Source organism: Nitrospina sp. P1_D6 (assembly GCF_052156615.1).
Classification (GTDB): Bacteria; Nitrospinota; Nitrospinia; order Nitrospinales; family Nitrospinaceae; genus Nitrospina.
On sequence record NZ_JBQKUN010000003.1, the window covers coordinates 1 to 230686 of the forward strand.

At 57.1% G+C, this 230686-nt stretch carries 215 protein-coding genes, 3 tRNA genes, 1 other RNA gene and 2 pseudogenes (1 of these 221 cut by a window edge); 101 read left to right on the plus strand and 120 right to left on the minus strand.

Going from position 1 to position 230686, the window contains the following annotated elements:
• From ACTRXA_RS06190 to ACTRXA_RS06200, 3 genes and pseudogenes are all read right to left on the minus strand, one after another.
• Positions 1–238: pseudogene (locus ACTRXA_RS06190) on the minus strand (4Fe-4S dicluster domain-containing protein); the annotation flags it as partial.
• A 112-nt stretch (positions 239–350) separates the two neighbouring features.
• Entirely contained in the window at positions 351–1571 is a 1221-nt protein-coding gene (locus tag ACTRXA_RS06195) for a hypothetical protein (protein ID WP_442426345.1), read from the minus strand.
• 399 nt (positions 1572–1970) lie between these two features.
• A complete protein-coding gene (locus ACTRXA_RS06200) occupies positions 1971–4610 on the minus strand; it encodes a tetratricopeptide repeat protein (RefSeq protein ID WP_442426346.1) in 2640 nt (879 codons plus the stop codon).
• A 245-nt stretch (positions 4611–4855) separates the two neighbouring features.
• Between ACTRXA_RS06200 and ACTRXA_RS06205 the strand changes: the two genes are divergently transcribed.
• Positions 4856–6715 carry a hypothetical protein gene (locus ACTRXA_RS06205; RefSeq protein ID WP_442426347.1) on the plus strand — a complete coding sequence of 620 codons (1860 nt, stop codon included), beginning with the start codon at positions 4856–4858 and terminating at the stop codon, positions 6713–6715.
• Positions 6716–6855: 140 nt separating this feature from the next.
• On the opposite strand, the gene ACTRXA_RS06210 is transcribed toward ACTRXA_RS06205, so the two are convergent.
• Positions 6856–8682, minus strand: a complete 1827-nt coding sequence (locus ACTRXA_RS06210; protein ID WP_442426348.1) for a radical SAM protein — start codon at positions 8680–8682, stop codon at positions 6856–6858.
• Between the two features lie 365 nt (positions 8683–9047).
• On the opposite strand from ACTRXA_RS06210, the gene ACTRXA_RS06215 reads away from it, so the two are divergent.
• The 4 genes from ACTRXA_RS06215 to ACTRXA_RS06230 all read left to right on the plus strand — a co-directional run bounded on the left by ACTRXA_RS06215 (position 9048) and on the right by ACTRXA_RS06230 (position 14542).
• Positions 9048–9551 carry a hypothetical protein gene (locus ACTRXA_RS06215; RefSeq protein WP_442426349.1) on the plus strand — a complete coding sequence of 168 codons (504 nt, stop codon included), beginning with the start codon at positions 9048–9050 and terminating at the stop codon, positions 9549–9551.
• 44 nt (positions 9552–9595) lie between these two features.
• A complete protein-coding gene (locus tag ACTRXA_RS06220; RefSeq protein ID WP_442426350.1) occupies positions 9596–11056 on the plus strand; it encodes a 4Fe-4S dicluster domain-containing protein in 1461 nt (486 codons plus the stop codon).
• A gap of 107 nt (positions 11057–11163) precedes the next feature.
• Positions 11164–12939 (plus strand): aspartate--tRNA ligase, encoded by a 1776-nt coding sequence (gene aspS / locus ACTRXA_RS06225; protein WP_442426351.1) that lies wholly within the window; start codon positions 11164–11166, stop codon positions 12937–12939.
• A 202-nt stretch (positions 12940–13141) separates the two neighbouring features.
• Positions 13142–14542: an alpha/beta hydrolase gene (locus ACTRXA_RS06230; RefSeq protein WP_442426352.1), complete on the plus strand. Its 1401-nt coding sequence runs from the start codon at positions 13142–13144 to the stop codon at positions 14540–14542.
• A gap of 60 nt (positions 14543–14602) precedes the next feature.
• Here the strand turns inward: ACTRXA_RS06230 and ACTRXA_RS06235 are convergent, their stop codons facing one another.
• The 8 genes from ACTRXA_RS06235 to ACTRXA_RS06270 all read right to left on the minus strand — a co-directional run bounded on the left by ACTRXA_RS06235 (position 14603) and on the right by ACTRXA_RS06270 (position 21980).
• A complete protein-coding gene (locus ACTRXA_RS06235; RefSeq protein WP_442426353.1) occupies positions 14603–15658 on the minus strand; it encodes an ankyrin repeat domain-containing protein in 1056 nt (351 codons plus the stop codon).
• A 130-nt stretch (positions 15659–15788) separates the two neighbouring features.
• On the minus strand, positions 15789–16889 hold the full coding sequence (locus tag ACTRXA_RS06240) for an ankyrin repeat domain-containing protein (RefSeq protein ID WP_442426354.1): 1101 nt from the start codon (positions 16887–16889) through the stop codon (positions 15789–15791).
• A gap of 147 nt (positions 16890–17036) precedes the next feature.
• An RNA gene (rnpB, locus tag ACTRXA_RS06245) (RNase P RNA component class A) lies at positions 17037–17414 on the minus strand.
• The gene (locus tag ACTRXA_RS06250) at positions 17408–18151 is read right to left on the minus strand and encodes a zinc ribbon domain-containing protein (RefSeq protein ID WP_442426355.1); all 744 of its coding nucleotides are present in this window, start codon (positions 18149–18151) and stop codon (positions 17408–17410) included. The genes rnpB and ACTRXA_RS06250 overlap by 7 nt, the downstream gene beginning before the upstream one ends.
• Before the next feature lie 142 nt (positions 18152–18293).
• Positions 18294–19202, minus strand: coding sequence for a protein translocase subunit SecF (secF, locus tag ACTRXA_RS06255; RefSeq protein ID WP_442426356.1), 909 nt, complete (start codon positions 19200–19202; stop codon positions 18294–18296).
• An 18-nt stretch (positions 19203–19220) separates the two neighbouring features.
• Positions 19221–20777, minus strand: coding sequence for a protein translocase subunit SecD (gene secD, locus ACTRXA_RS06260; protein WP_442426357.1), 1557 nt, complete (start codon positions 20775–20777; stop codon positions 19221–19223).
• 17 nt (positions 20778–20794) lie between these two features.
• A complete protein-coding gene (gene yajC / locus ACTRXA_RS06265) occupies positions 20795–21190 on the minus strand; it encodes a preprotein translocase subunit YajC (RefSeq protein WP_442426358.1) in 396 nt (131 codons plus the stop codon).
• A 259-nt stretch (positions 21191–21449) separates the two neighbouring features.
• Positions 21450–21980: a hypothetical protein gene (locus ACTRXA_RS06270; protein ID WP_442426359.1), complete on the minus strand. Its 531-nt coding sequence runs from the start codon at positions 21978–21980 to the stop codon at positions 21450–21452.
• A 250-nt stretch (positions 21981–22230) separates the two neighbouring features.
• Between ACTRXA_RS06270 and ACTRXA_RS06275 the strand changes: the two genes are divergently transcribed.
• Positions 22231–22422, plus strand: coding sequence for a hypothetical protein (locus ACTRXA_RS06275; RefSeq protein WP_442426360.1), 192 nt, complete (start codon positions 22231–22233; stop codon positions 22420–22422).
• A 15-nt stretch (positions 22423–22437) separates the two neighbouring features.
• Here the strand turns inward: ACTRXA_RS06275 and ACTRXA_RS06280 are convergent, their stop codons facing one another.
• The 4 genes from ACTRXA_RS06280 to ACTRXA_RS06295 all read right to left on the minus strand — a co-directional run bounded on the left by ACTRXA_RS06280 (position 22438) and on the right by ACTRXA_RS06295 (position 25757).
• A complete protein-coding gene (locus ACTRXA_RS06280) occupies positions 22438–22974 on the minus strand; it encodes a nuclease-related domain-containing protein (RefSeq protein WP_442426361.1) in 537 nt (178 codons plus the stop codon).
• A 12-nt stretch (positions 22975–22986) separates the two neighbouring features.
• Positions 22987–23292, minus strand: a complete 306-nt coding sequence (locus tag ACTRXA_RS06285; RefSeq protein WP_442426362.1) for a hypothetical protein — start codon at positions 23290–23292, stop codon at positions 22987–22989.
• Between the two features lie 75 nt (positions 23293–23367).
• The gene (locus ACTRXA_RS06290; protein WP_442426363.1) at positions 23368–25047 is read right to left on the minus strand and encodes an FAD-binding protein; all 1680 of its coding nucleotides are present in this window, start codon (positions 25045–25047) and stop codon (positions 23368–23370) included.
• The gene (locus ACTRXA_RS06295) at positions 25044–25757 is read right to left on the minus strand and encodes a 2Fe-2S iron-sulfur cluster-binding protein (RefSeq protein WP_442426364.1); all 714 of its coding nucleotides are present in this window, start codon (positions 25755–25757) and stop codon (positions 25044–25046) included. Before ACTRXA_RS06295 ends, ACTRXA_RS06290 begins: the two co-directional genes overlap by 4 nt.
• Positions 25758–25956: 199 nt before the next feature.
• Here ACTRXA_RS06295 and ACTRXA_RS06300 point away from each other — a divergent pair, with 199 nt between their 5' ends.
• Genes ACTRXA_RS06300 through ruvB form a run of 4 tightly spaced genes read left to right on the plus strand, consistent with a single transcriptional unit; the run spans position 25957 to position 28932 of the window.
• Positions 25957–26712 (plus strand): YebC/PmpR family DNA-binding transcriptional regulator, encoded by a 756-nt coding sequence (locus tag ACTRXA_RS06300; protein ID WP_442426365.1) that lies wholly within the window; start codon positions 25957–25959, stop codon positions 26710–26712.
• Positions 26713–26770: 58 nt separating this feature from the next.
• Complete coding sequence (ruvC, locus tag ACTRXA_RS06305; RefSeq protein ID WP_442426366.1) at positions 26771–27280, plus strand: crossover junction endodeoxyribonuclease RuvC; 510 nt, start codon at positions 26771–26773, stop codon at positions 27278–27280.
• A gap of 4 nt (positions 27281–27284) precedes the next feature.
• Entirely contained in the window at positions 27285–27881 is a 597-nt protein-coding gene (gene ruvA, locus ACTRXA_RS06310; RefSeq protein WP_442426367.1) for a Holliday junction branch migration protein RuvA, read from the plus strand.
• A 10-nt stretch (positions 27882–27891) separates the two neighbouring features.
• Entirely contained in the window at positions 27892–28932 is a 1041-nt protein-coding gene (ruvB, locus tag ACTRXA_RS06315; RefSeq protein ID WP_442426368.1) for a Holliday junction branch migration DNA helicase RuvB, read from the plus strand.
• A gap of 37 nt (positions 28933–28969) precedes the next feature.
• On the opposite strand, the gene ACTRXA_RS06320 is transcribed toward ruvB, so the two are convergent.
• Positions 28970–29848: a PHP domain-containing protein gene (locus ACTRXA_RS06320; RefSeq protein WP_442426369.1), complete on the minus strand. Its 879-nt coding sequence runs from the start codon at positions 29846–29848 to the stop codon at positions 28970–28972.
• A gap of 180 nt (positions 29849–30028) precedes the next feature.
• Between ACTRXA_RS06320 and ACTRXA_RS06325 the strand changes: the two genes are divergently transcribed.
• The 4 genes from ACTRXA_RS06325 (at position 30029) to ACTRXA_RS06340 (ending at position 33981) form a co-directional block, all read left to right on the plus strand.
• Positions 30029–31378: a multiheme c-type cytochrome gene (locus ACTRXA_RS06325; RefSeq protein WP_442426370.1), complete on the plus strand. Its 1350-nt coding sequence runs from the start codon at positions 30029–30031 to the stop codon at positions 31376–31378.
• Positions 31379–31455: 77 nt separating this feature from the next.
• A complete protein-coding gene (locus ACTRXA_RS06330) occupies positions 31456–32079 on the plus strand; it encodes a DsbA family protein (RefSeq protein WP_442426371.1) in 624 nt (207 codons plus the stop codon).
• 7 nt (positions 32080–32086) lie between these two features.
• Positions 32087–33682 carry a S41 family peptidase gene (locus tag ACTRXA_RS06335; protein ID WP_442426372.1) on the plus strand — a complete coding sequence of 532 codons (1596 nt, stop codon included), beginning with the start codon at positions 32087–32089 and terminating at the stop codon, positions 33680–33682.
• Between the two features lie 53 nt (positions 33683–33735).
• Positions 33736–33981, plus strand: a complete 246-nt coding sequence (locus ACTRXA_RS06340) for a hypothetical protein (protein ID WP_442426373.1) — start codon at positions 33736–33738, stop codon at positions 33979–33981.
• 97 nt (positions 33982–34078) lie between these two features.
• Here ACTRXA_RS06340 and ACTRXA_RS06345 read toward each other — a convergent pair whose 3' ends face one another.
• From ACTRXA_RS06345 to ACTRXA_RS06385, 9 genes and pseudogenes are all read right to left on the minus strand, one after another.
• Positions 34079–34339, minus strand: coding sequence for a MoaD/ThiS family protein (locus tag ACTRXA_RS06345; protein WP_442426374.1), 261 nt, complete (start codon positions 34337–34339; stop codon positions 34079–34081).
• A gap of 45 nt (positions 34340–34384) precedes the next feature.
• A pseudogene (locus ACTRXA_RS06350) lies at positions 34385–35586 on the minus strand (WD40/YVTN/BNR-like repeat-containing protein).
• A 29-nt stretch (positions 35587–35615) separates the two neighbouring features.
• Positions 35616–36188 (minus strand): hypothetical protein, encoded by a 573-nt coding sequence (locus ACTRXA_RS06355; RefSeq protein ID WP_442426375.1) that lies wholly within the window; start codon positions 36186–36188, stop codon positions 35616–35618.
• A 15-nt stretch (positions 36189–36203) separates the two neighbouring features.
• On the minus strand, positions 36204–36743 hold the full coding sequence (locus tag ACTRXA_RS06360) for a hypothetical protein (protein ID WP_442426376.1): 540 nt from the start codon (positions 36741–36743) through the stop codon (positions 36204–36206).
• 99 nt (positions 36744–36842) lie between these two features.
• Complete coding sequence (locus ACTRXA_RS06365) at positions 36843–38180, minus strand: NCS2 family permease (RefSeq protein WP_442426377.1); 1338 nt, start codon at positions 38178–38180, stop codon at positions 36843–36845.
• A 78-nt stretch (positions 38181–38258) separates the two neighbouring features.
• Positions 38259–40892 (minus strand): CBS domain-containing protein, encoded by a 2634-nt coding sequence (locus tag ACTRXA_RS06370; RefSeq protein WP_442426378.1) that lies wholly within the window; start codon positions 40890–40892, stop codon positions 38259–38261.
• Between the two features lie 51 nt (positions 40893–40943).
• A complete protein-coding gene (locus ACTRXA_RS06375; RefSeq protein WP_442426379.1) occupies positions 40944–41414 on the minus strand; it encodes a protein-disulfide reductase DsbD domain-containing protein in 471 nt (156 codons plus the stop codon).
• A gap of 138 nt (positions 41415–41552) precedes the next feature.
• Positions 41553–42548: a DsbA family protein gene (locus tag ACTRXA_RS06380; RefSeq protein WP_442426380.1), complete on the minus strand. Its 996-nt coding sequence runs from the start codon at positions 42546–42548 to the stop codon at positions 41553–41555.
• A gap of 293 nt (positions 42549–42841) precedes the next feature.
• The gene (locus ACTRXA_RS06385) at positions 42842–43753 is read right to left on the minus strand and encodes an Mrp/NBP35 family ATP-binding protein (protein WP_442426381.1); all 912 of its coding nucleotides are present in this window, start codon (positions 43751–43753) and stop codon (positions 42842–42844) included.
• A gap of 436 nt (positions 43754–44189) precedes the next feature.
• On the opposite strand from ACTRXA_RS06385, the gene ACTRXA_RS06390 reads away from it, so the two are divergent.
• The gene (locus ACTRXA_RS06390) at positions 44190–44606 is read left to right on the plus strand and encodes a DUF4399 domain-containing protein (protein ID WP_442426382.1); all 417 of its coding nucleotides are present in this window, start codon (positions 44190–44192) and stop codon (positions 44604–44606) included.
• 190 nt (positions 44607–44796) lie between these two features.
• Positions 44797–46161 (plus strand): tetratricopeptide repeat protein, encoded by a 1365-nt coding sequence (locus ACTRXA_RS06395; RefSeq protein ID WP_442426383.1) that lies wholly within the window; start codon positions 44797–44799, stop codon positions 46159–46161.
• 9 nt (positions 46162–46170) lie between these two features.
• On the opposite strand, the gene ACTRXA_RS06400 is transcribed toward ACTRXA_RS06395, so the two are convergent.
• Together ACTRXA_RS06400 and ACTRXA_RS06405 are read right to left on the minus strand one after the other, a co-directional pair.
• Positions 46171–47091, minus strand: coding sequence for a M28 family peptidase (locus ACTRXA_RS06400; RefSeq protein WP_442426384.1), 921 nt, complete (start codon positions 47089–47091; stop codon positions 46171–46173).
• Between the two features lie 14 nt (positions 47092–47105).
• Positions 47106–47537 carry an NUDIX domain-containing protein gene (locus ACTRXA_RS06405; protein WP_442426385.1) on the minus strand — a complete coding sequence of 144 codons (432 nt, stop codon included), beginning with the start codon at positions 47535–47537 and terminating at the stop codon, positions 47106–47108.
• A gap of 260 nt (positions 47538–47797) precedes the next feature.
• Here ACTRXA_RS06405 and flgM point away from each other — a divergent pair, with 260 nt between their 5' ends.
• Positions 47798–48127 carry a flagellar biosynthesis anti-sigma factor FlgM gene (gene flgM / locus ACTRXA_RS06410; protein ID WP_442426386.1) on the plus strand — a complete coding sequence of 110 codons (330 nt, stop codon included), beginning with the start codon at positions 47798–47800 and terminating at the stop codon, positions 48125–48127.
• 181 nt (positions 48128–48308) lie between these two features.
• Positions 48309–48536 carry a 50S ribosomal protein L28 gene (rpmB, locus tag ACTRXA_RS06415; protein WP_005009135.1) on the plus strand — a complete coding sequence of 76 codons (228 nt, stop codon included), beginning with the start codon at positions 48309–48311 and terminating at the stop codon, positions 48534–48536.
• Positions 48537–48559: 23 nt separating this feature from the next.
• Here the strand turns inward: rpmB and ACTRXA_RS06420 are convergent, their stop codons facing one another.
• Entirely contained in the window at positions 48560–50773 is a 2214-nt protein-coding gene (locus tag ACTRXA_RS06420; RefSeq protein ID WP_442426387.1) for a RelA/SpoT family protein, read from the minus strand.
• 106 nt (positions 50774–50879) lie between these two features.
• Between ACTRXA_RS06420 and recG the strand changes: the two genes are divergently transcribed.
• From recG to ACTRXA_RS06440, 4 genes are all read left to right on the plus strand, one after another.
• The gene (gene recG, locus ACTRXA_RS06425; RefSeq protein WP_442426689.1) at positions 50880–53093 is read left to right on the plus strand and encodes an ATP-dependent DNA helicase RecG; all 2214 of its coding nucleotides are present in this window, start codon (positions 50880–50882) and stop codon (positions 53091–53093) included.
• An 84-nt stretch (positions 53094–53177) separates the two neighbouring features.
• Complete coding sequence (locus tag ACTRXA_RS06430) at positions 53178–53549, plus strand: NusG domain II-containing protein (protein WP_237099058.1); 372 nt, start codon at positions 53178–53180, stop codon at positions 53547–53549.
• A 15-nt stretch (positions 53550–53564) separates the two neighbouring features.
• Complete coding sequence (locus ACTRXA_RS06435; RefSeq protein WP_442426388.1) at positions 53565–55757, plus strand: M1 family metallopeptidase; 2193 nt, start codon at positions 53565–53567, stop codon at positions 55755–55757.
• Positions 55758–55863: 106 nt separating this feature from the next.
• Complete coding sequence (locus tag ACTRXA_RS06440) at positions 55864–57294, plus strand: esterase/lipase family protein (RefSeq protein WP_442426389.1); 1431 nt, start codon at positions 55864–55866, stop codon at positions 57292–57294.
• Between the two features lie 21 nt (positions 57295–57315).
• Here the strand turns inward: ACTRXA_RS06440 and ACTRXA_RS06445 are convergent, their stop codons facing one another.
• The gene (locus ACTRXA_RS06445; protein ID WP_442426390.1) at positions 57316–58191 is read right to left on the minus strand and encodes a hypothetical protein; all 876 of its coding nucleotides are present in this window, start codon (positions 58189–58191) and stop codon (positions 57316–57318) included.
• A gap of 28 nt (positions 58192–58219) precedes the next feature.
• Positions 58220–58714, minus strand: a complete 495-nt coding sequence (locus ACTRXA_RS06450; RefSeq protein WP_442426391.1) for a hypothetical protein — start codon at positions 58712–58714, stop codon at positions 58220–58222.
• Between the two features lie 179 nt (positions 58715–58893).
• Here ACTRXA_RS06450 and ACTRXA_RS06455 point away from each other — a divergent pair, with 179 nt between their 5' ends.
• The 6 genes from ACTRXA_RS06455 (at position 58894) to ACTRXA_RS06480 (ending at position 64978) form a co-directional block, all read left to right on the plus strand.
• Complete coding sequence (locus ACTRXA_RS06455) at positions 58894–60813, plus strand: GAF domain-containing sensor histidine kinase (RefSeq protein ID WP_442426392.1); 1920 nt, start codon at positions 58894–58896, stop codon at positions 60811–60813.
• A 17-nt stretch (positions 60814–60830) separates the two neighbouring features.
• Positions 60831–61487 (plus strand): response regulator, encoded by a 657-nt coding sequence (locus ACTRXA_RS06460; RefSeq protein ID WP_005009109.1) that lies wholly within the window; start codon positions 60831–60833, stop codon positions 61485–61487.
• A gap of 343 nt (positions 61488–61830) precedes the next feature.
• On the plus strand, positions 61831–62232 hold the full coding sequence (locus tag ACTRXA_RS06465) for a hypothetical protein (protein ID WP_442426393.1): 402 nt from the start codon (positions 61831–61833) through the stop codon (positions 62230–62232).
• A gap of 113 nt (positions 62233–62345) precedes the next feature.
• Positions 62346–62786 carry a hypothetical protein gene (locus tag ACTRXA_RS06470; protein WP_442426394.1) on the plus strand — a complete coding sequence of 147 codons (441 nt, stop codon included), beginning with the start codon at positions 62346–62348 and terminating at the stop codon, positions 62784–62786.
• A gap of 192 nt (positions 62787–62978) precedes the next feature.
• Positions 62979–64391 (plus strand): glutamate--tRNA ligase, encoded by a 1413-nt coding sequence (gene gltX / locus ACTRXA_RS06475; protein ID WP_442426395.1) that lies wholly within the window; start codon positions 62979–62981, stop codon positions 64389–64391.
• 188 nt (positions 64392–64579) lie between these two features.
• On the plus strand, positions 64580–64978 hold the full coding sequence (locus ACTRXA_RS06480) for an endonuclease domain-containing protein (RefSeq protein WP_442426396.1): 399 nt from the start codon (positions 64580–64582) through the stop codon (positions 64976–64978).
• Between the two features lie 325 nt (positions 64979–65303).
• Here the strand turns inward: ACTRXA_RS06480 and ACTRXA_RS06485 are convergent, their stop codons facing one another.
• Positions 65304–65996 (minus strand): HNH endonuclease, encoded by a 693-nt coding sequence (locus ACTRXA_RS06485; protein WP_442426397.1) that lies wholly within the window; start codon positions 65994–65996, stop codon positions 65304–65306.
• Between ACTRXA_RS06485 and ACTRXA_RS06490 the strand changes: the two genes are divergently transcribed.
• Positions 65986–66690 (plus strand): hypothetical protein, encoded by a 705-nt coding sequence (locus tag ACTRXA_RS06490; protein WP_442426398.1) that lies wholly within the window; start codon positions 65986–65988, stop codon positions 66688–66690. The genes ACTRXA_RS06485 and ACTRXA_RS06490 overlap by 11 nt on opposite strands.
• Before the next feature lie 5 nt (positions 66691–66695).
• Here the strand turns inward: ACTRXA_RS06490 and ACTRXA_RS06495 are convergent, their stop codons facing one another.
• Positions 66696–68396, minus strand: a complete 1701-nt coding sequence (locus tag ACTRXA_RS06495) for a glutamine--tRNA ligase/YqeY domain fusion protein (RefSeq protein WP_442426399.1) — start codon at positions 68394–68396, stop codon at positions 66696–66698.
• 128 nt (positions 68397–68524) lie between these two features.
• Positions 68525–70522 (minus strand): (Fe-S)-binding protein, encoded by a 1998-nt coding sequence (locus ACTRXA_RS06500; RefSeq protein ID WP_442426400.1) that lies wholly within the window; start codon positions 70520–70522, stop codon positions 68525–68527.
• Between the two features lie 238 nt (positions 70523–70760).
• On the opposite strand from ACTRXA_RS06500, the gene ACTRXA_RS06505 reads away from it, so the two are divergent.
• From ACTRXA_RS06505 to ACTRXA_RS06540, 8 genes are all read left to right on the plus strand, one after another.
• On the plus strand, positions 70761–71696 hold the full coding sequence (locus tag ACTRXA_RS06505) for a hypothetical protein (protein WP_442426401.1): 936 nt from the start codon (positions 70761–70763) through the stop codon (positions 71694–71696).
• An 11-nt stretch (positions 71697–71707) separates the two neighbouring features.
• A complete protein-coding gene (locus ACTRXA_RS06510) occupies positions 71708–72496 on the plus strand; it encodes an HmuY family protein (protein WP_442426402.1) in 789 nt (262 codons plus the stop codon).
• A gap of 170 nt (positions 72497–72666) precedes the next feature.
• Positions 72667–73248, plus strand: a complete 582-nt coding sequence (locus ACTRXA_RS06515; RefSeq protein ID WP_442426403.1) for a hypothetical protein — start codon at positions 72667–72669, stop codon at positions 73246–73248.
• Positions 73249–73254: 6 nt separating this feature from the next.
• Positions 73255–73431 carry a hypothetical protein gene (locus tag ACTRXA_RS06520; protein WP_005009069.1) on the plus strand — a complete coding sequence of 59 codons (177 nt, stop codon included), beginning with the start codon at positions 73255–73257 and terminating at the stop codon, positions 73429–73431.
• 21 nt (positions 73432–73452) lie between these two features.
• Positions 73453–74166 (plus strand): DUF420 domain-containing protein, encoded by a 714-nt coding sequence (locus ACTRXA_RS06525; RefSeq protein WP_442426404.1) that lies wholly within the window; start codon positions 73453–73455, stop codon positions 74164–74166.
• A 516-nt stretch (positions 74167–74682) separates the two neighbouring features.
• A complete protein-coding gene (locus ACTRXA_RS06530; RefSeq protein WP_442426405.1) occupies positions 74683–74865 on the plus strand; it encodes a hypothetical protein in 183 nt (60 codons plus the stop codon).
• A gap of 96 nt (positions 74866–74961) precedes the next feature.
• Entirely contained in the window at positions 74962–75642 is a 681-nt protein-coding gene (gene cobC / locus ACTRXA_RS06535) for an alpha-ribazole phosphatase (RefSeq protein WP_442426406.1), read from the plus strand.
• The gene (locus tag ACTRXA_RS06540; protein ID WP_442426407.1) at positions 75639–76430 is read left to right on the plus strand and encodes an ABC transporter ATP-binding protein; all 792 of its coding nucleotides are present in this window, start codon (positions 75639–75641) and stop codon (positions 76428–76430) included. Before cobC ends, ACTRXA_RS06540 begins: the two co-directional genes overlap by 4 nt.
• 8 nt (positions 76431–76438) lie before the next feature.
• Here ACTRXA_RS06540 and ACTRXA_RS06545 read toward each other — a convergent pair whose 3' ends face one another.
• Positions 76439–77167, minus strand: coding sequence for a dolichyl-phosphate beta-glucosyltransferase (locus tag ACTRXA_RS06545; protein ID WP_442426408.1), 729 nt, complete (start codon positions 77165–77167; stop codon positions 76439–76441).
• A gap of 233 nt (positions 77168–77400) precedes the next feature.
• On the opposite strand from ACTRXA_RS06545, the gene ACTRXA_RS06550 reads away from it, so the two are divergent.
• Both ACTRXA_RS06550 and ACTRXA_RS06555 read left to right on the plus strand, forming a co-directional pair.
• On the plus strand, positions 77401–77967 hold the full coding sequence (locus tag ACTRXA_RS06550) for a tetratricopeptide repeat protein (RefSeq protein WP_442426409.1): 567 nt from the start codon (positions 77401–77403) through the stop codon (positions 77965–77967).
• 28 nt (positions 77968–77995) lie between these two features.
• A complete protein-coding gene (locus ACTRXA_RS06555; protein WP_442426410.1) occupies positions 77996–78304 on the plus strand; it encodes a NifU N-terminal domain-containing protein in 309 nt (102 codons plus the stop codon).
• Between the two features lie 15 nt (positions 78305–78319).
• On the opposite strand, the gene ACTRXA_RS06560 is transcribed toward ACTRXA_RS06555, so the two are convergent.
• The gene (locus ACTRXA_RS06560; protein WP_442426411.1) at positions 78320–79636 is read right to left on the minus strand and encodes a M18 family aminopeptidase; all 1317 of its coding nucleotides are present in this window, start codon (positions 79634–79636) and stop codon (positions 78320–78322) included.
• 345 nt (positions 79637–79981) lie between these two features.
• On the opposite strand from ACTRXA_RS06560, the gene ACTRXA_RS06565 reads away from it, so the two are divergent.
• Complete coding sequence (locus ACTRXA_RS06565; RefSeq protein WP_442426412.1) at positions 79982–80284, plus strand: hypothetical protein; 303 nt, start codon at positions 79982–79984, stop codon at positions 80282–80284.
• Positions 80285–80356: 72 nt separating this feature from the next.
• On the opposite strand, the gene ACTRXA_RS06570 is transcribed toward ACTRXA_RS06565, so the two are convergent.
• Together ACTRXA_RS06570 and ACTRXA_RS06575 are read right to left on the minus strand one after the other, a co-directional pair.
• A complete protein-coding gene (locus tag ACTRXA_RS06570; RefSeq protein ID WP_442426413.1) occupies positions 80357–80752 on the minus strand; it encodes an ExbD/TolR family protein in 396 nt (131 codons plus the stop codon).
• Positions 80753–80755: 3 nt separating this feature from the next.
• Positions 80756–81433: a MotA/TolQ/ExbB proton channel family protein gene (locus ACTRXA_RS06575; RefSeq protein WP_244875010.1), complete on the minus strand. Its 678-nt coding sequence runs from the start codon at positions 81431–81433 to the stop codon at positions 80756–80758.
• Between the two features lie 287 nt (positions 81434–81720).
• Here ACTRXA_RS06575 and ACTRXA_RS06580 point away from each other — a divergent pair, with 287 nt between their 5' ends.
• The 5 genes from ACTRXA_RS06580 (at position 81721) to ACTRXA_RS06600 (ending at position 84341) form a co-directional block, all read left to right on the plus strand.
• Positions 81721–82491 carry an outer membrane protein assembly factor BamD gene (locus ACTRXA_RS06580; RefSeq protein WP_442426414.1) on the plus strand — a complete coding sequence of 257 codons (771 nt, stop codon included), beginning with the start codon at positions 81721–81723 and terminating at the stop codon, positions 82489–82491.
• A 15-nt stretch (positions 82492–82506) separates the two neighbouring features.
• Positions 82507–83409, plus strand: coding sequence for a sigma-70 family RNA polymerase sigma factor (locus tag ACTRXA_RS06585; protein WP_442426415.1), 903 nt, complete (start codon positions 82507–82509; stop codon positions 83407–83409).
• 77 nt (positions 83410–83486) lie between these two features.
• Positions 83487–84089 carry a glycerol-3-phosphate 1-O-acyltransferase PlsY gene (gene plsY, locus ACTRXA_RS06590; protein WP_442426416.1) on the plus strand — a complete coding sequence of 201 codons (603 nt, stop codon included), beginning with the start codon at positions 83487–83489 and terminating at the stop codon, positions 84087–84089.
• Between the two features lie 68 nt (positions 84090–84157).
• A tRNA-Gly gene (locus ACTRXA_RS06595) sits at positions 84158–84232 on the plus strand.
• Between the two features lie 35 nt (positions 84233–84267).
• Positions 84268–84341 (plus strand) — tRNA-Cys (locus tag ACTRXA_RS06600).
• 171 nt (positions 84342–84512) lie between these two features.
• On the opposite strand, the gene ACTRXA_RS06605 is transcribed toward ACTRXA_RS06600, so the two are convergent.
• Positions 84513–84731, minus strand: coding sequence for a hypothetical protein (locus ACTRXA_RS06605; RefSeq protein ID WP_442426417.1), 219 nt, complete (start codon positions 84729–84731; stop codon positions 84513–84515).
• Here ACTRXA_RS06605 and ACTRXA_RS06610 point away from each other — a divergent pair.
• Positions 84730–85242 carry a DUF3015 family protein gene (locus ACTRXA_RS06610; RefSeq protein ID WP_442426418.1) on the plus strand — a complete coding sequence of 171 codons (513 nt, stop codon included), beginning with the start codon at positions 84730–84732 and terminating at the stop codon, positions 85240–85242. The genes ACTRXA_RS06605 and ACTRXA_RS06610 overlap by 2 nt on opposite strands.
• A 10-nt stretch (positions 85243–85252) precedes the next feature.
• Positions 85253–87247 carry an Lnb N-terminal periplasmic domain-containing protein gene (locus ACTRXA_RS06615; protein WP_442426419.1) on the plus strand — a complete coding sequence of 665 codons (1995 nt, stop codon included), beginning with the start codon at positions 85253–85255 and terminating at the stop codon, positions 87245–87247.
• Between the two features lie 24 nt (positions 87248–87271).
• Here the strand turns inward: ACTRXA_RS06615 and ftsY are convergent, their stop codons facing one another.
• From ftsY to ACTRXA_RS06640, 5 genes are all read right to left on the minus strand, one after another.
• Complete coding sequence (gene ftsY / locus ACTRXA_RS06620) at positions 87272–88228, minus strand: signal recognition particle-docking protein FtsY (RefSeq protein WP_442426420.1); 957 nt, start codon at positions 88226–88228, stop codon at positions 87272–87274.
• A gap of 128 nt (positions 88229–88356) precedes the next feature.
• Positions 88357–89538: an FG-GAP repeat domain-containing protein gene (locus ACTRXA_RS06625; RefSeq protein WP_442426421.1), complete on the minus strand. Its 1182-nt coding sequence runs from the start codon at positions 89536–89538 to the stop codon at positions 88357–88359.
• Positions 89539–89596: 58 nt separating this feature from the next.
• A complete protein-coding gene (locus tag ACTRXA_RS06630; protein ID WP_442426422.1) occupies positions 89597–91198 on the minus strand; it encodes an SDR family oxidoreductase in 1602 nt (533 codons plus the stop codon).
• 92 nt (positions 91199–91290) lie between these two features.
• On the minus strand, positions 91291–92124 hold the full coding sequence (locus tag ACTRXA_RS06635) for an MBL fold metallo-hydrolase (RefSeq protein WP_442426423.1): 834 nt from the start codon (positions 92122–92124) through the stop codon (positions 91291–91293).
• 15 nt (positions 92125–92139) lie between these two features.
• A complete protein-coding gene (locus ACTRXA_RS06640) occupies positions 92140–94218 on the minus strand; it encodes a methyltransferase domain-containing protein (protein ID WP_442426424.1) in 2079 nt (692 codons plus the stop codon).
• A gap of 390 nt (positions 94219–94608) precedes the next feature.
• On the opposite strand from ACTRXA_RS06640, the gene ACTRXA_RS06645 reads away from it, so the two are divergent.
• Together ACTRXA_RS06645 and ACTRXA_RS06650 are read left to right on the plus strand one after the other, a co-directional pair.
• A complete protein-coding gene (locus ACTRXA_RS06645; protein ID WP_442426425.1) occupies positions 94609–95382 on the plus strand; it encodes an ADP-ribosylglycohydrolase family protein in 774 nt (257 codons plus the stop codon).
• 139 nt (positions 95383–95521) lie between these two features.
• Entirely contained in the window at positions 95522–96976 is a 1455-nt protein-coding gene (locus tag ACTRXA_RS06650) for a pentapeptide repeat-containing protein (RefSeq protein ID WP_442426426.1), read from the plus strand.
• Positions 96977–97111: 135 nt separating this feature from the next.
• Here the strand turns inward: ACTRXA_RS06650 and ACTRXA_RS06655 are convergent, their stop codons facing one another.
• The 7 genes from ACTRXA_RS06655 to ACTRXA_RS06685 all read right to left on the minus strand — a co-directional run bounded on the left by ACTRXA_RS06655 (position 97112) and on the right by ACTRXA_RS06685 (position 106108).
• The gene (locus ACTRXA_RS06655; RefSeq protein WP_442426427.1) at positions 97112–98293 is read right to left on the minus strand and encodes a KamA family radical SAM protein; all 1182 of its coding nucleotides are present in this window, start codon (positions 98291–98293) and stop codon (positions 97112–97114) included.
• An 806-nt stretch (positions 98294–99099) separates the two neighbouring features.
• Positions 99100–100296, minus strand: coding sequence for a glycine C-acetyltransferase (kbl, locus tag ACTRXA_RS06660; protein WP_442426428.1), 1197 nt, complete (start codon positions 100294–100296; stop codon positions 99100–99102).
• Between the two features lie 35 nt (positions 100297–100331).
• Positions 100332–101489 (minus strand): zinc-binding dehydrogenase, encoded by a 1158-nt coding sequence (locus ACTRXA_RS06665; RefSeq protein ID WP_442426429.1) that lies wholly within the window; start codon positions 101487–101489, stop codon positions 100332–100334.
• An 89-nt stretch (positions 101490–101578) separates the two neighbouring features.
• Positions 101579–103060, minus strand: a complete 1482-nt coding sequence (locus ACTRXA_RS06670) for an AAA family ATPase (RefSeq protein WP_442426430.1) — start codon at positions 103058–103060, stop codon at positions 101579–101581.
• 17 nt (positions 103061–103077) lie between these two features.
• On the minus strand, positions 103078–105030 hold the full coding sequence (locus tag ACTRXA_RS06675) for a hypothetical protein (protein ID WP_442426431.1): 1953 nt from the start codon (positions 105028–105030) through the stop codon (positions 103078–103080).
• 130 nt (positions 105031–105160) lie between these two features.
• Positions 105161–105688: a sirohydrochlorin chelatase gene (locus ACTRXA_RS06680; protein WP_442426432.1), complete on the minus strand. Its 528-nt coding sequence runs from the start codon at positions 105686–105688 to the stop codon at positions 105161–105163.
• 9 nt (positions 105689–105697) lie between these two features.
• Positions 105698–106108 carry a pentapeptide repeat-containing protein gene (locus ACTRXA_RS06685; RefSeq protein ID WP_442426433.1) on the minus strand — a complete coding sequence of 137 codons (411 nt, stop codon included), beginning with the start codon at positions 106106–106108 and terminating at the stop codon, positions 105698–105700.
• A gap of 402 nt (positions 106109–106510) precedes the next feature.
• Here ACTRXA_RS06685 and ACTRXA_RS06690 point away from each other — a divergent pair, with 402 nt between their 5' ends.
• The 4 genes from ACTRXA_RS06690 (at position 106511) to ACTRXA_RS06705 (ending at position 112128) form a co-directional block, all read left to right on the plus strand.
• On the plus strand, positions 106511–107905 hold the full coding sequence (locus ACTRXA_RS06690; RefSeq protein ID WP_442426434.1) for an OprO/OprP family phosphate-selective porin: 1395 nt from the start codon (positions 106511–106513) through the stop codon (positions 107903–107905).
• Positions 107906–108231: 326 nt separating this feature from the next.
• Entirely contained in the window at positions 108232–110031 is a 1800-nt protein-coding gene (locus ACTRXA_RS06695) for a SulP family inorganic anion transporter (RefSeq protein WP_442426435.1), read from the plus strand.
• Positions 110032–110215: 184 nt separating this feature from the next.
• Complete coding sequence (locus tag ACTRXA_RS06700) at positions 110216–110878, plus strand: carbonic anhydrase (protein ID WP_442426436.1); 663 nt, start codon at positions 110216–110218, stop codon at positions 110876–110878.
• Between the two features lie 65 nt (positions 110879–110943).
• Entirely contained in the window at positions 110944–112128 is a 1185-nt protein-coding gene (locus ACTRXA_RS06705; RefSeq protein ID WP_442426437.1) for a HAMP domain-containing protein, read from the plus strand.
• A gap of 45 nt (positions 112129–112173) precedes the next feature.
• On the opposite strand, the gene ACTRXA_RS06710 is transcribed toward ACTRXA_RS06705, so the two are convergent.
• The 7 genes from ACTRXA_RS06710 to ACTRXA_RS06740 all read right to left on the minus strand — a co-directional run bounded on the left by ACTRXA_RS06710 (position 112174) and on the right by ACTRXA_RS06740 (position 122860).
• Positions 112174–113340, minus strand: a complete 1167-nt coding sequence (locus ACTRXA_RS06710; RefSeq protein WP_442426438.1) for a hybrid sensor histidine kinase/response regulator — start codon at positions 113338–113340, stop codon at positions 112174–112176.
• Between the two features lie 25 nt (positions 113341–113365).
• Positions 113366–116263 (minus strand): ATP-binding protein, encoded by a 2898-nt coding sequence (locus ACTRXA_RS06715; protein ID WP_442426439.1) that lies wholly within the window; start codon positions 116261–116263, stop codon positions 113366–113368.
• A gap of 81 nt (positions 116264–116344) precedes the next feature.
• Positions 116345–117292 carry a GGDEF domain-containing response regulator gene (locus tag ACTRXA_RS06720; protein ID WP_442426440.1) on the minus strand — a complete coding sequence of 316 codons (948 nt, stop codon included), beginning with the start codon at positions 117290–117292 and terminating at the stop codon, positions 116345–116347.
• Between the two features lie 175 nt (positions 117293–117467).
• A complete protein-coding gene (locus ACTRXA_RS06725) occupies positions 117468–118574 on the minus strand; it encodes an HD domain-containing phosphohydrolase (RefSeq protein ID WP_442426441.1) in 1107 nt (368 codons plus the stop codon).
• A gap of 272 nt (positions 118575–118846) precedes the next feature.
• A complete protein-coding gene (locus ACTRXA_RS06730; RefSeq protein ID WP_442426442.1) occupies positions 118847–119977 on the minus strand; it encodes an ATP-binding protein in 1131 nt (376 codons plus the stop codon).
• Between the two features lie 274 nt (positions 119978–120251).
• On the minus strand, positions 120252–121616 hold the full coding sequence (locus tag ACTRXA_RS06735) for a sigma-54-dependent transcriptional regulator (protein ID WP_442426443.1): 1365 nt from the start codon (positions 121614–121616) through the stop codon (positions 120252–120254).
• A 26-nt stretch (positions 121617–121642) separates the two neighbouring features.
• Positions 121643–122860 (minus strand): hybrid sensor histidine kinase/response regulator, encoded by a 1218-nt coding sequence (locus tag ACTRXA_RS06740; RefSeq protein ID WP_442426444.1) that lies wholly within the window; start codon positions 122858–122860, stop codon positions 121643–121645.
• Positions 122861–122995: 135 nt separating this feature from the next.
• Between ACTRXA_RS06740 and ggt the strand changes: the two genes are divergently transcribed.
• Complete coding sequence (gene ggt / locus ACTRXA_RS06745) at positions 122996–124726, plus strand: gamma-glutamyltransferase (protein ID WP_442426445.1); 1731 nt, start codon at positions 122996–122998, stop codon at positions 124724–124726.
• A gap of 37 nt (positions 124727–124763) precedes the next feature.
• Here ggt and ACTRXA_RS06750 read toward each other — a convergent pair whose 3' ends face one another.
• Entirely contained in the window at positions 124764–125027 is a 264-nt protein-coding gene (locus ACTRXA_RS06750; protein ID WP_442426446.1) for a hypothetical protein, read from the minus strand.
• Between the two features lie 211 nt (positions 125028–125238).
• On the opposite strand from ACTRXA_RS06750, the gene ACTRXA_RS06755 reads away from it, so the two are divergent.
• Positions 125239–125859, plus strand: coding sequence for an MBL fold metallo-hydrolase (locus ACTRXA_RS06755; RefSeq protein WP_442426447.1), 621 nt, complete (start codon positions 125239–125241; stop codon positions 125857–125859).
• A 9-nt stretch (positions 125860–125868) separates the two neighbouring features.
• Here the strand turns inward: ACTRXA_RS06755 and ACTRXA_RS06760 are convergent, their stop codons facing one another.
• The 8 genes from ACTRXA_RS06760 to ACTRXA_RS06795 form a co-directional block, all read right to left on the minus strand.
• The gene (locus ACTRXA_RS06760; RefSeq protein WP_442426448.1) at positions 125869–126798 is read right to left on the minus strand and encodes an NmrA family NAD(P)-binding protein; all 930 of its coding nucleotides are present in this window, start codon (positions 126796–126798) and stop codon (positions 125869–125871) included.
• A gap of 198 nt (positions 126799–126996) precedes the next feature.
• Positions 126997–127503 (minus strand): pyrimidine dimer DNA glycosylase/endonuclease V, encoded by a 507-nt coding sequence (locus tag ACTRXA_RS06765; protein WP_442426449.1) that lies wholly within the window; start codon positions 127501–127503, stop codon positions 126997–126999.
• Between the two features lie 23 nt (positions 127504–127526).
• Positions 127527–128147, minus strand: a complete 621-nt coding sequence (locus tag ACTRXA_RS06770; protein ID WP_442426450.1) for a tetratricopeptide repeat protein — start codon at positions 128145–128147, stop codon at positions 127527–127529.
• A gap of 41 nt (positions 128148–128188) precedes the next feature.
• Complete coding sequence (locus ACTRXA_RS06775; RefSeq protein ID WP_442426451.1) at positions 128189–128455, minus strand: hypothetical protein; 267 nt, start codon at positions 128453–128455, stop codon at positions 128189–128191.
• Between the two features lie 29 nt (positions 128456–128484).
• Complete coding sequence (locus ACTRXA_RS06780) at positions 128485–128898, minus strand: hypothetical protein (RefSeq protein WP_442426452.1); 414 nt, start codon at positions 128896–128898, stop codon at positions 128485–128487.
• Positions 128895–129374, minus strand: coding sequence for a c-type cytochrome (locus tag ACTRXA_RS06785; RefSeq protein WP_442426453.1), 480 nt, complete (start codon positions 129372–129374; stop codon positions 128895–128897). The genes ACTRXA_RS06780 and ACTRXA_RS06785 overlap by 4 nt, the downstream gene beginning before the upstream one ends.
• Positions 129375–129387: 13 nt before the next feature.
• Positions 129388–130461, minus strand: a complete 1074-nt coding sequence (locus tag ACTRXA_RS06790) for a formylglycine-generating enzyme family protein (protein WP_442426454.1) — start codon at positions 130459–130461, stop codon at positions 129388–129390.
• 527 nt (positions 130462–130988) lie between these two features.
• Complete coding sequence (locus tag ACTRXA_RS06795) at positions 130989–134033, minus strand: DNA polymerase III subunit alpha (RefSeq protein ID WP_442426455.1); 3045 nt, start codon at positions 134031–134033, stop codon at positions 130989–130991.
• A 281-nt stretch (positions 134034–134314) separates the two neighbouring features.
• Between ACTRXA_RS06795 and ACTRXA_RS06800 the strand changes: the two genes are divergently transcribed.
• Positions 134315–135589: a T6SS phospholipase effector Tle1-like catalytic domain-containing protein gene (locus tag ACTRXA_RS06800; protein WP_442426456.1), complete on the plus strand. Its 1275-nt coding sequence runs from the start codon at positions 134315–134317 to the stop codon at positions 135587–135589.
• 191 nt (positions 135590–135780) lie between these two features.
• Here the strand turns inward: ACTRXA_RS06800 and ACTRXA_RS06805 are convergent.
• Positions 135781–135866, minus strand: a tRNA-Leu gene (locus ACTRXA_RS06805).
• A gap of 368 nt (positions 135867–136234) precedes the next feature.
• Here ACTRXA_RS06805 and ACTRXA_RS06810 point away from each other — a divergent pair.
• Positions 136235–136843: a NifU family protein gene (locus ACTRXA_RS06810; RefSeq protein WP_442426457.1), complete on the plus strand. Its 609-nt coding sequence runs from the start codon at positions 136235–136237 to the stop codon at positions 136841–136843.
• A 160-nt stretch (positions 136844–137003) separates the two neighbouring features.
• Positions 137004–137843: a hypothetical protein gene (locus ACTRXA_RS06815; protein ID WP_442426458.1), complete on the plus strand. Its 840-nt coding sequence runs from the start codon at positions 137004–137006 to the stop codon at positions 137841–137843.
• Positions 137844–137949: 106 nt separating this feature from the next.
• Here ACTRXA_RS06815 and ACTRXA_RS06820 read toward each other — a convergent pair whose 3' ends face one another.
• Entirely contained in the window at positions 137950–138510 is a 561-nt protein-coding gene (locus ACTRXA_RS06820; RefSeq protein ID WP_442426459.1) for a hypothetical protein, read from the minus strand.
• Positions 138511–138761: 251 nt separating this feature from the next.
• Between ACTRXA_RS06820 and nuoB the strand changes: the two genes are divergently transcribed.
• Positions 138762–139295 carry an NADH-quinone oxidoreductase subunit NuoB gene (gene nuoB, locus ACTRXA_RS06825; protein WP_442426460.1) on the plus strand — a complete coding sequence of 178 codons (534 nt, stop codon included), beginning with the start codon at positions 138762–138764 and terminating at the stop codon, positions 139293–139295.
• A 57-nt stretch (positions 139296–139352) separates the two neighbouring features.
• Here nuoB and ACTRXA_RS06830 read toward each other — a convergent pair whose 3' ends face one another.
• The 3 genes from ACTRXA_RS06830 to ACTRXA_RS06840 are packed head-to-tail and all read right to left on the minus strand — an operon-like array spanning position 139353 to position 143067.
• Positions 139353–140642: a hypothetical protein gene (locus tag ACTRXA_RS06830; RefSeq protein ID WP_442426461.1), complete on the minus strand. Its 1290-nt coding sequence runs from the start codon at positions 140640–140642 to the stop codon at positions 139353–139355.
• The gene (locus ACTRXA_RS06835; protein WP_442426462.1) at positions 140643–142514 is read right to left on the minus strand and encodes an ethylbenzene dehydrogenase-related protein; all 1872 of its coding nucleotides are present in this window, start codon (positions 142512–142514) and stop codon (positions 140643–140645) included. It abuts the gene before it with no gap.
• A 52-nt stretch (positions 142515–142566) separates the two neighbouring features.
• Positions 142567–143067: a DUF1566 domain-containing protein gene (locus tag ACTRXA_RS06840; RefSeq protein ID WP_442426463.1), complete on the minus strand. Its 501-nt coding sequence runs from the start codon at positions 143065–143067 to the stop codon at positions 142567–142569.
• 112 nt (positions 143068–143179) lie between these two features.
• Here ACTRXA_RS06840 and ACTRXA_RS06845 point away from each other — a divergent pair, with 112 nt between their 5' ends.
• Positions 143180–143932: an MBL fold metallo-hydrolase gene (locus ACTRXA_RS06845; protein WP_442426464.1), complete on the plus strand. Its 753-nt coding sequence runs from the start codon at positions 143180–143182 to the stop codon at positions 143930–143932.
• Positions 143933–144230: 298 nt separating this feature from the next.
• A complete protein-coding gene (locus ACTRXA_RS06850) occupies positions 144231–144665 on the plus strand; it encodes a hypothetical protein (protein ID WP_442426465.1) in 435 nt (144 codons plus the stop codon).
• Positions 144666–145203: 538 nt separating this feature from the next.
• Here ACTRXA_RS06850 and ACTRXA_RS06855 read toward each other — a convergent pair.
• The 8 genes from ACTRXA_RS06855 to ACTRXA_RS06890 form a co-directional block, all read right to left on the minus strand.
• On the minus strand, positions 145204–145353 hold the full coding sequence (locus ACTRXA_RS06855) for a hypothetical protein (RefSeq protein WP_442426466.1): 150 nt from the start codon (positions 145351–145353) through the stop codon (positions 145204–145206).
• A gap of 80 nt (positions 145354–145433) precedes the next feature.
• Positions 145434–146900 carry a thioredoxin-like domain-containing protein gene (locus ACTRXA_RS06860; protein WP_442426467.1) on the minus strand — a complete coding sequence of 489 codons (1467 nt, stop codon included), beginning with the start codon at positions 146898–146900 and terminating at the stop codon, positions 145434–145436.
• Entirely contained in the window at positions 146893–147162 is a 270-nt protein-coding gene (locus tag ACTRXA_RS06865) for a NifU N-terminal domain-containing protein (RefSeq protein ID WP_442426468.1), read from the minus strand. The genes ACTRXA_RS06860 and ACTRXA_RS06865 overlap by 8 nt, the downstream gene beginning before the upstream one ends.
• A gap of 58 nt (positions 147163–147220) precedes the next feature.
• Complete coding sequence (locus ACTRXA_RS06870; RefSeq protein WP_442426469.1) at positions 147221–148414, minus strand: FIST signal transduction protein; 1194 nt, start codon at positions 148412–148414, stop codon at positions 147221–147223.
• A gap of 47 nt (positions 148415–148461) precedes the next feature.
• Positions 148462–149913: a protoporphyrinogen oxidase gene (gene hemG, locus ACTRXA_RS06875; protein WP_442426470.1), complete on the minus strand. Its 1452-nt coding sequence runs from the start codon at positions 149911–149913 to the stop codon at positions 148462–148464.
• A gap of 119 nt (positions 149914–150032) precedes the next feature.
• Positions 150033–151265 carry an imidazolonepropionase gene (hutI, locus tag ACTRXA_RS06880; protein ID WP_442426471.1) on the minus strand — a complete coding sequence of 411 codons (1233 nt, stop codon included), beginning with the start codon at positions 151263–151265 and terminating at the stop codon, positions 150033–150035.
• Positions 151266–151491: 226 nt separating this feature from the next.
• Positions 151492–153237, minus strand: coding sequence for a urocanate hydratase (gene hutU, locus ACTRXA_RS06885; RefSeq protein ID WP_442426472.1), 1746 nt, complete (start codon positions 153235–153237; stop codon positions 151492–151494).
• Positions 153238–154152 carry a formimidoylglutamase gene (locus ACTRXA_RS06890; RefSeq protein ID WP_442426473.1) on the minus strand — a complete coding sequence of 305 codons (915 nt, stop codon included), beginning with the start codon at positions 154150–154152 and terminating at the stop codon, positions 153238–153240.
• A gap of 148 nt (positions 154153–154300) precedes the next feature.
• On the opposite strand from ACTRXA_RS06890, the gene ACTRXA_RS06895 reads away from it, so the two are divergent.
• Complete coding sequence (locus tag ACTRXA_RS06895; protein ID WP_442426474.1) at positions 154301–154621, plus strand: hypothetical protein; 321 nt, start codon at positions 154301–154303, stop codon at positions 154619–154621.
• A 32-nt stretch (positions 154622–154653) separates the two neighbouring features.
• The gene (locus tag ACTRXA_RS06900; protein WP_442426475.1) at positions 154654–155076 is read left to right on the plus strand and encodes a C1 domain-containing protein; all 423 of its coding nucleotides are present in this window, start codon (positions 154654–154656) and stop codon (positions 155074–155076) included.
• Between the two features lie 63 nt (positions 155077–155139).
• On the opposite strand, the gene ACTRXA_RS06905 is transcribed toward ACTRXA_RS06900, so the two are convergent.
• The gene (locus ACTRXA_RS06905) at positions 155140–156750 is read right to left on the minus strand and encodes a peptide ABC transporter substrate-binding protein (protein WP_442426476.1); all 1611 of its coding nucleotides are present in this window, start codon (positions 156748–156750) and stop codon (positions 155140–155142) included.
• 126 nt (positions 156751–156876) lie between these two features.
• Here ACTRXA_RS06905 and ACTRXA_RS06910 point away from each other — a divergent pair, with 126 nt between their 5' ends.
• Both ACTRXA_RS06910 and ACTRXA_RS06915 read left to right on the plus strand, forming a co-directional pair.
• On the plus strand, positions 156877–157557 hold the full coding sequence (locus ACTRXA_RS06910) for a hypothetical protein (RefSeq protein WP_442426477.1): 681 nt from the start codon (positions 156877–156879) through the stop codon (positions 157555–157557).
• Positions 157550–159040, plus strand: coding sequence for a hypothetical protein (locus ACTRXA_RS06915; protein WP_442426478.1), 1491 nt, complete (start codon positions 157550–157552; stop codon positions 159038–159040). Before ACTRXA_RS06910 ends, ACTRXA_RS06915 begins: the two co-directional genes overlap by 8 nt.
• Positions 159041–159141: 101 nt before the next feature.
• On the opposite strand, the gene ACTRXA_RS06920 is transcribed toward ACTRXA_RS06915, so the two are convergent.
• The 3 genes from ACTRXA_RS06920 to ACTRXA_RS06930 all read right to left on the minus strand — a co-directional run bounded on the left by ACTRXA_RS06920 (position 159142) and on the right by ACTRXA_RS06930 (position 163050).
• Positions 159142–160968 carry an NADH-ubiquinone oxidoreductase-F iron-sulfur binding region domain-containing protein gene (locus ACTRXA_RS06920; protein WP_442426479.1) on the minus strand — a complete coding sequence of 609 codons (1827 nt, stop codon included), beginning with the start codon at positions 160966–160968 and terminating at the stop codon, positions 159142–159144.
• Between the two features lie 449 nt (positions 160969–161417).
• Entirely contained in the window at positions 161418–161960 is a 543-nt protein-coding gene (locus tag ACTRXA_RS06925) for a hypothetical protein (protein WP_442426480.1), read from the minus strand.
• Positions 161961–161991: 31 nt separating this feature from the next.
• Positions 161992–163050 (minus strand): Vgb family protein, encoded by a 1059-nt coding sequence (locus tag ACTRXA_RS06930; RefSeq protein WP_442426481.1) that lies wholly within the window; start codon positions 163048–163050, stop codon positions 161992–161994.
• Positions 163051–163306: 256 nt separating this feature from the next.
• Here ACTRXA_RS06930 and ACTRXA_RS06935 point away from each other — a divergent pair, with 256 nt between their 5' ends.
• From ACTRXA_RS06935 to ACTRXA_RS06950, 4 genes are read left to right on the plus strand one after another with little or no spacing between them, the layout of a single operon-like run.
• On the plus strand, positions 163307–164830 hold the full coding sequence (locus tag ACTRXA_RS06935) for a leucyl aminopeptidase (protein WP_442426482.1): 1524 nt from the start codon (positions 163307–163309) through the stop codon (positions 164828–164830).
• Between the two features lie 3 nt (positions 164831–164833).
• Positions 164834–165319: a hypothetical protein gene (locus ACTRXA_RS06940; RefSeq protein ID WP_442426483.1), complete on the plus strand. Its 486-nt coding sequence runs from the start codon at positions 164834–164836 to the stop codon at positions 165317–165319.
• Between the two features lie 4 nt (positions 165320–165323).
• On the plus strand, positions 165324–165944 hold the full coding sequence (locus tag ACTRXA_RS06945) for a hypothetical protein (RefSeq protein WP_442426484.1): 621 nt from the start codon (positions 165324–165326) through the stop codon (positions 165942–165944).
• A 59-nt stretch (positions 165945–166003) separates the two neighbouring features.
• The gene (locus ACTRXA_RS06950) at positions 166004–166330 is read left to right on the plus strand and encodes a hypothetical protein (RefSeq protein ID WP_442426485.1); all 327 of its coding nucleotides are present in this window, start codon (positions 166004–166006) and stop codon (positions 166328–166330) included.
• Between the two features lie 35 nt (positions 166331–166365).
• Here ACTRXA_RS06950 and ACTRXA_RS06955 read toward each other — a convergent pair whose 3' ends face one another.
• The 7 genes from ACTRXA_RS06955 to ACTRXA_RS06985 all read right to left on the minus strand — a co-directional run bounded on the left by ACTRXA_RS06955 (position 166366) and on the right by ACTRXA_RS06985 (position 174954).
• The gene (locus ACTRXA_RS06955) at positions 166366–167112 is read right to left on the minus strand and encodes a tetratricopeptide repeat protein (protein ID WP_442426486.1); all 747 of its coding nucleotides are present in this window, start codon (positions 167110–167112) and stop codon (positions 166366–166368) included.
• 107 nt (positions 167113–167219) lie between these two features.
• Complete coding sequence (gene ychF / locus ACTRXA_RS06960; RefSeq protein ID WP_442426487.1) at positions 167220–168320, minus strand: redox-regulated ATPase YchF; 1101 nt, start codon at positions 168318–168320, stop codon at positions 167220–167222.
• A gap of 19 nt (positions 168321–168339) precedes the next feature.
• A complete protein-coding gene (locus ACTRXA_RS06965) occupies positions 168340–169758 on the minus strand; it encodes an MFS transporter (RefSeq protein ID WP_442426488.1) in 1419 nt (472 codons plus the stop codon).
• Between the two features lie 31 nt (positions 169759–169789).
• Positions 169790–170107 carry an outer membrane protein assembly factor BamE domain-containing protein gene (gene bamE, locus ACTRXA_RS06970; protein ID WP_442426489.1) on the minus strand — a complete coding sequence of 106 codons (318 nt, stop codon included), beginning with the start codon at positions 170105–170107 and terminating at the stop codon, positions 169790–169792.
• A gap of 184 nt (positions 170108–170291) precedes the next feature.
• Complete coding sequence (locus ACTRXA_RS06975) at positions 170292–171824, minus strand: Rne/Rng family ribonuclease (protein ID WP_442426490.1); 1533 nt, start codon at positions 171822–171824, stop codon at positions 170292–170294.
• Positions 171825–171958: 134 nt separating this feature from the next.
• On the minus strand, positions 171959–173062 hold the full coding sequence (gene rodA / locus ACTRXA_RS06980; protein ID WP_442426491.1) for a rod shape-determining protein RodA: 1104 nt from the start codon (positions 173060–173062) through the stop codon (positions 171959–171961).
• Between the two features lie 986 nt (positions 173063–174048).
• On the minus strand, positions 174049–174954 hold the full coding sequence (locus ACTRXA_RS06985) for an RluA family pseudouridine synthase (RefSeq protein WP_442426492.1): 906 nt from the start codon (positions 174952–174954) through the stop codon (positions 174049–174051).
• A 102-nt stretch (positions 174955–175056) separates the two neighbouring features.
• On the opposite strand from ACTRXA_RS06985, the gene ACTRXA_RS06990 reads away from it, so the two are divergent.
• Positions 175057–175938, plus strand: coding sequence for a hypothetical protein (locus ACTRXA_RS06990; RefSeq protein ID WP_442426493.1), 882 nt, complete (start codon positions 175057–175059; stop codon positions 175936–175938).
• A gap of 18 nt (positions 175939–175956) precedes the next feature.
• Here the strand turns inward: ACTRXA_RS06990 and moaB are convergent, their stop codons facing one another.
• Complete coding sequence (gene moaB, locus ACTRXA_RS06995) at positions 175957–176475, minus strand: molybdenum cofactor biosynthesis protein B (RefSeq protein ID WP_442426494.1); 519 nt, start codon at positions 176473–176475, stop codon at positions 175957–175959.
• A 111-nt stretch (positions 176476–176586) separates the two neighbouring features.
• Here moaB and ACTRXA_RS07000 point away from each other — a divergent pair, with 111 nt between their 5' ends.
• Complete coding sequence (locus ACTRXA_RS07000) at positions 176587–177306, plus strand: SDR family oxidoreductase (protein WP_442426495.1); 720 nt, start codon at positions 176587–176589, stop codon at positions 177304–177306.
• Positions 177307–177341: 35 nt separating this feature from the next.
• Positions 177342–178133, plus strand: a complete 792-nt coding sequence (locus ACTRXA_RS07005) for a peptidoglycan recognition protein family protein (RefSeq protein WP_442426496.1) — start codon at positions 177342–177344, stop codon at positions 178131–178133.
• Positions 178134–178256: 123 nt separating this feature from the next.
• On the opposite strand, the gene ACTRXA_RS07010 is transcribed toward ACTRXA_RS07005, so the two are convergent.
• Both ACTRXA_RS07010 and queC read right to left on the minus strand, forming a co-directional pair.
• Positions 178257–180008, minus strand: coding sequence for a hypothetical protein (locus ACTRXA_RS07010; protein ID WP_442426497.1), 1752 nt, complete (start codon positions 180006–180008; stop codon positions 178257–178259).
• Positions 180009–180124: 116 nt separating this feature from the next.
• On the minus strand, positions 180125–180814 hold the full coding sequence (gene queC, locus ACTRXA_RS07015; protein ID WP_442426498.1) for a 7-cyano-7-deazaguanine synthase QueC: 690 nt from the start codon (positions 180812–180814) through the stop codon (positions 180125–180127).
• Positions 180815–180907: 93 nt separating this feature from the next.
• Between queC and ffh the strand changes: the two genes are divergently transcribed.
• The 7 genes from ffh (at position 180908) to rplS (ending at position 185254) form a co-directional block, all read left to right on the plus strand.
• Positions 180908–182257 (plus strand): signal recognition particle protein, encoded by a 1350-nt coding sequence (ffh, locus tag ACTRXA_RS07020; protein ID WP_442426499.1) that lies wholly within the window; start codon positions 180908–180910, stop codon positions 182255–182257.
• Between the two features lie 84 nt (positions 182258–182341).
• Positions 182342–182587, plus strand: coding sequence for a 30S ribosomal protein S16 (gene rpsP / locus ACTRXA_RS07025; RefSeq protein ID WP_005008731.1), 246 nt, complete (start codon positions 182342–182344; stop codon positions 182585–182587).
• Between the two features lie 130 nt (positions 182588–182717).
• The gene (locus tag ACTRXA_RS07030) at positions 182718–182948 is read left to right on the plus strand and encodes a KH domain-containing protein (RefSeq protein WP_042252102.1); all 231 of its coding nucleotides are present in this window, start codon (positions 182718–182720) and stop codon (positions 182946–182948) included.
• Positions 182949–182951: 3 nt separating this feature from the next.
• Positions 182952–183467 carry a ribosome maturation factor RimM gene (gene rimM / locus ACTRXA_RS07035; RefSeq protein ID WP_442426500.1) on the plus strand — a complete coding sequence of 172 codons (516 nt, stop codon included), beginning with the start codon at positions 182952–182954 and terminating at the stop codon, positions 183465–183467.
• A 22-nt stretch (positions 183468–183489) separates the two neighbouring features.
• On the plus strand, positions 183490–184155 hold the full coding sequence (gene trmD, locus ACTRXA_RS07040) for a tRNA (guanosine(37)-N1)-methyltransferase TrmD (RefSeq protein WP_442426690.1): 666 nt from the start codon (positions 183490–183492) through the stop codon (positions 184153–184155).
• A gap of 25 nt (positions 184156–184180) precedes the next feature.
• Entirely contained in the window at positions 184181–184759 is a 579-nt protein-coding gene (locus ACTRXA_RS07045) for an RNA methyltransferase (RefSeq protein WP_442426501.1), read from the plus strand.
• 75 nt (positions 184760–184834) lie between these two features.
• Entirely contained in the window at positions 184835–185254 is a 420-nt protein-coding gene (gene rplS, locus ACTRXA_RS07050) for a 50S ribosomal protein L19 (protein WP_442426502.1), read from the plus strand.
• A gap of 79 nt (positions 185255–185333) precedes the next feature.
• On the opposite strand, the gene ACTRXA_RS07055 is transcribed toward rplS, so the two are convergent.
• A complete protein-coding gene (locus ACTRXA_RS07055; protein WP_442426503.1) occupies positions 185334–186146 on the minus strand; it encodes a M48 family metallopeptidase in 813 nt (270 codons plus the stop codon).
• A gap of 133 nt (positions 186147–186279) precedes the next feature.
• Here ACTRXA_RS07055 and ACTRXA_RS07060 point away from each other — a divergent pair, with 133 nt between their 5' ends.
• Entirely contained in the window at positions 186280–186951 is a 672-nt protein-coding gene (locus ACTRXA_RS07060; protein ID WP_442426691.1) for a ribonuclease HII, read from the plus strand.
• Positions 186952–187012: 61 nt separating this feature from the next.
• The gene (gene recJ / locus ACTRXA_RS07065; RefSeq protein WP_442426504.1) at positions 187013–188761 is read left to right on the plus strand and encodes a single-stranded-DNA-specific exonuclease RecJ; all 1749 of its coding nucleotides are present in this window, start codon (positions 187013–187015) and stop codon (positions 188759–188761) included.
• 4 nt (positions 188762–188765) lie between these two features.
• Here recJ and ACTRXA_RS07070 read toward each other — a convergent pair whose 3' ends face one another.
• The 3 genes from ACTRXA_RS07070 to ACTRXA_RS07080 all read right to left on the minus strand — a co-directional run bounded on the left by ACTRXA_RS07070 (position 188766) and on the right by ACTRXA_RS07080 (position 192902).
• Complete coding sequence (locus tag ACTRXA_RS07070) at positions 188766–191345, minus strand: ABC transporter permease (RefSeq protein ID WP_442426505.1); 2580 nt, start codon at positions 191343–191345, stop codon at positions 188766–188768.
• 4 nt (positions 191346–191349) lie between these two features.
• Positions 191350–192051, minus strand: coding sequence for an ABC transporter ATP-binding protein (locus tag ACTRXA_RS07075; protein ID WP_442426506.1), 702 nt, complete (start codon positions 192049–192051; stop codon positions 191350–191352).
• 116 nt (positions 192052–192167) lie between these two features.
• A complete protein-coding gene (locus ACTRXA_RS07080) occupies positions 192168–192902 on the minus strand; it encodes a hypothetical protein (RefSeq protein WP_442426507.1) in 735 nt (244 codons plus the stop codon).
• 236 nt (positions 192903–193138) lie between these two features.
• On the opposite strand from ACTRXA_RS07080, the gene ACTRXA_RS07085 reads away from it, so the two are divergent.
• Positions 193139–193798: a hypothetical protein gene (locus tag ACTRXA_RS07085; protein ID WP_442426508.1), complete on the plus strand. Its 660-nt coding sequence runs from the start codon at positions 193139–193141 to the stop codon at positions 193796–193798.
• 45 nt (positions 193799–193843) lie between these two features.
• On the opposite strand, the gene rfbC is transcribed toward ACTRXA_RS07085, so the two are convergent.
• On the minus strand, positions 193844–194392 hold the full coding sequence (gene rfbC / locus ACTRXA_RS07090; RefSeq protein WP_442426509.1) for a dTDP-4-dehydrorhamnose 3,5-epimerase: 549 nt from the start codon (positions 194390–194392) through the stop codon (positions 193844–193846).
• A gap of 230 nt (positions 194393–194622) precedes the next feature.
• On the opposite strand from rfbC, the gene hisA reads away from it, so the two are divergent.
• The 3 genes from hisA to ACTRXA_RS07105 all read left to right on the plus strand — a co-directional run bounded on the left by hisA (position 194623) and on the right by ACTRXA_RS07105 (position 197370).
• On the plus strand, positions 194623–195357 hold the full coding sequence (gene hisA / locus ACTRXA_RS07095; RefSeq protein ID WP_005008705.1) for a 1-(5-phosphoribosyl)-5-[(5-phosphoribosylamino)methylideneamino]imidazole-4-carboxamide isomerase: 735 nt from the start codon (positions 194623–194625) through the stop codon (positions 195355–195357).
• Positions 195347–196183 (plus strand): imidazole glycerol phosphate synthase subunit HisF, encoded by an 837-nt coding sequence (gene hisF, locus ACTRXA_RS07100; protein ID WP_442426510.1) that lies wholly within the window; start codon positions 195347–195349, stop codon positions 196181–196183. The genes hisA and hisF overlap by 11 nt, the downstream gene beginning before the upstream one ends.
• Before the next feature lie 251 nt (positions 196184–196434).
• Complete coding sequence (locus tag ACTRXA_RS07105; RefSeq protein WP_442426511.1) at positions 196435–197370, plus strand: DUF481 domain-containing protein; 936 nt, start codon at positions 196435–196437, stop codon at positions 197368–197370.
• Here the strand turns inward: ACTRXA_RS07105 and ACTRXA_RS07110 are convergent, their stop codons facing one another.
• The 3 genes from ACTRXA_RS07110 to ACTRXA_RS07120 form a co-directional block, all read right to left on the minus strand.
• Positions 197371–197832 (minus strand): DUF3592 domain-containing protein, encoded by a 462-nt coding sequence (locus ACTRXA_RS07110; RefSeq protein ID WP_442426512.1) that lies wholly within the window; start codon positions 197830–197832, stop codon positions 197371–197373.
• Between the two features lie 37 nt (positions 197833–197869).
• Positions 197870–198013 (minus strand): hypothetical protein, encoded by a 144-nt coding sequence (locus ACTRXA_RS07115; RefSeq protein ID WP_442426513.1) that lies wholly within the window; start codon positions 198011–198013, stop codon positions 197870–197872.
• 295 nt (positions 198014–198308) lie between these two features.
• Entirely contained in the window at positions 198309–199241 is a 933-nt protein-coding gene (locus ACTRXA_RS07120; RefSeq protein ID WP_442426514.1) for a S66 peptidase family protein, read from the minus strand.
• A gap of 80 nt (positions 199242–199321) precedes the next feature.
• On the opposite strand from ACTRXA_RS07120, the gene ACTRXA_RS07125 reads away from it, so the two are divergent.
• From ACTRXA_RS07125 to ACTRXA_RS07170, 10 genes are all read left to right on the plus strand, one after another.
• Positions 199322–200029 (plus strand): cytidylyltransferase domain-containing protein, encoded by a 708-nt coding sequence (locus tag ACTRXA_RS07125; RefSeq protein WP_442426515.1) that lies wholly within the window; start codon positions 199322–199324, stop codon positions 200027–200029.
• A gap of 342 nt (positions 200030–200371) precedes the next feature.
• Positions 200372–201238: a flagellin N-terminal helical domain-containing protein gene (locus tag ACTRXA_RS07130; RefSeq protein WP_442426516.1), complete on the plus strand. Its 867-nt coding sequence runs from the start codon at positions 200372–200374 to the stop codon at positions 201236–201238.
• Between the two features lie 144 nt (positions 201239–201382).
• A complete protein-coding gene (locus tag ACTRXA_RS07135) occupies positions 201383–202234 on the plus strand; it encodes a flagellin N-terminal helical domain-containing protein (RefSeq protein ID WP_442426517.1) in 852 nt (283 codons plus the stop codon).
• Positions 202235–202509: 275 nt separating this feature from the next.
• Positions 202510–203448 (plus strand): ABC transporter ATP-binding protein, encoded by a 939-nt coding sequence (locus ACTRXA_RS07140; RefSeq protein WP_442426518.1) that lies wholly within the window; start codon positions 202510–202512, stop codon positions 203446–203448.
• Positions 203445–204212 (plus strand): ABC transporter permease, encoded by a 768-nt coding sequence (locus ACTRXA_RS07145; protein WP_442426519.1) that lies wholly within the window; start codon positions 203445–203447, stop codon positions 204210–204212. The genes ACTRXA_RS07140 and ACTRXA_RS07145 overlap by 4 nt, the downstream gene beginning before the upstream one ends.
• Positions 204213–204216: 4 nt before the next feature.
• A complete protein-coding gene (locus ACTRXA_RS07150) occupies positions 204217–205758 on the plus strand; it encodes a GldG family protein (protein ID WP_442426520.1) in 1542 nt (513 codons plus the stop codon).
• Positions 205755–207533, plus strand: coding sequence for a DUF4340 domain-containing protein (locus ACTRXA_RS07155; RefSeq protein ID WP_442426521.1), 1779 nt, complete (start codon positions 205755–205757; stop codon positions 207531–207533). Before ACTRXA_RS07150 ends, ACTRXA_RS07155 begins: the two co-directional genes overlap by 4 nt.
• A gap of 785 nt (positions 207534–208318) precedes the next feature.
• On the plus strand, positions 208319–208741 hold the full coding sequence (dut, locus tag ACTRXA_RS07160; RefSeq protein ID WP_442426522.1) for a dUTP diphosphatase: 423 nt from the start codon (positions 208319–208321) through the stop codon (positions 208739–208741).
• A 30-nt stretch (positions 208742–208771) separates the two neighbouring features.
• Positions 208772–209302: a macro domain-containing protein gene (locus ACTRXA_RS07165; RefSeq protein WP_442426523.1), complete on the plus strand. Its 531-nt coding sequence runs from the start codon at positions 208772–208774 to the stop codon at positions 209300–209302.
• A gap of 81 nt (positions 209303–209383) precedes the next feature.
• Complete coding sequence (locus tag ACTRXA_RS07170; RefSeq protein ID WP_005008655.1) at positions 209384–209998, plus strand: NifU family protein; 615 nt, start codon at positions 209384–209386, stop codon at positions 209996–209998.
• A 1-nt stretch (position 209999) separates the two neighbouring features.
• On the opposite strand, the gene ACTRXA_RS07175 is transcribed toward ACTRXA_RS07170, so the two are convergent.
• The gene (locus ACTRXA_RS07175) at positions 210000–210578 is read right to left on the minus strand and encodes a TIGR00730 family Rossman fold protein (RefSeq protein ID WP_442426524.1); all 579 of its coding nucleotides are present in this window, start codon (positions 210576–210578) and stop codon (positions 210000–210002) included.
• 427 nt (positions 210579–211005) lie between these two features.
• The gene (locus ACTRXA_RS07180; protein WP_442426525.1) at positions 211006–212166 is read right to left on the minus strand and encodes a deoxyguanosinetriphosphate triphosphohydrolase; all 1161 of its coding nucleotides are present in this window, start codon (positions 212164–212166) and stop codon (positions 211006–211008) included.
• A 442-nt stretch (positions 212167–212608) separates the two neighbouring features.
• Between ACTRXA_RS07180 and ACTRXA_RS07185 the strand changes: the two genes are divergently transcribed.
• The 4 genes from ACTRXA_RS07185 (at position 212609) to serA (ending at position 217284) form a co-directional block, all read left to right on the plus strand.
• Complete coding sequence (locus ACTRXA_RS07185; RefSeq protein ID WP_442426526.1) at positions 212609–213685, plus strand: hypothetical protein; 1077 nt, start codon at positions 212609–212611, stop codon at positions 213683–213685.
• Between the two features lie 274 nt (positions 213686–213959).
• Positions 213960–214415, plus strand: coding sequence for an RDD family protein (locus ACTRXA_RS07190; protein WP_442426527.1), 456 nt, complete (start codon positions 213960–213962; stop codon positions 214413–214415).
• A gap of 45 nt (positions 214416–214460) precedes the next feature.
• Positions 214461–215612 carry a pyridoxal-phosphate-dependent aminotransferase family protein gene (locus ACTRXA_RS07195; protein ID WP_442426528.1) on the plus strand — a complete coding sequence of 384 codons (1152 nt, stop codon included), beginning with the start codon at positions 214461–214463 and terminating at the stop codon, positions 215610–215612.
• 91 nt (positions 215613–215703) lie between these two features.
• Positions 215704–217284 (plus strand): phosphoglycerate dehydrogenase, encoded by a 1581-nt coding sequence (gene serA / locus ACTRXA_RS07200; RefSeq protein ID WP_442426529.1) that lies wholly within the window; start codon positions 215704–215706, stop codon positions 217282–217284.
• Between the two features lie 78 nt (positions 217285–217362).
• Here serA and ACTRXA_RS07205 read toward each other — a convergent pair whose 3' ends face one another.
• From ACTRXA_RS07205 to ACTRXA_RS07280, 16 genes are all read right to left on the minus strand, one after another.
• Positions 217363–217962: a peptidylprolyl isomerase gene (locus ACTRXA_RS07205; RefSeq protein ID WP_442426530.1), complete on the minus strand. Its 600-nt coding sequence runs from the start codon at positions 217960–217962 to the stop codon at positions 217363–217365.
• A gap of 108 nt (positions 217963–218070) precedes the next feature.
• The gene (locus ACTRXA_RS07210; protein ID WP_442426531.1) at positions 218071–218766 is read right to left on the minus strand and encodes a YecA family protein; all 696 of its coding nucleotides are present in this window, start codon (positions 218764–218766) and stop codon (positions 218071–218073) included.
• Between the two features lie 157 nt (positions 218767–218923).
• Positions 218924–219358: a DUF1566 domain-containing protein gene (locus tag ACTRXA_RS07215; RefSeq protein ID WP_442426532.1), complete on the minus strand. Its 435-nt coding sequence runs from the start codon at positions 219356–219358 to the stop codon at positions 218924–218926.
• A 52-nt stretch (positions 219359–219410) separates the two neighbouring features.
• Positions 219411–219878 (minus strand): DUF1566 domain-containing protein, encoded by a 468-nt coding sequence (locus ACTRXA_RS07220; RefSeq protein ID WP_442426533.1) that lies wholly within the window; start codon positions 219876–219878, stop codon positions 219411–219413.
• Positions 219879–219881: 3 nt separating this feature from the next.
• Positions 219882–220769 carry a DUF1566 domain-containing protein gene (locus ACTRXA_RS07225; protein WP_442426534.1) on the minus strand — a complete coding sequence of 296 codons (888 nt, stop codon included), beginning with the start codon at positions 220767–220769 and terminating at the stop codon, positions 219882–219884.
• 14 nt (positions 220770–220783) lie between these two features.
• Complete coding sequence (locus tag ACTRXA_RS07230; RefSeq protein ID WP_442426535.1) at positions 220784–221344, minus strand: DUF1566 domain-containing protein; 561 nt, start codon at positions 221342–221344, stop codon at positions 220784–220786.
• Positions 221345–221361: 17 nt separating this feature from the next.
• On the minus strand, positions 221362–221580 hold the full coding sequence (gene uxx1 / locus ACTRXA_RS07235) for a UXX-star selenoprotein family 1 (RefSeq protein WP_005008622.1): 219 nt from the start codon (positions 221578–221580) through the stop codon (positions 221362–221364).
• Between the two features lie 39 nt (positions 221581–221619).
• Positions 221620–222258, minus strand: a complete 639-nt coding sequence (locus tag ACTRXA_RS07240; protein ID WP_442426536.1) for a DUF1566 domain-containing protein — start codon at positions 222256–222258, stop codon at positions 221620–221622.
• Positions 222259–222312: 54 nt separating this feature from the next.
• Entirely contained in the window at positions 222313–222753 is a 441-nt protein-coding gene (locus ACTRXA_RS07245; RefSeq protein WP_442426537.1) for a DUF1566 domain-containing protein, read from the minus strand.
• A gap of 201 nt (positions 222754–222954) precedes the next feature.
• Positions 222955–223452 carry a DUF1566 domain-containing protein gene (locus ACTRXA_RS07250; RefSeq protein WP_442426538.1) on the minus strand — a complete coding sequence of 166 codons (498 nt, stop codon included), beginning with the start codon at positions 223450–223452 and terminating at the stop codon, positions 222955–222957.
• A gap of 124 nt (positions 223453–223576) precedes the next feature.
• A complete protein-coding gene (locus ACTRXA_RS07255) occupies positions 223577–224068 on the minus strand; it encodes a hypothetical protein (protein WP_442426539.1) in 492 nt (163 codons plus the stop codon).
• 287 nt (positions 224069–224355) lie between these two features.
• The gene (locus tag ACTRXA_RS07260) at positions 224356–224751 is read right to left on the minus strand and encodes a hypothetical protein (protein WP_442426540.1); all 396 of its coding nucleotides are present in this window, start codon (positions 224749–224751) and stop codon (positions 224356–224358) included.
• 60 nt (positions 224752–224811) lie between these two features.
• Positions 224812–225633 (minus strand): tetratricopeptide repeat protein, encoded by an 822-nt coding sequence (locus tag ACTRXA_RS07265; RefSeq protein WP_442426541.1) that lies wholly within the window; start codon positions 225631–225633, stop codon positions 224812–224814.
• Between the two features lie 90 nt (positions 225634–225723).
• Positions 225724–226356, minus strand: coding sequence for a DUF1566 domain-containing protein (locus ACTRXA_RS07270; protein WP_442426542.1), 633 nt, complete (start codon positions 226354–226356; stop codon positions 225724–225726).
• Positions 226349–227371 (minus strand): NHL repeat-containing protein, encoded by a 1023-nt coding sequence (locus ACTRXA_RS07275; RefSeq protein ID WP_442426543.1) that lies wholly within the window; start codon positions 227369–227371, stop codon positions 226349–226351. Before ACTRXA_RS07275 ends, ACTRXA_RS07270 begins: the two co-directional genes overlap by 8 nt.
• Before the next feature lie 234 nt (positions 227372–227605).
• On the minus strand, positions 227606–228220 hold the full coding sequence (locus ACTRXA_RS07280; RefSeq protein WP_442426544.1) for a hypothetical protein: 615 nt from the start codon (positions 228218–228220) through the stop codon (positions 227606–227608).
• 302 nt (positions 228221–228522) lie between these two features.
• On the opposite strand from ACTRXA_RS07280, the gene ACTRXA_RS07285 reads away from it, so the two are divergent.
• A complete protein-coding gene (locus ACTRXA_RS07285; protein ID WP_442426545.1) occupies positions 228523–230334 on the plus strand; it encodes a B12-binding domain-containing radical SAM protein in 1812 nt (603 codons plus the stop codon).
• A 147-nt stretch (positions 230335–230481) separates the two neighbouring features.
• Positions 230482–230686 carry the beginning of a tetratricopeptide repeat protein gene (locus ACTRXA_RS07290; protein WP_442426546.1) on the plus strand. Its footprint extends 902 nt past the window's final position, so 205 of the gene's 1107 nt are visible here — the first part of the coding sequence; its start codon is at positions 230482–230484; the stop codon falls past the right edge of the window.

The following is a 230686-nucleotide window of genomic DNA, read 5'->3' on the forward strand; positions in this document are numbered from 1 at the left end:
AGATCTTCCAATCCCAAAACTGAGGATAACCACCGTAAGGCTTCGTCTCCACGTTGTTCCACCACATGTACTCCTGACCCTTCGAAAAGGTCCAGGTCGACTTGTGGGCCATCGTGCACGTCTGACACGCAATACAGCGGTTCGTATTGAATACGAACGTGAACTGCTCCTTCGGATGCTTCTCCTCGTACACATAGGTCATCATGCGACCCAACTGCCAGTTATAGACTTCAGGCATCTTGTAACCTCCCTTGCAACCGGTCCCGATTCGACCAGTTTCCCTGGGTTGTCAATGCTCCATGCGATCCCTAGATTTTACCAGACCGCAACGGTTAAAGTGAAATCCTTTATCAGGACGTTCCCGCACGCAGTTCGTACACCTCGATACAGCGGTCGCAGGCCCCGTCCTTGCTCTCCCAATCGGGAAAATCGATCTGGATGGCTTCAATCACCATCTCGTCGCAGACACTTGCCGGGTCGTCCACCCAGTTGTAGGTCGGGAATTTGCACAACGGACAGGGGGAACCCTGCAGGTGGATGTATTCCTGATCCTCGGGGGTGAAGTCCTCGGTGTAATCAATGTATTTGCTGATCAGGGTTTCAAGGTCCGTAGCCATGGAAAGCAGTTCCTCATGGGTGACCGATTCCGTGTTCCACAGGCCTTCGAAAATACCCCGGCGTTGTTCTTCCGGTATTTTTCGGTAGTAGTTGTCGAATTCCCGGTAACGCGCTTCTTTGGGCATGACCGACTTGATTTTCTTTTTGGCCAGCCGGGCATCCACATAAACGTTCCACAGCAGGCGGAACCGGGCGGTGATGAGGTTCTTGACCGACGGGTTACCCGGAATGAATGCGTCTTCGTAGTCGAACTCCGGGTCCATCATGTCGCGGGCGTGCATGAATTCGTGGATCAGGAAGGCTTCCAGTTCTTCATGCTCCTCGGGGTTGGCAAAGCGGCTGGCCAGGACCCGCATCTCGATGACCGGCAGGCCGGAGACGCGGTTGAGCACGTTGGAGCCTTCGTCCACCTTGTTGATGGCCCGCTTGACCATGATCTCCTTGATCTTTTCCTCGAACTGGCGGCCCTCGTCCTCGTATTCGACATGGCGCTCCACCTCCTCGATATTGGAGGCCGGGGTGTCGTCTTCCAGCGAAGCTTCCTCGGCATTCATGCCCACGGCCTCAGCTTCTTCCCCTGTGGCAACGGCTTCGCCTTCTTCATTTTCGCTTTCAGAATCCTCTTCCGACTCCCCGGACGCCGATGAGGAAGCCCCACCGGGAAGCTCGGCGACGGCCGCAGGCTGGCGGCTGTCCTGGCGCTTGCGCTTGGGAATCAAACCGCACACCTCCAGAGCCTTCAAAACATGATCGCCCAGGCGCAATTTTTCCCGGAAAAACAGTTCATTGACCTTTTCAAACGCTTCTTCCCGGTCGTCTTCCGGAAGTTCGTAGATGGGGTCAGCCAAGGAATGAAATTCATCGTATTCGGCGCGAAATCCGGATCGTTCCAGGTGGTTCAAATGGCGAAAAACGGATTCCTCCATCAACTGCGGACTATAAGTAACTTTCATGGTCTTTCATTCCCGCGGAAGTGTTAAACCCTTCTATTTAAAAACCCAAGACGTGTTTAGTACCTGCGATTTTTATATATGCCGGGCCAATTGTCAAGGCATTATGGAAACGCCCCCAACCCTTGAAAAAAGCCCGCCTGCTAAAACAAACCAGACGGGGGAACACACCTTTAAATTCAGATATAAGGGCCAGGAAAAATAACCATAACCCCTTTTAAGTCAATCCCTTAAGGACCTAAAAACTCAGTATCAGAAAACCTGGATTTCAGGGTTGACAGGAAACCTCATTTCCAATCCTTCGATGGAACTCTCAAATTTTGCAGCGCCCATTCTCTTCCATGGGGCAAAGGGTCTGGCGAGGCGGTTGCCTTTCCCCGGAACCCGTTTGCACCGCTTTTTTTATTTCTTGTCGATGCGCTCGGTCATTTTCCGCAGGTGCTCGATGGACGCCATCAACTTCTCCGGATTGCCCAGTTCCTTCGCCACCTCCTCGGCGTGCTTCAGGTACTTTTCGCATTCGTCCTTGCGCGACTCCGCCAGGTTGAGCCGGGCGACGGTCATGTACAACTGCACGAGGTTGGGAATGTGCTTGGCCTGCCGGAACAAGTCGGACGCCTGCACAAAGTACGCGTCGCCTTCTTCGTAATTCTGGCTGCGGAATTTGAGGTTGCCCATAAAGGTGCAGTCTTTCGCCATCCCTACCTTGTCGTCCAGTTCCCGGGTGTATTCGAGGGCCTTCAGGTAATGCTTTTCCGCTTCGGGATGGTTGCCGCGCCGGAAGAAGTAGTTGCCGAGACTGCGGTAGTTCTCCGCCTGCTCGCTTTTCTCGAGGTATTTCTGAGACAGGTCCAGCGCTTCCATCAAACTCTGTTCCGCTTTCTCGGTGTACCCCTTTTCCATGTTGATGTTGCCCACATTTCGCAGATCGATACATATTTCTTTCGGATCGTTCATCCTGCGCGAATACTCCAGAGCGGCCTTGTAATGCGGCTCTTCCTTGGCACGCTCGTTGAGTCCGTTGTAAATGGTGGCCAGCGTGCGGTGATCGTAACAGGCGTTGCGGATGTCCTGCAGTGACTCGGCGATCTCGAGGGCGTTTTTGCAGTACTTCTCCGCCTGTTTCCAGTCTTCTTTCTGCAGGTAGAGGTTGCACTGGTTGCGGTAATCCTCCGCCATCTCGCGTTTGTTTCCGGCCTGTTTGTTGAGCTCCAACGCTGCGAGGTAATTTTTCTCGGCGGCGGCCCAGTCGGTTTTCTGCAGACTCAGGTTTCCGAGATTGCGGTAATCGCTGATGAGCCCCTTCGTGTTGTTGCGTTTGCGGTTGACCTTGAGCGACTGGTTGACCACCTTCTCCGCTTTTTCCAGCCGGTTGAGCTGAAGGAGGACATGAACACGGTTGCTGTACAGATCGGGCAGGCCGGGGTGCTCCTTCGACTGTTCTTCCCGGATGGCGATGGCCTGTTCGTAAAAGGAATCGGCTTTCTCCAACTCCTGTTTCTGCTCGCACACGCTCGCCAGGTTGGCCAGGGTGTTGCTGCGCCCGCCTTCGTCCTTGATCTTTTCCTGGATCGCCAGCGCGTCTTCCAGCGTTTTCTGCACCTTGTCAAGGTCGTTGGCCAGAAAATACACGTTGCTGAGTTCCTTGAGAGCGGCGATGCGCCGGTTGTCGTCCTGCCTGCTCTCTGCGTCTTTCAGGTCACTTGAAATTTCCGCCTCGCGCTTCTCCAGCATTTTGGGATGACTGACGATGTACACCAGCCGGTCCTGCACGATGGCCAGGCTCTGCGTGTCCTTGAGGGCTTCGTACATGGCCTGGGCGCGTTGCAGAAAATCTTCGGCTTTCTCAAGATCTTCCTTCTTGAGGTAGATTTCGCCAAGCGCCTCGTACTGCTGGGCCATGCCCGGCCGGTTTTCCAGCTTCTCCATGATCTCAAGCGACTTCTCGAACTGCCCAATCGCCCCGGCCCAGTTTTCCTTCAGGCTCTCCACACGGCCCAGGTTGGCGTAGCCGCGGGCCTCGCCCAGTTGGTCGCGCAGGTCGATCATCAGTTTGAGCGACTGTTCGTAATACTCCCCCGCCTTGTCCAGGTTCTTTTTGTGCAGTTGAATGACCCCCAGGTTGCCCAGCAGGTAGGATTTGCGTTTCTGGTCCTGGTTCTCCTCGATGTATTCGAGGGCCTTGAGGAAATTCTCTTCCGCCGGATCGAGGTATTCCGGCTTGCCGGAGACACCTTCCTGCATCAGCGTCCCGCCCAGGTTGGCGTAACTGATGGCGATGGACTGTTTGTCGTTGAGGTTTTCCAGTACCTCCACGATTTTCCGGGTGATTTCCGTTACCTTGTCGAAACGCCGGGCCTGGTAGAACATCTCTTCCAGATCCTGGTATTTCTGGATGAGTTCCTGCGTGCGGTTTTCCTTTTCCAGCCTCTCGATCTCCGGCCGGGCGGCTTCTTCTTTCGAGGCGAGGTAATCCGGGTGAGCGCGCAGGGTTTTGAGCTGTTCCTCGACGAAGCTCAGTTTGTCGGCGTCTTCTTTTTGCGACAGCAGGGCCGAGCGCGCGGTTTCAAAATATTTTTCCGCCGCGGCGAAATCCTTTTTCTGCAGGGCGATGTTGCCCAGGTTTTCGCTGTAGAGCACCTGTGCCTGCACGTTTTTGTCTTCCTCCACCAGCTTGAGCACTTTCGCGTACTGCTCCTCCGCCTTGTCGAATTCGCCTTTGTATAGATTGACGTGACCGAGGTTGCCAAGGGTGCTTTCGATGCCCATGCGGTCATTAAGCTTTTCCATGAGCGTCAGCGATTCGGAATAAAACTCCTCCGCCTTGTCAAAGCGCTTGCTTTGAAAATTCAGGTTGCCCAGGTTGCCAAGCACGTAGGCCTGCCCCAGTTCGTCGCCCGCCTTCTTCATGTGATCGAGGGCGGTCATGAAATGAGATTCGGCTTCCACGAGCTGGTTTTTCTGCAGGCAGGACAGGCCCATCTTTTCGTATTTGCGGCCTTCGCCGCGCGGGTCGTTCTTTTGGGATTCCTTGGTTTCCATGCAACCTCTCACTGATTTATAAAGAAAAAGCACCCCGCATCCGGCAAGTCTCCAGACCGGATGTAAAAATCTGAATTCATTGGAAACAAAAGGGATTATAGAGAGCCCGGCGGGGGGTGTCAATAAAAGCTCCCCCACTGTCGGAAAGCCGCGGCAGCAGACCCTCAAAAGCGGGTTGCGCGATTGACACACTCCCGGCCCCTCCCTATAATCGCCGGAAATTTAACCTGTTCAAAGGCAATCCCGTGACCGACCCCAAAACTTTCCTGGACGCACTCCAGCGGCCGGGCAACGTGGCCTTCGCCACCAGCCAGACGGAACTCGAATCGCTTCAACAATCCCTGCCCGGTCTTCGGCACACGGCGGAAGACGGGTCGGAATACTGGCATGCGGGCGAAGCCCCTTCCGCCGCCACCACACGCATCAAGCGCTACCCCACCGGGCATCGGGTCTTTTACACGCAGGAAGGCAAACGGTTCCTCATGACCGACCCGCAGGGCCACACCCTGCACGAGGTGGAATGGCAGGCGGACACCGCCTCCGGCGAGTCGCGGTTCAGGCACGTGCGCATGCAGCTGGACTGCCGTCAGTGGGTGGGCATCCGGCCGCGCGCCAAGAAATACACCAACCGCATCAACATCTCCAGCATGCCCGGATGGGAACGCATGACGCTGGACGACCTGCGGAAAGGCGCGTCGCAGGCGTGGCGGGTGCCCTACTCGGAGGTGAAGTATTTTTACCACGACGAAAACTTCGTGGAAGTCGGCAAAGGGGAGTACGACGTGCAGTTGTTCAAGGACGGGCTGTACGTCCTCATCGAGGGCGGCTGGGAAAAGACCGTGTTCATCAGCTACATGTTCACCGTCAACTGGGACCGGCTGGACCTGATCCCGGTGGTCGAGCTGTTCCAGTCCACCCTGCCCGGCACCGGCGGCGCGGCCTTCGAGTTCATCTGGGGTCTCTATGAAGACCAGTCGCGGGAGGAAGAACTGCCGCCGCTCCGTTACCGCGGCCTGCCGACCTATCCGTCGAAAGAGGCGTTCAACATCTTCAACGCATTTTTCGAGCCGAAGGGCCCGAAGAGCGAGGACATCCTGAACGTCTTTCTCAACCCCGACCGCTCGCATGAAATCGAATGGACGCCGCGCGCCAATCCGCCTTGGCGTTATTTCCACGACCAGCACAACGTCAGCGTCACGGTGCAGGACGGGGACCTGTACAAGGTGTCGGTGGTAGACGACGCAGTGTCGGTGCCATACATCAACACGGCGAAAGGGAGCGGACCCTGCCAGCGCTACCTGGAGGTGATGGGGGGCAGTGTGATCCTGCACGACGGCGCGGACACGCGCGAGATCCCGCTCGATGCCGAATGGCAGGTGACGGTGGAGGACAGCCAGCCCAAATCTCCGCCTGCGCACCCGTTCGGCTGGCGGCATTTTTTCAGCGACGGCCTGCCGACCATCGATCCGGTCAAGGTGCTGTTCACCGTGCCCGTGTACCCGGACGGCGACGAGGAAATTCACGAACCGACGCTCCAGCCGATGGCGGTGGACCAGATCCTGCACTACATGGAACAGCACGACGACATGCCCGAACGGCTCGAAAAAGTTCAGCGCGTGCTGGTGCACACGTTCGACACGGTCATCGCTGGATGCATTGACTGCACGCGCGACCGGGAATACGTGGTGCTGTTCAGCGATGCGGAGTTTGCGCAGAAAAACGCGCAGGAGTTGTGGAACTACGCGGCGTCGCGCAACCAGCTGGAGAACGTGCGGCGGGTGCGGTTCCTGAAAGAAGAAACGCACGTCGAGAAGGCGTACCAGGAACAGTACGACCTGGTCTACAAATGGGTCCCGTTTTTCTATCACACCGACCGCGACATCTGCGAGAAGATCCTGATGTCGGTGGTGCAGGTGCTGGCGCCGGGCGGGCTGGCCTTCCTCGTCGCGCCGTGGCCGCTCAAGGGGCTGCTCGATGCGTATGGGCTGAACGTGCTCAACGCCGACCGCATCGTCGAGATGCCCTTCTTCCAGCAACACCTCAAGATGTGCCCCGAAAACCAGGCCAACCCGGACGTCACCGTCTTCTTCGTGGAAAAGAAGTAAAGGGAGAATTCACTGCGGGATACCTGCTGAGGGCTTCCACCTTCTCCGAAGGAAGAACCCGCAGGATTTTGCTCAACGCCCATTTCCAAATTCATCCGCCGCCTCCGGGCTCAGCCCTAATTCCTCGTCGGCGTGGCCGGCTACAGGATGACTTCGGGGGCCATCTGGGTTTGGGATTCGGGATGGTTGCGCACGTAGAGCTGCGGCAGGTCGTTGGTGCCGTAGTGGGTGATGTACAGGTACACGTGCTCGCGGGCGTTGACGCGCAGCGCCCACGGATCGTAGTCGTCGCGGTAAAACTGCTCGTAGCGTTGCATCGCTTCCGGGATGGAGAGGCCGTTCTCCGGCGTGTAGTAGTAGTCGAGCGCCAGGTCGTGTTCCGGGTTCACCTGCACGTCGATCTTCGTCTCCTCCATCATGTCCCACACCGGCGCGTGTTTGTAGAGCACGAAGAAATACATCTCCACCGAGTGAATGATGTCCTGGTTGTCGAGCAGGAACCTCCGCGTGTCTTCGGCTTCCTCCTGCGTTTCGCTGGGAAACCCGAAAAAGCCCATGACGTGGCTCCAGATACCAACGCGCTTCGCCTCGTTGAGGTTCTTGATGGCGACGTCGATCTTGGTGTCCTTCTTGACCAGTTTGATGATGCGCTCGTTGGCCGACTCCAGCCCGAAGTAAAGACTGCGGCAGCCGGACTTCGCCGCCATCTCCCAGCATTCCGGGTCCAGCAGGGATTCCTCAAAGCGGATCAGCGTCGTCCAGAACAGGTCGAGTTTGGCATCGATCATCATCGGCGGCAGTTTGCGGAACAGTGCCGGCGGAAACGATTCGTCGGTGAACAAAATATGCTTGGCCTGGTACTTCTCCTTCATCTCCTTCAGCTCTTCGATGATGCGGTCGGCGTGCTTGGCGCGGTACTGGTCGATGTACCCCGCGCCGTGATCGCAGAAGGTGCACTTGCCCCAGTAACAGCCGCGCGTGCCGAGGTACGGCAGGATCTTGTCCGGCACGAAATACTTGTCGAACGGCATGCCGTCGAAATCCGGGATCGGCAGTTCGTTGACGCGCTCGGTGTGGAGCTTGTCGTTCACCCGCACCTGACCGGTTTCGTCCTTCCAGATCAGGTTCGGCACGTCGGAGAGCGGGCGACCGTCTTCCAGCGCGCGCACCAGTTCCACCAGCGCATGTTCGCCCTCGTAGGCGACAAGGGAATGAAACGCGCGGTCGAAAAATTTCGGCTTTTTGGCGATTTCGTCCTTCAGGCGGGTGGTGATGTTGCCGCCGACGGTGACATGAATGTTCGGATACTTTTTGCGGATGAGCTGGGCGAAGGTCATGCCCGCCATCAACTGCACCGGCGTGCCGATGGAGATGCCGACGACGTCCGGCTGTTCCTCATCGATCGCCGGGTACACCAGGCGCTCGCACAGGTCGATGTAAATGTTCACGTCGCGGTCGTGCGGGGCGCGGAACAGGTCTTCCGACACCCACGGCCGGTACACGTTCAGGTTGCTCTCGACGGGATAAAAATTGATCGAAGCCGGGTAATAGGAAATGGAGATGAATTCCATCACCTCGCGGAAGGCATTGAGCGCCCATTCCAGCTTTTCCACTTCATAGAACTCCGGTCCCCGGGTGATTTCCTTGGCGCGCTCAACCTTTTTCGCATGGTGCGGAATGTCCACGTAGGTGTATTGGATGAACCCTTCCTTGAGCTGACGTTCCTCGTCTGTCAGCCCTTCTTTCTGCTCTTTTTCCATCAAGCGCATCAGACGACCCTGTATACGCTCCCGGACAAACTCCAGATAATCCCGGGTGAAATAATGGTCGAACGCCTCGACGTTGATGTCTTTGAGCACGGTGGGGATGCCGTTCTGGCGGAGAACCGCCGCCAGGCTGGGCAAAGCCAGATAAGGGGCTGTAGGCACCCATTCCGGCGGAAAGATGAGCATCACTTTTTTATTCATGGCCTGTCGGAATGTATGAAAATCCAAACCGCCCCGCGATCGGGCGCCGACCGGAAAGGATAGGTTTATCAAGTGATTCCACTTCCTATTTTGTATCGGCCATATGCTATCATATTTGGAAGATCAATTCTGACCGGATATGGAAAATTCATGGAATTTTCCGGGCCCGTCGGGCCGTGGCCACCCCCTGTCCCCCGCACCGGGTTTTGATTCCGGCGGGCCAAGCACTTGTGCTAGGATGGGTTTTACTGAAGAATCCCAAGTTAACGGTTTGTTTTGGGTCCCGTTGACGTCCCGCAGGGCGCAGGGCCGCAGGCCGGATCCGAAACCGGCAACACCCGCGAAGAGGAGTGGAAAACAGAATCATGGCAGGAAACGATACCAACCCCGAAATCAAAGCCAAGATCATGCTCGACGAAGCAAATCTGGCATTTTGTGAAACCGCCGAACGTAAAGATGAACCGGGCAACCGCAACAAGGAAGGGTCCGCCTGGGAACAGGGCAAGATGGACGGCGAGTTCGACGAAGAGGATTACGAACGCATCCTGGAATTGCAGCTGGAAGCGGCCAACATTTGCGACACGCATCCGGATCTGGAGGACAAAACCTCGGAGTTGTTCCAGAACGTCACCGCAGACAACGCCGATGAGATCATCAAGCAGATCATGGACGAACCGGACATCCGGGACCTCGCGCGCATCGCCGTCACCATTTTCCTCCTGCGGTTCCCGACAGTGCAGTCCTTCGTGAACAAAGGACATCCGCTGGTGCTGGCCACGGACGAATACATGCTGGAAAACGCCGACGCGCAGAACTGGCACGATTACAAGAACATCGCCCGGGACATGGGCTGGGACCCCGCCGATTGAGCTCCGTTCCTTTATCGTGGTTTCCGCTTTAGGATAAAACCGTCATGTCGCTCCGCTACCGCCTCAACAAGGAAAGATTCAAGGGCAAAAAGCTGCCCCCGAAGATCCGCACCAACGAGGACCACGTCTCCGAGGACCAGCGCGGCGACTTGACTTCCAGCGATATGGAATTTGAAGCGGTCCGCCGCTTCAAGGATGCGGTGAAGAAACCCATTGAGGAATCCGAATTCTCCCGCCGCGGCCTGTTCTCCCACCTCAACCGGTTGAAGGAATACTCGGACGAGTCCGAACGCCTCGAAGCCGAAAAAAACCCGACCAAAAAGAAAAAACGCAAGAAGAAGAACAAAGCAAAAGTCGAAGAGGGCATCGAGACCGGCGTCGCCGAGGCGGCAGCCGATTCGGGTGCGGAGGAAGGCGTCGCGGACGCCATCGCAGAGCCTGCATCCGATACGGCGGTCGAGGAAGTACCGAAACCGAAAAAAGGGTTCTTCCGCCGCGTGAAGGAATACTTTTATCCTTCCCTGGAATTCGAAGAAGCCAAACCGAAGTCGAAACCCAAACCCAAAGCCGCACCGAAACCCGCCATCGCTGTTGAAGGGGAATCCGCAGACGGCGCGGCGATACCGGCAGGAGCCGAAGACACAACCGCGCGATCGGCGGAACTGGAAGCACACGACGCTTCAACGGAAGTCCAGCAGGAGGACGAGGAACGCGATCCGGATGACAAGGAGATGGACAGGCGCTACATGCTCCGGCAGAGTGTCCACTTCTTTGCCAAGCCGACGGTGGACAACATCCAGGGCAAGATCGACAAGGTCAACACCGCCTTCGACAGGATCACCAAGCGCCCTCCCCTGCTGCGCCCGCCGGGCGCCATCTCCGAGCGCGAGTTTCTGAACGCCTGCACGCGGTGCAGTGACTGCGTCAACGCCTGCCCGAAGGACGCCATCCTGAAGGTACCGAAGAAGATGGGCTTCCTCATCATGGACACGCCGTACATCGACCCGGCCAAGGTGCCGTGTGTCATGTGCGACGGCCTGCCGTGCATCGCCGCCTGCGAGGAAGGCGCGCTGTTGCCGGTGCCGGGCGGCCCGCGCGACGTCGAGATGGGGTACGCCATTCTGGATAAGAAAAAATGCCAGGCCTACGGCGACGGTTTCTGCCAGCAGTGCCTGATCGACTGCCCCATCCCGGGGGCCATCACGCAGGACCGCGAGAACCGGCCCACTATCCACAAGGACGTGTGCACCGGCTGCGGGGTGTGCGTGCGGTCCTGTGGCACGGTGAACATCCCCGTCGCCATCAAGGTGAAACCGCAGATGGTCATCGAGTACCAGCAACGCAAGAAGGAACGCGAAAAGCAGAAAGCGGAACTGGAAGCCCGCCGTCAGCAGTTGCAAGCCGAGCAGGCCCGGCAGGAGACGGCCACCGCCACCGAGGAACCTCCGGAGGAAGGCGGGGAGGATTCCACCACGCCGGACGGAACGCGTTCCGAAGAACCGTGAGCTCCCCCCCGAACTCCGGCAATTATCCCCTTGCAACCGCGCGGCAATTTGAGTAACTTGTTGGCTTCAATTTTTCAGCCATTTAAACCGATTCCACCACCGCTTCCATGACCCAGAAATTCGTAAGGACCCACCATTGCAATGAATTGCGCGAGGGCGACCTCGATAAAACCGTCACCCTGTGCGGCTGGGTGCACACCCGCCGCGACCACGGTGGGCTCATTTTCATCGACCTTTGGGACAAGCGCGGCCTCACCCAGGTGGTGCTGAATCCGCAGATCGACCAGCTCGCGCACCAGGAAGCGCAGTCCCTCCGTGGCAATTACGTCATCGCCGTCACCGGCACCGTGAGAAAACGCCCGGAAGGCATGGTGAACCCGAAGCTGGAGACCGGCGCCATTGAGGTGTATGTCGCCGACCTCGCCATTCTGAACAAGTCCGAGACGCCCCCCTTCCCCGGCTGGGAGGAAGCGGAAGTCTCCGAAGCCCTGCGTCTCAAACACCGTTACCTGGACCTGCGCTCGCCGGACCTGCAACGCAATCTGAAAACGCGCTACGACATCACCCGCGTGGTGCGGAACGTTTTGCATGAAGCGGACTTCACGGAAGTCGAGACGCCCATGCTCACCAAGAGCACGCCGGAAGGCGCGCGCGACTACCTGGTGCCGAGCCGCCTCAACCCGGAAAAGTTCTATGCCCTGCCGCAGTCGCCGCAGTTGTTCAAACAGATCCTGATGGTGTCCGGGCTCGACCGTTATTTCCAGATCACCAAATGCTTCCGCGACGAGGACCTGCGCCAGGACCGTCAGCCGGAGTTCACGCAGATCGATATGGAGATGTCGTTCATCGACGAGCCTCAGTTGTTCCAGTTGATCGAGTCGATGATGAAGACCATTTATAAAGAGGTGAAGGGCATCGACATCCCGACGCCATTTCCGATCCTGAAATACCAGGACGCGATCGACCGCTACGGCTCGGACAAGCCGGACCTGCGGTTCGATCTGGAGATCGTCGACCTCTCCAAAGAAGTCAAGGGCACCGAATTCAAGGTGTTCGCCGAAGCGCTCAAGAACGGCGGGCAGGTGCGCGCGTTGAACGCCAAGAAGAGTTCGGAAGCGCTGTCGCGCAAGGTGCTCGACGACCTGACCGAGGTCGCCAAGACTTACGGGGCCAAGGGCATGGCATGGATCAAGGTCAACACCGACGGTCTGCAGTCGCCCATCGCCAAGTTCTTCAAGAAGGAAATGCTGGACGCGATGATGGCGAAGCTGGGCGCGGAGGTGGGAGACACCATCGTGTTCGCCGCCGACACGCCGCGCATCGTCGCCGACTCGCTGGCGCACCTGCGCCTCGCCATCGGCAAGCACCTGAACCTGATCGACACCAGCCTCATCCGCTTTGCGTGGGTGACGGAATTCCCCCTGCTGGAATGGGACGAGACCGAAAAACGCTACGTCGCCATGCACCATCCGTTCACCTCACCCATGGAAGAGGATCTGGGCAAGATGGAATCGGACCCCGGCTCCATGCGGGCACGGGCGTACGACCTCGTGCTGAACGGCAGTGAGATCGGCGGGGGCAGCATCCGTATCCACAAACAGGAGGTTCAGGAAAAAATGTTCGGCCTGCTCGGCATCGGAAAGGAAGAAGCGCAGGCAAAGTTCGGTTTCCTGCTGGAGGCGTTGCAGTACGGCGCCCCGCCGCACGGCGGCATCGCCTTCGGGCTGGACCGCATCGCCACCATCCTCTGCGGTGCCGCGAGCATCCGCGACGTCATCGCCTTCCCCAAAACGCAGAAGGCGACGTGCCTGATGACGCAGGCTCCCTCCGCCATCGACCCCAAACAACTCAAGGAACTCAAACTCAAGTTCGACCTCTCCTGACCCCGGCCCCACCGGGAGGGCCCCGCCACGTGGGGAGGCCATGGGCTACTGCCCGGTAGTCACGGGGATGGTCCGTGGGCACAATCCCAGATCCATCTCAGCGGTTCTTTGCAGGAATCCTCTTACAATTCCCCGCCAATTTCTTATAATGGGGCCGCGTCCCGACCGCATCCGTCACCCCGCATGCAGAAGGAGTGTCCCGATGAAATCCAAACCTGTATTCAAAATCATCTGCCTGCTGGCAGTCGTCCCCTTCTGGCTGGCCTGCACGCAGACCGGATCGTGGCAAATCAACAAAAGCCCCGTATCTTCTTCCGCTACGGAAACTTCGCAATCGAAAACGGAAACCAGCAAACCCAAAACGAAGTCGGATTCGGTCGCCGCCCTCAAGAAAAAGTTTCCCGGCGATGAAGCGTTTGAGAAGAAATCAACGGAATCATTCTCACCATCGAAACCCCAAATGGAAGAAACCGGAAACCCCACGGTTTCAGCCGAGATCGGGTCGCTGAAAGAACCGCAGTTCGAACAGCCGGAAGTGAACGCACCGAGCGGCACCGAGGAGATCGGTTCCACCATGCCGCTGTTTGAGGACACGGCCAAGCAGCAAAAAGGATTTGTCGTAACAAACGTTTTTTACGGAACCACGCGCAAGTACACCGGCGTCAAGATCTCACCCAAGTTTTACGGCGGCGATGCGGGGGACGAACTGGAGTACGGGGTCGCCACCATCTCCGTGCCCACCGACCCGAAGATGCGCAGCAAAGGAAGCCTCACCACGCCGCTGACCATCTTCGAAGTTCAGTTGGAAAAAGAGGACCCCAAAAAACACGTGATCCTGAGAAACGCGGGAAGGTTGCCCCGGGAAGTCTTCTTGGAACGGTTGAACGGCAGTCTGGCCGAGCACCCGGCAATGCTGGTTTTCGTGCACGGCTTCAACAACACCTTCGAATACGCCGTGCAGCGGGCCGCACAACTGGCTTATGACCTGGAGTTCGACGGCACATCGGTCGTGTTCAGCTGGCCGTCAAACGGGCAGGCACAGGATTACATCAAGGACGCCAACCGCATCCGTGCCGCGGCTATTGACCTTCGCATGTTTTTAAAAACCCTGCACAAGGGAACACAAGCGAAGTCGGTATACCTGGTGGCGCACAGCATGGGGAGCGTGGCACTCACCAATGCCCTGCACGACCTCGCACTGGAGATGAAGGAACAGGAAAGCCCGATCTTCAATGAAGTCATCCTCGCTGCGCCGGACATCGACCAGATCGAGTTCGAAAAACTGTTCTCCGAGTTCAAACGCATCACGGCCCGCACCACGCTGTACGCATCGAGCCGCGACCAGGCGCTCATCATCTCCCGGGAGGTGAACGGGTACCGGCGGGCGGGCGACTCCACCGGCGGCATCCTCACCCTGCCCGGGCTGGATTCCATCGACGTCTCCCGCCTGGACACCAACCTGATCGGGCACTCCTACTTCGGCGACAACAAGTCGGTGATCTCGGACATCTACCGGCTGATCCGCGGCAGTCCCATCTACCAGCGCGGCAAACTGGTGAAACGTTCCCTCAAAGGCTTGACCTTCTGGGAATTCATCCCCTGACCTCTTAAACATAAAAAAAGCCGTCCCGACCGGGACGGCTTTTTCTTTTTTAATGCGTGATCATTGCCCAGCTTGTTTGCGCTTCACCAGTTCGGCGGTGATGAGGTCGGCGATATTCTGGTGGGCGTGCTCGATGGCGACATCCAGCGGCTCCTGGTTGTTCCCGTTTTTAGCGCGCAAGTCGATGCCTTTTTCGATCAACGTATCGGCAACGCTGTAATTTCCCTTTTCCGCCGCGACGTGCAGAAGACTGCCTTCCGGCACCTGCTGATTGGGATCCGCCCCCTTGTCGATCAGCATTTCCGCCACCGTGCTGTGGTTGGAATCGACCGCATAATACAAGGCCGTTTTGCCCGCCTTGTTCTTGCGATGCACATCCGCACCCCGGTCCAGCAGCACCCGCACCACGTGGAAATGCCCTTTCTGCGAGGCGATGTGGAGCGGGGTGTCCTCGGCCTGCGGTGGACCGTACAGCGGAGCGCGATGGGTGAGAAGGATGCCCACAATATTATCATTGCCCTGGCGGGCGGCAGCCATGATGGGCGACGGCCCCGGCGGGTTCACCGAGGCTCCCTTCTGGATCAGGAATTTCACCATCTCCGTTTCGTTTCCCAGAACGGCCAGGTACAGCGGTGTGTACCCCTTGTTGTCCGCCTGATCGACCGCCAGCTTGCGGTTGAGGAGACTGAGCCCCACACGCTGGCGTCCGTTGAGCGCGGCGTGGTGCAGGGCGTTGCGGCCGTTGTCGTCGATGGCATCCAGGTCGGCGCCGTTTTCGAGCAGGGTTCTCACCACTATTTCGTTGCCTTCAAACGCAGCCAGATGGAGAGGCGTGCGCTTGTCGTTGTCGCGTGCGTTCACGTTCGCGCCGCGGTCGAGCAGGATTCGGGTGACCTCCTCGCGGCCTTTTTCGGCAGCAAAGTGGAGGGGGGTTTTGCCTTCCGTGCCGGGCTTGTTGACCTCGACGCCTTCATTCAGGTGACGCCGCACTTCCTTCTGGTTGTTGTAGATGACCGCCTGCTCGAGGCTTTGCGTGGGCAGGATCATGCACCCAGCAGACGCCACTACAATAAAATAAAAAATAAAACTGCCAATAAAACGAAGGTGATACTTCATAAGAAACTCGACCTGATTAAGAATTGAAAAAACAAATGACAGAACACATTGAACTTTTGTGGGCTGCGATCATGACTCAAAAACGGCACAAAATTTAAACTGAATAGAAATATTTTACCTCACAAACATTTTATCCAATGGAACGAGTTCGCGGAACCAGACCGGGATTCAATTTTGTGTGGCTTCCCATTTTCAACGTGATCTCCCTGGTTATCAATTCCGCAAGTCTTTGGTAACCATGCTCCAATGCCACATCCACCGGTTCCTGGTTTTTATTGTTTTTGGCGCGCAGGTCGATTCCATTCGCTATCAAGGTCTCCGAAATTCCGTAATTCCCCATTTGAGCGGAAAGGTGTAGCAAACTACCTTCCGGAACAGGCTGGTTGGGATCGGCCCCATTTTTAAGAAGCAGAGCTACTATGGAATGGTTTTCCCCTTTTATCGCATGATACAGCGGAGTTTTGCCCTTGTGGTCGACCTGGTTTACGTCTGCTCCATATACCACCAACAGGCCAGCCAGCTGGATGAATCCCTGGTGCGCCGCAATATGTAAGGGTGTTTGTTCGGAATCAGCCGGACCATCCACCTTAGTACCGTGGTAAAGTAGAGCTTCCACTACCCAGAAATTTCCAGACCGTGTGGCGGCTACAAGAGGCGACGGCCCCGGAGGGTCGACCGATGCGCCTTTCCCAATCAATAACTCCGCCAAATCAGCTTCATTGGCCTGACAGGCCAGATACAACGCGGTGTAACCCGCATCATCGGGAAGTTCCAACGGCAATCCGCGATCGATCAAACTCCGCACGGTGTTTTGCGATCCGCCGAGCACCGCATGGTGGAGCAGGTTACGTCCTTTATCATCGGTCGCATCGAGATCGGCTCCGTTTTTGAACAGAATTTCCAGCACTCCCTGGTTCCCCCATAACGCCGCAAGGTGCAAGGGGGTGCGTTTCTGATAATCCCGCGCGTTCACATCGGCACCACGACGCAACAATATCCGTGTTATTTCCTGCCGTCCTTTTTTGGCGGCAAGATGGAGAGGCGTAAGGCCGCCGTTTTGGGGCTGATTGGGATCGAGTCCTTCATCCAGAAAACGGTGGACCGCATCCTGGTCGTTGTAGTCAATGGCCTGCCTTATAGTATGGCTGGGCAAAAACATACAGTTCCCAACCAGCAATAAAAATGCGAGGCATGCAACCAGACGGAGGAAAAGGCGGGAAGGAATCTTCATGATGGATTCTGCCCGGAAAAAGAGATTGGCCGTCCCGGGGCCGGAACAATCTGGTTTGGAGTCCCTGTGGCCGGGGCCACAGCCGGGAATGAAAATGCAATCGAAGAAGAAGTCGCCGAAACGGCGCGGCCGACCGGAAGCTGGACGGCAAGAAGTAAACCTGTAAGCCGGGTTCTGTTCTCCGTGCCGGAGCACGGAGCGATGATCATCAATCTAGGCCTGCCGTTGCCGACAGGCTCGAGCGATCAACCCGAAAGCATCGGACGGGCCGCCCTCATGCGCTTTCCTATTTGATCTTGCTCCGGATAGGGTTTGCCAGCTGCCGCCGTCACCGGCGGCACTGGTGGGCTCTTACCCCACCTTTTCACCTTTGCCGCCGCAGGCGAACCTGCGGGTGGGCCGTTTGTTTTCTGTGGCACTTTCCTTAAGGTCGCCCCCACTCCGCGTTACGGAGTATCCTGCCCTGTGGAGCCCGGACTTTCCTCCCTCCCGCTGGCGCGGGACGGCGATCATCCGGTTTACTTCGACACCGCCGTTTCGGTTTCCTCTTCTTCCGGTTTGGGAATGAAATACAGGTACCGGTCGCAGAACTGGCACTGGTGAATTATGTCGGGGGACGTCCGCACCTCCAGTGCCACCTGCGGCTGAATCTGCTGATGGCATCCCTGGCACACCTCGCCTTCGACTTTCACCACCGCCACGCCGCGGGCCTTGCGCAGTTTTTCGTAATGCGCCGCCATTCTGGCATCGACGGATTGGACCGCCTCCTGGCGTTTGTCCTGAAGCCCCTGCAATTCCGCCTGGGTGCGGCTCAGTTCTTCTTCCTTTTTCTTTTTGTATTCGTCGAACTTATGGCGCTCGCCGTTGAACTCCTTTTCGAGGTCCGGGATCTGAGCTTCCTTCTCCTCAAGCGCCTCCATGACCTCCAGCTCTTTTTCCTCGATGCCGTCGATCTTGACCTTGATGGCGTCCACTTCCGCGAGGATGGCGCTGTACTCCTTGTTGGTTTTCACCGTGGGTAGCTTGGCCCTGGTCTTGGCGATACGGTCCTGCTCCGCCTGCACATCCTGTTCGCACTGCTTTCGTTTCTTCTTGAGCTCTTCGATTTCCTGCTGAAGGGCGTTCAGCGCGCCTTTTTTGCCTTCCAGTTCCTTCTCCCCCGCCGCGACCTGTTTGGGGATGAGGTCCACCAGTTCCTGAATTTCGGCGATTTCGTTGTCCATCTGCTGGATAATGACCAGTTTTTGTAATTGAGGGTTCATGGAACGCCGTATTTATGGGTATTTAACGAGTGTCTGTCTTGGGATCAAATTTAGCACGCACCTTGCGGGCATTGCAACTTATATCCCGGAAGCGGGAACTCGGGACCGGATCGGTGGAGCCGGAGACGGGGATGGGCCGGTGTCAGGCTTTTTTCGGACGCTTGGAGCGGGCTTCCCAGAACACCAGAAACACACTGGCAATGAAGATCGAGGAATACGTGCCAATGGCGATGCCCACCAGCAGAGCGAAGGAGAAGTCGTGAATGATCTCGCCGCCCAGGAAAAACAGGGCCAGCACCACGAGCAGGGTGGTGCCGGAAGTCAAAAGCGTGCGGCTCAGGGTCTGGTTGATGCTGGTGTTGATAGACGAGGCCAGCGTTTCCTTGCCGCGCCGGCGGGTGTTCTCGCGGATGCGGTCGAACACGACAATGGTGTCGTTCAACGAATAACCTATGATGGTCAGGAAGGCGGCGACGATGACCAGCGTGAACTCCTTGTCCATCACGGAAAACGCGCCCATGGTAATGGTGACGTCGTGAATGAGCGCGATGATGGCGGCGATCGCATACTGGAACTCAAACCGCCAGGAGATGTAAATGACGATGCCGATGATGGCATAGATGATGGACAGCACCGCTTTCTGCCGCAGGTCCTGACCCACCTTGGGACCGACCATCTCCACGCGCTCCACCTCGATTCCAGTGATGCCCAGGCTTTTTTCCAGTGCACCGGTCACCTGCGAGCCGATCTCCTGCAATTGTTCTTCGGAACCTTCGAGCTGGATGAGGATATCGTTCTTCGTGCCGAATTCCTGGATGGTGCTGTCGCCCAGTCCGACATCCTTCAATCCGGCACGGATGCTGTCGATGGATGGCGGAGTGGGAAACCGCAACTGCACCAGCGTGCCGCCGGAGAAGTCGATGCCGTACTTGAGTCCCCCCTGCACGGCGATGGAGGCGAGACTGATCAGGATCAACAGGCCGGAGAACATGATGGCTCCCTTGATCTTGCCCATGAAATCGAATCGGGTTTCTTTTTTGATCAGTTCCATATGCCTGTTTGGGTCTCTCTAGCCGATGCTGAGGGTGTTGATCTTTTTCCGCGCCATGGCGGAATCGAAAATGGTGCGGCTCACGAACACCGCGGTGAACATGCTGGCCGCGATGCCGATGCAGAGCGTGATGGCGAAGCCCTTGATCGGGCCGGTTCCGAACTGGAACAGGACGATCGCCGCAATGAACGTGGTGACATTGGCGTCCACGATGGTGCTGAGTGCCTTGGCGAAGCCCGCGTCGATGGCGGCGCGGACGGGTTTGCCGATCCGGATTTCCTCGCGAATGCGTTCAAAGACCAGCACGTTGGCGTCGACCGCCATGCCGACGGTCAGTATGATGCCCGCGATGCCCGGCAATGTGAGCGAAGCGCCGAAATACGCGAGCGCCCCCAGCAACAATACGAGGTTCAGGAACAGCGCGGTCACCGCGATCACGCCCGACAGGCGGTAGTAGATCATCATGAAAATCAGCACCATCACAAAACCGGCGGCGATCGAGGTCACGCCCGCTTCCACCGAGTCGCGGCCGAGGGACGGGCCGATGGTGCGGTTTTCGAGAATGACCACCGGTGCCGGCAGCGCGCCTGCACGAAGCGCTATGGCCAGGTCGCGCGCTTCGTTGGTGGTGAAGCGTCCCGTGATCTGGGCGCGGCCGCCGGGAATCTCTTCACGGATCACCGGCGCGGAATAGACGTTATTGTCGAGAACGATGGCAACGCGCTTGCCGAGGTGATCTTTTGAAAGCTGGTAAAACTGCTGGCCACCCAGGCTGTTGAAGGTGAGCGCGACGTACGGTTCGTTGAACTGGTTGTCGAAGCGGACTTCCGCGGCGGTGAGGGTGTCACCGGTCATGATGGGGCGTTCTTTTATGAGGAAAGGCTCCTTGGTCACCTCACCGGTTTCCTCGTTTTCGATGCGCTGGTACAGCACCTCACTCCCCATGGGGGCGCCTTCATTCAGAGCCTGCTGGGGACTCATCGACTCATCCACGGCCTTGAACTCCAGCCGCGCGGTTTTGCCGATCAGGTTGATGGCCCGCTCCGGCTCCTCGATGCCCGGCAGTTGCACCAGAATGCGCCGCTCGCCCTGCACCTGGATGGCGGGTTCCGAGACGCCGAACTGGTCCACCCGGTTGCGGATGGTCTCCAGTGCCTGCTGAACCGCGTTTTCCTTGATGAATTTGATCTCTTCTTTTGTGACCTGGTAGATCAGTTCCAGCCCGTCCCGCTCCGTGCCCAGCAGTTTCATGTTGGGATAGCTCTTGACCGCTTCGGTCGTGGTGGGGGTGTCGATCGTATCGACCAGGATGATGTGGACGGTCATGTCCTCCTGCAGGGCGAACACACGTTCGAGCTCGATGTCCTCATCCTGCAGGGCGCGCTTGATGTCGTCGGCCCTTTGTTCCAGCGCGCTCTCCACCGCCTTCTCGGTCTGCACCTCCAGCACCAGGTGCATGCCTCCCTGCAGGTCGAGCCCGAGGTTGATCTTCTCATCCACCGGGTACGCCAGCCACACCGCGCCCAAAAGCACGGCAAAGATCAGCGGGATTTTCCATTTGAGATCGCGAAACATATCAGGCCGTCAGAAACTCACTCTTTGTCTTTTTCTTTTTCGTCTTTGTCTTTATCTTTGTCTTTTTTGCCTTCGGGGCGGGATTCGCCGGTGCCCTTGACGCGACCGATGGCGGAGCGCTCGATCTTGATGCGCACGTTGTCCGCGACCTGGAGTGTCACCACGTCATCCTTGATCTTCTTGATGGTGCCGTGAATGCCGCTCAGGGTGATGATGTTCTCGCCTTCCTTCAGCTCGTTGAGCATCTGGCGGGCCTTGGCCTGCTTTTTCTGTTCCGGGCGGATGAGCACGAAATAGAAAATGAGGAACATGATGATGAGCGGCGGCAGAAACGAAAGCGCGCCGCCGGGGGGCTCGGGTTGCTGCCCTTCCGCCTGAGCAACGAGAATGTGGATCCAACCTAAATCAGGCATGGTGCCGGACCTTCCTTATAAATATGAAAGTGGTGGACAGGATTCAGAGAACCTGGAAGTGGACGCCCGGGATACGTCCCTTGTTAACGTCCCTGCCTTTTATACGAAAAAACAAATATTTGAACCGGTGGGACCCAATCGGTGCCAGAAGTGTTGCTTCTATCAAATCCATAAAAATTTGTCAAACTTTTCACAGGAAAGCCAACGGACCGACCAACGCGTTAAAACGGGCCCGTCGGCTTGAAAAAGCTCCGGCAAATTAATAAAAAGGCATCCCCTTTTCTTTCTCCCCGGTCAGCTCCACGTACAGCGCGTGGAACTCCGGGGTGGTCAGCTTGGGATCGCGCAACTGCTCCAGTTGTTCGGGGGTGATCTTGGTCTCGGATTTGGCGTCCCAGGCGGAAGTGGCCACGGCCACGTAATGCGGCGGATTCAGGCGCTGGAAGATGAGGCCGTCGATGTTGTCATTGTACTTCAGGGCGAACTCGATGGCCCAGCGGGCGTCTTCCGCGCTGAGACCGCCGCCGATGGCGATGTTGGTCGGCGGATGCCCGCCGCGCGGCCGCCAGAACTGGATGGTGTGGCCCAGCACCTTGATGTGTTTGTCCTTGAGCACCTGCCACAACTGCTTTTTGTTCTTCTTGTGCTTGAACTCCAGCCAGATCTCCATGGTGCAGATGGTGGTTTTTTCGATGGGACAGTTCTTGGGCGCCCCGCCTTTATAAAACTTGCTGCCGGTTTTGAAATCGTCCCCCGCCCACGCCGGGCCAGCCAGGGCCGACAGGATCAATCCACAGGTAATCCAACACCACGTCCAACGCATCTTCATAATGCTCGTTCCTTCAAAATCCAGTCTGTAAATAATTTTATGAAAAGGAATTGTATCCCAAGGCCCGGCCCCGTCCAAGGTCCGGATGCTGCCCCCGGCCAAAAAACATGGCTTTTTTTATATTTCCGACAAAAAAACCCTCAAGTTTTCTCACAACCTGCCGTAAAGCAGAGATAAGGGAAGATTTTATCCACATCCAAGGACTCGCATTATGGTTGATTCCGTAAGCACTTCAACTGCCGCCAGTACCGCGCCGCAAGCGGTACAGACTTCCACAGAGGCATTGCAACTGGCCATCAAAGCCTCGGAAGCACAAACGCAATCCCTGCTCAACCTGCTGAACCTCACGGTCAGCGGTTCCCAGGGGTCTTCAACGGGAAGCCTGATCGACCTCATCGTCTGAATTCCGTCCCAATCTTCACCGTCCGCCGAACCACGTCAGCACCGACTCCTGCTGTTCCTCACTCAAAACCTCGTGCCGTGCCTTTCGGATGGCAGGCAGCAATTGCCGTCCGGTGACCACCTCTTCATCCGGAATCCCTTCCAGTTTCGCATTCGGGAACACCACCAGCGACGCGATGGGCAGATCGCCCAGCTTGTTTTCAATGTGGTTGATGGCCTGCCGGTTGCGCCACAGCGGGTTGTAGATGAGCCCGCCACCCATGCCGCGAACTTCCCATTCGCGCTGACCCGCCTGCACACGCACACGTCCGGAATCGTCACGCTGATTGATGACAAACAGGCCGTACGGCGATACCACCAGGTAATCGATTTGAATGATGCCGTCGGGGGTGGGCACGGTGGCATTCTCGATGATTTTATATTCGTTGCCGAGTTGCCTCAGGACCGACACCACATTGGGGCCGGGCACAAGGGTCCCCTTGCCTTTTTTAAGAAAAAACCAGATTCCGCCTCCCACCAGCAATAAAACGAGAAGCGTTGAGATGGGTTCCATGCGTTTCCGGGTTTATTGATTGATGTCGCGCATGAGGCGGGCGAGTTCGTCCAACTGCGCTTCCACTTTCGGCGGCGTGGCAGGATGAAACACGTTCGCCCCCGCCGGTTCGGGAAACAGGGCAGCCAGCTTTGGGTTCGCGTCCAGTCGGCTCCAGCGTGTGCCGTCGAGGGAAAACTCGTCGTCGCGGCGCAGTTTGCCCTGGCGGATGGCCACCGCCAGCGCCCGCGTCGGCACGTTGCGCCACTGCCTGCGACCGCGGCGTACGGTGACACGCTTTACAGGGTGATTGGATGCGGATGATTGGGTGTCGGTCATGACGGGATCCGTTTCGGCTGGGCGGCGGGTGCGCCGCGGGGTTGAGGAATGCCAGCTAACTGGGTTGTCTTTTGATCACCGGCCCGCAAACGGGTCCGGGGGTTCCGAAAGGTTGAACGCGCCGCCCTGCGCCTTCGGTTCCGCCACCGCTTCGGGTGCGGGTGGGGCTTCGAACTTCAGGTTGGAAGCCAACGGATACAATTGCGGCGCCGTTCGGCCGTTCGCCTCGGGCAGATTCTGGAGCGCCTCGCGAAACCGGTTGAGCGCGGAGAGCGTCACACTGTTCCGTTCCGGCAGGCTGCTCTGCACGGATTCGGCAGCGCGCCTTCCGAACACAATTATATCAAGAAGCGAGTTGCCCATCAACCGGTTGGTGCCGTGCAGCCCGCCGGTCACCTCCCCCGCCGCCCACAGGCCGGGACGCTCGGTCCTGCATTGAGTGTCCACCTTGACGCCTCCGTTCTGGTAGTGCAGCGTCGGGTAGATGAGCACCGGCTGGCGAACGGGGTCGATGCCGTACCGTTTGAACCGGTGAATGAGGCCGGGAAACTGCTTCGCCAGCGTGCCCTCGCCTTTCAACAGATCGATCATCGGCGTGTCCAGCCACACTCCCTGGCGCCCGTGCGGCGTGGTTACGGCCCGGCCTTCGGCCGCTTCTTTTATGATCGCCGCCGCCACCACGTCGCGGTAGGTGAGTTCGTTCACGAACCGCTCTCCGTTGGCGTTCAATATCTGCGCGCCGCTGGCGCGGATGGATTCGGTTACCAGTTGCCCCGCCAGCGCTTCCGGGTAGGCCGCACCGGACGGATGGTACTGGTAGCTTTCCAGGTGCACCAGCGAACAGCCCTGCCTGTAGGCGAGGATGATCCCGTCGCCCGTCGCGCCCATGTGGTTGCTGGTGGGAAAATTCTGGAAACGCAACTGACCACTGCCGCCGGTGGCGAGGATCACCGCCCTGGCCGACACGGTGGTGAGCTTTCCCGTCTCCGTGTTCCACAACACCGCACCGGTCACCTGGCCGTGGCCGTCGTCAACCAGTTCCACCGCCGCTTCGTTCTCGAGAAATTTCGTACTGCCGCCCATCACCGCGTCGCGCAGGACGCGCATGATCTCGAGCCCGGTGTAGTCGCGGCACGCCATCACCCTCGGCACGGAGGTGCCGCCGCCCGGCTTCAGGCGGAACAGGCCGTTGTCTCCGGGATCGAACAGCACGCCGAGCTGTACCAGCCACTGGATGCTGGGGGGACCGGATTCGCACAGAATTTTGAGAAGGTCAGGGTCGTTCTTGCCGTGACCGCCGACATACGCGTCGGCAAAATGGCGTTGGGGGGAGTCGTCGGGACCGAGCGCCGCCTGGATGCCGCCCTCGGCCATGACCGTGTTGGAATCACCCAGCCGGAGTTTCGTTGCGAGGTGCACGGTGAGCCCGGAGTTTTCAAGTCCCAGTGCCGCCGCCACACCCGCACCGCCGCCACCGATGATCAGCACATCGGTCTCGATGTCCACCTTCGGTGCAAAATCCGCGGGCAGGGGGCTGTCCGATTCCAACAATGCCGCGAGTTCCAAAGGAAACTCACCGCTGTTGGCATTGGGCCCCACCTTGACCTGACGTTCGGCGCCAACGTAATCCGGGTGGTGGGCGCGGATCAATGCATTCGCATTGTCCTCGCTCAAATCCGGAAGGTTTTCGTCCTTGCGCGCGGCGCGGGTTCGGTTGACATGTTCGATCGATTCCGCCGCCCAGTCGAAGGTCATGCCGGCCTCCCGTTCCTGCGAATCTCTTTGGCGCGTTCCAACCGTTCCCCGGGATCGGCGTTCATCAGGTAATCCCACTCCGCCTGTCCGTCGTCCTGTTGCAGTGCCGCGATTTTTTCTTCCAGCGCCGATGGGTCGCCGCTCATGCCGAGGGAGCGCCGCACCCAGATTCCCATGTTGTGTGGTTTCACCTTGTCCTCACACACCGCACGGCACAGGCCGCAGTGGATGCAGGTTGTGAAGTCTTCCGCCACCTGGTCGAACTCGCCTTTCTGCATGCGCAGGACCGATTCCATCACCGGGATCGACATCGGGCACGCCACGGTGCAACTGCCGCACTTGGTGCAGCGGTCGAGGGTTGGGTACGCGGCGCGCAGGTCGTCAGCCGTCGCGCCGGCTTTCGGTTCCACCGGCGGGATGGCGTCCACCGCGAAGGGGAACACCTGCATGCCGTCCTGAACCGGACACATGCAGGCCAGTTCCGTACGGCTGGGTTGACCGTCGGGCAGGCGCACCGTCACCGTGCAGGCGCCGCAGACGCCGCCGACACATCCCGTACGCACAAGTTTTCCCTGGCCCGCATTCCACAGGGCGTGCACGATGGTCTCCCCGGCCCGCGCCTGGATCGGATCGCGTCCGTTCCACAGGATCTCGACGGTTTTGGTTTTCGGGGCCTCGGGTCCGGCTTTATCCTGAGTGCGATCGTCCATATCAGAACTCACAAACGTTTTAGTTACACCATGTTATACCCAATCTTCCGGTGTGCGCAACCGCGCCACGGTAACGGCATTCGCGTTCCATTGCAATGCGAAACCTCCAGCCGTTTTCCGACTCGACCTTTATTTGCCGAGTTTTTGAATTTGTGCTATTTTAGCCGGGAAGAGTCAATTCATTCAGGAAGTTAAGCACATGTCCGGTCATTCCAAGTGGTCCACCATCAAGCACAAGAAGGGCGCCGCCGATGCCAAGCGCGGCAAAATCTTCACCAAACTGATTAAAGAAATCACCGTCGCCGCGCGTCTCGGCGGGGGCGATCCCAACGCCAACCCGCGCCTGCGCACCGCCATCGCCGCGGCCAAAGAGCAGAACATGCCGCAGGACAACATCAACCGCGCCATCAAGAAAGGCACGGGCGAGCTGGAAGGCACGAGTTACGAAGAAATCACTTATGAGGGATACGGTCCCGGCGGCGTCGCCATCCTCATCGAGGTCATGACCGACAACAAAAACCGCACCGTCGGGGAAATCCGCGCCATGCTTGGAAAAAACGGCGGCAACATGGGCGAGAACGGATGCGTCAACTGGATCTTCGAGAAAAAGGGATTGATCCTCGTCAAAAGCGACGCGATGGATGAAGACACGATGATGGAACTGGCGCTGGAAGCCGGGGCGGACGACATGCAGAACACCGGCGAGCAGTATGAGATCACCACCTCCATGGAAAACTTCGAGACCGTGCACCAGGCGCTGAAAGACAAAAACGTTCCGACCGAATTCGCGGAGATCACCGCCATCCCGCAGAACACCGTGCCGGTGGACGAACAGAACGGACGCGCGGTCCTGAAACTCATGGACCTGCTAGACGACCACGATGACGTGCAGAAAGCCTATTCCAATTTCGACATCCCGGAAGAGGTGATGGCCGCCATCGACGAAAGCGCTTGACCGCCCGGACCTCTCCTCCCGGCGCGGAACGGAAACTCAACCTACGGGGAAACCACTCATGCGTGTTCTCGGCATCGACCCCGGCAGCAACTGCACCGGATACGGCATCGTCGAGTCAGACCGCAGCACCCTGAAAAGCATCCACTGGGGAAGCATCAAGTCGAAAAGCCGCACCCCCTTTCCCGAACGGTTGAAAGCCATATACGACGACCTCACGCGCGTCATCGACGAGTACAAGCCGGAGGTCGTCGCCATCGAAGACCTGTTTTTTGCGGTCAACGCCCAGTCCACCATCAAACTCGGACAGACGCGCGGCGTGGCCCTGCTTGCGGCGGTCAACGCCAGCCTGACGGTCGCCGAATACACGCCGCTCGAAGTGAAGCTGTCCATCGTCGGTTACGGTCGCGCCGACAAAAACCAGGTGCGGGACATGGTCACCACCCTGCTCCGCTTGAAAAGCAAACCCGAGCCGTTGGACGCCTCGGACGCACTGGCGGTGGCCATCTGCCACCTGCACAACCACGGAACCTCCAACCGGTTGAAAGAAGCCCTGTCCTCCAGGAGATGAAACCATGATCGCGCATTTGAACGGCACCCTCGCCCGCAAGACGCCCGTTTCCGTGATCGTCGACGTGCACGGAGTCGGCTACGAAGCCTTCGTTTCGCTCAACAATTACTACGAAATGCCGGAGACGGGACAGCCCGTCACCCTGCTCATCCACAGCTACCACAAGGAAGACACGTTCAAGCTTTACGGCTTCCTTCGCGAGGAGGAGAAACAGATTTTTGAAACGCTCATCGGCATCAACAAGGTGGGACCGAAGCTGGCGCTCGCCATCCTTTCCGGCATGCCGGTGGACGAGCTGCTGGACGCCATCGCCAAAAACGACGTGGCCCGCATCAGCACCGTGCCGGGGGTGGGACGCAAAACCGCCGAGCGGTTGGTACTGGAATTGAAAGACAAGCTGGCAAAGATGGACAAGGTGTCAGGCGAATCGCCGGCCACGGGCACGACGCACCGTCTGCTGGAAGACGCGCTCTCGGCGCTCATCAACCTCGGTTACAAAAAAGGCGACGCGGAGAAAGCGTTGAAACAGGTCTGGGAGGAACAGGCGGACACCCCGGCGCTCGAAACCCTCATCAAGGAAAGCCTCAACCGCCTGTCCTGACCTCATGCCCATGGAACCCGACCGCGAAAATCCCGAAACCCGTTACACGCTGGACACGCAGGAAGCGCAGTTCGAAACCAGCCTGCGTCCGCGCACGTTCGCGGAATACATCGGGCAGGACAAGGTGAAGGAGAACCTCGCCATCTTCCTGTCAGCGGCCAAGATGCGCGGTGAGACGCTCGACCACGTTCTGTTCTACGGACCACCGGGGCTGGGCAAGACGACGCTCGCCAACATCATCGCTTCGGAGATGAGGGCCGCGCTGACCAGCACGTCGGGTCCGGTCATCGAGAAGTCCGGCGACCTGGCGGCGCTCCTCACCAACCTGCAGGAAGGCGACCTGCTGTTCATCGACGAAATCCACCGCCTGCCGCGCATCATTGAAGAGATCCTGTATCCGGCGATGGAGGACTTCAAACTCGACATCATGATCGGCCAGGGCCCGAGCGCCCGCTCAATCAAACTCGACCTGCCGCCGTTCACCCTGATCGGCGCAACGACGCGGGCGGGTCTTCTGACCTCGCCCCTGCGCGACCGCTTCGGCGTGGTGCACCGGCTCGATTACTACACACCGCAAGACCTGGAAAAAATCGTTCACCGCTCGGCGGAAATCTTGAAAGTGGACATGACGGAAGAGGGCGGGCGCGAGGTGGCGCAACGGTCGCGCGGCACGCCGCGCATCGCCAACCGTCTGCTCCGCCGCGTGCGCGATTACGCGCAGGTGAAGGGCGACGGTGTCATCACCCGCCCCATCGCCGAGCAGGCGCTGGCGATGATGGAAGTGGACCGCATCGGCCTCGACAAGATGGACCACAAGCTGTTGCTCACGATGATCGAGAAGTTCAAGGGCGGACCGGTGGGCATCGACAGCCTGGCGGCGTCGATCAACGAAGAGAGGGATACCATCGAGGATGTGTACGAACCGTTTCTCATCCAGTGCGGGCTCCTGCACCGCACGCCGCGCGGCCGCGTGGTGACCGATGCCGCGTTCCACCACTTCGGCATCACGCCCTCCACGGGCAACGACACACCGCAAAAACCGCTGTTCTGATTTACCGGAAAACTTTTATTGAGGATCGGGCGGGCAATCAACCCCAGGCCTGGCGGAACCGTTCGAGGAAGGTGGGTTCCATCTTCGTCGTGCCCAGCAGGTCCGGCGTCTGGTGCGTGTGGAAGCCGTGGAAGTCGCGGCTTCCGGTGGCGATCATGCCGTGGTCTTCCGCCAGCTTGAGAAAGTAATCCACCTTGCCGGTCTTCTCGTGGTAGGGGTAGATCGCCTCCAGCCCCATCAGTCCCATCGCTTTCAATTCTTCCAGCCGCGGCGGGATGTCGTCGAAGCCGATGCCCTTGTCCGGGCGGTGGAGCGCGTAGGTGCGCTCGCCGGGATGCGCGATGACCGGCACGCCGCCACTTTCGCGCATGAGTTTCAATGCTTCATCGACGTGGATGTTTTCGCGCTGGACGTTGTACTGCACGAGGTATTTTTCGAACGCTTCTCCGGTGTGCTTCACGATGCCGAGGCGCACCATCTCGCGGGCGAGATGCGGCCGGGCCAGCACACCCTCCGCCGCCTTCTGCACGTTCTCGAAGGTGATCTGTCCCTGAAAGCGGTCCGGCACCACGCTGTTCAGCTTGTCAATCATGGTGCGCATGCGTTCCTCGCGTTGCGCTTTCATGGTCTCAACTCGGTCCCACAACGCGCTCCGAATGCTGGCCAGGTCCTTGAAATATCCGAGTACGTGCAGCTGCAGGTCACCGTACTTGACGGTCATCTCGATCCCCGGAAACACAATCAATCCCGCCTTTTCTCCAGCGTCAATGAATTCCGGGATTCCGGAGAAAGTATCGTGGTCGGTGAGCGACAGAATGGAGACGCCGTTGTTGCGGGCGATGTCCACCAGTTTCGTGGGCGAGAATTCGCCGTCGGAGTAGTTGCTATGCATGTGAATTTCGAACTTTTCGGTCATGAAGTGCCTGTGATGAGTATGTTTTCATGGTACCGCGTTTGGAAGCGGGGTCCAAATAAACCTCGGCGGGGTAGCGATGGTCGCTTTGAATAAGATGCAGGAGTGCGCTGAGAGGTTTGCCTTGGAGCCGGAATTCCGATACATTTAACCCATTGATCCCTTTATGGAAACACCGTGCGCATGCTGATGAGAATAGCATTGTCCTTCATTTTGGCCGGGTTGGGCTGGGCGTTCGCCGCCTGTTCGCCCATGCCGGAGTCCCACGCGGCGTCCGGAAATCCGCAGATGGAAACCCCGCCACGCGAAATGCTGATCGTTTTTTCCGGCAACACGCTGGGCGAGTTGAAACCCTGCGGCTGTGCGAAGGAAGAGGACCAGGGCGGCATCGAGCGCAGGATGGGTTACTTGAAAAACGCGGTTCCGGAGGCCAGTTCCCTCCTGTTTGTCGATCTCGGCGACAACTTCAAGGAATCCACCCGGCAGGGCCGCATCAAGGCACGCTACCTGATGACCGCCATGTCCCGCATGGGTTACGACGCAGTGACTCTGGGCGACCGCGACCTGCTTTACGGCAACGAGTTCCTCAAAAAGCAGGAGGGCATTCCGTGGCTCGTCTCCAACATGCAGATCGAGGGCATGGACCCGCCGCGCTACCGCATCAAAACCTTTGATAATGGCCTCAAAGTGGCGGTGCTCGCCGTGGCCGATCCGGACCTGTTCTACGTCTCCGGCCATAGCCAGATTGCAATGCAGGACCCGACGAAAGCGGTGGACGAACTCTTGAAGGACATCGAACAGGGAGGACCACCCGACCTCGTCGTCCTCCTCACCCACATGAAGCGCAAGAAGGCGTTGGGGTTGCTCGATCTTGACGGCGTCGATGTCGTCATCAACGGCCACATCGAGGACGAGTCGGACCAGATCGACATGCAACCGGTGCGAAAGGGGCAAAAAATATTCGCGCAGGCCGCACCCTTGGGCCAGAAGATGGGGGAATTACGCGTCACGGTGGACGGCGGGAAGAAAACCTATGAGCACCACATGGTGCGGCTGGATTCTAAAATCCCGGATGACCCGGAGATGACCGCCCTGCACGACGAGTACAACAAGGAAATCGAAGCGCTTTTTTTCGAAACACTGAAAGCCAAGCGCACGAAAGACCGCACGCAGGTGTACGCCACCGAGTCCACCTGCAAAACCTGTCACACGGACGCACATGAAACGTGGTCCGGCTCGCGTCACGCTCACGCCTACGCCACGTTGAAAGAGGTCAACAAGTCGTTTGATCCCGAATGCCTGAAATGCCACACCACGGGGTTTGAAAAGCCCGGCGGGTTCATCAGCGAAATCGACACGCCGGAATTGAAAAACGTGCAGTGCGAAATGTGTCACGGTGCGCGGCTGGATCACAGCCGGGCCCCGCAGGGGGGGTTCGCCGAAGAGGCGCGCGGGGCCTGCTCGCAATGCCACGTGCCGAAGCACAGCCCCAACTTCAACTACGAAACCTACTGGCCGAAAATCCGCCATTAAGAAATTTTAACGGTCCCCGTTCGGGCCGTTTGCTACTATAATTGATAGACCGATTTCACGCGTACATGGAGTATTCAATGAAACGATTCATCCCGCTTCTCATCCTGGTTGCCAGCTTCATCGCCACACCGGCTTTGGCCGACGGACCGAACATCGCCGGACATTACAAGATCATCGGCGACCTGAAAAACCTGGAAAACATCAAGCAGATCGAAATCATGGAGTTTTTCAATTACTCCTGCGGCCACTGTTACGGATTCCTGGAAGAATCCAAACGCCTGCACAAACAGTTCAAAGGTCAGCTGCTGCACAAGAAGCAACCGATCTACTGGGGCCAGCAGACTCCCTACCCCGCAATGGCGTTCTACATCGCCGACGAGCAGGGCATGGAGGAAAAGTTCACCAAAACGATGTTTGACACCAATTTTCAGCTGGGTGTGAATGTGTTCCAGCCGCGGGTGATCAGCATGCTGTCTCAGGATTTCGGCATGCAGCAAGCCATGACCGAGGGAATGAAATCCCCGCGCATCCGCAACAAGGTGCAACAGTCCCTGCAGCGGGCACAGGAGTTCGGCGTGGATGAGACGCCGACCATCATCATCAACGAAACGTTGAAAGTGACGCCCAGCCTTTCCGGCGGTGATGTGAAAAAGATGACGGACAACCTGATCGTGATTTTCAACGACCTTCTGAAACAGTGATGGCACAATGAAAACGGGCAAACGGACAGGCATCGGCAAATGGCTGGGCGTTCTGGGCGCGCTGGCGCTGAGCCTCGCCCTGATCGCGCCGTGGAATCCCGCACCGGGTCCGTCTCCCCTGCCCACCTCCGCCCACGCGGGATTTTTCGATGACGACCTGGAAGTTTTCGAGGAGGTGCTGGACCTCGTGGCGGGCAATTACGTGTACCCGCCCGACTACAAAACCCTGTTCGAATCCAGCATCCAGGGCATGATCGCCAAAGCACCGGAGAAAACCCTGACCGTGACCGACGTGTATTCCGGGCAGGTGTTGAAGCACAACAACACCCGCCTGAGCTATCGTCTCAGCTTCAGCCGTCATGAAAATATGGGGGCGTTCCGGTCCGTTTACTACTTTCTCGCCAACGAATACCAGGGCAAGCTGAAGAAAAAGGACATCGAGCAGGCGGCCATCATCGGGCTCATGAGTTCCCTCGACCCCTACTCCCTGTACATGGACAAAAGCGATTTCGAGCGGTCGATGCGCGACACGGAGGGCCAATACGGCGGCGTGGGCATGGTGATCACCATGCAGGACCTCAAACTCACGGTCGTGCGGACGCTCAAAAATTCGCCCGCCGAGCGCGCGGGCATTCTGCCTAAGGACGTCATCAGCCAGGTGGACGGGCAGACCGTGGAAGGCATGCAGATCAACGAACTGGCCGAGCGCCTGCGCGGATACCCCAACACCAAAGTGCAGATCCAGGTTTTCCGACCGTCCACCAGTTCCACGAAGGAAATCACCCTGACGCGCGAAATCATCTCCATTGAAACGGTGGAATACAAAAATATGGGCGACGGGGTCGGCTACCTTTCGATCAACAGTTTTTCCAAGCAGACCAACGACCAGTTGCAGGTGGCGTTGAACCAGGCCCTGGAGGAAGGGGTCACCGCCTTCATCATGGACCTGCGGAACAATCCCGGCGGCCTGCTCAGCCAGTCGGTCAAGGTAGCCAGCCACTTCCTGAACAAGGGGGAATTGATCGTCTACACCCGGGGCCGCGACCGCAACGACATGCAGACCTACCAGGCCTTGTATAAAAACACGCTGACGCACCTGCCGCTCGTGGTGCTCATCAACAAGCAGAGCGCCAGCGCATCGGAGATCGTTGCGGGCTCGCTGAAGGACTCCGGCAAGGCGCTCATTCTGGGTGAAAATTCTTACGGCAAGGGATCGGTGCAGACCATTTTCCGCATGAGCGACGGTTCCGGCCTGCGCCTGACCACGTCCAAGTACTACACGCCGTCGGGCATCGACATCAACCAGCACGGGATCACGCCGGAAATCATCGTCGAAAAGGACCTTCCTGAAAGCAACCAGGCAAATGGCCAACGCGAGCCCAAAGGGCCCAGGAAGGAGCCCGGCCAGCGTGCCCGGGATCTGGCGACGCACTTCAAGGAAGCCGAATTGATTGACTATCTCAAGCAAAAAGGCTATACCATCACCGGTTCCACCGATCCCCTCGTGGAGTTTGCCAAACTGGTGGTCCGCGATATCCAGCACCCCTCGAAAAGCCACGCTCTGGCCAAGGCGAGGGAGCTGGCCAACGACATTCATTACTGACATCAAACCTGTTTCTCAATCAACGTGTTTGTTCCAGGGAGTGATCAAAGAGAATGAACATCATCAATATCGATTTTGAAAAAGGGATCGTGCAAAGCGATTTCAAAACGTGGACCATCGTGTCCAACGACAACAATCAGTACCTGCTCCTGCAACGGGAGGAGAACGGCCGTTATCACGTCGCGGAAGCCGATGTGATGAAGAAGCATCTCTGGGAAGTGAAGGAAATCAACTACCGCGACCCGGAAGGCGGCACCTTCGTCTTCGACGAAGATTCAGGCATCACCCACATTGCCTGACACACCAGCCTGTTCCGGGCCGGGTTCTCATTGAAAATATTGTAAGGAAGGGTGGTGCCAGGCTGGAGGGGCTCAGTCCCCAGCCCCACTCGGCGAATCAGCCGCCGCTGAGCGCCTGCACGATGTCGATGGCGTCGGCGGGTTGGAGCGGCCGGTTCAAGTCGAACTCCTGCTCGCCGTTGACGAAGAACCGGATGTGCGGACGCATCCGGTCCTGCTCGTCCACCACCCGAAACCGAAGTCCGGGGAACCGGCGGTCGAGATCGTTCAGAACCTCGGCCAGCGTAGCGCCCCTGGCTTCGACCACGTCCTTGTGGTTCGTGTACGAGAAAAGCGGGCTGGGAATCCGCACCCTCATGGTTTGGCCTCGTTTAAAAGTGGAGAGGAACGCCGGTTCGGCCCGTCAGCCCGCCTCCGCCACTTCCACGGAATAGATTTCCGGCAGGTGGCCGCCATGCAGGTCCATTTGTTTCCCTCGTCGCGGCTCATCCACAACTCACCACTGGTGGTTCCGACATACAAACCGACCGGATCCGCGTGGTCCCCGGTCATCGCCTGCCGCTTCACCGTCCACCACGCCTGGCTTTCCGGAAAGCCGTTATCGAGGCGTTTCCAGGTTTTGCCCCCGTTCCTGGTGACGTAAGCGCAGGGCCTGCCCTCCACCGCGGTTCGCGGCCAGACGGTGGCGCCATCCATTGGAAACACCCATGCGGTGTTGTCATCCCGCGGGTGCACCACCATGGGGAAGCCGATGTCGCCCACCTTCTTCGGCATTTTTTTACCGATGCGTTCCCAGGTTTTCGAGGGACGGTCCAGGCGGTAAATGCCGCAGTGGTTCTGCTGGTAAAGACGATCGGGATTGCTCGGGCACAGGCGCACGCAATGCGGATCGTGAAACATGGGGTCACTGCGGTCGAATCCATCGACCACATCCAGTCCGTCTATCAACACCTCCCAGGTTCTGCCACCATCCAACGATTCGTGCACACCGCCACTGGACATGGCGAAGTAGAAATGGTCCGGGTCGCGCGGGTCGATGAGGATGGAGTGCAGTTTGGGTCCGTCGGGCGTGCCGTCCTGTACGCTCCCCATCCAGCGCAGAAACTGCGGGTCGTCGTTGATACTGGAAAACGGTTCCCAGGTCTTGCCGGAATCTTCCGTGCGGAACAGGCCCTGCGGCGAGGTGCCCGCGTACCACACGCCGGGCTGGCTGGCATGCCCCGGTTGCAACCAGAAGGTGTGATCGACGGAGCGGCCGTTATCGGATTTGGCAAATGCCGGCGGCCGGGCCGCCTCTTCCCATTTGCGTCCCAGGTTGGTGGAGCGGAATACCGTCGGCCCCAGGTGACCCGTGCTCGCGGCCACAAGCAGGGTCCTGCCGTCGCGCGGGTCGAGCACCATGTGGTTAATGATCTGGCCGAGGAAGTGCGGTCCGCTCAATTTCCAGGTCCTGCGTTTGGTGTCGCCGTGATACAGCCAGGCTCCCTTGCGGGTCCCGACCAGCACAACCAGCTTGTTCGATTCGCGAGACCGGGACGCTTTCTTTTTGCTGGTTGCAGACGTGGCTTTGCGGACCGCCTTTTTTTGCGAAGTGGTGCGTGCCATTCAACAGCCTCCTCCATGAAAAGGCGGAATCAGAACAGCTTCAGCGACTTGAGGTGCCCGAGTTTTTTTTGAAGCGTGTCTTTAGTGGTGTCGGCAAGGAAGTTGCCGCGCAAATCGAGTTTTTTCAGTTTGGGAAAGCTCTGCGATTCGGCCAGCGCCAGTGCGCCCTCGTCGCGGATTTCATTGAAACTGAGACCGAGGTTTTCGAGCTTCGGCATGTTTTTGGATGAGGCGAGCGCCACCGTTCCCTTGTCCAAAAGGTAATTGTGCCGCAACTCGAGTTTCTTGATATTGGCCAGCGCCGGGGATTGGGCCAGGATAGCCGCACCGCGTTCGGAGATTTCGTTGTAGCGTAGATCCAGCTTGGTGACTTTTTTGAGAAAATCCTTTTCGAGAAGAAGGGCCAGCCCCTTGTCGCCGATCTTCTTGCCATTCAACTTCAGGGTGCGTCCTCCGCCGGACAACCCTTCCTTGAAAACCTTCTCGTAATCGATTTCCTCTTTCGAGAACACGTCCTCCCGATCGAAGAACTGTGCCTGGGAAACCGGACTGAACCCAAGAACCAGTAAAAACGCAAACAGCAGAATCGGCCAGCGCTTCATGGAGCCTCCCCCTGGTCAATCGTCGTCGTCTTCGTCTTCATCCTCATCGTCGTCGTCAAACGCAAAATCGGAAAGGTCGTCCACATGAAGGTGGCACAGGCGGGTGCGGCACCGGGCCTTCTTGAGCGCCTCGATCCCTTCCTTGCGAATTCGATTGGCCGTGATGAACAGGTGCGTGACCTTGGTCAGAGTCTCCGACTCGGCAATGGCAATGGCACCCTCGTCCTCGATCAAATTGCCGTAAAGCCCCAGCTTCTTGAGCTTGACGAAATGAGGTGAAGTGGCAATGGCTCTCACCCCGTCGTCGCTGATGACGTTGCCATACAACTCCAGCTCACGCAGGTTCTTGAAGTGCTCGCATTCCGCGAGAACCCGCGCACCTTCGTCGCTGATGTCGTTGTTCGGAAGGCGCAGGGTGCGCAGCTTGCCGCGCTTCAATTGCGATGATTCCACCAGCTGCTCAACGCCTTTGTCGCCAATGTGGTAATTGCTGAGGTCGAGAGTCCGTTTGTCCGGACTCAAAAACTGCTTGATCAGGTATTCAACGCTTGCCAAGTGGGGCCTTTCCTTTCCAGATTCGCGTTCAGCGTGGTTTGTTGCTTAAAACGGCTCCAAGTATATCACAAGTCCGGCAGCCAAAAACCGCCCTCCCCTTTATACGGTGAGGTAGCGCAGGAGGAACATGACGGCGATCACATACATGATCCAGTGCACCTGTCGGGCCTTGCCGCAGGCCACCTTGATTACGGGGTAGAGAATGAATCCCAGCGCCATGCCGTCGGCGATGCTGTAGGTCAACGGCATGCCGATCATGATGAGGAACGCAGGCAGGGCCTCGTCCCAGGATTTCCAGTCGATGCGCGTGACGTTCCCCGCCATCATGGCGCCGACAATGACGAGCACCGGCGCGGTGATGGGATAGAGAATGGTATCGTGGTCAAGATGGTAGCCTCCACCGATCATTTTCGCCAGCGGCGCGAAGAACAGGGCGAGCAGAAAGAGGAGTGCCGTCACCACGCTGGCAAGGCCAGTCCGCCCGCCCTCGGCGACGCCCGCCGCGCTTTCGATGTAGCAGGTGACGGTGGTGGTGCCCAGCACCGATCCCGCCGTGGTGGCCACCGAGTCCGGCCACAACGCGCGGTTGACGCGCGGCAGGCGCCCGTCTTTCAAAAACCCGCCCTGGTGACCCACCCCCACCAGCGTGCCCGCGGTGTCGAACAGGTCGACGAACAGGAACACCGCGGCGATGGTGAGCAGTCCCAGGTCCAGCGCACCCCGGATGTCCAACTGCAACAGCGTCGGCGCCAGATCCGGCGGCAGGGACACCACGCCGTGGAATTCCACCAGGCCAAACGGCAGGGCGGCAAGCGTCGTCACTCCCATGCCGATCAGGATGGCGCCCTTGATTTTTCTCTGGAGCAGGATTCCAATCAATCCCACCCCCGCCACGGTGAACATGGCAGGCAATGAATTCAAGGGGGCCAGTTGCACCAGGGTGCCGGGGTGCGCCATGACGATCCCGCCCTGCACGAAGCCGATGAAGGCGATGAACAGGCCGATGCCCACGGAAATGCCGACCTTGATGTCGTTGGGCAGGCTGTTGATGATGACTTCACGGAAGCGGAGTACGGTGAGCAGGATCAACCCGATACCGGACAGGAACACCGCGCCCATCGCCACCTGCCACGGGATGCCCTGCCCCATGACCACGGTGTAGGTGAAATAAAAATTGATGCCCATTCCGGGCGCGAGCGCGATGGGGTAATTGGCGCCGAGCCCCATGATGAGGCACCCCAGCGCCGCGGCAAGGCACGTCGCTGTCATCACCGCGCCGAAGTCCATGCCCGCCTGCGCCATCACCGCCGGTTGCACGAAAATGATGTACGACGCGGTGAGGAACGTCACCGTCCCGGCGCGCATTTCGGTGAGCGGCGTACTGCCCTGCTCACTGATGCGGAAACGGCGGTCGAGGAATGCAAGCCATCGGCTCATCGATGAAGTCTCAGGCTAAGGTGGGATGGGATCATGAACATCCAAATGGAAAAGGCACGGGGAGACATGGGGCGGGTCTCAATTCAAAAACTCTTTTTCAACCAGCGCCACCTCGTCGTCCCGGTTGCGCACCTGTCCGTTGATGCGTGCGTCGCGGAGCGTCTTGAACACGGTCTTGAAAACAGGACCCGGCCGGATGCCCATCTGGATCAGGTCATCGCCGGTGAGCGACAGCGTCGCCGACGGATTGTACTGCGTGAAGTACATGAGAACGTGCTTGTTGATACGATCGCTGTTGGACACCGCCATCATGAGCAGGATGGCTTCCGTGGACATCTCCGAAAGCAGGTTGTAGATCTCACTCGGATCGAACTTGCGCCGCCGTTTGAGGGTCTTGAGGACCGATTCACAGTTGGCAAGATCCCCCTTCATCCGCGCCTTGATTTTTGCCGGCAGGCTGAGCCGCGTGGCAAGCTGGTTGAGGTCGGCATTTTTCATGCCGTACAACGCACCCAGAAAATACACGAATCCAACATCCGGCCGTTCCACCAGTTTGATGACATTGGACAATGCGAATATTTCCTCGATGCGCTCCAGGATCTGAATGTTCCTGCTGTTTTTCATCATTCGGGGATGGATGACCTGCAACAGCCCCAGCTCTTTCATGCGGGCGAAACAGCGGATCGGTTTTTTCTCTTCCAGCATACGCATGAGTTCGTTGTACAAGCGCGTGCCGCTCAGTTTGTGCACGATTTTTTTCGCCACCGCGCGCTTGAGAAACGACTCGGTCTGCTTGCCGATGGTGAACCCGAGCCGCTGTTCGAACCGCACGGCGCGGAACGCACGGCAGGGGTCCTCAACGAAACTCAGGTTGTGGAGCACGCGCACCACCCCGTCCTTGAGGTCCTTCTGGCCGTTGAAGTAATCGATCAGCGTGAATGCATCCTTGCCGTTCAGCTTGATTGCCAGCGCATTGAACGTGAAATCGCGGCGAAACAGGTCGGACTTGATCGAGCTCATCTCCACCGTCGGCAAGGCGGCGGGATGCGTGTAATATTCCATACGCGCCGTGGCAACATCGATTTTGAACCCGTCGGGAAATATGACCACCGACGTGCCGAACTTTTCATGAGCCACCACGCGGGCTTCATATTCCTTCCCCAGTTTGCGGGCGAACTGCATGCCGTCCCCTTCCACCACGATATCGAGGTCGAGGTTTTCGATGCGCAGGAGCAAATCGCGAACGAAGCCACCCACGCCGTACACCGAAACGCCCATGTCGTCCGCCAGTTGCGAAACGTCATGGAGGCGCGTCATGACGGACTTTGGAAGCCGCTCCCGGAGCAGGCTTTTGACGTTTTTGACATAAAGGTCGCCTTGATCGAGCAGCGCTGCGTAGGGCTCCGGAGCGTAGCGCCCCATGTCCTGATGCAGGAGGCGCAGAAGGTCACCGCGGCTGACGATGCCCATCATGTGGCCCGTTTTGGGATGCACCACCGGCACCACCTTCTGCTTGGCCTCGATGATGCTGGGAACCACCGTCTTGAAATATGCGTCGGGAGTCGTTACCGCAAACTCGTGCGCCATGAAGTCCTCCACCCGCTCACGCCCCAGCTTGTGATGGATGGCCTTCTCCACCACCTGGCGCGTTATCAGCCCTACCGGTTTCTTGTTGGACAATACCGGAAGCGTGCTGAGGTTGAACCTCGTCATGGTACGTTCCACCTCGGTGATGCTCTGCTTCGCCTGAACGGAGACCACGGGCGAATGCATGACATGCTGGATGCGGTTGAGCGGTTCGACTTTTTCATGAAGGACGGACACAAGCTGTTCCCGGGTCTGGATGAGTGTGCGGTCCGAGGTGCTGGCCGAGGCCGCATTCGGGTGCCCCCCACCGCCCAGCTCCCTCAGGATGCGCCCCACGTTCACTTCTTCCGTACGGCTTCTCCCAATGACGTACACGCGGTTGTCCAGGCACACCAGCGCAAAGAGCACCTTGAGGTTTTCCAGTTCCAGCAGCCGCGACACGACCACAGCCAGGTCCCCGATGTAATATTCCACCGTTGCCTGCGCGAGCGCGATCTGGACCCCGTTGTAAGTGCCCACTTCCAAACTTTGACTCAGGGTCTTCATCACATCCCGTTGCTCCTGGTTCAGCCGCGCCTCAACGAACTCCGAAACGGCCTGCAGGTCTGCGCCCAGCTTCACCATCTGCCCGACCGCGTAAAAATCTTCCGGCGTGGTGGACGCGGACACCAGCGAGTGCGTGTCCTGGTAGATACCGAGGATCATGAGCGTCGCTTCAAATTCCGTCAGCTCGATGCCCCTTTCGGCCAGTTCTTCGCACAGGATGGTGGCGGACGAACCGCGTTTGCGCACCACCGCCTTGTCGGCATGCAGAGGTTTCGCCATATCGAGGTGGTGATCGTAGACGTGGACTTCGACGTCTTTTCTACCGAGGAGGGCTTTGAAGGGGCCGATGCGGTTTGCATCCTGCGTGTCGACCACGATCAGGCGCGTGACCCGGTCGAGGTCCACATCCTTCGCGCGCGTGAACTGGAAGGGATTCCCAAACGCGCGCAGATAGTCCTGCACGGGGTTCTCGACCGAAGACGAGAACACCATATGTGCGCCGGGATACAGTTTCTGGGTGGCAACCATCGCCGCCACACAGTCAAAGTCCGCGCTGATATGCGTGGTGATGATTTCCATGGGGCGGCCGTGACCGAAAACAAAAGAACCCGGGTCGGGTCCGGGGTTTCGTCATTCTTTCGCTTTCACTATAACATGAAACGTAAACGGACGGTCCTGAGGAAGGGCGCAGACCTTGTTGTCACAGATGCGGTAGGTGATGGTGCCATGCACCACATGCGTTCCGGTTGCGAGGTCTGCCGGCACCGATAGCGTGTGTGAAAACTCGGCGCGGTGGCTGTGCACCTTCACCCAGCGGCCAAGGGCCTCATCCTTGACCAGCGTGGGCGGCGTTTCCGCCCAGTCTCCCACTGCTTCAAACGAACTTTGCTTGATCTTGAGGCGTGTGGCGACCGTCGGATCTTCTCCGTTGGCCTGCATGGAATAGAAATGCCAGCCTTTCTTCGGCACAGCCACGACAAAAATTTTAAATGTTTCCCCGGGCTGCACCACGTCCTTTTCCGCCATGGCGTGGACGTCGATCTGGATCTGCTCGGCCCGGTCTTTTAAAAATTCCTGGACGGGTTTGAATCCGCAAAGCATCAGCAGGCAAACAGCGCAGAAAATCGAAACCCCGCAAGGAATTCGAATTCCAGGGAGGGGTTCATCTGAGTTTTGGAATTGAGAGCGCATCGTGAACTTTGGGGTCGCCGTGCACCCGGGAAGACGGACGAATGAGTGTTAGTTTTTAGAGAGCTGGATGTATTTTTCGATGGTGCGGACAAATTGCTCGCTGGACACGGCGCCGGAAAACATCTCGCCGTGGATGGTGGATTCGGTGAAATTGTATGTACCAATGATGAAGGTGGGCGTCCCCTGAATTCCGATTTCAATACCCTGTCGGAAATCCCGTTCCACCCGGTCCCGGAAACGGCCTTCCATCATGCAGGCCTTGAAGTCTTTCAGATTGTCCACACCCACATCCTGTGCCGTGCGGATCAAGGCGTCTTCACTCTTGAACGCCTGCGGATCCTTGTATACTGCCGACTGATATTCCCAGAAACGGCCCTGTGCCCGCGCGCATTCCACGGCTTCGGCTATGGCGAAGGCTTCCTTGTGCAGGGGAAAGTGACGGTATCCGAACTGCACGGTGTCGCCATACGTCTGGCGCAGGTGTTTCAACGTCGTCTGCACTTTTTTGCAGAACGGGCACAGAAAGTCCGAATACTCCATGAGGAACACTTTCCGCGGTTCCTTTTGATCGGGCTTGAACCACAGCATGGCCGTGCCGATGCCCGCCACCAGCTTGAAGTCGTTTGGCGCCTCGAAGTAATCCTTCACCCATCCCTTGTTCACGGCAAACTCGTAACGCTGATTCAACTCTTTCAGATACGCATCCTGACGCAGGCGTTCCACATAATTGCGGATCATGTTCTGCACCGCAGAGGAGTTCAGGCCTTCGAGATCATCCAGTCCCATTTCTTCCTGGTACATGCGGATGATGTCTTCGCGATTGATTCGTGCCGCACGGATTTCCAGAATCTCGGGATGCTCGTCCTGCAGCAGCTCGATGGTTTTCTGCTTGAGCAGTATGCTCTGCATGCTGTGCAGGCGTTGCATCATGTCCTGAATCTGCGGGTTTTTAAGATCGTCGAGGTGGATGTCGTGTTCACCCACTTCAGCCACCCGGGGGTTGTTGTGAAAGTTGGGAACGTCAGGCTGGGTTTCTTCAGCCATCGGGCTGAGAGACCAAAAAAGAACCAGGATCCAGGGAAGGGCGAGAACCAACGAAATTTTTACTGAAGGGCGCATATCATTTCTTGAATCAATTGCAGGGGAAGGAGATGAATCTGGAAGGTCCGTCCCCATAACGTGAACTTCCGTCTGTTATCCATTATCCATCAATCGCAAGAGCAATCGCAAATGGATTGTCGGCTTCCTTTTTTCGCCCGGTACCGAAAAAAAGCGGATAAAACAAAACAGGGGCCGAAGCCCCTGTTTCGAATTCACATCTTATGGTATCGCGGATTTCAACTGGCTTTCAAGGCATCTTCTGGGTTGAGGAACTTGTGCGTGTTTTCCGCCAGGTTGAGAAACGCCTTGGTGACTTTCGAGTCCGGCTTGGCGAGAACGATGGGGTCACCGGTATCGGAACGCTCCGCCACTTCGCCATCCAGTGGGATGCTTCCCAGATAGGGCAGGACGAGTTCCTCCGCCAGTTTCTGGCCGCCTCCCTTGCGGAACACATCCACCTCGCCTTCGCAGTGCGGGCAGACCAAGGTGCTCATGTTCTCGATGATGCCGACGATGGGCACGTTGCTGTCGCGGGCGAACGAAATCATCTTGCGCGCGTCGAGCAGGGCCAGGTCCTGCGGGGTGGTGACGACCACGCATCCATCCACTTCGCCGATGAAGTCGATGATGGTGATCTGTTCGTTTCCGGTACCCGGCGGCAGGTCGATCAGCAGGTAGTCCAGTTCGCCCCAGTTGATGTTGCCCAGCAGTTCAATGATGAAATCGTATTTCACCGCGTCCCGCCAGGCGATGTGCATGTTGGGGTCTTCGATCAGGAAACCGAGCGAGGCCACCTTGAGACCGTTCTTGGTTTCGTAAGGCGAAATGCCGTCGTCGTGAGCCCGCAGGCGGACGGATTCGGCATTGATCAGTTTCGGGATGTTGGGTCCGTGCAGGTCGGCATCGGCCAGGCCCACCTTGAATCCTTTTTCCGCCAGCGCGATGGCGAGGTTGGTGGTCACCGTGCTTTTGCCCACTCCCCCCTTGTTGCTGCCAACGATGATCTTGTATTTGATCGCGTTCATCCGGTCGTTGACCAGCCATCGGTTGTGCTCGTTGTGATCCGCCTTGCAGTCGTTGTCGTTGTTGTACTCACACATCTCGCAGGTGTGAAGCAGGCGGCACTCTCCGGTTACGGGTAATTCCATTAAAACCTCCCAAACGTATGGACGGGCGGGGAGCGGGGCTCCCTGCGCGGGAAAACGTCTCAAAACATTGAATTATTCTGAAAGTATATAATCTTTTTGGAAACAGGAAAAGAGATAAAACCGGGACCGTTTGGGAATTATGATAAGCCCATCCCGTTTTTTTCTGGTCAATTCCGGCAATCTTTGGAATGATTACGAAACCATTTGAGTTGATTTTGATCTAAATGCAGACATACGGGTTGAATCCCAACCCGGAAAATCCCCACTCCCGGGGGTTTTCACCATTCCACACAACTCTTTTGGTATTTCATTTGCCGAACTTTCGGCCGGATCGGCATCCGGGGGGGAAAGCCAGCCGTCACGGCGGGTTTCAGCCGGGCCGATCCTGCAATCACAATCGCCAATAGACTTGGTAGATAGAAAAGGAGAGGATTAAATGAGCAAGCTGTTTTTCAAGTTGCATGTCACGTTGCTGAGCCTTCTGGTCCTGACGGCGGGCACCGCCCTGGCGGGAACCCGCGCCATCGCCATCAGCGAGCCGTCCAACGGCGCCACGGTGCAGAACCCGGTAAAGGTGTGCCTGGTCACGCACAACGTCACCGTGGAACCCGCCAAAAAGGGGGTCAATGAAGGCAAAGGGCATCACCACATTCTGGTGGATACCGACCTTCCCAAAGACCTGAGCCAGCCCATCGGCAAGGACGCCCAGCATATCCATATGGGTGATGGTTCCACCTGCAAGGAGATCCGTCTGGAGCCGGGCATGCATGTCATCCGGGGCTTGTTCGCCCAGGGAAATCATGTCCCGTACAATCCTCCGATCACCGCGACGGTGATTGTCAACGTTCAGTAACACCTCCACCCCCATGCCCGCCACCCCACCTGGGGTTGCGGTGCCTGGGGGTGTTTTGTTTCTGCTCCCTTCCTCCTGAAATCGGTTGTAATCGCTATTCCCAGCCGATACAATTTATTCATTCAAGTTGGGTTTTCAAACCTTTAGTCAGCCATCAAACGCCGCTCACCCAGCGGCAGACCGGTCTTCTATGCGTTCTTTTTCCCGACCCGTTTCATTCCTGCTCACGGCATGTTTCGCGGTACTGCTTTGCCTGTCCTCCGTGGCGCCAACCGCTGCGTACGAGGTCAATCGCAATGCCATCGTCATGTTGATTGCCAAAAACAAACAGGGCGAAACGGTGTCCACGGGGAGCGGGTTCATTGTGCGGCCGGACGGCACCGTGCTCACCAATTACCATGTTCTCATCGATGCGGCCAGCATGAGCGCGGTGTTCCCGGATGGAACCCAGGAAACCGTGAAAGGGGTGCTGAACGTGGACCGTCTGCGCGATGTGGCGGCGCTGAAACTGGAAGGCGACCTGTATTCCACCCTGGAGATCGGCGATTCCAACAGCCTGAAAACCTTCGATTACCTGAGCGCCCTGGGATACCCTTCGCACGCGGTGGAAATGGTGGAGCAAGGACTGCACGGGGTCCTGGTGCAAACCTACGGCTTTGTACTGGGCGTGCATCCGCAGGCCCTTCCGGATCACCCCTTCATTTATGCCACCACCCCGTTTGAGCCCGGGTTCAGCGGCGGACCGGTGGTGAACAGGGACAACCAGGTGGTCGGCATCGCCACGCTGGAAGGCCGTGCGCTCAATCTCGCCGTGCCCATCGACTTCGTCAAACCCTTCCTGCAGGACAACCGGCTTCTGAGTTTCGATGAATTGCGCGAGCGCGACAAGAACACCAAGGAGGTGTTGTATTACCGGGGCAATTTCACCCTGTACGCGCTGGGCGATGCGGAAGCGGCGATCGGCCTGTTTGAAAAAACGTTGAAGATCGATCCCGGTTTCGTGCCCGCCCGTTATGATCTCGCCGTGGCGTATCGCGGGCTGGGGCAGATGGATGCCGCCATTGCCGAATATGAAAAAGCGCTCAAACTCAATCCGCGGTTTCCGGAAGCGCTGTCCAACCTGGGCGGTCAGTATTTCCGCCGGGGGGACGTGAACAAGGCCATCGAAAAATTCCGCGAGGCCATCCACATCCACCCGAACTTCATTCAGGCCCTATCCAATCTGGGGGCGGCGCTCAACAAAAAAGAGCGTTACGAGGAAGCGGTGCCGTTTCTCAGGCGCGCCTTGTCGCTGGACCCGGAATTCGGTGTCGCCCACTTCAACCTGGGTAACGCCTACTACGGCATCGGCAAATGGGACGAGGCCATCGGAGCGTATCACACCGCCGTGGGCATGGGTGTCGATTTCCTCTCTCTCCACTGGAGCCTGCACGACATCCATTCCAGACAGGGCGACAGGGAGAAAGCCAGGCGCGAATTACGCATCATCCTGCAGATCGATCCGCAGAACGAAGACGCCCGCAACAAGCTGGAAGCCCTCGACTCCCGGCCCTGAGCCCACGCTTCACACCCGCCTGACCGTTTCCAGTACCACCCGGAACACCGCCAGCATGCTGTCCGCGGAACATTTGTCCAGCGTGTCTTCCAGGGTATGCCAGTGCGGGTAATCGAAATCGATCAACAGCACGGAAGGAATTTTCATGTAGATGAAAGGCAGGTGATCGTCCCGTACGGAATAACGGAGCATGGGGACAAACTGGTCCACGCCCAGCTCCCTGGCCGTGTCGAACACGAATTCTATGAAACTCGGGGAACTGCGGAAAGAATACTGCTCTTTAAAAATCTTGAGGTTTTTCTGCGCCACCATGTCCACCACCAGCACCCGCGCAGGCCAGGTGGATTTGTCTTCCTTTTTCAACTGCTCGGCGTAGTAGGTCGATCCCAGAAAATACTCATCGGACCCCCTCCGCCCCCAATCTTCTCCGTCGAAGAACACAAGCTTGACCGTGCGCTCCGGCGGGTTTTCATGAAAGTACTGCGCCATCGCCAAAAGAACCGCGGTTCCGGACCCGCCGTCGTTGGCCCCCACAATGGGCCGGGCTTCTTTTTGGGGATCGGATTCCTCGTCGGCAAAAGGACGTGTGTCGTAATGCGCACCCAACAGGATGGGCGGCTTGTCTCCCGTGCCCTTGAAGGTGAGTTCGTAATTGTAAAGCGGCAGTTCTTCCGCGTAACCCACCCGCGCGACAAAAGCCTGCTCCTTCCATGAATCGGCATAGCTCTCCGCCACCTTCCTGATGTAGGCCCGGGTTTTGGCGTGCCCCTCGCTTCCGGGATAGCGGGGCCCGATTTCGCACAACTCCGTCAGGTGATCCCATAAAACGGGGCGGTATTTTTGAACGGGATCGGGTTCACCCGGAAGCCGGGCGGGCAGAATGGCCATTATCAGCATGAAAAATCCCCCCAACCATAGTGATCGCCGCATACCATGCCTCGGGATCAGGAAGGTTCGGGACCTGCCGGGTGGGAGGTACCCCAGCGGTTGGACAGGTAATCCCGCAGAATCTCCGCGTGGTCGAACGCCAATTCATCCGGAAGGCGGTCATGTGGAAACAAGGCGCAGTTTCGTGCGTCATCCGCGGCTTTGGGCTCCCCTGCCGCGCGGGCCAGGAATACCGTTGAAATGCAGTGCATGCGGGGATCGCGGTCTGGACGGGAATAGCTGTGGAACTGCCCCAGCAGGCGGACATCCAGCTGGATTTCCTCGCGGGCCTCACGGATGGCGGCGTTTTCCAATGACTCTCCGTAGTCGACGAATCCACCGGGCAGGGCCCACCCATGGGGCGGGTTTTTACGCTCAATCAGGACAATGCCCCGGTTTTCGACTTCGATGATCAAATCCACCGCCACAGCTGGGTTTTTATAACTCATTGAAACTCACAGCTATAAACAAACTTCCCGGCTCTCCGGAAAAGTTTCGGCATATCGTAAAGAATGTTTCCGATCCGGGTCGTGCCTTGACAACCCTTTATAATACAGATATCTTAAATGAACAAAAGGGTTTTCTCCCAGGCCCTCAAAAAAAGCCCTTAAGTTTATTCACCGGATACCGATAATAATACTGCGGGGCAAAACAACACGCAGGCAGGCCCCGGAAAACAACTCAAAAATTCTGGAAAGCGCAGATTATCATGGAAATCCAGGGCGACGATTTCAAAATCCGAAACAAGGTATCCCCGGAGAAGGTGAAGGGACCCAACGTCAAGAGCAACCCGGCGGATCCCACATCCACCGCCTCCTCCCGTGCTTCCAGCGCCGGGGGAGAGCAGATTGCCTTCTCCGCCAAAGCGCAAACCATCCAGAAAGCTCTGGATGTGGCCAAGACTTCTCCCGACGTGCGGACGGAAAAGATCAACCGCATTAAATCCGAAGTGGATAACGGCACGTTCCATGTGGACAGCGAGGTGCTGGCCGAAAGCATTTTGAAGGAAATCCTGACCGAATCAAAGTTTCTGGAATAAGCCCCAACTTGTCCTCGTTTTAAAGCCCGGCCGCCAAGCCGGGCTTTTTTTGTGTCCCGGGGGTCAGGATGAGGAAAATCCCGGTCACCTCCCTGTTTTTTGGAATCTTCCCCTTGCCGTTCTCCGGGGCCTGTGGTAACTTACGTTCTTTTATTTAACGGCTGTAAGTCAGGAGCATGGTATGTCCAAGCGATGTGAAATCTGTGACAAGGGTCCCTTGGTCGGCAACAACGTGAGCCACGCCAATAACAAGACGCGGCGCCGGTGGATTCCCAATCTCAAGAAACTGCGTGTGGTGCATAAAGGCGCGGTTAAAACGATGAAGGTGTGCACCCGTTGCCTGAAAGCGGGCAAGGTAATGAAGGTCCCGGCCAGCAAACGGCCTGCCCAGACGGCTGCCACCGGCTGAACGACGGGAAGACCCCTTCCCGTCTAGTTTTGCTTCCCGATTTCCCCCACTTTCCGTTTTTTGTCCGTACCCTTTTTCTTGAATTCCTTCACGCGCTCCGCGTGAATCACGCCCTTCGTCTTTTTCAGCGCTTCCAGTATTTTCTTGAGATGGCTGAGGTCGAAGATCTCCACATCCAGCTCGAAAAACGCACGCTTGTGCGTCGCCTGCACCACATTCGCCCGGGTGATGTTGACATCCAGTGACGCGAGCAAACTGCTGATGGTGGCAAGCAAACCGGGCTGGTCCTCCCCCACGATGGCAAGGGGCGTCTGAAACGGCGTCTTGTGCACGGTATCCCATTCCACTTCGATCATGCGCTCGGTTTCGTTGGTCAGGGCCTCGACGCTGGGACACTCCTTGTGATGCACGGAGATGCCGCGGCCGCGCGTTATGTAACCGATGATGGGGTCACCGGGAACCGGGTTGCAACATTTTCCAATACGGATCATCATCTGGTCGCCGAAGTTCTTGACCTTGATGCCGATGTCTTTATCTTTCGACGTAGGTTTGCGTGCCACCTTGACGGTGGTGGATTTTTTGCGATACTCCTCCAGCGTTTCTTTCGGCAGCAGCTTTTCCACCACCTGGTGCGCCGGCAGTTTGCCGAACCCGATGGCCGTGAACAGGCTGTCCAGCGTGTTGTAGCCGCAGGCATGCGCAGCCTCGTCCAACGCCTTGCCTTTTAACAGGTCTCCCGTCGCCGACCCGTATTTGCGCACCTCCGCCTCAAGAATCTCCCGCCCCAGTTCCAGGCTCTGCTGGCGTTCGCGGCTGTTGATGTAGTTGGAAATCTTGTTGCGGGCTTTCGAGGTTTTGACAAAACCCAGCCAGTCGCGGCTGGGGTGGCGTTGCTGGGAGGTCAGGATTTCGACGCGGTCGCCGTTTTTCAGTTTGTAGCGAAGCGGCACCATCTTGCCGTTGACCTTGGCGCCGAGGCAGTGGTTGCCGATGTCGGTATGAACCTGGTAGGCGAAGTCGACCGGTGTCGCCCCACGCGGCAGGGCGATGACGTCGCCTTCCGGTGTGAATACGTACACCTCCTGGAAAAACAGGTCGACCTTGAAGGAACTCAAAAAGTCCTTCGGGTTCTTGATTTCTTTCTGGTCTTCCAGCAGGCGCCGCACCCAGCTCAAATGGTCGTCGAGGTTTTTCGCCAGCCCTCCCCCATCCTTGTATTGCCAGTGCGCGGCGATGCCCTCTTCCGCCACCCGGTGCATTTCTTTCGTGCGAATCTGCACCTCCACCCGCTGACCGTTGGGACCGTTCACCGTGGTGTGCAGGGACTGGTACATGTTCGGCTTGGGCATGGCGATGTAATCTTTGAACTTGCCGGGGATCGGTCGCCACAATGAGTGCACCAGCCCGAGCACGGCGTAGCAGTCCTTCACGCTGTCGGTGATGACGCGCACCCCGATCAGGTCGTACACGTCTTCCAGGTCGATCTTCTGGGTCACCATCTTTTTATAGATGCTGTAGTAATGCTTGGAACGTCCGGTGACGGCGCTTTCCAGTTCGGCGGTCTTGAGTTCCTTTTCCAGCAGGGTGTACACGTTTTTCACCAGCTGGTCGCGTTCTTCCTGCCCCTTGTGCATGCGGTTGACGATGGCCTGGTACTGTTCGGGATGCAGGTATTTGAACGACCCGTCTTCGAGCTCGGCCTTGAGCCAGCCGATACCAAGGCGGTTGGCCAGCGCCGCGTAAATGTCCAGCGTCTCGCGGGCGATGCGTTTCTGACGGGAGGCGTCGAGGGAACCCAGTGTGCGCAGGTTGTGGGCGCGGTCGGCCAGCTTGATCATCACCACGCGGATATCCCGCGCCATGGCAAGGATCATTTTGCGGTAGTTCTCCGCCTGCTTTTCCTCATGGCTGGAAAACTCGATCTCGCCGATCTTCGTCACCCCGTCCACCAGTCCATAAATCTCGTCGCCGAACAGTTCGCGAATCTCATCGGAGGTGGCCAGGGTGTCTTCAATGGTGTCGTGCAGGAGCCCGGCGGCGACGGTGCGCTCGTCCATCTTCAGCCGTGTCAGGTTGTAGGCGACTTCGATCGGATGCGACAGGTACGCCTCGCCGGAACGGCGGCTCTGCCCGCGGTGGGCCTTGGCGGAATAAATGTATGCGTCGAGAATGATGTCCACGTTGGCCGTGGAATGGTAGGCCTGGACGGCTTCTGTGATTTCGCTGAGTTTACGCATACACGGTTGAGATTTCCCGGACGGGAACCCCTACAAAGAGCTTATAATCATTGCTTTTACATTTATTTAAGATACTTCCGGCGTGGGGTCCAGTCAATTAACATTTATAAGGAAGCCTTTTCATAAGGTACGATGCCGCAAACAACCGGACACGTTCCTCCAAACTCAGGACCGCACTATCACGATGGCCGAGAACAAATCCGCACCTCCAAAACCGTCGCTTTCCGACTCCATCCAGTACGTCAAGGGAGTCGGGCCCAAGCGGGCGGGATTGCTGGAAAAACTGGGGATCGCCTGCGTCGAGGACGGTCTCGCCCTCCTGCCTCACCGCTACGAGGACCGAAGCCGGGTACAGACCATCGGCGAGCTCAGGCCCGGCGAGTTCGCAACCTTTCGCGCCACCATCCTGAACGCCGGGACGATACGGCTGGGGCGGAGGCGCAAGGTGTTCGAGGTCATCTTCGAAGACGACACCGGCACCCTGCGCGGCAAGTGGTTCCAGTTCCGTGAGCCCTATATGAAGGAACGTTTCGCCATCGGCCGCACCTGCATCGTCTCCGGCAAGGCGAAAGACAACACCTACCTCGGAGCCGGGCTGGAAATCATCCACCCGGACGTCGAGATCACCGAAGACGACGCCCCGGCCACGCTCGAAATGGGACGCATCGTTCCGGTGTACCCGACCACCGAAGGCCTGCATCAGAAATCCCTGCGCACCATCATGAAAACCCTGGTCGACCTCTACGCGCCGCTGCTGGAGGAATACCTGCCCGCCGACGTGATGAAGCGCAACAAACTCACTCCGCGCGTGCAGGCCTACCAGGACACACACTTTCCGCCCCCCGGCACGCGCGCCGATCACCTGCACCTGTTCCGCACGCGGCAACAGGTCCGTCTGGTGTTCGAGGAGCTGTTTCTCCTGCAGGTCGGCCTCGCTTTCAAACGCAAACACGCCTGGCAGGAGGTGCCCGGCCGCCCCCTGGCCACCCGCGGCGACTTGATTCACCGCTTCGTCAAGCTCCTGCAATTCGAATACACCGGAGCGCAGAAACGGGCGTTGGGCGAAATCATGGACGACCTTGAAAAATCGCGCCCCATGCACCGCCTTCTGCACGGCGACGTGGGAAGCGGCAAGACCCTGGTCGCCCTGACCACACTCCTCACCGCCGTGGACAACAATTTGCAGGGAGCGATGATGGCGCCGACGGAACTGCTGGCGGAACAGCATTACCTGAACCTTTTGCCTTACTGCGAAAAACTGGGAGTGAAACTCGATCTCCTCACCAGCGCCCTGCCCGCGGGGGAGAAGCAGGCCATACAGGACCGCATCCGCACGGGTCAAACCCAGATCGCCGTCGGCACCCACGCCCTCATTCAAAAGGATGTGGATTTCCACGACCTCGGCCTGGTGGTGATCGACGAGCAGCACCGCTTCGGTGTTCTGCAACGCGAAGCCATTGGCAAGAAGGGCACCGCGCCGCACGTGCTCATCATGACCGCGACGCCCATCCCGCGCTCGCTCGCCCTCACCCTGTACGGCGACATGGACGTGTCGATCCTGGATGAAATGCCGCCCGGCCGCCAGCCCATTGTCACGCGCAGTTACGATGCAAAGCACCGGGACGAGGCGTATCAGTTTCTGCGCGGCGAAATCAAACAGGGTCGGCAGGCGTACGTGGTGTGTCCGTTGATCGAGGAGTCGGAGACGATGCCGCTCAAAACCGCGCAGGAGGTGCACACCGACCTCGAACAGCGCTTTCCTGATCTCCGGCTGGCGCTCATCCACGGCAAGCTGAAAAAAGAAGAACGGCAGGCCATCATGACCGCGTTCAACGAAGGCCGGGTGGATATTCTGGTCGCCACCACGGTGATCGAGGTCGGCATCGACGTGCCCAATGCGACGGTGATGCTGATCGAACACGCCGAACGCTTCGGCCTGGCTCAACTGCATCAGTTGCGCGGACGGGTGGGACGCGGCGGCCACGCCTCGCACTGCCTGCTGGTCACCTACCCGCCCCTGTCGGAAGACGCGGAGGCGCGCATCGACGCCATGCTGAAATCCGGCGACGGCTTCGTCATCGCCGAGCAGGACCTCAAGATCCGCGGTCCCGGTGACTTCCTGGGCACACGGCAGGCGGGGATGCCGACGCTTCGTTTCGCCGACCTGGTGCGCGATCTTCGCATGATCCAGACCACGCGCAAGGAAGCCTTCGCGCTGATCGACCGCGATCCCTGGCTGAAAGACCCCGGCCACCAGCCGCTTCGTCAAACCCTGGAGGACAAGCTGGGCGGACGGCTGGACCTGCTCAATATTCTTTAAAAATACCAGCCCCCCTTTCTCGCGGTTTTCCCCTGACCCGGCCCGTGATACACTTAAACGGACTAACCGATTGAACACCGAATCATGCTGAAACCGACCCGCGCCGACAAAATTCTCATCGCCTGCCTGTTCGCGGCCAACCTCGCCCTGTTTTCGGGGATCGACTACACCCGCACCGCCGGGGACTGGGTGGTCATCGAGGTCAGCCAGAAGGAGGTGAAGCGCCTGCCTCTCAAGAAAAACCAGCTCGTCCACGTGGAAGGTCCGCTGGGTGAGACGGAAGTGCAGATTCAGGACGGCAAGGCGCGCATCCTGAAATCGCCCTGCAGTCGCAAGCTGTGCATCAAGTCCGGGTACATTCAGTATGCCGACCGCATCGCCGCATGCCTGCCGAATCGCGTGGTGGTGCGCATTCTCGGAAGCACCTACCGGGGCATCGACGCCGTGGTGTCCTGATCCTGATTCTTATAAATGAAACGTTTTCTCACTTTCACCCTCATTCTGGTCTGCCTTTCGGCAAGCGTTTCCGCATTCGCCCAGTCGTTCCACCGGCCCATCAATCACAAGCTGTCGGTGACGCTCGACCCGGATCGGCATCACGCCCGGATCGAGGACACCCTCACCCTCTACCCCAATTCGCTGTCCGGCGAGTCGCTGACGTTCACCCTGCACGCGGCTTACAACATCATTAAAGTCGAAATCCCGCACCAGGGCGAATGGAAGACCGAGGTGACGAAAGTGGAGGACGCCGCCGGGGACCTGCCGCCGCGCCAGCACATCGTCATCCAAAAGCCGGATGGGAAGAAGTGGCCGGATTTCCTGCAGGTGCTGTTTCGTTATGAAGGACGGTATCACGACCCCCTGCGGCCGGAAAGCGATTCAGGGAGGGAAGCCGTGCCCGGCGAAGAGGGTGAAAAAGATACGGGGATTTTTCTTTCTTCCGAGAGTTATTTTTATCCGCGGCTGGAAAGCAAGTCGGGCGAGTCGCTCATGACCTTCGCACTCGGCGTGGCAACGCCCCGCGACCTGAAAGTCATCAGCCAGGGCAAACGCATCCGCGAGACCACGCACAACGGTCCGCGCCACACGCTGTGGCAGTGCGACGACCCGATGCAGGAAATCTACATCGTCGCAGACCGCTACATCGAGTACAAGGACCGCTACGAAGACGTCACCCTCTACGCCTTCCTTCGCTCTCCGGACGAAACACTGGCGCAGAAGTACCTCGATGCGGCCAAAAGTTACATCCGCTTTTACGATCGCCTGCTGGGCGAATACCCGTTCGTCAAGTTCGCGCTGGTGGAGAATTCGGTGCAGACCGGTTACGGCATGCCGTCGTTCACCCTGCTGGGCTCGCGCATCATCCGTTTCCCTTTCATCCTGCACACCTCGTTCCCGCACGAGATCCTGCACAACTGGTGGGGCAACGGCGTGTATGTGGATGCGACCGGCGGCAACTGGTCGGAGGGCCTCACCGCCTACCTCGCCGACCACCTCCTGCAACAGCTGGACGGCCATGGGCCGGATTACCGCTTTCAGCGGCTGATCAAGTACCTGAACTACGTCAACACTCAGAATGAAATCCCCATCGCGAAATTCATGTCACGGCACAGCATGGCGTCGCAGGCCATCGGCTACGGCAAACTGCTGATGGTGCTCAACATGCTGAGGCTGGAGGTGGGCGACAGGATCTTCCTGGAAGCGCTGGCGGATTTTTATTTCACACAACGATTTCACCGCGCCGGGTTCGAACACCTGCGCGCTCACTTCGAGCTGTATCACGGGAGAAACCTCGACACGTTCTTCCGTCAGTGGATTGAGGAGAAGGGCGCACCGGAACTGGAACTGGTCCACACCACGGTGGAACCGTTTCCCGACGCTTACCGCCTGACGCTGGAAATAAAACAGAAGCAGGCCCGCCCCTTGTTCGCGTTTCAACTGCCGGTGGCGGTGTGGTACGAAGGCGCAGACCAACCGAAGATCGAACTGGTGTCCATCGATCCCCAACCGGTGCAACACGTCACCGTGTTCGTGGACGGCGAACCGAAAGCCGTCATGCTCGATCCGTATTACGACGTGTTCCGCAAACTCGACCGCAGGGAAGTGCCCGCCAGCATCGGCCAGACCTACGGCGACGGCAAGGCCGTGGCGGTGATGCCCAGCGTGTCGTCGCGCGACCTCATCGAAGGCTTTCACGCGTTCGCCACCTCGGTGGACAACCTGTCCGACATGGTGCTCGACCAGGTTTACGATTTCGGCGGCGATACCGCCGCGTGGGTGTTCGGTCGCCACAACCTGAAAGCTCAGGCCCTCCTGCCGAAGCTGGCGGAGTTCGGCGTCTATCCCGGAGAACTCGGCATCACCGTGAACGGCAAACTGTATATGTATGAAGAGAACAGTTTTATTTTCACCTTGCCGAACCCGCAAAACCCCGGGCACTCCGTGACCTGGGTGATCCCGCACACCGCCGCCGCGATTCCGGGACTCATGCGCAAACTGCCTCACTACGGGAAGTACGGGTACCTCGTGTTCTCCGGTTTCGCCCCCGACAACCAGGAAAAAGGGGTCTGGCCCGGCGACCGCAGTGCCCTGATGACCACCTTCGTTACAGGCGACTACACCCTTTCGCCGCGCCCGCCACTCACCCCCACCCGGCCGGAATGACCGCACGGGCCAACTAAATTTGGCCTTCCCCGTTTCCTGAAGTATAATTTCCGCATTCCAAAGCGGCGCCCCTCACCGTTTCAACTGTTCCGGAAAGGACTCCACCATGGCCAAAGACACCACCCTGATCATCCACGGCTGGAGCGACTGCTCCAACTCGTTCAAAAAACTCAAACAGTTTTTGGTCGACAACAAGGTCGGCACGGTGCAGACCATCCTTTACGCCGATTACGAATCGCGCGAAGACAACATCACCTTCAACGACGTGGTGGACGGACTGAACGACCAGATGATCGAAAACGGCCTCATCGACGCTGACGGCAACAAGCTGAAGGACGTGAACGTGATCGTGCATTCCACCGGCGGGCTGGTGATCCGCCACTGGATCTGGCAGTACTACCACGACCGCATCGACCAGTGCCCGGTGAAGCGGCTGGTCATGCTGGCCCCGGCGAACTTCGGCTCGCCGCTGGCGCACCGCGGCAAATCGTTCATGGGGAGCCTGTTTAAAGGAAGGTGGAAGATCGGCGACATGCTGGAAGTCGGCCGCAACCTACTGAACGGCCTGGAGCTGGCCAGCCCCTACCAGTGGGACCTGGCGCACGAAGATGTGTTGCGGGAGGAACCTTATTACAACCGCAAGCAGATCCAGACGACCATCCTCGTCGGCTTGAAAGACTACGAAGGCCTGCGCGGCTGGGTGAACAAACCGGGCACCGACGGCACCGTGGTCATCGCCGGCACCTCTCTCGACACCGCCAAGCTGGTGCTCGACTTTTCCCATTCCGGCAAGGACCCGGCGAGACAGCACCACGACTGGGCGTACCAGAATCCGCCGGACGATTTCGGTTTCGGCGTGATTGCGGGCGTGGACCATGGTTCCATCGTCGAACCCACCTCCCCCAAGACCGGCGACAAGGGGATGGTCGGCGGGCTCATCCTGAGGGCGCTCACCACGAAGACGCCCAAGGATTTCGAAAAATTCATCAACGACCTCGAGCAGTACACGGAAAGCTGTTACCAGAAAACCCAGAAGCCGCGGTTCCAGCAGTTCGTTCTGCACGCGGTGGACGACCTGGGCGATTCGATCAAGGACTTCACGGTGGAGTTTTTCATTTTCCGTCCGCACCGCCTGTCGAAGAAAGGGCTCGCCGACGATTCCAAAATGGACAAACTGGAACAGGACCTGAGCCAGGAGGTGCACGAAATCCTGACAGCCAACTTCCACACCAACCAGACCGACGCCAGCTTCCGGCGGTTCCTGGTGGACCTGGAGGAAATCCGTGCATTTTTAAATAAAGCGGAGGAAGCACTGGGAGCCAAGCCCGCACTCAGCATGCGTGTGCACGTGCCGAAAGTGGACGATGGAATCCATTACGAAAACAAGGACCTCGAGAACATCGTCATCCATGACACCAGCGGCACGTTGAAACCACCGAAGAATTTCTTTTACGAAAACACAACGACGTTCATCGAACTGCGCGTCAACCGGTTCAACAACTACGTGCACATCGGCGTGAAACCGCGCAAACACTGAGAGCGGAACCCCGAGGAAGAATCAACTCCCCGGGGAAGGCAGGGTCCGGCGGTATTCTCCGGAAAATCCTTCGGACGAGATACCGACCGGCAGGTAGCGAACAGCGATGGCCGCCATGTGGTCGCGGTATTCCTTATATATGGAGTCCGGATTCACCCGTGCCATGGCGGGGGGAAGCGGGGTTTTCAAAGTCCGCGCCCCGTCCGGTGTGCCGTCACCCTCGATGAAGTGATCGATCACCACCCCCACGATTCCCGTCTTTGCCAGCTTTTTGAAAAACGCATCCGGATCGTTTACAGGGTATAGCGGCGCCATGCAGGCCACCGCAATGATGCCCGCATCCGACAACTCCCGCAACAGACGAATACGGTCTTCCAGTCTGGATGGAGGCGGCGGCATTCCGGGCAAACGCCCGGTATCGCCTTCTATGGATACATGCACGCGAAGTCGGCAAAGCTTCGACAGCGCCTGAACGCGTGCGAGGTCTTCGCGGATGCCCGTGGTGTGGGTTTGCAGGATCAATTCATCTGGCGGCGCGTCGAGGAGGGCATCCAATAGCGACCGGGTGATGCGGTAGGTTTTTTCCACAGCCTGCCAGGGTTCGGTGGAACTGGAAAGGAAGATGGAAAACGGTTGCGAACGTTTGTGCGCCCACCTGCGTTCGGCGTCGGCGGTGCGGCGGTACACCTCAGCCGCATTGGTTTTGACATCGACGAACCCGCCCCATTCGCGGCCGCGGGTCAGCCACGGGTTGAATCGCACGTAGCACGCGGCGCCGCAGGCGGACTTGCCAAGACCGCAGCCGGTGTAGGGATTCATCGAATGCGAGCACACCCTTTTCAAATATCCCGTGGAGCGGGTCAGGATGGACCGGCATTCCACTACCGAAATCTGCATGATCCCCTCCCGCGCGACAGGGGTTCCATCACTGGGGTTTGTCCCCCTCCCACCATTTGCCCCACTTGACCGATGAGATGTTCTGGCTGAACTGCGGAGCCGCGTGGAAATATATTTCCACGCCACCGGACTTATCATCGGCGGGACGCGTCACCCATTTGTTTTCAGGAAGCAGGTCCAGGTTGATCAGCCACACTTTGCGGTTGTCGGTTTTGCGGATCACAAGAAATCCACGATCCTTTCGGTACTCAAAAAGTCCAAACAGAGTCACCGTCCTTCCCGGTTGGCCCTCCAGAGTCAGCGTGTAACGGCCCTGGCACCAGTAATCCCGGAAACCTTTCATGGTGGACACATCGTTTCCCGACTCCACATCATACAATCCCTGACAATCAATCTTCCTTGCATCCTCAAATTCGAATAACGGCTCCTTGTAAAGGATAAGTTCGCCGCGTTGTTCGTGAGCGTAGGCAGAATTGGAAAATATCCAAAATACCAAAACCAGTATGAAGCATCGTGTCTTCATGGCCCCACGGTGTCCTTCCAAAGGTTGGCAATACTATTAAAAGACTACCGCAAATAAATTGCATGGACCAAGGAAAACCGGTTTTCGTGCAGATAAGTTATGCGGAGGTATGGCAAATTGATTATAATATTCGCTTTGCAATCAATCCCACAGACCCACCCCTTATTGGGTACACATAAGTGGAATCACGACCTGAATTTGTAAAGTTATTGTGGGGCATTCTTGCCGCCTTTTTGTTCGTCATCGACCTGCTTTTGCCGGAAGGGACGATCGACGGCTTCTTTTATGTGATTCTGGTTCTTGCGGCACTGCGTATCCGCCACAAAAACTTTTTGATCATGGCCACCCTTCTGGCCACGATGCTGAACATGATCGGGTTTTATCTGGCACTGGACGGCCCCAACCTTTATCAGGAACTTCTGGACAGGTTGGGCTCCACGCTGACCATCTGGGTTGCGGGCTGGCTGTGCCTGGTGCAACAGAAGTCGGAAGACCATGCCTATCAGTTGCTGCAACGGCAAGGGTCCTTTGTGCAGTTGCACAAGGACATCGCCGTCGCTTCCAACGAAACGCGGGCTGTGGAGGAAACGTTGCAGTACTGCCTGCGGCGCATCTGTCATCAGGCGGGGTGGCCTGTGGGTCACCTGTACCTGGTCAATTCCCCCGCCAATCCGAACCTGGTCTCCACCACCACCTGGCACCTGGAAAACCCGGAACAGTTTCAGACGTTTCGTTCCGTCTCCGAAGGCACCGTCTTCGATTCCGGAATCGGGCTTCCCGGTCGTGTGCTGGCCAACGGCAAACCTGCCTGGATCATTGACGTCAACAAGGACCCCAATTTCCCGCGCGCGCGGTTGTCCCCCAACATCGGCGTCAAGGCGGGGTTTGCGTTTCCCATCCTGATTGGCAACGAGGTGGCGGGCATCATGGAATTTTTCTCGCCACGTGCGGAACCTCCGAACGATGACATGCTGGAAGTCATGGGCCACATCGGCACCTTGCTGGGCCGCGTTCTGGAGCGCAAACGGGCCGAGGACGAACAGGAACAACTGCTTCACTTTTTGAAGGAACGCGTCAACGAACAGACATGCCTTTACAATGTGGCCAACCTGATCGCCAATGCGAAAACCATCCGCGAGGTGTTCAACAACCTGCAGTCCTATGTGGCCTCGGCCTGGCAATACCCGGAGATCACCCGCGTCAAGGTCGTCTTTGGTGAAGAGGCGTTCGCTCCGCCGGATTTCCGGGAAACGCCGTGGACCATGTCCGCACCGCTCACCATCCACGGCGTTCAGCAGGGATCGCTGGTGGTCTGTTACCTGGAGGAAAGACCGGATTCGGAGGAAGGCCCTTTTGTCAAGGAAGAGCGCCGGCTTCTGGACGGGCTCGCGTATCTGTTGAGCGTTGCAGCGCAACGCAAGCTTGCAGAAGAGGAAATCGAACGTTCCCGCCAGCAGTTGCGCAACCTCTACAACAAACTGGAAACGGTCCGCGAAGAAGAACGGTCGCGCATCGCCCGCGAAATCCACGACGAGATGGCGCAGGTGCTGACCACAATGAAGCTGGAGGTGGCGCGGCTGTGCAAGAAGCTGGAAGGCAGACACCCGGAGCTCAAGGAAAACGCAGAAACGGTGATCGAGCTGATCGACCAGACCATCCCGACGGTCAAGCAGTTGATCCACGACCTGCGCCCGCCGATTCTCGATCACTTTGGCCTGGAGGAAGCCATCTCCTGGCAGGGTCAGGAATTCGAACGGTTGACGGGCATTCAATTTGAATTCGATTGCGACAGCGAACCTGAAAACCTGGATAAGGAACGGTCCACCACCTTGTTTCGTATTTTCCAGGAAACGCTCACCAACGTCGCGCGGCATTCCAAGGCGGAGAATGTGAGCGTGAAACTGAGTGATGAAAATGGTATGGTATCATTGCATGTTCAGGATGATGGGGTGGGCATCACCCCGGACAGACTGAAAAACGGCCATTCCCTTGGCATTCTGGGCATGCAGGAACGGGCACGGGTCTGGGGGGGCTCCGTGAACTTTGTAAGCAAACCCAACGAGGGTACGTTGGTAACCATCAACATCAGCAGAAACTAATCTAGGAGTTATCAATAATGACAACTGAAGTTCTGACCTCGAAGAAAAAGATCAGAATTCTGATCGCAGATGACCACCCCCTGTTTCGCCGTGGACTCAAAAACGCGTTTTCGGAAACGCCCGACATCGAAATCATCGCGGAAGCAGACAATGGGAACGATGTTCTGGACAAAATCCGTGACCAGGAATTGAGCCTGGTGATCCTGGATATTTCCATGCCGGGAAAAGACGGCCTGGAGGTCGTGAAGCAAATCAAGACGGAATATCCCAAACTGCCCATCCTCATCATGAGCGTGTACCCGGAAAACCAGTACGCGGTGCGCTTCATCAAAGCCGGCGCGGCGGGATACCTCACCAAGGAAAGCGCTCTCGACACGCTGCTCCACGCAGTGCGCAAGGTGTCCCAGGGTGGAAAATTCGCCAGCCCGGAAATCACCGAACGACTTGCTTTCGATTTCCTCGAAACCAACAAACCGCTGCACGAAACGCTGTCGGATCGCGAGTACCAGGTGTTCCTCATGATCGCGCGTGGCAAATCGTTGACAGAGATCGCCAACGAATTGTCGTTGAGTGTGAAGACCATCAGCACGCATCGGTCCCGCATTCTGGAAAAAATGAAAATGAAAAAGAATGCGGAACTGATTCATTACGCAATCAATTACAGCCTCATTTAACTAAAATACGGTAGCGCAACTCCCGCCTCCGGTTTTTGTGACCGAAAAATCCCAGCCTCTCCTTTTATCTTCCTAAATCGAAAAAATACGACAACAGATAAGAATAAATCCCGGCCAGGCTTACCCTAAAAAAGCTTCACTAAATTCTATTTTGAGTAGGTTATTTTCCTACAACAGAAATAGCCATACGCTGATAGTTAACCTTCCCACCTTTTATTAAACTCCACCTTAACTTGGAATCTCAGTATTGGGCATAACAATCACTTTGCTCTTTTCGACATTGCGTTTCTCTAAATTAAGGTAATGAGATTCTGACCGACGCAATCCGAAGGAAAGGAAAATTGTGAACCCGTTTTCCCGAAAAGTCCTGCTTGCCGCCCTCGTCACTGCGGCCGCATTTTTAACCACGACCATTCCGGCTGATGCGGAAACTTACCTCCTCCGCACCATTTCCCTGACCACCGTTGAAGGGGAGGCTTCCGAGTACACCTATCATGTCCCAGCCGGTAAATCGGTGCGTGTTCAAAACGATTTGGACCGGGTGATCCACAATACATCCATTGCGCGGGTCAACCCGGATAAAAATATGGTGCGTGTTCAGGCTTTCCAGCCCGGTCAGTCCATGGACCTGGAATTCACCGCCCAGGGAACCTATCGGATTTGTTACGAATGGAAGCCCAAACACGCCACCGTTTTCCAACAGTCTTGTGTTCGTGTCAACGTGGTCAAGCTCCAGTCCACGTAAGAATTCCTGAAGCTACAGCGGGGAGCAAATTTTTGTTTTTAGGAAAGTTTCTATTTAATCATTTTAATGTTTCATTTTTATTATCCTCACATCACGATGAAAGGAGCCGAGGAATGAAAAAGATTTCTTTGCTGACTGCTCTGTGCGTTGTTGCCTTCAGCGGCACGGCGTTTGCCGGAACCATCAAACCCGGTGAATCCACGTCCTGCAACGATGCCAAACAAATCACGGTAGAAGTTGACACCATCCCGAACAAAGCTGCTGGTGAGTTCGGTCACACCGCCAACGATCGCGGTACCGCGAGCCTGGTGGTATGGAAGTCTTCCAACGCCACCACCGTGCCCCTGACCTTGGGCCCGAACGACAGCAACCAGTCCCTGACCACGACCGACCACGGTAAGGTTGGTATCAAGCCGATGGGAACCATGGGCCGCAACAAGGTTGTCCTGACCGGCCAGCCGGCTTTCAGCCGCGGTGACTCCATTGGTGACATCAGCGGTCTGGTACGGTTCACCAACACCGGCACCAACACCGTTAAGGTTACCTGTCAGTAATCAGCAAATCAGGACCCCTGTGGGAGTAACATTCGAGCTCTAACCGTTACAGCGGACACTCCCTTACCCAAGGAAACAGCCGGCACGCCCCTGCCGGCTGTTTTTTTGTGCCCTCATCTTGGCAACCCCCGCCCGTTTGGTGTAAAACTGTTCTTCACATTCCAACCGCTTTAACCGAGGAACCCGAACCCCATGACCGAAAATCAGCAAGTCCGCGTCCGTTTCGCCCCCAGCCCCACCGGCACCCTGCACATCGGCGGCGTGCGCACCGCCCTGTTCAACTGGCTCTACGCCCGCCACCACGGCGGCACCTTCATCCTGCGCATCGAAGACACCGACCTCTCCCGCTCCACCGACGAATCCATCCAGGAGATCCTCTCGGCCATGCAGTGGCTCGGCCTCGACTACGACGAAGGCCCGTTCCGCCAGATGGAACGGCAGGACCGCTACCGCGAACAGCTATCGAACCTGCTGGACGCGGGCAAGGCCTACCGCTGTTACTGCACGGCGGAAGAACTGGAAGCCAAACGCAAGGCACAGCAGGCGGCGGGCGAGAATCCGCGCTATGACGGCACCTGCCGCAACCGCACGGACCAGCCCACCGACCAGCCGCATGTGCTCCGCTTCAAGGCGCCTAAGAAGGGGACGGTCACCGTCAAGGACATCCTGCGCGGCAACGTGAATTTTGAATTGAAGGAAATGGACGACATCATCCTGCAACGCACCGACGGCACGCCGACCTACAACTTCGTCGTCGTGGTGGACGACGCCGACATGCGGATCACCCACGTCATCCGCGGCGACGACCACCTGTCCAACACACCGAAGCAGGTATTGCTGTACGACGCCCTCGGCGCGGCGCGGCCCGAGTTCGCGCACATCTCGATGATCCTCGGCCCCGACAAAACGCGGTTGAGCAAACGCCACGGCGCCACCTCGACCCTCGAATACAAAAAGCAGGGCTACCTGCCGCACGCGCTCATCAATTACCTGGCACGGCTCGGCTGGTCGCACGGCGACCAGGAACTGTTCACGCTGGAGGAAATGATCCAGCACTTCGCGCTGGAGAACGTCACCATCTCCGCCGCCGTGTTCAATCCGGAAAAACTGCTGTGGGTCAACGAGCAATGGATCCAGACCAGCCCGCCGCAGGAACTGGCGAAACACCTGGAACCGGTTCTGGTGCAGGAAGGATTGCTGGCTGAAGGGCACGGCCGTTCGCTTGACGAAATCGCGCGCATCGTCCCGCCCCTGCAGAAACGCGCCAAGACGCTGGTGGAGATGGCCCAAGGCGCCGCGTTTTACATTAAGGACGAAGTGGAGTTCGATGAGAAGGCGAAGGAGAAGTTTCTTACGCCAGAGGTGAAACCGTGGTTCGAGAAGTTGTGCGCGGGGCTGGAGAAGATGGACGAGCCTTTGGAGCACGACGCCATTGAGGCCCTGTTCAAGCAGGTGATCGAGGAAGAAGGCATCAAATTGAAGAACCTGGCCCAGCCCGTCCGCGTCGCCCTCACCGGCCAGACCGCCTCCCCCGGCATCTACGACTTGTTCTTAATGCTGGGCAAGAACCGCTCCCTCACCCGCCTGCGCAATGGGGTTGATTAGTCCCCCCTTATGAGGGGGGCTAGGGGGGTTCTACCTTTCGTTCTTTTACGAGGAGCCGCAGGCGACGAAGACAATGTAACAGTCCCCCCTTTGCGAAGGGGGTTAGGGGGATTTTTCATTAAGGTGTTTTAGTCTGAGGAGCCGCAGGCAACGAAGTCTAATTAATAATTTTTCCAGGGTGTTCTACCATGCCAGGTAAACATCGAAAACGCCTCTTGCCCTACGACGAATCCCTCACCGACAAAGCCCGCGAACTGCGCAACCAACCCACTCCTGCAGAAAAGCACTTCTGGTATCACCTGCGCCAGATGCCCTTTTATAAGGAAACCCGATTCAACCGCCAGAAACCGATCGGATCTTACATCGTCGATTTCTACTGCCATCGCCACCAGCTGGTCATCGAAATCGATGGCGACACGCATGGAACACCACAGGCCAAGAAAAAAGACCAGGCGCGGACGGAATTTCTGTCAGCGCAGGGATTGACGGTGGTGCGATTCACCAACCGGGAAGTGATGCACAACATCGAAGGCGTGCTGGGTGAGGTGGAACGAGTCATTGGGAAGAAGGAGGAAAAATCCCCCTAGCCCCCTTCACAAAGGGGGAATAACTGCGCCCCCTCTTCGAGGGGAGAGGAACGATTATAAGCAACCATACCCTTTGATCCCCTTGGAAAGGGAGGCACGCAAAGCTTATTAAACAACATGGCTTCTCGGTTCCCTCAGACGAGATGTATTGAAACTTATTTGAATGAAAAATTTGTTTTGGCGCGGGAATTATTTTGGTTTGGAGGGGGGCCGATCCCCCCTTTGTGAAGGGGGCTAGGGGGATTTTTCCTTACGTTCTCTCATGAGGAGCCGCAGGCGACGAAGGAAATTTAATGGCGCTGTTCCCGCTACCGGCCAACCCACCTCACCGCACGAAAACTTCTTTCCTGTGGAATTCGAGGAACGCGGGATCGGGTTGAAACCTCCGAGGCAGGGTCAAACGCCTGCCTTTATATTTCTGAAATAAATCGTGATTGACTTGGGAAGACACCATCACTTCGTAATCGGGGCTTACGGCGATCAGTCCCCGGTCGAAAGCCCGGTCGTGCAGGGCGTTCAGGCATAGGCCATTCATGGGATTGAGCCGGTTCCGGGTATCCCGCGACCACGGTACGATGTGGCTGGCGACTAAGAGATCGGGATTAGCAAGGCCAGTGATGCAACAGGTCTGATCGTAGTTGGAAAGCACCATCTTGCGGAAGAACCTCTGATTCACCCGTGCCTGAACGGTTTGTTCACGCGTCTCACCTTCCTTGAAACTTGGATCAAGAGTCTCTTGAAACGCTTCTTCCCTGCCAAACAGTTCAGCGGTTTTCAGTTCGCTCTCATAGACCATGCTGCCCCAGTCCTCGAAGAACTCGTTCCACACTTCGCGGTCGAGTTTGCTGACGTTGGCGGCGCCGCGTCGGTCCAGGGAAGGGTCCAGGCTGGCGAAGTTGGCGAGTTTGTAACTGATCGATCCCGGCGTGCGGCCCAGCTTTTCGGCGAGTTGGATGATCTCCGGGTTACGGACATGAATGCGCCCGAACGGGATGCGGCAATACAGATTGATCGCCACCAGCAACTCCTCCCGCGTCCATCCCCTCCGCCCTTCAGCACTCATGTATAACCGTTGTCAGGTTAAAGTAATCACAGTACAATTTATTGAGTCATTCTTGCCCGAACTTTCATTCCCTATAAGGAATATGAATCTTAGAATAGCATTAGATTCAAATATCGCTACCTATTTTGTGGAAGCAAACTTTTTAGAATACAACCCAAATAATGATAACTGGGACTCCGCAAAAGAAAGGGTTGCTACTGTAAGAATCTACTTATATTCAAATTTGACCTTTGGATTGACACCAACCGCAATCCAACAAATTGAAAAAATTAGCAACAATATGCGGCTCGAAGAACACACCGCCACTATTTCTAATATTTTTGAAGATTTCCCATTTGAGTTTGCAGAAACCATGATCGAAGAGAGAAAAAATTATTACTTTGGCTTTCACAAAGGTGGAAAAAAGCAAGAAGAAGACTGCCGAATTTTAGCAGAGGCGGAAATTGGAGATCAACGATTTGGAAATTATGACGTGCTCTTAACTTTCGATAAAAATTTTATAAAGAACCTGAAAGACAAAACAAAAACCTTAAAGCTTATGAGTCCCTCTGATTTCTGGAAGGGACTAAATATTCCAAAAGGCTCCGAGCCAATCAAATGGTTTCATACTACCAACCCCAATCGTAATAAAACTTGGTGGAAATGGTAAACATTTCACCCCTTCTTCTGGATTTTAGCCCAGGTGTCGCGGAGGGGGACGGTGCGGCTGAACACGGGCTGGCCGGGCTGGGAATACTTGCTGTCCACCACGAAGTACCCCATGCGTAAAAACTGAAAGCGGTCGCCAACCTTCGCTTCTTTCAAACTGGGCTCCAGCTTGCAGTCTTTCAGCACTTCCAGGGAATCGGGGTTGATGCTGGCGGGAATCTCGATGTCTTCGGGGTCTTCGTTCACAAACAAATGATTGTAAAGCCGCACCTCGGCCTCATACGCGTGCGGCGCGGAGACCCAGTGCAGTGTCCCCTTCACCTTGCGGCCATCGGTGGTCTGGCCGGACTTCGTCTCCGGGTCGTAAGTACAACGCAGCTCCACCACCTGCCCCTGGTCGTTCTTCACCACCTCCTCGCACTTGATGATGTAGGCGTGCTTGAGGCGCACCTCGCGGCCCGGCGCAAGACGAAAGAATTTTTTCGGCGGGTCTTCCATGAAGTCTTCCTGCTCGATGTACAACTCGCGGCTGAACGGCACCGTGCGGTGACCCGCCGCCGCGTCTTCCGGATTGTTCTCCGCCTGCAACTCCTCCACCTGCCCTTCCGGGTAATTGGTGATGACGACTTTCAACGGATGCAGGACGGCCATGACGCGCGTGGCGATCATGTTCAAATGTTCTCGGATGCAGAACTCGAGCAGGCCCAGCTCCACCGTGCTATTGGATTTGGCGACGCCGATGCGCTCGCAAAAGTCCCGTATCGAATCCGGCGTGTAGCCGCGCCGCCGGAGTCCGCTCACCGTCGGCATGCGGGGATCGTCCCACGCATCGACATACTCCTCCTTCACCAGCTGGATGAGCTTGCGTTTGGACAGCACGGTGTGCGTGAGGTGAAGCCGCGCGAACTCGATCTGCCGCGGATGAAACACGCCCAGCGCGTCGAGGCACCAGTCGTACAGCGGACGATGGTCCTCGAACTCCAGCGTACAGATGGAATGCGTGACGCCCTCGATGGAGTCCGACTGTCCGTGCGCCCAGTCGTACATGGGATAGATGCACCACGTGTCGCCCGTGCGGTGGTGCGGCGCTTTCAGAATGCGGTACAGCACCGGGTCGCGCAGGTTGAGGTTGCCCGACGCCATGTCGATCTTCGCACGCAGGACCTTCGCGCCGGTATCGAACTCGCCGTTCTTCATGCGCTCGAACAGGTCGAGGTTTTCCTCGACGGTGCGGGTGCGGTACGGACTGTCCTTCCCCGGTTCGCTGAGCGTGCCGCGGTGTTCGCGGATCTCGTCGGCGTTCAGGTCATCGACGTACGCCTTGCCCGATTTGATCAACTGCACCGCCCACTCGTACAACTGCTGGAAGTGGTCGGACGCGTAGTATTCCTTGTCGCCCCAGTCGAAACCGAGCCAGCGCACGTCTTCCTTGATCGATTCGACGTATGCGGTTTCCTCTTTAACGGGATTGGTGTCGTCGAAGCGCAGGTTGCAGCGGCCGCCGAACTCCAGCGCCATGCCGAAGTTGAGGCACACGCTTTTGGCGTGACCGATATGGAGGTAGCCGTTGGGCTCCGGCGGGAAACGGGTGACGACCTTTCCGCCGAAACGGCCGCTGGCGTTGTCTTCCTGGATGTGACGCCGCACAAAATGCGACGGCTGGGTGGATTCTTCGGACGTGTCGGATGGGTTTCGGGATTCGTTCATGGGTCTCGCGGGTTAGGGGAAGTTCGGGCTGTTCAACACGCCCACATATTAATGGAAAGCCGGGAGGCGTACAAGGCGGCAGCACACGGGCGGGACCTCCTTTTTTAAAAAGATGGAAGCGGCCCGGATCACTGCCCTCCGGTGATCATCTCCGAGATGTCGCGCACCCGCACCTTCTCGTTCAGGTTCTTCGCCTTGAGCGCGTCTTCCAGCATCAGCACGCAGAACGGGCAGGAGACGGCGATGGTTTCCGGTTCGGTCTGCATGAGCTCGTCGACGCGGTTGTGGCTGACGCGCGTTCCGGTGTTTTCCTCGAGCAGGAAGCGTCCGCCGCCGGCACCGCAACAGGTGCCGCGCTCGCGGCTGGTCTCCACCTCCATCAGCGCCCCCTCCGGGACCGCCTGTTCGATCACCTTTCTAGGCGCTTCGTATTCCTTGTTATGGCGGCCCATGTAGCACGAGTCGTGGTACACGACCTTGTCGTCCGCTTTCTCCAGTTTCAGTTTGCCGTTCTGCACCAGGTCGGCGAGCAGTTGCGAATGGTGGATGACCTCCAGGTGCACGCCGTATTCCGGGTATTCGTTCTTGAACGAGTTGAAACAGTGCGGGCAGTGCGTGATGACCTTCACCACCCCTTCCTCTTTGAACGTCTCCGCGTTCTGCGTGGCCAGCATGTCGAACAGGTACTCGTTACCCAGCCGCCGGGCCGGGTCGCCGGTGCACCCTTCGCGGTTGCCGAGGATGGAGAAATCGACGCCCGCCGCCTGCAATGTTTTCACCACCGACGCCGCCACCTTTTTGCCGCGGTTGTCGAACGCGCCGTTGCACCCGGGAAAGTACAGGTACTCGGTGGGGTTGTTCTTGTCCCATTCCTTCACGCTCAGGTCCTTCGCCCAGTCGGCGCGGCTGGTGCCGGGGAAGCCCCATGGGTTGCTGTGCGACTCCAGCGACTTGAAGGCGTCATTGAGTTCCTTCGGGAAGCGCGATTCCATCAGCACCATGCCCTGGCGGAGATCGATCATCTTGTTGACGTACTCGATCATCACCGGGCACTCCTCCTCGCACGCGCCGCAGGTGGTGCACGACCACACCGTTTCATCGAGGATCACCCCGCCCATCACCGCCGGACCTTCCGCAAGGTCCGCCTTCAACAACTCCGGCGTGCGCGCGTTCAGGTGGTCGCGCAGGTCGATGGTGAACTGTTTCGGCGACAGCGGTTTCTGGCTGTTGAGCGCCGGGCAGAACACATCGCAGCGGCCGCACTCGGTGCAGGTGTGCAGGTCCAGCAGTTTCTTCCACGAAAACTCCTCGATGACATTGACGCCGAACGACTCGCGGTCCTCATCCTCGAAATCCATGCGGTGCAAGTTGGTGCCCGCATCCAGGTTGGAGAAATACACGTTGGGGATGGAGGTGATGACGTGAAAGTGTTTCGAGCGCGGCAGGAGGTCGAGGAAGAACAGGATCGCCACGATGTGCGTCCAGAAACCCGCCGCCTGAATGGGGATCAGCGATGCGCGGTCCATGCCGCCCAGGCCCGCCTGCGCGAGGAGCCCGCCCAGCCAGGCCCACGGCGTCGCCTCCTCCGGCACGAGGACCTGCCGCGCGCCTTCATAGACCATGTCCGACAGCATGATGAGCAGGATGAGCACGAGGATGAGGATGCCTTCGCCGGACAGGTTGAGCCGTTTCGGTTTCACCACCAGCCTCCGGTAGAGAGCGTACAGGCAGGCCGCCGTCACCAGCACCACGAACCCGTCCTTCACCGCGTAGTACAACCCGCGGGGAGCATCGAGAAATGCCGGGGCTTCCATCAAGGGAAAGAACCCGATGAGAAAAAATTCGGCGGCTCGCAGGAGCAGGACGAGGAATCCCCAGAAAATGAGCGCATGCATCCAGCCCGCGCCCCGGTCCTTGAACATCTTCGACTGCGCGATGGCGATCTTCAGCGTCTGGAACAGACGGTCGAGCGGACGGTCGAAGCGGTTTTCCGGTTGCGCCCGGCGGAGCGCCTGCCATTTCGGCCAGATTGCATAAAGGAATACAGCAAGAGATACGAGCGTGAGCGAGGCCAGCACCCAGGGGTGCCAGGCGGGAGCGATGCCTCCCGGAGTGATGGGGTCCATAAGAGCGATCAGGTGTAAGGTTGAGAAAAAAGAACGCCCTGAGAGGCGTGTTTGAAGGGGCCGGAAAATTCACCAGAGTCCCTTGATGAAACAGGCCGAATTCCCATAACTTCTTGTGAAATCAGCAATTTTCCGACCCGAAACCCGTTTGCCCCGTGCCCACCGTGTGTTATATTGAAACTATATCAAACGGTGCAAGGGGAGAACGTTGGCAACCTTTAATAAGGAGCATTTTCGCATGCTCTCGAATACGGCTCCATTCAAGAATGCATTATACCTGATCGGCCTCACCGCGTGCATCGGTTGGGTCTCCCCGGCGCAGGCCTTTCCCGTTGACGACGCCTTCCCCCTGCCGCAGGAAAAACCCAGGACTTACGTTCACGAACACCCGCGAAGCCGCGTGCCCATGGGCCAGTACCCGTCCCTGAACCCGAACCTGAGCGGCGACATCAACGACCCGCACCCGTTCCCGGACTACATGAAACGGTTCATCGGGGAGCATAAAATACCGAAATACTATTATGAATTGATCCAGCTTCCGCCGCAGGACCAGGTGCAGAGCAAGGTTTTCAACCCCGTGCTGTTTTCCCGGCTCCGGCGCATCGGCGTGGTGCATTTTGAAAACAAGATCCCCGTCAACGAACGCGACCCCGATGCCGGCAAGTTTCTGGCAGGACAGGTGACCACCGAACTCGAAACCCTGTCCAAACTCAATGTCATACCTCCCCAAAAAATGGTGGATGAGTTTTACCTGCAAATCACCCATCCCGGGCGGGTTCTACCGCCTGTTTCCGGCAAGGGACCCAAAGATTCCAAAAGCGGCCCTGAAAATTCCCAACCGGGATATGATTTGCCGTATGCTGGTGATAAAATGGATGCTGTTCTAATCGGTGCGGTCACCCGTTTCAGCAACCAGTATGAAGACCGTCACGGAAAGAAAAAAGAAAGCCTCGCCGCGTCGGTCGAATTCGGCGCATTCCTGATCAGTACCGAAACGGGGGAAGTCATCTGGGCCGCCCGGTATGTCGGCACCCAGCGCCCCAAATTGGGAAACCTGTTTAAAGGCCAGATACGCTGGCTGAGCAAACAGGAGTTTTCGCAGGAAGCCATCAAGAAAACTTTCGAGGCGTTTGACGTGTTCAATACCAATAAACCCGGTAGAAACATTAAATAGATAGAAGAATCATGAGCGAACCATTCAACACCCCTGTCCAGGAAAATGAGCCGGTCAGCCCGGAGGCCCGGAAAAAACACAAATTGTGGCGCAACCTGTTCATCCTGAATCTTTGCGTCACGCTGTTACTGATCGGCATCTGGTGGCTTCCGGTCAAATTCGCCGAAATCAACAAAACCATGGACGAGCCGAGCATGGAAGCGACCAAGAAAAAAGGTCCGGCGAACGTGGGCGGCACGTTGAAAACCGAAGTGATTCCGGAAAGCCACCTGCTGAAATCCCGCGTGGTGGTGGTGGACGCTCGCGACGAACAGACCTGGCGGTATTACGATTTTTCGCGCGGGGGCCCGGTGGAAATCCATGACCGGTCCTCCCTCGAATGGGATCTCGCCTTTCGCCGCGGCAAGATCATCTCCAATAGCGGAATGACCAACAAGATCGGCAAGGCGGGCCTGATGGACATGGGTGAAGTGAGCTACGACGCCGTTGAAGAGGTGCCGTTGGACCGCGAATTCATCCAGGACAAGGCCACCCAAACCGAACCCGAAAACCCGGTGCTTGCACAATGGTACAAGTACAACTACATCACGCATAAGCTGACCGCGCGCAAGAACATTTACATCCTGCGTACTGCGGAGGGCAACTACGCCAAGATTCAGTTTCAGAACTTTTACTGTGCGGACAAACAGCCGGGGTGCATCCAGATGAAGTACGCCTACCAGCCGAACGGTTCCCCCAATTTCCTGAAGAATTCCGGATCCTTTTCCACCACTTCCGTGCTGGAAACGCCGAAAATGTAAAAACCGGTTCCGGCGGAACGGAAAATTGGCAATATCACCGGAAAATGTATTAGAATTGAAGTTTTCGCGGAAACGCCCCCGCATCCCGCGGAACCCCGGCCATGCGCCCTTCCGCCCAGTCGCGGACCGGATTGTTGAACAATTGCATCGAAACGCAGGAGACCCGCTCAATGCCAAGCTTGAAAGGAATTCTTTTCAACCAGTTCGCCAGCGAAGGCGTCAACCAGTTGATTGAAGAGTTGCAGAAAAAGTACAAACCCAAAAAGGGACGCCGCTTCAACCATGCGGACATCACTTACGAAATCAGCCGCCCCAGTTTGCAGGACAACCAGCTCGGTTTCGAAATCAGTTCCAAAATCCCGCAGGATGAAGTTAAAGACGAAAAAGCAATGGAAGTGTATTTTGACAAGATTAAAAGCATCCTGAACAACGACGAGAAAAAACCGGTTTCTGTTGAACGTGAAAATATCGTGTGGGATTCCAAAAAGGAAACCGAAAAGGAACGCGACTACGTGAAGTGCCAGTACACGTATCCATTGGAAGATTTGTACAAAAACGATGAAATCATCAAGCGGTACGAGGCGTTGCAATCCGGATCGGGAGAATCCCTGCCTGAAATTCCCGGGGTTTTTACCGTGCAGGGCAAACTGGCCCTCATCATGGTCCAGGAGACCATCCAGGATTATGTCCGCAGCAACATCCAGACCCTGATCGACGCCAACCAGAAGGTTCGGAGCGGCCTGAAAGGTTAACGCCGCATGAATCCGTTTCTGTATTATCTCGGCCGGTCCCTGCAGATTGTGGGACTGGCCATCATCACCTACGTGGTGTTCAAGTTTTTTCAACCCGTGGGCATGGAATTCCTGCTTTACTATTCAATTGCCGGAGTGGCCATGTTCTACGGAGGCACCCTGCTCCTCGAAAAAAATCAGTAACCACCCTTTTCGCAGGCCATCATGAAGGAAACTCTGGCAAAACCCGGATTCCTGATCGCTACCAGTACCCTGGGGGCCGACCTCAGTTACCTGCTCGCGGTCATCTTCACCGTCATGTTCCTTTTTGCCTGGTGGCAGGCCAAAAAAGGCGACGGCACCCGGCATCACAAGCTCATTCTCGTTTCGATGGTGTCGATGGTGGTTTACTTCATCGGCTACTACTACACCCGTTCGCTCGGCGTGTTATCGCTGGAGGGCAAGGAAGGGTTCGGCGGACCGGAGAGCATTTACAACAACGTGTTCATTCCCATTCTCACCACGCACCTGGTGCTGGTGACTCTGGGGCTGATTCTGACCCCCTACATGATCATCGAGGGCTTCCGCGCGTCGAAAAAAGTGGACGGGAAATGGACTTTGCAGACCGGGGTACTGAAGGCGAACCCGGCACGCTTCAAACGGATTTACATCTGGCTGCTGACCATCTGGGCGGGTTTGCAGGTCGTATTGATGGCGGCAGGCAAATCAATCGGCTCGATGATCGCCTACTTCCTCATCTTCCTCACCATCGCGCTGGTCATCAGCGTTGAAAAGCTGATCGAAAAACTGCTGCCGGAGGGGGACCGCCGTCACCGTATCCTGGGCCGGGGCACCATGGTGCTGTTCGCGCTGATCCTGGTGACGAGCACCGCCACCTACCTTTTGCTGTACGTGTTTTACCCCGTGCGGGCGGCCTAGGGTGGATGCTCTAACCCCTTTCGACACAAGGGCCTGAAGAGGCTTCAGGGAAGGCAAAAAAGGGCTTTTTTACCCTTGACACCCGTCTGATCCGGTGATATCTTTCGCTGGATCAAATGACTTCGAAGTACATCAGCAGCAAGTACACGGCGAATAAAACGTTAACACCCAAGCCGATAGCAACGATCGCGTTAAAGATTTTTCCGTCTTTTCCGGTAAACATAAGAAAGTCGTTTGATCAAAAAATTAGGTGAAATTAAGATTGCGTAAGGTACCATTCGCCTGTTTAAGGTGTCAAGGTTTTTAGCATACAGTTTCGGTTTTTAACTTTGTTGAAGAAGGGAAAAGGGAACCCATGGACATTCAAAAACTCAAAGAAAAAGCGGGTCCTTGGATTTACGTCGTTACCGTGATCTTCAGTTTGTGGTTTTTCTACTGGTTCGCTTCGGTTTGGCGCTAAGCCCCACACCGGCCCATGGATTAACTTTCTAACCAGTATATTTGGAGCATTGATAAATGGAAGAGACGCAAGAAGAAAAGAAACGGTGGATCACCCCCAAGTCGATCATCCACTTCCTGATTGCCTTCGTCCTCATGGCTGGCTACTACTACCTCATCAACGTAGCCCTCATGAAGGTACAGGGATTGGAATTCCACTACCTGTGGGTTTCCGGTAGCGGTGGCGGCGGCGGACATTAATCCCCGTCCCCTGTTTTACCCATTTCCCGTTCAATCATTGTTGTATAAAAAATGACAAGCCCCCGGCTTGTCATTTTTTTATTTAAGCGCATTCCCGTGTCCTCAAAAAGTTTCATACCCTCGGACCCCGGCACCCGCAAGTTCAAAGGCGAACCGGGGTGCCGCGTGTACCTCATCCGCCACGGCGAGGTGGCCAACGCCCACCTCATCTGCATGAACGGCCATTACGACGTTGAATTGTCGAACAAGGGCGAACAGCAGATGCAGGAAGTCGCAGAAGCGCTCCGTCCGCTCCCGCTCAAAGCCGTCTATTCCAGCGACCTCACACGCACCTTTACCGGCGCACGTCTCATCGCGGAAAAACACAACCTGGAGCCTGTCACCTTTCCCGACCTGCGTGAGTTGTCTTTCGGTAAATGGGAGGGCATGTCGGTCAAGGAACTCACCGAAAAGTTTCCGGGAGAGATGGAAAAACGCATCAAGAACACGGAGCTGTTCCGTGCCGACGAGGGCGAAACCTTCGATGAACTGGCCGCGCGCGTCGTGCCCCGCTACAACGCCATCGTCGAGCAACACCCGAACGACGTCATCGCCATCATGAGTCACGGCGGCGTCAACCGCACCATCCTGAGCCACCTTCTGGGCATTCCCACTGCCCACCTGTTCCGTTTCGCGCAGGAATACGCCGCCATCAACGTCATCCAGTATTACACCGACCAGGTCGTGGTCGAGTTGATGAACGGCTCCACCCGCGAAATCGCCTCCTGCCTGCCATGAAACCGTTCCTTCTCCGCGTTGAAAACGCCACGGTGTACCGTGGCGACAACGAGGTGCTGAAGGAAATCCACTGGACCCACCACGAGGGCGAAAACTGGGCCGTGGTGGGCAACAACGGGTGTGGCAAAACCACTCTCATGAAACTGCTGTTCGGCGAGATCCTGCCTCTCGACGGTGGACAGGTTTACTGGTTCAACAGCAAAACGTGGCACGGCCTGTTCGAAATCCGCGAACGCGTCGGCTTCGTCTCCGCCGAATTCCAGAGGCAGTACGACCAGAACGTGACCGCTCTGGAAGTGGTGGAGTCGGGGTTCTTTTCCAGTATCGGGTTGTGGGAGGACGTGCGCGCCGCGCAAACGCAGAAGGCCGAGGCGGAAATGGACCACCTCGGTATCCTGCATCTGGCACCCCGGCGGTTTCTGCAGTTGTCTTATGGGGAGGCCCGCCGCGTGCTCCTGGCGAGGGCGCTGGTGAACCGGCCGGACCTGTTGGTGCTGGACGAACCCTGCGCGGGGCTCGACATCCCGACACGCGAATTGTTTCTCGACACCCTCTCCCGGCGCATTCGCAACCGGAGTCTCATCTACGTGACCCACCACATCGAGGAAATTCTCCCCGCCATCACGCACGTCCTTTTGCTTAAACACGGACGCGTCTTCGCGCAGGGCAAAAAGGAGGACATCCTGACCAGTGAGGCCTTTTCGGAAGCGTTGGAATGCCGGGTGAGTGTGCAGGAAAACGGCGGGCGGTTCTGGATCACGGGATGCCAACCGACACGTAAAAAATAAAGCGCGGGTTACCGGTAACGGCCCAGCAGGTCATTGATGCGGATGCGAATGGCGTCTTTCAGCATCTTCGACGAATCCTGCAGGATGCGCACGCGGGAATCCTCAGAGTTATGCCATTCGACGGGAAGCTCCAGCACGTTCAAACCCGCCTTCTTCGCCAGAAACAGCATCTCCACATCGAAACAGAAATGATCGATCCGCATTTTCTGAAACAACTGTCCGCCCGAACTTCGGCGGAAGGCCTTGAACCCGCACTGGGTATCGACGAAATCGTCGATCACCAGAAACCGGATGATCCTGTTGAAGATGCGCCCCATGCCCTGCCGGTACCAGGCCTGTCTTTTGACCACGTTGGAATCCGGAAGCGAACGCGAACCGATCACCACATCGCACCCCGCCTCCAGGTGCGGCAGGAACCGGTCCCACTCCCGGATCGGTGTGGAGAGGTCCGCGTCGGAAATCAGCACAAACTCCCCCGCTGCCTCCAGCACGCCTCGCCGCACGGAATACCCCTTGCCGCGGTTGCCGTCGTTTTTAAGCACCACGCATTCTTCCGCCGTCATGTAGCGGGCCGGAACCTCCACCGTGCGGTCGGTGCTGCCGTCATCCACGATCAGCACCTGCCAGCGGTACTCCTTGGTTTTCAGGAACGCGGTCACTTTTTCGAGAGTGGAACCCAGGCGGTTTTCCTCGTTCAGGCACGGGATGACCACGGACAAAAACGGATCGGCAGGCATGAATGGCTCACAGGAGGGATGAATAAAACAAATTCATATTCCAGATAAAACGCCGTTCATTAAACACCAAATGCGGCGGGAAATCCATCCCCCGGCCAAAATATCCCCTTTTCCACAATCAGGTTCCATGCCACCCCCGGATCGGGATGAACGATATCCATGCAACGGCTTGTCAACATTCCCGGAATTGGTATAGAATCGTCCGGTTGACCCAATGGGACAAGGAGACCTTCGTGCGAAACGCCCTCTGGATTGTGCTGGCAGGCCTGTGGTTGTGGACGGTTCCCGTTCCCGGCCACGCGGATGACGCCCGCGACTGGTGGATGCAGGGCAACCAGCTCAGCCAGGCCGGCAAATGGGAGGAGGCCGTGGAAGCGTACCACCAGGCCATCCAGATCAACCCGGATGCCACCGGGCCGTTCTTCAACCTGGGTCTCGCCTACAAGGCCATCGGGAAATACGATCGCGCCGCCGCGGCATTTGAACGGGCGCGGCAACTGGAGCCGGGGAACATGGAAGTGCGTCTCAGGCTGGGCAACATCTACAACCTGATGGAGAAGTGGGACCAGGCGATCGAACATCTCAACCTGGTCGTCCACCGCGTTCCGGACAATGCCGAGGCGCACGGCAACCTGGGCTGGGCGCTGCTGAATTATTCAAAAGGACCGCAGTTCAAACTGCTGGTTCTGCAAAACCTGGAAAAAGCCGTGCACCTGTTCGACCAACAGGGCCTGCACCAGGCCGCCCGCGCCACACGGGAAACCCTGGACGGGGCCCGCAAACAATTCGGTTACGAATAATATTACCGTTGATTCACGAGGATCGCTCATGCTGGATACTCAAAACTCACAACTCGAGGCACCCATGACGCTGGAAGTCAAAGCCGAAGTCACCCGCAACCCGGACCTGGTGACGTTTCGTTTGAACAAGACCCTGATTCCGCCGGGAACCGGCCAGTCGTTTTCCGGCCCGGAATACGCGAAAGACCATCCCCTCGCCAACGCCCTGTTTCAGATTCGCGGCGTCAAAAGCGTCTGGATTCTGGGAAACGATGTTCAGGTGACGAAGGACGAGAAAGTGCGCTGGGGCACCATCACCTCCCGCATCATCGAAACGATCAAGCGCATCGAAGGCTGACCCCGCCGCGCTGTTTCATTCCGGACGGAAAAATTCCTTCAGGACGCGAACCATGTCCGCGTGGTCGTGCGCACCCGCCATCTCGCGCACGGAATGCATGGAGAGCATGGGGTTGCCCACGTCCACGGTTCGGATGCCCAGGTTCGCCGCGGTGATGGGGCCGATGGTGCTGCCGCAGGCGAGGTCCGACCGCATCACGAATTTCTGTACCGCCACCTTCGCTTGCCTGCAAATCCATTCGAAGCGCGCGCTCGTTTCACCGTCGGTGGCGTACCGCTGACCCGCGTTGGATTTGATCACCGGGCCGCGGTTGAGAAGAGGCATGTGACGGATGTCGTGCTGGTCGGCGTAATTGGGATGCACCGCGTGCGCCATGTCCGCGGAGATAAACAGCGACTTCGCCATCGCGCGCAGAAAGGCCTCACGCGGCTGCTTCGACTGCATGGCCAGCCTCTCCAGCGTGTCTTTCAAAAACGGCGAGCCGCCGCCCTGCGCGGTTTCGCTCCCCACTTCTTCATTGTCATAAAACACCACCAGCCGTGTGGCGGCGTCTTTTTTAGGAGCGTCCCCAAGGGCCGTCAACGCCGCATGGCAGGAAGCCAGGTTGTCCAGACGCGGCGCGAACAGGAATTCCTCCTCCGCCCCGGCGAACGAAGAGGGTTGGGTATCGAACAGCATGAGGTCCTGGCTCACGATCTCCTCCGGCTTGCACTTCACCGCCTTCGACACCAATTGCCTCAACACGTTTTCCGTGACCTGCGATTTTTCCGCCATCATGAAAACGGGCGGCAGGTGGCTCTGCTTGTTCAGCACCAGTCCCTGATCGTTGACGTTGCGGTTGAGGTGGATGGCCAATTGCGGGATGCGCAAAAGAGGCCGATCGAACCGCACCAGGCGCGCCTCCGGCAATCCCTGTTTGCGCAGCACCATCACCCGCCCGGCGAGTGACAGGTCGCGGTCGGTCCACGTGGTCAACAGCACGCCGCCGTACACCTCCACACCCAGCTGACCGTATCCGTTTTTCTCGTAGGCAGGATGGGGTTTGAGGCGCAGGTTGGGGCTGTCCGTATGCACGCCGACGATTTTGAATCCCGCCTCCTCCGGCGGCCGCGTGCCCGTCACGAAGGCCACGATGGAGGTGCCGTTCCGAACGACATAGTGACGCGCGGCCGGCTTCAGGCTCCAGGCGTCCTCCTCCTTCAATTCCGTAAAACCCCTTGCCTGCAGCCGACTCACGGTTTCGGCGACGGCATGGTAGGGCGTCGGGCTGGCATCGATGTATTCCAACAGCGCTTCAGCCAGCGGCCGGTGGGGACTTGCAGATGCTTTCATGAGTGTTTCCTGTCAATCAAAGTGCATGAAAAAACCGAACCGATATGGTACCCGCAATCGAGGACCATTCAAACCGTTTTCGAAAAGCGGCGAAATCCTCCCTCCTCCGTACCGATCCCTGCACCAAAAGGCGCAGTGAACCCGGCAAAAATTGTGATCCCCCCGGACATTTTCAACTCATTTTTTTTAAATAAGTTACACAATAGATACCGCAACCGGGGCTTGCCGGAACCCGGCGAAGCGAACCGGCTCAAAATCTTCTGTTTCCTCCCGGGCCCCTGTTCCATTATGCTATCAAAGGTTTGGGAGCCTATTACGAAGCCCGATTATGAGGAGGAGCGACTGATGGGTGATGTGGTTGACGCAAAATTTGGAACCCCGCTGACACCGAAGCTGCTTAAATTCGATCCGGCCAACCCCGATCCGGAATACCACGCGGACATTTTCAGCGAACTGTTCAAAAGTTTTCCCCAGTACAAGGCGCACGTCGCCGCCTATGTCGAAAGGAATTACTGCACAGTCATCAATGACGAAGACCACCCCACGCCGGAGCACGTGCTCAAATTCCTCAAAGAGGACGAAGTGCGCTGGCTGAACGAGTGGATCCAGACACGCGGTCCGCAGTTCGCCAAAAAACCGTCCCGGTGACGGCAACCACCCAATCCAGGCAAGACGTTTTTAAATTTAAGGGAAATCGTTCTTTGACCTGAGGCGGGACCGTCACTTGACGGCGATGCTGATATCGGCGATCTTCGCCGCCTGTAAAATGCCCATCACCTCCACCACCTTGCCGTAAGCCAGCGCCTTGTCGGCGCGGATGAGCGCCTGCTGGCCGGCCGGCGATTCGATCGCTTCCACTTTCGTTTCCAGTTCCTTGACAGTGATGGGTTTGCCGTTCAGGAACATTTCTTCCCCGCTCGTCATCTCGATTTCCAGACGCTCGCGTTCTTTCAGTTCACTGGACTTTTTAGAAGTGGGCAGGTCGATCTGCAACTGGCGGGGGAAGTCCACAAACGCGGTGGACACCATGAAAAAAATCAGAAGAAGAAACACCACGTCCACGAGAGGCGTGAGTTCCAGCGAATAGTTTTCTTCTTCCTCGCGTTTGAAATACATCGGTCAGGCCCGGAACGGCTGGGATTTGGTGGGCGGTTTGCCTTCACCTTCCTTGCGTTGTTTGTCCTGGTTCTTTTTCATTGCTTCAAAGGACAACTCTTCCACCAGTTGGAACGACACCTCTTCCATCTCGAACACGAAGCGCTCGATACGCCCGCGGAAATAATGGTACAACGCCAGCGCCGGAATGCCGACCATCATGCCTGCAGCGGTGGTGATGAGCGCTTCCGAAATGCCGCTCGCCACCAGGCCCGGATCGCCCGTGCCGCTTTGCGAGATGACGTTGAACGCTTTGATCATGCCGAATACCGTGCCCAGCAGGCCCAGCATGGGCGTGATGTTGGCCACCGCTCCCAGCACGCGCAGGTTGGAGGTGAGCAGCGCCGCTTCGTGCTGGCCCGCGCCTTCAATGGCGCGTTCGATTTCATCCACCTTGCCGCCGAAGCGCAACAGTCCCGCTTTCAAGATACGCGCGAGCGAGGTGTCGTAGCCATGGCACAACTGGAGACCCAGCTGAATGTCGCGCCAGTTCCAGTGGTCGCGTATTTTTTTGAGAAAGTCAGGGTTGATGATGTGCTTGCGCCGCAGGTTGTACATGCGCTCAATGGCAATGCCCACCATCAGGATGGAGCAGAAAATGATGGGGTACATCATGAATCCGCCCTTTTCGATGATGGACAAAAAGTCCCAGTCCGCGGTACTGGCGGGTTTCGACTGCGCCCATGAATTCGATGTGAAAAGAAAATTTATTGTGAAAGCGGCCAGAATGGCGCGGAAACCGGGCGGAAAACTTTGGGGAAAACGGGTGGCTCTGGCAGGAGGCATGGCATTAGTCTCGAATTGACAAATACTTAGCTCTTATATCATGAACGTTTGTCCCATGACAAGGCACAAACGGAAAGCTCTGTTTCTTGCAATAAAATTAAATAAAACAATGCTATTATAGAGAATGTCCTGAGGGAGATTCTGTGTATCCAATCATGCTGAACCGCTGCAAAACGTCCTGCCGCTCCCTGCTCGCCCTGCTGATCCTGGCTTTGGCCGCAACCGGGTGTGCCGCACTCACACCACCGCCGAAAACCCCTGAGGGCTTGCTGAAAGAGGCAAAGTCCATTTTCAAGGGCAACAATTATCCGGAGGTGATCCGCACCCTCAACGACCTGCTGCAGGAATTTCCGGACAGTCCGGAACGAGTGGAGGGCCTGCTCCTGCTCGCGCACAGCCATTATCTGATGGACGAATATCTTGAGGCCAAGTTTCACTACGAACGCTTTGTCGAGCTGTACCCCGCACACCCCAGAACGGCTCAGGCCATGTACTACCGTGCGCTTTGCGACTATGGCCTGATGGACACGGCCCTGCGCGACCAGACCGCCGCGGAGAATGCCATACGGAATTTTCAAAAGGTGCTCGACGAGCATCCTGAAAGTCCATTTGCCAGTAAAGCCCGTCAAAAAATCCAGGAATGCAAAAAAAGCCTGGCGGACAACCAGATGGAAATCGCGCGGTTTTATTACCGAACGAGTTCGTTTTTGTCCGCGATCAACCGGTTCCAGACAATCATCAATAAATACCCGGAATCGCCTTTCATCGACGAGGCTTACTTCCTGCTGGGGGAATCTTATTTTTTTGAGCAGAACTTTGAAAATGCACGTAAGTCCTACGCACAATTGGTGAAATCGTATCCGCGCAGTCCCTATGTGCGCGAAGCCCGGTCTCGCCTCAGGGAAATTCCCTGATATAATCGAAAAGACATGGCAAAAAAAGGATTGAATACATCGAAGTCGACCAAACGGTCCGCCCGCCCCGCCAAGAAGGACAACCGGGGCGCAGTGCCCGATGCGCTGACTCATTACATGAACGAGATCAGCAAACTCAAACCGCTGGCCCGTGAGGAAGAGGAAGAACTGTCCCGTCAGATCAAGGCGGGCGACGCTCAGGCCATGCATGAGCTGGTACGGCGCAACCTGAAGTACGTGGTCACCGTCGCCAACAAGTACCGTGGATGCGGGCTGTCCCTGCAGGACCTCATCGAGGAAGGCAACATCGGCCTGATCCAGGCGGCGAAGCGTTTCGACGGCGAACGTCACGTCAAGTTCATCACCTACGCAGTGTGGTGGATCCGCCAGGCCATCATGCACGCCCTGGCGGAACAGGCGGGCACGGTGAAACTGCCCATCAAGCAGGCGGGCAAGCTGTACAAGATCGAACGCGAATACAAGAAGCTCACCAACGACCTCGAACGCGAACCAACCACGCTGGAGGTGGCGGAAGACCTCGGATACAAGGTGGAAGACATCGAGTCGATCATGCGTGCCTACCGCACGTACCTGTCGCTCGACACCCCGCTCAAGGAAAACGAAACGACGCCGTACCTCGACCTTTTGGAAAACCCGAATTACATTCCGTACGACGACCAGATCATGCGGGACACGTTGCGGAAAAAGATCGACGACCTGCTGCACCATCTGTCGCCGCGCGAGGAGAAAATCATCCGCATGCGTTTCGGTTTCGACGGCGACCCCAAAACATTGGAGGAAATCGGGCAGGCCATGGGACTGTCGCGCGAACGCGTGCGGCAGATTGAAAAACGCGCCAAGATGCGGCTCAAGGTGCGCTCCGCCGGTGAATCCTTACAGGATCACCTGGACTCATGAGGTACCGCATGACGCGCCCTGGTTTCTCGATTCCAACAAACCCTGCACGACCTACCCCAGCCGACCTTTAACCGTCTATGAACGAAACCAACCTCGCCCTGACAGGTGTGATTTGGACCTGCGCATTTTTACTGGGATCCATTCCGTTCGGCCTGCTCATCGCCCGGCTCAAAAACATCGACATCCGCAAGGAGGGAAGCGGCAACATCGGCGCCACCAACGTGGCGCGCACGCTGGGACGCAAGGCAGGCATCCTGACCCTGGTGGGTGATTGCGGTAAAGGCTACCTGGCCTGCTGGCTCGCCGCCACCACGCTGGCAACCACCTGGCAGATCGCCGGGGCGGGCCTTCTGGCGTTTCTCGGCCATGTGTTCTCGCTGTTCCTCAAATTCAAGGGTGGCAAGGGCATCGCCACCGGGCTGGGCATCTACCTGTTCCTGATGCCCGCCGCGGCGGGAGGCGGGGTGCTGATGTTCGCCCTGTTGCTGGGGATCACCGGCTACGTGTCCGTGGGCTCCCTCGCAGCCGCGGTGACCATCCCCGTGCTGGGCTGGTTTTTTTCTGCCCCTCCGTCCTACATTGCCGTCGCCGGAGCGGCCGCGGGGCTCACCTTCTATAAGCACAAAGACAACCTGTCCCGCCTGCGCGCCGGCACCGAAAGCAAATTCCTGAAAAAATAGCGTTTGACAATCCGCCCTCAAAAAATATAATGAATTTCTCAGGGAACTTCCCCAAAAATGGAAAATGCGCGGGAGTAACTCAGTGGTAGAGTGCAACCTTGCCAAGGTTGAGGTCGAGGGTTCAAATCCCTTCTCCCGCTCCATTTTTCCCCTTCCGGTTTCTTTCTCTTTTTATTCCGGCACCGTCGCCAAGTGGTAAGGCAGGGGTCTGCAAAACCCTTATCGGCGGTTCGAATCCGCCCGGTGCCTCCATTTTCCCAACTCCCAGAACTTGGAATTCTCCCGGTCATTCAATCCCGGCTCCCTTCCCTCATTTTTCCAGGATGAGATTGAAATTATTATTTTGGCGTAACAATCGATTTTCCCTGAACAGGGTGAACCTGCATGCAAGCTTAACCAAGCCGAATTCAATCTTTTATTCCGTTAATTCCAAACACCCCCGATTGAACCAATACTTTCAATTACTTTGGCTTGCCCGGGATGGCGCAATTTGTTGTACAGGTAAGGTGAATGTGTTAGACTCCATGAATTGAAATTGTCGGCAACACGATTTGCTTCACAATTTCCGCAAGCAGCGCCCACCGGGTCGCTGACAGCGCTCTGGTGGCGTTTAATTTCCAACATCAAGAGGAGATCATCCATGAAGAAAATGCTATTGGTGGGTTCCATCCTGTTCTCGATGATGTGTTTCTCTGGCAACGCGCTGGCTGCCGGTTACGGCGAAGCGGGTTGCGGACTGGGTTCCCTGGTCTGGCAGGATGCGTCCAAGCAAAAAGATCCGGTTTTCCAGATTCTGGCTTCCACCACGAACGGCACGTTCGGTAGCCAGACGTTTGGTATCACCACCGGTACTTCCAACTGCAATGACAGCATTTTCAAGGTAGAGAAAGAGCGCGAAGTTTTCGCCGCAATCAATTTCTCGACTCTCGTTAAGGAAATGGCCATGGGCGAAGGCGACAACCTGAACACCCTGGCTTCCCTGTACGGTTGCACGGAAACGAACTTTTCCGATTTCGGCACCGTCACCCAGCAGAATTTCGGCAGCATCATCACCAGCTCCGAAACCACGCACAAAGACATGCTGATGAACCTGAACGGCGTACTGGCCCAGGACGGCAACCTGTCCAAAGCCTGCACCGGAATCATCGGCTGAATCAAACCGCTTGAACAAGGATGCCGGCTTCCGGGTGATCCGGAGCCGGCATTCTTTTATTTTTCCCGCCTTGACCCTCACTCTTTCACTCTTTATTCGATTCGCCGTTTTCCTGGCTTTTGCCGGATTCCTTTCCATTGAAACAGCGCAGGCCCAGCCTGAAGGCCCCGCATATGCGTGGGAACTCATCGACCGGGCGCGCTCCCTCAACCTTTCGGAAGAACGCCGCTGGCGTCTGCTGGGTCATTACCGCACCAACTGGTGGGGGCATCTGGAAAGCGAGGCCGACGCGCCGGAATTTTTTCTATCGCCTGAGGGCAAGACCGATCCGCAAAAAGAACTCGACGCCACGCTCATCGCGTTCTTTCAAAAACAGGCTGATGTGCCGGAAGGCGTCATGCATCCGCAGTGCCGTTTCCCGGCCCGCTACAAGTGGCTGAACGAGCGGTTGAACTTCGATCCAGCACGTCTGTCGGACCAGCCCTGCTCGCGGCTGGAGCGCTGGATCGGACGCCTCGATCCGGAAAAAATCACGCTGGTTTTCGCTTCCTACTACATGAACAATCCGTCGTCGATGTTCGGTCACACCCTGCTCCGCATCGACAGTCATTCGCGCGGCCGTTACAAGAAGCTCCTCAACTACGGCGTCAACTACGCCGCCAACCCGGACACGGACAATCCCGTTCTCTATGCCATCAAGGGGGTCGGGGGTTTTTTTTCGGGAACGTTCACGGTGTTTCCCTATTCGATCAAGGTGCAGGAGTACAACAACTGGGAAAGCCGCGACCTGTGGGAGTACGAACTGAACCTGACGGCGGAACAGATGGACTATCTCCTGCGCCACCTGTGGGAGCTGGGCAACATTGAATTCGATTACTACTATTTTCAGGAAAACTGTTCCTACCACATGCTGACCGTGCTGGAAACGGCCAACCCGGAATGGCGGCTGACCGACGGCTTCGTGTTCTCCGTCATTCCCGGTGACACTATCAAGGCACTGGTGGAACAACCGGGACTGGTGAATTCCGTGTTCTACCGTCCCGCCATCCTGAGCAAGATGAATCACAAGATCGAGCAGATGGAGTCCGGGGAACGCCGCGTCCTGTACGCCCTGGCGGACGACAAATCGGCGCTCAAGGAAAAACCGTACGGCGCGTTGACCGTCCCGCAGAAAGCGCTGGTGCTGGACGCCTACCTCGATTACCTCGAATACCTGTACGTGCAGGACCGCGCGGTGAACCCGATGGCTCCCATCCGCATCCCGCAGGAGATCCTGCTGGAACGCGCGCGCCTCAATCACCAGCGGGGAGACTCCCAGGTGACGCGGTTTTCCTCGCCGCCGGAAGAAGGCCACGGCACCGACCGTTTCCGCCTTGCCACCGGGCTCAACGACAGCGAGCTGTTTCAGGAGGTGGGATACCGTCCCGCCCTGCACGACCTGCTTGCCGACGAAACCGGTTACGACCGCCATTCACAGATCCTCATGATGGACGGCCTGTACCGCTACTATCACGAATCGCAACGCTGGCGGGTGGAACGTTTTCAACTGCTCGACATCATCACCCTCACCCCCTTCGAGCCGATCTTCAAACGTCCTTCCTGGAGAGTGAACCTGGGCTTCGAGCGGGTGCGGGATTTTGACTGCGAATACTGCCTTGCCTTCGGCGGCACCACCGGCGTGGGCCTCACCTACGAGCCGGGACACGACTCGCCGTTCCTGCTGTTCGCCATGCTCGAGGCCGATGCGGAGACCTCCGGCAGTTTCGACGACAACTTCCGGCTGGGCGGCGGCGGCACGGGCGGCGCCTTCTACACGCTGAACCGCGACTGGCGGGTTTTTGTGGGCGGCGAGTACAAACGCTTTCCAATGGGGCACGACTCGGAAGTCATCGAGTGGACGGCGCAGGGACGCTACCGCGCGTCGCAGAATGTGGATGTGCGTCTCGAATACCGGCGCACCGGCCACACCGACGAGGGTGTGCTGTCGCTCAACCTTTACTTCTGAAAATACGAAACTTCGCGCTGAGGTTCAACGCGCGAACAGGGCGTTGACGAAGGCGGTGGGATCGAATTCCTGCAGGTCGTCGGCTTTTTCGCCGACGCCGATGTAGCGCACCGGCAGTTTCATTTCCTGCACGATGTTGAACAGGATGCCGCCCTTGGCGGTACCGTCCAGCTTGGTCATGATGAGGCTGTCGATGTGCAGGGCTTCGTGGAACAGGCGGGCCTGCGAAATGCTGTTCTGGCCGATGCTGCCGTCGAGCACCAGCATGGTCTCATGCGGCGCGTCTTCCTGCACCTTGCCGATGACGCGCTTCACTTTCTTGAGTTCTTCCATCAGGTTGGTGTTGGTCTGCAATCGCCCGGCGGTATCGATGAGCACGATGTCGGACTTGCGCGCGATACCCGCCTGCACCGCATCGAACGCCACAGCGGAGGGGTCGGCTCCATGTTTCTGCGCGATGCAGGGCACCCCGGCTCGCTCCGACCACATCTGCAACTGCTCGATTGCCGCCGCGCGGAACGTGTCGCCTGCGGCAAGCAGAACCTTCTTGCCCTCCATCGACCATTTCTGCGCGAGCTTGCCGATGGTGGTGGTTTTGCCGGAGCCGTTGATGCCGATGACCAGCACCACAAACGGTTTTTTCGACGCGAGGTCCCACGGAGTCTGGTGTTCGCTCAACAACCGCACCATGATGGTTTTCAGATGCGCCTGCACTTGCTCCGGGGTGCGCAGGTGATTTTGCGCCACCTCGTGGTTCAACTCGCCAAGAATCCTGCTTGTCGAGTTCATACCGGCATCGGCGATGAGCAGGGCCTCCTCGATTTCATCCATCAACTCCGGCCCGACCTTGGCCTTGCCGAGCACGATGTTGTCGATGCCCTTGGAAAACGAGTCGCGCGTTTTGCTCAGCCCGCTTTTGAGCCGAGAAAAAAAGCCGCCCTGTTTTTCCTCTTCAATTCTGGGTTCGGTGGAATCGTTCATGTTTGGGTGATTATATCAGGCCGGAAACTCAATCGGACCGGCAACTTGGCATGGTAGTTCGGGTAATTTTTTTGAGGCGGACTCGACAGGGATGTTTTCCCCGGAAAGCCCGGAGACCCGGCCAGCCTTCAGCCGGAAGTTTTCTGCACGGTGGGCCTGGGCAAGGGGGAAGGTTGTTTCCCCTGCTTCAGCAGGATGGTGATGAGGTTTTTATCCCGACAGGATACGGCAAGATCCAGATGCCCGTCCTGGTTGAAATCACCCACCGCCATTCCCTGCGGGTACTCATCCACGTAATGGATCACGGGAGGATAGATAAAGGTCCCGTCTCCCCGACCCAGCGTGACGGAAATCGTGTCGTTGGTGGCGTTGGAGACCGCCAGATCCTCAATGCCGTCGCCGGAAAAATCCGCCGCAACAATAAACTTGGGAAACTCCCCCGCCGCGAAATCCCGGAGAGCGTGGAACTTCTTGTCGCCGTCATTCATGACCATGGTCAAGGCATGCAGGGAATTGCTGGATGTCACGAGGTCGACTTTGCCGTCGTTGTTGGCGTCGATGTTGGCGATGGTCAGCGGCTGCCCGCCACCGCGGAAATTCTTACCGGGATCGAACTTGCCGTTGCCCTCTCCCCACAGAATCTGCACGCCGGTGTTGCCGGAACCCGCCAGTGCCACCGCCAGATCCCGAAACCCGTCCTTGTTGTAATCGCCGGAAATCACACCGGTCGGCTGACCCCGCACTGCAATCTCCACCGGTTCGGCGAACACGCCGTTGCCCTTGCCCTCCAAATACACCACCTTATGGAAGCGCAGGGAAACCATGAGGTCCGGCAACCCGTCTCCGTTGAAATCGTCCGTCGTCAGGTTGATCGGGATGCGCCCCGGCTTGATGATGCTGCCCGTGTTGCGGAAACTGCCGCCGCCGGAGTTCAGCAGGATGTGCAGAGTGCCATCCTGATAATTGAGGATCGCCAGGTCCTTCAACCTGTCGTTGTTGAAATCGGCGACCGCGGTAGCGATGGGATCGGCACCGGTTTTGATGACGATGCCTTCCTGAAAGGTGCCATCTCCCTTTCCCTTCAGGTAAGACAGGTTGTGTTCCCCGCTGTTGAGCACCACGAGGTCAAGATGACCGTCCGCATCGAAATCGTCCGTCACCAGGTAGGACGGTTCTTTCCCCGTGTCATACACCGCATTGATCATGAACAGCGGGGGAATGCGTTTCTGGGGTTGGGAGTTGGATTGGGGGCACCCTGTCAGGGAAACACCCAGGACCAATATAATGGTATAAAAAACAAACCGCTTCATAATTACCTGCACACTTTTATATGGGTGAGGATAGCACAGCCACCGGGTTGCAACAACCTTAGACTGAGGTTTCTTTTTCGGGCATTTGCCCGCTGGCAGCGCCCTTCGCATCTCCGAGCGGGGTGCGGCCGAAGGAATCGGTCAACCGGGCTTCGCGTTCAAAATGATTGAGCATGCCGCGGAAAATATAAGTGTGGAAACGGGAAAGCGTGTACCAGTACAGGTGGCCCCAGAAGGGCTTTGGGATGAAATGAGCACGGAGGATGAGGCGGGTTTGGCCCGATTCCGCCGGTTCCAGCAAAAACTGCAACCAGGAGTAACCGGGTGATATCAACTCCGCCCGAAGCAGAAGTTCCCTGCAGGGCTCCAGCTTTTCCACCCGCCAGAAATCGACCGAGTCGCCGACACACAGGTCAAACGGGTCACGCCGTCCCCGCTTCAGCCCAACCCCTCCCAGCAGGCGGTCGATGAACCCCCGGATCTCCCACAACAGGTTGCCGTGCAACCAGCCGTAAGGCCCCCCGATGCGGCACACCATCTGGAAGGTTTGCTCCAAATTTGCGGGAATTTTTCGCTCGTGTTCATCGAACAGGAAGTGCGCCGATTCGTACTGGGCCAGCGGCATGAGATCGGCCATGTCTTCCGGCGGCACATCGCTCCAGTGCGAAAACACGCGCGAGCTTTGTTCCTTTTCAAACGCCCAGCGCACGGCGGTGTCGAAATCCAGCGGCTCAAACGGCACGATCCCGCGAATGGTGTCATCGGTCACGATCACATCGGTACGCAGGCTTTCCAGCAGAAGGCAGGTGATGTTGACCGGCACGGAGATGAACAGGTGCAGGTAGAAGGAAAAAATCCGGCACAGCATGTTGACCGGGACCGGCACCCAGGACACATCGAAAAACCGGACGCGGCGGTCGTACAATCCGGCGAAGCGAAGGACCATCTCCCGGTACGACATGGTGTCGCGACCCCCAATGGGGTACTGCCCGGTTTCGATTTCATGCGTTTCCAGTACCCCCACCAGGTATTTGATGACATCCCGAATGGCGATGGGCTGGCACAGAGAGTTGAATTCCGGAAGAAAGGGAATCCAGCGCATGTGCAAAATCATCGACTTCAACAGCTCGTAGGAAGCGCTTCCGGTTCCGATGATGATCGCCGCCCGCAGGTGCACCACGGTCATGCTGGCCTCGGAGAGGATTTGCCCCACTTCCATCCGGCTTTTCAGATGCCAGGAAATCTGTTTGCAGTCCTCGCCCAGCCCGCCCAGGTAGATGATCTTTTGAATGCGGTTTTCCTCAGCCGCTTCTTTGAAATTCTGCGCCGACACTTTTTCCGCCTGGGCGAATTTCCTTTTTTCCAGGCGCAGGCTGTGGATCAGGTAATACGCTGTATGCACCCCGCGCAGGGCCTCGTTCAGGCTGTCCTTATCGAGCGCATCCGCATACACGTACTCCAGGTTGGGGTGTTCCAGAAGGGGCGTCAGCACGCGGTTGCGCATCATGCACCGCACCCGGTAGCCACGGTACAGCAACTCCGGCACCAGTCTCTTGGCCACGTACCCATTGGCACCGGTAACGAGTATGAGTGTGCCCGCGGGCAGAGACCGGGTCGGGAGATCGTCGCAATAGTGGTAATTCACCTTCTCTGGATCCATGCTTCCAATATGGGGGCGGCATGGCGGATTTTCAAGAAAACTCTGGGAATCCGGAGGAACCTGCTAAAGAGGAGGGCCCCAATCAGGAAAGTTCACACCTTGCCGCAAAAGAAGGGATTGTGGCGTTTTTCCTCGCCGACGGTGGTGGCGGGACCGTGCCCGGGGTGCAGTCGGGTGGCATCCGGGTACACCAGCAGGCGTTCGGTGATAGAACGGTACAACCCCGGCCAGGAGGCGTTGGCGCGGCCCATCGACCCGGCGAAAATGCAGTCGCCGGAGAAAACGGTGTCGTGAATTTTGTAGGACACACCGCCCGCAGTATGACCGGGGGTGAACACAACCTCCACCTTCATGTTTCCCACTTCCAACACGTCGCCGTCATTAACGAATTGAAGGTTGCGACTGCCGCGCGGCCGCAGTTCCTTTTCATGGATGAAGGAAGGGCAGGAGAAAGCCCGGTCCAGCTTGTCGAGCCCCCCGGCATGGTCCGGGTGCGCGTGCGTGAGCAGAATCTTCGATGGCTTGAGCTTGAGCTCGTTTGCTTTCTGAATGAGGGCATCCGGACTGGCTCCGGTGTCCACCACCGCGGACTCACCGGTTTCGGGGCAGCGAATGAGGTAGCATTTCACCGGGTACAGCCCCATGAACACATTGAGGCAGGTGAGGTCCAGGGCGGGATCATTCTTTGGCGGTTTCGGGGACCAGGCCTCGTGCGAGATGGCGCGGAGGCAGGCGGCATCCAGGTCCAGCGCCTCCGCCAGCAAATCTATTTCCGCATCCTCCGGCACCTGCTCGTAGCGTTCCATTTTCTGGATGCGTTGCAGGTCCACACCGGTGGCGGCGGCGAGGTCCTTTTGCGACCAGTTTTTACCGTCGCGGGCTTTTTCGAGTATGTCCCCGAGTTCGTCTTCGAGGGATGTAGGCATAAAGTCCGGTATCGTTCAGGCGGGAGTGGCTTCCTTCCGCAGAAAATAAAAAGCGCCGAGATACATGACCATGGAAAGCAGGTAAAGGGGCTTGGTGCCCAGCAGCATGGCGTTGTATTCCATAAGACCTCCCAGCACGGCGCCGAGCACATTATACCCCAAAGCCAGGGCCGCCGCCTTGCGCGTCTCGAACACCATTGCAAAAAGAATACTGGAAAAAAGAATGGGCAGGGCCACCAGCAGACTCCCCACCAGCCACTGCAGGGCCAGTGGCAATGCCAGGAGATTTTCCACGGGCGCAAGGAAGCAAATCATGAGAGTGACCATCAGCAGACCGAATTGAAGATTCCGGTTCTCAATCCAGCGGCGGATCACAACCAGGTTGGCAAACAGCACCATCACCAGGATGGAGGAAAACACGAGCACGTTGACCAGCCACGTCGACCCGAACAGCAAGGACATTTCGGTGACGCTTTTGGTTTCGAGCAGGAGAAACCCCGCCCCCAGCAGGAACAGGGTCCAGTCCGGGCGATGCTTCCATTTCGTTCCCCCCGCGCTCAACCACACCAACACCAGGGAGAAAGCCAGAATGAACGCACCGACACTGAAGTAGTGGCTCGGCACCTTCGGCTCCTGCAGGTACAGGTAGGGCCAGTTATCCGTCGGAACCTCGTATTTCGGGATCAACTTCCCATCGGGACCGATGGGGACGTTGAACTTTTCCTGAAAGGCGGGAAGGGCCGGATCGTCCCAGAAGCTGTCGTCAATTTGATCCGACCATCCCGCCACAAACGTGAAATTGAACAGGTGCGCGGGTTGAATGTAACGCATGAGCGGTTGTTCGCGGAACACTTCCATTAATGTGGTATATATTTTTTCCGCGATGAAAAACTTGCCGGACAAATGGTAGAGAATCAGCACCCCGCCCGGCTTGAGATGATCGCGGATGGACTCGAATGACTCGCGCGTGTACACGTAATTGTCGAGTCGCACCGACGACATGCTGGACAGAAGCGTCTGGCTGTCCAGCGTTCCCAGCACAATGACGTCGTATTTCTCTTTACTTTTTTTCAGGAACGCCCGCGCGTCGTCGTTGTGCACCTTGACCCGGGGGTCCGCATACGGTTTCTGGAAATGATGCTGTTTGCCGAGGCGCAGGATTTCGCGGTCGATTTCCACCGCATCCACATGCTTTGCTCCCTGGCGAAGTGCGATGGTCACATCGTTTCCCGTGCCCGCTCCCAGCACGAGCACCCGGTCCACGGATCTGGCAAAGTGGTAAGGCGCAGAGAAGTCCTGCATTGCCCTTTTGTTATAGGGAGACCGGACCACAGCTTCATCCGAAAAATTCAGCGCGTGTTGATGGAATGAACCATTCACGGACAGATCAAAATGATCTTCGTGAACGGAGTAATTTATTTTGTAATAAGGAGACCACAGTTCCCCGCCGTTCTTCCCGTTGTGTCCCAAACTGTAAACCAGAAACAGCACCACCGGCAGGCATAGGGTCGAAGCCAGCACCCGGCGATTGTCCACACACAAGGCGGCAAAATACAAAGAACCAAACGCAAACCACACGATGGGCGGCATGGACAGCCAGCTGAACAGCGAAAACACCGCCAGGCCCAGCAGGCTTCCCAGAATGTTGATCGAATAAGCGACCAGCGGTCTGAACCGGTCAAACTCACGGGCGATTCCCGACCCCAGAGGAATGAATACCATTGTGGACAAAATAAAAATGATGAACACCACCGGCTCCATACCCCAGGTCTGCACGGCTTCCGAGGGCTTCACCATAGTGGTCCACAAATATTCCCCCTGCGCCTGCGGCACCTGCACCCAGACATTGGAAAAGTAATTCACTACCGCCATCAGAACCAGCAGCAACGGGGCGAACCCGATTACGGTGGTGCGGCCGCGTGCCTGAAGGATCATGCCCACGCCCATGCCCAGAAAGGCGGAGATGAGAACCAGATTAATGAAATAGGAAACCACCTGCACGTGCGCCGGAATGAAACGGATCAGCGCCACTTCGAAAAACAGAAGAAGGAAGCTGAAACCCAATAGACGGAACGCCGACCAGACAGGAAACACATCCCTTTCTGGCGCGGTTTCGGCAGGAGGCAGGGTCGAAGTTGTGGTGGATGCGTCCAAATGGGTACCGGAAAATAAGGTTAGTGGATTTGTTTCAGAATAAGGGCAAGGGATTCCGCTGGCAAATACATTCTACGCTTTTCCGCATCCTTTCATACCTTAAAAGCCTCTGACTTTCAATGGGTTACCAAGACAATCCCAAAACCGATGATAAACCGCGCCCTACCTCAGAGAGCCGCGATATTTCGGCTGTCCGGTCCTTTCCATGGACAGCCGCCTTGTCAATCACCATGGGAATGGTATAACGACAGCATCCACCCGCCTTCCGCAAGGGGACAGAGGCTTCGCCCCAGAGAAGGATTCCCGCAGCAACAATGAAAGGAGTCGTTCATGCTGGGTGCCATCGCAGGCGACATCATCGGGTCCCGCTTCGAGCACGCCCCCATCCAAACCGTCGATTTCGAACTGTTCACCGACACCTCCCGCTTCACCGATGACACGGTGTTGACCGTTGCCGTGGCCGACAGCATTTTCAATGGGACCGGCTACGGGGACACGCTGAAAAACTATTTCCGGCGGTATCCCGATGCCGGATACGGGAGTGGTTTCCTGAAATGGGGACAATCCGACGCTTCCCAGCCCTACAACAGCTGGGGCAACGGCTCGGCCATGCGGGTCAGTCCCGTTGGCTTCGCCTTCGACTCCATCGAATCCGTTCTGTTGGAGGCGGAAAAAAGCGCGTCAGTGACGCACAATCACCCGGAGGGCATCAAAGGCGCACAGGCCACCGCGCTGGCGGTTTTCCTCGCCCGCAGCGGATCGGACAAAGACGCGCTGGCCGGAGAAATCGAATCCCGTTTCGGTTACGACCTGCACACGCCGCTCGATATCCGGCGGCGCGACCATACCTTCGACGTCTCCTGCCAGGGAACGGTGCCGCCTGCCCTGCGCGCCTTTCTGGAATCGACGGATTTCGAGGATGCGGTGCGGAAGGCCGTCTCGCTGGGAGGCGACAGCGACACCCTCGCCTGCATCACCGGCGCGGTCGCCCATGCGTTTTACCGTCACATCCCCGACACCATCCTGGATATCGTGCTGGACCGTCTCGAGTCCCCCCTGCGGCGTGTCACCACCCTGTTCTGCAACCGCTACAGCTGCCTCTGAGGAATCCGGACATTTTTTCAAAACCCGCACTTGCGTTTGGTCCGGTCCTCATATATGTTTTTGACTTGTTTTTCATTCGGAACCCTGCCGGAATCCCCAAATGATCAGGGGTTCTCAAGCATTCAAACGGGAAAAGTCCATGGCCGATCTCACGCGCGAAGAAGTCGAAGACATCCTGAACCAGCTCAAAGAAATCCGCGAACGCGAAGCCGAGGAAGCGGAAAGCAACAAGGGAAAACCCCAGGAGGAAGAACCCGAGGTGGAAGACGAATTGTCCGAAAACGGGGACGATGAAACCGAAGGAGATTTGAATGGGGAAACCGCCGACGCCAAAGAATCAGAAGAAAAAGCGGGTGAAGAGGAAGAAGACGATACCCCGCACCTGCGGGACATGGATCTCTCCGGTCTGGACCTCTCCAACCTCATTTTTTACGGCGCGGACATCAGAAACTCCAAGCTGGTGGGCACCCGCCTGACGGACTCGGACCTCTCGGATTGCCTGCTCGACCACGCCGACCTGAACAAGGCCGATTTGACCGACGCCATCCTGAACGACACCAAAATGACCCTGGCCAACCTGACCGATTCAGTGATGGAACGTGCGGACCTGCGCCGCGCGGTTTTGCGTGAATCCACCCTCACCCGCGCCAACCTGGTCGACGCGAAATTGATCAAGGCCGACTGTTCCAAAACCGTGACCACTTCAGCCAACCTGACCGGAGCCGACCTCTCCCGCGCCAGCTTCAAGCAGGCGGACCTGACAGACACCGACCTCTCCGACGCAAAATTGAGCATCGGTGTGTTTTTCGAAACCAATTTCACCAACGCCCAGCTCACCCGCGCGGAAATCAAGGGCGCGAAACTCCACGGCGCACTGTTTCAGAATACAAAAATGATGCGGGTGGATTGCACCAATGCCGACATGACCGAAGTGAAAATGATCCGGGCGGAGGTGGCGCGGGCCCGTTTCAACGGCTCCATCATGCGCCGTGCCAACCTCGAAGGGTCCAATCTGAGCGAATGCGTCCTGGATATCGCTGACCTCAACAACGCCATCCTCAACGACGTGAAGCTGGATGGCGCGCACATGAACCGCACCAAGCTCAACGACGCCAAGTTACGCGGGGCGGTCCTGCGGGGTGTGCACCTGAGCCGGGCCAAGCTGGTTAAAGCGGACCTCACTGGGAGCGACCTGAGCGATGCGAATCTGGAAGGAGCGGACCTCACGGCGGCCCTTCTGGATGATTCCGACTTGAGCCGGGCGAATCTGAAAGAGGCGGTTCTGGAAAAAGCCTCACTCAAAAATGCCGCCCTTGCCGGAGCCGACCTGCGTAAGGCCAGACTGAAAGGAGCCGTGCTGGAAGGCGCGGACCTCGCCGGAGCGCGCCTGCGCCATGCTTCCCTCGTGAAGGCCAATCTTAAGGGCGCGGATCTCCACCGCACGGAACTCGATGAAGCGGATTTCTCAAACGCCGACCTGCAGGGCGCCAACCTCACCGGCGCGAAACTTTGGGAAGCCAACCTCACCCAGACCAATCTGGAGGGAGCAAAAACCGAACACGCTGATTTCACTGACGCGAAGGGATACAAATAATCCAGGCGGATTCATCGCCGCCCTGCCGGCAACCGCGCGTCATCCCGCAACCCCGGGTTTCACGTACAAAAAAAACACCCCGCACCGTTCCATCCCGGAACCGTGCGGGGTGCCTGATTGTCCAACCATGTACCGCTAGGCGTACTCGAAGTCGAAGGCGGGCTCCTGCCTCATAGCCCGCTCATCCTCCAGGATGTAATCATCCACCAGTTCCTTGTAGTCGTCGAACCAGAAGGCTTCGGGATTACGCTTGTACACCATGAAGCGCGAGCTGTTCCTGTTCTCTGCAGCACGCTGGTATTTGAAATAAATGTTCCGCGCCGACAGACCGATGATCTCGATCTTGCCCGTGCTGTGCGACATCACAAACCTCGCCCGTTTGGCAAGGCCGGAACCCCTCATACGGGCCAGTTCGAAAATTTCATATGCCTTTTCGATCGGCAGCGTATACGGACGGTTGCCCAGTGTCGGCCGGCAATGAAACACGTAATACGGCGGAACGCCAATGTAGGACAACCGGTTCATCAACTCGCTCAGGACCTGCGGGTCGTCATTGACTCCCGCGATCATCGGCGTCTGGTTGATGACAACGGCCCCGGACTTCATCAGAAAATCCAGCCCCCGCACCGCTTCCTGCGTCAATTCCCGCGGATGATTGAAATGCGCCATCACGTAAATGCGCTTCTCCGGCAGGCTGTACTTTTCAAACATGGCTCGCAGGGAATCGTCGTTGTAAATGCGCATGGGGTTGAACGCCGGAATTTTCGTGCCGATGCGGATGATCCTCACGTGATCGATCTCGCGTACCTGCTGAATGATGGGTTCCAGCTTGGACGTGGACATGATCAGCGGGTCACCGCCGGTGAGCAACACATTGTTGATCTCCGGGTGCTCGCGGATGTACGCCAGCCCCTCGGTGATGTCCTTGGTGACCTCGTCGTTGTCGTCCATGAACAGGCGCTTGCGAAAACAGAACCGGCAGTAGGCCGCACAGACTTCATTCACCAGGAGCAGGGCCGTGGAATCGTATTTGTGCTCAATGCCGTGCCCCACGGTGTACGACTCTTCGTCGGAAGCATCCAGCCGGCCCCACTCATTCAATTCACTGACGTCGGGAACCACGATTTTCCGGATGGGATCATTCGGGTCGTCCCAGTCGATCAGCGATTGGTAATACTCATTGGTGCGGAAAATAAACTGCTCGCTGACCGGCGCCAACTCCTTTATGTCTTCCTGGCTCAACTGGGGGACCTGCCCCAACTTTGTCAGGTATTTAGGCTTCATGTCGCCACCCTTGTATTGAGATTTATGAAACATGCCAACACCCCCTTTTATAGCTGCTGCGAGGCCTTCCGGCAAAATTCGTAGCAAAGGTGATTCCTTTCAAAGAGCAAAACATCCCCGGGGGTTTTACCCTTCAGCAATTCAGTTTTAAGCTAACGGATTATTCAAATGAAACCAGGGTTCGGCTTCAACGGCGAATCCAATGATTCATTGGACCGGGGATGGAATGGTTCCTTCTTCAAAAATTCAAAAGCAATTTTTGAATTTATGTAAAAAGAGAAAACATGATTATCAAATTTGTGAAGGGCGATCAACCCATAATTAATGGCGATCCCACCCAAACAATTTGAACTGTGCTTTCTTATATTTTCTCACAAATGCAAAATGTCGAATGATTTTATGGGAAATAAACTTTTGTACCAAAAAAAATTTCTTAATTATTACGATTGAAAATTTTCAACGGAGTACACAATGCCAGTAAAAATATTTTAAAAATTTTTTCGTTGGTTTTTTATTCTGGTAAAGGGATGCGCACATCTTCGCCTGATTTTTGAGCGTCCGGTTTCCCGTTTTCGGAATCGCCGTTAACCCAATCAAAAGGTAGGCTTAACCGGGTTCCGTTTTCCCCACCCCCGTCGGAAACAGGCAAACGGTTTCCCAGGTTCGGGACTCCCGGGACTTCTCAATAAAATCGGAGGTACTATTTTTTCACCAAAAAGCGAAATTCAAACGAAAATAAATGGAAGGCTCAAACCCCTCTTGTCAACCAGGAAACACAAAAACAACACCCGCAGGGACATTCAATAGTTAATCGAGAGAGGGGGTTCTCTTACAAGGCATCAGGCCGGGGATAGGACTGAGAAGGATTCGCCCACCTTCCTGAAGGCATCAACGGCTCGATCCAGGTCCGCAGTCTCGTGAGCCGCTGAAATTTGCAGGCGTATCCTCGCCTCACCCTTGGGCACGACAGGATAGCTGAAGCCAATCACGTAGATGCCTTCCTTGAGAAGAGCGTCGGCCATCTGGTGGGCCAGCCGGGCGTCGCCCAGCATGATGGGGATGATGGGATGGTCACCTGGCTTGATGGCGAACCCGATTTTTGCGATGCGCTCCCGGAAATAACGGGTGTTGTCCGCAATTTTTCTAACCAGATTTTGGTTAGCGTCGATGAAATCAATCACTTTCGAGGTCACGGCGGCAATCACCGGCGACAGGGAGTTGGAAAACAGGTAGGGGCGTGAGCGTTGCCGCAGGAGTTCCACCACGTCCTTTCGCGCGGCGGTGAATCCCCCGGACGCCCCGCCCAGCGCCTTGCCGAAGGTGGAGGTGATGATGCCCACCCTTCCCATAACCTCGCCATATTCAATGCTTCCGCGTCCCGTTGAGCCGAAGAACCCGGTCGCGTGGCTGTCATCGACCATCACGGTCGCACCGTAGCGGTCGGCCAGGTCGCACAGATCCTTCAATCGGGCCACGTCGCCGTCCATGCTGAACACGCCGTCGGTGGCGATCAGCTTGAAACGGTACTTTTCCGCCGCTTTCTTGAGGCGGGTCTCCAGATGGTTCATATCGCTGTGGTTGTAGCGAAAGCGCATGGCCTTGCACAGGCGGGTGCCGTCGATGATGCTGGCATGATTCAGCCGGTCGCTGAACAGCGCGTCCTTTTCCGTGAGCAGGGTCTCGAACAGGCCGGTGTTGGCGTCGAAGCAGGACGAATAGAGGATGGTGTCCTCCATGCCGAGGAACCGGGACACCTTGCTTTCCAGTTCCTTATGCACCTCATGCGTGCCGCAGATGAAACGCACCGAGGCCATGCCGTAACCGTACCGGTCGAGCGCCTCCTTTCCGGCAGCGATCATCTCCGGGTGGTTGGCCAGGCCAAGATAATTGTTGGCGCAGAAATTCAGCACCTCCCCTTCGCCCGTGCGGATGTGTGCATGCTGGGAAGAAAGCAGGGTTCTTTCCTCTTTATATAATCCCGCTTCGCGGATGTCCTGCAACTCCTGCCGGATGAATTCGAGATGCTTGCTGTCCATGTCGGAATTGCCTCCTCAAATGGAACGGTGTCCGGTCAGAACCGGAAAATGATCTTGGGATGTTCCTGAATGGCCTTTTCGAACAGCCCGCGGTCGAAAGAATGAAACGGGAACAGCGTCCCCTCGCCCTTGTTCAGGATCACCTCGTAAATCTTGTCCTGCAGGTCGTGGCCTTTCGACATCAACAGGTTGCTCATGGTGTACCAGGTCTGGAACACCTCCCTCCCCACAATGCCGTGCAGGGCTTTGCCGTGCATGATGATCTGCTGGTAGTCGGTCAGGGTGAAATCCCCCGCCGACAGGCCGAACAGGATGACGTCACCGCCGGCACGGGTGGCGGCGAGCGCGGTGTTGAGGGCGCGGTTGTTCCCGGACATCTCGAACGCCACGTCCACCCCGGCGCCGAAGCAGTCGTCACGAATGCGCGCGACGATGTCCTGATCCGGGCCCACCTCCCCTTCCTCGACGGTCTTGTCCACGGCAAGCGTCAGGTCCACACCCAGCCGCTCGGCCAGTTTGAGGTTCTTTTCATTGGGATCGACACCGATGATGTGGGTCGCGCCCATCGCCCGCGCCACCAGAATGGTGAACAGGCCGATGGTGCCGCACCCGAAGATGGCCACCGTACGCCCGCGCAGGTCCACACGGCTGCACGCATGCACCGCGTTGCCCAGCGGATCCTGGATCGCCGCCACCTCCGGCCGGATGCGGTCGGTATCCACCCGCCACAACTCCTTGGCCGGGAGCTTGATGTAGTCGGCGAAACAGCCGTCGGTGGAGATGCCGATGATCAAATGGTCGGCACACACGTGCTGGTCGCCGATCCGGCACTGATGGCATCGCCCGCAGAAGATGTGTGATTCGGTCGAGACCGTGTCGCCCGCCTTGTAGCCGTACTGCTTGGCGGCGTAAGAGCCCGCTTCCACCACCTCGCCCAGCAGTTCGTGCCCCATGATGCGGTAATGCCGGCCTTCCTTCCGCATGGAGTCGAAAATCATGTCGCGGAACGACTTGCGAAACCAGATGCCCTTGTCGGTGCCGCAAAACCCGGCAAACCGGGGCTTGATGATAACCTTGCCGCCGTCGTCGGGATTCTTGCGTTCGTCGAGAGAGGGTTCGCTCACGTCGGTGAACGTCATGCCACGGGTGGTTTCCCAGTCTTTTTTCTGGATGTCGAGTATGAGGGCTTTCACGGGAGCTCTTCCAAAAAGGTATATTTTTAAATATGGGAGCCCGACCCGGTGGGCGCAAGCGAATTACAGGGTTGAGAGCGCGGCCGTTTTCAGGAAGCGGGACGCGCCCGGTTTCTGGCCCAGTCGCGCAGGTACTGGATTTTTTCCTTCATGGTGACGGCAAGCGGCACGGTGCGGCCGATCTCCTGCACCACATCTTCGGTGGTGAACTCCCGGTTCTCGGCAAACGTCCGGTACATGGCGGAGAGAATCGCCTGCTCGATTTCCGCGCCGCTGAACTGGTCCGCCGCCTTCGCCAGTGCGGCCACGTCGAATTTTTTCGGATCGCGTTTTTTGAGGCGGATATGGATTTCGAAAATCCTGGCGCGCTCGGATTCTTTAGGCAGGTCTATGAAAAAGATTTCGTCGAAGCGGCCCTTGCGCAGTAATTCCGGCGGCAGGTCTTCGACGTTGTTGGCGGTGGCGATGACGAACACGGGTTTCGTTTTCTCCTGCATCCAGGTGAGGAACGTGGCGAAGATGCGCGCCGTGGTGCCGCTGTCCACCGAACCCGAACTCTGGATGCCTGAAAAGCCTTTTTCGATTTCGTCCAGCCACAGGATGGTCGGGCTCATGGCCTCGGCCTGGTGGATCGCCTTGCGCATGTTGTCCTCGGAGGAACCGACGAACGAATCGAAAATCTTGCCGACGTCCAGACGCAGGAGCGGCAGGTTCCATTCGGCGGCGATGGCCTTGGCGGCGAGGCTCTTGCCGCACCCCTGCACGCCCAGCATGAGCAAACCTTTCGGCTCCGGCAGCCCGTAGTCGCGCGCCTTCACGCTGAAAGCCCGGCCGCGCTCGGCCAGCCAGCTTTTCAGTTTGTCGAGTCCGCCCACCTGGTTGAGTTGCGTCGACAGGCCGATGAAATCGAGGATGCCGCTTTTGCGGATGAGTTGCTTCTTCTCCTCGATGATCGACGGCAGATCGTCCCAGCCGAACTGCCGCCCGGTGATGAGCGCCTTGGCGAACACGTTCTCGGCTTCGTTGCGCGTAAGACCCAACGTCGCCTGCACGACTTTCTCCAGCAGTTCCGGCGGCAGGTCGATCTTCACCTTGTCGCTGTCCCGGTAGGGCGCAAGAAGCTGGTTGAGCACGGCGGTGAGTTCCTTCGCATCGGGAAGCGGCAGGTCGAACACGGTGATGTCTTTTTCCAGCTCCGGCGGAATTTTCATGACCGGAGAGACCAGCACCACAGTCTTGTAACTTTTCTTGAGGTGGCCGATGAGGTCGCGCAGGCGGCGCAGAACGATTTCCTTTTCCAGAAACGGATGGAAATCACGGAGCACAAAGATGGCTTTTTTATCCGACGCCTCGATGTGCTTGAGCACCGCTTCGGGATCGTTGTCCTGCTCATCTCCGTAGCGGGAAGGAATGAGTCCCTTTGACAGGCTCCATATGATCAGTTCCTTTCGGCTCGACTGCGCGATCTCCTGAAGCATCTCTTCGGCGCGCGCTTCTTCCGAGGTCACCAGGTACAGCAGGGGGTACCGGGCGCGGATGGACAGGGACATGTCTTCCTTGAGTTGTTTCATGGCGTCTCCCGGGTCGATTAAAATTCAAGAAAACCGGAGCGGTCTTCGAGGTCCGCCGCGTCCGCGATCAATTGATGGTAATGACACTGCTTGGCATCCAGCACCACCAGCCGGTTGGTGCCGGGACTGGCGGCGAGGGCCTTGACGGTGGAACCGCAATGGATTTTCCATACCAGTTCCCCTGTCGGCACCTTGTAACACGAAACCGCATCACGCACGGGAGCGAGTTCAAGAATATCGTCGCCGTGCTGTGTGAGCACCGAACGCGATGAATGAAGCACGGCCCCTTCCGGCTGGTAACCAAGCTTTTCCAGTACAAACATATGCTTGCTGGTTCCCCGAAACACCGCGAAACGCGGCAGGAGATCGATGCCGCCCACCGCCTCCGGCAGGGTGAATTTCCAGTCGCGCTCGCCCTTTAGGTTGAAACGGTGGCACCCGCCGTCCCGGCACCCCAGGTACAGGCCGCTATCGTCCAGCGCCCAGGCGTCGATCGGCGCGTTGAGACGGAGGCGTTTGCCTTTCATGGTTTTCAGGTCCAGCAGAATGGCCACCGCGGGCGACGTGTGGAAGGCAGCCATGCGACCGCGCTGGTTCAACAGGATGGCGCGGATGGGCAGGTCGAAATCGTGCGAACCTTTCTTTTTGCCGCTTCCGGAATAGAACCCCACCCAGCCGCTGGCATCGTATGTCATCAAGGCCCGGCCCTCCGGGTCGATCCCCACCGCTTTGAGCGGGTAGTGATAAAATCCGATCTGCGTCTCCCTGCCGGTTTCCATATCCACCACCCACAACTCGTTGCCGCTCCAGAAAAATGCACGGTCGCCGGTGTGGGAAAGTCGTGCGTGATCCATACCCGTCATGAAGGTTTTCGATAACAATCCGCGGCCCGCGTCATCGAGCAGGCGGAAGTCCTTGCGTCCGCCCATCAGGAATCGTTTGCCGTCGGCGGACAGGGACAATACCGGATCGCCGGGGGCGAGCGAGGGTGGTACCTTCTCCTTCCAGATTTCCTTTTTGTCGGACACCTCGCTGAAGCTGGTGAGTTCCAGGTAATCGGTGCGCGCTTCCGTGTCCTTGACAAACTTGTAGCAGGAAAGCACCCCGGTTTCCTCGAACAGGAGCACCCGGTCACCCTTGCGGTCCACGAACAACCCGCCCACTCCGCTGTCGAGTTTCGTCTGCCACACCACCTGCGCTTCCCGGTCCACCATGTAAACACTGTGGAAAGGATCGGACAAAAGCAGGTAGTCGCCGGTTCCGCTGACGTCGATGTGGTTCACCATGCGGTCGAGGTCGATGTGGCGCAAGGTGCGCGCCTCGCCATCGAAGATATACACCCCCCTGTCGAAACAGCAGATGGCCAGCGCGTCGCCGGAGTCGCTGTTCACGATTTCCGAGGGACGGTCACGGCCGAGGTCAATCGCCGCCGGACAATTGACCAGCCACAGGTTGGCGCCGTGGCCGGTGTAGAGCCCGAGCGAAACCTGGTTGTGCACGATCCAGAACTGATCCTTTTTCCCGATGGCGCGGACCACCCGTCGCGGCGACGGCAGGGGCAGGCGCTGGCGCACGCGGCCGGAACCGTCGACCTTGAGCGTCTCCGCTTTCCAGCCCCACAGGTAAAAGAAACCGCCTTTCGCCTCCACCGAGGTCCACACCGCGTCGTAATCCTGGCGGAATGTCTGTTTTCCGGAAAAATCGAACCCCGTCACACGGCTGAACTCATCCAGTGCCGCCAGGCGTTTTTTGACGGGCAACAACCGCACCTGCCTGACGGGTTTGCCCACGTTCGCATCGAACAGCACATGGCCGTTGGCGTCCAGAAGTTGCACGTGTCCGTCCTCGAACCCGAGCGCAAGGAAGTGGGAGACGCCGTCGTAGTCGGCGCAGGTGACCCCGCCCTGCACTTCCAGTGCCCACAGGCGGACACCGGACTTATTGGCTTGTGGTTTGGAACGTGACGGCACGGCGCGCAGAATGAAATGAAGTTATCAACCAATATTTCAATAGAGTGTAAACCCTTTGTCCAATGTAACGGTTTTACCGGATTTTTAAAGCCGGAAATGGCAAAACAGGAAGAGAGGGATCGGGAAGCAATCAGCGGGAAGGGGGTTGCGAAGAATACCCCTCAAGGTGATCCGCCAGAAATCCGGCGAGGGTATCGAGGTCGAACGGCCAGGCGTATTGCAGGTTGAGATCAGGAAACTGGCTGCGCAGGGTGGAGAGGAGTTCAGGGATTTCCTGTTCCGAGTGGGAGCCACCCGGCGTGAACATGGTGGGAACAACGGTGACGTGGGTGAACCCCGCCTCGACCAGCTTCTCCACCGCTTCCAGCACCGTAGGCGCGCAGAACTCGTTGTAGGCCACGACCAGCCGCGAGGGAGCCACCCGCTTCTCCAGCCGCTCGGCCAGACGTTGCAGGCCGTGGTGATAGGGATCGTTCTCCGGCGTGCGCGGCCAGTTGCGGATCTGGCGGTCGAGGTCCATTTCCTCCGCCGTCGGCGGTTGCCCCGTGGCCTTTCGCTGGCCTTCCAGCTTCTTGAGTCGGGAGACCCAGTCGGACGGGCAGTCTCTGGGCAGGCCTCCATGACCCACCAGAACCACCGCGTGTTTGCCTTCAGTCATGATCCGGCCTCAATCCTTTTCACAGCATTCGAACTGGTCGTCGGAGACCCATTCAATCTGGATATTGTCGGGTAAACGCGTGTCCCTATCCAGGTAGGCGAGCTCGAGCTGGTCGCAGGTGAGATTGGTGGCGCCGCTCAGGTCCGCACCGTTCAGGTAGGAATCCTCGAATTCAACGTCCTCCAGATTGGCGTCTTTGAGGATGGCCTCGCTGAGCACCGCGCCGGTGAGATCCGCCCCGCTCAAATCCGCGCCGGTGAGATCGGCGCAGATGAGGTACGAATAGCTCAGGTCCGCGCCCTGCAACTGGGCGTGGTCCAGCTTGGCCTGCATCAGTTTGCGGTTACTCAAATCGGCCCCCGCCAGTTCATTTTTGGTTTTCTCTACTTGAATTTTGTATTCAATCCATTCAGGCAACATGATTCGAACATTTCAACGGATTAACAACGATTTCTGGGTAAGTTATAACGAAATCAATGTATTCGCTGGCATGCTGTTTTGTCAACCACGTTACGTCCCCGACCCGTCGATGTCTCGAACAATCGAACATCCGGTATTCCTGGGAGAATGCCCACTCCAAAACGGCAGGAAGCCATCCATCAAACCGTTCAACCCACGGGAGGGTTGGCCGCATTTTTCTAGTATTTCCAGATTTCGCATGATTTGGCAGAGTTTTCCCTATTTCTAGATCAATGCAAATTCATCCCTTGCGGAAATCTAACATTTCCTTTCTATTTTGAACCCGTTGAACATTGAACCTGTCATACAAAAGATCGCAGGGTTCACAAGTCACCGCAAGCCATCCCTAACGAGGAGGAAGTAATGATCAGAAAGGCAGTCCTTGTTTTACTTGTTTTGAGCGCCCTGTTACCGTCCACCGCGTTTTGTGTCCCGGGCAATGAGGAAATGGAAAGCATTCATGAAGACACCGAGAAGCGCATCGAAAACCTTGAGGAACGGTTGAAACGGGACGAGGAAAGATTGAAAGAGCTCGAAGAGCTTGAAAAAAAGTGGAAGGAGAACATTGGAAAACAGGGAGGAGGCGGAGAAGATTATATTCGGGTCAAATACAAAAATCCCGGTTTCGAGCTGGAAACCGCCGACGGCCTGTTCTCGACCCGGCTCGTGTGGCGCGCCCAGTTGCGGTACACGAGTCCCCACCGTTCCGATCCGCGCGGTGTGTCGGACTTCACCACCCGCTCCGATTCAAATAACTTTGAAGCCCGCCGGTTGCGCATGAAGATCGGCGGTCACGGATACAAGCCCTGGATCGATTACTACTTCGAAGTGGACCTGCAACCGTCGCGCGATGTCGATGACAATGCTGCGGCCTCCTCCGCGCGGGTCATCGACTGGCGCATCACCCTGCAACCGATCGATGAGTTCGGCATCCGCGTGGGCCAGTGGAAAATCGACTTCAACCGCGAGCGTGTGGATTCCTCCGGACGCCAGCAGTTCGTGGAACGGTCCATCGTGAACCGCGTATTCACCATCGACCGCCAGGTGGGCGCGCAGATTCGCGGCCGCTTTTTTAAAGAGACTTACGCCGATATGCGGTACTGGGTGGGTGTGTTCAACGGCGAAGGCCGCTCGGTAAACAACCCGGACAATGACATGATGTACATGGGCCGCCTGCAGTGGAACTTTCTCGGCCGCGACCTGAAATGGCGCCAGTCGGACGTTTCCTTCCATAAAAAGCCGACAGGCAGCCTGGCTTTCGGCGCCGCCACCAACAACGGCAAATGCTCCCGCTGGAGTTCTTCCGGCTGTGGCAACCTGAGCGGCCTGACCGGTCCCGGGGCCACTTCGCAGAATTTCAAGACCGAACAGTACGTTCAGGAATTCGCGTTCAAATACCGGGGCCTGTCGATCCAGCAGGAATACCACTGGAAGGACGTCGAGGACAAGCGCAACATGACCACCCACAAATACAAGGGGATGTATGCCCAGGCGGGTTACTTCTTTCACGGCCTGGTTCCCCAGATTCCGGAAAAACTGGAACTGGCTTTCCGGTACGCGTTTGTCGATGCACCGGTGGCCAGCAACGTGGCCCTCACCGACGAGCGTGAAGAATACACCTGGGCTTTGAACTACTTCTTCTCCGGCCACGATAACAAAGTCACCGTCGACTATTCCATTCTGGAGCTGGAAGACGCGTCCACCGGAATGTCTTACGACGACAACCGCATCCGGGTTCAGTGGGATATCTCTTTCTAGGGAGATCCCCACGCATCCCCAGGTTTGAGTTCGGGCCAGCCTCTCCTGTCCGGATTCTCCGACCAGCGATAAGGACTTTTCCTTCTCACTGGCTTGCCTCCGGCCGGCCGCCCTCCTTTGCGGGAGAGGGCGGCTGGTTTTGCCTCGTGTTATCCTATGCCAAACCGGGCAAAATTCCTACTCAATGACAGAAATAACCTTTGGATTTAATACTTTACAGGCATAGAGTTTTTTCGATTATATGTCGTTTTTTTTGTGACCAAATTGCTTATTTTCGCTAGAATAAACTCTATGCTTTTTTCCAATGTTTTACAGTTAAAATCCATATGCAGACGAAAACCTTGAATATTGCGTCCATGCCGAAGGTTGAAAAGGAAAGAGCAAGCCTCTCCCTCAAATCGTACTTTCAGTACGACCTGAATAACCTAAAGGGGGACTTTTTCGGAGGGGTCACCGCAGGCATCGTGGCGCTCCCCCTGGCCCTGGCTTTCGGGGTACAATCGGGCATGGGGGCGATCGCCGGGCTCTACGGTGCGATTGCGCTTGGTTTTTTTGCCGCCCTCTTCGGAGGAACCCGCCAGCAGATCAGCGGCCCTACCGGGCCGATGACGGTTGTGTCCACAGTGGTGGTCATGACCGCCGTCCAGAACATGGGCAGTCTGGAAGCCGCTTTCGGCACCATCATCGCCATCTTTTTCCTGTCCGGGGTGTTCCTGATCGGATACGGTGTCATGAAACTGGGCACCTACATCCGCTACATTCCCTATCCGGTGGTTTCCGGTTTCATGACGGGCATCGGGGTGATCATCATCATCCTGCAAATCTTTCCCTTTATGGGACAGAAATCGCCGAAAACCATTCCGGCGGTTTTTCATGAACTGCCCAAAGCCCTGACCACCATCAACTGGGAAGCCGTACTGGTGGCCACCGCCACCATCGCCATCATTTACATCTTCCCGCGCATCACCAAAACCATCCCCAGTACGCTGGTCGCCCTTTTCGTGGTCTCCGGCATCTCCGGCTGGGTGGGGCTGAACGTTCCCCTGATCGGCGACATTCCCGATGGGTTTCCGGAACTGCGGATCGGTGATATGTCTTTGGATGGGATGAAAATGGGCCTGATCATCAAGCTGGCACTCACCCTGTCGCTGCTGGGTGCCATCGACTCCCTTCTAACCTCGGTGGTGGCGGACAACATCACCAAAACCAAGCACAACTCCAATCAGGAGCTGGTGGGCCAGGGCATCGGCAACATGGCCGCAGCCGCGATCGGCGGTCTGCCGGGCGCAGGCGCGACGATGCGCACGCTGGTCAACATCAATTCCGGCGGCCTCACCCGCCTGTCGGGAATCATCCACTCCATCGTGCTTCTTGTCATCCTGATGGGGGCGGGCGTGTATGCTTCCCAGATTCCCCTTGCCGTACTGGCAGGCATCCTGATCACCGTCGGTATCGGCATCATCGACTACAAGGGCATACGCCACGTCAAGGAAGTGCCGCGCGCCGATGCCGTGGTCATGTTCCTGGTGCTCGGGCTGACTGTTTTTGTGGACCTCATCCAGGCCGTGGCGGCAGGCCTCATCCTGGCTTCCGTCCTGTTCATGAAGCAGATGAGCGACCAGGCGGGACAGAAAGTGAAAATCTCCCCGCTCCGATCCTATTCCAAGGAAATTCCGTGGGATGACGAACACATTCCCGCCCACATCATGGACAAAATTTACGTGAAGCATCTGGACGGCCCGTTGTTTTTCGGATTCGCTCCGTTCTTTCAGGAAATGGCAAAAACCCTGCCCGATATCCGCGTCGTGATTTTCCGCATGAAAAAGGTCCCCCACATCGACCAGACGGGTCTGTACGCACTGGAAGAGGTGATCCGCGAATTTGAAACCCGGAACATTGCGGTGGTGATGACCGGACTGCAGGACCAGCCCCTGCGCATGCTGAGGCGCATCAACATTGTTCCCGGCATGATTCCGGAGCAGTATCTCTTCCCTTCCTTTGAAGCTTGCATGAAGTGGCTGGAAGAAGAATTGTCCGATGCCTCTCATGAAGACATGCATGCATTTTTTGACGAACTGGACAATGTCCGCCGCCAGCAAAAGCTGATTCCCAAATACAGGCTGTAAGACTTCCCTCATGGGTTCGAGCGACCGGGCCCTTTCGGGTCCGGTTTTCATTTCCATAACAGGAACCTCCCGCTCCCTCCTGCAGAAGCAACCGGGGACGATCCCCGTTGTCCGCCTTTAAAAAACCAATTCCAGAAACTGCCAATCCTCCCCGTAATATTCGAAGTATCTCGACCTCACAATCATGAATTCCCAGATAAAAATTATTAAGCCCCTGTGCTACTTTAGATTACCGGGTTTTCTTCCAACCTGTTTTATTGTTGAAAGCGGACAAATGACAACTCAATTATTAAACGAACTGATGCTGGGGAATCAACGATTTGCAAGGGGAACCACGCTCCATCCCCATCAGGACCCCCTCTACCGGAAGGAATGCGCGAAGGGTCGGCCATCACCTACGGCGGTTCTGGCCTGCTCCGACTCCCGGGTTTCCCCTGAAATCATATTCGATCAGGGACTGGGGGACCTGTTTGTCCTGCGGGTCGCGGGCAATATCGCCTCCAGCATGGTCCTGGCCAGCCTGGAATATGCGGTGGAGCACTTGGGAACGCGGCTCATCATCGTTCTCGGCCACAGCAATTGCGGCGCGGTGACGGCGGCTGTTTCCGGCGATCAGGTTCCGGGGCACATTGGTAGCCTGGTGAAGTTCATTCAACCCAGCGTATCCAAGTGCACAAGTAATGGGCACCTTCCTTTAGTCAATGAGGTGGTCCGGGAGAATGTCCTACATAACGTACAAAATATCCGGAAAACCGAACCGATCCTGTCCAAATTGACCGAAGAAGCCGGATTGGTGGTCATGGGTGCGATTTATCATTTGGAATCCGGGAAAATAGAATTATTATAGGTAGGAACCTGGTTTTTTCGGGACCGGATTACCGCAGATTCTGATTTCGCCATCCTGGATTACGAATGGGAAAGTTCCGAGATTGTAAAGTAAGCACCAAAATCGGGGTAGGATTCGGGGTCATCACCCTGATTCTTATGGGAGTGGTTCTGATAACCATTCAGCAGGTCAAGAACATGGAGGCAATCACCAAACGGGTGGTGACCCTCCGGACCCCGACCGCCCACTCCAGCCTGATGATGTTGAACGGGATGAACCATTCGCTTGCCTCCCTGCGCGGATGGGTGATACTGGGCGATCCCAAGTTCAAGGAAGAGCGCGCCACTGCCTGGAACGAGCAGATTGAACCCTCCCTCCGAAAGCTGCACGAACTCTCCGGCCAATGGAACAACCAGGAGCATGTGAATCAACTCCATGCCATTGAGGAAGACCTCAAACAGTTTAAGGTGTTCCAGCAGGAAATCGAGAGCATTGCCCAAACAGACGAAAATACACCGGCCCGAAAAATCCTGTTCGAAAAAGCACAGCCATTAGAAGACCGGTTGATGACTTACGTCACCCGCATGATCAACCTGGAGATGCGCATCCCTCCGTCTTCACAGAACCGCAAAGCGCTCCTGGCCATCATGGCCGACCTGGAGGGAACGACCAGTCTGGCATTCGAAAAGGCGGAAGAGTTTCTGTTATCGGGCGACCCCGAATTCAAGGAACAGTTTCGGAAAAACTGGGAGGACAACACGAACCGCTTCAACGACCTGAAGCGAAACTTCAAATTGTTGTCTGCGGACCAGCAGAAGGTGTTCAAACGGCTGGAACGGGCGCGTGAACAGATCGCCCCTCTTTTGCAGGAGATCATCCAGATCCGTTCGGGCAAGGAGTGGAATCTGGCCAACGCCTGGCTGGCGCAAAAGGCGGTGCCCGTCGCCTTCCGTATCAAATCCTTTTTGAATGAAATGACGGATACGCAGAACAAGCTGCTTGATAAAGACATGCAGGAAATTTCCACCCGCACACACTTTCTCGTGGTGCTTCTGGTCATCCTGTTTTTCATTGCGGCATTGATGGCGGGGGTGCTGGGGTCCACCATCACACGCACTGTGAGCGAACCCATCAAACAGGTCAGCAACATGGCGAGGGAAATGGCGCAGGGAAATTTACGCCAGAAAAAGCTTCCTATTCAGGCCAAGGATGAAGTGGGCGATCTAACGGAAAGCTTCAACCAGCTGCTTGAAAAAATGAAAGGCAAGTGAGGCAATGGTTTTGCCGGCCAACCCGCTCCGGATTCCCGCCCCTCTTTAAAACCTGTAGTCCGGCATCTCCAGTTTTGGCAGAGCGACTTCAAACGTCGACCCTTTTCCCACCTCGCTGCGCACCTCGATTTTTCCCTGATGGGATTCCATGATGTTTTTGACAATAGCCAGCCCCAGACCCGTGCTTTTTTCGCCCCCGGTGGGACGGGCGCCGAGCTTCTGGAATCCCATGAATATCTGTTCCTGATCTTCCGGCCGGATCCCCTGCCCTTCATCCCGGATCCGCACGTGTGTCCAACCGTCCTCCTGCCGCAGCTCGATGAAGACATCCGACCCGAGCGGGGAATACTTGATCGCATTGCTGATCAGATTGTCCAGAACCTGAGCCATGCGGCCACGGTCGAAAACGATCGGTTCAATGTCCTGCAAATCCTCATTTATGGAAATATCCTTGCCCCGCGCATGCCCGGAATTGATCTGGATCCTTTCCTTCAACAAAGCGGTCAGATCGCCGGGCCCCAGGTCCAGCTTCAGGTTGCCGCTCTCGATAACCGAAATATCCAGCAGGTCATCCACCATGCCCAGCACATCATTGACCGATTTACTGATCAACTGAAGCATTTCGTTGTGTTCTTTGGGAGAAAACGAATCCCCGGAAAGTTCGAGTAGTTCAATGAATCCCTTGATGGAAGAAAGCGGGTTTCGAATATCGTGTGCGGCAATGCCGAGGAATTTATTTTTTATTTCGTTCAACGCAACCAGATCCACGTTCTTTTTTTCCAGCTCCTGAATCAAAATCTCCCGTTGCTTTTTGAGGGAATGGAGTTGAAGGTGTGTTTTGACCCGTGCCAGCACTTCCCCTGATTTAAAAGGCTTGATGATGTAATCCACACCACCTTGCTTGAACCCTGCGACCACATCCTCAATATCCGTACGCGCGGAAATAAATATGACAGGAGTTTCGGCGGTTTGCGGGTCGGCTTTCAGCCTTCGGCAGGTTTCATAGCCATCCATGCCCTCCATCATGATATCGAGCAGGATGAGGTCGGGCATGAAACGCGACGCGATGGTGAGGGCTTTTTCTCCGCTCAGGGCAACGGAAATATTGTAGCCCTCTACCTCCAGCGTTTTCTGCAGAACATCTACATTGGCGGGAGTGTCATCAACAATAAGAATTTTGAAATCTTCAAGGTCGGGCTGGATGGAAGACATACTGCTCACACATTACAACCGGGAACTAGGAACTCGGTCCCGATTGAATTCTGTTCAAAAACTCAATGACCTGGTTGATCAACTTCATATCGTATGAACGTATCAAATCCTTGAAATACAGGGCGAGCTTTTTCTCTTCGCCGTCACCCTGGATGGTGTTCAGGCTCTTTTCAAAACTGGTGAAATTATAGCTGGATGCCGCCGCCTTGATGTTTTCCATCACCTGATTTGAAAAGTGAACCCGGGCCAGATCGATTTCACGGTCCGAGGCAGCGGCCTGGGGTCCCGATGTTCGTTTCAGAAAATCGATGGTCAAACCGTAACCTGTCCCAATGATTTGAAGAATTTCCTGCGCCTTCACCGGCTTATCCAAAACCTGGTTCGCTCCCGCCTGCTTGAAGACATCGGCCAGTTCCCGGCCTTGGGTCCCGGCTATCCCCACAAGAAGAATTTTTTCAAAGGTCTTGTACTTGCGCAGGTTCCGGATCAGCGCCTCGCCTTTGGCCCCCAGCCCGTCCAGATTCAGGAACACCAGATCCACCCCCGGGTCTTCAAGCATTTGCGGCGACTCGATATTTTCTACATGATGCAGGGAGATACCCAGGCTTTCGAGCACTTCGCCCAGTTGGCGGGATTCCAGGAGCTGGAATCCATTCGTAAAACCTGCCCGCAAAGACATCCACGCAAGCGGCTTTTTAAAATGCCAGGAATCGTTGTCATATGACGAAAGTTCTCCAAACCGTTTGAGCGGCAACTCGATGGTGAAATGCGTGCCCTTGCCTTCCGCCGACTGAACGGTAATGGTCCCGCCCATGGCTTCGATGTGTTTCTTTGAGATAGAAAGGCCCAGTCCCATGCCTTTGCTCAATCCGATTTCTCCCAGTTTTTCAAACGGGTCAAATACTTTTGCCAGTTGGTCCTCGGCAATGCCCCTTCCGGTATCTATGATTTCAAAGCGAAACCACTCATTCGGTTTTTGCTGAACACGCAGAAGCACGGCCCCCTGGTCCGTAAATTTGATGGCATTGCTGAGGATGTTGGTGAGCGCCATATGCAATTTGGCCTCGTCACCGTACACCCATAGGGGCCGTTCCTCCAGCCCCTCTGCAAAATAATCCAGCCCCTTGAACATGCACCGGTTGCGAATGGACGAATTGATGCGGTCAACCATGCCAACCAAATCAAACGCCTGACTGTAAAGTTCCGATTCACCGCCGTCGATCTTGGACATTTCCAGAATATCGTCCATCAATCGCATGAGTTGGTTCCCACCATCCAGAATACGGGATACGTATTCCTTATGTTGCGGTGGAAGACGGGGGTCGCGCTCAATGATCTGCGCAAACCCGAGGACGGAGTTGAGTGGGGTGTGAATCTCGTGACTCATATGGGCAAGAAATTCGCTCTTGGCCCGATTGGCGGCGTTGGCCTCAATGCGGGTCCTCAATAATTCCCGTTCCCGCTGTTTCCAGCCTGTGGCGTCCCACGCAATCACTGTAGCCCCAATACAGGCTCCCCCGGAGTCCAGTACAGGCGCCAGGGTGAGGGCCAGTTCCAGGGTTTCTTCATTTTTGTCAATTCCCCGGGTCTCAAATTTGACTGTATCTCCTCCCCGAATTCCATCCAGAATCCGCCCGGCGTCCTCCTCATTTCCGGGAGCGATCAGCATGGCCAGGTTTTGGTCCATCAATTCATCCTGCTTGTAACCAAAAATCCGCTCCGCACCCGAATTCCAACCGGTGATCTTGCCGTCGAGATCCACCTCAATGATGGCATCCTGGGCATTTCGCAGAATGGTGTTCAAAACGGCCCGGCTTCGTGAAAGCTGCTTGTGTTCCAACAAGGCCTGCAATTGAGTCCCGGCCGTGGTCAGGATCTCCAGCAACTCCATGTCGGGTTCCCGGACATTGGAGGTATAAACCTGAACCACCCACAAAAAATCGTTATTCATGGGAATGGGGAAGGCAAACCCGGAATGACCGGCCCCCGATTCCTGGATATCGAGTCTTTTAAGGAAAAGCGTGTCCCGCCAAACATTCTGCTCCCAGACCGGGAGACCGGAGTCCCAAACCCTTCCGGGCAACCCTTCTCCATTTGCAAACACCGCTTCCATGACCCGGGACATGGTGGGTAGGGTGAGATCGGGAATGTTTTGGTACACAATGCCGGCCGGAACCAGGCAGGTCCCGCTGTCATCCACCCGGTGCACAACACCCAGGGCGCAATCCAGAGTCACGCAAATCTCACGCAGGTAGGCCCGCAACCCGGATTCAAATGAATCGGATTGAGCCGCAATCCGGGTGACCGATTTCAACAAATGAATATAGGAGGCCTTGCGTTCCATGCACCTCTCCACCTCCTCATCCTTCCGGGAATTGCGAAGACCCAGCAAAACCTGCCCGCAAACATTGAGCAGCGGTTGAAACCATTCAACAAGGTCTTCTTTGTAGCCGTCCTTGCAATTGGCCAGGCACAGCATCCCCAATACCTTTCCACCATGGGAGACCGGCAGGCCAACGAAAGCGTTGAGCGGCGGGTGCCCTTTCGGCAGTCCACCCCCGCGCGGATCGTTTGCCGGGTCGTTGGAAACCACCGGGTTGCCGGTGGTGAACACCTGGCCGAACAAGGTTTTGAGGTTGAAAAACTCCAGTCCGCTGCGGCCGTATTCCTGAAAAAACCGGTTTACCTCCGGGTCGGTGGAAATGCTGCAATAGGCCAGTATGGAAACGTAGGGATCCCCTGCGGGGCTTTCCCTCACGTCGGCGATGAACCCATACTCACTTTCCGTCAACCCCAGCACCCGCCGGGTCAGGTTCCGGAATACCGTGTGAAGATCGTCACCACGGCTGATCTCCAGTTGAAATTCGTCGATGATTTTTAGCAACGACAATTTCGCATGGACTATTTCTTCCGCTTTTTTCATAGCAGCAAATCAAGTTCAACCCGTCTAGAAACGGGATGGCGCTTCGCGCCCGCCGATTGCTTCCTGGACTGAAACAACCTTTTATTCGCTTTCCACAGGAGCAAAGCAAATCTGGTTCGTCCCCCCCCGTACCGCCTGGTCCAGCTGATGTTCGGTATTTTCTATAGCCTGTTTGAGACGCTCTTCCAACTCGGTGGACGTGCCAATCGGATACTGACACATCCCAAAACTCATGGAAACCGCCATATCCTGCGATCCGATACGAAACAGGGAGTTCTTCAGAATGGTCTGGAACTTGCGCGCCACCACCACCGCTCCCTCCAGCCGCGTGCCCGGAAGCAACACTAAAAACCGTTGAGGATTCCATTGCCCGATGGCATCCAAAATTCGGCTGTGGCTGTTCAGCTTTTCACCCAGGTCAGACAGCAGATAATCCAGGTCCTCTTTCTTTTCACGGGCAAATTTCTCCTGCCATTCATCAACATGTCCCATCATTAAAGTGAACGGCACCTGAATCCGCTGGTAGCGGATGCCTTCCCACCGGTACAGCTCCAACAGCAAATCCCGGTCCAGGACTCCCGGTGTTCTCTTGGCACCGAGCTTTTGAGACATTTCCTTGATCAACAGCTTTTTTTCACGCTGAAGCTGCTGGATTCGCAATTGATTCTGGGCACGGGCCAACACCTCGTCCTGCCGAAAGGGTTTGGTTATGTAATCGGCACCGCCCGACAGGTAACAATTATCAATTTCCTCAATGCTGGTCTGGCCCAGCAGAAAAATAATGGGGATGTCCGCAGTGACGGGGTTGGATTTCAGCTGCCTGCTCAGCTCGAAGCTGTCTGTCCCTTCAAGATGGGCATCCAGCAGAATGAGATCGGGTAGAGAACGGGAAAGGATTTCAGGAACGCGGTTTCCGGCGGAAGTGGCGAAAATGACGTAATCTTCCTTCTCCAACATTCCCCTCAGGATATCGATGTTGGAGGGAATGTCATCCACAATGAGAATGTTCATTCCGAAATGACTTTTCATCCCACCTTCCATCTCCACTCCTGGAAAGAACTGGATCGAACACCGTGAACCATCCACTTCCACAAGCGAATCGCACACAAAACGGGCCCCTGCTTCACCTTCAGTCCGGGAAGGAGATTTTCCGGGCCATCGCGAAAAACCCACAAACTTTCACCAACCGGCCAGCCGATTGAACTTACGAGTTGGTGAGGAACTTTTCCAGATCCGGAAACTGGTCCGGCGTGTCCACATATTGGTTTTTGATTTCTTTGACTTCCGGCAAAATGGTTTTGAATTTTTCAACCAGGTGGGGATCGAAATGCTGCCCGGCACATTTATCCAATTCCTCAACGGCCTCCTCCACCGTCCAGGCTTTTTTGTAAGGCCGGTCGGAAGTGAGGGCGTCGAACACATCGGCAATGGCGACGATCCGGCCTTCCACAGGAATTTCTTCCTCCTTCGTCCCTGATGGATAGCCTGACCCGTCCCATTTCTCGTGATGCGTGAGAGCGATGCTCTCTGCCATCTTCATCATTTCCGAACTGGACCCGGAAAGAATTTCCGCACCGATTGTGGTGTGGGTTTTCATCACTTCCCATTCTTCCGGTGTGAGCCGCCCCGGTTTCAGCAGAATGCGGTCGGGTATGCCGATTTTGCCAATGTCGTGCATGGGGCTCGCATTCAGGATCAGGTCGCATTCTTCCTCCGTCATGCCGATGGACTCCGCCAGCAGCGCAGAAAACTTGCTCATGCGAATGACGTGCATGCCGGTTTCATTGTCCCGGTACTCCGCCGCGCGGCCGAGCCGCTGGATCACCTCCAGACGGGTGTCAACCAGCTGTTGGGTCCGTTCCTGAATTTTCTGGTCGAGAACCTGGTTCTGCTGGCGAACCTGGTTATGCAACAGCCGAACGTCCAGCATGTTCTTGATCCGGGCCAGCGCCTCGATCACATTGAACGGCTTGGTGATGAAATCCATCGCCCCGGCGAGAAGCGCCCTGACCCGGATGTCGTTGCTGTTATTGGCCGTGAGGATCAATATGGGAGGGGGATTGACCTCACGCTCGTAAACCTGGATTTCCTTTAGAAACTGAAAACCATCCATCCCCGGCATGTTCAGGTCCAGCAAAACAAGGTCCGGACCCCATTCCTGGTATTTCTTCAAACCCTCGTGGGGGTCCGTGCATACGTTGATGGAACTGTATCCCCTCTGATGGAGCATTTGCTCCAACAGCTTCACGTTAGACACCTCATCGTCCACTATCAAAATCTTGCCGTCGAGAATATCGTCTTCGGTCAACATAACAGGCCACGTATCCTTGTAGTTTTACTCAGTTTAAGCGGAACCCATGAAAATCTCTACCGCAGACCCCTGATATTATTCTCGCATGAAATTCCGCTTATATTAATCCGAAACCTATCCCCTGCCCAGTTTCTTCTTTTACCAAACTCCCTTTTCACAATTAAATTCGAAAATCCGAATAATATTTTCGGATATGACAAAGCATGCAGTCAATTACAACTATCGAATCATAGCAGGTTACCTCATCTCTGATAAAGGTCCGGAGGGTGTTTTCAAAATCCGGCACCCTCGTTTGCCCCGGCCTGACCGGGAAAGGTGAGGATCACGGTCGTGCCCTCCCCCTTTTCCGCCAGCGCGGAAATCTTTCCCCCCATTTCCGTCACGATCCGCTGACATACGGTCAAACCCAGACCCGAGCCCAGGCGTTCCCCCGCCGGACCCAGTTGCACGAACGGTTCAAAGATGCGGTCCGAATCCTTGTTGTCGAATCCGATCCCGTTGTCTTTCACCAGAATGTGCCACACCCCGTTTCCTCCCTGAAAACTGTCCACAGTGATCGCCACCGGGCATTGCTTTTTGCGAAAAGCCACCGCGTTGGCAATCAAATGCCGGAACAGCAGGTAGAATTTTTCCGGGTCCCCCTCCACCACCGGCAGGTAACCCACCTCCAGCCGGTTGGGAGGAGATTGCAGTAAATCGGAAAACTCCACCGCCACCCGCGAGACCACCTGATCCAAAGCGACCCTCATCCGGAGCGGTCCGGAATTGGGTACCAATGCTTCGTTCAAGCCCATCTCGGTCAAAAGCCGCGTCAGGTCACCCGCCGTCCGCTCCAGTTCCTGCACTTTGGCCATCCCCTCCCGGTCTCTATTTTTTTCAAAATTTCTCAGTGCCTGGTAACTGAGAGCCACCATCTCCCCGACCGGTCCGGGAAGATGGCGTTGCACCTGGTCCATCAACATTTCAAACTGCTTTTCGCCGGCAATGAAATCGTTTTGCCCGGCGTGTGAACTGGATTGTTTTGTTTCCCTTTGAAAAATCGTATGCACCACCATGAGAACACCTTCATGTGTCATGGCCCGCAACCCGATTTCAGCATCAAAGACCTTCCCGCCGGGACCCACCATTTTCAGATGCAGGGTCCTCGAAGGAACCTTCGTTTTAACCTGCCGGTTCAATGCATCGTGATACGCACTCAGATGCCCGGGTTCCATGAATTCATCCATCAAAGGGTGGTCTATCGGTTCGTGATGGAACCCCAGCATTTCCCCCGCCCGGCTGTTTGCCCAAACCACCATTCCCGTGGCATTGGTGCAGACCACACCCTGATAACTGGCCTCCAACACATCTCTCAGGAATTCGCCTGTCACTTCCAAGGTGCCGTTCGCTTGCAAGGAATTCATTTTGGTTTCCTTTATATTTTTGGGAGGAGTAAGGAAAGACGGGTCCAACTCCACTTATCCTGATACAGCAAATTGCATGCCACCGGACACAAAGGAAAACAAACCCATATATTACTTATAGTTACAGGGAGGGAGGGGTCCCAAACCGGATACCGTTCAGGGGGTTCGCTTCACGAATTCCGGGTTTTTTTCTGGATTTCGGACCACGTCGGACAGGAGACGGACGTTTTTACCGGGGCGCACGAATGCGGACAGGAGAAAGTGTTCGGGGGGGTTACTGATAGTCTTTTCGGTTCAAACCGAAGGTTTTGATTTTGTCATACAGCGTTTGTTTCGGAATCTGCAGGACCTCCTGCGCTTTTTTGAGGTCTCCCTTCTGCCGGACCAGTTCCTGTTCAATCAGGTTCCGTTCAAAATTTGCAACCTGCTCCTTAAACGTCAAATTGAGCGTGTCCGGGTTGGAGTCGGGGAGATCGTCGGAAGACAACAGCGACGATTCGAGGTCGAGATTGAGGCCGAGCACGAATTTTTCCGCCTCGTTGCGCAACTCACGCACATTGCCCTCCCACTGCCGGCTCAACAGGCGCTGGATCGTTTCCTTGGACGGCGCAGGGGCCTGTATATTGTAACGGGCACAGGCTTCCAGAACAAAATGCTGGAACAGGACGGGGATGTCTTCCTTGCGGTCACGGAGAGCGGGCAGTTCGATCTGCACCACGTTCAACCGGTAATACAGATCCTTGCGGAACTTGTTTTCCGCGTACGCCTGCTTCAGGTCTTCCTTGGTGGCGGCAATCACCCGCACATCCACGTTGACCGGATCGTTGGACCCCACACGCAGGATGTAACGGTCCTGCAGGACGTGCAACAGCTTGACCTGCAGGTGCAGCGGCATGCTCTCGATTTCATCCAGAAAAACCGTGCCGCCCTGGGCGTGCTCGAATTTACCCACGCGCCGCTTGCTCGCACCGGTGAACGATCCCGCCTCGTGTCCGAACAGTTCGCTTTCTATGATGGCTTCCGGGATGGCGCCGCAGTTGATGGCGACAAAGTGATTGCCGGCGCGCTTGCTCTGATCGTGAAGACAACGGGCAACGAGGTCTTTGCCCGCTCCGGTTTCACCCAGCAGGAGCACGTCCACATCGCAGTCCGCGATGTTCTCCACGGTTTGTTTCAATTTTTCAATAGCGGGAGATTTGCCGATGATCTGAGCCTTGCCGCGACTGCCTTCGCGGGAAGCTCTCAATTCGCGGACTTCCATCACCAGCCGCCGTTTCTCCAGCGCCCGGTGAAGCACGTCCATGAAACGGTCCGTTTCGAACGGTTTTTCGAGAAAGTCGTAAGCTCCGTCCTGGATGGCCTTCACCGCCATCGGAACGTCCCCCTGGCCGGTCATCAACACCACGGGAAGATCCGCATCCATTTCACGAATCGCCGCCAGCAGGTCCAGCCCGTTCATGCCGGGCATCATCATGTCGGTGATGACGATTCCCGGCCAGGCCGGGGACAACAGGCTCAACGCCTTTTCGGCGGAATCCCGGGCTTCGACTTCAAATCCACGCTGGTTCAACTGATGTGAGTAGGCGCGACGAACGATTTCCTCATCATCCACAATCAGGATCTTGTTGACCGTTTCCATAAAGCTTCAAAAATCTCCGGAATCACTCAACCCGGTTCCTCGTTATTCTCGGCAACCGGACGGTTCTGGGATACGGGGAACTTGAGCGTGAACCGGGTCCCCTGCCCCGGCGTGCTGTCGCACTCGATGGTTCCTCCATGCTTCTGCACGATGCCGTAACTGACCGAAAGACCCAGTCCGGTCCCCTTCACCTCGGACTTGGTGGTGTAAAACGGCTCGAAAATTTTCGGGATGGCGTCTTTCTCAATGCCGCAACCCGTGTCTTCGATTTCAACCGTGACGTGTTTGCCGTCGGTTGCGGTGCTGATGTGGATGGTGCCGTTCTCCTGATGAATGGCTTCTTCGGCATTCTGCAGGAGGTTCAACGCCACCTGCTTGACCTGGTCCTCCACACCCAGCACCGGAGGCAACTCGTCAGCATACTGCTTGACGACCTTGATTTTTTTCGACTGAAATTTTTTCATGGCAAGGGCCATCATGTCATCGAAAACATGGTGCAAGTCCAGCGGTACGGACTTCCCCGTGGAAGGACGATAAAACTGCTTGAGTCGCGTAGCCAGATCCATCACCCGCGTCGTCTCCCGCACGGCCAGGTCGGCCAGGCTTTTCAAATCTTCATTGAGTTGCGTCCCGTCCTGAATCTGTTCCAGAATATTGCGCACCCCAAGCAAGGGGTTGTTGATCTCGTGGGCTATGGAAGCGGCCAGCTTGCCTACGGCGGAAAGCTTTTCCACGTGCATCAGTTGCTGGTGGTAGGCGATCATCGCTGCCGTCCGTTCCCGCACCTTTTCTTCCAGAATCTCGTTCTGTTTGCGAATCTGATTGTGGAGCCGGCGCACCTCCAGAATGTTGCGGATGCGCGAACAGATCTCGGAAATATCAAACGGCTTGTTCACATAGTCGCGAGCGCCCATGCGAAGCGCCCGGAGGCGGGTGTTGAGGTCGGCCTGTGCGGTCAGCACCAGAACCGGAAGATACGATTCCTTTTCGATTTCCTTCAACTGCTCCATGATCTCGAAGCCGTCGATATCCGGCATGTTCAGATCGAGGAGGACCAGGTCCGGCTGGAACGACTGATATTTGGGGATGGCCTTGCGGGGATCGGTGATGGATTGAAAATTGGCGTAACCTTCATGCTGGAGAACTTTTTCCAATAGCTGGACGTTCGTCAATTCGTCGTCCACAATCAAAATTTTCGACGCCATGATTTCTTCTGCTGTGACCACGCCTGCTCCCGTCTTCATTCATTGGCCAAGTTCTTTCCATTTTAATCATTTTTCCGATTATTGAAAGTGTTTCCACCGGGCCAGCCGGGTTGCGGTAAAATCATTGGCGAGGATTTCGATTCAGCGGAAACCCCAACTCGGGAGCCCAGCCTTATGCGACTTGCCAGATTCACTTGCACCCTTTTAGCAGGACTGTTGGTACTCGCGCTTCCTCTCTCCACCGAAGCGCAGTTGAAAAACATCTATTCCCAGCGCGACCGGTTTCACCCGGAAGTGGGCCACCGCGGCATGGTGGTCAGCCAGGAAAAAACCGCGAGTGCCATCGGAGTGGAAATTCTGAAGAAAGGCGGCAACGCAGTGGACGCGGCCATCGCCATTGGGTTCGCGCTCGCGGTCACCCTTCCGCGCGCCGGGAACATCGGCGGCGGCGGTTTCATGATGGTGCACCTTGCCAAAACCGGGGAGACGGTGATCATCGATTACCGGGAAAAAGCTCCGGCCCAGGCCCACTCCGACATGTACCTGAACCCGGACGGAACGGTGAACCGCCGCCTGCTGGAAGCACACCACCTTTCCGCCGGTATTCCCGGCACGGTGGCAGGCCTCTGGATGGCGCATCAAAAATACGGTTCACTTCCGTGGAAGGACCTCGTCGCACCCGCCATCAGGCTCGCCGACCGCGGCATCTTCATCAACTACGACCACGTCTTCACCATCACCAAGGGAAAGAAACGGCTGAAAGCGTTCGAGGCCACGCGCAAGATGTTTTTCAAACCCGACGGTTCGATGTACAGGCTCGGAGAGAAGATCGTGTTTGCAGACCTCGCGCATTCCCTGAAGCTCATCGCGGAGCAGGGGCCTTCCGCCTTTTATGAAGGGGAGATCGCAAAGAAAATCGTTGCGGACATGCAGGCGAACGGCGGCATCATCACCCTGGAAGATTTAAAAAATTACAGCCCCGTCATGCGTGAACCCGTTCGCGGAACCTACCGCGGGTTCGAAATCGCCAGCATGCCCCCGCCCAGTGCGGGGGGCATCCAGATCATCCAGATCCTCAATATCCTCGAACACTACCCCCTGCAGGAATACGGTTCCAACACCGCGCAGACCCTGCACCTGATCGCCGAGGCCATGCGCCGCTCGTTCGCCGACCGAAGCCAGTACATGGGTGATGCCGATTACTGGCCGGTCCCGGTGAAAACACTCATTTCCAAGGAATACGCCGCCAAACTGAGCCGGGACATCGACACCGAACACGCCACGCCGTCCGGGAAAGTGAAGCCGGGCGAATTCATGAACAAGGAAAGCGACGAGACCACGCACTTCTCCGTGATGGACGAAGCGGGCAACGTGGTGGCCAACACGTACACGCTGAACTTCAGCTTCGGCTCCGGCATCGTGGTGCCGGGCACCGGCATCCTGCTCAACAATGAAATGGACGACTTCTCCGCCAAGGTCGGGGCAAAGAACGCTTACGGCCTCCTGGGCGGGGATGCCAATTCCGTCCAGCCCGGCAAGAAACCGCTCAGTTCCATGTGTCCGACCATCGTGTTCAAAAACGGCAAACCGCTCATGGCGACAGGCAGTCCCGGCGGGCCGCGCCTGACCACGGCAACACTCCAGGTGCTGATCAACGTGATGGACTTCGGCATGAACATTGCGGCGGCCACCAACACGCCGCGCATCCATCACCAATGGGTGCCTGACAGGCTTCGCGTGGAAAAGGGAATGAGCCAGGACACCATCGACATCCTGAAAAGCATGGGCCACGACGTACGTGTGACCAACACCATCGGCTCCACACAGACGGTCATGCACAAGGGAAAATTGTTCTTTGGAGCGGCCGACCCGCGCCGGCCCGGTGCGGGGGCGGTGGGATACTGAATGTTGACCTGAAACAAAGAGGGGACCGGGGCTAATTTCAAATCCAGTCGTCGAGGTCGAACTGCACCTGGCATTCCGGACTGCGCATGTCCATGTAAAGATCGGCCTGGTCGAACTGCGTGGTGAATTGTTTCAGGTGATCGCAGGTCAACCCGGCTTCTTCTATTTTTTCCTGGTTCTTCTTCATTTCCTCCAGGCTTCCAAACTCCAGCACCACGGTGAAGCCGGTGGCGGCTTTGAAGCGCAGGATGTGCCGCTGATTGGCGGACTCCGGTGCAGGGCTTTCCTGATTTTCGCTCATAACAATCGATTCCTTATATAACGTCCCGCCTTCAGCCCTGGAATGGGTCAAAAAGTTTGCGGGTTGGGAGAAAACAACAATTCGTTCTACAATACGCCTGACAGAAACAAGTCTAGTACAGGTGCCCGAACCACCACAATGTTTATAATCCGTCGATCTAAAGAGAGATGGGAATTTTTCGGGCGAAATCGCATACCAGGAGGAGGGCAACATGTCCGCATTGCAAGAACTGGCTCCGGGCCTGTACCGCTGGTCCGAGTTTTCAGATGAAAAACAACTCAATTTCAACGGCTACTACCTGGCCTGTGGCGGCGAGGCCGTGCTGATCGATCCGCCGGAACTGGATACCGACGGCCTGCACACGCTGAAGGACACCGTCGCCCGCGCCGGAAACAATCCGTTGAAAGCCATCCTTCTCACCAATGTGCACCACGACCGTGCCAGCCAGCGGCTGAAGGGCGTCTTTCAAGTGCCCATCCACATCCATGAACAGGACAAGCCCCTGTTGGAATTTTCACCCGACGCCACCTTCAGGAATGGCGACACCCTGCCCTGCGGCCTGCAGGTGATTCACCTGCAGAACCAGAAATCCCCGGGCGAGTGCGCCCTCCTGCAAAAGGAAAAGAAATGGTTGTTTGTCGGCGACGCGCTGATCGGCAAGGTACCGGGTGAGGTCAATCAACTGCCGCCGGACAAATTCGACGACATCACGAAAGCCAAGGAAGGTTTGAAGGTGCTGTTGAATTACGATTTCGAGGATCTTCTGCTCGGTGACGGCGAACCCATCCGCGGCAACGCACGCCAGACGCTGGACGTGTTCTTCACGGATTGAGGACGTTTCTTACACCGGACCGAACAACTCGATTTCACGGAGGGCATATTCGATGGACGCGACCATGCCCATCGGCTTGATATCGGGGAATACCGTCTCTGCGCGGAGATCGGTAACCACCGTCGGGCTTTTGATGCTTTCGATCAATTTGCGCCCGACACGGGCGTACACCGGGGTCACCAGCGCCAGCCACAGGCTGGAAAGGAACGGTGTCAGCACCGGTACCGGAATCAGCATGCGCCACAGTTTCCGCTGGCGCGAATACTCGGCGATCAGCTCCTTGTAAGACACCTGATCGGCACCCCCGATCTGGAAAATCTCGTTTTCTTGTGTGGGCAGGTCCACCGCCTGCACCAGATACAGGACCAGGTCGCAGATGCATATGGGCTGGGCTTTCACCCGGACCCAGCGCGGCATGATCATGATGGGCAGACGTTCCGACAAGGCCCGGATCATTTCAAACGATAAACTGCCCCGGCCCAGCACGATGGACGCCTGAAACTCGATGACCTGAACTCCGGACGCGCGAAGCGTATCCCCTACGGCTTTGCGGGAACGCAGATGCGGGGACAGGCTGTTGCCTTCGCCGCGAGCCAGGCCGCCCAGGTAAATGATGCGCTTCACCCCTGCTTTTTTGGCAGCGGCTCCAAAGTTCTCCGCAGCACGCCGCTCCTTTTCCTCAAAGTCTGTTTTTTCGTCCAGACTGTGCGCCAGATAGAAGGCGATTTCGATACCTTCCAACGCTTTCGGCAGGGTGGCGGGTTGGAGGAGGTCGCCCCGGACCAGTTCCACGTCGTGGAAGGAGGATTTCTTTTTCTCGACCCGGGACCGGGTGAGGCAGCGAATGGAATGGTTTTTCTCGCACAGGCGCGGGACCAGTCGACTGCCTACGTAACCCGTACCCCCGACCACCAGTATGCTTTCTCGACTGCCCCCCATGTTTTCCCCCCGGACCCAATAATGTTTAAAGTTTAAACCAATTGATTGATTTTGAGGAAGGAATTAGCAATCATCACTCCACATTTTCGGGCACTCAACTCCCACCTAAATTAAGGTGAGAAGTTACCCGGATGATCCCACAAATCCATCCTCCATCAACCTTCCCTCTTTGCAAATCTGATTTTCGTACCGATGGTTTTAAAGCGTCCCTATCTTCATCGACGTGGGTTCCAATGGAAGGCTGGTTTGAATCCATTCAGGCGGAGTTCTCCGGGTCCATTTAAAAAGATTGCGTTTTTCCGCACAGTAAAAGTTTCGGTACGCCTTAACAGCATTCTTATGTTTATAACTGTCCGGCATGGCCTGGGCAAACGGGGTGAGACCGACATCGGCAATCGGGGGCAGGGGCAACGATGCAATGAGGTCCCACGAACGATGATTGGTCTTCTTGTCGAAACGGAAACGGTACTCCCGGTTCAGGGCTTCCGCCAGCTGACGCAGCCAGCGCCAGTTCGCAAGCGATGCACGGGTCCAGAGCGTGCAGGGATGGTTGAGATGGACGACCCGGTAACCGAGGAACACCCCATTCACCCGGAGAGCGGTGCTCAGCATCTGGGCGGACTCGAGGATCATCTTCCCTACGTGCCGATCGCAGTGATACCGGGCGCATCGGTCGAAATCCCGGTCCAGGATGAAAATGTTCATGATCCTCCCGCCCTTGCGCAATATTAGTAACGCGATTCGAACCGATTCACCCAGTCCTGGACGCTTTGCTTTGCAAGCAAAAGTTCATCCTCGCTCAAATTGAACAGAAGGCCCAGGACATCCACACCGACCGGCTGAATGCCGTTGCGGGCGGCGAGCGCCAGCCAGACATACGCTTGCACCGGATCGGCGGCATCGTGGGTGACGTCCGCATACCAGGTTCCCAGGCGGTACTGGGCATCGGGGTAATCCTGCTCAGCGGCTTTCCGGTACCAGGCGGCGGCGATTTCCAGGTCGCGGTCCACTCCCAGTCCCTTACGATACAGCTCTGCCAGAAAATACTGCGCACCGACGTCTCCCTGCAGAGCGCTGGCAAGAAACCACTTCGCCGCTTTCTTTGTATCAAGGGGCACGCCCTGTCCATTGAGATAAAGAATCCCAAGCTGATACTGGGCGTCGGCGTTTCCGGACCACGCCAGGGGCATCCAATGCTGAAAAGCTGAATTGAAATCGTGACGCAGGTAAGCCTTGTATCCCAAAAGATACCCGTCAACGGGTGAAAAAGCCCATGCCCCGGTGACGCTGTTTCCTCCGAGCCACAACCACATCAACATTCCAATCATTGCGTTTCTTTTCTTATCCATACCCACCTCCTGCATTTTTTTCGAGGTTGGCTTGTTCCGATTCATTTCAGAACCCAGTTGTTGTCGAGCATGCACCGATGAAACTCTTCGCCTTTCCAGATAAGCCGCTGGCCCGCACCGGAGCTACCCTCAATCGGTTTTGGTTTTTGATACGCCATCTGATAACAAAGCTCGAAATGCCGGTCAAACACCTGCTCTCCCTGCCCGGCCTGGTCCCGATAGGCCTGATAATCCTTTGCGGGACCGCAAGACGCCAGGATCAGCGCACATCCAAGTAACAAAATCATTGGCACAAGTGAATTGTTCATGACCCGCACCCTCCAGCTTGCTTTTGATTTCATTCTCCGTAGGGCACCCGGGGACTCCATCCCCGAAACCCTTCCCATGGTTCGACCTCGTCCGTATTCACGGGTTTTTCTTTTTCTTTCAAATCCGGTTCTTTTTTGGACTGGCTGGTTTCGGAATGCACTCCCTCCACCTGCGGCGTGGACAAGGTGCCCTCTTGTCTAACCTGGCCGGAATCCGGTCCCTGTCCATAAGGAACCCGCGGGCTGAATCCGCGAAACCCTTCCCACGATTCAACGTCATCTTCCACTTCCACCTCTTTAGCCTGTGCCACCTGGACGGTGTCAGCGGGAAAAGCCCTGCTTGGGCCCATAACCCATGCCATCAACCCGACCATAAAAATCACAACCCATAATATTTTTTCACTCGGTTCCATGGTGCCCCCATTCAAATAGGATGGATTCATTCCGGCACCTCATTTTTTTTCACCGAAAGTGAACGAATGTAATGGATGATTTGCCAGATTCTTTCATCCGACAGGTGCGAATAAGCAGGCATCGACGTGCCTTTCGACCCGTTCCTGATGATCCAGAACAACTGCCCGTCGGAAATGGTATCCATTGTCATTTTGCAGGTGAAGTTCCGTGGTTTCGGATCCATGTTCGGGGCCATGGCGCCCATTCCATTCCCCTTCATTCCGTGACACTGCTTGCAGGCAAGGGGTTTCGCCTTGATCAACGCCAGTACCTTGCCGCGTTTCAGGTGGCGCGGTTCTTTACGAAGGGGGTTCTTTCTTTTCAAAAACTCTCCCGGCGCAGAGAGGGTCTTTCTGACCTGCGGGCAGATTCCCGTCTCAGGTACATTCTCCGCCTGCACGTCTCCCCGACCCAGAACCAGCAGGGAACCGATGACCAGTACCGTGAGCATCCCATTTCTATTCATGGCAACGCCCCCTTCACAATCTGTTCGCAATCATTTTATGGAGACTCAGGTATTCCTGGTTATCCGGCTCCAGTTTCAAGGCTTTTTGAATCGCTTCATGCGCCCGTTGGAATTTTTCCGCTCCCAGATGGATCAGAGCATCCATGTAATGCATACGCGATTCCATTGCGGGCTCTTCCTCAAAGTCACGGGCGCAACGAAAACCCAGGCCCACGCCGTAGGAATTGTTCATCGGGTCGTTCCAGAAACGATGTGTGGTGGTGATGCTTTGCGCCGGAGCAAACCAGGAGCCGCCGCGGATGACTTTCTTTTTACCGGTGCCCCCGGCCTGACCAGGAGGCAAATTGCCTGCAGTGCCCTGGATCGGATCAAAGTCGGGACCTTTCGGGTTTCTCACTTTTTGGGAAGTCTTGTAGTAGTTGGGGTCGTACCAGTCCTGCACCCATTCGAAAACGTTTCCCGCCATGTTGTACGCGCCGTAATAACTTTTACCCTCCGGATGCGAGTCCACCGGCTGGGTGATGTACGTTTCACCCCTTTTGCCTCGGGCGAAATTGGCCTTGCTGTAATCGAGTGCGTTGCCCCAGGGATAGAGGAAACCCGCCGGACCGCGGGCGGCCTTTTCCCACTCCGCCTCGGTCGGCAAACGTTTGTTGGCCCAGTGGCAATACGCGTTGGCGTCGAACCAGTTCACGCCCGTCACCGGGTAATTCGGTTTGTTCAGTTCATGGTGATCCCAGTAAGCCGGAGCCGGGTAATCCGTGGCCATGATGAATTCGGTGTACTGTGCGTTGGACACCTCGAAGATATCGATGTAATAGGAATCGAGGTAAATCATGCGCGCCGGCCCTTCATCCCCAAACGCTTCTTTCGACATGGGTGTGGCGGCGGTCGAACCCGAACCTTCTTTCAGGAGACGGGCCTTGTCGGCATCCATGCCGCGGACAAAACCGCTTGCATTTACCAGCACCATGTTTTCGGGTGGGGAGGATTCGGCAAAAGCCGCGCCTGGCGCGTACAGCATGGAAACGACCGCGCAGAGCTTCAGAAGAAACCTGGAACCGGATTTGACGGATGATGAAACCATTCAGCGCCTTCCTTTCTCGAAACGAATTCTTAAAGGAATAACTCCCCTCGCGGATTTGCCGGGGTGGCTCGAATCTCGCGAGGTCGGAAGAGCCGAAGGATAAGGGGAGCGGCGCTAAGAAGAGGACGAGCCCGGTTAAGGGCGCCCAACAAAGGTTGGGTTATTTATTAAGGAAAGAATACGCCATATTTCTATTGTTTGTCAAATGTTTTTAAATGATTTTAAACAAAGATTAAAAACCATAATTATATCAATTAAATCAATTAGTTATATTAAGAGTAGACCCAATTTCCAGAGATGAGGGCTGGCAAAGTTTTTGCGTAGAAAATCACGGCGACCCGGTCCACTGCTGCCTGTACCGGAACCTGGCAGGGTGAATCTGGACACCGCAGGGAGGACCGGAACGAATTTTCGGAGCATGGGCTCCGGACCGCGACGCGTTCACACTCAAGCGGTTCGACATCCATCACTTTAGGATGGGACTCAAGTTTTATTTCGAGGGCCGGCTGGATTGAAACTCCCTTTGATCATTCCGCTTGCCATCCGTCGCTCACCCACAGCGCCGTCAGCGTGCGGTTTCCGCTGTCCTCTTCCACCTGCCCCTTCACGATGAACGGTCCCTTGTCGCGGAGCAGGTGACCGTACGTCCTGTAAACTTTCGGGAACAGGGTCACTTCAAAAATCCCCGTCGGGTCTTCCAGGCTGACGAACTTCATGAGTTCGCCTTTCGTCGTGCGCGTCGATTTGTACGTCACGAGCAACCCGATCATGGTCACGAATTTGCGGCGCGTGGTGGCGAGGTCTTTCGCCCGGATGAATCCTCTGGGCCAGGTCTTCTCGGTGACGCCGAACAGGGACATCGGGTGCGCCTTCACCATCAGTTCCAGCGTTTCCAGCTCCGCCAGGCCGCACGCCTGCGCGTCGTATTCCCGCAATGCCGGCACCGCCCAGCGCCTCCCGCCACGGACCAGCGGCAACGGCTTCTGTGATCCGTTTTTCTTCCTGGGCAGGTTGCGGCACCACTTCATCATCTCGCACAGCATGACCGGACGCGACGGCCCCAGTCCGTCCAGCGCGCCGCAGTAGATCAACGCGTCGAACTCCGGCTCCTCCAACGAGACCCGCTCCATGAAATCGTGCAGCGTGTCGAACCGCCGCTCCTCCCGCGCGTGCAGGATGGACTCGATGCCGTCGCGGCTCAGTCCCTTCACCTGCATCAACCCCACGCGCACCGCATCGACACGCTCGGCGGTAAAATGATACCGGCTGTGATTGACGTGCGGGGGAAGGATGTCGAGTCCCAGCCGCCGGGCTTCTTCCGTGTAGGCGCAGGCATCGTAGAAACCGCCTTCGTTCGAAAGCACCGCCGCCATGAACGCCGCCGGGTAGTGCGCCTTCAGGTACGCAGCACGGTACGACTCCAACGCGAACGACGCGCTGTGCGCCTTGCAGAACGAGTAGCCCGCGAAGCTTTCGATCTGCCGCCAGATCTCGAGTGCCGTGTCGTCCGCCACCCCGTTCCGCTTCGCGCCGGAGAGAAACCGTTCGCAATAGGTCTCCATGCGTTCCCAGTCGCGTTTCTTGCTCATGCACTTGCGCAGTCCCTCCGCCTCGCCCAGCCCCATGCCGGCGATGGCGTGCGCCACTTTGATGACATCCTCCTGGTAAATCATGATGCCGCAGGTCTCGGCGAGCACCGCCTCCAGCTTCGGGTGCAGGTACGTCACCGGCTCCCTGCCGTTGTGACGGCGGATGTACGCCTGCATCATGCCGCTGCTCGCCACGCCGGGACGGATGATGGAGCTGGCGGCGGTGAGTTCCTCGAACGAATCCACCCTGAGCTTCTGCAACAGGTTGCGCATGCTGGGCGACTCGATGTAGAAACAGCCGATGGTGTCGCCCCGCATGATGAGCCTGCGCGTTTTGTCGTCGGCCACCGGATCGACGCGGTCGAAGTCCGGCGCCGCACCATACCGCTCCCGCACCCAGCGCACGGTATCGATCTCCACCGCCAGCCCCTTCTGCGCGAGCAGGTCGATCTTGAGCAGGCCGAGGTCCTCCACCGGGTACATGTCGAGTTGCGTCACCACGAATCCCTTCGGCGTGTTCTGCAGCGGAACGAGATCGGTGATGCGTCCGGGGCTGACCACGATGCCGCCGCAGTGGATGGACAGGTGACGCGGCACGCCTTCCACCTTCGCCGCCTGCTCGATGACGCTCCTGTACGGCTCCTCATCCAGAGGCAGGTCGCGGCATTCCGGCACCGCGTCGCGCACGGCGTCGAGACGGTCCACGTGCGCCGAGTGCGGCAGGTTGCGGGTGAGTTTGTCGATGTCCACGGCGGCCAGGCCCAGCGCCTTGCCCACCTCGCGCAGCGTCGAGCGCCCGCGCATGTGGATGTGCGACGAGATGAGCGCGACGTGCTCCGATCCATAACGGTCGAACACGTACTGGATCATTTCATCGCGGCGGTTCCACGGGAAATCGATGTCGATGTCCGGGAAGTCCGAGCGCTCGAGATTGAGGAAACGTTCGAAGTACAGGTTGTGGCGGATGGGATCGACTTCCGTGATGCCCAGCACGCGGCACACCAGGCTGTTCGCCGCCGAGCCGCGCCCCACGGTGAGGATGCCCCGGCGGTGCGCCTCCTCGACGATGTCCCACACCAGCAGGAAGTACGAAGCGAAGTCCATGCGTTCGATGATGCCGAGCTCGTATTCGAGGCGGTCGCGGACGGCGCGGGTGAGAGGGCGGTACCGGCGCCGCGCCTTCTGCCACGCCAGCTCGCGCAGGCGGCGGGCGTGGGTGATGCCTTCCGGCAGGGGGAACGGTGGATGCTGAAGCTGGCCGACGGGCAGGGTCACGTCGCACTGCTCCGCCACGCGCAGTGTGTTGTCGAGCGCCTGCGGGCAGTAGCGGAACAGGCGCTTCATCGCCTGCGGACTTTTGAACCACGCTTCGGGACTGGCGGTGCTTTCCGGCGGCAGCGCATCGAGCAGGCGGTTTTCGCGGATCGCCGTCACCAGCCGGTGCGTGTGCCCGTCCTCCGGTTTTAGAAAGAAGATGCGATTGGAAGCGACCAGCGGGATGCCGTGCCGGCGCGAAAACTCCCAGACGTCGATGTCATGACGCGTGCCCGTGCGCCAGCGGATCCACTCGATACCGAGGTTGCCGCTCCCGCGCGCGCGGGCGACCGCATCGATCACGCCGAGGTCGGGACTCAGGATGACGACCGCATCGCCGCAGTGCTGCAACCGCTCCGCCAGGGAGAAGTTCTTGTCGAGCTGGCGGTCGGTGACGACGCGGCAGACCTCGCCGTAACCCGCGAGGGTTTTCGCCAGCAGGACCGCGTGGGAACCGGTTGCGGGATCGGTCACCTCCGCGCCGAAAATGGGTCGAATGCCCGCCGCCTGCGCCGCTTTCTGAAACGCGACCGCGCCGTAAGTCCCGTTGGTGTCGGTGAGCGCCAGCGCCGGACACCCCATGCGCGCGGCGGTGCGGGCGAGGTCCTCGATCCACGCCGTGCCCTGCATGAAGGAATAGACACTGTGACAATTGAGCGGCACCCACATAGGCGAAAACAAAGCGAAAGTTAACGGCAAAAAAATTTAAACGACTGATTTCGGTACCCTTACTCTACCCCCTCCTCCCACAACTTGTCAATCGGGCAGGCGCATCCTGGAATTTTTCGTATAGCAATGTAAAAGGCGGGTACGACGGGCGGAAATGGAATCTGCCCCGGAAAAGTCCCGGAGAGGTTTTTCCGTATTCAGTTCGGACATGGTATAAAGATGCCTGCCTGACCTGATTCAATTGACCCCTGATTTCCATGTCCACCGCCCGGAAAGCGCCCATGACCCGTTTGCTTCATTTCACCCTGCTCGCATTGACGCTCCCCCTGCTCGTCAGTTGTTCCCACACGCCGCCCGTCAACCACACGCCTTTCACGCCGGACATCACCGCGAAAAGAAAACTGGTGGTGTTTCTGGACGGCACCCATAACGACGAAAGCAGTCACACGAGCATCGCCAAGCTTCACAACCTCGTCACCCTGCAGAACCGGACCGACCTTCACACCACTTACATCGTCGGCGTGGGAACGGGGGCAAAAGTCATCGGTATGGGAATGGGCTGGGGAATCGGGAGGGACGTGCGGGAGGCCTACCTGTTTCTGGCCCGCAACTACCGGCCCGGGCGGGGAGACGAAGTCTATCTTTTCGGATTCAGCCGCGGCGCTTACGCGGCGCGCATTCTGGCCGGGCTCCTTTATACCGTGGGCATCCCGGATTTGAATGCGGTTCCGGAGGCGGACCAGATGGATTTCATAGAGGACATCTACTCCGCTTTCAAGGGCGACATGACCGTCACAGAACGGCGTCAGGAAGTGAAGGAAGAAACCGGTATCACCCCGCAATCGGTGAACGTCCGCTTCATGGGCCTGTGGGATACGGTGGAAGCGCTCGGACTTCCCGACTATGAAGAAGACTTCACCTTTCCCAATCCCCGTTACGTCGATCAGCTGTGCAACGTGGACAAAGCCGCGCACGCGATGTCGATCGATGACGACCGCGCCCGCATTTTCACTCCCATTCTGTTGACGCATGGCCGGCTGGTAGAAAACTGCAAAGAGAAAGACATCAATGATGTGGTCGAGGAAGTGTGGTTCGCCGGCGCGCATTCGGATATCGGCGGCGGTTACAACGACACCGACATCAACGGCGTCTCCTTCAACTGGATGCTGAACCAGATCGAACCCTACCAACTCGTTCCGGAAAACACCCGGGTGTACGCCGATCCCTACGGGCGCACGCACGATCCCGAAAGCGGCTGGTTCCGTTTCATCTACCGCAACCGCAACCGGAATTTAGAAACCTATGTCACGCCGACCTACAACAGGGGCAGGCTGAAAATACATCGATCCGTGTTCGACCGTTTGGAAAAAGCCTGCCGCCAGTCTTTCGAGTTCGACTGGCAAAAATCCGGGTTTGCGAAGTGTTTTGATTTCTCCAGTAATGACGGGGCCATCCATTACCTCGAAGAAAAACAGTGCTTTCAAGTTCTCGATTACAACCAACCGCCTACGCCCGGTACGGGTTTCTGCCCGCCTCATGACTTGGTGGAAAAATAACATTTTCCCAATCTCTGGCTTTCGCTAGACGCTTCAGGTGAGATCCGGTAAACCCGACTTTTCACCCACAACGCCTTGAAGAAGTCTGGAAAAGAAACACCAGGGCGGGTCGCCGCATGGTCCACGATCGGATTCAACCTGGGGTTGGAAAGATAACTTGCTGAAGGTTTTGCGGGGCTGAAAACTCAAATTGGTGCCGGGGGCGGGATTCGAACCCGCAACCCCTTTCAGGGCATGGATTTTAAGTCCACTGTGTAAACCGTTCCACCACCCCGGCATGTTTTGTCTTTGTGGGAGTCTCAACCGCCCATTCGAACGAACCCCCGGGGGAACACAACAGGGAAACGGCTCATGGGCGAAACTTCAATGGTGTGCCAGGCATCGGGGCCAAACCCCGGCGGCGTCCAAATGTAGCAGTTTTTGGCCAAAAATCAAACAATCGTCGGCCCCGCCGAATCGCCCGCCGCCGCCCCGCATCTAAAGAAGTACAGGACCGGTCGGCCCTGCCCTCCTTTTCACCCGGGTTCCCCCGATTTTTAAAGGGTTTCGAACTACAGGTATGATAAGGTTGACGGGTATCCGGAGCCGCCCGGTGCGTTCCTTTTAACGTAACTTCAATTCACTTTACATATAGATCGACCCGACATGGCCCACACCAAAAAATTCAACGTCATCGCCACCGAACCGACGCCGAATTCCTCGGCGTTCAAATTCGTGGTGGACAGCGTCATCATCAAGGACGGCTCCCGCGCTTACAACAACGCGGAAGAAGCGGAGTCCGACCCCTTCGCCAAGGAAATCTTCGATTTCGGCGTGGTGGATTTTCTATACATTAAAGACCGTTTCGTCTCCATCACCCTCCTCAGCCCGGACGAGTGGGAGGACATGTTCGATCCCTTCATCCAGACCATCGAAGAGCACCTGGTGCCTTACGAGGACGGGGGAACGGGCGAACCGGAGAAATCCATTCTCGACGACGTGGACCTGGAGAAGTTCATGGACTACGACGACGAAACGAAGCGCGAGATCATCGACGCGTTCATGGACGAGGGCGTGCGCCCGGCGCTGGCGCAGGACGGCGGCGGCATCCTGGTGAAAGACGTCGACGGCGACGTGGTCTTCATCCAGTACCAGGGGGCGTGCGGCAGCTGTTCCAAGTCGCAGTCGAGCACGCTGTCGGCGATGCAGAACATCCTGCAGCGGAGCGTCCATCCGGACCTGCGCGTGGTCGTCCGCGGCTTCGACGACCTCTGACCCGGCCGGGCCCGGGCAACAGCACGAAATTCCTGTGGCGAACGATGCCCCCAGCCTGTCCGGGCAAAGCCGGTCTCCACGGACGAACGGCCTTTGACCTGCGCCCACCAATCCTCATTCGCAACAAACGTATCAGCCCGTTGGCTTCACGCTTTGTGTCATGAAAGATCCCAAACGCGTACTCGGAAAAATCCTCGGCAAGGACACCGACCTCGCTCCCTTCGAGGCGTCGGGAGAACCGATTGAACTCCTCATCGAAACCCTGCGGGAGGTGCAGAAGATGCGCCGCCTGCGCGGCTGGCTGATAGACCATGCCGGGATCGATGTGGCGCTGTCTCCCGGCACGTTCGAAAAACTGCTCGACCTGCCGGAGATCAATTTCTACGAGACCACCGACCGCAACCTCGACGTCGAGCGGCATTCGTTGAAAGAAAGCCGGACGCCCGGCGACCCGGTCACCGTCGCCAACCTCAACACCTTCCTGCGCGAGTTGTTTCGCGACCTGTCCGGCATCAACCAGTTGAAAACGACCGAACACGCCACGCTGTTGCTGGGTTCCGCCATCTCCGGCGATCTCGTGGACCGCGTCAACGATTACATCCTGCGCCTGCGCCGACTGCACTGGCGGGGAGTGGGGTTCCTGTTCACCGGCTTCCCGGCGCGCGGCATCGAAAAGCAGTTCGAAGCGCTGTTCCCCGAGGCACGCAAAGCGCATCCGTTACGACGGAACTTGAAAGACGTTCAATGGGAACTGGGGTTTTACCGGCGTTGCCTGGAGGTGAACATCCGCTGGGCGGTGACGGGACTGGACCTGTTTGCGGTGATCCGCCATGACGAACTGCACCAGCTGGTGGAAAACGTGGGCGAACTGGGAAGCGGGTTGTGGAACGTGGTGTACAACGGCCTTCAGTTGAAGACGACCCTGCCGCTGGCGGGCATCCGGCTGGAAGACGGGAGGACGCTGTTCGATCCGAAAAGCGTGCCGTTGCATGCGGCGTGAAGCCCAAAGGCCGGTTACGCCAAAAGCGGGTCTTTAATATTCCCTCCCCTCACCAGGGGGCACGCACAGAGTGTCGGGCCGGGTGGGGTCGTTCGAAAATTCTATCTTAGAGATGGCCGCTGGTTTTGACCTGGAAGCCTTCCTCTTTGTCGAGGAGCAACTGCTTGATGGTGGTCTTCGGCTGAATCTCACGCAGGGCGTTCTTGCCCTCTTCCTTGATCTTGTTGAGGCGCATGTCCAGCCGCAGTAAATTGGTGAACAGCGGCAGGAACTTTGCCAGGTACTTCGCACCCTCGTCGGTGATGTCATTATCGGAAAGCGTGAGGCTTTTCAGGCTCAGCAGGTTGTCGGAGGTGGCCAGGTACTTGATTCCCTCGTTGCCGATCTTGTTGTAAAACAGGTTGAGGGACGTCAGGTTCTTCAGATATGGCGACCGCGCGATGGACTTCATGCCCTTGGGGCCGATCAGGTTCGTGCCCATCTCCAGCGTGGTCAGGTTTTCCAGGAAATCCATGTTGGCCAGGTCCTTGGCGCCGAACTCCTTCAGATAGACCGCTGTGATGTCCAGTGTCTTGCCGTCCTTGCTGAGATCCGCCTTGACGATCTCCACCGATTCCTCGAAGCCCCGGTTCTGACCCCGGGCTTCCTTGTTCAACGACATGTCCATGGGAAATTGACCTCCTAAGATTCCATCTATGATTTCGAGGCGCGGCGGCCCACGGCCGTGCACCTGTTGAGTCCACAATTTGAAGCAGATAAGGCCACAGATCGCTCAAACCGGAATGCGTCCGGGGTGGCCCCGAACGCCCTCAAAAATTCAATGAAAAGAGGCTGTTTTATTGGTGTTCCGGGCCATTCTCTGCTATATTGTGCCCAATATTCTAACCTGAATGCATCGATTTTAGGAGTCTTTTTGTAATGGCTAATTTAAGTCAGTCTGAACTTGAGTTCAGCCTCGGCAATAACGTCATCGTGACCCAGATGACCCAGGCCGTGAACTGGGCACGCAAATACTCTTTCTTCATATACCCTTTCATTACAGCGTGTTGTGGCATGGAGTTCATGTCCGTGGCCGGTCCGCGTTACGATCTGGACCGCTTCGGTGCCGCCTTCCCGCGTTTCTCGCCGCGCCAGGCAGACCTGTTGATGGTGGTCGGCACCATCAGCCACAAGCAGGCGCCGATCCTCGTTAAGGTTTACAACCAGATGGCGGAACCGAAATGGGTCGTCGCCTACGGCGTGTGCACGGTGTCCGGCGGGTTCTACGACAACTACGCCACGGTGATGGGCATCGACACCCTCATCCCGGTGGACGTGTACATCCCCGGATGTCCGCCGCGGCCGGAGATGGTGATCGACGCGCTGATCAAACTGCAGGACAAGGTTCAGCAGGAGACCCTGGCCGACCACGTGAAAGGTCCGGCTCTGGTCACGCCGAGCGAACGCATCTGATTTTCATGGTCCCGGTTCCGACCGGCGCCAGATGTATTTCAAACCTCCGGTGTTCAATCACCGGGGGTTTTTAATTTGGCGGATGCTCTTAACCCATTGGTTCCCCGCCTGCCGCTCCACCTCCGTCATCCCCGGCTGGGCAAGCAATTCCTCAATCCCTTTCAATTTCGCATTCACGAAATCTGAAAAATCCTTTTGCGCCCGTTCCGGCACGGTCAAATCGACATTGCCGTCTCCGTCCACAAACCGTTGTTTGAGGTAATGGAAATAAAGCACCGACCGGTCGCGCGCCTCCTTGACGTTCATGCCGTGTTTGAGGTGCATCTGGGATTCTTTCTTGCGGTCGATGATGTAGCCCAGGCGGGTGTTGTCGTCTTTTTCGAATTGCAGTTCGAACAGGTCCATTGCCTGCCGCAATCTCTCGCCTTCCACCGCCGCAGGCGGCAAGTCCAGTGTGCGGGCCGCGGCGATGTCGAGCATCAGGGAACGGATGCCGGTGCGCTCGCTCCAGTACGCCGCCTCCAGCGGATGGGCCCGGTAAAGACGGCTCGCTTCCTTCAACACCGGCGTCATCCCTTTCATCCCGGCGCGCAGACGGTCGAGGGCATCGTTATCGAACTCGCCAAGAAACCACTGCACCTCGCGCGGCACGCGCAGTTCGTCCTTGGTACCGCGCTGGAAATAGGCATTCAGAATGTCGTCCAGTTCCGGAACAAAGAACGCGCGCATGACTTCCTCGAAATACGGGTAGTTGAGGAGCAGGAATCGCGGATCGGTGCGTGCATTCAGTCCATACGCTTCCAGTTCATTGACATGACCGAGAAACGGTTGCGACAGGTGCAGGGCTTCGTGAACGTGTGTGGCGCGTCCGTAGGCTTTTTCATCGATCAGGATCGAAGCGGGAAAAATGCGGATGGTATCGAACGTGGCGTGGGCCAGTTGACCTTCCTTGAGGAGAGGGTCTTCGTAGGCTTGGATGATGTACTGTTTTACCGGGATCTCGCGAACTTCCGGCATCATTTCCTTCAGTCGTGCCAGCGCCCACTGCATGCGGGAGTGCGCCTTTTCCACCAGCTCGGCAGGCTGGTGGCAACGCCCGCATTCGTAATTTTCAAACCCGGGGATGAGGAAGGTGGTGGGCGCGCCGGATTCGCCCAGCGGCAGTTGCATCTGGAACGGTTTCAACTGATCGACGCGGCCAACGGGATCGGGCTTGGGCTGGTGTGAATCGATGAGAAAACTCAATTCACCCACACCGACCGGGGGTTGCGCGATGGAGAACACGGCACATCCCCAAAACAACCCGCCTGCGATCCACGCCGCCATTGTGCGCGGCACGGAGCGCAATCAACCCCCCTGCTGGGTGGCGTTTTCCTTGAGGACGTTCAACCTCTGCCACACGCTGACCACCTTGCGCCCGTTGCGGTCTTCCTTCTTGCCGTCCCACACCGCAAAGGCGACGAGGATCGGCTCTTCTTTATTGAGGTTGGCATCCCACTTACCGGCGGTGTCCATGTCGCGCAGGAACACCACGTTCCATTCGCCGTCCTCCCAGACACCGTATCCCAGGACGTTTTGCTGATCTTTGGGTTGCGGTGTGAGTGTGCCGAAGCCTTCGCCGTTCAATTCCTCCACCGTGTTCTGCTGGGTGGTTCCCAGTTTGACGACGGGGTTGGTCATGGTGCCACCGAAGATGAGCGCATCCATGTCCACGCCACCTGTGGAGTACTCGGAATCTTCCGTCGCTTCCAGCGTCTCTTCGAGCCCGGCTTTCCAGTGCCAGATGTTGACCGGCTTGCCGCGGTTGCCCATGCCAAAGAACGGTTCGTTGTGGCCGTGCGTGTGAAGGGTCACATCCCCCAGCGCCAACTGCACCGCACCGCCGTCGCGGAACACATCGCCCCGGTTCTCGACGAAGCCGTCCTTGGTGGTGTCCTTCCACCGGAGACGGATGGCCAATTGCTTGCCGTTGTTCACCGACTGGAAGCGGATCACCTCCACCGCATCACGCCGCGCCGACAGGGGCCGAAGCACGATGTTCGTGGTTTTCGCCTGCTCCCAGACCGGGCTTTCCGGATCGGTGTCCAGCTCGTAAGGCACATAGAACGAATACACATCGGTCTCGAACTCGCCCTTCTCAAACTCTTTGGTGAATTTCGAACGGATGAAATGCACCAGCGCCCAGCGGTCTTTCTCCGGCAGGTGCGCGTAGGAGTTCATCGGCGTGCCGTCCAGGCCGGTGGACAGCGTTCGGAACAGGTCCTCCGGTTGGCGGCCCGACTTCAGGTAATTGGGATTGGAAATGTCGTGCACGAACACGGCGTGCTTCCACGCGTCTTTCAGCGAACCCGCCAGTTTGCCGTCACCCTTGAGGGACATGCCGTGGCAGTCGTCGCATTTATGCTCGTCGAACAATTCCTTGCCGCGTGCAATCATCCCGGCCGTCGGTTCCGGCGGTTTGGGGATCTCGATCTGCGGTCCGGGGGGTTCCTTGCGGAAGCGGTCGGAAAAGCTCTTGATCATGTTGACCAGTGCCCAGGTGTCCTGCGGAGACAGAGCCGCTTCCCATGCGGGCATGGAGGTGTTGGGCACACCCTTGATGATGGTGCGGTACAGGTCTTCATCGCGCGGCAGGGTGCCGGTGGGCGTCGAGCGGAATTTGAAGATGCCTTTGCGGAAATCGCGCGGCCAGGGATAAAGGTAATCCACCGCCTCGCCGCCGCCGTTACCGTCCTTGCCGTGACAGAACACGCACATGTGCAGGTAGATGTTGCGACCGCGGGCCAGCAGAGCCTGACTTTTCGTCTGCGGCTGCTGGATGTTGGACAGATCGTGCTCACCACGGGTGAGGAACGGGTCCTTTTGTTCGCCACCGTGCATGTCGTGACCCATGTCATGACCGCCGTGGCCCATATCGTGTCCCATATCATGGCCGCCATGGTCCATACCCATGTCGTGGCCGCCGTGATCCATCTTCATGTCGTCCTTGGGGGCCGGTTCCATGTATTCCGATCCGGGCGTGGGGGTGTCCTTGCCTTCACCTTCAAACTGGATCATGCCCTCCGGTTTGTCCGGCAGGTTTTCCAGATCGTGTTCGTGTTTCTGTTCGCCGTGTGAGAACACGCCCGCAGGGGTGACGAATACGAGAAATGCGGCGAGGACGCCCAATGCCGCAAGCGTGTTCCACAACCCCGTTCCACCCTTGAAAAAAATTTTCATTGCCTGAGGCCCCCTAAATGATTGGGTTGGTCTCCCCCCGTTCCATTGCCGGTCATGGTTTGTGCTCGCGGACCATTCGCACCCCCTGGTCCAGGTCGCCCAGGTCCTTGAGGTTGAAATAGTCCTCGTTCTGTCCCAGTCCGAAATACCAGGCATGATCCAGATTGCGTTCGTCCCGGCTCCACAAATAATAACTGCCCCCGCCTTCAAACGCCTCCGGAAGGCCGATGGGTTCTCCGTCCTTGCTGCTCAAAGGCCGCCGTGCATCCCACAATGCGTTGAGTTCATCCATTGTGGGAAGACGCCAGTCGCTGTACCCGGCGAACTTGCCGGCGTTTTTCTTATTGACGTATTCCAGGGCATCGTACCAGTTCATGCCCTCTTGCAGTTCGTGGTAGGAATCCTTCGCCTGCCACATCAGACCCGTCTGCGTATCCAGCACCGTTCCGTTTCCGTTTTTCTGGAAGCGCGGGGCATCCGCTGCCGTAGCAACAGACCCCATCAAACCTGTCCACAGTGTCAGCAGGAGCGTGAGCAAGAAACCTGAACGCATGAAACCACCTTGAGTGAGTGTGAAATTCATTTGAACGGCAACGTTCCTTTATTATACTTACCGGGATACGGCAAACCAAACCCTTTTTATTATAATGATTTCAGGGGCTTTCATGAAGGTCACCATCCTCGGTTCCGGCACCGCGGTTCCCGATCTGAAGCGAAACTCGGCGGGTGTCCTGCTGGAAAACGACGGCAGGCGGTACCTCGTCGATTGCGGTTACGGCACGGTGCATCAGCTGCTTCGTCTCGGAATCACCTACCACGACATTGACGGCATCTTCTTCACCCACCATCACCCCGACCACATGTGCGACCTGGTCTATCTGCTGTTCGGCAGTCAGTATCCGGCCGACCCGAGGACAAAGGATCTACCGATCATCGCCGCACCGGGATTCCGTACCTACTTCGACACTCTGATGAACGCATTCAACAACTGGCTGGTGCCGAAGACCTTCCAGGTGAGCATCCTGGAACAGGATGAAGAGACCCGGGTTTACGACGGGTTGCGTGTCACCACCGCACGGGTTCAGCATATCGAGATGAGCCGGGGTTATCGTTTCGAAAACGCCGAGGGGAAAAGCGTGGCCATCTCCGGCGACACGGAATACCATCCCAACCTGGCGGTGCTGGGACAGGACGCGGACCTGATGATCATTGAGTGCTCCACGCCGGACGAAATGAAAGTGGAGAAGCACGCCACTCCCTCCATTTGCGGACGCGTGGCGCGGGAAGCAAGATGCCAAACCCTGTGCCTCACCCACTTTTACCCACCCTGCGACGACGCAACCGTCCTGGAACAATGCCGGAAAGAGTTCAACGGCAAAATCGTGCTGGCCCGGGACCTCACCCGCTTCGACCTGTGAACCCCGCCCAGTATCCTGATATCCTTTTGTGACAATTTATGTCTCCCTAGACCCAATTTCGTTCTTCGGTGACGAAGTTTGTCCTCAAAAGTTGGTTTTGGTCCGGGACCACTCCCCGCCCTCTCTTCTTCATATCCCTTTTCCGTTTTCTATTTTTGACCTAACCCCGCTTTTTTCAGCATATTCGTAAACTCCAAACAATAATTGAATAAAAATATATCGATTCTCTTAAATTTTGGAACGGGGATTGCTCTATAGCAGGCAGAACATGGATCGGTCATTCAGAAAGGATTCCAAGATGAAATTCAGCCGCCCGATTTTCAGCCTCGTACTCAGCCTGGTTTTCCTCAATTGTTCCGTGGAGCACGTACTGGCGTTTTGCGCGCACTCCAAATCTGATGGGACGAGTGGAGGTTTCGACCTGTACCCTGGAGCCGTTCTCATTCTCATGGCATTCATGGCCGGAGCGATTTTTTACAAAAGTTTCATCCATTCAAGTTCGAAGGAAAACAGGGTGCCGCCCCCCGCGGTGACGGAATGGGACGAAAAGGTTGTGAATTCGGACGAGGTATTCAACCTGGATTACTTGTATTCTGAAAGTCAGGCAAACCAGCTGTTCCCCGAGGAACACGAGTATTGTGAATGGGAACCCCAGCAGGCCCACTTGCGGCATTTGAAAATCGGGCAAAACTTTGCTTCCTGGGTGCAACTCAGTCAATTCCGCAATAACTGAATCCGCATCATCTATCTTGGCCTCAATCTCTTCAACAACCAGCCATTCGAAACCTGCGAATTCGGGCATTCGCCGGTCCACCGGATGGCTGGTTTTTTTGCAGGAAGCCACTGCCTCCATCCAACTTGTATCAGGAAACACGTGTCATTTTTTGACAAACATACTGACCATTTTTGTCATTTTTCATTTCAAATCAGGCCAGACAATCCATCGTTTTCCGGGGAATCCCGACTTCGATAAATATTCTTAAGATCGACTCAAAACCTTCTTGCCAGGCAGACCAAATGAAATCAAGCCGTTATAAAATCGCTCGAAAAGAAATGATGCAGGCGGGGAGGAAAGGCGTGATTTTGGAATGCAATTTGCTCTTTAAAGGGCTGCAAGAAGGTGGTGCCGTTCAACGGCAACCGACTTAGCACTGCCACCTGGCAGTGTATTTGGCAAGACTCCTCCAAGTAACTTGCCTCAAATGGGAAGGGCCGGCTCCATGCGGGGGCGCCGGCCCTTTTCTTTTTTCAGATTTTTATCGAACTGTTTTTTATTCTGTTTTGTTTTCGCCCCTGAGCAGGGCGAAGAACCAGCTGAGCAACTTGAACACGGCAATGCCGCCCAGAAGGCCGGCAATCAACTGCAACAACGGCGGCAGTTGTGCAAGAAAATTGTCGAACCAGGCAAAGAGATCGGACATGGAATATTAAAGCGAAGGTTATAAATTGGAGGCCATCATAACACAGTTGCCCACATTGCCGGACCGGGCCCCCGCCGGGTTCATCCGATAAATACTTCGGTTTTTTCGGTGTCGAGGTCTATTTTCAGAATGCGGTGATTGTTGGTGTCGGAGACGTACAGCACCTTGTCGAGGCAGAGCACGCCTGCCGGTTCCCACAGCCGCGTGCACCGCTTGTCGTCGCACACGATGTCCACCGACGCCTCGACGGTATGCACTTCATGGGTAGCGAGGTCCAGCACCCGAATCTTGTGATTGTACGAATCGGCGATGAACACCGCACCCTCGACGTAATGCACCCCCAGGGGATGCTGAAGCACAGCCTCCTTACCGACGCCGTCGCGGTCGCCGAAGTCGAACAACCCCGTGCCGACGTACGTTTCCACCTTGCCCTGTCCAGCCAGCTCGATGGAACGGATGGCGCTGGTTTCGCTGTCGGCGAGAAACAGCCTGCCGTCCCCCACGGTCAACCCGCTTGGCTGGGCGAACGGGGCCTGCAGACGGGGCCCGTCCTGAAGCGCTTCCGCGCCGGTGCCTGCAAACTGCTCGACGGTGTCGGCGGCGATGTGGCATCGCCCGATCTGGTGCGTGCCGGCGTTGGCGAAATACAACGCGCCGTCATGCAGGGACACATCCCACGGAGAACTGAGTGCCGTCTCCTTCGCCGGATGCGTGTCCCGCAGAAACCCGCCCTGTTCGCCCGTGCCCGCAACCGTCGTCACCTGTTTTAAATTCAAGTCGATTTTGCGGAGCAGGTGGTTCTCCGTGTCGGCCACCCACACAACCCCGTCCTGGTAACACAATCCCTGTGGCCGGAAAAACGAAGCCTCTTCAAACCCGCCGTCGGCCTTGCCCACCGCCCCGCTTCCAACGCGATGCAGGACCGTTCCTTCCCTGTCCGCCACCACCACCTGATTGTGGTTGGCGTCGGCCACGGCGAACTTCCGGTCGCTTTCGCTATAGGCGATCTTGCCGGGAAAGCTGAGTTCGCTTTTCGCCTCCGGTTTCAGTGGCTGGATCAACTCCGCCGCGTTGCCCTGCAGGAATCCCTTCTCCCTCAGTTCCTTCACCAGGCTGTTCATCGTCTCTTCCAGCAGATCCGCGTTCGGCTCCCCTGGCAGTTGGCCCAGGATGTACCCGTCCGGGCCGATGAACACGAGTGTCGGCCACGCGCGGATGGCGTAGCGGTTCCAGATTTTGAAATCGCGGTCGTGCACGATCGGGTGCACGATCTCGTACCGCCGGATGGCGCGCTCGACGTTATCGGTCACCTTCTCGCCGGGGAACTTCGGGCTGTGCACGCCGATGACCACCACGTGCTCGGGGAACTTTTCCTCGATGCGCTTGAGGGTCGGGATGACGTGGATGCAGTTGATGCAACAGAACGTCCAGAAGTCGAGGATGACAATCTTGCCCTTCAGGTCCGGCAGGTCCAGCGGTCGGGCCGCGTTGAACCACGGCAGGTCGCTCGCCTCCAGGGGCGGCGCGTGGATCAGTCGTTCATTCATAAGCTTTCTGGATGGCGGCCTCGGCGGCGGGCTGGATGACGTCCCAGCCGACATCGGGACGTTTGGTGACGGTGATGAAGTCGGCCATCAGAAACACGCTGACCACGCCTTCGATACCGAACAGCGCCGTGGCCACGGGTGACTCCGCCGCCGCCTCCTGATTGGGATAGGTCTTGTGCCCACTTTCGATGGCGGGTTTGTCGAGTGTGAATTTCAACGCGTTTTCATTCGGCGTCGACGACACCTGAATGTTGACAGGCATGGTGGTTTCTCCTCCTCAATTTTAATATCAGATGGAATACATTGTTTTGGGTTGGACATCAAACAGAACCGGGGGCCGGACGGAAGATGCCGAACGAGCTGGTGTAGCCATGAAGAAACGTGTTCTGCCCGACAGGTCCGATTTCGCCGTTGCAGAAAAACCCGCCCAGCGGAATCGCACCCAGCTTGTCCTTGAACACGTTGCAGTCGTGGTTGGCCTCGCCGTACAGATACTGCCCCCTGCCGAGACAGGAAAACAACAGTGCACCGCAGGCGTCGTCACCCCTTCCCTGCTTCGAATACTTGCTCAGCATGACGTTCAAATCTTCGGCCGACATCACCTTGTCGCGCAGATGAAACTGCACCAGCTGGCCCTCGCGCAACGGCGCGCCGATGGACAACGCACCCGTCTCGCGATCGACGCCGATCAGGTTGCGGATCAGGAAGTCCCCCTGCCCCGGATCGTCCTTCAACGGGTCCATCTCGATTCCAAGGAACAGCGACGTCTGCATCAGCTTGCGGTCGTTTTCGCTCATCGTCTCCACCATCTCCTCCAGCACCTGGATCGGCGGCTTGTTGTCCACTTCCTCCAGCAGATATTCGTTGCACTTGGTGATGCTCATGGGTGTGCCGATCGGACGGCACCCCTGCGCGACAATGGTGTCGAGCTGGATGTTGCCGCTCAACGCCAAGCCGATGAGGCCGTTGTTGTACATGCGGTCCCCGATGTACATCACGTTGCCCCCCTGGAAATGGGAGCCGCTGGCGAGTCCGCCGACCTTCGCCGAATTGGGGTAGGCGAAATCCATGCCCGCCAGAAACTCCTCGCCGCGAAACGAAAAGGGGTCGGCGAGCAGGATGAAGTGCGGGTTCGATTCCGCAGGCACGCCCAGCCATTCGCGCCACACGCTGGGGGCGGTGTCGGGATCCGGCAGGGCCATGGTGTCGGTTTGGATTTCCTGGATTTTCACGCCCGGCAGGTGCGCACAGGTCAGGCTGAACGCGTGTTGCTGCTCCACCTCCTGCCCGCCGCCAATGATGCCGCCACCGGTGCAACCCAAAAGGGTGCCGATCGACAGCTGTTCGCGCAACAGCTTTGGAATCTGCGGAAGTTTGTCTTTGAAATGCGGCGAGACGAACATCACCGTCAGATGGATTTCGTTGTCGCCCATCTGCTCACGGACCGCCTTTGCGGTCTCCTGGATGCACTGCTCGATGGTCTCGCCCGTCGATATACTAGAGGCCCATTTCATTCGGAACTCTCCTGAATTCTATTTAAGATGGTCCGCCGTCACGAACGTCATCCGGCGGAGGTTTCGGCGGGCGCCCCGCGCAGGGTGCGGAGCGCCGACTCCACCGTGCGGGTGCCGTTCAGCACGCAGTCGGGAATACCGACCCCGTGGTAGGCACTGCCCGCCACGTACAGGCCGGGGAACGGTTTCAGTTCGTTGTACACGGACTCGATCAGTTGACCGTGGCCGACATGATACTGCACGTTTCCTTTTTTGTACTGGAACACTTTGTAAAATTCGGGTTCGTTGTCAAAACCCATGATGTCCTGCAATTCGCCCAGCACGGTTTTGTAAATGTCTTCCTCCGACTGCTCGGCGTACGGTTCATTCAACGCGCCACCGACGTAGGAGCGAAGGAGGACGTAATCCTCCGGCGCGCGGCCGTAAAATTTCGATGTCACCCAGGTGCAGGCGCTGATCTTGCGTCCTTCGCTGTACGGCACCACAAAGCCGAACCCCTTGAGCGGATGCTTGAACGTGTCCTTTTTAAAGGCCAGCGTCACCGCCGCCGTCGAGACGAACGGAATGCGGTTCAGCAACTCCGCCGCGCGCGGCGCCACCGGTTCGAACAGCTTCGCCGTCACGTTCGCGGGCGTGGTCACAAGCACCGCGTCGGCCTCTATCCGCTCGCCCGTGTCCAGCTCCACCTGCCAGCCGTCGTCTTTCCGCAACAGCGCCTTGACCCGCGTCTGTTTGCGGAAGGTGATGTCAGGCGACTCCTCGATGATGCGTTCGATCATCGATCCCAGTCCGTTCTTCAGACTCACGAAAAAGGTGAACGGCGTGTAGCCTTTTTTCGGTTGCGGGGCCGGCGCGGCTTTCATGCGCTGGCGTTTTGCCGCCAGCATGCCGAGGATCAGCGAACGGTATTTTTTTTCCGTCTGCGCGAACATGGGAAACGTGCTGTGCAGGCTCATCGTCTCCGGGTCGCTGGAGTAGATGCCACACATGAGCGGTTGCGCCATCCTCTGCAACGCCTCCTCACCGAGCCTTCTGCGCACGAACGACGCCAGGCTTTCGTCGCGGTTGCTGAACTTTTTCGGCAGGACCAGGTCCATCGCCATGCGCACCTTGCCGGGGATGCTGAACAGCGGGGACAGCGCGAACGGCAGGAACTTGGTCGGCACCATGAGCGTCAGCCCGTCGGGCAGGGTGACCATCTTTTTGTTCAGATAGACGTAGGTCTTGGGGGTTTCCGGGCGGGTGCTCATCAGCTGGTTTTCGAGGCCGATCTTCTTGCACAACTCCAGCGCCCACGGTTTTTGCGTGATGAAACTGTCCGGCCCGCGTTCCAGGAGGAACCCGTTTTCGCGGATCGTGCAGATCTTGCCGCCCCAGCGGTCGGCCCCTTCCAGCACGGTGCAGTCGATGTCGCCCTGCCCGTTGTTGAACTCTTCCTGAATGCGGTACGCCGCCGCCAGCCCGGCGATGCCGCCCCCGATGATGACCAGTTTTTTCATGGCGCTAATTATGACAGGTTTCCCACGGCGAGGCAATCCGGCGAAATCCCATGATTTTTCAATCACAAAAACGAGATTCTATGGAGGGGGACGCTCAATGGATTTCCAGCCTGACCGGGCTAAAACCCCGCAGGTTCTTTGCCGCCGGTGACGCGTTTGCCGGCGAGCCAGGTCTGGTCGACGAAGTTCTCGCCGAAGTAATACACGAGGTCGCGGTAGTCGCCGGTCTTGAGGATGTTGAAGTCGGCGCGCTGGCCGGGAAGGAGTCCTCCGTACAATCGATGATGCCCCAGCGCCTTCGCCGCGCCATAGGTCGCCGCCGCCAAGGCCTGCCCGGGGGTGATGCGGTACAGGTTCGACGCCAGATAAATCACCGTCTGCATGTTGTAGGTGGGGCAACTGCCGGGGTTGCAGTCGGTGGCAAGCGCCAGCGTCACCCGTGCGTCCAGCATGCTGTGCACCAGCGGTTGCTTGGTGCCGCCCAGGAACAGCGTGACGCCGGGCATCAATACCGCCACAGTGCCCGCGGCATGCATGGCCTGGATGTCCTTCGGCGTGGCGTGCTCAAGGTGATCGCACGACAGCGCGCCCAGCCGCGCCGCCTCGTACGCTCCGCCCTGGTGCGACAACTCCTCGACGTGCGCGCGCAGGTCGAACCCCAAAAGCTTCGCCTGCAGGAAAATGAGCCGCAGGTCGGCGACGGTGAACACGTTTTTCTCGCAGAAGATGTCCACGCCGTCGGCGAGGCCACGGAACCGTGGCAGGTTCTCCAGCACGAACTCGACGTACTGTTTCCGTTTCACCTGCGGTGGAATGGCGTGCGCGCCAAGGTAGGTGAGCGTCACCGGCGCTTTCAACGTCTTCCTCAGCCGTTGCCCCACCCGCAGCATCTTCATTTCCGTATCGAGATCGAGGCCGTAGCCGGACTTGATCTCGAACGCCGTGGTGCCCAAAGCCATCATGCGCTTCATGCGCGCTTTGGCCTGATCGAACAGCGTCGCCTCCGACGCCTGCCTGGTGGCGCGCACGGTGTCGTGGATGCCGCCCCCCTTGCTCAGGATTTCAAGGTACGACACGCCGCTCATGCGGTCCACCATCTCGTCCTTGCGCTCGCCGCCGTACACCAGGTGCGTGTGGCAGTCGACGAATCCCGGCACCACCGCACGGCCGTTCACGTCGATCACCTTTTTGTACTTCGCCGACGCCTTCACTTCCGAATCCTTCAGGATTTTTTCGATGTGACCGTTCTTCACCACCAGCGCACAGTTCTTGCGCACGCGCACGCCGGGCTGGGACGTCGCGTCAGCCTGGATCAACTGCCCGATGTTTCGGAAGCACAGCGTTTCCGTCATGAAACCTCTTGCGATTGAGACCTTGGCACAAATGAATTAGGAATCACCTACAACCCATTTATGAACAAAGGAAAAGTCATGAAACCCCCTCATCCTGACCTTCTCCCGCAAGGGGAGAAGGGACCTTAAATACTCCCTCTCCCTTGATGGGAGAGGGCTGGGGTGAGGGTGGCTTCCTCTGATTTTTTATGACTTTTTCAAAGCTCTCCTTGCGATGAAGATTCCGCTACGGTTTGGGAAGATTCACTTTGCGTTTTTTGGCGATGTGTTTCGCCTCGTCGTACCCGGCGTCGACGTGCCGCGCCACGCCGAGTCCCGGATCGTGCGTGAGCACGCGGTCGAGTCGGTCCTCTTTCCGTTTCGTGCCGTCGGCGACGATCACCATGCCCGCGTGCAGACTGTTGCCCATGCCCACGCCGCCGCCGTGGTGGAAACTGACCCAGCTCGCGCCCGACACCGCGTTCACCGCAAAATTCAGGAGCGGCCAGTCGGCCACGGCGTCACTGCCATCCAGCATGCCTTCGGTCTCGCGGTTGGGCGAGGCGACACTGCCGCAGTCGAGGTGGTCGCGGCCGATGACGATCGGCGCCGCCACCTTTTTCTTTTTGACCAGATGATTCATCACCGCACCCATCTTCGCGCGCTCGCCGTAACCCAGCCAGCAGACACGCGTCGGCAGCCCCAGCACCGGCACCTGTTTCTGCGCTTTGGTGATCCAGCGCTCGAGCGCCTTCTTTTCCGGAAACGTGTCGAGCACCGCCTGATCCACCGTGTGCAGGTCCTTCTTTTTACCGGAAAGCAGGGCCCAGCGGAACGGTCCCTGCCCTTCACAGAACAGCGGCCGGATGTACGCCGGAACGAAGCCGGGATAGAGGAACGCGCCGTCGGCATCACGCACGGTGAGTCCGCCCAGCTCCGCCTGCCCGCGCAGGTTGTTGCCGTAATCGAACACAACGCATCCTTTCGATTGCAGATCGATCATCGCCTGACAATGCTTGACCGCCGTTTCCAGCGACAGCTTGCGGTAGGTATCGGGGGCGCCTTTGCGCAGCTTCATGAGCGAGGCGTAATCGCCGCCTTCGGGCACGTAGGTCATGAGGTTGTGCGCCGAGGTCTGGTCGGTGACGATGTCCGGCAGGCGTCTGCCTTCGGCCAATTGACGCGCCACCGTCGCGCCGTTGGCGACGAGCCCGACGCTGATGGGTTCGCCTTCCTTGATGGAACGTTCGATCAGGTTCAATGCCTCATTCAGGTTTTTGGCGGCGTGATCGAGATACCCCTCTTTCAACCGCCGCTCCACCTGGGCGGGATTCACTTCCGCCACCAGCACCGAGGCATCGTTCATCGTGCCCGCCAGCGGTTGCGCCGCACCCATGTTGCCGAGGCCCGCGGTGAAGATCCATTTCCCCTTGAGGCTCGGCTGGTTGAAATCGATCTGCCCGCAGGCGCCGAAGGTTTCGTAGGTGCCCTGCAGGATGCCCTGCGTGCCGATGTAGATCCAGCTTCCCGCCGTCATTTGGCCGTACATCATGAGGCCGAGGCGGTCGAGGTGATCGAAATGCTCATCCGTGGCCCAGTGCGGCACCAGGTTGGAGTTGGCAATGAGGACGCGCGGCGCGTCCGGATGCGTGCGCGCGATATAGACGGGTTTGCCCGACTGCACGCACAGCGTCTCGTCTTTCTTGAGGCGTTTGAGTTCGGCGACCAGGCGGTGGTATTCCTTCCAGTTGCGCGCGGCGCGGCCGGTGCCGCCGTAGACGATGAGTTGCTTCCAGTCGAGGGCGACGCGGTCGTCGAGGTTGTTCATCAGCATGCGGAGCGCCGCTTCGGCGTCCCAGTCACAACATCGGAGTTTGAGCGAGGTGGAGGCCCGCGGCGCTTTTTTCGGAGCCAGCTCGCTGTGGAGCGGGCGTTCAGAGGAGGGTTTGTTCGATCCTGCGGGTTTGATGGGTGAGCCGCGTTGCCGGTTCATTCATGCCTCCTTTCGGGATGCCACCCCCAGGCAGAAGTAATAGAACATCGATGCCGCCAGGCGTCCGGTGCGTTCTTCCTCGATTTCCGGGTTGTACTCCGAGAGGTCGAACAGTTGGACTTTCGAGTTCTGCCCGGCGATGCGGGCGATCTCCAGCGCCTCGCTTCCACGCAGGCCCATGACCGACGGGGCCGACACACCGGGCGCGTCCGCCATGCGGACGGAATCGAGGTCGAAACTCACGAAAACCGCGTCGCAGTCCCACGCCACGCGACCGAGGGCGGAGCTGAACCAGCCGAGCGCGTCGTCGTTCATGTAAATCTCAGACAACCAGTGGATGTGCCCGTCCCTGTGGCGGACATACTCCACGTGCTCCTTCGCGGCCTGGCTTCCCTGCGTGGCGAATTCGATGAAATGCTCGCCGGAGAAGCGGGCGTCTTCAAGTAGAAGGCGGAACGGCGAGCCGCTATGCGCCTTGCCGTCGATGAGTGGGCGGACGTCCAGGTGCGCGTCCACGTTGATGGCCCCCACCTGGCGGCTTTCGTGGGTGTCAAGCAGGGCCTGCGCGTTCGGCCACGACTGGTCGTTGCCGCCGCCCACCACGAAGGGGGTGCCCCCTGCCTGCAATATATCCTTCAATTTGGCCGTCAGGGCGGCGTGGGCCTGCTCCAGTGGCAGGCCGGGGTCGATGTCGCCTGCGTCGGTGATGCGGAGGGGGGCCAGATCGATCCCCAACTCGGGATTGAACACCGTGCCGAAGCGGCGGAGCCACGACCGCATCTTCTCCGGACCCGACCGTGCACCGGTACGCCCGCCATTCCGGGCCACCCCCTCATCGTAGGGAAAGCCCAGCAGGACCACGTTTCCATCCGTTCCCGGATATATGATATCCGCCAGCCTCGGATCGTCCTTCATAGTCTCTTTATAGAATGGTTTTGGGGGATTGTAAACTACCCCACCCACAACCTATTGTATTTCAAATTTGGCATGGACTTTCTAAAATAGGTTTTGTTATATTTTTTACCTGAAATCCAACGATCACATCCACGCGAGGAGCAAGGAAATGGCAGATTCCATCACGGCATTGAAACAGGCCATCGAGTTCGAGCGGTCGGCGCTGGAGAAATACCAGGAAGCGCTGAAAACGGCGACGCACCAGGAAACCCGCGAAGCGCTCAAAGGCTACATCACGGATAAAGAACAGAAAATCGACACGCTGTCGTGGTTCATCATGGCGGAGACCGGGTCGGTGGAGACCAGCCCGTCGGAGTCCGGCGAAGCCGCCGAGGGCGAAAAATCCGGCGCGAGCAAGTGTCCCTTCTCGAAGCAGTTGGCGGACATGGGCATCGACATCTCCCAGATGAAACCCCCGACGTTCGAATAAATCGAGAACTTCCGGTAACGAGAGAGGCGTTCATGGCTCTTGATGAACCCAGAGACCTGTTGATCGAGTGCTCGGCCTGCAACATCGAAAACGTGTTTTCCGAGTACACGCCCGATCAACCGACATTCTGCAACCAGTGCCGGGACCGGCTGATTCATCCGGATTTCAACGAGACGCACAACGAGTACCGTTGCGAGGACTGCGGATTCTCGGTGTGCCTGTTGAAGGAAACGGAATTCGATGAGGGCAACACGCCCTGCCGGTGCGGCAGCACCAATGTGTTCAAGGTCGACCCCTCCACCATCGCCGAAGACGCCGAGGAAGCCGGGGCGTTTGAGCTGGAAGAGGACAATGACGACGGCAACGGGTTCGACTGGTACCGGTCGGAATCTTCCGGCGGGGACACCTTGGACGATTACAACGAACTGTTTGATCAGGACCCGGGTTACAACTGATCCGGCGTCCTGGTTTTCCTTCCCTTTTTTCCCTTTCAGGCCAACGCCGAAAGTGCGTTCGTTTCAGGCGGGGTCTTTTTCCAGCCGCACGTGCTTCAGGTACAGCAGTTCCATCGCGTTGAGGCGCAACCCCTTCACGTAAGGTTTGACCAGCACGTTGTGGGTGAGGCCGAACAGTGAAATGAGCGGTGCGTCGGTTTCGGTGAGGGTCTTCTGTGCGGCATCATAAATGGCCTGACGCTTTTGGGGATCGCGCTCCGCCGCGCCCCGGCGGATCAACCGGTCGTATTCGGGATTGCCCCAGTTCAGGTGATTGTTGCCGCTGGTCGAGGTGAACAGGTTCATGAAGTTGTCCGGGTCGGGAAAGTCCGCGCCCCACCCCAGCCGGAACACAGGAGGCGCGTCCAGCCGGAGTCTGCTCAGAAACACTTTCCACTCCATACTCTCCAGGGTCACGTCCAGCGAAAGATGTTTTCTCCACTGCGCCTGCACGAACTCGGCGATGAGTTTGTTGGTGGCGTCGGTGTTGTAGGCAATGGAAAATGGTGGGAAGCCTTTTCCTCCGGAATAACCCGCTTCTGCCAGGAGCCGCCGCGCTTTTTCGGGATCGAAATGCGGGCCGATGTCCGGGTTGTAACCAAACATGCCTTTGGGAATCCACGACGCCGCCGGCAGCTCGCCCCCTTTCAGGATCAACGGAATCTGATCGCGGTCTATGGCGTGTGCCAGCGCGCGCCGCACGGCGGCGTTGTCGAATGGGGCTTTGGTCACGTTGAAACCGTAATAGTAGCCGCGCAACAGAGGCAGGTTGCGGTACTCGGGACTGCTTTTATAATGCGGGATGGCCACCGGCGGCAGCTCCACCATCTCCAGTTCGCCCGTCTCGTAGAGCGTCAACTCCGTTGTCGGTTCGCGCACGACGTAGAGCACGACGCGGTCCACACCGGGCCGTCCTTCATAAAAATTTTCGTTGGCTTTGAGGATCAGCTTGTACTCGTGCTGCCATTCGTCCAGCGTGAAGGGTCCGTTGGTAACGATGTGTTGCGGATCGGTCCAGAGGTCGCCGTACTTCTCGACGATGTCCTTTCGCATGGGAAAGGTCACCATGAAGGTTGTGATGCTGGGAAAATAAATGACGGGACGCTCCAGTGTCACCTCCAGCACCGTATCCGAGAGCGCGCGCACGCCGACCTGTTCGGCGTCCTTGAGCCTGCCCGAGTTGTAGGCGTAGGCGTTTTTCACGTCGAACAGGAAGTAGGCGTACTCCGCCGCGGTGGCGGGGTTGAGCAGGCGTTTCCACGAAAACTCGAAGTCGTGCGCGGTGACGGGTTTTCCATCGGTCCAGAAGACGTCGTCCCGCAGGTGGTAGGTGATGACGGTGCCGTCGTCCGAAAACTCCCAGCGATGGGCGATGGCGGGGACGGGTTCCAGGTCTTCGTTGTACTGGGTGAGGCCCTCCATGATGTTGGTCAGCACGTCGAAGGACACGTTGTCGGTGGCGAGGGACCAGTCGAGCGTGGGCGGCTCCGAATGGATGGCGAGGCGGAGGGTGGCGTTCTCTCCACCGGCATCCGACGGGTTGGAACAACCGGGGGCCGCCAGCATCCCCGCCGCCAGCAGGCATGCCGTCAAAAGGGCCCGCCAAAGGGCCGTATGAGCCGGTACAAGGTTCATTCGACTACCATACCAGAATCGGCATGCCGGGAAAATCAGCCATACAGGGCTGTCAGATTTAACCTTTACTTTTCATGGGACATCTATAGAATTGAAATTTTCCACCACCACGATACACACATACATATGGCGAAAAACCAGAACGTTGACGACATCACCTGGATCCGGCGCTGGATCAAAAAAGGCCTGAGCAAGGACAAGAAAACGCTCGACCTGTCCAACAAGCGCTTCGATCTGCAGATCGCCCTCGACGTGGCCGAAAATCTCGCCGTACCGGGCATCGAAATCCTTTACATGCACAACTGCTGGATCAAGGACACTTATTTGGAAGAACTGGTGGAAGGGGACCTGTTCCAGGGCGTGCAGGAGTTGTGGTTGTACGAGAACAAGATCAGCAACCAGGGGGCGGAATACCTGGCCGACTGCGACAAGCTGGACAATGTCCGGTATCTCAGCCTGTACTCGAACAAGATCGGTCCCGAAGGCGCGGAAGCCATTGCCGAATCGCCCAACCTGTCGCGGCTGGAAACGCTCGATTTGTCGTTCAACAAGATCGGCGATTCCGGGGCCGTGGCGCTGGCCAACTCGCGCAACCTGCCTCGCCTCAAAGCCCTGCACCTCGACTCCAACGGCATCGGACAGGAAGGCATGGAAGCGCTGGCGGAGTCGCCGGGTCTTAAAAAACTGGAAGTCCTCAACCTGACGTACAACATGATTACGCCCGAAGGCTTCGAACGCCTGCGTGAATCGCCGCGCCTGCAATCACTCAAAGAATTCCGTTTCGATTTTCCCACCGACGATGACTGATCCCCAAATCAAATCCCGGGATAACGGACTGAAGACGGTCCAGTCCATTGCGGACAAGCTGGCCCTGCGCCATTCGACGCTCGATCTGAGTTACGATTCGCTGGGTGATGCCGGGGCCGTATTCCTCGCCCGCCACAAGGACCTGTCGCATGTGCGCGTCCTCAACCTGTCATGGAACGACATCGGCGACACGGGCATCGAGGCACTGGCACAATGCCCTTCTCTTGCGGGGGTCACGCACCTGCACCTGGATTCAAACGCCATCACGGACAAAGCCGCGGCGGCACTCGCGCAATCGCCTCACCTCGGTCAGTTGAAACTGCTCAACCTCACCAACAACCGCATCGGCGACGACGGCGCCCTGCGCCTGGTCAAATCGAGAAAACTGCCGAAACTGGAGTTTCTGGAACTGGAACTCAACCGCATTGGCGAGGAACGCCTGTCCCGGTTTCCCGACGGGGCGGCCAATCCGCAACTGCGCTGGCTGAACCTGCGCAAGAACAAGATCAATACCGACACGCTCTCCGACTGGATCCAGACCGGCGCGTTCTCCCCGGTGGAAGTGCTCAATCTCGGATTCAACCGCATCGACGACGCCGGGGCCAGGCTGCTGGCGCAATCGCCCACCGTGGCGCGCCTGAAGAAACTGGTGATCGACTTCAACTGGATCGGCAACGACGGCGCGAAGGCGCTAGCCAAATCCAAACACCTCGCCAACCTTCAGGATTTGTACACGCACGAAAACGAGTTCACCCGCGAAGGCGAGGAAACGCTGCTGGATTTCCGCATCCGGCAATTGATCAAAGCGCGCGCGCAGAACGGCACGCTCAACCTGAACGGACAGCGTCTCGGCAACAAGGGATTTCAGGCCATCGCGCGTTGTCCGGAAATGGCAAACATAGAGCACCTTTCTTTGCGCAATAACTTCGCCGACCACATGGGACTGGTGGCGCTCTGCCAGTCGGAGCACCTCAAGAACCTCAAATCGCTCAACCTGATGGACAACCCCATCGGCGACAAGGGCATGCTGGCTTTAGCCGAGGCGGTATTTTCCGGCCTCACTGCGCTCAACCTGGAAAAGACAGGCATCAAGGTCGCGGGCGTGCAGGCGCTCGGCACTTCGCGCGTGCTGACAAAGCTCGAAGACCTGAACCTGAGCCACAACGACATCAGCAACCAGGGCGGCAGGATCCTCGCACAATCGCCCAACTTCGCCAGGCTCAAAACCCTGAAGCTGTGGAACACGTGGATGGAGAGCGACGGCGTCATCGCGCTGGCCTGCTCGGAGAACATGGCGAATGTCACCGAGTTGCGTCTCAACAGCAACGGCATCCGCTATTCCGGCTTCAAGGCGCTTTCCGAATCGCCGCGGTTCACCTCACTTGCCACGCTCGACATCCGGCGCAACAACTTCTGCGTGGACAGCTTCAAGCTGTTTACGGAGTCGGAGCGCCTTCGGACCCTGAAGGAGTTCCGGTTTTAAACAGGGCGTAAAACGGGTGCACAACAACAAATTTGAAGGCATAAAAAAACCCCGGAACCGCGAAGGTTCCGGGGTTTTGTTTTTTATGACTTGAAGTGCCGTCAGGCGATCGCCAGGAAGTTGCAGGCCTGGTAGCAGGCGTTGCAGTTGATGCACAGGTCCATGTCGATGTGCGCCGAAACCTTCTTGGTGCCGCCGGTGATGGCGCCGGTCGGGCATGGCTTGATGCACGCGCCGCAGGCCACACAGTCTTCTTCCTTGACCACGTAGCGGTACAGGCCCGTACACATGGCCGCGTCGCAAACCTGGTCGACGATATGCCGCTCGTACTCCTTGCGGAAATACTTGAGGCCGCTGAGCACCGATTTGACCGCCGTCTCACCCAGGCCACACAGCGAAGTGACGTTGATCTCCTCGCACATCGCCTGCAGTTTGTCGAGATATTCCATTTTTCCGCGGCCTTCGGCGATGTCGTCCAGCATGTTCTTGATGAGCGTCAGCCCGATCCGGCACGGCGTGCACTTGCCGCAGGTCTCCGACTCGTTGAAGCCGATGGAAAAACGGGTGAGGTCGATGACGCAGGCCGAGTTGTCGTAGGCCGACAGGCTGGCCTGGCCCATGATGGCGCCGGCCTCGATGAGGCTTTCGTAGTCGGTCTTGGTGTCGAGTTTCTCCGGGGGCAGGAAGCCGCCGGTGACGCCGCCGATGTGCACCACCTTCAGTTCTTTCTTTTTCAGGATGCCGCCGCAGTAATCGTTGATGATCTCGCCCACGGTGGTGTTCATGTCGAACTCCATCAGCCCGGCATACTTCAGGTTGCCGGCGATGGCCCAGGTCTTGCAGCCCGGCGAGTTCTCCGGTCCCATCGACAGGTACCAGTCGGCGCCCTGTTTCATGATCTCGGTGACCGTCGCCCAGGTCTCGGCATTGTTCAGGTTCGTCGGGTAGCCGAAGACGCCTTTATCCGCGGAGTGCGGCGGCTGGGCTTTCGGGAACGGGCGTTTGCCTTCGACGGAAGACATCAGCGCCGTCGATTCGCCACCGATGAACGCCTCCATGCCTTCATGCACGTAGAAGTCGATGCTGAAATCCGTGCCCAGAATGTTTTTGCCGAGCAGGCCGCGCTCGCGCGCCGATTCCAGCGCCATGTTGAGGCGCCGCACGGCTATGGAGTAGTCGGAGCGGGTGTAGATGATGCCGTCGGTGGCGCCGATGGCGTACGCGCCGATCAACAGGCCTTCCAGCACCTGGTGCGGACAGCCTTCCATGATACTGCGGTCCATGTAGGACGCCGGGTTGCCCTCGTCGCCGTTGACCATGATGTATTTGCGTTCGGCCTTGGCGTTTGCCGTTTTCTCCCACTTGTCGCCGGTGAAGAATCCGCCGCCGCCCTTGCCACGCAGACCGGATCGCCGGATTTCCTTGCGCACCTGCTCCGGCGTCATGGTGGTCATCACTTTTTTCAGCGTCTCGTAGCCGCCGACCTTGATGTATTCGTCGATACTTTCCGGATCGATGTTGCCCCCATGCTTCAACGCGACCCGCGCCTGCTTCTCCAGCGTTTCGTAATAGTCCGGCTTGGCCGCGAGCCTGGCAAACGGTTTGCCGCCCAGCACGTGATCCTTGAAAATCTGCGGAACGTTCGCGACCTTCACGCGTTCGTAGGTGACGCGCGGCTGGCCCGGGACGTACACGTCCACCAGCACGTCACGGCTGCAATAACCACGGCACCCGACCTGGCCCATTTCGCAACCGCCGCGCTCGGACAACTCCGCCGAACCCTGGTTCTCGTCGATCAGTTTCTGAAATTCCGCGTAAACGTCTTTGGCTCCCTCGGCCTGACCACTGAGGCTCATGCAGACCGTGATCTTGATGGTCCCTTTTTCCTGCTCGGTGGCCTGGGATTCTGTCGCTTCCGCAACCGTCATGGGGATCTCCTTTTACCTTTAGTTGCCTGTAAACTTTTTATATACGTAAGCTTTGAAAAAACAATGCAATCTGTTTGATTGGAATCCAGCCCAAGGGGTGGTTCCATCTGGGCTTTCAGGACTTCATACCATCTCACATTTTGCGAGATTTTTCCAGAAATTCTAGTGAGCCCACACCCCATTGTCAACCTAATCGGGGGCGTTTCTCCATGGAAAATCCGTAATTTTTCCGCAACTTGCTGAAAGCCCGCCCACCTCGGCCCCCCTTTTCCCCGGAACGCTCCCGATCCCGGACATGAAATAGGCGTAACCCATTAATTTTAAATAACATTTCAGGGGTTCGAGGGAACACGACGGCTGGACACCGGTTCGATTGGAACACATCCCCTGCAACCGGCCTGGAATCGGGAGGCGATCGCCCACCTCATCCAAAAACGGGATCCAAAGGGTCAGGGCGCGGCGGATTCCAGTTCGTCTGCCGACACGGTGACGAACGCGGACTTGAGGTAATTCTGCAAGGAATCGGAAAGGGTGCGCAACTCCTGGTCGGGGATGACCTGCGACAAATAGTCCTCGATCTGCCCCCGGTACAAAACCAGTCTCCATTCCCCCCGCCCGCCGGGTTGAACAAAATTGAGGCGGACCATCTCCGTCAACCACAATTCCGTCCGCGGGTCCTGCATGCTTCCGACCAGTTGAACCTGGCCCTCGGTGTGCTTGCCCTTGTCGCCGGCCGGTTTCATGCGGATCACCTTCACTTCGTATTGCGTCTCGAACTGCTTGTCCGCCATGTTGTACGGCGGGGCGAAGCCCAGGTCCTTGAGCTTCGCCGGATCCAGCCCCGCGATGGCCGCCTCGACGTGCTGTTTCAAGGACTCCGCTGTCGCCGCACTGGCCGCTCCGGGTTTCTCCGGCTGGCCACAGGCGGCGATCCCGATCAGTATGAACGCCAGAACAAAACCCCGATTGATATACTTCGTGAGTGCAAACAAATCCACCTCCTGAATCCACCGCTTATATTCGTTATGGGATCAGTTTCCCGATCTTGTTGTTGTATTTGCCACGGAAGTACATGCCCATCTCCGTGAACCACACGTTGCCGGCGGCATCCAGCGCAAGCTGGCTGGGATGCGCCTTCGGGTCGGCCAGCGGAAAAAACGCGACGCCCTCGTTCGTCCCCGGTTGCGCTTTTTCCAGGTCCAGGCGACCGATGCTGTCGGGTCGGTTCGCAGTGAACCACACGACTTGGCGCCGGTCATCGACGATGAGGTCGTGCGGCCCCTTGCGCTCGCCCAGGTGAAACTCGACGATTTCCGGTGGAGTGCCCTGTTTGAAATCCAGGTACGCCAGCTTGCTGGCGAACATCTGCGTGAACCACACCATGCCGTCGCCGCTTTGCGTGATGCCGTGCGGTACGGATTTCTCCGGCGGCACGGTCCATTCCTCAACCTTCCCGCTTTCGGTATTCAGCCTGGCCACCTTGTTGAAAAACTTTTTGGCCCAGAACATGCCGCCCTGTGTGTACCACACATGCGTGCCGTCCACCACCATGGCATGCGGATGCCCCTCGCCCACCGCGTATTCCTTGATGGTTCCGTCCTCCGGATTCAACCGCCCCACCTTGTTGGCGTTGAACTCGAGAAACCAGAGAGAGCCGTCCGGCCCTTCCTTGATCTGGTGCGGCTCGCTGTCTTCCGTCGGGATGTCGTACTCCCTGATCTTGCCGCTTGCGGGGTCGAGCCGGCCGATGCGGTTGCCCGCCATTTCAGTGAACCACACGGTGCCGTCTTCCGCCACGGTGATGTAATGCGGCTGGCTGTTGGGCTCCGGCAGTTCGAACTCGGTGATGCCGTTGGAGGTTCCGGGCCGGGTCTCGGAGGGAATGAGTCTGCCGATTCGGTTGGCGTTGATTTCAGTGAACCACACCGTGTCGTCCGGGGCGATGGCGATGTCCGCCGGACTGCTTCCGCCCGATGGCGTGATGTATTCCTCGATGGTGACCGCCTGCGCCGCCGGTGCTGACAACAACAAGCAAACCGCCCAGGCGTTCAGCCAGAACGAAATCGGTTTCGAACGCGTCATAACATGGTCCTCCATGTCGTTGGCGTGGGTGTGCCGTCATTATAGTACGGATCGCGGGCGGCGGGTTTTTGAATTTCCATCCAGCCGGTGAAGCAAGGCTGTTGGTTCCCCCACCCCCACCGCACCGGAAAAGCACTCCACAGACAGCGTGCCCCTTTGGACACAGCCTCCGGGTTTTCCCCTTGTCTGCCTGTTTAAAATTCCATACAATCGATTCTTCATACTCCTTGAAACGTCAAACCGATTGGACCCAACCATGATCAAAACCAGTGTCAAAACGGACGATGTGCGGAAACACAAAACCGAATGCCTGATCGTGCTCTGCCCGGAGAAAAAACCCGCGGGCGTGGTGAAGGAGATCGACGGCCTGTTGAACGGGGCCATCTCCGCCGCACACAAGGCCAAACGTTTCGAAGGCAAGCCCAACCAGACCTGCTCGTTCAACGTGATGGGACTCCTGGGCGCACAGCAGTTGATCCTGGTGGGTCTCGGCAAAACGAAGGACATCAAGGAAGAGCAACTGCGCCAGGCGGCGGGCACCGGTGTGAAACTCGCCGAAAGATCGCGGTACAAAAAGGTCGCCCTCTACCTGCCGGAAGACGATGCCGGCAAGCCGGGCAAATCGAAAAAGGACAAGTACGGCGACCCCGTCGCCCACGCACTGGCGGAAGGCGCGCACCTCGCGCTCTACCACTTCGACGCCTACAAGCAGAAGGACGCGGACGATCCGCCCAGCCGCATCCAGGAAATCGTGTTTCTCATCGGGTCCAGGGCGAAGGTGCCTGCATTCCAGAAGGGCGTGCAGTCGGCGGAAAGGCTGGCGGAAGCGGTGATGACCACGCGTGACCTCATGACGCATCCCGGAAACACCGCCACTCCGACGTATTTGGCCAACCAGGCGAAAAAGCTGGCGCGCCAATACAAATTCACCTGCCGCGTGCTCGAAAAGAAGGACATGCAACAGAAGAAAATGGGGGCCCTGCTGGGGGTCGCCCGCGGCAGCCACGAGCCGCCCAAGTTCATCGTCATGGAATACAACGGCGGCAAAAAAAACCAGCCTCCGGTGGTGATCGTCGGCAAGGGCATCACCTTCGACACCGGTGGCATTTCGCTGAAGCCGCCGGCAAGCATGGACGAGATGAAGTTCGACATGTCCGGCGGCGCGGTGGCCATCGGCACCCTGGCGGCCGTGGCCAGCCTGAAACTGCCGGTCAACGTGGTCGGCCTGGTTCCGGCGACGGAGAACATGCCCGGCGGTTCGGCCATCAAGCCCGGCGATATCCTCACCGCTTCCAACGGCAAGACCATCGAGGTGCTGAACACCGACGCGGAAGGACGGCTGATCCTCTCCGACGCGCTGGTGTACGCGCAGAAATACAAACCGCGTGCGGTGATCGATCTCGCCACGCTGACGGGCGCGGTGATCGTGGCCCTGGGGCACGTCGCCACCGCGGTGGTCGGCACCGACGACAAGCTGATCCAGAACCTCATGGACTGCGGCACGGAGACGGGCGAACGCCTGTGGCAGCTGCCGCTCTATGACGAATTCGAAAAAGCCATCAAAAGCGACATCGCCGACCTGAAAAACATCGCCGGTGCGGGCGTTGGCGCGGGCACCATCACCGCCGCCGCGTTCCTCAAACAGTTCGTCGGCGATTTTCCGTGGGCTCACCTCGACATCGCCGGCACCGCCTGGGGATCGGAAGAAAAACCCTACGTGCCGAAAGGCGGCTCCGGTGTGGGCGTCCGCCTGCTGGTCCACTACCTGAAAAACCTCTGAGACATGATCGACTCCATCATCATCTTCGTTCACCTCATGTCCGCCGCCGTGGGGGTGGGGGCCAGTGTGTACTGCCTGTACCTGATCCTGCCCCGTTTCGACAAGCAGGAAGCGGGCCGGCCCATGGACGAAAATTCCATCACCTACAAACTGCTCGACGTGCTGGTGCCGACGGTGTTCGTTTCGGTGTTGTTGCTCGTCGGGTCCGGCATTTATTACCTGATGGAGAACTACACCGAGCAGGTGAACCTGAAGGACGGGTACTACAACATCCTCGGCATCAAGCTGATCTTCGTGATCGCCGCGTTTTTCCTGAGTGTGTACACCACCTTCGCCCTGCGCCCGCGCATCTCCGACCTCGACCTCAAACCGGAGGAGGCGAAAAAGGAAGTGGGGCCGACTCTCGACACCATGCGCACGCTCAGCCAGGTGACGCTGATCACCATTGTGTTCGCCGTTTTTATGGGAATCTACCTGGCCCGGTTTTGACGTCATGAGCGAACGCTGGCAGGAAACCCTCTCGTTCCTTCGAAACGAAGGCGGAGCGCTGAAAAAATCGGCAATGAACCGCCACGACGCGCGTTTCTCCGACTGGCATGCGAAAGCGCAGGCTTTCGTTCAGGAATTCGCCCCGAAAAAACGGCCCGCGTTCGACGAAATCCGTTTCGCCTCCGACTTCCTTCTTTCCAAACCCGAAGACGAGCAGAAAGAAATCAACGACCGCATCGCGCTGGTGAGCGACATCGATCTGTGCTTCCAACTCCTGGAACAGGTGGGGGAGATCGCCGAAGAAAACGCGAAGAAGGAAAAAGCGAGAAAACAGGCAGCGCCTGCCTCCGCACCGCCGCCTGCTGTCGGACACGTGCCGCAGCGCAACGCAACTCCAGCACCCGCTTCCGCCGGCGATTTACACGCGGTGGTGGATCGCATGGATCTTTCGTCGCGCGACAAGGCGGAAATTCTGGATGAGATCGAGCGCGTCGAGCGTGCGCTGTCCAAGCCGCAACCGGACTGGGACCAGATCAAGCGTGTCATCCGGTTCCTGCTCGATTTTGACCGCACGCTGGCCATCGAGGCCATTCCGCTCATCCTCTCGCGAATGCCGAAAAGCTAGTTGTCAGTCCCCCGCATTTCCAGTACCATGACGAAGAATTACGTTTTTTGGAGCCGCGCATGACCGACACCGAATCGCAACCCGCCGAACAAACCTCCCCGTCCCAGCAGGCGGAGTTTCTCACGGAAGAAGCCCCGGCCGCACCGCATAAGACGGAAGAAGAGATCAACCTGAACGAACTGTTTCCGGACGCGGACCAGGACCTGAACGACCTGTTTCCTGAACCGGAACTGAAAACCCTGCTCAAAAAAGTCCACAAACAGAAACACGACATCGAGGTCATCAAGGACCGCTTTATGGAAGACCACGACGACTCGTCTGGAAGTGAAGACGCGGCATCGCCGGACGAAACCGCCGGGGACACTCCTCCCCCTGACGAATCCTGATTCCTTGCTTTAATTTAAGATGATTGCCGTTCCGGTTACGGGTGTGCCGGCGGCGGGTTGTGGTAGGGATTTTTCATGCTTTTGGGCACGCGGTGGTTGTGCGTGGATTCGCCGCCCCGCTGGAGGCGTTTCAACACGTTTTCCATGTGGTCGTACCCCATCCGGTAATTGAGCGCACCGTAGGTATCCCGCGCATGCATGAAGGACTCCATCGCTTCGGCGATGCGTTCCATCTTCCAGTACAACTGGCCCAGGTTCTCGTGCACGTTGCCGAACACGCGGTTGCCCTTCTCCTCCTTCAGCACCGCGAGCGATTTCAGGTACCAGCTTTCCGACTCCTCCAGGTCCTCCATTTTGCTGTACATGTCGCCGATGTCCTTGAGCGCCGTGGCCTGCCCCAGCACGTCGTTGTTCTGCGTGTGGTATTTCACAGCAGTGAGGTAGCTTTTCTCCGCCTCATTGGAGCGATTGGCCCACAGGTACAGGTCACCCAGCGACTCGTAGGTTCGCGCAACATGAACCCAGTCCTCCCGTTCCTCATAGATGGCGATGGCTTTCATGTAATTGTCGGCGGCGGCGTCGAACTCGCGGTAAAAATAATTGTCCGATGCCTTGTGCAGATACGCGGCGGCGGGGTCTTTGGGTTCCTTGTAAGGATTCAGCTCGCGCGTATCGGTTTTGACCTCGACGGGAAGGTCGCGGATGATGGTGAACGGCAGTCCGAGCAGAATCAGAAACCCGAATAAAAGCGCGATCCGTTTTTTGTTCAGAAACCGGGGCATGCGGACTCCTGGAGGGAATCGTCACGTCGCCTCAATTATACCTTAATGGGGAGAGCGGGGTCGAACGCATTCGGCCCGATTCTGCGGGAGGGTTGATTTCTCAAAGCTTAGACGTTGAAGCGGAAGTGCAGGATGTCGCCGTCCTTCACGATGTACTCCTTGCCCTCGAGGCGCATTTTGCCTGCCTCTTTCACCGCGTGCTCGGACTTGTATTGCACCAGGTCGTCGAAGTGGAACACCTCGGCGCGGATGAAGCCGCGTTCGATGTCGGAATGGATCTTGCCCGCCGCCTGCGGCGCTTTCGAGTTTTTGCGCACGGTCCACGCACGGTTTTCCTTTTCGCCGACGGTGAAGAACGTGCACAGGTCCAGAAGCTGGTAACCCTCGTTGATCATGTGATGCAGGCCGGTTTCTTTCAACCCCATCTCGTCCATGAACACACGCTGTTCTTCCGGGTCGTCGATCTCCATGATCTCCATCTCCAGCTTGCCCGCCAGCACCACCACCGGCGCGCCTTCCTTCTCCGCGATCTCTTTCGTCGCCTTCACGTGCGGGTTGTCGTCGGTGCCGGTGGGGTCGTCGATGTTGCATACGTAGAGCACCGGCTTGGTGGTGAGCAGGTTGAGCGATTTGACGAAACGTTCCTCCTGCACCGTGGACAGCGGCAGGAATCGTGCGGGCTTCTCCTCTTCCAGCGTGCCCATCAGTTTCTGGATCAGCTCCAGCTGCCACTTGGCGTCCTTGTCGCCGCTCTTGGCGGTCTTCTCCAGTTTCACCGTGCGTTTTTCCAGCGTTTCCATGTCGGCGACGATCAACTCCATGTTGATGACGTCGATGTCATACGCCGGGTCCACCTTAGGATGCACGTGCATGACATTGGGGTCGTCGAAGCAGCGGACGATGTGGGCGATGGCGTCCACCTCGCGGATGTTGCCCAGGAACTTGTTGCCGAGTCCTTCACCGCGCGACGAGCCCTTCACCAGTCCGGCGATGTCCACGAACTGGAGCGTCGTCGGCGTTTTCTTTTTCGCTTCCACCAGCTGGTTGATGGTTTCGAGACGCGGATCGGGCACCTCCACCACACCGACGTTGGCCTCCACCGTGGTGAAGGCGTAACTGCCGGACTCCGCCTGGGTTTTGGTGAGGGCGTTGAAGATGACCGATTTGCCGACGTTGGGCAGGCCGACCAGGCCGCAGGTGAATCCCATAATGCGAGTGTCTCCGTTTCTATTTTCTGAACGAGTTGTGGAGGTGGTTGAACGACTTCAAAAACATGAGGCTCATCAGCACAAACAAAGCGTAGGCACTGATCCAGCGGAAAAATTCGGATGCATCCACGAAACTGAGCAGGGTGAGAAAGTACACCGCGCCGACGTTGCCGTAAGCTCCGGCCATGCCCGCCATCTTGCCGGTGAGGTCCTTGCGGATGAGCGGCACCATGGCGAAGCACGCGCCGTTGCCGGCCTGCGCCAGCATGGAGCACACCACGCAGAGCGCGATGGCCGCTGTAAGCGGCCATGCCGGAGTGATTTCGCCCATAAACCAATAACAGATCATGCAACCCAATACCAGAACAAACAAAACGCGGCGCCGGCCGATCCTGTCCGCCAGCCAGCCGCCGCTGGGCCGCGTGACCAGGTTGAAAAATGCGAAGGAGGATCCCAGGATGCCCGCTGCCGTGGCCGACAGGGCGAACGTGGTCTCCAGGTATTCGGGAAACATGGAGATCACCGCCAGCTCCGAGCCGAAGGTGAGCGCATAGACAAAACTCAAAACCACGATCTGCTGAAACGGGTAATGCCGGTCTGCGTGCAGGCCGTTTTGAAGGCGCGGCAGGTTGACCTGCAGGCAGCGGTATATTTCGAACAGGCAGAACACCCCGACCGCCGCCAGCAGCCCCCACATCTCCCAGCCGGAAAGCAACGGCGTGGACGGATGCGACAGCTTCCAGACGAACACGGCAAGCGCTCCGTACAACGGCAGGAACAACAGGACCTGCAGGACGAGGTCGCGGTAGGAAGTGACTTCGATGGTTTTTTCGAGCGTGACGGGAAACTGGGTGGCACGTTCGGGAATTTCTCGCGCCCGATGGTGATACACCCACGCCCAGACGAGGCACAGCACGCCGGAAAACGCCGTGGCCACCCGCCATCCGGTGGCGGGATCGAACGCCGCCGCGATCGGCGGCAGGGTGAACGCCGCGGCGGCTGCGCCGAAATTGCCCCAGCCCGCGTAGATGCCCTGCGCCGTGCCCATCTTCTCCGGCGGAAACCATTCCGCGATCATCTTGATGCCAACCACGAATCCCGCGCCGGCAATGCCCATCAGCAGGCGCGCTGCGAGGAATTCATGAAAACGGGTGCATTGCGCGAAATATAGGCTCACCGCACCGGAGAACACCAGCAGGCAGACAAACACGATCTTCGGGCCATGCTGGTCCACCAGCGCGCCGATGACAATGCGCGCGGGAATGGTCAGCGCCACGTTGCACACCATGAGGATGCGGATCTGGTCCGCACTCAGCCCCGCATGGTGTTCCAGCGTGGTGTTGAAGGGCGCCATGTTGAACCATGTCAGAAACGTCAGGAAGAAGGCGATCCACGTCAAGTGCAGGACGCCCTGCTGGTTCCTGTCGAATCCGAACATGTAAGGCTAAGGGGTCTTTCTTTCGGGATGCTTATTTTGTTTCGGACTCATTCGACATGACCTGGTACTTGCGCACCACGTCGTTGTCGTCGAATTCGACGATGAGGCTTTTGCTCGTGTCGTCACCAATGGCCCGGTATACGCTTTTCTCGTAAACCCAGACGGGATGCCCGTTTTGCACGCCGGTGCGGAACGGCTCCCCGAACATGGCCTGGATATCCTGCTTGGTGGTGCTGCCCTGAGTGATGTGTTGCGTCTGCGACAGGTCAAAATCCGTACCCACGGATCCACAACCCGCAAGCAACAACCCCCCGGCCAGCAACATCGAAAACAATACATTCTTTTTCATGGCTTAACCTCCTTCCGGAAATCCAGTTTGCATTTCCTGCCTATTCCGCCTGATGGTTCCAGCAGACCGCCGAAACCGATTCGGGGTCCAAACAGGCCAACTTTCCTGACGGAATGATCCGATTCTATCACGCAGCGGGAGGCAACCCAAACGCAAGTTGGGAAGGGGAATGAAATCAGGGCATTCAGGTGATGATGTTGTATTTTTCCTGGTGCAGTTTCTGATTGACCTTGATATTGACTTCGATCCCGTAAAACTTTTCCAGCTCGTCGATGTAGGAGGTCTCCTCCTCAAAAAGCAAGTCGTACACCGCCGGCGGGACTTCGATGGTGATGTTCTTCGGGGTGAGGTGATTTCCCACCATGCGCTGCAGGGCGCGGATGATCTCGTAGCACACCGTGGCGGGGGATTTGATGTGGCCCTTGCCTTCGCAGTAGGGACACGGGTCGCACAAGGTCTGGCTGAGGCTGCCGCGAACGCGTTTGCGCGTCATCTCGACCAGGCCGAGTTCGGAAATTTTAAGGATGTTGGTGCGCGAGCGGTCAAAGCGCAATTCCTGCTGGAGCGCGCTCCACACGATCTCTTTGCTTTCTTCCCGCGACATGTCTATGAAATCGACGATGATGATGCCGCCGATGTTGCGCAGCCGCAACTGATACACGATCTCCTTGACCGCCTCCAGATTCGTCTTGAGGATGGTCTCTTCCGGATCGGAGTGGCCGACGAATTTTCCCGTATTGACGTCGATCGCCACCAGCGCCTCGGTCTGGTCGATGGTGATGAAGCCACCGGACTTGAGCCAGATCTTGCGTCCCAGCGCACGGTTGATCTCGATCTCGATGCCGAAGTAGTCGAATATGGGAACCGATTCCTTGTACAGCTCGATCTTGTCCACCAGCTCCGGCAGGTAATTCGAACAGAACTCGATGCACTTCTCGTAATCGGATTTGGAATCGATGACCAGTCTCTGCACGTCCTCGTTGAAGAGGTCGCGGATGGAGCGGAAGATGAGGTTGAGGTCTTCGTACAACAGGCTGGGCGCCGGCTCCGTTTCCACACGGACTTTCAGGTTGTCACCCAGCTTGTGCAAAAACTGGATATCGGTTTCGAAATCCACCTTTTGACGGCCCTGGCCGGCGGTACGGATGATGTAGCCTTCGCCCGGGCGGCCGATTTCACCGATAATGGCTTTCAGCCTTTCTTTTTCATCCTCATTTTCGATGCGCCGGGACACACACACCTGGTCCACCGTCGGCATGTAAACTATATGCCGGCCGGCCAGGGTGATGTATGAGGTGATGCGCGGGCCCTTGGTGCCAAGCGGGTTTTTTGCCACCTGCACCATGATCTCCTGCCCTTCGCAAAGCAGGTCCTGTATGGGAATGTGGTCCATCGAGCGGGTGGGGGACACGGTTTCTCCTTCCTCGTGCCCATCCTTGTCCTCGTTGATGTCCACCTGGTTGGGGTTTTCACCGTCGTCGAGAAGGTCACCCGCATCGATGTCGCCCACATAAAGAAATCCCGCCTTCTCCAGGCCGATGTCCACGAAGGCCACCTGCATGCCGGGCAGGATCTTGGTGACCACCCCTTTATAAACGTTGCCGACGATGCCCCGCTTCGCCTTGTGCTCGACAAAAATTTCCACAAGCTGGTGGTTTTCCACCAGGGCCACGCGGATTTCCCGCTGATTGGAATTGATGATGATTTCGGATGCCATAATTTTAGTGGAAGCCCGGAAGTGTCTTCCGGCCTTCAGACCGATTTTCGTCGTGTGAGGGAGAGCGGAAAAAGTATATCACGCTCGCAAACGGTTAATTGCGATTTTTTGGTTTAAAAACCAATGGGTTGAAATCAAAGGACATTTCGCCGCATTTCAATATTCAATAGCAATCCCAGCGCAAAAAACGTGGTGATGAGCGACGAACCTCCATAACTCATGAGCGGCAAAGGCAGCCCCGTGACGGGAAACAGGCCCACCGTCATCCCGATGTTGAATATGATATAAAACGAAATCGCCGCGACAATGCCCAATCCAAGAAACACGCCAAACCGGTCCGCCGCTCGATATGCAATGTTGAGCCCTTTCAACACCAGTATCAGGAACAGCGTGAGCAGGACCATCACTCCAAGAAACCCCATTTCCTCCGCATAAACGGAAAAGATGAAGTCCGTGTGCTTTTCAGGCAAAAAGTTGAGACGGCTCTGAGTTCCCGCGTACAACCCCTTGCCCCAGAACCCCCCGGAACCCACCGCGATCTTCGACTGGATGGTATGGTAACCCGCACCCAGAGGATCGAGTTCCGGATTGAACAGGGTCATCACCCTCTGCTTCTGGTAGTCCTTCATCAAAAACCAGGTGAGCGGCGCGAGGATCAATACCGAAGCCCCCAGCCGCCAAAGGGTTCGAAACTGCATTTCGGCGGCCACCACAAAAACAAAGAAAATAAAGAAGATGATGAGGGCGGTCCCGAGATCCGGCTGCAGGGCGATCAACCCCCCGAGAACCGCCGTCAACAAAAACGGCACCACGAGGTCTTTCAACTCGTATTTTTGCCCCTGGGGTTTGGCTTCCTCAAAATATTTGGCGAGTATGATGATGAGGGCGTATTTCGCAAACTCCGAGACCTGTAAGGTGAGGGGACCCAAATGGATCCACCGCTGGGCGCCGGAAGAGACTTTACCGAAAAACAAAACGTATAAAAGGGCCAGCACCATGCCTGCGTAAATCAACCAGGCGTAACGGCTCCATACCCGGTAGTCCACAGCCACGGCTATGAACATGGCCACCAGGCCGATCAGAATCCAGTAAATCTGCTTGAGATACAGGCCCCGGAAGAAGGTTTCCACCCGGGTGTGATTGGCGCTGTGGATGGTAATCACCCCGATCCCGGCAATGACCAGGATCAACAGGAAATACCAGAGATTGAAATGGGAAAGCAGCCTTCGGTCCATCATACTTAATCCAGAAAAAATCCTAGCAAATTGGAGGCAGGGAGGACACGACCTTAAAAAGCAGATTTACGAAACACCCCTAAAATGTAGCGTTTTTACGACCCTTTGTAGGATTTAATATTGTGGATAAATCTGCGGGTCTTTATACTGACTTCCTCTTGAAAAACATCGCGGCCCCTTTTCTTCTCCAAGCAAGTAACCCCTTATAAATCAATTATAATTGTTTTTGCTTAGAATGTAATCGATATTCCCTTGTCCCTTTGTTTTTTTAAGTTTGTAGTGATACTCCCAAAGTTATCCACAGTTTATACACAAATTTTGTGGATACTGCACTTCCGTTCTCAAAAACCACATAAGAAATTAAAATTCAGCGGACTAAAATGAGACCAGCAGATTTCTCTTTAGGGACTGGGAAAATTTCACCCGGCATACCGGAAAACCCCTAAAAATAGAGCTCTCCGGACCCACCGCATTTTGCACGCCTTAAATCCTGCTTAAATAAAGGCCTGAATGAGCGTCAAATTTTTGATTGCCCTCTCACGCCCATTTTAAAGCACCTCGGGAAGGCATGGAATGCAACCTGGATTATTTCTTTTGGCATACGCCCGGCAACCGCAAAATCCGCATGACAAATTTTTGGACAGGCTTCCCGAGTTCATTTTTGGGGCCTTACAGCAGGCTTGTAGAATATGGGAGAATAATTGTGAATAACTTAAAAAAATAAGCCCAAAAAAAGGGCATATTTAAACCATTGGGAAAACCATTGTATTTAGCAGGGTTTAATCATTGGAGTTGGATTGGCGCAATTAAAAAAAAATTACTTTTTTTGAGTAATAATAGATGACCCCCGTGTTCTACTCACAGGTTTTCCACAACGTGGCTGAATTCCGTAATAAAAATTGCGAGACCCCCCGTTTTCCACCCCAAGTATAGAAAAACCGAAAACTTTCAGGTTTCGACCAACTTAGAATATCCTATATATACCGAATTCAGGAGTCCACCCACTTCGCCAGGTCTTCCGGGAAGGGTACGGTCCAGTCACAACCCTCCCCGGACTGCGGATGGGTCACTTGCAGCCTGTGGGCATGAAGGGCCTGCCGGTCCAGACGCGGGACCGAAGCTCCGCGCAGGTGACCGTACAAACGGTCTCCAAGTATAGGATGGCCGATAGAGGCGAGGTGTACCCGGATTTGGTGAGTTCGGCCTGTCCTGGGTTCAGCACGCACCAGCGCGTACTCCCGGAATTGTTTTTCCACGGCGTAGTACGTTTGCGCGTCACGGCCCCCATCATTCAATGCCATTTTCTTGCGATGCACCCGGTGCCGTCCAATGGGCGCCTCGATCCAACCCGATGCCGGCTCGACCTTTCCCTTCACCAGCGCGAGGTACACCTTTTTCACCTGCCTTTCCTGGAACTGCTTTAGCAGATTCTCCAGCGCGGTCGCAGTTTTAGCCACCAGCACGAGCCCCGAGGTGTCCTTGTCCAGCCGGTGCACGATGCCCGGACGCTCCACCCCGCCAATGCCGGAAAGGTCCTTGCAATGATGCAACAACGCATGGACCAGCGTGCCGGTGGAATGACCGGGAGCGGGATGGACCACCATACCCGCCGGCTTGTTCACCACGATCAGGCTCGCGTCCTCGTACACGATGTCCAGCGGAATGGCTTCCGGGCGCACGTCCAGCGGTTCCGGGTCGGGAACCGTCAATTCCACGCAGTCGCCCGTTTTGACTTTATAATTGGACTTGGCAATGGAGCCGTTGACCCTTACCCTGTGAGAGTCGATCAGTTTTTTTATGTAGGATCGGCTGATGTCGGCCTGCACTTCCGTCAAAAACACATCCAGTCGTTTCGAAGCGCAGGGGGAGTCGATGTCGTATTCAAAGTGTTCCACGGCAGATTCCTGTCATAGCGGTTCACCGCGCCATTTCGGCCCTTGTGAGAGGGACATAGGGTGAACGGGCCTTGTCATTGTACACGGAACAGGAGGCAGAAGATGCGGTTCTCCATTATCGCGACCCTGGCGGCGGCCTTTCTGTGCGCCGGCCTGTTTGCAATCCAACCTGGCATTGCCGCCGATGCCAACCGGGTGTTTGTCACCCAGGTCGAGGACACGCGCACGACCGGAGACCATTTCGGCCGCTGTGAGGTGGAGCTCACGGTCATGGGACCGGCCGTTTCGGATTCCGCCGGCATTTACGACGTGAAGGTGGGCTACGCCGTGGACGACACGGGCCGCATCCTGATCTCAGACCAAAACACCCGGGGCGGTTTTTTCAAGCACAACAAGGAACGGGAGTCGAAACTCACTCACGACGTTCAGTTGAAAAACCCGAACCGCTCCGCCCAGTTTATACAGATCCTTCGCGGCCATGTGCTTCTTTTCCGCCCCTCGGCCTCCAATGGAGGGCAGGTAGAGGTCCGGGGATTCATGCAGAAACCGGGTGAGTGGATTCAGGATCCTGCCCTCGACGCCTCCGACATCCGCATCATGTACATCACCAAAGAAACACTGGAAAAACGTAAAGCCGAGCAGAAAAAGAAAATGATGGAAAGCGACGAAATGGAGAAGTTCGGCCAGCAGTTGGGCGACGCCATGCTCAAGATGATCGAGGGCCTGTTCGGCGGCATGATGAAGGATTACAAAAACAGCCTGAACTTTATCGTGGAGGATCCGCTGGAGCGGGTGGTCGACATGAAGTTTCTGGATGCCGCGGGCAAGGAGATGGACACCGCCTCGCGCAGTCACTTCGGTGAAGTGCGCGCTTACAGCTTCAAGGAACAACCGTCGCCGGCCACGCGCATGGTGCTGTACCTGGCCTCGCCGGATTCCATCCAGCGGGTGCCGTTCGATCTCAAAAACATCGCCCTGCCCTGACCCGCCGACTCTTTCCGGCTATTTCTCCAGAAGGCGCGGCATCAGTTCCACCAGGTTGCACGGCGGGTTGTTGCTGTTGAGCTGGTGCACGAGGATGCCGTCCCACGCGTCTTTGCAGGCCCCTGTCGAGCCCGGAAGCGCGAACAGGAACGTGCCGTTGGCAACCCCTCCGGTGGCACGTGACTGGATGGTCGAGGTCTTGATGTTCTGGTAGCTCAGCCAGCGGAACAATTCGCCGAAACCGGGAATCGATTTGTCGTAGAGCGCCTCGAACGCTTCCGGCGTCACATCGCGACCGGTCACGCCGGTGCCGCCGGTGGAGATCACCACGTCCACGTCCGGCGACGCAATCCATTCCTTCAGCTGTTTCTGGATGAGGTCGATCTCGTCCTTCACGATTTTCCGGTCCACCACCTTGTGGCCCGCTTTCTCGGCGCGCTCGGCCAGCGTGTTGCCGGACTTGTCGTCGGCTTCGGTGCGCGTGTCGGAAACGGTCATGATGGCGATGTTCACTACTTTACCCGCGGGTGCATCCATTTAAGTATCTCCTTGGTTCGATGTTGAAGGAATAGTACCAACCCGGTGCGTGCGCTTTCAATTCCTTTGTGCGGTATGGTATAACGAACCTTTCTCAACAGGGGAGAACGCATGCCCACCGCCATTGTAACCGGAGCCGCCGTGCGCATCGGCAAAGCCCTGGCCTGCCGCCTCGCGGACCGGGGTTACGACCTCGCCGTGCACCACCACCATTCCCAGCCGGAAGACGTGCTCGCCTACGCGAAGTCGAAAGGAGTGAAGGCGAAAGCGTATTCGGTGGACCTCACCGACCTTACCGCCGCGGAAAAACTCATCCCCGATGTGCTGAACGATTTTCCCGACGTCGAGGTGCTGATCAACTCCGCCGCCAACTTCATCCAGCAGAACATCGAGGCCACCACCAACGAAACGCTTCACGACACCCTGCACCTGAACCTGATGACGCCGTATCTTCTGATGCGCGAATACAAGCGGCGCGTGAACCGGGGCCTCATCGTCAACATCCTCGACGAACGCATCAACAAGAACATCCCCACCTTCGCCGCCTATTCCGTGGCCAAGGTGGCCCTCGCCCACGCCACGCACCTCGCCGCGGTGGAATGGGGCGACACGGTGCGGGTGAACGGCATCGCTCCCGGGCTCATCCTGCCGCCGCCCGGCCACGGCGACGAGTACCTCACCCGCAACGCGCCCTACGTGCCGACCAAAACCCACGGCAAGGTGGAGGACATCATGCACGGCCTCGATTACCTGCTCACCAGCCGGTTCGTCAACGGCGAGGTGCTCTTCATCGACGGCGGCGAATCGAAAGCGCGGCGCAGTCCGCAGTAACCCCCCTTCCCCTTTTTTGCGAAAGGACCGGAACCATGGAAGAACAACTGCTGGAACGTCTGGAAGCGGCGGCGCTGGCGCTCAAAATCCAGAAACCGTTCGACGGACGCACCACCCTCCCCACCAACAAGCAGGGAAAGAAATGGAAACGCCGCGATCCGGAAGCCCTGCAGGGCATGGTGTGGCACCAGGAACTGGGCTGGGGATCGATCGAAGCGGTGGCGCGTTACCATACCGGACCCGACAGCCACCTGCACGCGGGCGGGGTGGAGTCCATCGCCTACACCTTCGCCATCCGCAAGAACGGACAGGTGGTGCTGTGCAACGATCTCGACCGCGCACCCTGGTCGCAGGGTTACGCCGGAAGGAAAGGCGACGAGAACGCGGAGTTTCTGTCGGTGATGTTCGAAGGCTTCTTTCAGGGAACGGGGGTGGACGATCCCAGCGCCGGGCACCCCAACGACCGGCAACTGCTCTCCGGCCTCATTCTATGGAAAATCTGCCAGGACCTGTGGAAATGGAAGGCGGGCGACCTCTATGGCCATTTTCTGTTCGGCAAGCCTGCCTGCCCCGGCGACACCTTGCAGACCGTGGTCGAGGCGGTGCGCTTCAACGCGCCCAAAAAACGCAAACGGAAATTCACCACCGTGCGCCAGCGCCAGCAGGGACTCAAGGATTGCGGGTTTTATAAAGCGAAGGTGGACGGGCTTTGGGGGCCCGGTTCGCGCGCCGCGTTGATCGCGTTTCAAAAGGAATGCGGCCTCGCCGCCGACGGGCTGTGGGGACCCAATACCGAAGCCGCCCTGCTGGAAAAACTGGAGGAATAAACTGTGCTCACCTTTAATGGGAAATCGTTCCCCCCTCCCCTTTTCAAGGGGAGGGCTGGAAGGGGTTACTAAGGCCCCTGCCTCTTTCTTCACGGAACCGAATTGCCCCCGGGTGCAACACGGTTATATCCGCGACCGGGCGATGGGCACGTCGGCGTCTTTCCACGCCTTGTCGAACCTTTTCTGCACCTGTTTGGCATCGGCAATGCGTCCCTGCCCTTCCAGGCTCTGCTGAAGCCCCTTCAACGACCAGCCGTTTTCGCGGTGCCGGTCGAGATCCTCGCGGTACACCCACTCGGCTTCTTCGAACCGCCCGGCTTCCAGCAGAACCCAGCCCAGCGACTGCCGCGCCGGGTAATACCACGACGGCGGTTCTTCATACGTGAGTGCGTCTTCCAACTCCACCGCTTCCTCCAGATGCTGGACAGCCGCAGACATGTCGCCGTGCTTGTAAGCCAGTTCTCCGGCCAGAACTTTGGCCGCTATTTGCAACAGGTGGGCCGTGGTGTTTACGTCCCAGATGGTCACATCCAGCAGGAACGGGTGTTTGGCCTGCCGCTCCAGCATGCGCAGTTCCTGCTCGGCCTCGACAAGACGCCCCAGCGCCGCCAGCGCCCGCCCGCGCGCGTAGTGCCACACGCCTTTCGGATACTTGAGTGCGGCATCCGGCGACGGCTGGGTCAGGATTTCATCCCACTGCCCGAAGCGCACCATGAGATACAGCGGCATGATCCAGAAATGCTGGAGGGTGCCGTATCCCGGCTCACGCATCTTTTCGGCATCCACACTCTGCGCCAGCTCGAAAGCCTGCTTGACGGCGACACGGCTCTGCCCGGACTCCGCCAGCGCGATCACCAGGAAATGCCGGTTGTGCGGCATGTAGGCAAGCGGGTAGAGGCCTTCCGGATGCGCGTGCGCTTTATACGCCTCGTCGTGGCCGATGGCGGTGCGGTTGACCTCCGCCGCATCCGCGTAGCGGCCGATGCGCATGTAGATGTGCGCCGGCATGTGGAGCAGATGCCCCGCAGACGGCGCGAGGCGACGCAGTCGGTCGGCGCTTTTTTCGGCGCGTTCGGGATTTGGCGACGCCTCCACCGCGTGGATGTGCAAATGGTTCGCCAGGAGGTGATCGGGGTTGAGGCGCAGGGCGTCATCGAGCGCGGCCAGGATCTCCGGTGTGTACGGCTGCGGAGAGCCGTCCTCCTGCCAGTACTGCCACGGATGCAAATCCATCAACGCCTCGGCCAGGAGAGCCTGCACCAGGGCGTCGTCGGGGTACTTCCGCGCCACGCCGCGCATGGCCTGCGCGTAGGCTGTGTCTAGATGCGCTCGGTCGGGAATGGGGTCGGGACCGTAGCGGTGCACCAGCGCTTCGATGAGCGCCCGGTTGCGCGGACGCGCCTTGTGGCGCAGCTGGTACGCCTTCCGCGCCAGGCTGAAGGCTTCATCGACGGACGACTGCTCCATCGGCGCGTTGATGTTGGGTCCGAGCACATACGCCGCGCCCCAGTAACAGGCGGCGCAGTTGGGATCCTTTTCCGCCGCCTGCTTGAACAGGTTGTTGGCCTCGGCGTGGTTGAAACCGAAGGTCAGCACCATGGCGCGGTCCACCAGCACCTGCACGCTCTCGACCCTGGTGTCGATTTCAAGATGATGCGCGTCCGACGGACGGATTTGTTTTTTCGTTGCCGCGGATTTCTTTTTGGGTGGAGGCGTGGTTTTTTTCTTCGGTTGGGTGACCGCCGTTTTTTTCTCAGGACCCGTCACCGCCTGCGAATCAGGCTCCACCGCGTCCGGTTTCGTCTCCGGTCCCGCGCAGGCCACGGTCATGAGTAACAGACCCAACGCCGCCGCTTGCCACTTGCTTCGCATCATCCCCCTCCTTCAGCATCCCGATGAATCAGGTTTTCCGAACTGAGAAGAATTGTAATGACAGCGGGCAAAAATTCCAATGCCTATTGTGGCGGATTATGGTTTGAACGGCGGTTGGGTCAGGCGCCGCGTTGCAGGAGGGGATCCTCCACCCCGGCTTCATCGAAGCCTTTTTTGCGCAGCAGGCAGCTGTCGCACCCGCCACAGGGCACGCCGCCGGGTCTGGGATCGTAACAACTGTGGGTGAGGCCGTAATCGACGCCCAGTTCCAGTCCCTTCTTGATGATCTGGGCCTTGGTCATCTCGATCAACGGCGTGTGGATGGTGAGCCGTTCCGTCCCCTCCACCCCGGCCTTGGTGGCCAGGTTGGCCATCGTCTCGAACGCTCGAATGTATTCCGGGCGGCAGTCCGGATAGCCGGAGTAATCGAGCGCGTTGACGCCGAGAAAGAGGTCGTGCGACCCGGTCACCTCCGCGTACGCCAGCGCGTAGGAGAGAAACACCGTGTTCCGGGCCGGGACGTAGGTGATTGGGATCTCCCCCGCCATCTCCGCCGCGCTTCGGCCGGTCGGCACCGCGATGTCGGCGGTCAGCGCCGAGCCGCCGAACTGGGCGAGGTCCACCGAAACCACGCGGTGGTCTTTTGCGCCAAACACCTCCGCCACCACCGCCGCCCGCTCGAGCTCGATCCGGTGCCTCTGCCCGTAGTCGAAGCTGAGGGTAAACGGTTGAAATCCTTCATTCCGCGCGATGGCCAGCACGGTCGTGGAGTCCAACCCCCCGCTCAGTAGTACAATTGCCCGTTTCATGGTATTTTTTTATCCCCTTTACCCGGTTTCGCTGGTAGTATATGGTAGCCCAATAAGGTAACCAATTCCCGTAAATTCTGGTATTTGAAGCGCATGTTCCAAAACCTGTCCGAGCGCCTGGAAGCCGTCTATAAAAAGCTCAAGGGTCGCGGCAAATTAAAAGAAAGCGATGTCGATGAGGCCCTCCGCGAAATCCGCGTGGCCCTCATTGAAGCCGATGTCAGCCTCCCCGTCATCAAGGATTTCCTCGCGCAGGTGCGGGAAAAATCCATCGGCCAGGAGATCCTGAACAGCCTGACACCCGGCCACCAGATGGTCAAGATCGTCAACGACGAGCTGGAACACCTGCTCGGCGATGAAGTCAGCCCCATCCGGTTTACCGACCAGCCGCCCACCATCGTCCTGATGGTCGGCCTGCAGGGTTCGGGTAAAACCACCACCGTCGGCAAACTGGCCAAACAGTGGAAAAAGAACGGCAAGAACGTCCTGCTCGTTCCGGCGGACGTGTACCGTCCGGCGGCCATCGAACAGTTGAACATTCTGGGGCGCGAACTCGGCATCGACGTGTACGACGCACAGGGCGAGAGCGATCCCGTCGCCATCTGCGAAAAGGCCGTACAGCAGGCGAAGAAGGAATTGCGTTACGCCGTGATCCTCGACACCGCCGGCCGCCAGCAGGTGGACGAGGCGCTGATGGACGAGGTCCGGCGCATCAAGGAAAAAATCGAGCCGCACGAGGTGCTGTTCGTTGCCGACTCGATGATGGGCCAGCAGGCGGCGGACATCGCGAAATCGTTTCAGGACGCAGTCGGCATCGACGGCGTCATCCTGACGAAGATGGACGGCGACGCCCGTGGCGGCGCGGCGCTCTCCATCAAGACCGTCACCGGCAAACCGATCAAGTTCATCGGTACCGGAGAGAAACTCGACGCGCTGGAGCCGTTCCACCCGGACCGCATCGTGTCGCGCATCCTCGGCATGGGCGACGTGATGTCGCTCATCGACAAGGCGGAACAGGCGTACGACCAGGAACAGCGCGAAGAGCTGGGCCGCAAGGTTAAAAAGAATTCATTCGATCTGGAAGATTTCCGCGATCAGCTTCAGCAGTTCCGCAAGATGGGGTCCATGCAGGAGTTGCTGGGCATGATCCCCGGCGCGGGCAAGATGCTGAAGGGCGTGCAGATCGACGACAAGGCATTCGTGCGCGTGGAAGCGATCATCAATTCCATGACGCCGCGCGAACGCGCGAACCACAACGTGATCAACGGCAGCCGCAAGCGGCGTATCGCCACCGGCAGCGGCACCACGGTCAACGAGGTCAACAAACTGCTCAAGCAGTTCGCGCAGATGAAAAAGATGATGAAGAAAGTATCATCGGGAAAAATGGGACGCTTCAATCCCGGCAGCTTTCTTGGCGGCCGGGGGATGAGCCCCTTTGGTTAAATCCGGTTCCCTCACGCGCCCCGCAAGCGGCGGCCGTGGAGGCACCCCGCAACAACCTTTTATCGAAACATTCAGGAGGAAATTTTGGCAGTAGTCATTCGCTTAACCCGACGAGGAGCAAAAAAGAAGCCGTTTTACCGGGTGGTCGCTACCGATTCCCGGTCGCCGCGTGACGGTAAGTTTCTGGAGATCATCGGAACTTACGATCCGCTGAAGACCGAGGACGCTGTGAAGATCGACGCCGAGAAAGCGCAGAGCTGGATTCAGAAAGGCGCCAAACCTTCGCGTACGGTGGCCACCCTGCTCAAGCAGGCTGGTGTCGGCCAGTAATACCGTTCAAGCTCCGGTTTCCGTTTTTTTGATCCCGTTTTTCGTCAATCGGTCCATATCTGTCTCTGAACGTAACATGAACCTGATTCAGCGTGACTTATCAACCGTTGGCTTCGTGGAGGGATCGGGCATGAAAGATCTAATTGAAATTATCGCGAAAGCGTTGGTGGACCATCCGGAAGAAGTCAATATTCGGGAAGTTGAAGGGGAGAAGACCACGGTGCTCGAGTTGAGAGTCGCCAAGGACGATCTCGGAAAGGTGATCGGCAAGCAGGGCAAAACCGCCCGCGCCATGCGCACCATCCTCAACGCCAACGCCACCAAACTCAAAAAGCGCGCCGTGCTGGAGATCATTGAGTGACGCATGGAATGGATTGCGGTCGGACGGGTCACCAAACCCCACGGGCTGAAAGGGGAACTCAAGCTCCACCCTTTCGTGTCCGACACCTCTCTCCTGAAAACCATCCGGCACGGCCGGATGGAGATGGACGGCGGTCCCCGCGAATGGGTCATTGAGTCGGTTCGCGGCGCAGGCATCCCCCTCATCATCAAATTTCAGCACTGCGACACCCCGGAGCAGGCGCGGGAGCTGGCCGGAAATACGCTGGAAGTGCCGGACACGGATTTTCCCGGCCTGGCCGAAGGCGAATACTACTGGTTCCAGATCCTCGATCTCCGCGTGTTCGACGAAGACGGCCGCTTCTACGGCATCGTTGACGAAATCATCGAAACCGGTAGCAACGACGTGTACGTCGTGAAAGACGGCGAAAAGGAACTCCTCCTGCCGATGATCGATTCCGTCGTCAAAAAAATCGATCTCGACGAACGCACCCTCATTTTTCACAAGGTCGAAGGACTCGTTGAAGACCATCCGGTTTGACATCATCACCATCTTTCCGGGGATGTTCGCCTCCCCGTTCAACGAAAGCATCCTCAAGCGCGCGCAGGAACAGGGGCTGGTGCGGATCGGCGTGCACGACCTGCGCGAACACACCCTCGACAAGCACAACCGCGTGGACGACTACCCCTTCGGCGGCGGCGCGGGCATGGTGATGGGCGTGGAGCCGATCGACCGCGCTGTGCAGTCCGTCAAGCAACAGTCGCCGAACGCCCACACCATTCTGCTCTCCCCTTCGGGCCGCCCGTTCGACCAGGCCAAGGCGTGGGAGCTGTCCAAAAAAGAATCCCTCATCCTCATTTGCGGCCGTTACGAAGGCGTGGACGAACGCGTGCGTGAATGCGTTGTCGATGAAGACCTGTCGGTCGGCGACTACGTCCTCTCCGGCGGCGAGATTCCGGCGATGGTGCTGGTGGAAGCGGTGTCGCGCCTGGTGCCCGGCGTCATCGGCGATGAAACCTGTCTCGATGAGGAATCGTTCAGCCAGGGTCTGCTCGAATACCCGCAGTACACGCGGCCGCGCGACTACAAAGGGTGGACCGTGCCGGACGTGCTGACCTCCGGAGACCACAAGAAAATCCGCGACTGGCAGAAAGACGAGGCCCGCAAAAAAACCCGGCTGAACCGCCCCGATCTTCTGGACGACGCTCCGGAAGGCGAATCCGAATAACCCGACTCTTCCAGGAACCCGTTTCGTGACCGACCCGACCGCCTCCAACATCCACATCGCGCTGGTGCATTTTCCGGTGTACAACAAGGTGGGCGACATCGTGACCTCATCCGTCACCACGCTCGATGTGCACGACATCTCGCGCATCTCGCGCACCTATGGCATCGCCACCTTCTACGTGGTCACCCCCCTGTCAACCCAGCAGGTGCTGGTGGAGCGCATGATGAAACACTGGCTGGAAGGCCACGGCGCCACCTACAACCCAACCCGCAAGGAGGCGCTGCTGGTCACCCGGGTCACAAACGTGCTGGAGGATGCCGTCGCCGACATCGCCCAGCGCACCGGAAAGCGGCCGAAAACGGTGATCCCGGATGCCAAGTCGTTTCCGCAGAGCCGGGACTACCCCGCGATCCGCGAGGAATTGAAAAACAAGGACGAACAGTACCTGCTCGTGTTCGGCACCGGCTGGGGGCTGGAGCACGGACTGGTAAAACGGGCGGATTTCGTGCTGGCCCCCATTGAGGGCCTGAGCGGCTACAATCACCTGCCCGTGCGCGCCGCGGTCGCGGTCATCCTGGACCGGCTTCTGGCCCGGAAGTCCTGATTTTAAAAATTTTATTTGTGCGGGGGCGGGGGAATTTGGTATTATTCCCAATTCCATTCACAGGAGTCCAAAATAATGAATCTGGTGCAACAGATCGAAAAACAGGAAATGAAGGAGGATGCGCCCCAGATCCGCATCGGCGACACCGTACGCGCCCACATCCGCATTGTCGAGGGCAACAAGGAACGCGTGCAGGTGGTGGAAGGCGTGGTCATCAAGATGCGCGGTTCCGCCAACCGCAAGACCATCACCGTACGCAAGGTGTCCTTCGGCGTCGGGGTCGAGAGGATTTTCCCCCTGCATTCGCCGCGGCTGGAAAAAGTCGAGGTCGTCAAGCACGCCCGCGTTCGCCGCGCCAAGCTGTATTACCTGCGCGAGCTGCGTGGCAAGGCGGCGCGTTTGAAAGAAATCAAGGTGCAGTCCACCAAGAAAACAGGACGCGTGCGCAAGAAGCGGGCCAAAGCCGCCGCCAAGAAAGCGGCCGCCCAGGGCTGAGTTTTCATTTCCTGCAGAAAAAAATCAAGCCGGGCCGCACGGCCCGGCTTTTTTATTTTCCAATCCTTGAAAAACCCGGTCAGCGCGCCGGGTTGCGGGGATCATCCCCCAGCTGCTCTTTCCTCATCCCACCCGGGTTCTTCAAGCGCTCTTCGTTCATAATATAAAGGAAGGATTCACCCAGTCCCTGCTTGTTGGGGTGCGCATTGTAGATCCGCATGGCTTCAGGCAACAGTTGTTCGATGTCGCGCACGCGCCTTTCGTCGGCCGGATGCGTCGATAAAAACTCTGGCGGTTGTCCGCCTCCCTTCATGCTGGAAAACCTCTGCCAGAACCGCATCGCCTCCCTCGGGTCGTACCCGGCTTTCGCCATGTATATGACGCCGATCTCGTCGGCTTCCGTCTCGTTGCCGCGGCTGAACGGCAGCGTCACGCCGTATTGTGCGCCAACGCCCAGCGCACCCAGGATCATGCCGCGGTTCTTGTTGTCCGACAGGGTGACCGACGACGCGGCCAGCGCTCCCGTTATGAGCAGTTGTTGCGACATGCGTTGGGCGCCGTGCCGCGCCACGGCGTGTGCGATCTCATGACCCAGCACCGCCGCCAGTCCCGCCTCGTTCGAACACACGGGAAGGATTCCTTCGTACACGCCCACCTTCCCGCCGGGAAGCGCGAATGCGTTCATCTGGTTGGAGGCGAACAACTTGAACTCCCAGTCCAGATCCGCCATCGACGTCTCGATGACGAGCCTGCGCCCGACGCGTTCGATCACTGTCTGTAAACGCGCATTGGTGGAAAGTGTTTCCTTCTGGAGAATTTCACCGAACGCCTGCTTGCCCAGAGACACTTCCTGCGAGAAGGGAATGAGGATCAGCGCGGATTTTTCCGACACGGGGGTGGTAACGCATCCGTAAACCAATGCGCACAACACAAATATTGCGGCAAACCATTTTTTGAACATGGTTTCGATTATACGGTTCGGCAGGAAGCGATTGCAACGGCGGGTTTTTTGAGTTGCCTGCATGATGGGAATACCCTATGATCGGACAAAACGCTGGGGGGTCATGCTCGATTTCGAACGGGAAGCGGAGTCTAACGGGTATCAATGCATCGCCGGTGTGGATGAAGCCGGACGCGGACCGCTGGCCGGTCCCGTGGTCGCCGCGGCGGTGATCCTGCCTGCCGGGCTTTCGATACCCGGACTCGACGATTCGAAAAAACTGACCCCGTCGCAAAGGGAACGTTTGTATTCCGTGATTCTCGATGTGTGCCGCGCGCAGGCGATTGCAGTGGTCGATGCGGCAACGATCGACGCCATCAACATTTTGCAGGCTTCACGCCTTGCCATGAAGCAGGCGGTGGAACAACTCACCCTGCAGACGGACTTCGTGCTCATCGACGGGAACCAGGCGATCGAAATTTCCGCCGATCAACGGACGATCGTGGGCGGAGACGGCAAAAGCCTTTCGATCGCCGCCGCATCCGTGCTGGCCAAAGTGCACCGTGACCGTCTCATGGACACCTATCATGCCGAGTACCCGCATTACGGGTTCGACCGGCACAAAGGTTACGGCACCCGGTTTCACCGCGACCGCATTCGCGAGTGGGGGCCCTGCCCCATTCACCGCCAAACCTTCAAGGGTGTGAAGGAACACCTGCACGTTCCCGCGACCGCAGACCCCCTTGCCAGCGCCTGAACCATTGATAAACTCCGGCGTTTTACCTGCAACGCCGTTTTGTAACAAGAACGTCTTCACCATGACTGTACTGTCCCTCCTGAAAAAACGATGGGTGTTCGCCGAGCCGGAACCGGATGCGGTGCAACACCTTGCAGATCGCCTGCGCATCTCGCCGCTCACCGCGACGCTGCTGGTCAACCGCTCCATCACCGATGCGGAAGAAGGCCGCGTGTTCCTGGACGCCGACCTGGAAGGCACCCACGACCCGTACCTCATGCGCGACATGGACAAGGCGGTGAAACGCATCCTCACTGCCATCGAGAACGACGAGGGCATCACCATTTTCGGCGACTACGACGTGGATGGCGTCACTTCCACCGCGCTCATGCATCATTTCTTTCACGAGCTCGGCATCCGCTTCGATCACTACCTGCCGGAACGCATGGAGGAAGGTTACGGTGTCAACGAAAACGCGCTCGACGAAATCAAGGCACGCGGCAACAAGCTGGTGATTACCGCCGACTGTGGCATCACCGCCGTCAAACAGGTCGCCTACGCGCGGACCATCGGGCTGGACGTCATCGTCACCGACCACCACCAGGTCCCGGAAGAAGGACTGCCCGACGCGGTGGCGGTGCTCAATCCGTTTCAACCGGATTGCCCTTACCCGTTTAAATTTTTAAGCGGCGTCGGCATCGTGTTCAAACTCGCCGTTGCCATTCGCCGTGCGCTTCGCGATGCCGGGTGGAGCGCCGACCGCCTGCCGAACCTGAAAAAACACCTCGATCTGTTCACGCTGGGCACCATCGCCGACATGGCGCCGCTCACCGGAGAGAACCACGTGCTCACGCACAACGGCCTGGAAGCCCTTCGCACCACGGAAAAACCGGGGCTCGTCGCGCTGAAACACGTTGCCGGGGTCGACGGCAAAGTCGATTCCTTTTCCATCGGATTCGGTCTTGCGCCAAGGCTGAACGCGGCGGGACGGCTGGGGCGTGCCGATTCGGGTCTCGATCTTCTGGTCACGCACGACCAGGGGGAGGCGCGGCGCATCGCGGAACAGCTCGACCAGATCAACGAACAACGCAAGCACACGCAACAGGGCGTGCAGGAGGAAGCGGAATACCTGATCGAACGCGAGGTCGATCTGGAAAAGGAAAAGGTATTGGTGCTGGCATCCGAAAATTTCCACCAGGGCGTCATCGGCATCGTCGCTTCCAAACTGGCGGACAAGTACTACCGGCCGACGTTCCTGATCGCCATCCGGGACGGCATGGGCAAGGGCTCGGCCCGTAGCATTCCGACGTTCAACCTGTACAAGGCGCTTGCGCAATGCTCGGATCACCTCACGCAATACGGCGGGCACGCGTACGCAGCCGGGCTCAATATCGAGGCCGAACGCATCGACGATTTCCGCCGTGCGATTAATGAGGTTGGAGCGCCCTACCTCACCGACGACCGCATGGTGTCGGAACTCAAGATCGACAGCACGCTGGACCTCCGGGACATTGGCATGGGTGCATACAGGGAAATGCAGAAACTGGGACCCTTCGGCCAGGTGAACACCCTTCCGGTGTTCTGTTCAAGAAGAATCCGCATCCGCGACTTCCGCGAGATCGGCCGCGACCGCACGCACGTACGCTTCCGCGCCACGCAGGGCAAAACAACCGTGAATGTCGTCGGCTTCCGCCTGGCGGAAACGTTCCGCTACCTCGACCCCGACACGTTGATCGACATTGCCTACGAGCTGCAACTGAACTCGTGGAACGGGCGCGAGAAAGTAGAGCTGAAGCTGCTGGACGTGAGGCCCTCCGACCTGGCAGACTGAACCCTCATTCGACGCGGATGGACTCACGCGGGTCCTGCCGCATCGCCATCCGGGCCGGGTACAGTCCCGCCACTGCCGCCACCACACCGAAGAACAACGTCGCCGCCGCCATGAACGCTACCGGATGAAAAACCTGGATGGTCCAGCCGAACGACTGCTTGTTGATGACGAATATCAGGATGTAAGACACCACGATTCCCGCGGCCAGCCCCATCAGCGACCCGATCCAGCCCAGCAGTCCCGCCTCGATCAACACCATCTTGCGCAGTTGTTCCGGAAACGCCCCGATGAACCGCAATACCGCCAGTTCACGGCGACGCTCAATGATGAGCGACACCAGCGTGTTGAACAGGCCGAGGAGCGCCACGCCGATGCCGATGATCTCCAGCGAGTAGGTGATTGCGAAAGTCTTGTCGAAAATGTTGAGCACTTCTTCTTTCAGTTCACCGTAGGAACGCACGATGACCTGGTGCGACGAACCGATGGTGTTGAGGATCGCTTTCCGCACCGTGGGCAGGTGGGCCCTGTCTTCCAGGTACACGACGAAGCTGTTTACGGTCGGGTCGTTGTAATATTTCAAAAACGTACGGCGGTCCACGATGACGTAACCGCGCTCTTGCGAATAATCGTAATAGACCGCGACGATCTCCAGGTTCATCACGCCGTTGGGTGTTTCGATCCTGACCCGGTCACCCACGTCCACCTTGTGCTTGTAGGCAAACGGTTCGGAGACGATGGCGCGGTCGGCCCCGACCATGAAATCGGCAAGTTTCCTTGCAGGTGGACCGTCCTTGATAACGAGGTTGCCGTGGCGCGACAGTACGGAAAAATCGCCGGACCCCAGAATCGCCGGTTGGTTTTCATACGTGATGTGCAACGCACGGAAGGCGTCCACCGCCTTCACACCGTCGAGTTGTTTGAGCTCGGCCACCGGTTTCAGCGGCAACGTGTACTGGTAGTCGATGTGTTTGCCCCCGGCCGCACGCACGAACAGGTCGGCTTTTAAAGTCTGGTCGATCCACACCGTCACCGTCTGGCGGAAACTGTGCACCATGATCGACATGCTGATGACCATCATGAAGGCGATGGCAAGAGATGACACGGCAATGGCGTTGCGTCCCACGTTCTGTGTGAGGTTGCGGCTGGCGAGCAGACCCTCCCCGCCGAACCAGCGTTTGCACAGGTTGTGCGACAGGTCGCGCAGGACCACCAGCGCACCGGGCGACAGAAACGACATGCCGAGGATGACGAAGAACACCGCAGCGAACCCCAGCCAGGGGAAGCCCCCGATGGCGGGCAAAGGCACGCACGCCACCGCCCAGGCCAGGCACGCCAGCCCCAGGTAAGTCAGCCTGCGGTTGCCGCGGAAAACTTTCAGATCGTAACTGCCGCGGCGCATCACCTGCGTCGGGTGGGTGGTCGCCGCATCGTATGCGGGAAGCAATGCCGAGCACAACGACAAGACCACCCCCAGCAAGAAATAGGGAATGCCCTCGCTCCAGTGAAAATCGAAGTCCGCCACGTTGGCGGACACGTACAGGTTCTGCACGGTGAGTGTGATGGCCTGCAATGAAAACTTCGCCAGAAAATAGCCGATGGCGACGCCGAATGCCGAACCGATGGCGCCGATCACCCCTGCCTCCAGGATGAAGATGGCGGCGATCCAGTAAGGCGACGCACCCAGCGCGCGCAGGGTGCCGATCTCCGTCCGGCGGCGCACCACCGATAGCGAGATCATGTTGTAAATGAGGTACAGCCCGACCAGCAGGGCGACGAAACTGAGCGCGGTCAGGTTGTACTGGAACGCGCGCAACATTTTCTCCACCTGCCTGCCCCGGTGTTGCGGCCGATCCACGCGCAGAAAATCAGGGAGCACCTGTTTCATCTCCGCCTGCATGCGGTCGAAATTTTTGTCTTTGAGAAACCGGATATCGATGCGGTCGAGCTGTCCGATTTTGCCGAACACGGACTGTGCCGCGGCGATGTCCATCAATGCCACGTTACCCTTGAACGCTTTGGCGATGCCCTTGTTCTCCAGGACCCCCGTGACGCGCAAGGTGACCGGTTGACCGTTGATGATAAATTCGATGGCATCCCCCGGCTGAAAATTCTGATCGGGAATGAACGTCTCCGGGATGACGATGCCGCGCGGATCGAGGATGAGGGGAAGGAGGCCCTGCAGGGTGTCGTCGGCGGTCTTCAATGAAAAATCGCGGATGCCGCTGTCCTGCAACAGGTCCGTGCCGAGGATTTCCACCACTTCCTCGCTTTTTGTTTCCACTCCATATCCCTCGATCACCGGGTACGCTTTGATGGTATCGCGTAGTGGAAGCAGTTTTTTGAAAACCGTTTCGTCGAAAGGAACACCGTCGGCATGCACTACCGCGTTGGCACGGCCGAGCACCAGGTCCACGGTTTCGGTGAACGAACTCAGGGTCTGCCGGTTGGCGAGCTGGATGCTCAAAAACACCGCGACGCCCAGCGCCACGCCGAAGGTGGTGATGAAAAACCGGAACGGGTCGCGCCACAGGGGACGCACGATGAGCGGGCCGAACAGGTTTTTGAAATACACCGCTTCCCTCATGACGTCACCCGCCTGCGTTGCCGTTGACGGTCTGCAGGCGACCGTCCTGAATGCGGAAATGACGGTTGCCGTACTCGGCGGCGGTGGGATTGTGCGTCACCACCACAACCGTGGTTGCAAAATCGTCCGATGCTTTTTTGAGAATGTCGAGAATCTTGTGCCCGTTTTCGGAATCGAGGTTGCCGGTGGGTTCGTCCGCAAGCACGATCGACGGCTGGTGAACCAATGCGCGGGCGATGGCGACCCGCTGCATCTCACCGCCGGACATCTCCGCCGGAAACGAGTCCTTGCGTGCAAGCAGGCCGACGTAATCGAGGAGTGTTTCGATGGATTGCCGGGCGCGGCCGGGGGCGCCGCTCAGCAAGAGAGGCAGTTCCACGTTCTCCCAAACGGTCAAGGTGGGAAGCAGGTTGAAGAACTGGAACACAAAACCGATCTCTTTCCGCCGCAGTTCCGTGAGCTGGCGGTCGTTCATTTCCGAAACATGATGCCCGTTGATGTGGATGTCGCCTTCGTCCGGCCGGTCGAGTCCGCCCATGAGGTTGAGGAGGGTTGTTTTCCCTCCACCGCTCGGCCCCATGATGGTTACGAAATCGCCCTGGATCAACTGCATGTCGATGCCGGAGAGCGCAGTGACGCGCACCGATCCCGCCTGGTAGAACCGTGAAACGTTTTCAAGAGTGATGATGGGATGGGCTGTGGGCATGAAAATACGCTCCAGAACACAAACGAAGCGCCATCATACCAGAGTTTGAACGGGGACCAAGGCACAGATCCCCCCTTGCAGGACAGGGGTTTGAAAAGCGGGGCTGACTTGAAGGCTTAATCGTCGGAGTCGGGGGATTCGACAGGATTGGAGGAGGCAGAGGGAGCCGACTCTGTCGGAGCAGGCTCAGGTGTAGAGGTCTCAACGGTATCGCCTCCGTCTTCCTTCGGAAATTGCAACCGGTTTTTCAGGAACTCCAGGAAATCGCCGAACTGGTGCACGATGTTTGCCTCATCCAGTTTTCCGGCGGCGAATTTCGAGAACACCGCATCCAGCACCGATTCCACCAACGCAGGGAAGTCGCGAACGTTGCTTGAATCGGGCAAGCCATTTTGCAGAGAAGGATTACCCGCAGGGCCGCCTTGCGGTGCACGGGAGAAACGGGTCCCCTGAACCGACGCGAAGGTGGTTTTCTCCAGCTCCAACGACAATTCCTGAATGACGCCCAGGTTGTCCGCCAGAGTGGTTGCAGAACCGGCGAGATCGATGTCCCGTCCCGCGAAAAAATCCGCGGCCAGCGGATCGACCAAATCCACGAGACGCTGGATGGAAGCCAGCTCGTCTTCGTTGAGGTCGCCCTGCACCGTAACCGAATACCGGGACGCGGCGATAGCAGTCAGGGAAAACCGTTCCACGACAGATCCGTCGGCCGTCCGTGTCTGGCTTCGCGAGCCGGAGACCGCGCGATCGGAACCAAAAGAAATCTGGACCTTATCGCCTTCCTGGGTGGTCAGGTTCAGGTCGCCGGACAAAGAGACGCCCGCATTCACCTTCACGCCTTGATGGGCCAAAATCGCTGAATTTTCGGAAATGGGACGAATTTCCATGATAACCGCTACATATTTGATTTAATTTGCAATAACTACATTTCCAATTGAAACCTTTTCCTTTATAATTAACGGCAGGCACTGTGAAATACTTAAGGCTGGGCCGCCTGTTTTTGAAGCCCCAGGTGTAGCCGAAAGCAAAATGATTGTGAAACGCCGTGTTATCCGGCATTGCCCCAATCCTAAACGGGTCTTTAACGATGGAAGAATACACACCTTTATTCATTGAAGAATCGCAACGGACCAAGCAGTTCCGCCGTGTGATCGTACGCAAAACCATTCAACTGATGCGCCAGCACCCCAAGGCTTCCGACGAGGAAATCCAGACCATGGCGGAAAATGAAGCGGTGCAGATTTGCGACCTCTGCGTGGAGTCCTCGTTCGAAGAAGGGTCGCGTCCGCTCATCGAACAGTACTTCCTCACGGAAAAAGAGGGCCAGCGGCGCAACCACGTGGGAAGATTCTTTCTGCACAAGCTCGAAGACCAGCTGAAGGGACCGCTGTTCAAGGAATGCCTTTTCCCCTTGCTCGCCGACTCCGTCAAATCCCTGCTTGGTGAAGAGAAGTACGACATTTACACCGGGCGCATCAAGGCGTTTTTACAGGAAATGGGTCAGCAGGGCATGTCATACAACGAATCGATGGACTCCCAACCCGCGTATGAGATCATGGAAGAGATCATCGGGGAATATTTGAAGGAGATGAAAAGTTTCCCGAAATTCCAGGAACAGTTGAAAAGTCAGATCGACGACGCACTGGGCACGTACCAGTCCAAAAACCCGGAAAAGGTGGTCAACATCGACAAGAACGTGCAGTTGATTTTCGACAAGTTCATGCACTCGCTTGAAATCAACTCCTGATCCTCGTCCAACCGGACACGATTCCTCAACCCACCGGGGGAACCCCTAGCACTTGACCTGGGGCGGTAGAATGTTTTTCAATCGCGGGTGATGCCGGTCTTTCTCCGAAAGCACCGGATTGTTCACCGGCCAGTCGATGCCCAATTCCGGATCGTTCCAGATCAGTCCTCCCTCGTCTTCCGGATGGTAATACTCAGAACACTTGTAAATCACCTCCGCGGTTTCACTGAGTACGCAGTATCCGTGTGCGAATCCGGAGGGAAGGAACAACTGACGTTTGTTGTCGGCGGACAGGGTGCGGCCCACCCAGCGACCAAATGAAGGAGAATCCGGACGCACGTCCACCGCCACGTCGTACACCTCGCCCTGCACCACACGAACCAGCTTGGCCTGACCATGCCGAACCTGGTAATGCATGCCTCTCAGGACGCCCTGGCTCGACTTGGCGTGATTGTCCTGAACGAACACCACGTCGATGCCGTGACTTTTGAAATGGGAACGGACGTAGGTTTCCAGGAAAAACCCGCGCGGGTCTTCATGCACAACGGGTTCTATAAGAATCACGCCGTCCAGTTCGGTGGGAATGAATTTCATGAATTGTCCTTTCGCCGCCCGCAGGGCGTACGTGGCGGAATTGTACCGTAAAGGGGGAACGCTTTCCACCGCCCTCCGGGCCGCTTTCGAAAGGGCTTGCCGGGATCCACGGTAAATCCTGCTAAAATGAACCCGGGTGAGCGACCCGGCCGGTCGCGTTGACAGTCCCCGTTCTTCTCCTTATAATCCATCCGTTTTCTTCCAAACCCCAAACTCAGGAGATCCCATTCGTGCGCGTCATTCCGGCAGTTGACATCAAGGGGGGTCGGTGCGTCCGCCTCACCCAGGGCAAGGCGGACCAGGAAACCGTGTATTCCGACGATCCTGCGGACATGGCCGCCCACTGGGACGAACAGGGCGCCCAGTTGATCCACGTGGTCGATCTGGACGGTGCATTCGACGGACGCCCGGTGAACCAGGACCTCATCAAAAACATCATCTACAGCAGCACCGTGGACATCCAGGTCGGGGGCGGCATCCGGAACCTGGAAACCATCGAAGCTTACGTCAACGCGGGTGTGTACCGCGTGATCCTCGGCACCATCGCACAGCAGGAACCGGAGTTCGTCGCCGAAGCCTGCAAACGTTTTCCCGGAAAGATCATGGTCGGCATCGACGCCCGCGACGGAATGGTTGCCGTGAAAGGCTGGGTGGAGGTATCCGACCAGAAGGCCACCGATCTGGCAAAGCAGATGGAACCGATGGGCGTCGCCGGGTTCATCTTCACAGACATCAGCCGCGACGGCATGATGCAGGGTCCGAACCTGGACAGCATCCGTGCCTTTGCGCAGGCGACGTCGCTTCCCGTCATCGCTTCGGGCGGGGTGAGCCGCGTTGAGGACGCCCTCAACCTCGTGCAACTGAAGGACTGCGGCGTCGATGGCATGATCATCGGCAAGGCGCTTTACGACAAGAGCATCGACTACCGCGACGTGCTTTCGCAGGTGCAGGCGCATGCTGGCTAAACGCATCATTCCCTGCCTGGACGTCAAGGACGGGCGCGTGGTGAAAGGTGTGCAGTTCGTCAACCTGCGCGATGCAGGCGATCCCGTTGAGATCGCCGCCGCTTACGAAAAAGAAGGCGCGGATGAGTTGACGTTTCTGGACATCACCGCTTCGCACGAAAAGCGCGGCATCATTCTGGATGTCGTGCAACGCACTGCGGAAAACGTATTCATGCCGCTCACCGTGGGTGGCGGCGTGCGCACGCTGGACGACATCCGCAACCTGTTGAAAGCGGGCGCGGACAAAGTCGCCATCAACACCGCCGCCGTGCACAATCCAGAGTTCGTCAAGCAGGCGGCGGAGAAATTCGGAAGCCAGTGCATCGTCGTCGCCATCGACGCCAAGCAGGTGAACCGAAACCAGCCGCCAAACCCGCCTGCGGTGGAATGGAAGAACCAGCACCCCACCCTGTTCGTCATGCCGGAAGCGCCCGAACCCGCGTGGGAGGTGTACACGCACGGAGGACGCAACCCGATGGGCATCAATGCCGTTTTGTGGGCGCGGCTGATGGAATCCTATGGAGCCGGCGAGATTCTGTTGACGAGCATGGATCGTGACGGTACGAAAGCGGGATACGACCTGCCGCTCAACCGCACCGTGGCCGAGGCCATCACCATTCCGCTCGTCGCATCCGGAGGGGCAGGAACGCTGGAACACCTTCACGCTGGCATTGTGGAGGGTAAGGCGGACGCGGTTCTGGCCGCTTCCATCTTCCATTTCAAGGAACTGACCATTCCCGAAAGCAAGCGGTACCTCAAACAACGTGGCATCGCCATCCGCATTTGAAGTTTTTTCCCTGTTACGATACGTTTGTTTTTCCCGCCAAATCGTGATTCCGGGTTGATTTTTACCGCTTTCATTTCTATCTTGGTAGGCTCAAAACCGGATGGAGACTTGTCCCATTCGGGCGGATTTTAAAACCACCTTCTCACCCGTGCCCGGCTTCCATGGTTTCTTCTACAGCCGTTCGCAAATTATTTTTTTTCATCACGCTTTTGACCCCTGTGTGCGTTCCCCCCACTTCATGGGCAGGGGAAGTGCATTTCGGCGACGGCAATGTGCTGAAGGGAACCATCCGTTCGTTCAAGGAAGGCGAACTGACCTTCTCAACCAATTATGCAAAGAAAATCAGGATTCCGGTGGAGGAGATCCAGACCATCACCACCGAGGAAGTCGTTACCGTCGAGCTGAAAACGGGAGGGATTTTAAAGGGCCGGCTGGTGACAAGGGAAGATGGCAGCATGGGGATCGAACTCATTCCCATGGAGGAAGTGGTGTCCCTTCGCTGGGACGAGATCAAATACATCAACAGAACCCCGCGGAGGTGGACGGGCAATGTGTTTGTCGGCGGGTCCCTGCAATCCGGAAACGTGCAGGTGACCAGCATCAGCGCCGGCGCCGAAGCCGAACGGAAATGGGAACGGGATCGTCTGTCCCTCCGCGCCTTCCACAATTACGTCGAACAGGATGGCGAGATCAACAGCAGGAACACCTTCGGCGCGTTCAAATTCGATCACTTTTTCACGAACCGATTTTACGGGCTGATCAGCACCGAACTTCTGAAAGACGAGTTCAAGAACCTCAACCTGCGCGCCATCATCGGTGGCGGTGTGGGTTACAAATTTTGGGACAACGACACCAAAAACCTGGAGTTCGAACTGGGCGTCACCTATTTTTCTGAAGACTTGAGAGTGGGTGAGGACGAGCGGTTCACGACGGCGCGTATTGCCTCGAACCTCATGTACCTGTTCAATGACAGCCTCAAGTTCACCAACTTCCTGCTGGTGTACCCGAAAATCGCCCAGCCCGCCGAATACCGTTTGCGCAACGAGGCCTCGCTGAACACCAAGTTCACCGAATACTGGTCGTTCAAGCTGACCCACATCCTCGACCAGAACTCGAAGCCCTCCACCGGCATCAAGAAAACCGACCAGACCTTCATCTTTTCTCTTCAATACGAGTTCGGAGGTTGATCAGAACGGCAAGAGGCCCAGGTAGAGCAGGGCTCCAAACACGGCGAAACCCCCACCGATGAGTTGCAGGAAGCCGGAGGTTTCCTCACGAGCTTCCAGGCAGGCTTCCTGCGGATTGTCGGGGTTGTACAAAACTTCCACCTCGCTATTTGCGGGATAGCGGCGGCAGTGTTCTTCGGCACGGCTTCGAAACCCCATCTGCAACTGCCCGCCGATGAGGATCTTGTTGTTCGAGTAGGAGCGACCGCCGACGCGGTAACGGTAACGCACGTCGGCGCGGTAGGTGCTGTTGGGAGACTGGTAGCCCCCTCCACTCTTCAGCTTGATGGAGGAACGCTGGACCTTACCCGTTGCCACGGGCCAGAAACGGGCGGCCTCGGCTTTATTCCGGATTCGCCAGGCGTACGCCACGGCGCCCACTCCGGCCACCGCGAAGATCAGACCCATCCAGTTCGCAACCATTATATATGGACATCCTTAAAGAAAAAGTGTTCGATTCTCAACCTGAAATTGAAAGGTACACGGTAACCGCAAACATGACCCCAAGAAGAGCGAGGAGAGCCTTGAAGATCAACGCCTCTGCAGGGTGGAAAGCAAACCATTCCTGCCAGTTGTTGCGAAGATTATTCCAGCTCCACTTCATAAGGGACCCGGAATCCTCAAATGACGGGGTCCTCCTGCGTCCTGAAAGCGCTCCGCCGCACACGGCACAGACCCCCGCCCCCTCCTCCACGAAATTTCCGCAATGAATGCATTCCACCGCCATGGATTGCCCCCCCTGTAATCGGCTTACCTTTTTTTATTTGAAAGGCTGGACATGAATTCGTCAAGTTCGGATTATCTAATTTTTGAAAAAATCTGAACCAGGGAAAAATAAGGGCATCGCAGGGTTTGGGTGAGGAAAAACGGGAAGGATTGTGGTTTCCGGTGAACACCGGTCAGCTCAGTGGGGTTCCCTTGATTTCCAGCAGGCGTGATTCGGCAGTCATTGCAGCCTCCACACCCCAGGGCAGGGTCCACATTTCGTTTCCATGGCCCACGGGACAGTTAGCAAGAATGGGAAACGAGGTGTCGCTCAGGGCGTCCAGAAACACGTCGTCCAGCCTGGCCCCTCCGTGGGCCCCGTTACTGCACTGAACCATCTCCCCCACAACCAGGCCCTTGATGTTTTTGAACTTCCCCGCGGTTTTCAATTGCCACAGCATGCCGTCAATCCGGTAGGCGGGTTCGTTGACATCCTCGATGACCAGCAGGTGGCCGTCGGTCTGGATTTCATACGGAGTGCGGAGAGACCGGCACAGGAGAGTGAGGCAACCCCCGGTGAGGCGTCCCCGTGCCTTGCCCGGCCGAAGGACCCGCGCGTGCGGTGCGGCCAGTTTTCCGGCACCGGGAGTGGCGGTGAGCGTTTTGCGGAACTGCGTTTTGGACAGGGTCATCGGCCGGCACCCGAAACTCCCGGACACCATCGGACCATGAAACCCGATCAGCGAGCATTTTTGCAGGAGATACAACAGCAACAGCGTGATGTCGCTGGACCCCACCACCACTTTCGGGTTCGCCTGGATAACCTTTGGCTTGAGCAACGGCAAAATGCGGTTGACCCCGTACCCTCCCCGCGCACAGAATATGCCTTTTATCTCGGGGTTCTCGAACATCGCCATCAGGTCCTGCGCGCGGTCCGCATCATTCCCGGCAAGGAACCCGTTGCGGGCGGCAATGTTTTCACCCAGGACCGGTTGAAACCCCATGCCCCGGATCACGCGCAATCCCTTTTCCAGTTGTTCGGGGTCCACCGGACCCGCCGGAGCAACGATGCCGACGGCATCCCCCTGCTTCAGTTTCTTCGGGCGCGTCAATCGGGATTTGGCCATTCAGTACTCCGGATGAGCGTTACGGGAATTAAAGTACGGTTGCGCCTTAATTAAGGAACCTTTATTTCGAGAACAGGAACATGACCCCTGCCGCCATCGTTTACGCCCCCAACAGGCCGGAGACCGATCCCGGCCATGCCCTCAATCCGCTGGAGGGAATACCCATGGTTCAGCATGTGCTTCAACGCCTGAGAAATTCCAGTCGCGTCGACCGCATCGTCCTGTTAGCTGATGAAGACGCGCCCACCGAACGTTTGGCACAGGTGGCGGAAGCTATGGGAGTGGGGTTCACCATGACCGCATCTCCATCCTCACCCCGTTCCTGGATCCAGGCGGCGGAAGAACTGGGTGCGGATCAGGTTGTTCCCGTCGGCGCCAACCTGCCATTGTTCGATGCCGAACTCCTCGATGCCCTCTTAAAAGAGCACCAGAAATCCCGGGCCGATTATACCACCACTTCCGATTACGTTCCTCCCGGCACCACCGCCCCGGTGATCCGGCTGGAGGTGTGTCGCACGTTATCGGAAACAAACAGGTCCATCGCCGACCCCGGGTCTCTTATGGCCGCTTTGGAGGATCCCGCCCACGGACTGCAGGCCGCCACCACCCGTGCCCCCTGGTACCTGCGCAACGTCAACGTTCGACTGGTCGTTGAAACGGCGAAAGACCATGAACTGCTGGGTATGTTGTACGGAAAATACTTGAACGATTCCGGTATCGTGGCGCTGGACGAGGTCATCTATTTCCTCAGCCAGAACCCGGGCATCGCCGGGTACAACCTGACCTGAGTCACAATTTCGCAAAGAGTCATTCAAGTTTTCAAGATAGTCTGCCGTTAAGTTGTATAAGGCATGTTGTTACCCATTCAAGATCTCCCTCCTGCCTTCATTTTCCTCCCCAACCAAAATCGCCGTCAAACCGTGCCCTGCGTGAATTCCGGCCAAAAATACATTTTGTTTATAAAGTAATGTCGGAATATCCCGATAGATTCAGTGAGCACGGATGAAGGTTCGACTGAACCTCATATCCAGAACAGATCCCATTCCATTTATGGGAATGTCACCGCAACAAGTAACGGGTTGGCACGGAAGCCGGTCCCGGGAAGACAAACGGTCAAGGAGGATTGAACAATGGCAATTCGGATTTTCAACAACATTCCGTCCCTGACGGCACAGCGTCTGCTGGGAGTCAACAACAACCGGCTGACGCAGTCCATCGAGCGGATCTCCTCGGGCCTGCGCATCAACCGCGGCGCCGACGACCCGGCGGGACTCGCCCTCTCGGAAAAACTGCGCGGCGACATCCGCGCGCTGACCCAGGCCCTGCGCAACGCCAACGACGGCGTTTCCATGATCAACGTTGCCGAGGCCGGACTGGGCGAAACCGCGGACATGCTGATTCGCATCAAGGAGCTGGCGGCACAGGCGGCCACGGGCACCCTGGGCGACAGCGAGCGCGCCACCCTGCAGATCGAGTTCGACCAGCTCCGCTCCGAAATCAACCGCATCTCAAGCGCCACCAACTTCAACGGGCAAAAACTGCTCGACGGTTCGATGAGCGCGGGCGGCGCCAATCCCATTGTCATTCAGATCGGCATCGACTCCTCATCCGACAGCCGTTTCGATTTGAACGCCGAAGTGGACCTGGACGCCATCAACACCTCAACCCTGGGAATCAGCGCTCTTTCAGGAACGGCTTTGTCCATCACGTCGGTGGCCAATGCTTTGACCACGCTGGAGGCGATCACCACCGCGATCGAAACCGTATCTACAGCGCGCGGCAAGATCGGAGCGGTGCAGAACCGGCTGGTGCGGACCATCAACAACCTGTCCGTCACCATCGAGAACGTGCAGGCCGCCGAGTCGCAGATCCGCGACGCGGACATCGCACAGGAAATCGCCAACCTGACGCGAAACCAGATCCTGGTAGAGGCCTCAACCGCTATGGTCGGTCAGGCAAACCTGATTCCGCAGTCGGTCCTGCAGCTGCTCCAGTAACCGCAGGGAAGGATTCTCCCTATTAAGGGATTAAAATCATCAATTATTCGCTGGAACGATTGGCGAATAAAACCATAACGGAGCCATTCACTCGAAGTTGCACGGATGCAACGGAAAGGCTCCCCTCGGTCAAGGAGGATCGAAATGGCAATTCGAATATTCAACAACATTCCGTCCCTGACGGCACAGCGTCTGCTGGGAGTCAACAACAGCCGGCTGGCGCAGTCCATCGAGCGAATCTCCTCGGGCCTGCGCATCAACCGCGGCGCCGACGACCCGGCAGGACTCGCCCTCTCGGAAAAACTGCGCGGCGACATCCGCGCGCTGACCCAGGCCCTGCGCAACGCCAACGACGGCGTTTCCATGATCAACGTTGCCGAGGCCGGACTGGGCGAAACCGCGGACATGCTGATCCGCATCAAGGAACTGGCGGCGCAGGCGGCCACGGGCACCCTGGGTGACAGCGAGCGCGCCACCCTGCAGATCGAGTTCGACCAGCTCCGCTCCGAAATCACCCGCATCTCTACCGCCACCAACTTCAACGGACAAAAACTGCTCGACGGGTCCATGGCCTCCGGCGTGGCAAGCCCGATCGTTATCCAGATCGGCATCGATTCCACATCGGACAGCCGCTTCAACTTGAATGAGGAAGTCGATCTCACGGCCATGAACACCAGCGTGCTGGGACTGGACGGCCTGAGCATCACCGCCGCAGCGGAGGCCCTGACTGTGCTGGAAGCGATCACCACCGCAATAGAAACCGTATCCACGGCACGCGGCAAAGTCGGCGCAGTGCAGAACCGGCTGGTGCGGACCATCAACAACCTGTCCATCTCCATTGAGAACGTGCAGGCCGCCGAGTCGCAGATCCGCGACGCGGACATCGCGCAGGAAATCGCCAACCTGACGCGAAACCAGATTCTGGTACAGGCATCCACCGCAATGGTCGGCCAGGCCAATCTCATTCCCCAGTCGATCCTGCAGTTGCTCCAGTAATTCCTTAAAATACGGCCCCGCTTTTGCGGGGCCACTTTGTTTCATGCTCCCGCTTTACGGGAGCATTTTTTTTACCCAGAAAATCCCTTTTCCCCTTCCGTCTTCATTCCTGCCTGTTGTTGCTCCCTTCCTGAAGATTAAAAATTTTTAATGGATTCCTGTGGGACCCTGTGATAATTTTTTTGAGTGACCCCTGCGGAGGGAAGTTATTGGAAAATAAAATTTAATTTCTTTACGCAAACCATCCCACCTGTTGGTACGTATCCGAGGATTTCATGATAGAGGTTGAAAATCTGGCCAAATCGTACGGTCCCCGGTCAGCCATTCACGGCCTCACATTTCAAGTCAACCAGGGAGAAGTGGTCGGTTTTCTGGGGCCCAACGGTGCCGGCAAAACCACCACGATGAATATTCTCTGCTGTATTCTTCCCGCCTCCAGCGGCACGGCGCGGGTGTGCGGTTTTGACATCTTCGAACAGTCCTACGAAATCCGCAAACGCATCGGTTACCTGCCGGAGACGCCTCCCCTGTACCAGGACATGGTGGTGTCGAAATACCTCGCGTTCGCCGCCGGCCTGCGCGGCGTTGCGAAAAAACAGATTGCCTCCGCGGTGAACCGGGTTCTGGGCCAATGCCATATTCGGGACGTTAAGGACCGCATCATCGGCCGCCTGTCGAAAGGCTACCAGCAACGCATCGGCCTGGCGCAGGCGATGATCCACGACCCGGAAATCCTCATCCTGGACGAACCGACCATCGGCCTCGATCCCATTCAGATCATCGAAATCCGCAAGCTCATTCAGGAACTGGGCAAGTCCCACACGATCCTTTTGAGCTCGCACATCCTTCCGGAGGTGACGCAGATCTGCCAGCGCGTCATCATCATCCACGAAGGCCGCATTGCAGCGATGGACACCCTCGATGGCCTGAACGCGTCGCTCCGCCACAGCAACCGGCTGGAGTTGAAGGTGCGGAAGGTCGACAGCGGAATTCCCTCCAAACTGGAAGCTCTGGACAAGGTCTCCGCCGTGCACCCCGATGGAGCCAACCGGTATTTCATCGACAGCGCATCGGACGAACCGGCGCAGGATGACGTGGCGCGGATGGTGCTGGAACAGGGATGGGGGCTTGAAGAATTGAAACCGGTGTCGATGACGCTTGAGGACATTTTCCTGAAACTGACCACGGAAGAAAAACTGGATACAGCATCATGAAGCAATCGCTGTGGATCGCTAAACGGGAACTGAACGCTTTTTTCCAGTCACCCATATTCTATGTGGTGACCACGGTGTTCCTCGCGTTGTACAGCTGGATGTTTTACAGCCTCCTTGCCCTGTTCGGGGCCCAGAGTTTCCAGGCACCGCAATTCCAGCAGATGGGCCAGATCCTCAACGTCAACCAGTTCGTCATCGAGCCGTCGCTGGCCAACATGTCGGTGATTCTGCTTTTCATCATTCCACTCATCACCATGCGCGCTTTTGCCGAAGAAAAAAAGAACAAAACCTTTCCCCTTCTGTTGTCCTCTCCCGTTCACATGCGCGAGATCATCGCGGGCAAATTCCTGGGATGCCTGTGCGTCGTGGCGGTGATGTTGCTGCTGTCCTCCTACTCGGTGATCTTCATTTTGTTTCTGGGCTCACCGGAGATCGGCCCGATCCTATCCGGCTACCTGGGCATCCTTTTGATGGCGGCGTGTTACATATCGCTCGGCATTTTCGCTTCATCGCTGACCGACAACCAGATCATCGCCGCGGTGATCAGCTTCGGTTTCATCCTGTTCATGTGGATCATCGGCTGGGCGGCGCAGTCGGCGGGCCCGGAACTGGGGGAACTGCTCAACTACATCTCACTGGTCAGCCACATGGAGTCGTTTCTGCAGGGTGTTATCGATTCCAGCGACGTGGCCTATTACCTGTCGTTCATCGCGTTCGGCCTGTTCCTGACATACCGGGTTGTGGAATCGCGGAGGTGGAGCTGAGGTTATGAAACGAACGACGCCTTATCTGGTATGGATCGGAATTACTTTCGGGTTCCTCGCACTTCTTCTCTACATCGTGATCCCGCAGTTTCCCGTATGGCCGATGACGTTTTTCATCCTGTCGGCGCTCAATCTCGCCACCTTCGCCATCCTGGACCGCAAAAACATCCGGCGGGCCATGAACACACGGCAGGCCATGTACGGCATGAACGCGGCGGTGTTGATCCTGGCGTTCACCGGAATCCTCATTTTCCTCAACATCCTCGCACACCGGCACAAGGCACGGGTGGACTTGACGGAGACGGGTTACTACACGCTGGCCCCGCAAACCGAAAAAGTTTTGTCCAGCCTCAACCGTCCCGTCAAGATCATGGCCTTCTACCAGGTGGACGATCCCGGAAAGAAAGAATTCGTGCAACTCATGGACGGATTCCAACAATTTTCGGATCAAATCGAAATCGAATACATCGACCCCATACAAAGCCCGACGCTTTCCAACCAATATGGCTTGAAGACCGACCGCACGGTGGTTCTGCAAAGCGGACCGCAACAGAATAAAATCGAAAACGTCACTGAAGAAAGTTTGCTGAACGGCATCCTGAGTGTCACCCGCGACGGGCAGAAAAAAGTTTATTTCATCGGCGGCCACGGCGAGAAAGACATTGAGGACCAGGATAAAGCAGGCTTCTCCAAAGTGCGCGAAGGGCTGGAGAAAAACAATTTCAAGGTGGCGAGTCTGTTCCTGCTTCAAACCGGATCCATTCCGGGGGACGCCGACCTCGTGGTCCTTCCCGGCCCTAAAAAGAAACTTCAGGAAAAAGAATTGCAGGCTCTGGATGCGTACCTCAAACGGGGCGGATCGGTGTTTCTTTTGCTCGATCCCCAATACGATGCGGGCCTCAAGGATTTCCTGGGCCGATGGGGCATTGCATTGAAAGACGATATCGTGGTCGATCCAAATTCACTGAACCTCGCCATCCCCATCGTAAAACGCTTCGTCAAGCACGCCATCACACAGGACTTCACCATGCCGGTCATCTTTCCCCTGGTGCGGTCCATCTCTCCCATCGAAACCGAGGGATTGACGGTGACGCAACTCGCTTTCGCCTCCGACAACAGCTGGAGCGAGGTGAAATATGAAGGCGGGAACGTGGAATACGATCCCGGTGAAGACCTGAAAGGCAATGTTCCGGTAGCCATGGTGGTGACCCAACCGGTGCTATCCGCCATGGAAAGCGAATCCGATTCCACCCCGCCGGAAAAGGACTCCTCCAGGGAATCCAGACTGGTGGTGGTGGGCGATTCGGATTTTGTCGCCAACACCACGTTCTCCACTTACGGAAACAGCGACTTTTTCCTGAATACGGCATCGTGGCTGATGGAGGAAGAGGAACTCATCTCCATCCGGCCGCATGAAAGAAAGTACAGTCCCCTGACCCTCACCCGTCCGCAACGGAACCTCGTGCTGGTAACGGGAATGGTGGTTCTGCCTATGCTGACCGCGGTGCTGGGGGTTCGCATCTGGTGGAAACGTCGTTCGCTATGAAGTTCCGTGGCACACTCATCTGGGTCGCCGTCTTCGCCGCCCTCGCGGCTTACGTTGGACTGGTCGAACTGCCTTCGGGTAAAAAGGAGCAGGAAGAAAAGGCCCGCAGCGAAAAACTCCTGTTGTTCGAGGAAAGCGACGTCGAAAAACTGACCCTGCAACGCGGTGATGCCGTCACCCGGATCCGGCGCCTGGACCAAAACGCCTGGCAGATTGAAGAACCGGTCCAGGCCAAAGCCAGTCGGAGCGCCATCGACCAACTGCTCTACGAGCTGGAAACCGCACGGCACAGCCGCATCGTCGAGGACAACCCCACCAACCTCGCACCCTTTGGGCTGGACACACCCCCTCTCGTCGCCACGGTTTTTTTGAAAAGCGGAGAGAAATTATCCCTTCAACTTGGCCACGCCAGCCCCATCGGGCATGCGCACTATGTGAAAGTGGGAGGAACCAGCACGGTGTACCTGTCCGGACTGGATGCCCGCGTCATCGACAAGTCCGCCAACGACCTGCGTGACCGCAGCCTGTTCGAGTTCCAGACCGCAGACGTACAGGGCTACACCCTGCACTACCAGCAGGAAACGCAAACGGTCACGAAAGAAAATGATGCCTGGCGGCTTTCGGGAAAGGTCAACGGGCTCGCGGACTCCGACGAAGTCTTGAATTTCCTGAGTTCCGTGCAGTCGGCGGACACCGTGGAGTTCATCGACGAGGAGCCGGACGCACTGGACATTTACGGTCTGGAATCGCCACGCATCGTGTTCACCGTGCTGCTGGGGGGAAAAGAAGAACGGACTCTCACCCTGCGCGTGGGCAACGAACATAAAAAAGGCCAGCACTACGCACAGTTGAGTGAAACCGGTAACGTGTTCACCGTCGGCCAGCCCCTGGTCACCACCCTTTCACGCAATGCGGTCACCTTCCTCGATAAAAAACTGCTGACCTTCGAGGAAAAGGAAATCGCCTCCATCACCCTGAAGAACCATGGAGAAACGGTCATCCTGCAACGTCAGGATGGAAAAAAGGACGGAGGGGGAAGCGCGTGGGTGTTGATTCAACCGGAAAATGAAGCGGTGAATCCCGCCGCCATCAACAGCCTTCTGTTCGACCTGAAAGACGTGCGGGTGAAGGAGTTTGTCGAGGCCAGCCGCCTCGACCTGTTCGGCCTGGAAAATCCGGCGCAGGTCCTGACGGTGCAGGCGGAGGGCGGGCAAACCGTTTCGATCCGCCTCGGCAACTCCAACATGCAAAAGAATCTCTATTTTGCTCAACGAACTTCTGACAACGCCGTGTTCGCTTTGAATGCGGAGGATGTGGGAAAAATTTTCCGCAGCCTGCACGACCTGCGCGACCGCAAACTGTTTTCCATCGATGCCGAAAAGGTCGGGCGCATCGTCCTCGAGTATCCGGACCGGACGTTTGAACTGGTCCGAAACGGTGAGAAGTGGTCCCTCACACAGCCGGAGAAAATCGAGTCCGTTCCCAATCACATTGGCCGGGGGATTGTGTGGACTCTCAACAACCTCGAATACGAATCCACAAATACGCCTGAGAAGGCAAGTAGTAAAATGGGATGGGAATCCCCTTCTCTTCGGGTCACAGTGGAATCCGCCGAAGAAAAACCGCTGGCCCGCCTGACCGTCGGCGCCCCGCTGACCGGGGAAAACAGGCTTTACGCGCGGGTGGAGGGGACCCCCGGCTGGTACACCATCAAAAGCCGGTTTCTGGAGGAGATCCCTGGAAACATGGATCGCTTCCGGGGCAAAACACCCTGACCCACCCCCTACCCCAACAAGGGGGCCTTAAAACGGTTTCGGCCTGATCTCATGCCCTTACCGGCTGGCTATATCCTTCTTCCCAATCCGCCGCACCAACCACTTTATATGGAAAATTGTCTAATTTTGGACCCAATATCTGGTGGTAAAAACTCTCAAGGATATTGTATCCAGAAATTTAATGAGCACTAACTATATGAAATACAACGAGTTATAAAATAGACCCTTACTTTCCAGATAAATCTCTTGACTGCCTACAATATATAGTGGTATCCTCCGGAACCAATACAAGATAAAGGATGTTGTACACGCGGAAACTGGGTTGCATCAAGACAAACCGGAACCACGGTTCGGTATGAAAAAACACAGTTTTAAAGACCAAGACGCGAGTCACCCAATTCCCTGCCCTGATAGGCGGGTTACTTTAAAGGCGTTTTCCAATTATCCAGTGGATTCCGGCTTGCCCGGAATTCGCGAAAAGGCCCTTCCCACTTCCTCAAATGTATTGAGCGCCGGCCGGAATCTCATGAGTATTCATTCGGTTACGAAGCCCTATCCAAACGGCGTCGATTGGAATCGTTTTTTGGGATTCGGGTCCTTCGGGATTCAGAATCCAAAAGTAACCCGCCACCACCTCGCTTTTTCACCCCACCGGCACGTTGGCCCTGATTTGGGTTCCAATTCGGATTTGCGGGTTTTGCCAAGGACAGACAAAACACCTCTGTTATGCTGACTTCGGGTTGCCGTGCCGGTGGGGTTTTTATATTCGCTCCAGGGAGGACACGATGACAGACTTGGCGGCCACTTGCCGGGTTCAGGGCGAGCCTTTGCCCGTTTACACCCACCCGGGGGACGCCGGGGCGGATTTGTTCGCGGCGGCGGATGATGTCATTCCCGCGCGCAGCCGGAAGCTGATAGGCACCGGCATTCGCATTGCCCTGCCCGCCGGGCACGCCGGATTGATCTGGCCCCGGAGCGGGCTGGCTGTCAAAAAAGGAATCGACTGCGGCGCCGGGGTCATCGACTCCCAGTACCGCGGCGAGGTTCGGGTCCTCCTGTTCAATCATTCCGACGAGGATGTGGCCGTAAAAAAAGGCGACCGCATCGCTCAACTTCTGGTACAAAAGGTGGAACGGGTGGATTTTGTCCCGGTTGAAGAATTGGATGAGACGGCCCGTGGGGCCAACGGTTTTGGTTCCAGCGGCTGATTTCCGGCCCTGATTTTCTGTTTGGTTGGTATGAAGCTCAAAATCAATCAATCTGAAATCGAACTGCAAAAAGGCGACATCACCGAAAGCGAAACCGACGCCATCGTCAATGCCGCCAACTCCAGCCTGACTCTCGGTGCGGGCGTGGCCGGAGCCATCCGGACCAAAGGGGGTCCGCTCATTCACGAGGAGTGCAAACTCATCGGCCATTGCCCGGTGGGAGAGGCGGTCATCACCTCCGGCGGCAACCTGAAGGCCGACTATGTGATCCATGCCGTCGGCCCCCGATACGGCGAGGGGGAGGAAGACGAGAAACTGCGCAACGCCACGTTGAGCAGTTTACGCCTGGCCGATGACCACCTGCTCACCTCGATCTCTTTTCCCGCCATCAGCACCGGTGTGTTCGGCTTTCCCATCGAGGATTGTGCCAGAATAATGCTTTCCGCCGTGGAAGGCTACCTGTCCGGCAAAACCGGTTTGCACCGGGTGCGGTTTGTGCTGTTTGACGCCAAGAGCCTTGAAATCTTTGAAAAACAACTTTCTTTGATGACAGAGGGCTGATTTTTTAGGAAAGTTCATGATTTCCCCGTATAATGGGGCGATTTGATCCTCACACCTTTTCTTTCACTGGGGAGACCGGCCATGAAATCTGGATTTAAAGTCATGACCTTTCACCACACACCCAATCCGGAGGCGGCGCAGTTCATCATGAGCGGCGACGTCATCGCCCGGGGCACACGCACCTTCAGCTCACCCGATAGTGCGCGGGGTGACGCCCTGGCCGAAGCGTTGTTCAACATCTACGGTGTGGAAAACGTGTTCATCAAGGAAAACTTCGTCACCATCACCAAATCCCCTGTGGTGGGGTGGACCACCCTGATGGAACCGGTGCAGAACACGCTGGAAAAGAACATGACCTTCTATGAGACCAGCGACGAGGATCAGAAACCCGAATCCGCCGCCAAAAATATTTTGGAAGAAGTGGAAGTCGAGGATTTTCCGAACCTGCCCGACAAGAAAAAGAAGGAAGTCATCGACGCCTTGCTCGACCACGCGATCCGCCCCGCCCTGGCGAACGATGGCGGTGGCATCACCCTGCTGGACGTCAAAGGCAAGGTAGTCCATGTGCACTACCAGGGCGCATGCGGCAGTTGCCCCAGTTCCACCACAGGCACGCTTCAGTACATCGAGAACTTTCTGCAGAACACGCTGAGCCAGGACCTCAAGGTGGAAGCCGACAACGCCTCCCTCGTCTGATTCAAAACCACTTGCTGGGCAATTCCGGCGGCGAAAACGACTCCAGATACGACATCGCCTGTTCCGGTGTTTGAACCAGTTCAAGCATCTCCATCGTCTCCTTCTTGGCGAAGTTCAACTCCACCATTTTTTGGAAATGATCGAATAAGCCATCGTAAAACCCGCCGGTATTGATGAACACCAGCGGCTTGTGGGTGAGCCCCAACTGCACCATGGAAAAAATTTCCATGGCCTCCTCCAGGGTGCCCACACCCCCCGGCAGCACCACAAACGCATCGGCCCGTTCGTCCATCGTCGCTTTGCGTTCACGCATGTCGCGGGTGACGATCAACTCGTCCGCCTCGTCGTACTTGATTCCTTTTTTCATGAAGAACTTCGGGAGAACACCCACTACCTTGCCGCCTTCCTTGTGAACGCCGCGCGCGACCGCACCCATGAGACCGATGGACGCACCCCCGTAGATCAACTCCACCCCGGCATGTCCCATACGCCGGCCCAGGTCGTCCGCCGCGTCCAGGTAAACCGGATCCACGCGGGTGCTCGATGCGCAGAACACACAAATCGACCGGATCGCGTTCATCGTGGCAAACCGCCTTTCCAGGTACCGGCCCAATGCCGCTCCGTGGGCAATGCACTCGGGCCTTCTGAGTCGGAAAGCAGCCCGCCTTTCGGCAGGCCAACAAAATAAAAATCATTACCCTTGATTATCAAGGATTTAGGTGTCTTGACAGATTTTAGCCTCCTGCCCATATTTAATCGCATAAAGGTAATTACCTGGTTGGAGCCAAGGGGCCCAACCCAAACCCCCTCCAAGGAGGAGTGGACCATGGAATGGATTGAAATCGGTGAGAGCGGAAGGTTTCTGATCGCCGGCGTGGCAATTCTGGCTGCGATCGCGTTCATGTACCTGTTTGGGAAAAACCTCGAATAAACATTGCGGCGATTTCCAAAGATACGGGCAAAGGGTCATCCCTGAGGGATGGCCCTTTCTGCTTTCGGAACCCGATTCAAATCAGGGTACCCAATCCCTCATCGGGACTGTACAGCTTTTTGTATTCGTCGATGGAAGACCGGTCGGTCATTCCGGAAATGCTGTCACAGATTCTCCGCTCCATCGAATCCTTCGCCCCCTCTTTGTGTGCCGGTTCCGGCAGCAGTTCGGGATAGCGCGAAAACGCCTCAAACAGTTTTGTCAGATACAACTCCGCCTTGAACTCCATGCGCCGCACCTTGCGGTGGTGGTACATGTTTTTGAAAAGGAACCGTTTCAACTCCAGATTCTTCTCGTTGCACTCCTTGCTGAAACCGGCCACCCGTGCCGTACACGACCGCACATCATCCACCGTCTCGATCCCATACTTGCGCACGTTCCTAAGTGTGGTCTTGCGGAAATCGGTCACCAGGTCGTTGATGATGGCGCGAACGATCTGGTATTTCTTCAATTCCAGGTCAAGGTTGGCGTATCGCTGGTCCAACACTTTTTCATTTTCCTTCCACAGTGCCACACTACCAAGTTCGCCGGGGTCCAGCAGGTTGGAAGTGATGCCGTCGTCCAGATCGTGCGCGTTGTAAGCGATGCCGTCCGAGAAATCCGCCACCTGACCCTCCAGCGTCGGGTACTTGAACTGCTTGTTCTTGAGGATCGGGTTGTCCCCGTCGCGGCTGTGTTTGCTGATGCCCTCCTGCACCTCCCACGTCAGGTTCAGCCCTTCAAAATCCGGATAGCGCTTTTCCAGGACAGTGACGATGCGCAGGCTCTGCCGGTTGTGTTCGAAACCGCCATGGTCCTTCATCAACTGGTTGAGCACGCGCTGGCCCGTATGGCCGAACGGAGGGTGCCCCAGGTCGTGGGCCAGCGCGATGGCCTCGGCCAGGTCCTCGTTCAGGCGAAGCGACTTGCAGATGGAGCGCGTGATCTGTGCCACTTCCAAAGAGTGGGTGAGCCGTGTGCGGTAGTAGTCGCCTTCATGATAGACGAACACCTGCGTCTTGTACTCGAGCTTGCGGAACGCAGAGGAATGGATCACCCGGTCGCGGTCGCGCTGAAAGCGCGTGCGGTAGGCGTGTTCCTTCTCCCGGATGCGGCGGCCCAGGCTGGCACCGCTTTTCACCGCATAGGGAGCGAGATACTGTTCTTCCAGTTTTTCAATGTCCTGTCGTTTGAGCACGGTGGCCTTCCAAAAAATAAAACGGCGGCCTCTCTTCCGTCTTTGCAACGAAACCGGCCGCGTTGGCATTGTAACGGATTCATTCGCTTTTGCAATTCACACCCCCCACACGCTACAAGAAGAATTACCATCCAGAATTCTGCTGGCAGGTCAAAGACACCCTTGAATCCAATGACAGCCAATTTAATTAGTCTTCCCACCGCTTGCAGCAGTAAAACCAGGCTCCCACCTCCCACCAAAAATGCGCATTATCTCCGTCCAGCCAACCGGCCCGGGAACCAGGGCACAACCGGGCAAATCCCCCAAAACCGCCCACCCTCCTGTAATGTATTATTTTTCTTGACGTTATTCTTTTATTGGCTATAATAATTTCATGCATTGTCCAGATTGTGGGTACACATACTTCACCAAATCGAAGCGCTGTCCCAGTTGCGGAACCAATGTGCGGCAGACCAAGACGCACCTGGAACTGGCCCAGGAGAAAATGTTCGCCATTTTCGAGGGCGAGGGGTACGCCCCGGCCGAAGTCGGTTCCGCTGACACATATGACGACTACGGCGCTGCCGATCTGGGTGAAGACGAATCCATGTACACCGAGGGCGAAGAGGCCATGGCCGTCTCTGCCGACGGTGTGTTCACGGATATCGGTCCGGACGATTTTGAACTGGATTTGTCCGAAGCCATTGAAGCCGGTTATGCAGGAGAAGGAACCGGCTTCGGAGAAGTCGCCGCTGCCGGCATGGCAGGTGCGGGTATGGCCGGAGCGGCCGACTACGCCACCGACTCCATCGAGCCCGGCGCATACGAACCCCCTCCCATGGAAGACTTCGACACGGCAACCGAACCAGATGTGAACTTCGACCTCGATGATCCGGAAGGATTCGACGATTCGGAAATCGAGGGCGTGGGCTTTGGACTGGATGAAGAGAGCGATGCCGGAGTCGATTTGGACACGGACGATCTCGATCTCGGTGAAACGGACGATCTGGATTTGGGTGACGACGATTCGGACACCGATACAGAATTGGACCTGGACCTGGGCGACGATTTGGAGGCAGACACCGGGTTGGATCTCGACTTGGGGGACGACTCGGATACGGACACTGACCTGGACCTGGATCTCGACTTGGGGGCTGACTCGGATACGGACACCGACCTGGACCTGGATCTCGGCGGGGACGAGCCGGATGTCCAGCTGGATCTGGGTGACGACGAACCGGATGTTCAACTGGATCTGGGAGAGGACACGGACTCGGACACCGGGCTGGACCTCGACCTCAGCGATGAACCCCAGGTGGAAGGCCTGGATGACGATGCCGATACCGCCACGTTCGATGCAGACGACGACAGCGGCATCGGGCTGGACCTCGATTTGGATGATGTTTCCTCTGAACCGATGGTCGATCTGGACGACGACTCCGAATCCACCTCCCCTTCGGATTCCGATCTGGGCCTGGACGATCTCGACCTCGATGGCTTGGAGCTCGATCTGGATACTGACCCCGACGACGACAAGTAACCCTTTCCCTGCTTCATTCCCTTCACAGCATCCCTTCAGGTTAAGCTCCAACTATCTGGAATGGTTCCCCAAACGACCAACCTCCTCTTTTCTTTCCGTTTGTCCGCATTGCCCTAAAAAAATTGGATTTTCAGCCCGTTTTCCATTATAAATTGTGATACAAATCAATTTGTGGGAAGCACCCGCTCTACCCGGGAGCCGGGTGGAGACTGGCAGGCTGTTTTCCAGACCCATACCGCGTTTTCCCTCTTTGCCATATCCTTTGATATCCTCCATGAAGCCAGCCGGTTTCCGCCGGCGTTACATCGCATTACTGCTGGATATCACCGTTTTGGAAATTCTAGGTTTATTGCTGAGCCGGACCTTTCTCAATCAGGCTGGAATGGATATGGGGTCGATGCTCATAAAAGTGGCAATGGGCCGGGTCCACGAGGGGAACACGTTACCGCTGCTGGTCGTCGGTGGTTTCCTGCAAATGATTTTGGTTTGTGCCTACTTCGTGGTGTTTACCGGCGTTTCCGGTCAAACCCCCGGAAAAAAGTTGATGAAGATACAGGTCCGGATGGAAAACGGGCAGCCCACAAGCCTGCGGGCGGCGGCAATCCGTTCCATTCCCGGCTACCTGCTGTCCACCGTCACTTTGGGGCTTGGATTTCTGCTGGCCCTGACGGACCCGCGTCAACAGGCTCTGCATGACAAGATTGCGGAAACGCGGGTCTTTATTGTTTGATGAAACCCTAACTGCAACGGATATCGATAACAGGAAAAGAGGATTATGAATAAGACGTATTTGCTCGCACCCGGACCGACCCCAGTTCCGGAAAAAGTGAATCTGGAAATGGCGGCACCGATGATCCATCATCGCACTCCGCAGTTCAGCAAAATCTTCGGGGAAGCGGCGGAAGATGCCAAGTACCTGTTTCAAACCAAACAGGATGTCATGATCCTGGCCTCCACCGGCACCGGTGGCATGGAAGCGTGTATCACCAACCTGTTCTCCCCGGGGGACAAGGTGCTGGTGGTCAACGGCGGTAAATTCGGCGAACGCTGGGGCAAGATTTCCCAGACCTACGGACTGGAGCCGATCTGGATCAACGTGGAATGGGGCCAGGCCGTGAAAGTGGCGGACGTGAAAGCGGAGCTGGATAAAAATCCGGATATCCGCGGCGTGCTGGTGCAGGCCAGTGAAACCTCGACCACCGTCTCCCATCCGATCGAGGAAATTTCCAAACTCACGCGCCAGCGCGACGACCTTTTGCTGGTGGTGGATGGCATCACCGCCGTCGGCGTGTATCCCCTGCCGATGGACGACTGGGGCATCGACGCGGTGATCACGGGTTCGCAGAAGGCCCTCCAGTTGCCGCCCGGCCTCGCACTGGTTTCCCTCAGTGAAAAAGCCTGGAAGCAGGCGGAGAAAGCCAAGTGCCCGCATTTCTACTTCGATCTGGCCAAAGAACGCAAGAACCTTGCGGACAAGACCACTGCCTACACTCCTGCAGTGTCGCTGGTCATTGGCCTCCGCGAAGTGCTGAAAAACATTAAGGAGGAAGGCCTGGAGAACGTGCACAAACGGCACAATCGCCTGGCCCGCGCCACCCGCGCCGCAGTGAGCGCGCTCGGCATGCAGCCGGTCGCACCGGACTCCCCGGCGGACAGCGCCACCGGCATGTTCGTCCCGGAGGGAGTGGACGGCGGCAAGCTGGTGAAAAGCCTGCGCGATGAGTTTGGCGTCACCCTCGCCGGCGGTCAGGACAAATGGAAAGGCAAGGTCGTCCGCATCGCCCACCTGGGTTACGTCGACACTTTCGACACCGTCGTGGCGATCTCCGCCCTCGAGATGGCGCTCAAAAAATTCGGCGCCAACGTGCAGATGGGCAAAGGCGTGGCCGCCGCACAGGAAATCCTGCTGGAAGCCTACTGTAAATAACCAATCGAGTGCCGGGCCGCGTTGCGGCCCGGTACCGGCTCTTGATCTGAATCCTTCTCTGGAAACACCGGTTTTCCTCGGAGTTTGAATTATGAAAATTCTTGTCAGTGACAACCTCTCTTCACTGGGGGTTGATATTCTAAAAAAAGAAGACGGCTTTGAAGTGGATGTCAATACGGGACTGTCCAAGGAAGAGCTGATCAAAATCATCCCGAACTACGACGGCCTGGTGGTGCGGAGCGCCACCAAGGTGACCGCGGACGTTATTGAAGCCGCAAGCAACCTGCGGGTCATCGGCCGCGCCGGGGTCGGCGTCGACAACATCGACCTGGACGCCGCAGGCAAAAAAGGCATCATCGTCATGAACGCGCCGGACGGCAACATGATCACCACCGCCGAGCACGCCATGGCTCTGATGATGAGCATGTCCCGCAATATTCCGCAGGCGGCCAATTCGCTCAAGCAGGAAAAGAAATGGTCGCCCAAAACGTTCATGGGCGTCGAGCTGTATGGCAAAACGCTGGGCATCGTCGGTATGGGCCGCATCGGCTCCGTGGTGGCGGAACGCGCCAAGGGCTTTGCCATGAAGGTCATCGCCTACGATCCGTTCGTAAACAAGGAACATGCGGAGAAAATCGGCGTCGAACTGGTGGAGCTCAAGGAGCTTCTGCAACGCGCGGACTTCCTCAGCCTGCACACCCCCAAGATCGACGGCAAGTACCTGCTGGGCAAGGAAGAGTTCGACATCGTCAAACCGGGCCTCCGCATCATCAACTGCGCGCGCGGCGGGTTGATCGACGAGGCCGCGCTGGTGCAGGCCATCAAGGACGGCAAGGTTGCGCAGGCGGCGCTTGATGTGTACTCCCAGGAACCCCTGCCGGCGGACAGCCCCCTTTTGGAGGTGAACGAAATCATCTGCACGCCGCACCTGGGGGCTTCGACCGAAGAGGCGCAGGACAAGGTCGCCATCGCCATCTGCGACCAGATCATTGACTACCTGAAGTACGGAAGCATCCGCAATGCGGTCAACATGCCTTCCATCGATGAAGAGACTCTCCGCAAGATCAAACCGTTTCTGGAACTGGGCGAGGACCTGGGCAAGATCGCGTCGCAGCTGGCTGCAGGCCCCGTCACGCAGGTCAAGGTCCAGTACAACGGCGAGGTGGCGGAAACGGACGTCAAACCGATCACCATCTCGGTGCTGAAAGGCCTGCTGGAACGTGCGATCGACGGCATCAACATGGTCAACGCCCCTTTCCTGGCGAAAGAGCGGAACATCGAAGTGCAGGAAATGAAAACCAACGAGATCAAGGACTACACCAGCACGATCCAGGTGCATGTCACCACCAAGGAAGGCACCCGGGAAATCACGGGAAGTATTTTCGGCAAGGGCGATCCGCGCATCGTCAAGATCGACGATTACTATTTCGAGGCGGTGATTTCCAAGCACATGTTGATCCTGAGCAACAAAGACGTCCCAGGAGTCATCGGCAATCTGGGCAACGCGCTCGGTAAGCACAACATCAACATCGCCGGGTTCCACCTCGGCCGCATCGGCGAGGGCAGCAATGCGGTCTCCGTGATCAACATTGACAGCCCGCCGACCAGCGAGGCCCTGCGAGAATTGCGGGAAACCTCCAACGTGCTGGAAGTGTATTCAGTGATCATCTAGCAAACCCTTACGCAAAAACAAAAACCCGAAACCGGGAAACCGGTTTCGGGTTTTTTTATTCCTGAATCGTGGGGCGACTTATTCCTTTTTTTCTCCGTCGGCATTGCCCTCACCGGAAGGCGCTGCTTCTTTCTTCTCCGGTGGTTCGTATTTCTGTCCGTACACGTTGGCGATCACCTTCAGGATTTCTTCCTCGCCCAGAATGTTGTACACCGCGTTAGCGGACTTGAAATGCGGGCTGGTGAACAGGCTGAGCACTTTCTTGCTGGAGTAGCCCAGCATCATGAACTCATGCGCATAGTTTTCCGCCACCAGGCGGAGGGTTTTGTCGTCCGCGTCTTCGTCGCCGGTGGGAGGACCGTCGTCCGGGTTGACGTCGTCCTTGATCTCGTACACATAAATCAAATGCCAGCCGAACTCGGTTTTGACGGGGCCGACGATGTCGCCTTCTTCCGCGCTGAACGCGGCCACCTCGAAGGGTCGGACCATGGCGCCCTTGCCAAACCAGCCCAGGTCGCCGCCACGTTTTTTGGACGGGCACTGGCTGTGCTGCTCCGCCAGCTTCACAAATTCCTCACCCTCGTCGATTCGTTTTTTCAGATCCTCGGCCTCTTCCTTTGTGGCCACCAGGATATGCCGCGCCTGAACCTTTTTGACCTTCTTTTCCTTGGCACTCATATCGTATCACCCTTGGATGTGGTTTATGCAGTCACAGCGCCGGCCCTTGGGCCCTGCGCAGGGCTCCCCGCCCTTTAAGTGGAGGAGGGGGGAGTTCCCTTCATTATCTCAATTCACCTTGAGAGCACAACATTTTTTGTATTTCTTGCCGGATCCGCACGGGCACAGGTCGTTCCGCTGGGGCTTGTGACTCTGAAGGTTCACGTCCGGCGTCGTCTTCAACAGCTCCTCACCGATCTTTTTCGCTTCCTTGTAGCGTTCCTTCAGGATTTCGTGGAGATTGGGAATGAACTGATGAAAACCCAGCAACAGAGCGGCATTCTTGGGGTCCAGCTTTCCGTCTTCTTCCTCACGCAGGGTCTCATTGAAATAATACGTGTAATTGAAGAGCGGGGGCACCTTGTCCTGCTGGCCCTCCTCGAACTTGAAAAACGTCAAACGGACGCTTTTGTTATCGTTCCTCGGATCGAGTTCATACGAGTCTTCGGCGAAATGCTTCTGGTCCTTGTATGAAAAATCCAGAAGTTTGCTGGAACGCGGAAACAGCTCCATGTAATTGACATACTGCCCGGGTTCGAACACCAGATAGGACATGGGGTTCTTTTCCCCGTACGCCTTTGCTTCCATGTAACGCTGTTTGAAATGAAGGATCATCTCATCCGTCAGCTCTCCTTTGAATTCCTCCAGAATTTTTTTCTGTTTTTCCGTGAGAGCGGGATGATTGGGCAACAGCGCCGTGGTTTTATTGAAATGCACGATGAAGGAAAACCGGTTGGCGTCGTTTTCCTTGTCATTCAGACCCACGGTAACGTGGTTGCAATCGCAGAACGGGTTGGTGCAGTAGTAGTCTTCCAGAACGTACAGGTTCCGGAAGTCCTCCGCTTCAAACCGGAAAGTGAGAACCGCATTCGTGCTTTCCTGATAATTGATGACGTTGTACGCTTCGATGGTACGCCTCCTGTCACTTCTTATCGTTATCGGTAATATTTCGTACGGCGCGAACGGAATCCTTGCAGGGATCGTCCCGATTGTTGACGTTGGCGTGGCCGTACCGGTAATAAAAAATCACCGCACCGTTGTGCGGTTTGAGCGTGGAAGTCCACGTGGAGTAGGCACCCCCCGGAGAAAACGCGGGATCGATGAACAATTCAAACCGGTCCCGGTCGCGAATGGAGGTGTCTTCGGTGAAAATACTTTCCGCTTCCTGATGGGTCGGCATGCGCCAGTCACGAAAGCCTGCAAACTTGCCGTCGTTGAGTTTCCTGATGTAGGTTTCCGCCTGAAACCAGTCGTGAAACTGGCTTTCGTCCTGAAAGGCATCGGTTTGTTTCCACATCAGATTCGTTTCGGTATCGGTGACGGTGCCGTCACCGTTGTCCTTAAAGCGCTTGCCCATTTTTATACTGCTTCTCCTTGCCCAAAAACAGGGTTCACAATTTCACTCGCCGTCACAGTTCGGATTTGGGGATGTCCCTGCAATAACGCGTAGCGCCGCGGGAAGTGCGGTACACATCGTCAAACGTGATGCCGCCCTTGCGGAAATTGAATCGCACGGCCTGGGTTTTAGTCCGTGTTTCCTTGGTCCAGCACAAAAAACCGAAGCCCGAGGGAAACAATTTTACCAGAAACGCTTTTTGCCCCATGTGGTCCGTGTTTTCCTGGGACTTGTCGAACAGGCTGCGGACCTCGTCGGTAGTCGGCATGCGCCAGTCTTTGTACCCCCCGTGAGCCTTCCTGTTCAGCTCCTGGGCGTAATCCCTTGCCTGCACCCAGCTCAACCACTTGTCCGTCAACTGCCAGCTGTCCTGGCGGCACCAGATCAACCTGCGTTTCATGTCAATGATGGTATCCTCGTCGTTTTCGACGAAACGAGAATTGTCCTGCGTGTTCTGGGGGACGGCGGATGCTTCGCTCATGCTTTACTGGTCTTCCTCTATCAGGTCACAGACCGGGCGGACACCGTGACTGCGCAATCCTTTTTTATGGAACTTGTAGTCCCCGCTGAAATAATTGAAACGGATGGCCACCGAAGGATCCGTTTTGTGCAGGGTCTTGGTCCAGGTGGTCTGGCCCGCCCCGGGAGAAAAAACGGATGGAATGTAGATGATATCGCCGTAGGTGTCCGTGACCGGGTTATTCGGCCTGTGTATGCTTTGGGCTTCCTTTCGTGTGGGCAGGCGCCAGTGGGTATGGCCGGCAAACTCATCCTTGTTCAATTCCAGAACGAAGGTCTTGGCCTCGTCCCAGCTGACCCATTTGTCCAGGTCCAGATACGAGTCGTCCTTTTTCCAGATGACTTTCATTTCCAGATCGGTGACGGTGCCGTTGCCGTTGTCCACAAAACGGTCCTCGTCCGACATCTGATTGGGATCCCCAACCAGACGCACCAGCCGGACCGCACTGGGAAACCCGATGTTTTCCTTTGCCAGCCAGTACTCATAATCGGCCCGGAAGTCGTACCCCATTGCCGCTTTGGCCCCGCGCGTTTCCGCTGTCCATGTGGTGTAACCACAGCCTGAGGTGAAGACCGGGTCGATGTGCACTTCGCACCCTTCCATATCCGTATTGCTGAGCTCCGGGTCAAACAACTCTTTCGCTTCGTGGCCGTTGGGAATGCGCCAGTCATTGTAGCCTGCGAATTTCTGTTCGTTTTTTTCTTTCAGGAATTCCTGGCTCTGCCACCAGGAAATGAGGTGTCCTTTTTCAACCCAGGAATCGTCCTTGATCCACATGCGGTTTTTGCGGGTGTCGGTGACAGTGCCGTCGCCGTTGTCCACGAATCTCAATTTGGTTTTGGTTTCGGCCATCGGCTAGCTCCCGGTTAACGCCTCGGGTTGTTGGGCCGGGCACGACGGCTGTCGCCCCGATTGATCGGTTCCTTGCGAACCAGCCGCACTGCACCGAACGCATATTCATCCACTTGGAAAATCTTGCCTTCCGTGTAATCAAAGCGCGGACGGCGCGTGGACGTGTCCGACGTGGTCCAGTGGAGTTTGAAAGACCCCTCCGGAAACACGGGGTCGATGTGGATGGTGGCTCCCCCTTTGGCGGTATTGGAGAGTTCGGGGTCGTACAGAGTGGCCACCTCGTCCATGGTAGGAAGGCGCCAGTCGGTGAACCCTCCGATCTTGCGGATGTTCTTGAGGTCCGCGTACTCCCGGCTTTCATGCCAGTTGTAATACTTGCCACGGTCCTGCCAGGAATCTTTTTTCATCCAATAGAGGCCCGTCACCGTATCCTGCACCACATGCGGCCCTATGGACACAAACCGTTTGGGGCCCTCGTCCTCAGAAACCTCGAGCTGTTCCTCGCCGTCTTCACGGAGAGCGGGCTTCAATTCCTCTTCGTCTTCCGCTTTTTTGCTCGCTTCCTCTTCTGCCATGTCGTCTCCTGTATGAATCAATCGGTGTACCCGATGACCACGTCGCCTTTATCCACATCCACTATCACCGGAACGATGTACTGCCCTTCCGAATACTCAAGCATCTTTTCCAGGCCGTGCGGATTGTTGTCCACATTGACATAAATGAACGGCTTGCATTGTTTCTTGAAATCCGTCCGGGCCTTCTGGGTATAAGGACAATCGTCCTTGCCGAAAATCATGTAATGACTGCTCATCAAAGCACCTGAATCAGGATGGCCGGTCGCTCCCCAACCTCAGCCATCGAATTTCTTGGTATCCTTTCGCCAGGTGGGCTCCCACTCTTCCTTGACTTCATCGCGAACCGCACGCACGTGGCAATATTCATTGTCCTTGCGTTCCCATTTTTCATTTCCGGTCACGTAGCTGAAGTTCATGGCGTACTGCTGGTAATCCGGTTTTTCCTCGTAGGTCCATGTGTTGTGGCCACCCCCTTGTGCAAACAGAGGGTCAATATGGATTTCCGCACCGTCTTTGTCGGAATTGGAAACGGTGAAGGAAAACATTCGCTTGGCCTCCTCAAAACTGCAGAGACGCCAGTCATCGAAGCCGGCGAATTTTTTCTCGTTCAATTCTTCAATGTAGTCGTTGGCTTCAAACCAGTTGATCCCGTAACCGTATTCCGCGAAAGAATCGCTTTTCTTCCACATGAGATTGTTGTGGGCATCACTGACGGTCTCGTCTCCGTTGTCCACAAACTGGGGACCGAGCGGAATTTCCTCGTCTTCTTCCTCGCTCTCAATTTCATCCCAGTCTTCTTCGCCAATCCAATCGACATCGAAGTCTTCGTCCTGGAGGTCCTCAAGGAAATCGTCGGAAAGGTTTTCAGTGTCTTCGTCTTCCTCGATTTGTTTTTTCATATCTTCGTCAGACACAGCTCATTTCCTCCCAGCGGGCTCGGCAGAACCCCGGTTCAATATCTAATCTTTTCATTCATCACGGACCAGGCGAACCGAGGTCCCTGTGGTGGACACCTGCTGGTCCACACATACCTCCTTACAGGAGGGGAAATAACATTTCCATGCATAGGTATCGTAACGCGTGTCCGAGGTCCAGAAGCTCCATTCTCCTCCCGCCTGGTAATTGGACACGTTTCTTTTTTTCTTGGAGGGCAAATTCATGAAGAGCTCCCAATAGGCATCCGTTTGCTTGAGGAGATTGCGCAACTCGCTTTTGGTCGGGATCCGCCAATCGTTGTAGCCCAGGTAATTCTGCTCGTTGCAGGCATCCCGGTAGGCAACCGCTTCGTCCCAGTTGAGCCATTTGCCCAGTTCCTGGCGGGAGTCTTTCTTCGCCCAGACCAGGTCTTCATCCAATTGAGAAATCGTGTTGTCGTTGTTTTCCTTAAACTGTTCCTTCCAATCCGACATAATCGAGCCAACTTTCAAAAGCCACCCCCTTTGAATTCAAAGTCTCCAGGCCCATTTTCCGGGGCGAGGGGTTGCTAGACGTTTAATTTCAGAAATTTAAATCGAATATACGCTTAAAATATCACTGTAACCGCTATTTTTCAATATCAATCGCCCCAGCATAAATCCAGTATATATAAAGGTTTTCGGCCTTTTTGGACTTCAGCGTTGTTCGGAAGTGTAGAGTCCTTTTCGGGGTGGGATTTTCCCCAGTTTCTTTTTGAACTCCGGATCCATGGTCCCACGAACCAGTCGGACACTGGTATGAAGGATGTCGTCCACGTCGGTATGCCCCCCGGTGCCACTGGCAAAGGAGAACACATAGGCATTGATGCTTCCCATCGTATTGGAGGTCCATGTATTGAAGCCGCATCCTTCGGTGAATACCGGGTCGATGTAGATCTGCATCTCATACCGGTCCAGAATGGAGGCCTCCTTTTCTCTCAAATACAGGCTGTGAGCCTCGTCCTTGCTGGGCAGGCGCCAGTCGGAATGGCCGGCGAAGGCCTCTTCGTTTCTTTTTTTGAGGTATTTTTTGGCTTTGGCGTAGGTGATATTGTCTTTGAATTCCAAATAGGAATCCTTTTGCATCCACATCAACCTGGAATGCGTGTCGGTGACGGTACCATCGCCATTATCCACGAAACGTCCTTCAACCATGCATCACACTCCTGACAAAGGGGGATTGAGCACAAGGGGGTGACTCCCGGCCTGGTGCGGGAAGGAGAAAACAGAAAAAGCCGGAAGGTCGAAACCTTCCGGCTTTTCCAGACAACTGTAGAGCTTAACGATATGCTTCGGGTTTGTGGCCGGTAACACCCGTGATACCACGTTCCGTACCCTGCGGCATACCCAGACCCGGCTCGATGTAAGTCATCGGGCGGACATGGTCCAGATGGTAGTCGGACTGATAGGTTTTGCCCGCACCGGCATCGATTTTCCAGTCATGCCGATCAAAGCGCTGGCGCTGGCAGTTCACGATAACAGAGCCGGGGCCCTTGTTGGTGAAGGTGCTGCGCGCCGCAATGGCATTGGTCTGGTAACCGCCCGGAGCGATCTCCCGGGTAAATACCTTTTCCCATGCATAAGCGTAGGGGCCAATGTCGAACTCGAGAGTGGTTTCTTCCGTTTCACTGGTATTGTAAACAATCCAGGAAGCGTTTTCACAAACAGAGCTCTCGCCTTTTTGCAGAACGGTTTCGTTGGCGCTCGCCATGGTGGAGACGGCAACGAAAGCCAGAACCGTAGCCGCGATGGCAACCATTTTTCTTACCATTTGCTCCCCCTTTCAATGAAGGTGATGTGGATAAAACTATTAAACTGACAAAGCCGTTTCGACTTGAAAATTCGGTTTCACATCAGCCCTTACGGGCGTCCCTCTGGTAGAGGGAGATTCTTCCTAAAGCCTTGTCTTGCGCAGACTAAGGCTACTTCAGGATGTGGCAAAAATATCAGAACCCTCAAACTAAGTCAAGCTTTTATCTTCTACGCCGTCAGAACCCAAGAAATCCCTTTAAATTCGACAATTTAACGAACTCCCGACTGCGCCCCGGGGCACCCGGTTCACACCCGGAACCGGAGGGTGGTCAGGTTCACCAGATGCACCGAATTCATGAGGGCCCGCTCCCCTTCCTCGCTGATGTCGTTGACAACCAGCTGCAGGCTCCGCAGGTTGATGAGCGTGGTCGAATTGGCCAGCGCCCGGGCTCCTTCGTCACCGATGCGGTTGGACTTCAAATTGATGCTTCTGAGATTCGAGAATATAGGCGACTCCGCGATGGCTTTCACCCCTTCGTCACCGATATCGTTCTGCGACAGGTCCATGGCCCGCACCCCCGACAACTCTTCGCATTTGGCGAGCTCCTTCGCTCCCACTTCACGGATGAATTTCGCTTTCAGGTTCAGTATCTGCCCGTCCTTGCTCAACCCATCCTTGATCAACCGTCGAATGTCTGCCATTGATTCCTTTTCTCTCCATTCACTTTTAAAGTCAGGCGCAATAACGAGGCCCCGGTCCCGTCACCCCCGGCCTTCGATGGTCTTGGCCTCGAACCCGTATTCATCATAGGTCTTCCATCCCTCGGCCAGCATCTTCTTGGCGTAGGTGATCATCATCTTGGCCTGGGCATGATTGGGATCGATATCCATTGATTTTTTCAAAAGCTTGAGGGCTTTTTCCACGTCCTGAATTTCCTCACCGTACAGATCGATCTGCCGGCTTTTGTCGATCAGGTCGGACGCCCACTTGTAATACAGATTGGCCAGCTGAGAGGGGGCTTCTTTCGCAATGTAATCCACCAGGTCTTCATCCGCTTTCAAATGCGGCAGAAACTCCATGGCCTTTTCAAAATTGTAGATGGGGTCCTTATAGTCGTCGTCGTTCACCTGGGTGATGGAGTCGCCGGCCTTGTGCGCCGAGTGCAGGCCGATGGAGCTTTTCACCACCACCGACTGGATTCCGGACAACAACATCTGAAACTGCATGTTGGCCAGGCCGAAATGGATGATCGAGTGAAAGTCATTTTCCTTGTCCAGTTCCAGCGCCAGTTCGTATTCCTCGCGCGCCTCCTTGTGCTGACCCAGTTCCTCCAGAGCTTCAGCCAGATTATAGTGGTGGATGCAGTTGTCGGGCTCTTCCTCAATCTGGGCACGAAACTCCTCGATCTGCGATTCCAGATCGAACTCTGCTTCTTCACCGCCCTCTTTCTGAGCGCGCTCGTAAGGGTCGTCTTCCCGCACCCGGAAGTTACTGCTCAGGTCATCCTCCCCCTCCGGCGCATCCCCGCCCTGGGCGCCCTCTTCTTCCAATTCGTCCGGATTCTTTTCTTCTTCGGAATTCATACCCCGTTATCCTTCCAAAATAAACCCAGCTTTATTCTAGCAGACTCGTACCCGCCGAAATTCGATTCCGCCAAAAAAGCATTGAGGGAATCACTTCAAGCTGACTTTTTCGTTTTCCTTGAGGTCGCGGACTGCGCGGATGACGGTGAGGGATTTCTGGATGCCGCCCTTCATGCTGGGGTAGGCTTTGCCGCGGATGAAATTGAACCCCCACGCCATTTCCTCGCTCACCTCTTCCACAGACCAGTAACAGCAGTTGCTGTTGCCGAAAATGGGGTCGATGTGCACTTCGTTCTTCGTCCAGTAATAATTCCACGAAACCGACTTCGACTCATCATAAAGGCTTTTCAGTTCCTCCCGGGTGGGAAGGCGCCAGTTGGACGCCCCGCCGAATTCGGTTTCGTTCATCTTCCGGATGTAGTGCTGGGCGTCGTTCCAGTTCAGCCACTTTTTGAGCGACTGGTAGGAATCCATCTGCTCCCACACGAGTTTTTCCTGAATGTCGGTCACGGTGCCGTTTTGATTGTCCTGGAACCGCGGGTCGTCGGTTTTGAATTCCGCCTTGGGCGGCTCCGTGAGGGTGAGGATCTGCCCCCCGAACTCCGGGTCGGACGCCTGCGGTTTTTCATCTGCGGCCCATGCCATGGCGGGAAGGAGAAACAGGAGGGTGGTCACCACCCACGGCGCCACCCCACCCACAGTACGCACCCGCCACTCACTCATCTTTCGGCTCCCAATCAGGCTCCCAGGAAAGCCAGATGCCGCTGGGATTCTGAAACTGCTTTTCCTCGCGCCCAATGGTGCCCCACTTGCTGACGAAATTCATTTCCGGGTCGAATTTCTGAATGCGGTTGTTCAACGTATCCACCACAAAGACGAATCCGTAAGGGTCCTCGGCGATGGCCATGGGGCAGTTGAACTGCCCGTCGCGTTTCCCGTATTCACAAAAGGAGGCGATGAAATTGCCGTCGCGGTCAAACTGCTGCAGCCGGTTCTGGCTCTTTTCCGCAACCAGCAGGGTGCCGTCGGTGCGCACGGTGAGGTCGGAGGGAAAGTTGAACCGCCCTTCCTCGAACCCATACTCGCCGAACTTGGTGAGGAACTGGCCCTCTTCGTTGAAAATCTGAACACGCTGGTTGTCGCGGTCGGCGACGTAGATATTTCCCTCGGCGTCGGTGGCGAGGCCGGTGGGGAATTTCATGAACCCGTCGAAGTTGCCGGCGAAACCGAACCCGAGCAGGAACTCCCCGTCTTCATCATATCGTTTCAGGCAGTGGTTGTGCGTGTCCGCCACCAGGACCGTGCCCATGGGCTCGACACAGATCGCCTCCGGCCAGTAAAACTTGCTCTGTCCGTAACCCTCACCGCCGAACTCCAGGATGAAATCGCCGTCGGGATCGAATTTCTGGATGCGGTGGCACCCCGTGTCCGCCACCCAGATGTTGCCTTCCTTGTCCACCGCCACACCAAACGGCCCTTTGAACAACCCCGGCCGGTAGGGAGGCCGGGTGCCGGCGGGCTTTCCAAATTCGAACAGGAACCTGCCGTTGCCGTCAAACTTTTGGATGCGGTCGTTGCCCGCATCCGCCACCCACACGTACAACTGTGTGTGATCGACGTCCGCCCATTTCGGCCTCTCCTCCGGAAGCGTCGCGGGATCCTGAACCTCGATGGCGGTCGATTCGCCGACGACCTCCTCGGTCTCGACTTCTTCTACCGCTTCATTGTCTTGTGCCATGCCACATCCTCAATCAGTCAGCGTTCTAAACGGTGACAGTGTCGTGATTTCAATTCGGTCTGATGGGGGTCGGCTGCGGGACAACTGGGTGTGGATTCCTTTGGAGGACCGGGCAAGAGCGGACGCCCACATCGGGTGGGCTTCCTTCAGGCATTCGGACTCTGGGGCGGGACGCACCCCGGCAAGAAAAAACCCGTTCGGCGTACCGGTCAGCCGGAACCGGCCAGACCGGTGTCAGTTCACCATAAACTTTTTGACGTCCAGAATCTGGTACTCGAAATCGCAGGCATTCTGGAGTTCGTTCAACCGTTCGTTCCATTCGCGCTGGAAGTTGTCCAGGTTTTCCATGTTCGGTTTCTTTTTCATCAGGGACACTTCCTTGTAAACCGGCTTGACCAGGTGCTTGTGGATCTCCTGAATGACATTGCGCATGCGTACGATGCAATCCTTGGTCACCATTTCGCGGGTGACGCCGTCCACTTTTTCCAGAAGACGCAGGAAGCCTTGAATCGTCGCCAGGTGTTTCATGTAACTGTCGGCCAACTGGTGATTGTATTTCAGGCCGCAATCAATGTATCCCGCCATGAGGTACACGCCAACGTGGTGGTCGAACTTCACGGACAGATCGATGACCTTCTGCAGGTAATCGACCTCGCGTAAATCCTCGTCATCCTCCTCGCCTTCTTCCAGCTCCTTGGCAGCCTTTGCCTTTTCCGCCTCGAGTTCTTTTTTTATCTTTTCAAGTTCCGAAAGATCGGACATCGGGTCGTCTGTCCGTTGGCTCATCTCCTGACCATCTTCCGGGGCCTCGGTATCTTCAGGATTGGTTTGGGTATCGTGTTCGCTCAAAACCTGATCTCCTTCAAAACAAACGGTTCAAATCGGGAAATGGTCGTAACCATCAAAAATATAAAAGTTTACGGCCTTTCTGGGTTTTACGCATTATATATACATAGGAAAAAGGGTGTCAAGACAATTGCCTCTCCTAAAAACCCGGTCAAATGGGCACTTGTATCCGCATTACCCGCCTTCCCCAACCTCCCGTTTCATGCCATTCAGCCAGTTGACTGAAAATGCTCATCCCGCATTGACAGCAGGTTCTTCGGTTCTCTATGATGATCGTAACTATCCTAATGGAATTAGGAATTTATATGAAGACGGCCCTCATATTCCCACCGCAGTGGTTTCCGAGTCAGCCCTACCTGGCATTGCCCACGCTCGCCGGGTATCTGAAGTCGCACGGCCACGAAGTGGACCAGTACGACTTCAATATCGAGGGCTACGAAACTTTCCTGTCGCGTCCGTACCTGGAAGAGTGCGTCGAAATCATCCGCGAGCGCCTGTCCCGCCCGGCCTACACGCCGGAAGAAAACCAGGTCAAAAACGTGTACCGTGACATCCTGTCCGATCCGGATTATCTGGAATCGATTTACACCGGCGTGGAAGAAGCGAAAGAGGTCCTGCGAACGGAGGAATTGTTCTTCCAGTTCCCGGTGTACAAGCGGGCCTACACCACGCTCAAGATCGCGATGAAACTGATCTCGTTCGCGCACTTTCCGAGCCAGGTGGACCTGGAGTCGTTCTTCATGCCGGGCAACCCGGAAGAAAACCTGAAAGGCATCGTGGGGGCCACCGCCGACCATGTAGCCAACCCCTACCTGCGGCTGTTCGAAGATCACCTTATGCCGCGGGTGGACTGGAACGAATACGGCGTGGTGGGCATTTCCATCATCCACGTCGGGCAGGTGATCGCCGGGCTCAGCCTGGCCCGTTTGCTGCGAAAACAACACCCGCACCTGCACATCGTCATCGGCGGAAGCGTGTTCACCCGGCACATCGACATCCTCGACGACAAGCAGATCCTGTTCGATGAGTTTTTTCACAGCATCATTCTGTTTGAAGGGGAACTCCCGCTCCGCCGCCTGCTGGAGCAATTGCAATCCGGAGGATCGCTCAGCGAAGTGCCGAACCTGATCCACCTGCAGGACGGCAAAGTGGTTCACAATCCCAAAGCGGAGTCGTTGCCCTACGACCAGCTGGCGCGCCCGGATTTCGACGACATGCCGCTGGATAAATACCTGATGCCGTATCCCGTCCTGCCCTACATGGCCAGTCGCGGCTGTTACTGGGGCAAGTGCACGTTCTGCACCCACAGCCACATCTATGATTCTTTCTACCGCAAGGAAAACGAAGCCCGCGTGGCCGAGGACATCGACTACCTTGGAAAACGGCACAACACGAAATACTTCACGTTCTCGGACGAAGCCATCTCGCCCAACGCCTTCAAGCGCATGGCCGCCGCCATCCTCAAAAACAACGTGGACATGCGCGCTCTCGGCATGCTGAAGTTTGAGGCGGACACGGTGGAAACCGAAGACCTGTTCCGGGAAATCTGCCGGGCGGGGTTCATCATGCTGTTCTATGGTCTCGAGAGCGCCAACGACCGCGTGTTGTCGATCATCGACAAGGGATGCGACCAGAAAACCGAGCACCGCGTTCTGACCAACAGCGCCCGCGCGGGTATCTGGAACCACCTCTACCTGTTCTTCGGCTTTCCCACGGAAGAACTGGAAGAAGCAGAGGAGACCATCCGCTTCACCGTGGAAAACAGCGAGCGCGGCAGCGGGATCGTTCATTCCGTCGGCCAGTCCACCTTTTCGCTGGAAAAAGATTCCGCCATCTTCCACAACCCGAAGAAGTTCTCCATCGACCGCATTGTCCAGGACCCGGAACGCGACATGGCGATCGTCTTCGACTTCGAGATCCAGAAAGGCATGACCCGCGACGAGGTCATGGACGTGTACGAACAGTTTGACGCCGTCCTCGATGATTGCTTCCCATCCCGCAAAATCTGGAAATACCTCTCGCGCGAGCACTTTCTGCTTTATCTCGACCGTTTCGGCCGCGAGGAAATCCTGCGCATGGCGCAGGACGAGGCCCTGACAGAAGCAGTGGAGGCCTGACTCCACAACGCCTTCCACGCCCGCCCCCCGGGTTTAGGGTTTGACACCCCCACGCCAGATAACCTAAAATTCAATTAAATCAGCTTTCAGGCAGTGCCGCCTATGGCGGTGGGGTCAACAGCAACCGTTCGCATAGAGGTTCCATTCATGGCAGACATAGATGTCAACGAAGACTTTGATGTTGAAGAGTTTCGCAAGCGCCAGCAGGACAAAAAAGAGTCCAACTGGATGACCATGAAAATCCACCCGGAGATTTTTGAAGAGCTGGGGGTGCGCGACCCGGAGCAGATCAAGCTGGAAACCGCCATCATGAAGAAAACCCGGCAAATCAAGAAGGAACTGCGCAACGACC

Bases quoted from the DNA above. Each gene is read 5' to 3' on its own strand.
- ACTRXA_RS06290 (WP_442426363.1), bottom strand. From the start codon at position 25,047: ATGACCTTCGACTGGGCGGCGGAATCGATCGAACATGTCAACCGAACC.
- ACTRXA_RS06735 (WP_442426443.1), bottom strand. From the start codon at position 121,616: ATGGAAACGGTCAACAAGATCCTGATTGTGGATGATGAGGAAATCGTT.
- secD (WP_442426357.1), bottom strand. From the start codon at position 20,777: ATGTTTCGCGATCTCAAATGGAAAATCCCGCTGATCTTTGCCGTGCTT.
- ACTRXA_RS06990 (WP_442426493.1), top strand. From the start codon at position 175,057: ATGCGGTTCTCCATTATCGCGACCCTGGCGGCGGCCTTTCTGTGCGCC.
- ACTRXA_RS07220 (WP_442426533.1), bottom strand. From the start codon at position 219,878: ATGAGCGAAGCATCCGCCGTCCCCCAGAACACGCAGGACAATTCTCGT.
- ACTRXA_RS06470 (WP_442426394.1), top strand. From the start codon at position 62,346: ATGAAAAAGATTTCTTTGCTGACTGCTCTGTGCGTTGTTGCCTTCAGC.
- aspS (WP_442426351.1), top strand. From the start codon at position 11,164: ATGACCCAGAAATTCGTAAGGACCCACCATTGCAATGAATTGCGCGAG.
- ACTRXA_RS06405 (WP_442426385.1), bottom strand. From the start codon at position 47,537: ATGAGTTATAAAAACCCAGCTGTGGCGGTGGATTTGATCATCGAAGTC.
- ACTRXA_RS06850 (WP_442426465.1), top strand. From the start codon at position 144,231: ATGAAATTCAGCCGCCCGATTTTCAGCCTCGTACTCAGCCTGGTTTTC.
- ACTRXA_RS06950 (WP_442426485.1), top strand. From the start codon at position 166,004: ATGACCGACACCGAATCGCAACCCGCCGAACAAACCTCCCCGTCCCAG.
- ACTRXA_RS06700 (WP_442426436.1), top strand. From the start codon at position 110,216: ATGAATTCCCAGATAAAAATTATTAAGCCCCTGTGCTACTTTAGATTA.
- recJ (WP_442426504.1), top strand. From the start codon at position 187,013: ATGACTGTACTGTCCCTCCTGAAAAAACGATGGGTGTTCGCCGAGCCG.
- ACTRXA_RS06280 (WP_442426361.1), bottom strand. From the start codon at position 22,974: ATGGAACCCATCTCAACGCTTCTCGTTTTATTGCTGGTGGGAGGCGGA.
- dut (WP_442426522.1), top strand. From the start codon at position 208,319: ATGACAGACTTGGCGGCCACTTGCCGGGTTCAGGGCGAGCCTTTGCCC.
- ACTRXA_RS06720 (WP_442426440.1), bottom strand. From the start codon at position 117,292: ATGAAAAGTCATTTCGGAATGAACATTCTCATTGTGGATGACATTCCC.
- ACTRXA_RS07195 (WP_442426528.1), top strand. From the start codon at position 214,461: ATGAATAAGACGTATTTGCTCGCACCCGGACCGACCCCAGTTCCGGAA.
- ACTRXA_RS06670 (WP_442426430.1), bottom strand. From the start codon at position 103,060: ATGAAACAACTCAAGGAAGACATGTCCCTGTCCATCCGCGCCCGGTAC.
- ACTRXA_RS06840 (WP_442426463.1), bottom strand. From the start codon at position 143,067: ATGCGTTCAGGTTTCTTGCTCACGCTCCTGCTGACACTGTGGACAGGT.
- ACTRXA_RS06835 (WP_442426462.1), bottom strand. From the start codon at position 142,514: ATGAAAATTTTTTTCAAGGGTGGAACGGGGTTGTGGAACACGCTTGCG.
- ACTRXA_RS07260 (WP_442426540.1), bottom strand. From the start codon at position 224,751: ATGGCAGACATTCGACGGTTGATCAAGGATGGGTTGAGCAAGGACGGG.
- ACTRXA_RS06845 (WP_442426464.1), top strand. From the start codon at position 143,180: ATGAAGGTCACCATCCTCGGTTCCGGCACCGCGGTTCCCGATCTGAAG.
- ruvB (WP_442426368.1), top strand. From the start codon at position 27,892: ATGGAACCCGACCGCGAAAATCCCGAAACCCGTTACACGCTGGACACG.
- ACTRXA_RS06570 (WP_442426413.1), bottom strand. From the start codon at position 80,752: ATGTATTTCAAACGCGAGGAAGAAGAAAACTATTCGCTGGAACTCACG.
- ACTRXA_RS06370 (WP_442426378.1), bottom strand. From the start codon at position 40,892: ATGGAAATCATCACCACGCATATCAGCGCGGACTTTGACTGTGTGGCG.
- ACTRXA_RS07165 (WP_442426523.1), top strand. From the start codon at position 208,772: ATGAAGCTCAAAATCAATCAATCTGAAATCGAACTGCAAAAAGGCGAC.
- ACTRXA_RS06545 (WP_442426408.1), bottom strand. From the start codon at position 77,167: ATGCCTGCCGATCCGTTTTTGTCCGTGGTCATCCCGTGCCTGAACGAG.
- ACTRXA_RS06495 (WP_442426399.1), bottom strand. From the start codon at position 68,396: ATGAACGAATCCCGAAACCCATCCGACACGTCCGAAGAATCCACCCAG.
- rpmB (WP_005009135.1), top strand. From the start codon at position 48,309: ATGTCCAAGCGATGTGAAATCTGTGACAAGGGTCCCTTGGTCGGCAAC.
- ACTRXA_RS06630 (WP_442426422.1), bottom strand. From the start codon at position 91,198: ATGGATCCAGAGAAGGTGAATTACCACTATTGCGACGATCTCCCGACC.
- secF (WP_442426356.1), bottom strand. From the start codon at position 19,202: ATGGAACTGATCAAAAAAGAAACCCGATTCGATTTCATGGGCAAGATC.
- ACTRXA_RS07060 (WP_442426691.1), top strand. From the start codon at position 186,280: ATGGGAATACCCTATGATCGGACAAAACGCTGGGGGGTCATGCTCGAT.
- ACTRXA_RS07170 (WP_005008655.1), top strand. From the start codon at position 209,384: ATGAAATCTGGATTTAAAGTCATGACCTTTCACCACACACCCAATCCG.
- bamE (WP_442426489.1), bottom strand. From the start codon at position 170,107: ATGAAAAAGAATGTATTGTTTTCGATGTTGCTGGCCGGGGGGTTGTTG.
- ACTRXA_RS06250 (WP_442426355.1), bottom strand. From the start codon at position 18,151: ATGAACCCTCAATTACAAAAACTGGTCATTATCCAGCAGATGGACAAC.
- hutU (WP_442426472.1), bottom strand. From the start codon at position 153,237: ATGAACCGGCAACGCGGCTCACCCATCAAACCCGCAGGATCGAACAAA.
- ACTRXA_RS06300 (WP_442426365.1), top strand. From the start codon at position 25,957: ATGTCCGGTCATTCCAAGTGGTCCACCATCAAGCACAAGAAGGGCGCC.
- ACTRXA_RS06335 (WP_442426372.1), top strand. From the start codon at position 32,087: ATGAAAACGGGCAAACGGACAGGCATCGGCAAATGGCTGGGCGTTCTG.
- ACTRXA_RS06520 (WP_005009069.1), top strand. From the start codon at position 73,255: ATGAATCCGTTTCTGTATTATCTCGGCCGGTCCCTGCAGATTGTGGGA.
- ACTRXA_RS06460 (WP_005009109.1), top strand. From the start codon at position 60,831: ATGACAACTGAAGTTCTGACCTCGAAGAAAAAGATCAGAATTCTGATC.
- hemG (WP_442426470.1), bottom strand. From the start codon at position 149,913: ATGAAAAAACTGGTCATCATCGGGGGCGGCATCGCCGGGCTGGCGGCG.
- ACTRXA_RS06940 (WP_442426483.1), top strand. From the start codon at position 164,834: ATGATCGACTCCATCATCATCTTCGTTCACCTCATGTCCGCCGCCGTG.
- ACTRXA_RS07285 (WP_442426545.1), top strand. From the start codon at position 228,523: ATGAAGACGGCCCTCATATTCCCACCGCAGTGGTTTCCGAGTCAGCCC.
- ACTRXA_RS06930 (WP_442426481.1), bottom strand. From the start codon at position 163,050: ATGACGCGTTCGAAACCGATTTCGTTCTGGCTGAACGCCTGGGCGGTT.
- ACTRXA_RS06605 (WP_442426417.1), bottom strand. From the start codon at position 84,731: ATGGATGATCTCCTCTTGATGTTGGAAATTAAACGCCACCAGAGCGCT.
- flgM (WP_442426386.1), top strand. From the start codon at position 47,798: ATGGAAATCCAGGGCGACGATTTCAAAATCCGAAACAAGGTATCCCCG.
- ACTRXA_RS06750 (WP_442426446.1), bottom strand. From the start codon at position 125,027: ATGAGCGAAAATCAGGAAAGCCCTGCACCGGAGTCCGCCAATCAGCGG.
- ACTRXA_RS07125 (WP_442426515.1), top strand. From the start codon at position 199,322: ATGACCCCTGCCGCCATCGTTTACGCCCCCAACAGGCCGGAGACCGAT.
- ACTRXA_RS07085 (WP_442426508.1), top strand. From the start codon at position 193,139: ATGGAAGAATACACACCTTTATTCATTGAAGAATCGCAACGGACCAAG.
- rplS (WP_442426502.1), top strand. From the start codon at position 184,835: ATGAATCTGGTGCAACAGATCGAAAAACAGGAAATGAAGGAGGATGCG.
- ACTRXA_RS06325 (WP_442426370.1), top strand. From the start codon at position 30,029: ATGCTGATGAGAATAGCATTGTCCTTCATTTTGGCCGGGTTGGGCTGG.
- ACTRXA_RS07225 (WP_442426534.1), bottom strand. From the start codon at position 220,769: ATGGCCGAAACCAAAACCAAATTGAGATTCGTGGACAACGGCGACGGC.
- ftsY (WP_442426420.1), bottom strand. From the start codon at position 88,228: ATGAACGATTCCACCGAACCCAGAATTGAAGAGGAAAAACAGGGCGGC.
- ACTRXA_RS06500 (WP_442426400.1), bottom strand. From the start codon at position 70,522: ATGGACCCCATCACTCCGGGAGGCATCGCTCCCGCCTGGCACCCCTGG.
- ACTRXA_RS06965 (WP_442426488.1), bottom strand. From the start codon at position 169,758: ATGTTCGGATTCGACAGGAACCAGCAGGGCGTCCTGCACTTGACGTGG.
- ACTRXA_RS07245 (WP_442426537.1), bottom strand. From the start codon at position 222,753: ATGTCGGATTGGAAGGAACAGTTTAAGGAAAACAACGACAACACGATT.
- ACTRXA_RS06785 (WP_442426453.1), bottom strand. From the start codon at position 129,374: ATGAATAGAAATGGGATGCTCACGGTACTGGTCATCGGTTCCCTGCTG.
- ACTRXA_RS06585 (WP_442426415.1), top strand. From the start codon at position 82,507: ATGGCAAAAAAAGGATTGAATACATCGAAGTCGACCAAACGGTCCGCC.
- ACTRXA_RS07230 (WP_442426535.1), bottom strand. From the start codon at position 221,344: ATGGCAGAAGAGGAAGCGAGCAAAAAAGCGGAAGACGAAGAGGAATTG.
- ggt (WP_442426445.1), top strand. From the start codon at position 122,996: ATGCGACTTGCCAGATTCACTTGCACCCTTTTAGCAGGACTGTTGGTA.
- ACTRXA_RS06860 (WP_442426467.1), bottom strand. From the start codon at position 146,900: ATGAATGAACGACTGATCCACGCGCCGCCCCTGGAGGCGAGCGACCTG.
- ACTRXA_RS06210 (WP_442426348.1), bottom strand. From the start codon at position 8,682: ATGAATAAAAAAGTGATGCTCATCTTTCCGCCGGAATGGGTGCCTACA.
- ACTRXA_RS06560 (WP_442426411.1), bottom strand. From the start codon at position 79,636: ATGAAAGCATCTGCAAGTCCCCACCGGCCGCTGGCTGAAGCGCTGTTG.
- ACTRXA_RS06330 (WP_442426371.1), top strand. From the start codon at position 31,456: ATGAAACGATTCATCCCGCTTCTCATCCTGGTTGCCAGCTTCATCGCC.
- ACTRXA_RS06610 (WP_442426418.1), top strand. From the start codon at position 84,730: ATGAAGAAAATGCTATTGGTGGGTTCCATCCTGTTCTCGATGATGTGT.
- ACTRXA_RS06815 (WP_442426458.1), top strand. From the start codon at position 137,004: ATGAAAGATCCCAAACGCGTACTCGGAAAAATCCTCGGCAAGGACACC.
- ACTRXA_RS06275 (WP_442426360.1), top strand. From the start codon at position 22,231: ATGGTTGATTCCGTAAGCACTTCAACTGCCGCCAGTACCGCGCCGCAA.
- ACTRXA_RS06740 (WP_442426444.1), bottom strand. From the start codon at position 122,860: ATGAAGACGGGAGCAGGCGTGGTCACAGCAGAAGAAATCATGGCGTCG.
- ACTRXA_RS07005 (WP_442426496.1), top strand. From the start codon at position 177,342: ATGGAAGAACAACTGCTGGAACGTCTGGAAGCGGCGGCGCTGGCGCTC.
- ACTRXA_RS07140 (WP_442426518.1), top strand. From the start codon at position 202,510: ATGATAGAGGTTGAAAATCTGGCCAAATCGTACGGTCCCCGGTCAGCC.
- ACTRXA_RS07190 (WP_442426527.1), top strand. From the start codon at position 213,960: ATGAAGCCAGCCGGTTTCCGCCGGCGTTACATCGCATTACTGCTGGAT.
- ACTRXA_RS06525 (WP_442426404.1), top strand. From the start codon at position 73,453: ATGAAGGAAACTCTGGCAAAACCCGGATTCCTGATCGCTACCAGTACC.
- ACTRXA_RS06365 (WP_442426377.1), bottom strand. From the start codon at position 38,180: ATGAGCCGATGGCTTGCATTCCTCGACCGCCGTTTCCGCATCAGTGAG.
- ACTRXA_RS06375 (WP_442426379.1), bottom strand. From the start codon at position 41,414: ATGCTTTGCGGATTCAAACCCGTCCAGGAATTTTTAAAAGACCGGGCC.
- ACTRXA_RS06450 (WP_442426391.1), bottom strand. From the start codon at position 58,714: ATGAAGACACGATGCTTCATACTGGTTTTGGTATTTTGGATATTTTCC.
- ACTRXA_RS06445 (WP_442426390.1), bottom strand. From the start codon at position 58,191: ATGCAGATTTCGGTAGTGGAATGCCGGTCCATCCTGACCCGCTCCACG.
- ACTRXA_RS06295 (WP_442426364.1), bottom strand. From the start codon at position 25,757: ATGGACGATCGCACTCAGGATAAAGCCGGACCCGAGGCCCCGAAAACC.
- ACTRXA_RS07265 (WP_442426541.1), bottom strand. From the start codon at position 225,633: ATGAATTCCGAAGAAGAAAAGAATCCGGACGAATTGGAAGAAGAGGGC.
- ACTRXA_RS06540 (WP_442426407.1), top strand. From the start codon at position 75,639: ATGAAACCGTTCCTTCTCCGCGTTGAAAACGCCACGGTGTACCGTGGC.
- ychF (WP_442426487.1), bottom strand. From the start codon at position 168,320: ATGGGATTCACCTGCGGCCTGGTCGGCCTGCCCAACGTCGGCAAATCG.
- rodA (WP_442426491.1), bottom strand. From the start codon at position 173,062: ATGATGGACCGAAGGCTGCTTTCCCATTTCAATCTCTGGTATTTCCTG.
- ACTRXA_RS06215 (WP_442426349.1), top strand. From the start codon at position 9,048: ATGGCAGGAAACGATACCAACCCCGAAATCAAAGCCAAGATCATGCTC.
- ACTRXA_RS06565 (WP_442426412.1), top strand. From the start codon at position 79,982: ATGGGTGATGTGGTTGACGCAAAATTTGGAACCCCGCTGACACCGAAG.
- ACTRXA_RS06400 (WP_442426384.1), bottom strand. From the start codon at position 47,091: ATGCGGCGATCACTATGGTTGGGGGGATTTTTCATGCTGATAATGGCC.
- ACTRXA_RS06715 (WP_442426439.1), bottom strand. From the start codon at position 116,263: ATGAAAAAAGCGGAAGAAATAGTCCATGCGAAATTGTCGTTGCTAAAA.
- ACTRXA_RS06705 (WP_442426437.1), top strand. From the start codon at position 110,944: ATGGGAAAGTTCCGAGATTGTAAAGTAAGCACCAAAATCGGGGTAGGA.
- ACTRXA_RS07115 (WP_442426513.1), bottom strand. From the start codon at position 198,013: ATGAAGTGGAGCTGGAATAATCTTCGCAACAACTGGCAGGAATGGTTT.
- ACTRXA_RS06440 (WP_442426389.1), top strand. From the start codon at position 55,864: ATGGCCAAAGACACCACCCTGATCATCCACGGCTGGAGCGACTGCTCC.
- moaB (WP_442426494.1), bottom strand. From the start codon at position 176,475: ATGGATGCACCCGCGGGTAAAGTAGTGAACATCGCCATCATGACCGTT.
- ACTRXA_RS06345 (WP_442426374.1), bottom strand. From the start codon at position 34,339: ATGAGGGTGCGGATTCCCAGCCCGCTTTTCTCGTACACGAACCACAAG.
- ACTRXA_RS06230 (WP_442426352.1), top strand. From the start codon at position 13,142: ATGAAATCCAAACCTGTATTCAAAATCATCTGCCTGCTGGCAGTCGTC.
- ACTRXA_RS06355 (WP_442426375.1), bottom strand. From the start codon at position 36,188: ATGAAGCGCTGGCCGATTCTGCTGTTTGCGTTTTTACTGGTTCTTGGG.
- ACTRXA_RS06530 (WP_442426405.1), top strand. From the start codon at position 74,683: ATGGAAGAGACGCAAGAAGAAAAGAAACGGTGGATCACCCCCAAGTCG.
- ACTRXA_RS07150 (WP_442426520.1), top strand. From the start codon at position 204,217: ATGAAACGAACGACGCCTTATCTGGTATGGATCGGAATTACTTTCGGG.
- hutI (WP_442426471.1), bottom strand. From the start codon at position 151,265: ATGACGGAAACGCTGTGCTTCCGAAACATCGGGCAGTTGATCCAGGCT.
- ACTRXA_RS06730 (WP_442426442.1), bottom strand. From the start codon at position 119,977: ATGAATTCCTTGCAAGCGAACGGCACCTTGGAAGTGACAGGCGAATTC.
- ACTRXA_RS06515 (WP_442426403.1), top strand. From the start codon at position 72,667: ATGCCAAGCTTGAAAGGAATTCTTTTCAACCAGTTCGCCAGCGAAGGC.
- ACTRXA_RS06690 (WP_442426434.1), top strand. From the start codon at position 106,511: ATGATCAGAAAGGCAGTCCTTGTTTTACTTGTTTTGAGCGCCCTGTTA.
- ruvC (WP_442426366.1), top strand. From the start codon at position 26,771: ATGCGTGTTCTCGGCATCGACCCCGGCAGCAACTGCACCGGATACGGC.
- ruvA (WP_442426367.1), top strand. From the start codon at position 27,285: ATGATCGCGCATTTGAACGGCACCCTCGCCCGCAAGACGCCCGTTTCC.
- ACTRXA_RS06820 (WP_442426459.1), bottom strand. From the start codon at position 138,510: ATGGACATGTCGTTGAACAAGGAAGCCCGGGGTCAGAACCGGGGCTTC.
- ACTRXA_RS07255 (WP_442426539.1), bottom strand. From the start codon at position 224,068: ATGGTAAGAAAAATGGTTGCCATCGCGGCTACGGTTCTGGCTTTCGTT.
- serA (WP_442426529.1), top strand. From the start codon at position 215,704: ATGAAAATTCTTGTCAGTGACAACCTCTCTTCACTGGGGGTTGATATT.
- ACTRXA_RS06905 (WP_442426476.1), bottom strand. From the start codon at position 156,750: ATGAACCTTGTACCGGCTCATACGGCCCTTTGGCGGGCCCTTTTGACG.
- ACTRXA_RS06725 (WP_442426441.1), bottom strand. From the start codon at position 118,574: ATGTTGACCGAAGACGATATTCTCGACGGCAAGATTTTGATAGTGGAC.
- ACTRXA_RS06710 (WP_442426438.1), bottom strand. From the start codon at position 113,340: ATGTCTTCCATCCAGCCCGACCTTGAAGATTTCAAAATTCTTATTGTT.
- ACTRXA_RS06430 (WP_237099058.1), top strand. From the start codon at position 53,178: ATGCTGAAACCGACCCGCGCCGACAAAATTCTCATCGCCTGCCTGTTC.
- ACTRXA_RS06390 (WP_442426382.1), top strand. From the start codon at position 44,190: ATGAGCAAGCTGTTTTTCAAGTTGCATGTCACGTTGCTGAGCCTTCTG.
- ACTRXA_RS06435 (WP_442426388.1), top strand. From the start codon at position 53,565: ATGAAACGTTTTCTCACTTTCACCCTCATTCTGGTCTGCCTTTCGGCA.
- ACTRXA_RS06320 (WP_442426369.1), bottom strand. From the start codon at position 29,848: ATGACCGAAAAGTTCGAAATTCACATGCATAGCAACTACTCCGACGGC.
- ACTRXA_RS07205 (WP_442426530.1), bottom strand. From the start codon at position 217,962: ATGAGTGCCAAGGAAAAGAAGGTCAAAAAGGTTCAGGCGCGGCATATC.
- ACTRXA_RS06655 (WP_442426427.1), bottom strand. From the start codon at position 98,293: ATGTTTCATAAATCTCAATACAAGGGTGGCGACATGAAGCCTAAATAC.
- ACTRXA_RS06800 (WP_442426456.1), top strand. From the start codon at position 134,315: ATGACCCGTTTGCTTCATTTCACCCTGCTCGCATTGACGCTCCCCCTG.
- ACTRXA_RS07000 (WP_442426495.1), top strand. From the start codon at position 176,587: ATGCCCACCGCCATTGTAACCGGAGCCGCCGTGCGCATCGGCAAAGCC.
- ACTRXA_RS06955 (WP_442426486.1), bottom strand. From the start codon at position 167,112: ATGCCCCGGTTTCTGAACAAAAAACGGATCGCGCTTTTATTCGGGTTT.
- ACTRXA_RS06855 (WP_442426466.1), bottom strand. From the start codon at position 145,353: ATGTCCGATCTCTTTGCCTGGTTCGACAATTTTCTTGCACAACTGCCG.
- ACTRXA_RS07250 (WP_442426538.1), bottom strand. From the start codon at position 223,452: ATGGTTGAAGGACGTTTCGTGGATAATGGCGATGGTACCGTCACCGAC.
- ACTRXA_RS06635 (WP_442426423.1), bottom strand. From the start codon at position 92,124: ATGCCTACATCCCTCGAAGACGAACTCGGGGACATACTCGAAAAAGCC.
- ACTRXA_RS06340 (WP_442426373.1), top strand. From the start codon at position 33,736: ATGAACATCATCAATATCGATTTTGAAAAAGGGATCGTGCAAAGCGAT.
- ACTRXA_RS06395 (WP_442426383.1), top strand. From the start codon at position 44,797: ATGCGTTCTTTTTCCCGACCCGTTTCATTCCTGCTCACGGCATGTTTC.
- ACTRXA_RS06945 (WP_442426484.1), top strand. From the start codon at position 165,324: ATGAGCGAACGCTGGCAGGAAACCCTCTCGTTCCTTCGAAACGAAGGC.
- ACTRXA_RS06510 (WP_442426402.1), top strand. From the start codon at position 71,708: ATGAGCGAACCATTCAACACCCCTGTCCAGGAAAATGAGCCGGTCAGC.
- ACTRXA_RS06220 (WP_442426350.1), top strand. From the start codon at position 9,596: ATGTCGCTCCGCTACCGCCTCAACAAGGAAAGATTCAAGGGCAAAAAG.
- ACTRXA_RS06865 (WP_442426468.1), bottom strand. From the start codon at position 147,162: ATGCCTGTCAACATTCAGGTGTCGTCGACGCCGAATGAAAACGCGTTG.
- rfbC (WP_442426509.1), bottom strand. From the start codon at position 194,392: ATGAAATTCATTCCCACCGAACTGGACGGCGTGATTCTTATAGAACCC.
- ACTRXA_RS06645 (WP_442426425.1), top strand. From the start codon at position 94,609: ATGCTGGGTGCCATCGCAGGCGACATCATCGGGTCCCGCTTCGAGCAC.
- kbl (WP_442426428.1), bottom strand. From the start codon at position 100,296: ATGGACAGCAAGCATCTCGAATTCATCCGGCAGGAGTTGCAGGACATC.
- ACTRXA_RS06775 (WP_442426451.1), bottom strand. From the start codon at position 128,455: ATGAACAATTCACTTGTGCCAATGATTTTGTTACTTGGATGTGCGCTG.
- ACTRXA_RS06760 (WP_442426448.1), bottom strand. From the start codon at position 126,798: ATGGGGGGCAGTCGAGAAAGCATACTGGTGGTCGGGGGTACGGGTTAC.
- ACTRXA_RS06910 (WP_442426477.1), top strand. From the start codon at position 156,877: ATGGCGAAAAACCAGAACGTTGACGACATCACCTGGATCCGGCGCTGG.
- ACTRXA_RS07145 (WP_442426519.1), top strand. From the start codon at position 203,445: ATGAAGCAATCGCTGTGGATCGCTAAACGGGAACTGAACGCTTTTTTC.
- ACTRXA_RS06235 (WP_442426353.1), bottom strand. From the start codon at position 15,658: ATGAAGTATCACCTTCGTTTTATTGGCAGTTTTATTTTTTATTTTATT.
- ACTRXA_RS06240 (WP_442426354.1), bottom strand. From the start codon at position 16,889: ATGAAGATTCCTTCCCGCCTTTTCCTCCGTCTGGTTGCATGCCTCGCA.
- ACTRXA_RS06915 (WP_442426478.1), top strand. From the start codon at position 157,550: ATGACTGATCCCCAAATCAAATCCCGGGATAACGGACTGAAGACGGTC.
- ACTRXA_RS07275 (WP_442426543.1), bottom strand. From the start codon at position 227,371: ATGGCACAAGACAATGAAGCGGTAGAAGAAGTCGAGACCGAGGAGGTC.
- ACTRXA_RS07175 (WP_442426524.1), bottom strand. From the start codon at position 210,578: ATGAACGCGATCCGGTCGATTTGTGTGTTCTGCGCATCGAGCACCCGC.
- hisF (WP_442426510.1), top strand. From the start codon at position 195,347: ATGCTGGCTAAACGCATCATTCCCTGCCTGGACGTCAAGGACGGGCGC.
- uxx1 (WP_005008622.1), bottom strand. From the start codon at position 221,580: ATGAGCAGTCATTACATGATTTTCGGCAAGGACGATTGTCCTTATACC.
- ACTRXA_RS07010 (WP_442426497.1), bottom strand. From the start codon at position 180,008: ATGATGCGAAGCAAGTGGCAAGCGGCGGCGTTGGGTCTGTTACTCATG.
- ACTRXA_RS06755 (WP_442426447.1), top strand. From the start codon at position 125,239: ATGTCCGCATTGCAAGAACTGGCTCCGGGCCTGTACCGCTGGTCCGAG.
- ACTRXA_RS06935 (WP_442426482.1), top strand. From the start codon at position 163,307: ATGATCAAAACCAGTGTCAAAACGGACGATGTGCGGAAACACAAAACC.
- trmD (WP_442426690.1), top strand. From the start codon at position 183,490: ATGTTCGCCTCCCCGTTCAACGAAAGCATCCTCAAGCGCGCGCAGGAA.
- ACTRXA_RS06650 (WP_442426426.1), top strand. From the start codon at position 95,522: ATGGCCGATCTCACGCGCGAAGAAGTCGAAGACATCCTGAACCAGCTC.
- yajC (WP_442426358.1), bottom strand. From the start codon at position 21,190: ATGCCTGATTTAGGTTGGATCCACATTCTCGTTGCTCAGGCGGAAGGG.
- ACTRXA_RS06685 (WP_442426433.1), bottom strand. From the start codon at position 106,108: ATGTTGCCTGAATGGATTGAATACAAAATTCAAGTAGAGAAAACCAAA.
- ACTRXA_RS07120 (WP_442426514.1), bottom strand. From the start codon at position 199,241: ATGGCCAAATCCCGATTGACGCGCCCGAAGAAACTGAAGCAGGGGGAT.
- ACTRXA_RS06385 (WP_442426381.1), bottom strand. From the start codon at position 43,753: ATGGAATTACCCGTAACCGGAGAGTGCCGCCTGCTTCACACCTGCGAG.
- ACTRXA_RS06770 (WP_442426450.1), bottom strand. From the start codon at position 128,147: ATGGATAAGAAAAGAAACGCAATGATTGGAATGTTGATGTGGTTGTGG.
- ACTRXA_RS06480 (WP_442426396.1), top strand. From the start codon at position 64,580: ATGCCAGGTAAACATCGAAAACGCCTCTTGCCCTACGACGAATCCCTC.
- ACTRXA_RS07270 (WP_442426542.1), bottom strand. From the start codon at position 226,356: ATGAGTGAGTGGCGGGTGCGTACTGTGGGTGGGGTGGCGCCGTGGGTG.
- ACTRXA_RS07030 (WP_042252102.1), top strand. From the start codon at position 182,718: ATGAAAGATCTAATTGAAATTATCGCGAAAGCGTTGGTGGACCATCCG.
- ACTRXA_RS06285 (WP_442426362.1), bottom strand. From the start codon at position 23,292: ATGACCGACACCCAATCATCCGCATCCAATCACCCTGTAAAGCGTGTC.
- rimM (WP_442426500.1), top strand. From the start codon at position 182,952: ATGGAATGGATTGCGGTCGGACGGGTCACCAAACCCCACGGGCTGAAA.
- ACTRXA_RS06975 (WP_442426490.1), bottom strand. From the start codon at position 171,824: ATGGCATCCGAAATCATCATCAATTCCAATCAGCGGGAAATCCGCGTG.
- ACTRXA_RS06195 (WP_442426345.1), bottom strand. From the start codon at position 1,571: ATGAAAGTTACTTATAGTCCGCAGTTGATGGAGGAATCCGTTTTTCGC.
- ACTRXA_RS06695 (WP_442426435.1), top strand. From the start codon at position 108,232: ATGCAGACGAAAACCTTGAATATTGCGTCCATGCCGAAGGTTGAAAAG.
- ACTRXA_RS06420 (WP_442426387.1), bottom strand. From the start codon at position 50,773: ATGCGTAAACTCAGCGAAATCACAGAAGCCGTCCAGGCCTACCATTCC.
- ACTRXA_RS07070 (WP_442426505.1), bottom strand. From the start codon at position 191,345: ATGAGGGAAGCGGTGTATTTCAAAAACCTGTTCGGCCCGCTCATCGTG.
- ACTRXA_RS07135 (WP_442426517.1), top strand. From the start codon at position 201,383: ATGGCAATTCGAATATTCAACAACATTCCGTCCCTGACGGCACAGCGT.
- ACTRXA_RS06505 (WP_442426401.1), top strand. From the start codon at position 70,761: ATGCTCTCGAATACGGCTCCATTCAAGAATGCATTATACCTGATCGGC.
- ACTRXA_RS06900 (WP_442426475.1), top strand. From the start codon at position 154,654: ATGGCTCTTGATGAACCCAGAGACCTGTTGATCGAGTGCTCGGCCTGC.
- ACTRXA_RS07110 (WP_442426512.1), bottom strand. From the start codon at position 197,832: ATGGTTGCGAACTGGATGGGTCTGATCTTCGCGGTGGCCGGAGTGGGC.
- ACTRXA_RS06795 (WP_442426455.1), bottom strand. From the start codon at position 134,033: ATGTGGGTGCCGCTCAATTGTCACAGTGTCTATTCCTTCATGCAGGGC.
- ACTRXA_RS06380 (WP_442426380.1), bottom strand. From the start codon at position 42,548: ATGGCTGAAGAAACCCAGCCTGACGTTCCCAACTTTCACAACAACCCC.
- nuoB (WP_442426460.1), top strand. From the start codon at position 138,762: ATGGCTAATTTAAGTCAGTCTGAACTTGAGTTCAGCCTCGGCAATAAC.
- ACTRXA_RS06870 (WP_442426469.1), bottom strand. From the start codon at position 148,414: ATGAAATGGGCCTCTAGTATATCGACGGGCGAGACCATCGAGCAGTGC.
- ACTRXA_RS06765 (WP_442426449.1), bottom strand. From the start codon at position 127,503: ATGAACATTTTCATCCTGGACCGGGATTTCGACCGATGCGCCCGGTAT.
- ACTRXA_RS07075 (WP_442426506.1), bottom strand. From the start codon at position 192,051: ATGCCCACAGCCCATCCCATCATCACTCTTGAAAACGTTTCACGGTTC.
- plsY (WP_442426416.1), top strand. From the start codon at position 83,487: ATGAACGAAACCAACCTCGCCCTGACAGGTGTGATTTGGACCTGCGCA.
- ACTRXA_RS06810 (WP_442426457.1), top strand. From the start codon at position 136,235: ATGGCCCACACCAAAAAATTCAACGTCATCGCCACCGAACCGACGCCG.
- ACTRXA_RS06200 (WP_442426346.1), bottom strand. From the start codon at position 4,610: ATGGAAACCAAGGAATCCCAAAAGAACGACCCGCGCGGCGAAGGCCGC.
- ACTRXA_RS06555 (WP_442426410.1), top strand. From the start codon at position 77,996: ATGCTGGATACTCAAAACTCACAACTCGAGGCACCCATGACGCTGGAA.
- queC (WP_442426498.1), bottom strand. From the start codon at position 180,814: ATGAAACGGGCAATTGTACTACTGAGCGGGGGGTTGGACTCCACGACC.
- ACTRXA_RS06890 (WP_442426473.1), bottom strand. From the start codon at position 154,152: ATGAAGGACGATCCGAGGCTGGCGGATATCATATATCCGGGAACGGAT.
- ACTRXA_RS06625 (WP_442426421.1), bottom strand. From the start codon at position 89,538: ATGAAGCGGTTTGTTTTTTATACCATTATATTGGTCCTGGGTGTTTCC.
- ACTRXA_RS06790 (WP_442426454.1), bottom strand. From the start codon at position 130,461: ATGGTTTCATCATCCGTCAAATCCGGTTCCAGGTTTCTTCTGAAGCTC.
- ACTRXA_RS07215 (WP_442426532.1), bottom strand. From the start codon at position 219,358: ATGGGCAAGCGCTTTAAGGACAACGGTGACGGCACCGTCACCGATACC.
- ACTRXA_RS07155 (WP_442426521.1), top strand. From the start codon at position 205,755: ATGAAGTTCCGTGGCACACTCATCTGGGTCGCCGTCTTCGCCGCCCTC.
- ffh (WP_442426499.1), top strand. From the start codon at position 180,908: ATGTTCCAAAACCTGTCCGAGCGCCTGGAAGCCGTCTATAAAAAGCTC.
- gltX (WP_442426395.1), top strand. From the start codon at position 62,979: ATGACCGAAAATCAGCAAGTCCGCGTCCGTTTCGCCCCCAGCCCCACC.
- ACTRXA_RS07130 (WP_442426516.1), top strand. From the start codon at position 200,372: ATGGCAATTCGGATTTTCAACAACATTCCGTCCCTGACGGCACAGCGT.
- ACTRXA_RS06920 (WP_442426479.1), bottom strand. From the start codon at position 160,968: ATGACGGTTGCGGAAGCGACAGAATCCCAGGCCACCGAGCAGGAAAAA.
- ACTRXA_RS06895 (WP_442426474.1), top strand. From the start codon at position 154,301: ATGGCAGATTCCATCACGGCATTGAAACAGGCCATCGAGTTCGAGCGG.
- ACTRXA_RS06680 (WP_442426432.1), bottom strand. From the start codon at position 105,688: ATGACTGAAGGCAAACACGCGGTGGTTCTGGTGGGTCATGGAGGCCTG.
- ACTRXA_RS06780 (WP_442426452.1), bottom strand. From the start codon at position 128,898: ATGAATCCATCCTATTTGAATGGGGGCACCATGGAACCGAGTGAAAAA.